This window comes from Nocardia sp. NPDC051570 (assembly GCF_044454005.1).
GTDB lineage: Bacteria > Actinomycetota > Actinomycetes > Mycobacteriales > Mycobacteriaceae > Nocardia.
Genome location: NZ_JBITDI010000011.1, coordinates 115,343 through 331,898 on the forward strand (window position 1 = coordinate 115,343; position 216,556 = coordinate 331,898).

Here is a 216,556-nt window from a genome sequence, read left to right on the forward strand (position 1 = left end):
ACGTGAGCTGCGGGAGCCGTTGTGGCCCACTGGTATTCGACGGATCGGATGAGGGACTGCGAGATGAGTGAGGTGTTGAGCTTCGCGGCCGTGCGGGCCGCGGTGGCGCACGAGTTGTATCTGAGGCCCGACGAGCTGGATCCGGAGGCGGATCTGTTCGCGGCCGGACTGGATTCGGTGCGGGTGCTGACGCTGGTTGAGCGATGGCGGGCCGCGGGGGCGCAGGTCGGGTTCATGGATCTGATCGAGCGCGCCACGGTGCGCGAGTGGTGGGAGCTGTTACATGTCGACCGATGAGCTGCGGCCGACCGCGGCGCAGGACGAGTTCTGGCATTACCAGGTGGACGGGCCCGAACCGGTGACCGCGATGTTCAATGTCGCCGAATATGCCGAGTTTCACGGTCCGATCTCCGAATCGGTACTGGCACAGTCGATTCGACAAGCCGTCGCCGAGGTCGAGGTGTTGAATCTGGCGCTGTGCCCGACCGCCGATGGAGTGCGGTTTCGCCGGCGCGTGCCCGACTGGGAGGTGCGCACGGTCGATGTCAGCGGGCACGATGATCCGGTCGCGGCGGCCGAGGCGTGGATGGCCGCGGATCTGGACACCGCGGTGGATCTGGTGACCGATGTGCTGTTCACGCACGCGATCCTGCGACTGGGGCCCGGGCGGGTGCGCTGGTATCACCGGGTGCACCACATCCTGCTCGACGGGTACGGGCTGGCGATGGTCGCGCGCCGCGTCGCGGAGATCTATACCGCGCTGGCGGGCGGGGGTGAACCCGCCGCGCCGCGGTTCGGTTCGCTGGCCGAGGTCCTCGCCCACGAGGAGGCCGAACGTGCCGGGCCCGGATACGAAGCGGCGCGCGAGTATTGGGTGCGCTATCACCGCGACCGGCCCGCACCGCCGATCGTGGCGCCGCGCACGCAACCGATGACCGCCCGAATGGCAAGGACCGCAACCGAAGTCGATGCCGAACTGCTCGCGCGGCTGCGGGCGCGCGGCGGCACGGCGACCGCGTTGCTCGCGGCGGCGGCCACCTATGTGCATTGCGCGACCGGCGAGGGCCGGGTGCGGCTGTGCCTGCCGGTACTGGCCCGTGCGGGCACCCCGGCGGCGCGGGTGCCGTGCACGGTCATCAACGTCGTGTACTACTGGGCCGAATTCGACGAGGCCACCACGTTTTCCGATGCGGTCGACGGGGTCGAGCGGTTTCTGCGCGACAGCGCCCCCCACCTGCGCTACCGAGTGGTCGACCTATGGCGCGAGCTGGGCCCGGCCTTCGACCTCGACCGCGCCTACGGCCCACTGGCCAACGTCATGCCGTTCGACTTCCGCCTCCGCTTCGCCGACACCCCGGCCACGGTCCACAATGTCACCGCGGGCGTGGAGGAGGACATCGGCTTCTACTTCTACGACCGCCCCGACGGCATGGGACTGGTCGTCGGCGGCAACCCGCTCCTGTTCGACACCTCGGACCTGGCGACCCATGCCGCCCGCTTCCAACGGCAGTTGTCGACGATCCTGGCCACTCCGGACCGGCCGGTGACCGACCTGCCGTTCGAATGATGCCCGGCTGGGAAGGGCCGCTCCCGCAAGGGAGTTCGGCTCAGCTCCCCGCGGCCTCGCCCGCGCGCACCTCGCCGATCAGATCCTCGCGGGCGCGGGCGATGCGGGAGCGGATGGTGCCGACGGGACAGCCGCAGACCTGGGCGGCCTCCTCATAGGACAGGCCCAGGAGTTGGGTGAGGACCAGCGCCTCGCGGCGCTCCTCGGGCAGGGCGGCGAGCATGATGCGTAGTTCGGCGAATTCGATTGCGGCGGTGCCGCTTCCGGAGCGGCGGCGGTCCGCGGCGGCCTCCCAGTCGGCGTCGGCGGCGACGCGGGGGCGGGCCATGGCGGCGCGAATCTCGTCGGCGCAGACGTAGCGGGCGATCGACAGCAACCAGGCGCGGGCCGAGGCACGCGCCTCGAAGCGGCGCAGGCTGCCCAGGGCGCGTAGATACGTTTCCTGGGTGAGGTCGTCGGCGCGGGCAGGGCTCGCGCGGTGGGCGATGAAGCGCCACACATCGGATTGAGTGGCCCGGATGAACTCCTCCAACGCCTGGCGATCCCCGCGTCCCGCGGCCAAGGCGAGCGCGGTGATCCGTTCGTCGTTGGACTCCGATGTCATGGCGCACACCCTAGCCCGGCCTCGGAATTCGTCTACTACCGGGCGTAGGGTGTTTCACGCCACAGAGATGTGCGGGAACTTCGGTGGCCCGCCATCCGACTTCTGCACCGTGAACTGCGATGTCTGCCGGGAAGCGTTATCGGCCCGGATCGACGACGAACCCGAACCGGTGCCCTCGGCACAGGTCGATCGGCATCTCGAGGAATGCCGGGCCTGCACCGAGTGGTACGCCTCGGCGATCGCGGCCACCCGGACGCTGCGCATGCGCGCCGCACCGGTCACGCCCGATCTGACCGAATCGATTCTGGCGCGCGCGGAATTCGTGGGCGTGACACCGCGTCGGCGAGGGCCCTCGACCTCGGCGTTGCGGATGATCCTGCTCGGCGTCGGCGCGGTGCAGTGTGCGCTGGGCCTGGCGCAGCTGGTCGGGCACGGGGTGGGTGTGCACGCCGGGCACGAGATCGGGTCGCATCTGTTCAACGAGAGCACGGCGTGGAGTTTCGCCCTCGGCGCGGGCATGGTGTGGGGCGCGCTGTCGGTGCGAGCGGTGACCGGGCTGATCGCGGTGTTCGGCAGTTTCGCCGCGGTGGTGTCGATATTCGTCGCCCATGATCTGTGGCGCGGGGAGATGACCGCCACCCGCGCCGAATCGCATATGGTGCTGCTGGCCGGACTGCTGGTGCTGGTGTTGATCCAGCGGCGCGGCGCCGGCGAGCCGCCCGAGGTCACCGCCGCACCGGGCCCGCTGGCCGTCCCGCCCGGTGCGCGCACGGGGCGACGCACCGGGCATCTGCGCTCCACGCACGACCCCGCCGCCTGACCTTCGATGACGACGAATCCGCCCGCCCCGCCGCTGTTCCGGCGGGCCTGACCCACGGAATCCGAGCCCATGACGAATTCTCTTGCCCCCGTCGAGGACCCCGCCGCCGAACGCGTGCGGGTCCGGCTGGCGGTGTCGGGCATGTCGTGTGCCGCCTGCTCCTCGCGGGTCGAGCGCACCCTCAACCGTTTCGACGGGGTGACCGCCAGCGTGAACTTCGCGACCGGTGTGGCCACCGTGGACGCGCCGCCGCAGCTGGATCCGAACGTGTTGTGCGAGAAGGTGACCGAGATCGGTTTCGGCGCCACGCCGGTGCGGGGCACCGCGACGATGCTGGATACCGGTCCCGAGGACCGGATCGCGGCGGATCTGTTCCGCCGCCTGGTGGTGGCGCTGCTGCTGTTCTTCCCGCTGGCGGATCTGTCGATCATGTTCGCCACGGTGCCGAGTACGAGAATCACCGGCTGGCAGGGCATTCTGCTGGCGTTGGCGCTGCCGATCGTGGTGTGGTCGGCCGCGCCGATGCACCGCAAGGCGATCGCGGGGCTGCGCGGCGGGTCGACCAGCATGGAGACGCTGGTGTCGATCGGGATCACCGCGGCCACGGTGTGGTCGATGGTGACCCTGTTCGCCCGGCCCGCGCCCGATCACAGCGGGCACGGGGTGTGGGCGGCCATCCTGGGCGCGGATTCGATCTATCTCGAGGTGGCCGGCGGGGTCACGGTATTCGTGCTCGCGGGCCGGTACTTCGAGGCCAAGGCGCGTCGGCGCGCGGGCGGAGCGCTGCGGGCGCTGGCCGCACTCGGCGCGAAGGAGGTGACGGTGCTGTCCGGCGACGGCAGCGAGATCACCGTTCCGGTGGATGAACTCACCGAGGGCCGCCGGTTCGTGGTGCGGCCGGGGGAGACCGTGGCCACCGACGGCCTGGTGACGCAGGGACATTCGAGTATCGACGCCTCCGCGATGACCGGTGAGTCGGTGCCGGTGGAGGTCGGACCGGGGATGGCGGTGACCGGCGGCACGATCTCGCTGACCGGCCGACTGGTGGTGGAGGCCGCCGCGGTCGGCGCGGATACCCGGCTGGCGGCGATGATCCGATTGGTCGAGGAGGCCCAGGCGGGTAAGGCGGCGCTGCAGCGGCTGGCCGACCGCATCGCCGGGGTGTTCGTGCCGGTGGTGCTGGGCATCGCCGCGGTGACGCTGGGCGGCTGGCTGGTGTCGGGCGCCGGAATCGATAAGGCCGTCGGCGCGGGACTGGCGGTGCTGGTGATCGCCTGCCCGTGCGCGCTGGGACTGGCGACCCCGGCGGCGTTGATGGTGGCCGCCGGGCGGGGCGCGCAACTGGGCGTATTCATCAAGGGCCAGCAGGCCTTGGAAACCAGCCGCAGCGTGGACACCGTCGTATTCGACAAGACCGGCACCCTCACCGAGGGCGAGATGACGGTGGTGGCCGTGCACACCGCCGCCGACCGCTCGACCACCGAGATCGCCGCGCTGGCAGGCGGTTTGGAGTCCGCCTCCGAACATGCGGTCGCCGCCGCCATCACCGCCTACGCCCGCCGCGAGGCCGTGCGACCGACGGCCGAGGGCGCGACCATTGCCGAGCAGCTGCCCACGGCGACCGATGCGCAGGTATCGCCGGGGCAAGCTGCCGAGGGGAGTCCGGCCCTGGTAGAGGGCGAGAGTGGCGGTGCCCGAGCGCAATTGCTGAATGGCGTCGGTGCGCGGGTATCGCTCGGGGAAGCCGCCGAGGGGCGAGCGGCCCTGATCCAGGGCGAGAGTGGCCGTCTCCCTGCGCAATTGCCGGATGAGAGCCCGCGCGAGCGGTTACCGGAGGTCACCGACTTCCAGGCGCTGCCCGGGCTGGGTGCGCGGGGCGTCGTCGACGGGTATGCCGCGCTGATCGGACGTCCGGCGTTGATCGAGACCGAGGGTGTGCGCGTGCCCGAGGAGTTGCGGCGGGCGCTGGTGCGCGAGCAGCGGCACGGGCGCACCGCGGTGTACTTCTGCTTGGACGGCGCGGTGGTCGCGGTGATCGCGGTGGCCGATACTGTGCGGCCCACGGCCGCGGACGCGGTCGCTCGGCTGCAGCGGCTGGGGCTGCGGACGTTGTTGCTGACCGGGGACAATGCCCGGGCCGCGCAGGCGATCGCCGATGAGGTCGGTATCGATGAGGTGATCGCGGAGGTGCTGCCCGAGGGCAAGGTCGACGTGGTTCGGCAGCTGCAGCGGCAGGGGCATCGGGTGGCGATGGTCGGTGACGGCATCAACGACGGGCCCGCGCTGGTGGCGGCGGATCTGGGGCTGGCGATCGGGCGCGGCACCGATGTGGCGATCGGGGCGGCCGATATCATTCTGGTGCGCGAGGAGCTGGGCGCGGTGCCCGACGCGATCGAGCTGGCGCATGCGACATTGCGCACGATTCGCGGAAATATGGTGTGGGCGTTCGGATATAACGTCGCCGCCATTCCGGTCGCGGTGGCGGGACTGCTCAATCCGCTGATCGCCGGGGCGGCGATGGCGTTCTCCTCGTTCTTCGTGGTGTGGAACAGCCTGCGGCTGCGCGAGTTTCGGCGGTGAGCCCGGCGACCGAGGGCCCCGCCACCTCCGGGCGTCGAAGGTGGTGGGGCGCGGCCGTTCTCGCGGTCGCCGCGGTGGTCGCGGTCGTGCTCGCGATCGCCGGAACCGCCGAATTCGGGCAGCGGCCCTACCATCAGCAGGGCCTGGACTATCCCGGATACGCCGCGGCGCTGACGTATGTGTTGCTGCGGCTGATCGCCGCGCTGGCCGGGGGTTTCACCCTCGGCCCATTGCTGTACGCGCTGTTCTGCACCGCGCCCACCGCCGCGGGCCGTGTCGATGTCGACGGATATGCCGGGGTGCGATTGGCCGAGCGGGCGTCGATGCTGTGGGTGCTGGCCACCGCGGTGCTGATTCCGGTGTCGGCGGCCGATTCGGCGGGGCTGGGGATCGGCAAGGCGGCGCGGATCGGCGCGCTGGGTGCGCTGATCACCGCGACCGAGAAACCGAAGGCGTGGATCGTGGCGACGATCGCGGTCGCGCTCGTCGCCGTGCTGCTGCGCACGGCGATGTCCTGGAACAGCCTGTTCGGATTGGCCGCCGTCAGTGCGATCGCGGTGCTCGCGCCCGCGGTCACCGGCAATGCGGGCGAGGGGCCGAATCACGATTACGCGACCGGTGCGGTGATTCCGTTCGCGCTGGCGCTGGCCCCGCTGGCCGGGCTGAGCTGGTGTATGGCCCAAAGATGCCGTCGCCCAGGCGATTGCACGATTGCGATTCGGCGGTACCGCATCATGGTGGGGCTGGCCGTGGCGGTGATGACGCCCACCGCGGCGATTCTGGTCGCGATCCTCACCCCGCCCGCCACCTTCGGCGGGGTGTACGGCTGGCTGGGGGTCGGCGCGGCGGTGCTCCTGGCCGCGCACGCGGTGCTGGTGTGGACGCTGGGGAAGACGAATCGGCGGTATCCGCTATTGCTGGCGGCCAGCGCCGGAGCCGTTGTATGGCTGGGGATTTCGACGGTCATGGCGGTGCAGCCCGCCCCGGCGTTCGCGCGGGCGACCTTCACCGCCCAGCAGGTATTCCTCGGATTCGATCTGCCACAGCCACCGAACCTGTGGCGGCTGCTGACGCTGTGGCGTTTCGATGTGGTGCTCGGGACCGCGGCGATTCTCGCGGCGGCGGCGTATATCGCCGGGGCACTGCGGTTGTGGCGGCGTGGCGACGAGTGGTCGCGCTGGCGCACCCTGTCGTGGGTGAGTGGTTGTGTCGCGCTGCTGCTGGTGACGTCGTCGGGGATCGGCGCCTACGGCTACGGCATGTTCAGCGTGCATATGGGCGGACATATGGCGCTCAACATGTTCATCCCGGTGCTGCTGGTGCTGGGCGGGCCCGTGACACTGCTGTTGCGGGCGGTCGCGCCGGCGGGGCGCGGTAATCCGCCCGGGCCGCGGGAATGGGCGCAATCGCTGATGCATTCGCGGTTCACCCGGGTGCTGGCCAATCCGATCGTGGCGTTGAGCGTGTTCGTGGTCTCGCTGTACGGGTTGTATTTCACCGCGCTGTTCGATCAGCTGATTCGCTTCCATTGGGGGCATCTGCTGATGAATGTGCATTTCCTGATCACCGGATATCTGTATTACTGGGCGATCATCGGCATCGATCCGGGGCCGCGGCGACTGCCACATCTGGGGCGGCTGGGAATGTTGTTCGCGATCATGCCGTTCCACGCGTTCTTCGGGGTGGCGGTGATGTCGATGGAGACCCTCGTCGGCGGGACCTATTATCCGCAGCTGCAATTGGGCTGGATGCATGATCTGTTCTCCGATCAGAAGATCGGCGGCAGCCTGGCCTGGATCTCCGGTGAGGTGCCGGTGCTGCTGGTGGTGGGCGCGCTGCTGTCGCAGTGGGCGCGCCAGGATCGGCGGGTGGCCGCGCGCGGCGATCGGCATCAGGACGCCTATCCCGAGGACGACGAATTGACCGCCTACAACGCGATGCTCGCCGAACTGGGTCGCTCGCGGCGCTGAGAGTCAGGCGATCGCGCGATCGTCGTCGTCCTGTTCGTCGGGGGTGTTTCGCGCGGCCGCACCGTCAATACTGGTCAGCCGCTTCAGTTCTCGGGTATCGGCGGGCTCGGGTCGGGCGGGGCGTTTCTCGGCGGCGTTGAGGCCGATGGCGAAGCCCACGATCAGCCCGCCGCCGACCAGGCCGGTGACGGTGGGGACCTGGGCGTAGAACGCCAGCCCGAACAGCAGGCCCCACACGCATTCCAGCGTCATCAGATTGCCCGCGCGCACCGAGTCGACGCGTTCGAAGCCGTAGTTGACCAGGAATACGTTGAGCACGCTCAACGCCCCGGCGATCGCGATCGCGCCCCACAGCACCGCGGGCGACAGATGTGAGGCCGTCTGGGGCAGCCCTTGGCCCTGGGCGATCGAGGTGAGCCCGACCCCGACGGTGCCGACGCCGACGGTGAGGGTGGTGATCTCCTGATTGTTGAGGATGCCGCCGTGCCATTCGCGGCCCAGATAACTCAACGCCATGGCGACCATCGCGATGAGCGCGATCAGATCGCCGTGATTGAACGTCGCCCCGCCGAATCCGGGTCGGAATCCGGACAGGACCGCCACCCCCGCCGCCGACCCGGCCACGCACACCACGCGCGCGCGGGTGGCGCGCACGCGGCGCAGTGCCAGGCCCAGCGCCGAGGCGAGCGGCAGCGCCGCGATGAAGGACACGTCCGCGACGCTGGTCATGGTGGTGGCCTTGGTGAACAGCAGGGTGCCCACCACGTAGAGCAGGATGGTGCGGAGCACGACCACCGTCCATTCCCGGGCCCCCGCCCGCGCGATGACGCGCCAGCGCAGTTGACGGGCGAACAGCAGCACCGCGAGCAGGAAGGCGACGGCGGTACGCAGATACACCTGCTGGGCGATGGTGAATCCGTTGTCGAGATACTTGCTGAACACCGTCAGCATCGCATAGGACGCGGTCAGTAACACCAGCGCCGCGACACCTCGCAGGTCGGTGATCTTGCTCCCACGTACGATTGCCGTGCCATCGATACCGCCAGCGTACCTATCGTGCTCGGCTACCGGCTCGTAAATTCCAACCGGTATGGACCAGGCGGTGTTTCAGCAATCGTTCGGTGGTGTTCACCGACCGCGAGGGTGACGCGGATTCGTCAGTGTTCCTTGCGAGCGCGCAGACGCCGCAGCAACCGATCGTCGGGCTCGACGTACGAGACCGGCGGTGGCAGTTGTCGGTTCAACGCGGTGTCCTTGCGCCACGGCCGAGACCGTGCCAGCCAGCCGGCCACCAAGCAGGCGCCCGACAGGATCGAGACCGTCGGAATGTTCATCACCGACGCGCAGGCGAGGTAGGCCGCCAGTGCTGTGACAACTGTGGCGGCAGCCGACATCAGTTGGATCAGCTGGGTGGCGAGCGTCCCGGTGCCGCCCTGATTTTGAGTGTTTGCCGGAACCCTGCCGGCGAGTGTGGTTTTCTTCATGGCGCATACAGTGCGGCCGCAGCGGCCGCGGGCACCAGAGCGAGACACCGGCTTGCACGTTTCGCGCGCAGAACCCCATGTATTGCGAACGCAAACAGGCGATTCGGGACTAATGTTGACCTCGGAGACGCAGAGTCCCATACGCGTCCGTCCTTCGTTAATTGAATCTGGAGATGTTGTGGTTACAACCCCACACAGCATCGCGTGCGCACGCCGGATTGTGCGCGACATCGAGACCGCTGGGGGAAGTACGTGGGAGGCGGTCCAGGCGATCCGGGCGCACTGCGGCGCATCGTTGTTGCGAGCACATCGCATCGCACACGGCTATACCCTCGTCGAGGTCACCGAGCGGTTGCGGCGGTTGCTCGAGGAGGCGGGAGCGGCGAATCCTGGTGTGTCACATCAGAGTGTCTCGCGGTGGGAGACGGGTCTGGACATGCCGGGGTACCAGTACCTCGACGCGTTGTGCCGGCTGTATCACACCCGGCCCGACCGTCTGGGATTCGGCCATGACTACACCGAGGAGCATCGCGGCGGCGCCGCGCCGCCCGCGCCCACGGTCGACTCGGGGGTGTGGAATACGGTGCGAGCGTTGGAGGAGAGCGTCGAGCTGAGTGGCTATCTGGTGTACGTGCAGCCGCCCTCGGAGTACATTCCGGCGCGGATGCGGGATCTGGCGCAGATCCAGCATCTGATGCTGGCCGACCGCTCGGCGGAGCTGCATCGGCGGCTGCTGCGGGTGGAGGCGATCGTGGCCGGGCTGATCGCGTTCCGGCTCAACGACGTCGCCGACATCCACGACACCTTCATGTGGCTGTACAAGGCCCGCCGCGCCGCCCGCCAGGCCGGGGACACCGCGCTGGAGGCGTGGCTGCGCGCGCATATGGCCCATATCCACGAGTGTTATCGGCATGCGCTGGATCAGGGCCTGTCCGCGGCCCAATCGGCGCAGACCCCCGAGGCCCGGTCGGCGCATGTGTTCGGCCTGCTGGCCGAGGCCGGGATCCAGGCGCGCATCGGCCGCCGCCGCGAGGCGATGGGCGCGATCGCCGCCGCCGAGCGGATGTTCGCGGCCCTGCCCGCGACCGCGACGACCGATGACAACCTGGGCACGTCGGAATACATTCTGCGCTGGCATCAATCGCACGTGCTGACCTCGATCGGAGACCGCCGCGCCGCGGAGGCCATGCGCGCGCGGGTACTCGAGTTGCCGATGGCCGCCAAGGATCAGGTGGGCCGAGCGCTGATGGACCTGGACCTGGCCGCGATGCTGCTGCGCCAGGGCGTACCCGATCAGGCCTGCGAGCTGATCCGCCATGTGCACCAGACACTTCCGGCGGAGTTACGGGCGGGACAGATCCAGCGGTATCTCACGCAGTTGGTGACTGGGCTGCCGCAAGGGTTGCGGGAGAGCATCTTTCAGCGGTGAGCGAGTGGGTCAGCCGCTGTTCAATGCTCTCTCGACCTCGTGCACGCGGCGGTCCAGGCGGGTCGAATTCACTTGGGCGGCTGCCCGATGCGCTTGGTGGTTCGGTCAGTGGGGTGTGTCGGGGCCGGTGCCGAGGATGCGGTGGAAGAAGCTGCGGTAGCCGCGGAGGGCCTGGCGGAGGTCCTCGGTGTCGGCGGATTTGCCTGCGGACCAGCGGGTTTCGAGGGAGCTTTTGCGGTCGGCGACGGCGGTGGTGAGTTGGTCGATGGTGGCGCCTACCAGGTGGTCGGCTCGGATGACGGCCTGTTGGGGGTCGTCGATGAACAGCGATTGGACCTCGCGCCATTCGATGCGCAGGCGTTCGAGGTCGGCATCGGCGAACAGTGGGGTGTCGTGGTCGAGTGTTTTCGCCTGGGACTGCACTGGTTTCGTTGATTCGGTCGGTGCGGGCGCGGTGTGGGCCGCGTCTTCGGTGACTGTGTCGGCATGGGCGGGCTCGGTCTCGACGCGCTGGGTCTGTGAGGTGGGCTCGACTGTTGAATCCGCTTCGTGCCGTGGGTGTTCGGCTATCCCGGCATCGACGGTCCGATTCTCGTGCTCGTCGGCGTGCTGAGGGTGGGTGTGCGGTTCGCGATCGCGTTCCTCGGCGTCGTCGACGGTGGAGTCACTCGCCGTGGCGGCGGAGTGTGTTGGGGCCGTACCGGTGTCGGTGTCGCGCTGGGAGAAGATGCTCATGATGCTCTCACTGGTGTTGGGTGGTGCGGGTGGGGTCGGTGCCGAGTAGGTCGGCGAACAGCTGGCGGTAGTGCACGATCGCGGTGCGCATCTCCTCGGTGGAGGCCGCGCCGTCCGCGGCGCGCACGGTGATGTCGTGGGCGACGCGGTAGCCGCTGAGCGGTTCGGCGTGTTCGACCGACAGGTCGGCGACCTTCTGTTCGTGGTTGTCGGTGGGATAGCCGCGGTCGGCCATGATCGCGGTCACGAGCCGGTCGGCCGCGCCGAGGGCGGCGGTGGGGTCGTCGACGAACTGTTCCTGCATGCGCGCCCATTCCAGTTGATAGCGCTGGCGTTGCCGATCCGACAGCTCCCGCAGATTCAATTCGGTGTGGCGGCGTTCGCGTTGGGCCAGTTCGGCCTCCGCGGCGTGACGGTCGTCGGAGCGGTCGACGGCGCGGTCGTATTCGGGCCCGAATCTGGTGCGCAGTCGCCGCCTGCGCAGGGTGGGCCGAAGGGCGAGCGCGATCACGAGAAGTACCGCGACGACCACGACGACGATCACCACGGCCACTACTACACCCGACACGTGAACCTCCTGGGTCGAGTTGGGGAATGTCGCTGTCGGTAATGCCTCGCGGGCCGCGCGTCAAACACCAAGGGCGTCAGCGGGGTTGACGAATTACGCTGATGGCCATGACCGACCAGATTTCGACGCGAAGCCACACCTTCCCGTTCGTGCCGTACCGGCCGGCGCGCGTGGACCCCGCCGCGGGGCTCGATCGCGGGCGGGCGTTGCTGCGGCAGCTCGACGCCCGGCGCAGCGTGCGGTTCTTCGCACCCGACCCGGTACCCCACGAGATGATCGAACTCGCGGTGACCGTGGCCAATACCGCGCCCTCGGGGGCACATCAGCAACCGTGGAAGTTCGTCGCGATCGCCGACGCCCAGATGAAGGCGCGCATCCGCGAGGCCGCCGAACACGAGGAGCGCATCAACTACGAGGGCGGTCGGCTGCCCGAACCGTGGCGCGATGCGCTGGCGCCGCTGGAGACCAACTCCGACAAGTCATATCTGGAGGTGGTGCCGTGGCTGGTGGTGGTGTTCGCGGAGAAGAGCACCCCGCGCCCGGACGGGTCGCTGCGCAAGAACTACTACGTCAACGAGAGCGTCGGCATCGCGTGCGGGATGTTCATCACCGCCCTGCACGAGATGGGATTGGCGACGCTGACCCACACCCCCAATCCGATGTCGTTCCTCACCGAGATCCTCGAACGCCCGGCCACCGAGCGGCCCTACATCCTGTTCCCGATCGGCTATCCCGCACCCGATTGCGAGGTACCCGACCTGGTGCGCAAGCCGCTGGACGAGGCGCTGGAGTACTTCCCGCCGCACCCCTGAGGGGAACGTTCGTCTTGAGCCCGACCGGTCCGGACGGAAGCCTTCGCTGCGGCGCTGGACCGGTTTCGGGCAGGGTGTGCGAGGGGTGCGGATGCGGCAACACTGTCGCGGTGGAATGCGGCCACCCGCAAGGGGTTTCGGCTCCTCGTCTGCTGTCTGGGGTTGCCTTGTCTGGTCGTTCCGCAGATCAGCCTTCGACGAGGACGGTGACACCAACTCGCGGTCGGACCGGTGTTCTAAACTGGCAACCATGTTGGGGGACAAGGTCAATCTTGATGTCGGACCGGTGGAGCGGTTGGCCCGTGGGGCAGTTGATTGGCTTCTTGCCCAGGCCCAGGTGAGCGAGAACGGCCTGGTCTGGAAACCTGCCGCCGATGAGCCGGAGATCGATCCGACTCTCTATCACGGTGGTGCCGGCATCGTGCTGGCCTTGCTGGAGGCGCACAGCCATTTCGGCGATGACCGCTATGGCGAGGCCGCGCTCGGCGGTGCCAGGGAGATCGCGGCGCAGGTCGAACAGCAACGCGACTGGTCGTTGTATATCGGCCTGACGGGCATGGCTGTCGCGTTGCACGCGGTGCACCTCGAGCTCGACGATCCGGTCTGCGAGCGGTTCGCCCGACGAGGACTCGATCGGGTGCGCGCGGCGTTCGACGGCCAACGATGGGGCCCGTACTTCGAGCTGATAGCCGGCAACGCGGGTATCGCCCTGGGTGCCCTGCACGCCGGCGATGTGGACCTCGCGCTGCTCGCGGTCGAGCCGTACCTGCACACCGCAGATCCGACACCTGGCGGGATCAACTGGGCGGTGCTTCCTGCGCCTGCCCGCTTGCATCACATGTCCCATGGCACCCTCGGCATTGTGCATGCCTTGGCCGCGGTCTCGGCCGAGACCAGCCGCGAGGACTTACGTGCCACCGCGCTCGCCGGTGCCGCCGACGTGGTCGCCCGCGACGAAGCGGGGCCGCCAGGATTTCTTGTGCCGCATTCCGATCCGCCGCACCGCCCTGAGTTGATCGAGCGCTACAGCTACGGCTGGTGCCACGGCCCCACCGGCGACGCCCAGACCTTCCGTCTGCTGGCCGAACTCACCGGTGACGTGAGCTGGGCCCAACTGATAGACCGGTGCTGGCACACCATCACCCACTGCGGCCTGCCACAACGACTACGACCAGGATTCTGGGACAACAACGGATGTTGCTGCGGCACAGCGGGAGTCCTCGCGCTCGCCTGCGATCGAATGGTCGAACACCCCGATCCCGCCGAACGCCACCGCGCCCGCGATTTCGCCCGACTCCTGGTCGAGGATCTCACCGAACGAGCCATCGTCGACCACACCGGAGTTCGCTGGTCGAACCATGAGCACCGCGTCACTCCCGGGGATCTGGAACCACACACCGGGTGGGCCATGGGGAACGCCGGGATCGTCCGCGAACTGCTCCGCTATGCCCGCATCCTCGGCAATCAGCGGCCCGATTACACCGTGCAATGGCCCGGCCACCCTCCGGCCGCGCTCCGGTAGCCTCCCGGCCGCTGCGGCGCCCCGAAGACAAGGTCAGCCCACACTGGGCGATCTCCTCGGGACTATCGGAACGACGGCACTAGCGCCGGATGACGCCGTGCTGGTGGGCATAGACCACGGCGTGGATGCGGTCGCGCACACCGAGTTTGGCGAGAATGCGCGAGACGTGGGTCTTGACCGTCTCCTCGCCGACGCCGAGGGCGGCGGCGATCTCGCTGTTGCTGGCGGCGTCGGCCAGGGCCAGCAGCACCTCGTGTTCGCGGGCGGTGAGGGTGGCCAGTTCCGGCGGGGCGGGGGTGGGGGCGAGGGTGCCCGCCAGCCGCGCGGCGAGTCGTCTGGTCATCGACGGGTCGATGACCGCATCCCCGCGCGCGGCGATGCGGATGGCGGCGACGAGTTCTTCCGGCGGCAGGGTTTTCAACAGGAAGCCGCTGGCCCCGGCGGCCAGGGCGCGGGCCAGGCTCGCCTCGCTGTCGTAGGTGGTCAGGACGAGAACCCGGGTGCCGCCCGCGGTGACGATCGCCTCGGTGGCGGCCAGGCCGTCGAGTTTGGGCATGCGCACGTCCAGGATCGCGACATCCGGTCGCAGCCGGGCGGTTTCGGCGATCGCGGTGCGGCCGTCGCCCACATCGGCGACGCAGTCCAGATCCGGATGGGCGGCCACCACCGCGCGCAGCCCGGAGCGGAACATGGCGTGATCGTCGGCGATGAGCACGCGGATCGGGGTGGTCATCGTTGTCCGATCGAGAGCGGTTCACGAACAACCGTGCCGTACACGCGGATCCGGATGGGCGCGGGGCCTGCGATGGGCTGGTGCCCGCCGACATGTCGCCGATCGCGGTCGGCGACGAACGGTCGCAGCGGTGTGGTCATGTTCGTCCGATCGGCAGCACGACGCCGATGCGCCAGTGATGGTCGATGTGGGCGTCGTATTCGACGGTGCCGCCGAACAATTCGGCGCGGCGGCGGATGCCTTCCAGGCCGCGGTGGACCGTGTCGGCCCCGATCTGGTGTGCGGCAACGGGATTGGTTTGATCGATGCGCAGCCGGTGGGCGTCGGAGGTGACGCGCAGGGTCGCGGTGCCGTCGCCGTGGCGCAGTGCGTTGGTGAGCAGTTCCTGCACGATACGAAAGACGGTGACGTCCAACGATTCCGGGAGCGGGGTGGCGGCGGTGGTCTCGAGGTCGACGTCGAGGCCGGCGGCGCGCACGGTGGCTACGAGCTCCTCGATATCGGCCAGGCCGGGCTGGCGGCGCCCCGCGTCGTCGCGGCCGTGCAGCAGATCCAGTTGGCGGCGCAGGTCGACCATGGCGGCGCGGCTGGAGGCCTCGACCGCGGCCAGCGACCGGGTGGCCGGATCCTCGGGCGAGGCCAGGGCCAATCGCGCGGCCCCGGCATGGATGCCGATGGCGGCGACGTGGTGGGAGATGACGTCGTGCAGATCGCGGGCGATGGCCTCGCGTTCGTCGGCCAGGGCGCGGTCCAGGGCGGCGCGGTGTTCCTGGCGGCGCAGCCGTTCGCGCTGTTCGAGTTCGGCGATATAGGCGCCGCGCGCGGCGGTATAGCGGCCGACCAGCCATGGCACCAGCCCCGCCGACACGGCCTGGGTGGCCAGCAGCCGCCAGTCGCGGGCGATCGGCCCGGCCGAGACCAGGCTGGCCAGCGAGGCGCCGATGCCCATCAGCGGCACGATCAGCAGTGACGCGCGCATGGACAGCCATGCCCCGGCCCGGTATCCGGCGACGAGGAATCCGACATCGGCGATGCGGCTCGGCAGCCCGTGGTGGTGCAGCAGCCAACATCCGCCCAGCCGCACCGCCACATGCGCCAGCGCGACCGCCGCGGCCGTGCTGGGCGGGGCGGCCAGCGCGAGGTCGGCGGCGATGATCGCGATCGTTGCCACCGCCGCGGCGGCGGGTGCGGTGCCGTAGAGGCCGGCCATGGTGAAGACGAGAGTGTCGACCGTGGCGGCCGCGACGGCCACCAGCAGCGATTGCCGTGCCAGCGAGCGGCGCACGGTGCCGGGTTCGCGTCCAGCGGCGAAGGTGCGCACCGAGCCCAGCGCGCGCCGCCGCGCCCACGCCCACATCCTGTTCCACCGCACAAATGGCGACGATACCGGCACTCTCGCGCGGCGCCGTCCCCCGCGCGGGGGAGTCGCGATCCCTCGCCTGCGCGATGTTTTGCCCGGTCAGCGGCGATAGCGTCGGCACAGGGGCAGGTTCGGACAAAGGAGTGCGATGAACTTGGAACTGGGGTTGTATGCACTGCCCGCCTTCGCGGTGCTGATGCTGGTGGAATGGCTCGACAACCGCCGCGATCGCGCGGCGGGCGTGATCTCCGGTCGCGACACCGCGACCAACTGGATCACCTATGTGCTGGGGCAGGTGAGCAAGCCGCTGCTGCAGTATGTGCTGCCGTTCTCCACGGTGGTGGTGGCGGCGTCGCTGACGCCGCTACATCTGCGCGCGGACCAGTGGTGGGTGTGGGTGGCGGGGCTGGTGGTCACCGATTTCTGTTATTACTGGGCGCATCGGGCCGATCATCGAATCCGGCTGCTGTGGACCGCGCACAGCGTGCACCACTCGAGCACGTACTTCAATCTGTCGACCGCGATCAGGCTGCCGTGGTTCAACCCGATCGCCTCCATCGTGCGCAGTCTGGCCTGGGTGCCCGCGGCGCTGCTGGGATTCCCGGCGTGGATGATCTTCGCGCTGATCTCGATCGGACTGCTGTACCAGTTCCCGATCCACACCCAGCGCATCCGAACACTCTGGGCGCCACTGGAATTCGTATTCAACACCCCGGCCCATCATCGCGTGCACCACGGCTCGAACACGCCCTATATCGACCGCAATTACGGCGGGGTGTTCATCGTCTGGGACCGCATGTTCGGCAGTTTCGCCGCCGAGAGCGAACCGATCCGCTACGGACTGACCCACAACATCGGCACCGGCAATCCGATGAAGGTGAACTATCACGAATTCGGGGCGATGCTGCGCGATGTGCGCGACGCGCACAGTTGGCGGGGGCGGCTGGGTTATGTGTTCGGTCCGCCCGGCTGGAGTGAGCAGACCCAGCCCGAACCGGTGCGCACACCGGCCGCGGCGTAATCGGGACGAGAAACGGCGGCCGCCGGGTATCGAATCCGGCGGCCCGGCCGCTGCTGCCCGCCACGCGAGATCAATTGGTAGGCGAGAGGATCCGAGCTTTGCATGCGCGGAGACCGCAGTCCGCCCGGCGCGTGGAGAAAGGCGGCCGGGCGGAGCGTGCAGGGTTAGGAGCGCAGGCCTTCGAAGATCCGTGCGAAGGATTCGGGGCCGTGGCCGTCGGCGACCTGGGCGTCGATCAGCGCCTTGACCGAGCCCAGCACCGTCGGTGACACTCCGGCAGCGCGGCTGGCGCGTGAGATCGCGTCCAGGGCGGACTTGTTGAAATCCATGGTCTGGGTCGCGGCGGTGTAGTCGCCACTGTCGATGAACCGCGCCTGCCCGGTAAAGCTGGCGGTCATGGCTCGCAGCCACGGGGTGGCCCGCGCGGCGAACGATTGCGCGCTGACCCCGGCCGAGCCGACCATCGCCGCGCCGTGCGCGAATCCGGCGAACATGATGTACATCGACGACAGCAGCGCGAAATCGTAGAGCGACGCCAGTCCTGGGTCGGTGCCGAAGTATTCGGCGACACCGAACACCTCCAGCAGCGGGCGGTGGTCGTCGAAGACCTCCTGTGGACCGGAGTACAGGATCGAGGAGCCGAGCGTGCCGATCATCTCCGGAATCGCCATGATGCCGCCGTCGAGATATTCGATGCCGTGCGCGGCGGCCCAGGTACCCAGTTCGCGCGCCTCGTCGGGGGCGGTGCTGGTGAGGTTGATCAGCTGCCGCCCGGCGAGAGAGTCCGCGACGGGGTCGAGGGTGTCGTGCACCGAGGCGTGATCGAGCAGAACCGCGAGGATCGGGCCGGTGCCCGCGATCGCGTCGGCGAGGGCGGGCGCGGAGATCGCTCCGGCGGCGACGAGTTCGGTGTCGCGGCCGGGGGTGCGGTTCCACACCGTGGTCGGGTATCCGGCGTCGAGCGCCGCCGTGGCCAGGGCCCGGCCCATCGCGCCGAGGCCGAGGATGGTGACGGGGGTGGATTGCATTGCGGGTCAACTCCTTACGAGAGAACGGTCGGGGGCGGCGCCGCAACCCATGTTTGCCCGTATTGCCCTTTCCGCCAAGTACTCACTATCTTGTGCGGTACTTACCGTCTGGTGTGTATCGAGGTAGCGGAGCTATGAGTGCGAAGAGATGTGGGCCTTACTTCTGCGGCATCGATGCGGCGATGGATGTGGTTGGCGGCAAATGGAAATCGCTGATCCTGTGGGAGCTCGAGGCCTCCGAGGTGCGCCGCTTCGGTGAGCTGCGCCGCGCGCTGCCGGGAGTCTCGGAGAAGATGCTGATCCAGCAGCTGCGCGACCTCGAGGAGGACGGCATTGTGCACCGCGAGGTGTATCGGGAGGTGCCGCCGCGAGTGGAGTACTCACTCACCGAGGACGGCCGCGCGCTCAACGCCGCGCTCGAACCGCTCGGCGCGTGGGGTCGCACCCGCATCGATCGCATCGGCGCGGCGCGGGTGCACGCGAGCTGATGCGCGGCGCGCGGTGCGCGGTCGCCGGGTGGTAGGAAGGAGTGCGTGCCTGCACCCGGTGACAAGATCGAGAAGTCGCTCGCCGAATCGGAAGTGGTGGAGCTGGTCAGTACGCTGATCCGCTTCGACACCTCCAATACCGGCGAGCTGGAAACGACCAAAGGCGAACGCGAATGCGCCGAATGGGTGGCCGACCAGTTGCATCAGGCCGGTTACACCACCGAATACGTGGAATCCGGTGCGCCCGGGCGCGGCAACGTGTTCGCGCGCCTGCCCGGCGCGGACCCCAGCCGCGGGGCGCTGCTGATCCACGGGCATCTGGATGTGGTGCCCGCCGAGGCCGCGGATTGGAGCGTGCATCCGTTCTCCGGCGCGGTGCGTGACGGCTATGTCTGGGGCCGCGGCGCGATCGATATGAAGGATATGGTCGGGATGATGCTGGCGGTGGCGCGCCAGTTCAAGCTCGAGGGCACGGTGCCGCCGCGGGATCTGGTGTTCGCATTCCTGGCCGATGAGGAGAACGGCGGCCGCTGGGGGTCGCACTGGCTGGTGGAGCATCGCCCGGATCTGTTCGACGGCATCACCGAGGCGGTCGGCGAGGTGGGCGGATTCTCGCTGACCGTGCCGCGTCGTGACGGGGGTGAGCGGCGGCTGTATCTGGTGGAAACCGCGGAGAAGGGGCTGGCGTGGATGCGGTTGCGCGCCAAGGCGCGTGCCGGGCACGGCTCGTTCGTGCACGCGGACAACGCGGTCACGATCCTGGCACAGGCCGTAGCTCGCCTTGGTACACATACCTTTCCGCTGGTGATCTCCGATTCGGTGGCGGAGTTCCTGGCCGCGGTGGCCGAGGAGACCGGCATCGACTTCGATCCGACCGGACCCGATATCGAGGGTCAGTTGGCCAAGCTGGGCACCATTTCCCGCATCATCGGCGCCACGCTGCGCGATACCGCCAATCCGACGATGCTGCGGGCGGGCTACAAGGCGAATGTGATTCCGCAGACCGCCGAGGCGGTGGTGGACTGCCGGGTGCTGCCCGGGCGCCAGGCCGCATTCGAGCGTGAGGTGGACGAGCTGATCGGCCCGGATGTGGAGCGGGAGTGGATCACTCAACTGGATTCCTATGAGACCACCTTCGACGGGCCGCTGGTCGATGCGATGAACGCCGCGATCCTGGCCCACGATCCCGACGGCCGCACGGTGCCCTACATGCTGTCCGGTGGCACCGATGCGAAGGCGTTCGCCACGTTGGGGATTCGCTGTTTCGGTTTCTCGCCGCTGCGGCTGCCGCCGGAACTGGACTTCACGGCGTTGTTCCACGGTGTGGACGAACGGGTTCCGGTGGATGCGCTGGAATTCGGGACCCGCGTCCTGGAGCATTTCCTTCTGCACAGCTGACGATTCACGAAAGGACGGCCGCACTCGTGCCCGACTACTCCTTCAATCCGTATGCGGCGCTGCCGCAGCTGCCGAACTTCACCGTGACGTCCTCGGATGTCGCCGACGGCGCGGTCTTCGGCAACGATCAGGTCTCCGGTGTGTTCGGCGCCGGCGGTAAGGACATCTCCCCGCAGCTGTCGTGGTCGGGATTCCCGGCCGAGACGAAGAGTTTCGCGGTGAGCGTGTACGACCCGGACGCGCCGACAGCGTCGGGGTTCTGGCACTGGGCCGTGGCCGATATCCCGGTCGCGACCACCTCGCTGCCCAGCGGCGCGGGGAGCGAGGGCGGTTCGCTGCCCGCGGGGGCGATCACGCTGCGCAACGATGGCGGATTCGCCGGATTCGTGGGTGCCGCACCGCCCGCCGGACATGGGCATCACCGGTACTTCATCGCCGTGCACGCGGTGGATGTGGACTCGCTCGGGATCGGGGGCGAGGCGAGCCCGGCGTTCCTCGGGTTCAATCTGTTCTCGCATGCGATCGCGCGGGCGGTCATCGTCGCCACCTACGAACAGCCCTGACGGCTGCGAAACGATGTGGGGCCCGGGCGCGAAAACGCCCGGGCCCCACGTTGTTTCGCGGGATCTAGCTCAGGCTGAGCACGCCCTCGGGCAGCGGGTCGGTGTAGAGCGCGCCGATGCGGTCGGCGTACTTGGCGGCGATGGGGCCGCGCTTGAGTTTGAGGGTGGGGGTGATCTCGTCGCCGCCGGGCTCCCAGGCCTGCGACAGGAGGGTGAAGCGTTTGATCCCTTCCACGCGCGAGAGTTTGGTGTTGCCGGCGAGGACGGCCTCGCGGACCTCGGCGATGATCTCGGGGCGGGCGGCGAGGGTGGCCGGATCGGCGTCGGGGACGCCGAGTGCCTTGGCCCGCACGGCGGAGGTGTCGGGATCGAGCACGATCAGCGCGGCGATGTAGGGGCGGGCGTCGCCGATCGCGACGATCTGGCCGATCAGCGAGGAGGCGGCCTTGACGGCGTTCTCGATATTGGTGGGGGAGATGTTCTTTCCCGCCTCGGTGATGATCAGTTCCTTCTTGCGGTCGACGATCGTGACGTAGCCATCGCCGTCGATAGTGGCGACGTCACCGGTGTGCAACCAGCCCTCGGAATCCAGTGCCTCGGCGGTCTTCTCCGGCATATTGCGATAGCCGCGGGTCACGATGGGTCCGCGCAGCAGCAGTTCGCCGTCGCTGTCGAGGCGGATCTCGCAGCCCTGCACGACCCGGCCGACCGAGCCGGGGCGGGGGCGGTCCAATTCGGTGAAGGTGCCGATGCCCGCGGTCTCGGACATGCCCCACACCTCGGTCACCGTGAAACCCAGGCCCAGGAGGTATTCCAGGGTTTCCGGCGGGATGGCGGCCGCGCCGGAGGAGGCCACGCGCAGCTCGTCCAAGCCCAGCGCATGGCGCAGTTTGGACAACACCAGCGCGTCGGCGATCCTCTGCTGCACGCGCAGCAGCGGCGAGCCGCCCGCGCCGAGGCGGGCCCGGGCGGTGGCGATACCGACGCCGATGGCCCACTGGGCCAAGGCCTTTCGCACCGGACTGGATTCGGTGGCCAGTTTCGCGTCGATGCCCGCCTTGATCTTCTGCCATACCCGCGGCACCCCGAAGAACGCGGTGGGCCGCGCGTCGGGCAGGGCGGCAGCGATCTCGCGCGCATCGGGTACGCAGGTGACGGTGACGCCGGTGAACAGGTTCATGCAGTGTCCGGAGATGCGGTCGGCGACGTGCGCGGCGGGCAGATACGACACCACCCGATCGTCGAGGCCCACGGTCAGCGGTCCAGCCATCAGCGCCACGATCTGGGCGACGACGTTGGCGTGGGTGATCTCCACGCCCTTGGACGGGCCGGTGGTGCCGGAGGTGTAGATGAGGGTGGACAGATCCTGCGGTGTCACGGCCCGCCAGGCGGCGTCGAAGTCGAAGTCCGCCTTGGGGTTCGCCTCCACCTCGGCGAGGGTGCGGGTGTCCGCGGCGGGGCCGTCGACGACGATGATGTGCTCGAGGGCCACGCCCGAGCCGGTGATCGCGTCGAGGAAGGCGCGTTCGGTGACGACGATCCGGTTGCCCGCGTTGGCGAACACGTGCGCGATCTGGTCAGGGGAGCTGGTGTTGTAGACCGAGAACGGGGTCGCGCCCAGATGCAGGGCGGCGGTGTCGACGAGATTGAATTCGGGTCGGTTGGTCAGCATGAGGGCGACCGTGTCGCCATGTGCGACACCGAGTTCGGCCAGGCCCGCGGCGATGGTGCGAACCCGGCGGGCGTAGTCGGCCCAGGTGATCTGCACGGTGCCGCCGACGGTGCGCAGGGCGACCTGATGCGGCCGCAGCGCCGCGGTCTGCTGGAACGCCTGTGGCACGGTGGTCACCGTGGCGCCGGACTGGTGTGCGTAACCGATATCAGTCGTCATATATCCCTTGTTCCCGAGTGCGGTACCGATCCGCATTCCCATCCCCGCCGTCGGGTGATGCGGGTCACTCATCCTACCGGCGAACCGGGCATAGGTGACGGGTCTTACTCGGGATCACGAATTCGATGACAGGGCACCGACATCCGGGCGGCAGTCGATGCCGACCGGCATCGGGTGCACGAACGCCGTGCCGTGCACCCGATGCGGATTATGCCGACTGTTCCAGGCCGTGGGTGTGTTCGGCGCCGACGGCCTCGGTGAGGCTGGTGAATCCGCGGGCGCGCAGGCGCTGGGCCAGGCCGCGGTGGATGCGACGGGTCCAGCCCGGGCCGCCGTAGATGAATCCGGTGTAGCCCTGCAGCAGGGTGGCGCCGGCGAGGATGCGTTCGAAGGCCTGATCGGCGGTTTCGATACCGCCCACCGAGATCAGCACCAGCCGGTCGCCGACGCGGGCGTAGAGGCGGCGCAGCACCTCGAGGGCGCGGTCGGCCACCGGAGGTCCGGACAGCCCGCCCGCGCCCATGGCCTCGACCTCGGCGGCGGGGGTGGCCAGGCCGTCGCGGCGAATGGTGGTGTTGGTGGCCACGATTCCGGCCAGGCCCAGTTCCACCGCGAGGTCGGCGACGGCGTCGATATCGTCATCGGACAGGTCGGGGGCGATCTTCACCAGCACCGGCACCTCGACGCTGTCGAGCACCGCGCGCAGTAGCGGCCGCAGCGAGGCCACCGCCTGCAGATCGCGCAGGCCCGGGGTGTTGGGGGAGCTGACGTTGACCACGACGAAATCGGCCAGCGGGCCCAGCAGCCGTGCGCTGGTCGCGTAGTCGGCGGCCGCGGCGTCGGCGGGGACGAGTTTGGTCTTGCCGATATTGGCGCCGATCGGCACCCCGCCGGTGCGCCGGCGGCGCAGGCGTTCGGCGGCCGCGGCGGCGCCGTGGTTGTTGAAGCCCATCCGGTTGATCAGCGCGCGGTCCGCCTGCAGGCGGAACAGTCGCGGCGCGGGATTACCCGGCTGGGCGTGGGCGGTGACGGTGCCGATCTCGGCGAAGCCGAAACCCAGTGGGCCCCAGGCATTCACGCCCTCGGCGTCCTTGTCGAATCCGGCGGCCAGTCCGAGCGGAGCGGGGAAGTCGACACCGAAGGCGCGGGTGGCCAGGATCGGATCGGCGGGCGCGGTAGCGCGGGCCAGCAGCGCGCGCACACCGGGGGTGGCGGTGGCCAGGCGCATCGCGGCGAAGGCCAGGTGATGGATGCGTTCGGGCGGCAGCAGGAACATCAGCCGCAGTAATAGCGCGTACATATCCGGCCTCACATCCCCGGTTCCGGCGTGGGGACGCTGGTTTTGCGGCGTCGCAGCAGCACGCGGCGGCTGCCGTCGGTGTAGGCGCGCACGCGCGAGAGCTCCCAGCCGCCGAATTCGGCCTGGATGGCCAGTCGGATGGAGGCGCTGACCCGGTTGACATCGGGAGGCAGGCGTAAGGGAACGTATTCGTATTCCCCCTCCTGGGTGGTCTCCTCCCATCCCACCGGGAGCGCGGGTCGGCGTTGCGAACGGTGTGCCGAGGCCTGAGTCATCACTGCCCTCTCTTCCTCTGGTCCGCGCCGATCCGCTCGAGACCGTCACCGGTCGCGGATCCCACGAACATCTCGCCGGTGCGTTCATCGATCGTCACCGAATTCGGCTGGCGTACCGTCGCGAAGCGTCCCACTTCTTCCGGTATACCCTTCGACAGGTCGTAGCCGACCACTTCGTTGCTGCCGGTCAGCGTCACCCACACGGTCTCGGTCGAACGATCGTAGGCGAGTGCGTAGGGCGACGAGCCTACCGGGAACCGTTGCCGCAGTACGAGCGGATCGGCGGTGTAGACCAGCAGCGCGCCGCCCGAGGTGTCGGTGGCCAGCAGGCGGCCGAAATGGTCGCTGATCAGGCCGACCGTGCCCTGGCCCGCGCGCAGCGACAGGCCCGGGCGGTGGGTGGCGAGATCGAGCTGAGTCAGGGTGGTCTGGTCCCGGTCGAGCACGGCCAGCGCGTCGCCCGCGGCGGCGATCGCATCGATGGCGCCCAGGCCGGTGACGGTGTCGCGGACGACATTGCCCTTGGTGTCGCGGATCTCGACCTTCAGGTCCTGAGGCTGGTCGTCGAGGGTGCGGATCTCGACCTTGCCGCCGTCCAGGGCCAGGGCGGTGGTGCCGTCGGGGCGGCGCGTGAGCGCGCGGACCGGCGCGTCGACGGGGGTGGTGCGGACGGTGGCGGCGGCCGGATCCAGGTGCAGCACTTGGGTTCCCGCGGCGAGCAGGATCTCACCCGGTGCGCCGAGCGCCCAGCTGGTGGTGGCGGGCAGACCCACCGCGCGCACCGCGCCGGTGGCCGGGTCGAGTACTCGCACGCCGCGACCGTCGGCATCGAGCATGACCACCCGCCCGCTGGCGGGTTCGCTCAGCACCGCGGCGATCGGCGCGGTCGCGAGCACGGTCCCGGCGGGCGGATGAGCGGTGGCAGGGGCGACCGCGGCCACGCCGGGCGCACCGGCCGCGGGCGCGGTCGTGTCCTGATTACTGCTCGAGCAGCCGCTCAGAATCGGGACCGCGAGTGCCGCCGCGACCAGTGCCGACGGCCACCGCCGCCGTACCGGTCGGTTCCCGTGGGGACCGCGCATGCACCGAACTCCTTCTCACCCGCCACTCATGCGTACCTCTTCATCTGACCATGGTGACCGAGTCGGGCCGCTCACCGGGGTGGTTCCGCCGGGAAGGACCACATCCCGGGACCCGCACCCGGGCTGCCGGGCGCGGCGGTATGTCGGTGGTAGCGGTTACGGTGGGAGGTGAACAGCAGTCGATGCAGGGAGTCCCGGTTGGAAACAGACCATACGCCTGGATTTATCCTGGAAGACATTACCGTTGGTCCGTTCGCGCACGGATTCGGTGCCACCGAGGACGGTCGTTCGTTCGCCTTTCGCACGGTTCGCTCGACCCTCACCCTGGAGATCTACCGCCCCGATCTCGCCGACGCGGTGCCCGGTCCCGAGGATGTGGTCGCCCTGGCCGAGGCTCGGGTCACCGATATCGATCTCGACGACGAGCGCAGCATCACCGCCCTGGTTCGCGATCTGATCCCCACCGCCGCCGCGCTGCCCGCCCACGGTCCGACGACTGTGCGCGCGCTGCTGGGGCGGCTCGGCGCGGTGCTCGAGGCGCGGTAGGCGACGCTCGGTCTCGCGTAATCCGTTGCGGCCCAGCCTGTTCGAACAGCCGTTCGGCTACGCTCGGTGATCTTCGCCGAACATGACAGACTGTAGCCGAACGACCGGTAACTTCGACCTTCGGCGAGGACGGCAATGGCAGTGCGAGGTTCGGCGCGCATGGCGGCGGTGCTGGCGGCGGCCGCCGCACTCGCCGCGGGCTGTAGCAGCGGTTCCGACGAGGCGTCGGTGGCCGCGGCGCGGTCCTCGGCCTATGCGGCGCTGACCTCCTCGGCGCAGGCCGCGGCGGTGAGCCGCGCCAACCGCCCGCCTGTCCCGACCGCGCCCGAGCTCGACACTCAGATCAAGCGTGCCCTGGATCCGACGCTGCCCGATTCCGACCGCACCGCGCTCATCCAGGACGGCGCCGCGTTCAAAGACGCCATCCCCGATATGTACAAGGCGCTGCACGACAATCCGCGCGCGATCTACGGTGTGGTGGATCCGGTATTCGACAATCACGACGGCACCCTGACCGCGACCATGCGCCTGGACAAGGACGGCACCGGCACCAACGTGCGCACCACGATCGTGCATTTCGTGGACGAGGGTGGGGCTTGGAAGATCTCGCGCACCGACCTGTGCGGCATCCTGCGCTCGGCCGACTACAAGACCCCCGCCTGCGGTTGAGTCGATGGTGCACGAGCAGGCGCTGCGGTGGGGCCGATTCGTCCACCGCCACCGGTATCTGGTGTTCGCGATGTTCGTGCTGCTGGTCGCGGTCGGCGGGATCTACGGGCGGGATCTGGGCTCGCGGCTGACCCAGGGCGGCTGGTTCGACGAGCACAGCGAATCGGTGATCGCCTCGAAACTGGCCGATTCGACCTTCGGGCGCGATCGCGACGCCGATGTGATCGTCCTCTACACCGCCCCGCCGGGCGCCACCGTCGACGATCCGGCCGTGCGCGACGCGGTGACCGACGCGCTGGCGGCGCTGCGCGCGAAGTTCCCCGATCGCATCCAGAAGATCGACAGCTACTTCGACGGCCCCATGATGGGCCAGTTCGCCGACGCCTCGCATACCCACGCCTTCGCCAGCATCGGATTGCGCGGCGCGGATACCGAAACGGTGAACAACTATCTGGCCATCGAAAACGATCTGCGCGCAAGCGGACCCGGCGCCGGGCCCGGCGGCACCACGGTGCAGCTGGCGGGGCTGCAACCGGTGGTGGAGGGCATCAACATCGGCATGCAGCACGATATCCGCCGCGCCGAGCTGATCGCGCTGCCGATCGTGGCGGTGCTGCTGTACTTCGTCTTCGGCGGGATCATCGCCGCCGCGCTGCCGGTGCTGATCGGGACGATGACGATCCTGGGGAGCCAGGGCATCATGCGCCTGCTCACCGATCACATCGATGTCAACGTATTCGCCAGCGCGGTGGTGACATTGGTGAGTCTGGGGCTGGCGATCGACTACGGATTGTTCGCGGTGACCCGGTTCCGCGAGGAGCTGGCGGCGGGACGCAGCGTGGAGGAGGCCACCGCCCGCACGGTCGCCACCGCCGGGCGCACGGTGGTGTTCTCCGCGGCGATCATCGCGGTCAGCCTGGGCGCGTTGTTCATCTATCCCAACGGAGTGCTGCGTTCGGTGCCCTACGGCGGCATCAGTTCGGTGCTGCTGGCGGCGGTGCTGTCGGTGACCGCGCTACCCGCGGCGCTGTCGATCGTGGGGCGGCGTATCGACCTGTGGGGCTGGCATCGGCTGGCCGGGGTCCGCAGCGCCGAGCAGATCGATCGCGGATTCTTCTCCCGGCTGGCGTTGTTCGCGATGCGGCATCCGGCGCGGGTGATCGTGCCGGTGGTGGCCGGGCTCGTGCTGCTGCTGATTCCGTTCCGCCACATCGCATTCGGCGGATTGAGCGAACGCTATCTGGCCGCGGGCAATCCGGCGCGGGTGGCGCAGGAGAGCTTCGACGCCCTGTTCCCCACCTTCCGCACCGAACCGCTGAAACTGGTGGTGGTGGGCGCGAATCCGCGACAGCTGTCCGATATTCGGTTCCAGGCCGATTTCGCGCCGGGGCTGACCGGCCCGTTCGATGCGGCCGCGCCGACCACCGACGGGATCAACGTGCTGTCCACGGGTCTGGTCGACAGCCGCGGCGCGGATGCCGCGATCGCGGTGCTGCGCGCCATCCCCGATCCGCCGGGGGTGAAGGTGATGGTGGCCGGGGTGCCCGCACTGGAACGTGATGCCATCCACGGGCTGATCGACCGGCTGCCGATGCTGGCCGCGATCCTGATAGCCGCGGCGATCGGGTTGATGTACGCGGCATTCCGGTCGCTGGTGCTGGCGGTGAAGGCGGTCGTGATGAGCGCTCTGTCGCTGGGCGCCACCCTCGGGGTGCTGACGTGGATCTTCGTGGAGGGACACGGGGCCGGGCTGTTCGGATTCACCCCGCAGCCGCTGATGTTCGCGGTGCTGGTGTTGATCGTGACGGTGCTGTTCGGATTGTCCACCGATTACGAGGTGTTCCTGCAGTCGCGCATGACCGAGGCGCGCGCGGGCGGCGCGGCCCCGGCGGAGGCGATCCGCTACGGCATCGCCCACACCGGCGGGGTGATCACCTCGGCGGCGGCGATCCTGATCGTGGTGACCGGCGCATTCGGATTCTCGGATCTGGTGTTGATGAAGTACATCGCCTACGGGATGATCGCGGCTTTGTTGCTGGACGCCACGGTGATCCGCATGCTGCTGACACCGGCGGTGCTGAAACTGGTGTGGCGGTGAGCATATCGATGCGCTCAGCTGGTCTGGCGGGGTTGGGGACCGGCGAGGGCGGCGAAGGCGGCCAGGCCCAGATAGATCAGCCCGGTGGCGTAGCGCTGGCGGCGCTGGAAGGTCGGACGGGCGCGCAGCCAGCCACCGAGGGATCCGGCCGCGAGGACGTACACCACATCCGAGGCGATGCCGAGCAGCGCGGTGACCGCGCCCATGATCACGATCTGCAGGGGCACATTGCCCGCGCCGCGGTCGATGAACTGGGGTAGGAACGCCAGGAAGAACAGGATCACCTTCGGGTTGAACAGGTTGATCAGCAGCCCGTCCAGATACACCCGGGGCAGGGGGCGGGCGGTGAGGACCGGCTGGTCGGCGGCGTCGCCGCCGCGCAGGGTGCGGTAGGCCAGATACAGCAGATAGGCCGCGCCCGCGTAGCGCAGCACCGAGAAGGCCGTGGCGGAGGCGGCGATCAGCGCGGACAGGCCCGCGGCCGCGGCGGCCACGTGCAGCAGGGTCGCGCTCTCCACGCCGAGCACCGACGCCATGCCCGCCCGGCGGCCCTCGGCGATGCTGCGGGTGGTGATGTAGAGATGGTTCGGGCCGGGGATGGCGATGAGGGTGGCGGCGGCCAGCAGGAACAGCAGCGGATGGGTCACCTCGACAAGCTAATCCGCAGCACGGGTTCGCCGCCAGTGGGTACGGCGCACTCCGCGCGGCGCGGCCGCGCCCGGCCCGCTCGGGTCGGCGCAGCGCATCGGAGTCGACTCCCATGGATTCGCCACGCGGGCACCGGGTGTCGCGAGCGGGTGCCAAGCCCCGTTAACCTAGGGGCCGTGACACACCCGGAAGAATCTCAGCACTCCAGCCACGGCCGCCACGCGGCTCCCGACGGCGCGGGCATTCACCCCCTGATCGACCTGAACCGCGACCCCACCCCCGGCAAACCCGACCACGCCCGCCCCGACGAGGACGACGACGAGTCCGCCGCGGAGTAGCGCGATCGCCCTTGGGCGATCAGCCGCTCACTTCACTTCGTGCCGTTTGTCCCCGCGCCGGGATCATGGTCGTCCCGTGCGCCGGGTCAGCGCCGGACCGGCAGGACCAGTTGGGCGCCGGTGACGGGATGGTCGAGCACCTCGACGGGGTGTTGGTAGACGCCGGTGAGCAGTTCGGTGGTCAGGACCTTGCGGGGCGGTCCGGCGGCGATGAGGCGGCCGGTCTGCAGGACGGCGATGCGATCGGCGTAGGCGGCGGCCACGCCGAGGTCGTGCAGTACCACCACCACGGCCGCCCCGGCGGCGGCGCGGGCGCGGGCCAGATGCAACACCTGTTCCTGATGGCCGAGGTCCAGGGCCGCGGTGGGTTCGTCCAGGAGCAGTGTGTGGGTGTCCTGCGCGAGCACTCGCGCGAGTGCGACGCGGGCGCGTTCGCCGCCCGACAGTGCCGGAAACGGGCGTGCGGCAAGGTGTTCCACATCGGTGGCGGCCATGGCGGCGGCGATCGTGGTCTCGTCGAGGTCCTGGCGGGGGGTGCGCGCCCAGGGGGAGCGTCCCATGGCGACCACTTCGCGTGCGGTGAACGGGAATCCGACCAGATGGTTCTGCGGTAGCACCGCGCGGCGGCGTGCCATATCCACCGGTGTCCACGCGGTGATCGGGCGGCCGTCGAGTTCGACTGTGCCGGTGAGGGGTTCCAGTTCTCCCGACAGCGCCGCCAGCAGTGTCGACTTTCCGGCCCCGTTGGGGCCGACCAGTGCGAGGATCTGCCCGGCGACCACCTCGAGATCCACCGCGTCCAGCACACGGCGTCCCGCGCCGCGTTCGATCGCGACTCCGTGGGCGCGCACGGTGACGGTGCCGGGTTCGGGTGCGGCGGGGATGTCGTGGGCGCGGCCGAGGATGCCGTTCACTCGGCGGGCGAGGCTGTTCATCGCCGGTCTCCCGTCGTCGAGGCGACTGCGTGGTGATCCATCGGCCATGCGCCGCTGCGGGTTTCGCACGTACTCCGCTTTGCCGGTTTCCCTCTCGGGTCCGGAGGTGTTGGGCGAGTGTGGATTTCGCCGCTCATGCCCAGCCTCCCGATCGGGCGCGGGTGCGGCGCAGCAGCCAGAAGAAGAACGGGCCGCCGACCAGGGAGGTGAGCATGCCCAGGGGCAGATCGGCGTTGGCGACCAGGCTGCGGGCTCCGATATCGGCGGCCAGCAGCACGATCGCGCCGAGGATCGCCGACAGTGGGATCAGCGCGCGGTGCGCCGGGCCGACCAGCATGCGCACCACATGCGGCACGATCAGTCCGACGAACAGGACGATGCCGGTGAACGCGACCCCGGCGGTGGCGAGCACGGCGACGATCACGATCACGTTGCGCCGCAACCGTTCCACGTCCACGCCCAGATGCCGGGCGGCCGATTCACCCAGGGCGAGCAGATCCAGTCGCGGCGCGAGCAGCACCGCGGCGGCGATGCCGAGCCCGGCCAGCGGCGCGACGACCGCCACCGACTGCCAGGTGGCGCCGTTGAGGCTGCCCATCTGCCAGAACACGATCTGATCGCGCGCGGCGGGGCTCGCGGTGAACAGCAGAAACGACATGAGGCCACCGGCGAAGGCGTTGACCGCGACACCGGTCAGCACGAGTGTCACGGTTTCGGTGCGCCCGCCCGAGCGCGACAGCAGATACACCAGCAGGGTGGTGAGCAGTCCGGCCACGAATGCGCCCGCGGCGACCGACCAGGCCGCGGCGAACGCGCCGCCGATCACGATCACCACACCCGCGCCGGCCGCCGCGCCCGCGGAGACGCCGATGATGCCGGGTTCGGCGAGCGGATTGGCGAATACGCCCTGCAGCAGCGCGCCCGCGGTGGCCAGTGCCGCACCGACCAGCAGTGCCAGCGTCACGCGCGGGAAACGCACCTGCCACAACGTGACCTCACCGGCCGGATGATGCGGCAGCGGACCCCAATCCAGGCCGATCTTGTGCAGCACGCTGCCCGCGACCTCGAGCGGTGTGGTGGGCACCTGGCCGACGGCCGCGGAGATCACCGCCAGCAGCACCAGCAGTACGACGCCGACCACGCTCACGATCGCGACGCGCGACCAGCGGCGGCCCGGGAGGGTGGCGGTGACTTGCGCACCGGCGTCGGCGAATTCGGCCCGTGCGGGCGAATGCCGGTGATCGCCGGTCGCGGGAGTGTCGCCGGTGTCTGCCTCGGTGACCGATGCTTCTGTCCCCAACGGTGTATCGCCCGATGGTGTCTCGGTATCGCCGGTTCCGCCCTCCGGAGACGAGAGGTGTTCGCGCTCAGTCGGTTCCGGTGCGTCGACGTGATGGTTGCCGATGGGTGGGGCGGGTGACGGCACGCCGATGTCGGCGGTGGCCGATTCGGGGCCCGAATCGCCTTCGGGGGCGGCTTGTTTCGAGGTGTCCGGGTGATTGTGCTTGCTCATACCTGAATGCCGTAGAGGGCCTTGACGAGGGCGGCCAGGACGCGGCCGGTGTTGGGGCCGAAGCTGAGCAGGACGTTATCGGACATATCGATGACGTGTTTGCTGCGGCCGGCGGGGGTTTGGGCGAGGCCGGGGATCTTGGCCAGGCCGTCGACTCCGCCGATGGAGGCCAGCCCGTCGGTCATGACCAGGAAGGTATCGGGCGCGGCGCCGATCATGGCCTCGCTGGTGATGGGGACGAACGGTTGGGTCAATCCGACCGCGGTGCCCGCGTCGATGCCGCCCAGCGCGGTGATCAGCGCGTCGCCGCCGGAGCCGGGGCCGCCCATCATGGTGATCGCCGTCGAACGCAGGTACAGGAGCGCGATTTTCGGCTTCGGATCGCGGTGGGGCACCGCGGCGGTGGCGGCGGCGATCTCGTCGCGGGTGCGCTGGGCCAGTTTCTCGCCCTGGGCGGGCACGCCGAGCGCGGCGGCCACGGCCTGGATCTGCGGGATGACCCCGGCGAGGGTGCGTTCGGGATCGAACAGCACGACGGTGATGCCCAGTGCGCGCAGCTGGTCGCGCAGGACCGGGGTGGCGGTGATGGAGTCGGTGAGGAATACCGTGGGCCGTTGCGCGGCAACGGCTTCCACGCTGACGCTGCCGTTGCCGCCCGCGACGTTGGTGACCTGCTGCATGGCCGGGAACGCCGCGGAGGCGCGGCCGACCAGCTTATCGCCGAGCCCGAGCGCCCACACCGTCTGGGCCAGCGTGCCGCCGCGGTCGACGGCGATGATGCGACTGACGTCGGTGACGGTGACCTCACCGGCCTCGAAGGAGGGCACGGTCGCCGGCAGCACCGGCGTGGGCACGGTGCCCAGTGGCACCGGATTCGGATCGGCGAGGGTGGCCGTCGCGGGCCCCTGCCCCGCCCCCGCGCCACCGCTCTCGGAGCTCCCGCACGCGCTCACCCCCCCGACCAGCGCCACCGCGAGAACCGCGACCACAACTCGGACCGCCGATCGACTGCGTGGGGTGCGCGCGGATCGGGCGCGATCGAGACAGCTCATGAAGGCAAGCCTAAGAGGTCGTTGCCTGCTCCTATCGCCGACCCGCCCCACCCACCGGGACCGGGCGCACTTTCCCGTAACCCCGATCACCCCGGCTCCCTTCCGCAATCGTCCACCGGATCCATTGTGGCCGAATGGATTTCATATCCCTTGCCCTCGCGACCACGAACGGGCGCGATATCGCCGACCGTATGCCCACCCCTGCCGCCCGAGATCAAGGTCACCGGCGTCCAGGCCCGCGCACAGTCGATGTGGCTGCCCGGCGCCGAGGCGGGAACGGGAGGGGTGGGAAATCCTCGGCCGGACAGGGTCGTTCAGCCGCGGCTGACGTCGTCGAGGGCCGCGGCGATGGCGCGCGGGAGTTCGAGGGTTTCCGCGGCGAGGATGCCGGTGAGTTGGGCGATGTCGCGGGCGCCGATGATCATGCCGGCGACGGTGGGACGGTCCCGGATCCAGGCCAGGGCGACCGCCAGGGGGGAGGTGCCCAGGCCGTCGGCGGCGGTGACCAGGGCGTCGACGACGCGGGTGGCGCGCTCGTCGAGGCGGTCGCGGATCTCCGCGGCGGTTGCCTCGTCGGCGCCGCGGGAGTCCGCGGGCACGCCGTCGCGATACTTGCCGGTGAGGATGCCCCCGGCCAGGGCGGTCGTGGCGATCAGGCCGACGCCGTGATGCTGGGCGGCGGGCACGATATCGCGTTCGGGGCCGCGCGCGAGCAGTGAATAGGGCACCGCGGCGGCGGTGATCGGCGCGGCGGCGGCGAGGGTGGCCAGCTGCCAGGCGTTCACTCCGCGCGCCCCGGCGTAGCGGACCCGGCCCGAGCGCACCGCGTATTCCAGGGTGGTGGCGATCTCGTCGAGGGGGGTGTGCGGATCCCAGGCCGCGACACTCCAGATGTCGAGGTAGTCGGTGCCCAATTCGGCCAGGGTGTGGTCGAGTTGGCGCATGAGGGTGCGCCGGGAGGCGTCCACGGCCCAATGGATCTCCGCGGCGGGGGCGCCGGCGGGGTCGAGGACTCCGGGCACCGGTACCAGGCCCGCGCAGCCGGACAGCACCAGATCACCGCGCGGCACCAGCTCATCGATCAACCCGCCGAGGATGCGCTGGGAGGCGCCGCCGTGATAGGCGGGCGAGGTGTCCACCAGAGTGCCCCCGGCCTCGACGAACGCCACCAATTGCACCGCCGCGTCGTCGGCGTCGGTCTCCTTGCCCCAGGTGTGGGTGGCCAGCCCTATCCGCGACACCCGTAATCCACTTCGCCCGACCGCTCGCTGTTCCATCACCGCGCCCACACTTCCGTCACGGGGTAAGAGCCTAGGGCCCCAACCGGTTCGGGACCGGCTATGGGCCCGCGAACCGCCGGGGGCGATCGTGGTGGTAGGGCACCGCTTCCGGTGTGTTCGCTGCGAGATTGCACGCACCGCAGGATGTTCCGCCGCACCCCCTCACATGATCGCCTACGCTGGGTGCCATGACGGTGATCCTGCTGCGGCACGGGGTGTCGACCTCCAACACCGCGCGCACGCTGGCCGGGCGCAGTCCGGGGGTGGATCTGACCGACCGCGGACGCGAACAGGCCCAGGCGGTGGCCGCGCGGCTGGGCGCCCTGCCGATCGAGCTCATCGCCCATTCCCCGCTCGAGCGCTGTGCCCGCACGGTCGCGCCGCTGGCGCAGAAGCTGGGCCTGGAACCCGAACCGGATCAGGCGCTGGCCGAGGTCGACTACGGCGACTGGACCGGCCGGACGCTCGATGAGCTGGTCAAGGAGCCGCTGTGGGCGGTAGTGCAGCGGCATGCCTCCGCGGCGGTGTTCCCGGCCGGTGAGGGCCTGGCGCAGGTACAGCATCGGGCGGTGACCGCGATCCGTGCCCGCGACCGCGAGCTGGCCCAGCAACGTGGCCGCGATGTGCTGTGGGTGGCATGCTCGCACGGGGATGTGATCAAGTCGGTGCTGGCCGACGCGTTCGGGATCCATCTGGACGGATTCCAGCGGATCGTGGTCGAACCGGCCTCGCTCAGCGTCGTCCGATACACCCCGACCGCCCCGTTTGTCTGGCGGGTAAACGACACCGGCACCGATCTGTCGGCGCTGGCGGCAACTTCCGAGCAACGATCGGAGCAGCGGGCGGGACCGGTCCCCGGCGGGGAGGTGGGCGCGGCCGCGAGTACGGATAATGGGAATGCGGACCGCCCCGATTCGCGTAGTGAGTAGTGCAGCCGGTATCAGGAGGTGCAGATGGCCCGAGCAATCCATGTGTTTCGCACCCCCGATCGTTTCGTCGCCGGAACCGTCGGTGAACCAGGCGATCGCGCCTTTTATCTACAGGCCGTGCAGGAGCCCCGGGTGGTGAGCGTGCTGCTGGAGAAGCAGCAGGTGAAGGTGCTGGCCGATCGAATGGGGCTGTTACTGGACGAGGTGGCGCGCCGTTTCGGCGCGCCGGTGCCCCCGCAGGCGGACGAGGTCAACGACATCGCACCGCTGCAGACGCCGATCGACGCCGAATTCCGGGTCGGCACAATGGGTTTGGGCTGGGACGCCGATGCCGGTGCGGTGGTGGTGGAGCTGCTGGCGATCACCGAGACCGAGGTCGACGAATCGGTGGTGCTCGACGACACCGAGGAGGGCCCGGACGCGGTGCGGGTGTTCCTGACCCCGGTGCAGGCGCGGGAGTTCGCGTTACGCTCGACGAAGGTGATCGCCGCGGGCCGCCCGCCGTGCCCGCTGTGCGGGGAACCACTGTCGGTGAAGGGGCATATGTGCGTGCGTACCAACGGCTACAAACGCGGCGATATCTTCGGCGCGGCCGATCTCGAGGAGGACTGAGCCCGTGAGCACCGACGGCGACCCGTTCTACACCGGTGAGCTGTCGGTGATCGGGCGGGTCACCACCGCCAGCAATCTCACCCTGGTCTGCGATCTGGACGGCGTCGACGCGCGCGTGGTGTACAAGCCGGTGCGCGGGGAGCGCCCGCTGTGGGATTTCCCCGACGGCACCCTGGCCGGGCGGGAGGTGGCGTCGTATCTGGTGGCGCGGGCGCTGGGCTGGCCGGTCATCCCGGAGACGATTCTGCGCGACGGCCCGCTGGGGCCGGGGATGGTGCAGCGCTGGGTGGAATCGGTGGATTCCGGGCGCCGCGGACGGCTGGATCTGGTGGATCTGGTGCCGATCGGGGCGGTGCCCGCGGGATTCCGGGAGGTGTTGCGCGCGGTCGACGGCACCGGCGAGGAGGTGTCGCTGGTACACGCCGACGATCCGCGGCTGCGCCGGATGGCGGTGTTGGATGTGTTGCTCAACAACGCCGACCGCAAGGGCGGCCATGCCCTCGAGGGCATCGACGGCGGGGTTTATGGGGTCGATCACGGCATCTGCCTGCACAGCGAACCGAAGCTGCGCACGGTGCTGTGGGGGTGGGCCGGTGAGCCGATCGAGGACGAATCGCTCACCGATATCGCGGCTTTGGTCAAGGCGCTGCCCGGTGAGGTCGGCGACGGGCTGGCCGCGCATATCACCGATGCCGAGATCGAGGCGCTCGGTGCGCGGGGGCGGCAGGTGCTCGATGATCCGGTGCTGCCGCTGCCGGTCAGCGCGCGCCCGATCCCGTGGCCCGCGTTCTGATCCGGTGTGGATTGTCCGATATCGCGCGGCGTGATTGCAACTGTTGACTTTCGGCACGCACTGCCAATACGCAGGTCGTGCGGGTGTCCGAGGGTGGTGTGCGCCACGTGGCGACGGGGTCGCCGCGATGGTGTCTCGATCACCCCTTTACCCTCGAATCATGCAGTCCTGGTCCGAAATCCCTGTCCCGACCGTCCCCGGATCCGGACCGCCGTTGCGGTTGTACGACACCGCCGACCGGCAGGTGCGCCCGGTGACCCCGGGTGCGGTGGCCACCATGTACGTCTGCGGCATCACCCCCTATGACGCGACTCATCTCGGCCATGCCGCGACCTATCTGAGTTTCGATCTGGTCAACCGGATCCTGCGCGATGCCGGACATCAGGTGCATTACGTGCAGAACGTCACCGATGTCGACGATCCGCTGTTCGAACGCGCCGCCCGCGACGGGTTGGACTGGCAGGAACTGGGCAACCGCGAGATCGCGCTGTATCGCGACGATATGGCCGCGCTGCGGGTGCTGCCGCCGCGCGATTACGTGGGTGCGGTCGAATCGGTCGGCGAGGTCGTGGAATTGGTCGACAAGCTGTTGGCCTCGGGGGCGGCGTATGTGGTCGACGACGCCGAATTCCCCGATGTGTACTTCCGCCACGACGCCACCGAGCAGTTCGGCTACGAGTCCGGCTACGACCGCGCCACGATGGACCGGTTGTTCGCCGAACGCGGCGGCGATCCGGACCGGCCCGGTAAGCGCGATCCGATCGATGTGCTGCTGTGGCGGGCGGCGCGCCCGGGCGAGCCGTCGTGGCCGTCACCGTTCGGCGCGGGCCGCCCCGGCTGGCATATCGAATGCGCGGCGATCGCGCTCAACCGGATCGGCCCGGAGTTCGATATCCAGGGCGGCGGTAGCGATCTGATCTATCCGCATCACGAGTATTCCGCCGCGCACGCCGAGGCGCTGGTGGCCCATCGCCGCTTCGCCCGCCACTACGTCCACGCCGGGCTGATCGCGCTGGACGGGGAGAAGATGTCCAAATCGCGCGGCAATCTGGTCTTCGTCTCGAAACTGCGTGCGGCGGGGGTGGATCCGTCCGCGGTGCGCCTGGGCCTGTTCGCCGGGCACTACCGCGCCGACCGGGAATGGACCGACGCCGTCCTGTCCGAGGCCCAGGCCCGCCTGGAACGCTGGCGAAAGGCCGCGGCCCTGACCTCGGCCCCGGCCGCCGACGATACCGTGGCCCGCCTGCGCCAGCATCTGGCCGACGACCTCGACACCCCCAAAGCCCTGTCAGCGCTGGACAATTGGGCCACCCAGGCCCTGGACTACGGCGGCCCGGACCGGTCGGCCCCGGGCCTCGTCGGCCAGGCGGTCGACGCGCTGCTCGGCATCCGGTTGTAGGCGTGCGCTAGCGGTTTACCGCACTCGCGGCCCGGCTTCCGTCCGGGGCGGCTCGGCTTGTCCCCGCACCGTCCGGCCGCGCTTGTCCCCATACCGTCCGGGTGCGGCCCCAGTTGTCCCCGTACCGTCCGGGTGCGGCCCCAGTTGTCCCCGCGCCGTCCGCCCAGCGGGCGGTGCGGGGTCCGCGATCACCGCTGGGTCGCAGGGGGTTTCGCGGGGCCGGTGAGTATGGGGGCGATGGCGACGCGGGCGAGGTGGGCGACGGCCGTGGGGTCGGTGAGGTCGACGGCGAGGCTGGGGGCGAGCAGGTAGCCGAGGGTGACGTGGATGAGGGCGTCGGCCTGAGCGTCGGGATCGCCTGGGGGGAGTCGGTTTTCGGCCTGGGCGCGGGCGATGTGGGCGCGAACTCGGGCGTGGGCCGCGATGATGGGGGCGCGGTCGCCGTGGGTGAGGGCGTACAGGAGTTCGGCGCGGGGGGTGGGTCCGGCGGCCAGCAGGGGATGGCGGTGCAGGGACAGGCACAGCGCGAATCCGGCGGCGACCTGTTCGGCGGGGTCGTCGAGGGTGGCCAGCCGCGCGGCGAGAGTGTCGAGCAGGACAGTGATCTCGCGGGTGAGGGCGCGTTCGAACAGTTCGTCCTTACCGGCGAAGCGGCGGAACACCGTGGCGCGCCCGACCCCGGCCGCGGCGGCGACCTCGGCGATGGTGGCCGCGCGGGTGCCGCGCCGGGCCAGCACAGCGACGGCGGCGTCGAGGATGGCGGCGTCGGCATCGTCGGGTGAGGAATGGGCCCCGGCGAAGGCGCGCCCGGCCGCGCGGCGCAGCAGATTCGGCAGCGGCGCACCGGGCCTGGTCATCCGCGCTCCCTTCCGCACCCTTGACGGGTGAGACTATTGGACATCTAATGGTCTCACACTCGTCGAGGAGGTGGGATCGTGCCGGGCTTCGATCGAATTCGTGCCGCGCGCAAGCAGCTTCGCGCCGGGGCCGCGCTGCTGGTCGCGGTGCGCCGGGATCCGCGCATCGCCCGCGACCTGGTGACCGGGCTGCTGGGCGCCGAGGCGGCCGCACCACCGCCGGTCACCGATCGGCGGCTCCCGCCGGGTCTGGCGGAGTTCACCACGACCGCGCATGCCGAACAGGACATCGCCGCACCGGTCTCGACGGTCCAGGCCTATCTGAGCGATCTGGATCGGCTCGGCGACTGGTTCACCCTGCACACCGGTTGGCGCGGCGATCCGCCCGGCCCGGTGCGGGTGGGGCTCGAGTTCATCCAGCAGGCACAGGTGATGGGTCTGCCGGTCGATATCCGCTGGCATGTGCGGGCCGCGGACGAGCACGGCTTCGAATTGCGCGGCCAGGCCCCGCAGCAGGTGCGGCTGGGGTATTGGATCACGGTGTCGGGCACCGATTCTCGGACGTCGGTGGCCTTCGACGCGGGCGTGGCGGGCCCGCCGATCGACGGACCGCTGGGCGGATCGGTGGCGCGCAGCCTCGGTGAGGCGATGCGCGAATCGCTGGCACGATTGCCGGAGGCGATCGCCGCGGCCGGTCCGCTGAGCCCGCGGGTGGCGCGCGGGCCGGTGCGGCACGAGGCATCGGGTCGTGAGCTGGATCCGCGCACCCCGGTGCTGGTGGGCGCCGGTCAGTTCGTGGGCCGCACACCGGATCCCGGCTGTGATCCGGCCGAACTCGCCGCGCGGGCATTGCGGCGCGCCGCCGCCGATGCCGGGGGAGACGAGGCGCTGCTGCGCGGTGCGGACGCGGTATTCGCGGTGGCGTGCGCATCGTGGCAGTACCGGGATCTGGGCGCCGCGGTGGCGGCGCGGATCGGCGCGGGCGCGGTGGATACCTTGCAGTCCAGCAGTTTCGGCGGGGACGGCGGGCAGCTGGTGATCAACGAGGCCGCCGCTGCGATCGCCGCGGGCGACTACGAGATCGTGCTGATCACCGGCGCAGAAGCGGGCGCCACCCAGGCCGCCGCACACCGCGACGGGCTCGAATTGTCCTGGCCGGTACAGGATTCCGCGGTCGCCCCGACGCGCACCGTCGGGATCGATAAGCCCGCCAACAACGCCGCGGAGACCGCGGCCGGGCTGATCGCCCCGATCAACATGTACGCGCTGCTGGAATCGGCCAACCGCCATCACCTCGGCCTGGGCGTCGACGAGCACGCCGCGGTGATCGCGGGCCTGTGGTCGCGGCGGACAACGAATACGCCTGGCAGCCACAGCGATTCAGCGCCGCGGAGATCGAGAAGACCTCCCCGGACAATCGCATGGTGTCCACGCCCTACACCAAACTCGAATGCGCCAACCTGACCGTCGATATGGCCAGTGGCCTGGTGATGTGCAGTGCCGCCGCCGCGCAGGCCGCCGGAATCGCCCAGGACCGCTGGGTATTCCTGCACGCCGGCGCGTCCGGGCACGACGAATGGTTCACCAGCGAACGCGCCGAATTGGCCGCCTCCCCGGCGATCCGCACCCTCGGCGCGGCGGCGCTCGCGCACGCGGGGATCGGTGTGGACGCGCTGGCGCATGTGGATCTGTACGCGTGTTTCCCGGTGGCGGTGCAGATCGCGGCACGCGAATTGGGTTTACCTCTCGACGATCCCGCGCGGGAGTTGTCGGTGACCGGCGGGCTGACCTTCGGCGGCGGTCCGGGCAACAACTACGGCGGGTATGCGGTGGCGACGCTGGTGCGGCGGCTGCGCGCGGATCCGGGCAGCTACGGGCTGGCGACGTCGCTGGGCTGGTATGTCACCAAACACGCGCTCGGGGTGTACTCCACCGAGCCGCCGCGACAGCCGTATCGGCATCTGACTCCGATCATCGATCATGCCCCGGCGCGCCCGGCGCGCAGCGATATCGACGGCCCGGCGGTGGTGGAGGCCTACACCGTTCCCTACACCCGCGACGGTGTGCCCGAGGCGGCGGTACTGAGCCTGATCACCGGCGCCGGTGAGCGAATCCTGGTGCGCAGCACCGATTCCGCCACCATCACCGCATGCCTGGACCGCGACTTGCTGGGACTGGCGGTGACGGTATCCGGCGGCGCGCTCACTATCGATGGCGAGCACCGCGTGCCGCTGCCCGCACCACCGGAACCACCGGTACTCGTCGAGCGCCGCGGCCCGGTCACGATCATCACCGTCAACCGGCCGCACGTGCGCAATGCGATCAATCTCGCGGCGGCGGTGGGTATCGAGCGGGCGTTGGACGCGTTCGAGGCGGATGCGGGCGCGCAGGTGGCGATCCTCACCGGCGCGGGCGGCTACTTCAGCGCGGGTATGGATCTGAAAGCCGCCGCGCGCGGGGAGGTCCCGATGACCGAGGGGCGCGGCCCGCTCGGCATCGCGGCCCGCCCGCCGGTGAAACCGCTCATCGCGGCGGTGGAGGGCCCGGCGCTGGCCGGGGGATGCGAACTGGCGCTGTCGGCGGATCTGGTGGTGGCGGCACGGGATTCGACATTCGGCATCCCCGAGGTCAAACGCGGTCTGGTCGCCGTCGGCGGCGGAGTGTTGCGACTGGCGCAGCGGCTGCCGCGCGCGATCGCGATGGAACTGGCACTGACCGGCGACCCGATCACCGCGGACCGCGCGGCGCACCTGGGTCTGGTCAACGAGGTCGTCGAACCCGGCACCGCACTCGAGGCCGCGCTGGCGCTGGCGCAGCGGATCGCGGTGAACGCACCGCTGAGCATCGCCGCCAGTAAACGCATCATCGACGCGTCCCCGGACTGGACCACGACCGAATCGTTCACCCGCCAGGGCGAAGCGGCCGCACCCGCGCTGTCCTCGCGCGATGCCACCGAGGGGGTGCTGGCGTTCGCGCAGAAGAGACCGCCGGTCTGGCAGGGCCGCTGAACAGGACCGCCCTGAGTCATCCTGCGGTGTGCCACTGCCCGCGGTGGGCCTATACCCGATGGGTAGGGTGGTGATCATGCCGGAGCCCGTGTCGCCCACTTCTGCTCGGATCGCGCTCGTGCTGGGTGGAGGTGGTCTGGTCGGATTGGCATGGCTGGCAGGGCTGGCCGGCGGGCTACGCACGCATCGGGTGGATCTGGCGGCGGCGGATCGGTTCGTCGGCACCTCCGCGGGGGCGATCGTGGCGGCGGTGCTCGCCGGCGGTGGCGACCCGTCGAGTGTGCTGACCCCGCCGCGCGCGGGCGGCGAAGAGCTGCCCGCGTCGCGACCGATCGGCGAGGTGTTCGCACCGCTGCGGGAGCCGGGTCTGGATCTGGCGGCCGCGCGCCGGAAGGTGGGGCAGTTGGCGCTGGCCGCGCAGCCCGGTGATCCGAGCGAACATATCGCCTGGATGGCGGCGCTGGTGGGCGATAAGCCGTGGCCGCGAACGGATCTGGTGATCACCGCGGTCGACATCGAGGACGGCGAGTTGCGCGGCTGGACCGCGGCGGACGAGGTGCCGCTGGCGCTGGCGCTGGCGGCGAGCAGCGCCGCGCCCGGGGTGCTGCCGCCGATCCCGATCGGTGCGCACCGCTACATCGACGGCGGGATCGGCTCCCCGATCAACGCGCATCTGGCCGCGGGCGCGGATCTGGTCGTCATCGTCGAACCGCTGGCGCATCGGTTCGGGCATCTGCCGTCCGACGGTGATCTGGACGGCGCGACCGCGGTATCGATCGTGCCGGACACCATGTCCATCGCCGCGTTCGGCCCGGACGTGTTCAACCCCGCCGCGCAAGCCCCGGCTTATGAATCCGGTGTGCGCCAGGCCGAGGCGGCCGCGACGATCCTGTGCGACTCGGGCTGGCCCGCGCTCTGAGAGGACCGGCCTGTCGCGAAACCCGCTGAGACGGAACAGATTACACGAGCCGACGAGCCTGTGTTCAGGAGTCGACGTGCACGTGCGGACGCTGATGCGGGTCGGCGACCGCGCGGCGCAGGATCTCCCGGGTGACCGGCGCGACCTCGCCTTCCCCGACGAACAGGAACTTCAGCAGGTTCACGATCGGATTGCCTTCGGTCCATTCGAAATACACGTGCGGGTTCAGGCCGGTGCGGTGGCGGATGGCCAGCAGGATCGCGGCGATGGAGTTGGGCACCGCCGCGGCCTCCACCGACAGCACCTGGTAATGATCGATCTCGATGCCCTGGACATGCAGGTCGGTGGAGAATTCGGAGGCGTCCTTGACGATCACCTCGAGGAACAGGATCGGATCTCCGACGGGGATATGGCTTTCCAGCCGCTGCTCGGTCTCCTTCTCCCGATAGTCGTCGGGGTGGCGGATGTCCTCGGCCTCCCGGTCGTGGGTGACCACGCGGATGCTGCCGCTGGCCGCGATCTTGTCGATCAGCCAGGCCGCGCGCTCATCGAAGTCGACCTCGATCGCGCGCAGCTCGAAGGCGCGGCGCGCGCGTGAGGCGAACGACACCACGATGATGGTCACGATGAACAGCGACGCCAGCTGCACACCCTCGGGCCGTTCGAAGATGTTGGCGATGGTGGTGTAGACGAATACCGCTGTCACCACGCCGAATCCGATGGTTTTACCGCGTTCGCGGTGATGGGCCGCCGAGAGGGTGACCGCGACCGCGGCGGAGGTGATCAACACCAGCACCCCGGTGGCGTACGCGCCGCCCTGGGCGTCGACATCGGCGTCGAAGTACCAGGTGATGCCGAAGGCGATGAGCGCGAACACCAGGACCAGCGGCCGGGTGGCACGCGCCCATTCCGGCGCCATCCCGAAGCGCGGCAGATACCGCGGCACCAGATTCAACAGCCCCGCCATCGCCGAGGCCCCCGCGAACCACAGGATCGCGATGGTGGAGATGTCGTAGACGGTGCCGAAACCGTCGCCGAGGTAGGTGTGCGCCAGATACGCCAGCGCCCGCCCATTGGCCGAACCGCCCGTCCGGAACTGGTTTTCCGGGATCAGTACGACGGTGATGAAGCTGGACACGATCAGGAAGCCGCTCATGATGACCGCGGCGGTGGTGAGCAGTTTATGGGTGCCCACGATGCGGGTGCGCGGATTGTCCTCGGATTCGCCGGGGGCGCTGGTGATTTGGGGCATCACCGCGACTCCGGTCTCGAAGCCGGACAACCCCAGCGCCAGTTTCGGGAACACCAGCAGCGAAATCCCGATCATCGCCGCGATATTGCCGTGCTGGGCGGTCATGGCGTGGGTCCAGTCCACCACCAGCCCACTGGCGGTGGCCACCTCGTACAACCCGACCGCCGCGACCACCAGATTCAACGCCAGATACGTGCCGACCAGCACGACCGCCACCCCGATGGCCTCGGCGAAACCCTTGAGGAAGATCGCGGCCAGCAATGCCAGCAGCACGAGGGTGATCGGCAACGCATGCCCGCGCAACACCTCGGGCACATACGGATTCTCCACGATATGCGCGGCGCCGTCGGCCGCCGACAGCGTCATGGTGATCACGAAATCGGTGGCCGCGAATCCGAGCAGCACAAGAATGAACAGCTTGCCCGTCCAGCGCGGCAGGATCGCGGCGAACATCGCCAATGATCCGCCGCCGTGCGGGGATTCGACCGCCACCCGCCGATACACCGGCAACGCCCCCAGCAGGGTCAAGCCCACCAGCACCAGTGTCGCCAGCGGCGAGAGCACCCCGGCGGCGAGCGCGGCGATGCCCGGCTGATAGCCGAGGGTGGAGAAGTAGTCGACACCGGTCAGGCACATCACCCGCCACCACGAGCGCTGATGCCGGGTTTCGGCGGCCTTGACCATCGGCCCGGGATGGCGGGAGTAGCGATCGTCGTCGGCGCCCTGCAGCAGCCAGGCCGCCACACTCGAACGGCGCGACCGACGCCGGTCGGCGGTCGTGGTCACGTGATGCCCCTTCGGGTGATCGTCCGGTGCATCCGGAACTGCGACACGGTCGGGGAGTCAATGTACGCGTCGCATAAGCGCACTCCCGGAGCGAGCCCGACCCCGCCACGAAACCTGTGTGACCACTGTCATATTCGCGGCCGTCGCCGCTGGTCGCCCGGTACGCCGATCGACCGTCGAGACAGTGGTCGTTGTTTGCCTCACTGTCGAACCGGGTAGTCGACGGTGTCAGCTACCTGTTCGCATCCCGAACCGGTGACAAGAAGTGTTCGACCCAGGGAAGAGGAACGCGTGACCTCCCGCGACCCACAACCACAGCTTCGACGATCCGTGGCCGCCGCGGCGATGGGAAATGCGACCGAGTGGTACGACTACGGCGTCTACGCCGCCACCGCCGGCTACCTCACCCACGCATTCTTCCCCGGCAGCCTCGGCACCCTGGGCACGCTGCTCGGCTTCGCCATCTCGTTTCTGCTGCGCCCGCTCGGTGGAATGGTGTGGGGCCCGCTCGGCGACCGCGTCGGCCGTAAAGCGGTGCTGGCCACCACGATTCTGCTGATGGCCGGGGCCACCGGCCTGATCGGCCTGCTGCCCAGTCACGCGGTGGCGGGGGTGACGGCCCCGATCCTGCTGATCGCGCTGCGTGTCGTGCAGGGCTTCTCCACCGGCGGCGAATACGGCGGCGCGGCAACCTATCTCGCCGAATCCGTCGACGACCGCCGCCGCGGCTTCTTCGGCAGCTTCCTCGAATTCGGCACCCTGTGCGGTTTCGTCGGCGGCTCGGCGGTCGTGCTGCTGATGCAGGTGGTGCTCGACGACGATCAGATGCAGGCCTTCGGCTGGCGGATACCGTTCCTGCTGGCGGTGCCGCTCGGGCTCATCGGCTGGTATCTGCGCAGCCGCCTGGACGAATCCCCGGTATTCACCGAATGCGCCGCACAGGACAAACCCAGCGGCGGACTGCTCACACTCATCACCGACTACCGCCGCGAACTGCTCACCCTCGCCGGGTTGGTCATCGCCCTCAACGTCGTCAACTACACGTTGCTGGCCTATATGCCGACCTATCTGAACAAGACGATCGGCATGTCCAGCACCCAGACCACGGCGATGGTGTTGATCGGGCAGCTGACGATGGTGCTGGTGATGCCGCTGTCGGGCGGGCTGTCGGACAAGGTGGGGCGGCGCCCGATGTGGCTGGTATCGCTGATCGGGCTCGCGGTGCTGGCCATCCCGATGTATTGGCTGATGGGCCGCGGAATGGGCTGGGCCATCACCGGATTCGTGGTGCTGGGCCTGTTGTACGTGCCGCAGCTGTCCACCATCTCCGCGACCTTCCCGGCGATCTTCCCCACCCATGTGCGCTATGCCGGATTCGCGCTGTCCTACAACGTGTCCACCGCGGCGTTCGGCGGCACCGCGCCGCTGGTCGACGAATGGGTCATCGACCGCACCGGCTGGGTGCTGTTCCCCGCCTTCTACACCGTCGCCGCCTGTCTGGTCGGGTTGTGCGCGTGGATGTTCCTGCGCGAGACCGCCGGGGCGTCACTGCGTGGCACCGAGGTCCCCGAGACCACCGACGAGCTGGAAGCGGTATCCCCACTGTCTTAAGACAATGTTAGAAATCCGGACGGGGCCTCGCGCACCGATCACCCGGCCCGACACAGTGGTCGCAGCAACGGATGCGCGCCGCGCGTCCAGTGGGGAGGTCAGGTGAGTTCGGGCCAGCCGATGAGCGAACGCCGCGTCGTCGCCAATGTTCTGCGCGGATCGATCGGCAATCTCGTCGAATGGTACGACTGGTATGTCTACACCGCGTTCAGCGTGTACTTCGCGAAAACGTTCTTCCCCAAGGGCGATTCCACCGCGCAGCTGCTGTCCACCGCCGCGGTGTTCGCCGTCGGATTCCTCATGCGCCCGATCGGCGGCTGGCTGCTGGGCCGCTACGCCGACCGCTTCGGCCGCCGCGCCGCGCTGACCCTGACGGTCACCGTGATGGCCGCCGGATCGCTGCTGATCGCACTCACCCCCGGCCACCAGAGCATCGGCGTCGCCGCACCCGTGCTGCTGCTGATCGCCCGCCTGCTGCAGGGACTGTCGGTCGGCGGCGAATACGCCACCAGCGCGACCTATCTGTCGGAGGTGGCCACCGCCGGTAAACGCGGTTACTACTCCAGCTTCCAATACGTCACCCTCGTCGGCGGGCAACTGGTGGCGCTCGCGGTGCAGATCGTGCTGCAATACGCGCTCACCGATGCGCAGATGGACAGCTGGGGCTGGCGCATCCCGTTCCTCATCGGCGCCGGGGCCGCGATCGTGGTGATGCTGTTGCGGCGCAGTATGGACGAATCCGCGGCCTTCGACGCCGAGGCACGGGAGCTGTCGACGGTCGTGAACTCACCCGGCGACGCCGCGGTCGTCGCGCCGGCCACCAGCGAGGGGCGCGGCTCCCTGCGCGTGCTGGCGCGCTACCCGCGTGAATGCGTGCTCGTGGTCGGGCTGACCCTCGGCGGCACGATCGCCTTCTACACCTACACCACCTATATGCAGAAGTTCATGATCAACACCTCCGGTATCGCCAAACCGACGGCGGCCTGGATCAACTTCTGCGCCCTGCTGGTGTTCGTGATCGTGCAACCGATCGCCGGGGCGCTGTCCGACCGCATCGGCCGCCGGGCGCTGTTGATCTTCTTCGGCGTCGCGGGCACCGTATGCACCGTCCCGATCATGACCGTGCTCGGCCACACCCGAAATCCGTTCGCCGCCTTCGCGCTGATGATGGTCGCCCTGATCATCGTCTCCGGCTACACCTCCATCAACGCGATCGTCAAGGCCGAGCTGTTCCCCACCAAGGTCCGCGCCCTCGGCGTCGGCCTGCCGTACGCGCTGACCACCGCCGTCTTCGGCGGCACCGCGGAGACCATCGCCCTGCGCCTGAAGCAGATCGGCCACGAATCGCTGTTCTTCTGGTACGTCTCCGGTGCCATCCTCGTCTCGCTGCTCACCTATTGGTTCATGCGCGAAACCTCCACCGATTCGCCGCTGGACGCCGAACACGCCGCCGCCGACCCGGTCCGCGCCCGCCGCTGAAGCGCTCCCACCGGCGTTTTCGCGTATCCGCCCCGCCGGGGCGCTACCATCGCAGCTCGAACGAATACGGACGAACTGGAGATTCGGCGCGGTGCGGTTGGCAGTGGTCGAGGACGACGACGGCGTGGGCGACGCCTTGGTGGAGGCCCTGTCCGCGCGCGGGCACGAGGCGCGCCGCATGCGTCGCGGCGCGGATCTACTCATCGCCCACCGCGGCTACGACGCGGTCATCCTCGACCTCGGCCTGCCCGACGCCGACGGCCTGCACATCCTGCGGCAACTGCGCGAGGTCAATCCCGTGCCGGTGGTCATCCTCACCGCCCGCAGCGACGAACGGTCCATCGTGCGCGGATTACGCGGCGGCGCCGACGATTACATGATCAAACCACCCCGTATCGCCGAACTTCTCGCCCGCCTGGAGAACGTCACCCGCCGCGCCGTCGCCGCGACCGAACCACCGCAGCAACTCGTGCTCACCGGCGATGTCCGCGTCGACCTCACCGCCCGCCGCGTCGAGGTGGGTGGCGCCCCGATCATGTTGACCGCCAAGGAATTCGAACTCGTCGAGGCCCTCGTCGAACGTCCCGGCGCCGCGGTGAGCCGCCAGCAACTCATGGACCGCATCTGGGGCGACGCCTTCGTCGCGGTGTCGCGCTCGCTGGACGTGCACATGGCCGGGTTGCGCCAGAAACTGAACCGCCCCGGCCTGATCACCACCATTCGCGGCTACGGATACCGCTGGGGCGAATGAGACGACGACTGCTGGCGGCGCTGACCGTATTCGCCACCATCGCGGTACTCGCCTTCGCCGCCCCGCTGTGCTCCATCGAGGCCACCAGCCGCACCCAGCAGCTCCTGCTGGGCCGCAGCGCCGACGCCGACTGGTTCGCCTCCCTCGCCGACACCGCGGCCACCACCGGTGACACCCATGCCTTGGCCGCGGAAGTCGGCCGCTACCACCAGCTCTACGGCGAACCGGTCCTCATCGTCGACGCCCGCGGCCAGGCCCTCGTCAACGCCGGAGTCGATCCCGCCGACCCCGAGGTCCAGGCGGCCCTCGCCGCCGCCCGCCGCAACCAGCGTCCCGCCCCGATCGCGCAACTGCTGCCGTGGACACCCGATGCCGTCCTGATCGCCCGGCCGCTGGGCTCCGGTGTCCAGGTCGACGGCGCGGTGGTCATCCAGGCCTCCACCGCGGCCGCCCGCGCCGATATCCTGCGCACCTGGGGCATCGTCGGCGGCGGCGCGCTCGCGGCGATGGCACTGTTCACCGCGCTGGCGCTGCTGCTGGCGCGCTGGGTGCTGCGGCCGCTCAACGAATTGTCCACCGCGGTGGCCGCATTGACCGCGTCCCTGCCCACCCCACGCCACCCCGTCGCACCCATCACCCGTCACCACCGCGGCCCCCCGGAGATCCTCGCCGTCGCCGAATCGGTCGACACCATGGCCGCCGCCGTCGTGGATTCCCAGCGCGCCCAACGTCAACTCGTCGCCGACACCGCCCACGCCATGCGTAACCCGTTGGCCGCGTTGACCATTCGCCTGGATTCCCTGCAACCGGCGATTCCGGACCAGGCCGCACCGACCTTCCGCGGCGCGGTCACCGAGGCCGACCGGCTCACCGCCCTGCTGGACGGACTGCTGTCCCTCGCCGTCGCCGAGGCCGATCCGGAACTCGACCACCCCGCCGACATCGACAACCATTGCGCGCCCGCGCAAGTGATCTGCGACCGAATCGACGCCTGGCACACCGCCTTCGACCGCTCCGGCCTGCGCCTGACCGCCGACCCCGGCGCCGCGCCCGATATCGCCGTCCCCGCCGCGGTTCTCGCCCGGATACTCGACGTCGCGCTCAGCAATGCGAGCCGCTACGCCGGCCAGGGGCTCATACGCACCTGTCGGCCGCCGCCACCCCTGACACCGTCACCCTGACCGTCGCCGACAATGGAATCGGCGTCCCCGACGCCGAATTGGACAGACTCACCACCCGCTTCTACCGGGGCTCCACCGCGCGGGCCACCGGATCCGGCCTCGGCCTCCCCATCGCCGCCGCCCTGACCGTCTCCCATCAGGGCCGCCTCACCGTGCGCGCGGTGCGCCCGCACGGCCTGGCCGTAGACATCGAACTCCCGGCGGCCCCACGATGACTCGCCTCGGTCGTCGCGGATTCCTCACCGCCACCGCGGGTTTCGGCGCGGCCCTGCTCACCGGCTGCGCTACCGACGCCCCGCCCACCGTGCGACTGGCGGCGGGGGAGGTGGGCGGTTTCTACGACGCCTTCACCGCGCTGCTGGCCGATGCGGCCGCCGCCACCGGCACCCTGCACATCGAACCGGTCACCACCATGGGGTCGCTGGAGAACCTCGAGATGCTCACCCGCGGTGAGGTCGATGCCGCCCTCACCCTCGCCGACGCCGTCCACTCCGCACCCGGACGCCTCGTCGCCCTCGGCCGCGTCTACGAGAACTACCTGCAACTGGCCGTCCGTGTCGACGGTCCCATCGGTGCGGTCGCCGACCTGCGCGGCACGCGAATCAGCCTGGGCGCTCCGGGATCCGGGGCCACGCTCACCGGTGAACGACTCCTGCGCGCCGCGGACTTGAATCCGGGCAGCGATGTCACCCTCACCCACCTGGCCCTGCGCGATGCCGTCACCGCGATCGCCGACGGCAACGCCGACGCCCTGCTGTGGGCGGGCGGTGTCCCCACCGGGATCCTCGACGTCCCGCATACCCTGCGCCTGATCGATATGGGCGCCCTCGTCCGACCGATGCGCGACCGCTTCGGCTATCTCTACGACCGCGTCGTCATTCCCGCCGACGCCTATCCCGGCGCCCCCGCCGTACCCACCATCGGCGTGGCCAACCTGCTCGTTACCACCGACACTCTCGCCCCCGCCCTCGCCGACGTCCTCACCGAACTGCTCATCACCCGCGCCGACCGCCTCGTCCCCGCCGTCGCCGCGGGCACCCAATTCCTCGATGTCCGCTCCCTCATCGGCACCGACGGCGTCCCGCTGCACCCGGGCGCGGCCCGCGTCTACCGCCGCTACCACGGCTGACCCATCGAAACGCGCAGCGGCGGTGCGGGATTCACCGATCACAACGGCGACGGCACGCCGCTGGTCGTGATCACCACCGGCGTCATCACCGCGGGCAACGGCACCACCGGATCGAAGGCGGGTCGATTACCCTGCTCCGGTTGCCCCAGCAGCACCAGCGCCGCGATCACCAGACCCACCGCCACCAGCACCCCCAGCACCAACCGCACCCACCCCATCCGCCGCCACGGCCGCCGACTCCCGCGACCGTCCGCGCCGAACACCATTACTTCCCCCTCTACGACAAACGAACTCACCACCCGAATCGCCCCACATCCCCGATCGTTACGCCCACCCAGCAGCGATCCTGGCCCACGAGACGAAATACCCACGGAAACAACGGGATCCGGATGGTGGAGCGGCGTGGGGTCGGCGAACACGGCATGAAACTCCCCGGTGGCGAACGCCAGCGGATCGCGCTGGCCCGCTCGCTGTTGACCCGCCCCAGCCCGCTGCTCGACGAGCCGACTGCCCACTTGGAACCCGTCAACGAGGCAGCGCTGCACCGCGCGGTCGACCTGATCTCCACCGAATGCGCCTTGCTGGTCATCGCGCACCGATATTCCACCGTACAAGCCGCCGACCACATCATCGTCCTGAACCACGGCATGGTCGTCACCGCAGGAGATCATCGAGAACTATTGGCCACCAACGACTATTACAAAGCCCTCGCCACCGGATGGTTCAGCCACCCGAGCAGCGATCTGCGTCGCGGCTGACCCGCACTGCCCTTCCGCCGCCCACACGCCCTTGGCCTCTTCCCTTTCCGGCCGGGAAGGGCCACATTGGACAAGGGAGTGGCGGGCGCGGCCTGCCCGCCGATCTCCCTCGTGATCGGAGGCAGTCATGACCCGGCTCGAAAGACAACTCCTCTCCTTGCTCGACGCGCTGCGCGAGCACTCCAGCGCCGGCAGCGTGGACCGTATCCGCCGCGCCCTGGTCTCCCTCGCCGACCAGGCCGAACAACTCGACCCGACCGATCCGTACCATCGCGGGATCGGTCAGCTCTACGACTACGTCGACGCCACCACCCGCGCCGCGGTCACCGACCCCGCCGCCTGGATCGCCGGGCGCCGAGCCGATATCGAGAACAGCCTGTCCTCGGTTCTGGCCGCCACCCGCCGCGGCGGCACTGTCTACACCGTGTCGTGTCTGCGCGAGGATCTCACCCATCTCACTCGCCATATCGACCAGCTATCCGAGCCCGAGCGTGAACCGCTGCGTCAATTGCTCGGCTACGTCCAGATGAAAACCCATCGGGCCATGGAGCAGGCCGTGCACTCCGACTGGGGCATCGCCCCCATCCGCCGCCCGGCCCGCACCCCGGTCGGCGCGACCGTCATCGACCGTCCCGGCCCCTGACTGAGCCCATATCGGTTGCCGCCCAGCCTCATTCGCTGTCGGCGGCCGAGGTCGGCTCGCATCGTCGCGCCAGATCCGCCAGCCGCGCCCGATACTCCACCGGCGTGAGCTGTCCCGACATCCGTGCCGCCAGCAACGCGTTCTCCGCGTTCAATGCCGGCCACACCTGCGCCGGATCGGCCCACGCCAGTGTCAGATGCGTATCGAGTACCGGGGCAGGGCCGGTGGATTCGGGAGCCGGTCGCGCGGCCCGACGCGGCCGCGCCGGTCGATGTCTCCACCATGCCCGCGGGCGAATCCGCCGTTCGAGACATGCCGCGACCGCCCACCACAGCGCGATCGTGGCGCCCACGCACACCAGCAGCAGCACGATCTCCATGCTCATCAGCGGGTCTCCTCACGCTTGCTCGAGCCCACCTTTACTGTTCCCCGTCCGAGCGGTCCGAATCAGTGCGGTGGATCATCGACGTGACGGCTCTCGGCCCGGGTATGCGAATCAGCGTACGTCCGTGACCGCCTGCCCGAGAACACAATCCGATCACCGATCCCCACCCGCCCGATCTCACCACTCACCCCACCCGAATTCGATGGCCCAACAGTGACAGCGCCTACAATCGATGAACACGTAGCCAGGGCTTGTCGCGATGATCATCGGAGCCGGTCATGCCGCTGTACGCCATTACCACGCCGTCGGGCGCTCTCAGTGACGAAGCCAAGTCCGAGTTGGCGGATCGGCTGACGACGCTGCATTCCGAACATGCTGGTGTACCCAGGAACTGGGTACACATCGTCTTCTACGAATACGCGGCAGGGAATGGATTCACCGCGGGGATCCCCGCGGCGCCGGTCGCGGTGACCGTGACGATCAGAACCGGTCGCTCATCGGAATACCTGCGAGAGCTTCTGACAGGTATCTGGCAGTTGGTTCAGCAGGCCACGGGTGTGGCCGACGACCAGCTCGTCATCGGGATCCAGGAGGTGCCCGCGAGCCGGGCAATGGAGTTGGGCCGGATCATGCCGGACGTCGCCGGTCAGTGAGTTTCTGGCGCGTCGCCGCCGTGCGTCAGTGATACGGATTGCCGCGGAACCCGATACGCCCCTCGCTATCGGGCGCCGCGTGCCCTCGATCCGGGCCGATATCAAGACTCCCCGCCACCCGGGTGAGCGGGCATCACCCGAACAGTGCGATTTCCGCTGGATCAGTGCCTCGGGGAACCAGTCTCGTCACAGGAAAACGCGAGCGATTTCCAGCCACTTCCGGGCGTCCTCGCCGACCGCCGTGAGGTCGGTCTCGGCCAGGGACCTGCGTTGGGTGACTCGCAGGCAGAAGTCGAGGGCGCTACCCTGAACCCGCTGCTCGGCATCGTCGGGGCCCCATACCCAGGCCTCGCCGTCGGGACCAGCCAGCTCGATACGGAACGGCGCTGCCGGAGTAGGCAATTGGGCGGCATAGAACGACAGCTCTCGCCCGACGACTCCCAAGGAGGCCACAGGCCGGAGTCGACTCGTCGGACGGCGCGAGACACCCAGCGCATCGAACACGTCCTGCCCGTGCGCCCACGTCTCCATCAGTCGTAGCGGGACCATGAGCGCCGCGGTCAGCTGCGAGCCGAACCACGGAAACCCCTGGTCCAGCGGAATGTCACGCAGCGCCGCCGCCACCTCGGTTCGACCAGCGCGCCATCGTCGCAACAGTTCCGATCGCGGTTCGGCCGCTCCCGCGGCCGCGTCGAGATCGGCGGATCGACTGCCCGCGGCTTCCGCTTGCTTCAGCACGGCGTCGAACGCTTCGGGGGTCCGGATGGCGATGAGTACGTTCGCATCGGCTACCGCGAGATGAGCGATCTGGTGGGCGATCGTCCACCCCACTGCCGGTGTGTCCGTGGACCAGTCGTCCTGCGCCGATACCAGGGCGTCGAGCTCATCTCCTTCGGCCACCAAGTCGGGCAGAGCGAGATCGCGCTCCACATCGGACATGTCGAGGCCGTAATCCAACATCCGGTATCACCTTCACACCCGTGGCACTTGATCGCCATCAAGATAGCCGCAGCCGTGTCACACGGTCGACACATCCGGATAAGCCACTCAGGGGTCGGCCGCCCGGACGAGAGCCGCTGCAGCACAGAACGTTCGCTTGGCATGCCTGGCCCGGAGAAAATGCGTGTCCTTCATTGTGCACAGAGTGAGTTCAGCGCCCCGCGGCGGTGAGCCGACAGTCGGCTTCGAGCAGCATCCATCCGCTCAGCTGTACCGATAGATCGCGGCTCAGGTTCGTCGGCGACGATGCCGTGAACGAGCCCATGAGCGGCGGAACGATTCCCAGGTACTCCGGGATCGTGACCTCCCGGGCCCAGTCCGCGCCGAACAGCGGCAGCCCGTCCACCTCCGCGCGGTTGTCCCAGGCCGCCCGCGCCGAGGCGTGCACGATATCCGCGGCGGTGGTGTGGCCGAGAGTCAGTGCGGCTTCGGCGAGATAGCGCGCGAGGATACCCATGAACAACCCGGAGTCGTTCCCGGCCGCCGCGGTGATCACACCCGCGTGCGTGAGCCGGGCCTCGACCGCGGCGACCAGCGCTGCCGCGCGGCGGTGATGCTCGGATTCGCCTGTGCGCACGGCCAACTCGGTTTCCAGTCCGATGGTCACGCCCTGGGAGTAGGTGGTCATGGCCCGGTTCACCCGTCCGCCGGGCTCGTGGACGCCGTCGAGGATCAGGCCGGTGTCGGTGTCGCGTAATCGAGTGTGCAGGAAATCGGCGAGTCCAGCGGCACGGGACAGCTCGCCCGACCGTGCCAACGCCAGCCCGGTCGGACCGATCGCAGGCGTGTTGTAGTAGTCGTCGCCCACCCGCCAGGGCACCGCACCGACGGCCGGGTTCCAGCCATCGGTCAAGGCGGTGCGCAATTCCCCGACGGCGTCACCGAATCGGACATCGAGCAGCCGGTCGGCCCGTCCGAGCGTGAGCGCCAGCCACGCCATATCGTCGTAGTACCGGTTGGTCCAGCCGGTGAGATTGCGGGTGCGGATACCCTGCGCGAGGGCGGCGACCCGGTCCATGCGTTCGCGGGTACGGGCGCGGTGCGCGGCGTCGACCGCACAGTCGAGCAGGTGGGCCTGCCACCAGTAATTCCATCGGAGGAAGGACTGTTCGGCCAGGGAGTGGGGCCAGGTGTTCAGGCCGAGCTGCATCCGCGGCAGACCCCACAGGGGCCGCACATGCCGCGCCACGATCGCCTGTTCGGCCAGATCCGCCCGCTTTCCGCACTCCTCGGGGGCCGCGCTCACACTCGGCGTGATCGGCAATACCTGTATCGGTTGTGCCAGCACGGTGAGTGCGACCCCGGCCCCAGCGGCACTGAGCAGACTGCGGCGGCTCAGCCTCTTGTTCCGCCGATCCAACTGCCCGGACTCCCTGGTTGTACAACGATCATCGGAACTGGAAACCGCGCAGTGCGAGTCGCTCCGGTCAAGACTCGACAGCACGGTCTCCACCGCCCACGGTGCTCGAAGCGACCGACTATCCGACCACCAGGACGAGAACGTACGGCGGGCAGGAGGTGACGAGATCGCGATCCCGCCTATCGAAGCAACTCGAGCACAGCGGTGCGCATGGGACGTCCGGTGACCCGTTGCAGCCGATCATGATCCAGGCAGCGCGGGGCCCGGAGGGCGATCGAGCACGATCGCGGATGCACGGGCGAGGACCTCGTGGCGGGTGCGGCCGTTGTGGTCGGCTGCGAGGAATTGATTGCCGATGGCCAGACAGAAGGCGAGCAGGCTCCGGGCCTCGATCTCGTCCGGATCGGAACAGAAGGTGCCGATCATTTCTCGCAGCAGGCCCATGCGCTGGTCGTCCACCCGACGCATCCGCGCGGCCACCGACTCGTCCCGCCGGGCCCAGTCGCGGATCGCCAGGTCGATTGCCAGCAGGCGCTCGCCGGACAGGGTCAACTGTCCGGCCAGGACGACCCTGTCCCGCGGGTCGTCCTCCTGCGCGACGCGGTCGAGCACCTCGTCGACGCTCTCCCGCTCCCACGCGTCCAGCATCGCTTCCAGCAGTGCGTCGCGATCGGCGAAGTAGCCGTAGAACCCGCCCTTGGTCACTCCCAGCGCCTTGGCCAGAACCTCGATACGGACCGCGTCCACGCCGCGTGCGGCCAACGTCTGCAACCCCTGCTCGATCCACGCCTCGCGTGGCGTGCGCGCCACGCCCATACGGTGACTCCCCTCACATCTTCCCATCTATACGGCACCGTATATCAGGGGCTAATCTCATTGTTGTACGCCACCGTATATCAGGGTTTGAGGGCTGATATACGGACCCGGCCGTCGGGGGACACGTCGATGAGATTGCCCGCCACCGAGCGCATCCGCTGCTCTGGCGGATCCACGACCGCGACCCCGACTTTCCGGTCGAGGATGTGCGGGGCATTCCCACGCGGCCTCGCGAAGAGAACGGAGAATTCGAATGATCAAATGGGCCGGTTGGATCTTCGTGCTGTGCGGGATCGGGCATACGATCGGCGCCCTGACGGTGGACCACGCCGCACGGTACGCCGGGGCGTGGTTCGGCGGGGCGCTGTGGCATGACGACCTCGCCGCGATGAGTTCGGCGAACAGCGCGTACTGGCTGTCGGTGGACAGCTTCGGCCCGCCGCTGGTCCTGCTCGGCCTGACCGTGGTGTGGCTGGATCGCCGCGGCATCACGCCACCGCCGTTCATCGGGTGGGCGCTGCTGATCTGGACCGTGATCGACACCGTAGTCCTCCCGCTCACGCCCTGGCCGATCTTCCTGCTCGCGACCATTCTGCTGCTGGTTGGAACCTATCGAGGTAACCCCGTGCTCCAGGGGCGCTGATTCGCTCGGCGCCCTCGATCGGAGAAATGATCGGACGTGATGCGTCCGGAGGAGGATGGTTATGTCGCTGATCGGTCGGGGGTCGCTATTGCGTTACGCGACAACGGAATGCAGAGTCCGCATCCTGGATGTGGCTCTACCGCAACGATTTTACCCGCACGGCACTCGCGCCGAGATACCGGCCCACGCCAGCCTCACCGACGGGGCCGTCGGACATCATATCACCACATGGCTGTACGCCGCAGCCGGCACCGCCCAGACACCGCGCGACCAGATGTCACATCGAGGACATGTCGTCACATCCGAGGGCCGCGGCGGCTCGAGTACGTGAGTCGTGACGATGGGATGGTGTGACAGATGGACGAGACCGAGTGGCTGGCCGAGCGTTTCGAGCAGGAGCGTCCCCGGTTGCGGGCGGTGGCGTATCGGATGCTGGGGTCGGTGGCCGAAGCCGAGGACGCGGTGCAGGATGCCTGGCTGCGGTTGAGCCGCACAGGTTCGGCGGAGATCGACAACCTCGGGGGATGGCTGACCACCGTCGTCGCGCGAGAGTGCTTGCACCAGTTACGTTCCCGTCGCACTCGTCGGGAGGTTCCGTTCGACACACAACTGCCGGAGTTGATCATCTCCGACGCCGATCTCGATCCCGAACAGGAGATGCTGCTCGCCGACGCGGTCGGACTGGCGCTGCTGGTGGTGCTGGAACGGCTCGCTCCGGCCGAGCGGGTGGCGTTCGTGCTGCACGACATGTTCGACCTGCCCTTCGCCGATATCGCCGATATCGTCGGTCGCACTCCGGCCGCCGCACGGCAGCTCGCCAGCCGCGCGCGGCGGCGCGTGAGCGGAGCCGAGGTTCCCCGACCCGATCCCGATCTGGCCCGGCAGCGCAAGGTGGTCGACGCGTTCTACGCCGCCGCCCGGCAGGCCGATTTCGATGGCCTGCTCCAGGTTCTCGATCCCGATATCGTGCTGCGGACCGATTACGGCGCCACCCGACCCGCGAGCGTTGTCCACGGCGCGGCGGCTGTGGCGGCGCAGGTGCGTGTTCCGCGCGGTGGCAGGTTGCGCCGCCTGCTGGTCAATGGGGCGATCGGTGCGTTGATCACCCGCGACGAGCAGCCGTATTCGGTGCTGGTCTTCACCGTCGCCCACGACAGGATCGTCAGGATCGACATCGTCCGCGCCCCCGATCTCGTGGACCGTGTCGCCGCCGCTGTGGTTGGTCGGCCGGACTGATCTGCCGGTGCTCCGGGCCCGGCGCGCGAACGACGCGCCGGGCCCGCTCAGAGGGCATCTGAGAACTTGAGTTTGGATAGCGTCGGCCCCCGGCGGTCGTGTGTGGTCGCCGGTTGTTGTCGGTGGCCGATGTCATGCTGTGGCGGTGGCGCGGTTCACGACCTTCCGATTCTGTCTCGACCCGACGGTCGAGCAGCAGGCGATGCTGGCTCGGCATGCCGGTGCGGCACGGTTCGCGTTCAACCACTGCCTGGCGGAGACGAAGACAGCATTGAACCGTCGTCGCCGTCACCTCGATGTTCGGGTGCCGTGGACCGGGTTCGACCACATCAACAGGTTCAACGCGTGGAAGAAGACCGAGGACGCCGGACGGGTATTCACTGTCGACCCGGCGGGGGCGGTGTCGCTGACCGCGATCGGGCTCGGGTGGCGAAACCAGGTGTCCCAGCAGGTGTTCGAGGAGGCCGCGGTTGATCTCGGGCACGGGTTGCGTGCGTGGCGGGATTCCCGCACCGGCACGCGCGCCGGACCTCGGGTGGGTTTCCCGAGGTTCAAGGCCAAATCCTCCACGGTTGCGTCGTTTCGGTTGCGGAACAGGTGTTCCCCTCGCGGGCGTGCCTCGATCCGGGTCGGCGAAGACCGGCCCCGCTCGGTCACCCTGCCAGTGATCGGTGTGGTGCGGGTGCGGGAGGACACCCGCCGACTGCGACGCATGACCACCAAGGGCCGGGCGAGAATCCTGTCGGCGACGATCTCTCATCGGGCGGGCCGGTGGATGATCAGTCTCGCTACCGAGGCCGCGGATCTGCCTGCCGCGCACCGGCACCCGGTCCGCGCTCCCGGCGACCACCAGGGGTGGGTAGGCGTGGACCGTGGATTGTCGGCACTGGTGGTGGCCGCCACCGCTGGCGGCGTCGAGGTCGAGCGGGTAACTGATCAACCCCGTCCGTTGGTGACCGGCATGCGCCGCCAGCGTCGCCTGGCCCGGTCGGTGTCGCGGAAACAGAAGGGCAGCCGAGGACGCCGCGCTGCTGCCGCCCGGCTGGCGCGCCATCATCACCGGATCCGCAATATCCGTGCACATTTCCTGCATCAGGCGTCGAATCGGCTGGTCAAGACCCACGACCGGCTGGTCATCGAGGACCTCAACATCGCAGGCATGCTCGGTAACCGGCATCTGGCGCGCGCGATCGGTGACGCCGGGTGGGGCGAGTTCGCCCGCCAACTCCGCTACAAACAAGCATGGCGCGGCGGGCACGTGATCACCGTCGACCGATGGTTTCCCTCAACCCGATTGTGTTCGGGCTGCGGAGTCCGTAACGACGGGTTGACGTTGGCCGACCGTGTCTTTGCCTGTGGTTGCGGGACGCGGCTGGATCGTGACCTCAACGCCGCGATAAACCTCGCTGCTCGGGGCGAGGAACTGGATCGATGCCCGAGTCCGGGAGCCCGAAGCACGAGCCCCGGTTGACAATGCTCGCCGACGGGACGGCTCTGGCGCGCCCAACCGGGTGTGTGAAACCAGCCCGGATGACGCGAGAACCGGTACCCGATCCCAGTCGGAGCGGGTACCGGACGCCCGAGAAGGGCGGCGTCACAGACTGCCTCGCGGAGTCTCAGACGCGCTGTCAGTAGTACTTGGCCGACGGCCGCACCTCGACCGCGCCACCCAGCCGTGCCTGCGGGATACGGGCGGCGATCGCGATTGCGGCGTCGAGGTTCTCGGCCTCGACGATTGCGAATCCGCCGACGGCGTGCCGGACACCGAGCCACGGGCCCTCGGTGATGACGGCCGAACCGTCGGCCACCGTCACCGTCGTCGCGTCTTGCGGAAGACCCATGGGCGGTGCACCGCTGCTCCAGTTCTCCAGCTTGTTGAGGGCGGCGAAGTCGGCATAGGCCGCCTTCTTGTCCTCTGGCGACACTCGCTGGGCTTGCGGCGTGCCCGGCAACGGGTACGTGCCGTGGTAGACCACCAACACAAACTGCATGACGTCCTCCTCATAGGTTGTGCGTCGCTCGCACACCCTCATGAGCCCTGAGACCCCCACTGTGTGACTGGATCCCAGCAGAACCGTGCCGCCCCGATCCACCTCGGCCCAGATCGTTTGTCCGACAAGCGGTCAGCGATATGGACTCCCGAGAAGCTATGGCCCGGTCCGACCGTGGTGAAGACCACGGTGTGAAAAAGGCCGTACCGGCCGCGCGGATTCGGCAGACTGCCGGGATGGCGATGAGTCTGGACGTGGAGCTGCTGGACCGCTGGACGCAGCTGGCCGGTCCGGGCGCGCGGGCGGTCGGGGAGGATCTGGTGCGGCGGTACGGCGAACCGCATCGCCGCTATCACACGGTCGGGCATCTGGCCGCCATGCTGGCCGTGATCGACGACTTGGCCGCGGACGCAACAGATCTCGACGCCGTTCGCTACGCTGCCTTCTTCCACGATGCGATCTACGCGGTGGACGGCACCGACAACGAGGAAGCCAGCGCCCGGCTCGTCGAATCCGTCCTGCCAGGCCTGGGCGTGCCACCCGAGACAGTGGCCGAGGCGGCCCGTCTGGTCCGCCTCACCGGCGGCCACCACCCCGCCCCCGATGACCGCAACGGCGCAGTCCTCTGCGACGCCGACCTGGCCGTCCTGGCAGCCGACGAATCCGCCTACGCCGCATACACTTCCGCCGTCCGCGCCGAGTACGCCCACGTCCCCGACGATCTGTTCCGCTCCGGCCGCGCCGCGGTCCTGAGGGGCCTGATCCAGCAGGACCCGCTGTTTCGCACCCCCACCGGCCAGGCCCGCTACGCCGCCGCGGCCCGCGCCAACCTCGCCGCCGAACTGGCCGAGCTCACCGCCCCGAATGCGCCTCGACCGGGATCCTGAAGCACACTCCTGTGCTGAAGGTCCCGCGAGCGGTGCCAGTATATCGTGCGTCGGTCACCGCCCGAATCGGGTGGGCCACATAGTGTTCCAGTGTACGAACTGCCACGACACTGGTACCCGAGGCGCGGGCAGGGTGACCGCATGGAACAGGACGCATCCACGGCCCGATTGTCCTGTAGCACCACGAAGTGTCACGGGTTCGGTTGCCGGGGTGTGGGCTGATCGATCTGTTCGCGGAGGATATCGCCATGACCTGCGTGCCTGGCGAACTCTTCGATCATGGCGAGCAGGGTCCATCGCATGCTGACCGTTCCTTCGCGGGGGTTGTCCTTGGTGTCGTCGAGATCGAAGCGGGAGGCGATCACCCGTGATCGTTGGCTGGCGCGCTCGAACTCGGCGATCACGTCGGCCAGCGACTCGTCGTCGGCGACGGCGAAGGTGCCCTCGTCTCGGTTCGAGTAGCCGTCGCATTCGGATGCGTCGAGTCCCGCCCAGAACCGTTGGAACCAAATCCGTTCCGCGGCGGCGGCATGCTTGATCAAGGAGATCGGCGACGTCAGCGACGCGACGAGTCGCCGGCGGGCATCGGCCTCGGACAGACCACGCACGGTCGCGACGAGCGCTTCGCGGTTACGGTCGAGCATGTTCTCGATGACCGTTCGCTCGGTGCCGTTGGTAATTCTGTTGGTACTCATGGGCTTTCACTCGATTCTGTCGTATGGGCGAAGGTATGGTCCGACCGCATAGGTCGCGGTGAATGACACAGGGTGGCGGTGCGGCGATCGATCTCGGGAGAGGGACGACGCGTCCAGTGACCGGGAACGCCCGGGAAGAAATAGAGCAGGCGATTCGCTCGCCGCAGATTGCGTACGGAGCGTGGCGAAGCCGGGCCGTCAAGACCGCAGCCCAGGCCGATCAGGACATACTGCCACCTTGGTGGCAGTATGTCGCAGATTCTCGATCCGCGCTACATGTCGATGAGCGAATATGCCCGCCCGCAACACTCCGATATCGTCGAGGGGAACCGAGGCGACGTCACCAGGGGAGTGTGGGAGATGCGGGCAATGCGGCGGATTCGGCAGTACGTCAAGGTCTTCACGCGGATGCGACGGAATCGGGCCGATCTGTTCGGATGGTGGTTGCGGCGACCACAGGTGGGGTTCGGTACCGCGACTTATGAGTTGATGCTGATTCTGTCGAACCGGCTCGAACCGCGACTGAAGGAATTGGCCGAGCTGAAGGTCGCTGGAATGGTCGAATGCGAGTACTGCCTGGATATCGGTTCGGCACTGGCGAATTCGGCCGGCCTGACCGAGCGGCAGATCACCGAACTACCGCGTTTCCGCACCAGCGACGCCTACACCGATCTGGAGAAGCTGGTGCTCGCCTACACCGAGGCCGTCACCGCGACCCCGGCCGTCGGTGTACCCGAACTGCGCGAACAGCTCCTGACGCAGCTGTCGAAGGCGCAGCTGGCCGAGCTGGCCGCCGCGATCGCCTGGGAGAATCAGCGTGCGCGGATCAACATCGCGCTCGGCGTCCGCCCCACCGGCATGGCTGAGGGCATGGCCTGCGCACTGCCGGAGCGGCGGGCGAATCAAACGTAGGGTCATTGCCGGCCACCCCGGCCATTGCGAGCGGGCAGCGAATGCTACCGTGCAACTGATCCTTATTCTGCTTGTGTGTTTTCGACGATTCGATGCATTCGTGTGCGTATCGCATGCGACACCCGACCCGCAGGTGCTACGCCGACGGAACGAGAGTGATGCTCGGATGAACGGAATACGTTTCGCATTGTTATCGGTGACCACGGTCGCCGTCGTACTGAGTTCGACGGTGACGGCCCAGGCTGATCCTGGGATATCGGAGGTCGGCTACACCGCGCGTGCCGTAGGCAATTCGGCAAGTGTGACCATCGACGCCGGCTCGATGGATATCGCCGACGGGCAACTCGAGATACGCGATGACGACGGCCGGCTGATGGTCGCGTTGCCGCTGGTCTACTACCGCGATGATCGGATATGGCCGATCGCGGCCGTGACCGATGGCGCCACCGCCACCCTCACGCCGAGCGTGGATCCGGCCAGCGCGGTATCCGCGCCGGGAACCTCTCCGCAGCTCAACGAGATCGCCCTCGATCCGATGTCGCTCGCCGCCGCGCTGTCGACCTTCGGAACCGTCCTCAGCATCGGCATAGCGCTGGGCACGATCATCGGCACCCTCGTGGGCGCCGCGCTGGGCTGTGTGATCGGTGGCGCGCTGGCCGGTGGGGCCGCGGCAATTCCGAGCTTCGGCACGCTCGCGATTCCGGGATTCCTCGGTGGCTGCATCATCACCGCTATCGCCGGCGCCACGCTGGGAGCAATCGTCGGCACGATCGTATTCGGTGTGCCCGCCATCATCATCGGTGCTGTGCTACTGGTAATCATGTTGAGCGCGTGAGCGGCGGGCCCGCCCGCCGCGCGGCCGGTACCCCCGCCTCCGTCCGGGGGGTGTAACGGTCCCGGCCACCATCATCAGGCCAGGTGTGCCGACAGCAGCCAGGCGGGTACCGACTTGCGGCCGTTGCCCTCATCCTGAATATCGCTGCCGGCGAAGTCCTGGAAGCCCGTGAATTTCTCGGGGACGTTGGCGTGGATACGCGCTGGCCGGATCTCGTCGATTGCCCAGTACGCGCCCACCACCTCACGTAGCTCCTCGGCAGTGACCGGGTGGACCGGACCGGCGGGCACGGTCGCACTGTCGAATACCAGCACGAAGTAGGACGCGCCGGGCGCCGCGGCGCGCACGATCGACTCCTGGTAACCCTGACGCGATTCGACCGGCATCGCGTGGAACAGGGCGCTGTCGACGATGGTGCCGAAGCGGCCGTCGTAACCGGTGAACGCGCTGATGTCGGCAACCTCGAAGCTGACGTTACTCAGGTCGCGCTCGGCGGCTTGCGCACGTGCGAGCCCGATCGCGGTCGGTGACTGATCCAAGCCGACGGTCGTGAAGCCTCGCTCGGCGAGGTAGAGCGACACCGCGGCCTCACCACAGCCGGCGTCGAGGATCTCACCGTGGAATTTGCCGTCGTCGATGAGAGCGGAGATCTCGGGCTGCGGTTCGCCGAGACTCCACGGCGGCCGGTTGCCCTGCCCCATTTCGGGGGCCTGGCCACGATAGGCGGATTCGAATAACGCGTCATGGGATGAGCTCGTCATACGCCTATTCTATGGGAAATGTCAACTGGGTTGATATGGGACAGGGCGGTTGACATGGATGTCGAGATGCCATGTGCCGCAGGTAATGTAGGGCGAACGGCGATCTCGACAGCCGGTAACCGGTACCGTTGCCCACGCACCTGCCACATATCGTGGCCGCGAGCCCATCGGCCGGGTCACGGATGACGCGTTCATGCGGATATTCCACCATTCGGAGAGTTTGCCTACGGGCCTGAACATCCCGCACCCGCTGTCCGCTCGCCGAATCTCGCCTCGGACAACGGTTCCGAGTGAAATGGCGGTACGCGGTCGATTTCCGGGAATATCCTGGCGTCGTACTGCCTGGCGAGTCGCCGAGGGTCGGTGGCTCGTGTGGTGTGATCAGCGCATCCCGGCGCGAGCACCACGGAGAGGGGCTTCATCATGTCGGACAGCGGCCGGACGGTTACACGGTTATCGACCACCATCGACACCACCAAACCGAACGAGGCACGCTTCTACGATTACTGGCTCGGCGGCGTGGACAACTACCCGGCCGATCGCGCACTCGGCGACGAGATCGCCTCGCACATTCCCGGCCTTCGTGCCATGGTGCGCACGAACCGCGCCTTCCTCGGCCGGGCCGTGCGCTATGTGATGACCGAGCTCGGCATCACCCAATTTCTCGATATCGGTACGGGTTTGCCGACCGCGCGCAATGTGCACGAGGTAGCGCAGGAGGTGGACCCGTCGGCGCGCATCGTCTATGTGGACAAGGACCCCCTCGTGATGGCGCACGCTCGCGCCCTGATGGGCAGCACCCCGCAGGGCAGGACCGCGTTCATCCACGCCGATCTGCACGACCCCGACTCGATCCTGACCGACCCGGCCCTCATCGATACCCTCGATCTCGACCGTCCCGTCGCCATCATGCTGGCCATGGTCGCGATGTACCTGCCCGACGAGGCCGATCCGCACGGCATCATCGCGCGGCTGCTGGATGCGGTGCCCTCCGGCAGTAGTCTGACCATCAGTCATGTCACCGGGGATTTCGATATGCGGGGAATGGCGCGGGCCGCGCAAGTAGGCGAGCGTGCCGGCAAAACGATCGTCCCACGCACTCGTGCCGAGATCGAAACACTGTTCGCCGGAACCGATCTCATCGAACCGGGAGTAGTGACACTGGAGGACTGGCACCCCGAACTCGCCGAAGAACCATTGTTCAAGGCCGAGCCTTACGCCGGGCCGTCCTGGGCCTGGGCTGGTGCCGGGCGCAAGCCCTGATCGGCATCGAACCCATCGCCAGTCTGCCGCTCGATTGATTGCCAGAAGCGGATATTCGCGAGATCTGCTGGCGGCCAACGGATACGGCTCGCATGAACACACCTGCCCAGTGGCATGTGCGAACAAGTTTCGCGCCGCAGCGCGAACCACCTACTCGGCCAACGCATCCCACACGCCCGACGTCAGGCTCGAGCGGTTACCCACCACGCGACCAAGCGGTCAGCGACCTGGTTCACACCGCGATTCTCCCGACTCAGCCCGAAGTGATCCGCCAATTCATGTCTGAGGAACTCGCCGATCTCGGCTCGGCCCGCTCCGGTGTTCAGCCTCGAGAGCAGCGGCGCTATCAAGCAGTCGTATTCGTCGTCTACCAGGTCTGCCACGCCGATGGGGTCCCACCGGTTGAGTATGTCGCGCAGATCGTCATGCGTCTCGGTCGGTTCCACGCCCACCATGATCGCACTGTCGAGCCTGGTTCACCGTCCCCTTCCCGGTGATGGAGCAAACTGTTGGGTATGCTCCGCGTAGGCTTCGTGTACGAACAGTTGAGACGAGCGAGCTATCCCGGCAATCCTGCATGTTCCGTCAGAACAGAATGTAAGGAGATGTGCCGATATGAAGATCTCTGACCTGACCGTGGTGACCAAGGATAGCGATACGTACGATCAGGCACGTAAATGCTGGAACGCTATGTATGATTCCCGCCCGGACGAGATCATCTACTGCAAGGACTCGAAGGATGTCTCGTCCGCTATCGAATATGCACGTGATGCGGGCAAGCAGTTTAGAATTCGATCCGGAGGGCATGGCACCGAGGGCTACTGCTCGGTCGACGATGGAATCGTGATCGATGTCTCGAGTATCGACCACATCGAATACGTCTCGGACAGCTTGGTACGCCTCGGGCCTGGTATCAAGAATAGAAAAGTGAACCATGTCCTGGCGGAACGTGGTCAAGCGGTCACCACTGGAACGTGCTACGACGTGAGCGTGGGGGGCTTTGCGTTGGGTGGTGGCAGTGGAATGTTGAGCCGAACTCTCCGTTCGTTTACCAGGAGTGTCGTCTCCATGGAAATAGTCGATGCCCGAGGGCGTATTCTGACAGCCGACAAGGACACCAATCCGGATCTGTTCTGGGCGTGCCGAGGCTCCGGCGGAGGGAACTTCGGCGTAGTCACGAATTTCACAGTTCGAGCCCACAAAATTCCGGATGTGGTTTCCTACAGAGTCATGTGGCCCTGGCAGCATCTCGAAACGGTGCTCGATCGCTGGCAGCACTGGGCCGTCACTGACGATAGGAGACTGAACTCATACTTCACGATCATGCCGCAGTCCGTCGGATGGATTGATGTCGGTGGGGTGTTCGTTGGACCTCAGAAAGAATTTGAAGAATACCTGACCGTACTGTTACGAGAAACTCCACCGTCGACTGAGCGGAGTGTGCGAACGCTTCCCTGGACCGAGGCGGCCGAAGTTATCTACGATAAGGTCGGCGGTGGCCTTCCTGAATTTCATGAGCGAATCCGATCGTCGAATCTCACCAATAACTCCAGTAATTTTCTCGATGCCGAGGCAATCAAGGTATTGAAAGAGCATCATGCGAAGGCTTTCGGAAATATCTGGACGTGGATCTGGGCTGCGGCAACAGAATCGGATCTGTCCTCGATCGCAGAGGTGGAACGAGACACAGCAGAGCAGTTCTCGTTCTCCAACAGGCTGACCCTGCTGAGTGTCCTGACGAGAGCCGGTTGGAAAGACCCGTCGGAGGACGCACGGCATATGGATTGGTTCAAGGACTTCCAAAAATCCTGGCGGCCGTACTCTTCGGCCTGTTACGTAAATTGGACCGACCGCCGAATAGAGACGCGATTGGGGCATTACTTCGGCGATAACCTTCCCAGGCTGGTGGAAGTAAAAAATGCCTGGGACCCGCACGATGTCTTCAATTTCCCTGCGAGTATTCCCTTGCGTGTCACCGCGGATCAAGCAAGGAGATGGGAACTGTCGGACGACGTAGTACAGAAACTGAAAGACAACGGAAGGTTTGTCGACAGTCCAGCCAGTTGACAAGTTGAACGCGGCCCATGCGGGATGATCTGACCGGAGGACGACGAAGTCCTGTGCCGTGTCAGGAGCCAGCGGTGGCCTGCCGATAGTGGTCGGCAATCTCGTCGCTGGTCGTCGTCCACACTCCGGGATGATTGACGACGTAATCCAGCGCCTCGTCGAGGTAGCGGTGACGGAACGCCTGGCCGGTGATAAAGGGGTGCAAGGCCAACGCCATCACCCGGCCACTGTCCGCGGAATCGGCGTAAAGCTGGTCCACCTGGTCCTTGACCATCTGCACGAAATCGGGACCGGTGAGCCCCTTGCTCACGAAGATCCCGAGGTCGTTGAGCTCCACCGAATACGGCACGCTCAACATGCCCGGCACGCTCGTCAACCGGTAGGGCTGGTCGTCGTTGGTCCAGTCGAGCACGTACCCCACGCCGAGCTCGGCCAAAAGCTCGGGAGTAGCAAAGGTTTCGGTGAGTCCTGGACCCATCCACCCGCGTGGGCGCCCTCCGGTGGTCTCCTCGATGGTGGTGATGATGTCGCGCAACGCGACTCGCTCCTGCTCGACCGTGAGACCTGTGTGCAGGTGACTGTTGCTGCTGCCGTGTGCCAGCCACGCCCAGTCCCGTTCCCTGCCGGCCGCGATGATCTGCGGATACCGTTCGCCCACATCGGAGTTCAACAGCGCACTGGCACGGATGCCGTACTTGTCCAGCAGTTCGATCTGCCGCCAGATGCCCACCCGCGGCCCATAGTCGCGCCAGCCGTAGTTGAGCGCGTCCGGAGTCAGTGCGGTCGTACCCTCGTAGGTGGCCGTTCCGGGGAGATCGACGTAGAAGTGCTCGATGTTGAGTCCGATGTAGAACGCGACGCGCTTGCGGTCCGGCCAGTGGATCGGCTCGCGCTCTGTGATGGGGCTGTAGTTGAAAAGCGTGATGTCCTTGCTCATGGGGCTATCCTGAAACCTTGACATACATGTGAAGGTCAAATGAAGTTCGTTGTGGGATAGGACATATGCGCATCGGGGAACTCGCGGAACGCACCGGCACCGCTCCGCGGCTGCTGCGTTACTACGAGCAGCAGGGCTTGATCCGTGTCGGCCGCAGTGCCAACGGTTATCGCGATTACGACGAGCGCCTGATGGACCAGGTCGTCCACATTCGCGGTCTGCTGGACGCCGGGCTGCCCACCCGCGTCATCAAGCAGATCCTGCCCTGCCTGGACGATCCGCGCGACATCCATTTCGCCGACGCCACCCCGGAGATCATCGCCACGCTCGAGCACCAGCGCAACCGTATGACCGAACGCATCGACCTGTTGACCCGCAACCGGGACGCGATGAGCGCCTATCTCGAATCCTTGCGCAGCTGCGCGCGGGGAGCGAATTCAACGGTGTCGTGAACCTCCGGGCGAGACCGGGGCGAGCCATCCGTCACCGGCATCGTCACTGATCGGCTACCGGACGTGCTGCGCCGCAGTCGATCTGAGCGGCCAGCACTGGCCGTAGTCGAGGAGCGCCTACCAGGGCACCGATGAACTCATCAGTAGGTGCGATTTGATCGAACGCGCGCCCAGCGCCCGATATAGGACGTTCCGTGGACCGACCTCGGCATGCTCAGCTGCTCAACCATTGATCGATCTCAGCACCGATCCGGGCTTTCAATTCTGCGGGAGCGAAGCTGGCCTCGACCGAGGTGCGGGCCAGGTTACCCAGGTCGGCGTCGCTGTAGCCGAAGACCTCCCGGGCACGCTGGTACTCCGCCGTCAACGACGTCTCCCCGTCGGTGTTCAGGGTGATCGTGAGACCGGCCTCCACCAGGCTCGGCAACGGATGCTGCGGCAGCGACGACACCAGCCCGAGCAGCACGTTGGAGGAAGGGCAGACCTCCAGCGGGATACGGCGTTTCCGCAACTCGGTCACCAAGGCCGGATCCTCCAGTACACGGATGCCGTGGCCGATCCGATCGGCGTGCCCCACCGTCAATGCCTCCCATATGCTCTCGGGGCCGGCCGTCTCCCCGGCATGGTGCACCAGGTGGAGCCCGGCATCCCGGGCAGCAGGGAATACCTCAGCGAACGGTCTCGCCGGATAGGACTCATCGCCCGCCAGCCCGATCGCGACCACCTGCGGATACCGGGTCGCCAGCTCCAGAGTGCGCCACAGCCGCTCCACCGAGCGTCGTCGCGAATGGTCCAGGATGACACGGACCTCGACGCCATACCGCCGCGCGCCGACGGCAAAGCCGTCCAGCACCGCTTCCAGCGGCATCGTCAGATCGTCAACGCGCTCACCGTGAGCCGCCGCGGTGAAAGTGACCTCCGCGTAGCGGACCCCCTCGGCCGCCTCGTCCTGGCAAAACTCTACGGCGATACGACGGAAGTGCTGATAGTCGCGGAGAAGCGCCCGCACGGTGGCCCGCTGCTCGGCGAATTTGCCGAAACCGGTGAACGGCCGATCTCGAGCGGGTGGCTCGCCCCCCAGCTCGCGGATCGTCGCGGGACGGATCGCGCTTTCCAGGTGCGTGTGCAGATGAACCTTGGGCAGTAGGCGAAGATCTCTCACGGCAAGACACTATGCGTGAGATCCATTGGCCGCCGAAGGTTATGGCTGGCTCGAATGCCCGCACGGCAGCCGATCGGCGATCAGCGTGTCGACGCAGGCGAACCCGCTGGCGGATCCGAGTTGGCGGGCCGCGTTATTGCGATCCGGCACGGCGTTGGTAGCGCGACCGCGCGTGGTCGTGGGCCGTGCGGAGCATTTCCTGGATCGGCTCCTCGGTTCGCGCGCCGGGGTTCACGACCGCGAGCCATGCGGCATTGCCGTAGACGGGGTGTGCCAGCACCGTGTCGGCGATGCTCGGGTCACCGCCACGGGTGGCGGTTTCCCGAGGATCATGGCCTGTCGACCTGACGAACACGTCCTTGCCGACGCCGATGTTCAGACGGAAGGCGCCGGGGCGGTTCAGATCCGATCTGTCGTCGTCGGGGTGATCCTTGGTCACGATCGTCGCGAACGGCTGGCCCGTGGCCGGGACTCTGCCGTCGGGGGCGTAGTAGAAGAACGTGTCCTCCCACGCGATCTCGGGTGACCCGTCACCGGGCCCGGGGCGAAGCGTCAGCACTGCGCCCAGGGATTCGATGAACGTGATGATCTCGTCGATGCTCATGAGTTCCAGCGTCACATCGATGCGTCAGCCGTGAACCGGCGAACCAAGAGGGGCATCGTTGATCTATAGCCTCGGGGGCCTCCGCGCTTCACGGTGATCAGCCGCTTGTTGCTCTCGCGCTTGGCCTAATACGCCCTGCGCGATGGCCGAGACCGAGCCGTGCGGGTCGCCCTCGGGCCGGTTCAGGTAGAAGGTGCGCCGCCGGATGCAGTCGGCGTCGAGGATCTCGGTGGCGGTGACGATTTCGCGTCGGCGGTCGGTGGCCGAGGAGGTGCGCAGGATGCGGGCGTGGGCGCGGGAGGGCGCGGCGTGGGGGCGAATCGTTCGTGGTAGTGCGGATTTCGGCACAGATCGTCTCGGGCATTCCTTGTGGAAGTCGGGCGGCGCGGTGGATTTGATGAGTCGGAAAGACTGGGCGGTCGCTGCAGCGTCGGCGCCTTCGGTGAAATAACTTCTGACTGGCAGTAATTCGAAAAGGTGGTCCGTTGCCTTAATTGACTTCGATCGTCGGATTGTGTCAGGCTGTAACACGGAAAAAGCACCTCGCTAGGCGAGGCTCCTGCACGAACACAGGCCACTGATCTGACGACGTCCAGAGACGCCCAAGATCAGGACAGGTCGCCCCGGATTAAGGCGCGATCCCAAGTGGCTTCCCGGGCAACGGGATACGTCGTCCAGTGCCGAAGCTCTGACGAGAGAGGTCGCGCCGGTGGCATTCTGCTGCGGCCACTTCTTCGTGCGCTCCGCGACGGCGTCCCCGCGCGCCCCGGCCGCAAGGAGGTGAGGAACGACCATGGCTCGAGGCGATAGTCCGTATCCGAGTTCCGTGTCTTCCCCACCCATGGTCTTCCCCACCCGTGCGTGAGTGGATTCACATCACACGAGCCTGAGATATCGTCCATTGTCGCGGTCTGCGTCTGCGCATGACCGTTGATTTGTGCTGCATTTTCGGGCCGGTATTCGGTGCGGTAATCGTTGAATAGCCATTCGGGCATGGGTCTTTATGCCCGCAAGAAGCCACGTTCGTCGAATGCTGGCCAAGAATGTTCATCTCGAATTGTTCGAAGGTTTTATCTGATGAGGAAGATCACCGCGTACGCCACCGCCGCCACTGTTGCGCTCGGCGTACTCAGCTTCAACATGCCCGACTCGGATGCGGCTCCGGTGCAACCGATTTCGGCGCCGATCACACACACCGACCTCGCGCCCGGTATCCACTGGACCGCCAAACGCGACGGCAACTCCGTGGTCGTCGCCACCGACGCGGGCTCGCTGGCCGCCCGCGACGGCCAGTTCCAAGTGCTCGATGCCACCGGCACGGTCGTTGCCGGGTTGCCGCTGGCCTACGACATCAACGGATCACGGTTTCCGATCGCGGCCACGATCGACGGCAACACCGCGACACTGACTCCGAGCACCGATCCCGCCGCTGCGAAGCCGGTGCAGATGGTGACCCCGGTCGATGCCCAAGCCGACTTCGACAGTGCCCTGGCCGCGGCGGGCACCCAATTCGGCCTGGCCACCGGGGTGGGTGCGCTGGTCGGCACCATCATCGGCGCGGTCGGTGGCTGCGTACTGGGTGCGATCGTGCCCGCGACGCTGATGACGCCGATCTTCGTTCCGGGCTGGGTCGGCGGCTGCATCGCGGGCGCGGCCGCGGGCATCGCGCTCGGCGCGGCCGCAGGCACGGTACTGCTGGGTGTGCCGGTCGGCATCGCCAGCGCGATCCAGTTCTTCCAGCGCCTCAACACTCCCTCCACCCCGGCGCCTGCCGGCTCCGGTACCGCTGCCCCAGCGGCCTGATCGCCCATTGCGGTTGTGCTGGAACGGATCCGGCACAACCGCAGTCTGCGACTTACCCCCCGACGTCGACATTCGGCGATCGCCGAACCCATCACAGCAGTACCGCAAGATATTTCAGGAAGGGAGCAATGGCGATGGCCTTGTTCTCCACCGGCGCGACCCGCCGCACCACCACAACGACTCCGTCACCAACCCCCACCGCTGCACCGACCACCGCTGTCCTCGATTCCGCGCACGTCGGCGACATCGTCGGCGCGCTGGGCACCATCGGCCAGCACGACACCCTCGAGGGCCGCGGCCGCTGGCAGCGCTTCAAGATGCTGCTGGCCATCATCGGCCCCGGCCTGATCGTCATGGTCGGCGACAACGACGCCGGCGGCGTGGCCACCTACGCCCAAGCCGGGCAGAACTACGGCATGGCCCTGGTCTGGACGCTGGCGCTGCTCATCCCGGTGCTCTACGTCAACCAGGAAATGGTGGTGCGTCTCGGCGCGGTCGCCGGTGTCGGGCACGCCCGGCTGATCTTCGCCCGGTTCGGCAGGTTCTGGGGCGCGTTCAGCGTCGGTGACCTGTTCATCGTGAACGCCATGACGATCGTCACCGAATTCATCGGTGTCGCACTGGCTCTCGGCTACTTCGGGATGCCCAAAGCCATCGCGGTGCCGGTGGCCGCGGTGCTGCTGTTCGCGGTCGTCGCGGGTGGCTCGTTCCGGCGCTGGGAGCGATTCCTGTTCGGGCTCATCGCGATCAACATCGTGATGTTCCCGTTGGCGTTCCTGGTGCACCCCAGTGCCACCGACACCGTGAAGGGCATCGTCCCCTCGTTCCCGGGCGGCCTGAATTCCACACTGCTGCTGCTCATCGTCGCGATCGTCGGCACGACCGTCGCGCCGTGGCAGCTGTTCTTCCAGCAGTCCAACATCGTCGACAAGCGCATCACCCCGCGCTGGATCCGCTACGAGCGGATCGACCTGTGGGTCGGGATCGTCGTGGTCATGGCGGGTGCGATCGCGATCATGGCAGCGGCCGCGTTCGGCCTGGCCCCTGCCGATGTCGGTCACTTCACCGATGCGGGCGCGGTCGCCCGGGCGCTGCACGATCATCTGGGACACACCGTGGGTGCGTTGTTCGCGATTCTGCTGCTGGACGCTTCTCTGGTCGGAGCCAACGCCGTGGGTTTGGCCACCACCTACGCGCTCGGTGACACCCTCGGTAAGCGGCACTCGCTGCATTGGAAGATCACCGAAGCACCGATGTTCTACCTCGGCTACGCGCTGTTGCTCGGTATCGCCGCCGCGGTCTCGTTCAGCCCCGACCACGTGCTCGGCCTGCTGACCCAGGGCGTGCAGGCGCTGGCCGGGGTACTGCTGCCGTCGGCCACGGTATTTCTGGTGCTGCTGTGTAACGACAAAGCCGTGCTCGGCCCGTGGGTCAACAGCACCCGGCAGAACATCGTCGCGGGCGTCATCGTCTGGTCGCTGGTGCTGCTGTCGCTCGCGCTGACCGCCGCCACCTTCTTCCCGGACCTGTCCACCACCACCCTGGAGATCGGTTTCGGCGTCGGTGCGCTGATCGGTCTGCTCGGCGGTCTGACCATCGCCTACGCGCGCCATCATGCCGACCGCACCCGCTCCGAGCAGACCGCCGCGGAGCTCGGTGGCCTCGACCCGGATCAGATCGAGGAGCTGGATGCGACGCCGCTGTCGCGTGCCGACCGCAAACAGGTCCTGGACGCCGACCGTGACAGCTGGCGCACCCCGGCCCTGCACACCCTGGCGCGTCCGGCGTTCTCACCGCTGCGGACCGCGGGCATGATCGCCCTGCGCGGCTACCTGCTCATCGCCGTCATCCTGATCGGCGTGAAGGTCGTCCAGCAGATCAGCGGTTAGCGCAGACGAAACCGGTTGCGGCAGCAAATCATCCAGCGCACGCTGCCGCAACCGGGTAATGCCATGACCGGCCGCACCGCCGACAAGAAACTGAAGCGGAGGCTGATCCTGCTGTCGTGGCGGCGCGAGCGGGTTCCAGGTGCCGCGCGCCACCTCCTCTAGCCACGGCACGGATCAGCACGCACAATGCTGGTTGTGCGCGACATCCGACCGGTCATGAGGATTGCCACCGTCTGTGCGGCGGTACTGCTCACGGCCTGCTCGACCCATCATCACGACGCTGCACAGCAATCGGTCGAGGATCCGAACTTTCTCGCCGGATGCGGTCCGCTCCCGGACCAGACCATCGTCGATACCGTGCACGCGACCGCGGTCCGGCCATTGGGTGGGCCGACCATCTGCGCGTGGGAAGCCGACTTCAGCACTGGCGGACCGGTCGATCTCACCTACGCATGGCTGGAACACGACACGCTCGGCCGCGATCGCCAGATCGATGAACAACAGGGTTACCGCATCGAGAAACTCGTCATCAAACACTTCGGTGCCATATACGTCCGCGACCCTCGCGACCCCGGCAGCTGCGCGGTCACGGCCGCCGATTCCGGCACCGTCACCTGGTGGGTGCAAAACCGTGACCACACCGGCCAACCGGACCCGTGCGCCGCGGCGATGAATCTGATGCAGGCCACCCTGGCGATCGACGGCACCTGACGCCCTCGAAGCGTCGTCATCGGATATCGCCGACAGCCCGCGACCGAACCGGCAGCCGCCGCATCCGACGACAACCGCCTCGTCAGTGTCGGCTGCTGTCCGTGAGGGCCGCGTCGAGCAGCGCCGCGGCCGCCGCTCGGGCGGTGGTCGCGGCGGACGGGTCCCGGTCCATTCGTGCGGAGGCTCCTGCGCCGTCGTATAACAGGTGCAGCTGCCGTGCGAGGCCTTCGTAGTCGGCGACGCCGGCCTCGCGTGCCAGATCCGTGAACAGCGTCCGCACCCACTGCCGGTATCGGTCGGTGGCGCATTCGACAGGGCTGCCGGGCTGTGCCTCGGCGCTGGCCGTCATATGCGCGCAGCCGTTGAAGTCGGGCTCGGTGAACAGCTGGCCTTGCGCGTCGAAGACGCCCAGCAGTCGCTCCCGCGGTGTCCGGAACCGGGTCAGGGTCCGCTCGACTTGCTCCCGGGTATTGGCGTGGCGGGCGTCCAGATAGGCCTGGACCAGCTCGTCCTTGCTGCCGAACAGGTTGTAGAGGGAGGCCTTGGCGACGCCGGCCTGGCGCACGATGCGGTCGATGCCGACGCTCTGCACTCCCTCGCTGTAGAACAGCTCATCGGCGGCGGCCAGCAGACGTTCGCGCGCGGATCCCTTCGCGGTGTCGACCTTACCGGGCAATGGTCACACCTCCTGTCAGACTGGCGGTACAGTCCACTGTGCTACCGGGCGGCCTATTCGGGTTCTACCCGGTCCGACAACACTAGACAGACCGGTCTTCCCAGTCAATGTCGGGGTGTCGTTCAGGTCAGATGGCTGTGCGTCCGCCGTCGACGGGGATGACAGCGCCGGTGATGTATCCGGCGGCCGGTGAGGCCAGGAACGCGATGACGTCCCCGATTTCCTCCGCCTCCGCTGTGCGGGACAGCAACGTGGTTTTGCCCAGGGCCGTGAGGTTTTCCCGCGGTGAGCCGGCGGTGTAGACCGGTCCGGGAGCGACGGTGTTCACACGCACACCTCGCGGGCTGTATTCGGCGGCCCAGGAACGGGTGAACGAGGCCAGTGCGGCCTTGGTGGCACTGTAGGCGGCGCCGGCTTCCAGGCCGATCTGTCCGGCCATGCTGCCCAGATTGATCACCACACCCCGGCCACGCTCGGCCATCTTCGGTGCGATAGCGGCGGTCAGGTAATACGCGCTGCGCACATTGGCGTCGAACATCGCGTCATATGTGCCGGAGTCCAGGTCGGCGGTGGGGCCGAACCAGGAGAACCCGGCGTTGTTGACCAGGACATCGACCGCCCCGGCCTGGGCGGCCAGCTGCTCGACGGCGCGGATATCGGTGAGGTCGGCGGCGACGAATTCGGCACTGCCGCCCGCACTCTCGATCTCCTCGGCCACCGCGGCTCCGCGCTCGCCGTCACGGCCGTGAACCAGGACATGGAATCCATCCCGGGCCAGCTTCACCGCCGCGGCCCTGCCGATACCCGACGTCGCGCCGGTCACCAACGCTGTGCGTACCTCGGTCATGATCGCGCCTCTTCCTCTGAGATCAATCGTTGAGTAGACCAGTCTGTCTAGTGATGGTTTCAGCAAAGCCGCTCAGGGCTGTCCTGTCAATCAAGAGTGGAAGTTCGTGAACCAGTACCATGTTTGGCACACGTTGAGCATCGACTGTGCTGATATGGTTCAGTAGACAGACTGGTCTAATCGGTATCGCCGATCACGCTATCGCACTGGAAACGGAGAAGGTCATGACTGCACGGGAACCCAAGATCCCCGGACCCGACCACCCGATCACTATCGAGAAGACCGGTCAGCGCGTCGTAGCGCGCGTCGGCGCGCACGTTCTCGCCGACACCGCCAGGGCCCTGACCCTGCGGGAGGCGAATTACCCACCGGTCCAGTACATCCCGCTCGACGACGTCGACCCGGCACTGCTCACCGCCAGCGCGACCCAGACGTACTGCCCGTACAAGGGGGACGCCTCCTACTACACCATCACCCTCCCCGGAGGCGGCCTGGCCGACGCGGTGTGGACCTACCACGAGCCGTACGACTCCGTCGCGGCCATCGCCGACCACGTCGCCTTCTACACCGACCGGGTGGAAGTCGTAGTCGGAACCCGGCAGTTGTGAAGCGAAGCAGGCCTTCTCAGGCCTGCGTCGTCGTTCCCGGCAAGGAGCACCGATGAATATCTCGAGCCAGTTCCCGACATCGCTGGATTCGCCGCGGCATATCGCCATCGCCGAGCAGCTGGGCTACGACCGCGCCTGGTTGTTCGACATACCGCAGCAGGGCCCGGACGTGTGGATGATGCTGGCCCTGGCCGCGCAACGCACCGAACGCATCGGTCTGGGACCGGGTGTGCTCGTGCCCGGCCTGCGGCACCCGATGGTGAACGTCTCGGGCGCCGCGGCTTTGGCGGCGCTGGCGCCGGGGCGGGTGGCTGTCGCTTTCGGCACCGGATTCTCGGCCGCTCGGGCTCTGGGAGCCAAGCCCAGCACGTGGGCCTACCTGGAGAAGTACGTTCGAGTGTTCCGTGGTTTGCTTCGCGGCGAGACGGTCGACTGGGACGGCGGCCGCATGCGCATGATGCACCCGGCCGGACACGCCGCGGCCCGTCCCATCGACGTGCCGGTGCTGATCTCGGCACTGGGTCCCAAAGGGCTTGCGGTAGCCAAGGATTCGGCCGACGGGCTGTTCACCGTCAACGGCGAGACCGCGTTCGCCTCGGAGTTCACCTGGGCCGCACTCGGCATCCACGGCACCGTCCTGTCCGACGGCGAGGCCCTGGACTCACCACGAGTCCGCGCCGCCGCAGGCCCGGGCAACGCGCTGGCCTACCACGCCACATACGAATTCGGCGGCGACGTGACCGCGCTGCCCGGCGGCCGGGAATGGCTGGACGTGATCAACCGGACACCCGAACGAGAACGACACCTCGCCGTCCATGACCAGCACCTCGTCACCCTCAACGCCGCCGATCGGGCCGCGTGGGCCGCCAGCGGCTGGGCGGCGATCCCGACAACCACCGTCACCGGATCGGCCGCACATCTGGCCGAACGCCTCACCGAATACGCCGCACAGGGCATCACCGAAATCGTCTACCAGCCAACCGGTCCCGACATCACCCACGAACTCGAGGCATTCATCACCGCCGCGCGCACCATCACCCACGACCGACCCTGACAGCCGGTCGGTTATGCGTATCCGAGGAGGTCCGCGGTGGAGGACCGGTACCAGTGAGACCGGCTGTCCCGACCGGAGTCGGCACGGGTTCTGTCATCGCAGGTTCCGGTGTTCGTCGGCGTGGACGGGGGTACCCGGGAATTGGGTGAGGAAGCGGGCGATCGCGCCGGTGACGGCGCGGTCGGCGGGGATCACGTGGCCGCCGCCGTGCTCGAGCACCACCGGGTCGATGAAGCGCTGAGCTAACAGTGTCGAATCACGCAGTGGCACAATCCCGTCCGCACGACCCATCACGTGCACCGACGGGATGGCCAGCGGGCGATGGAACAGGTCCGCGTGCTGCGGCATCGTGCTGGTGAATCCGCTGACCATGATCGCGAAGTCGAAGGGCAGCGGCGGGTCGGTGACCTCGCGGACTCCGGCCAGCAGACCGGTCAGCGCGGCACCCTGGCTGAAGCCGAACACGCCGTCGAAGCGCGGACCGGACCGCAGCAGGTGCACGGCCCAGTCACGGGTGTGTTCCCAGCCTCGAAAACCGTTGTGCCACCACCCGAAATCACCGCGCGCCAGCGAGGGCGCGTCGACGAAGACCAGTTCGGTATCGGGGCCGAGCGCGGTGGCCAGCGGCACGATTTGCCGCCGCAGTATCGCGCTGCTGCCGCGGTAGCCGTGCAGGCACAGTATTCGGACTCGGCGCGTCTCATTCCTTGCTGGTACGGAATCCGAGTGGACGTTCATACGACAATGCTGTGACCATCGCGGCTATATGTCCAACATGTTCGCCCGCTCGATCCGCATGGTGAACGCCAAGGTCGGCAGAGTCGATCAGCCCCAGGCCGTCGAGCCTTCTTGTCAGAGAGGCGCATCTGCGGACGTCGAAAGGACGTCATCATCATCTCCGGGCGCAACCTGTATCCGACCGATATCGAACGCGCCACCGACCGCGTGGACGGGGTCCGCACCGATAACGCCGTCGCGGTCTCGGTGGATGCCGGAAGCCCCACGGAAGGATTCGCCGTACTCGCCAAATCCATTCATCACGACGACGAAGCCCGCGTCAGCCGGCTGCGCCGGGACATCAGCACCGAGATCTTCAAGGCCATCGGCGTGCCACCCCGGACGGTGGCCATTCTGGCACCCGATGCCCTGCCCAAGACCGCATCCGGCAAGTTGCGCCGCCCGCATGCCCGCGAACTCCTGACCGCCGGACACTGAGGGCCCGCGGCCGGTCCGGCCCCGATCACCGCATTCGCGCCATCGAAGCCGCTGTCCAGGAGGCAGATCGGGGCAACTCCGAGAAGTTCCGGTTAGCGCGCGCGGCCGATATCGCCGATCATCAGCGGCGACCAAGGAGGATGTCATGGACAGAGACCCAAGCAAGACGACGCCGTTCGAAAGGGTCTGCTACCGCGCGAACGAGACGCTGGCGCTATGCGAAGGCTACTTCATCCACCGGATCGCCTTCGACATCATCGAAGGCAACGACGCGCTCGAAATCTTGCTCCGGCACAGCCCACACAAGCCCGACATCACGATCTCCCTCGAAGGAATCCATCACCTGTCGATCGACAAGTTCCCCGAGTCGTCGGGCAGTTTCCTCGACAAGGTCTCGGTCGTTCACCTCCCGGCCCCGCCGGCCCCCTGGCCGGACGAGTTCGCCACCCTCCGGCGCCAACCAGGACTCCCCGAACTCGCCTGGATCCAGCTGATCGGCCCGACACAGATCGAGATCATCGCATCCATCGTGACCGTGTTCACCGCCCTCAGCGACGACGCAGCAAGAGCGAAGCCGACCCCCTGACCGCCACCGCGTCGAAGACGCGTGTCCACGCCGCAAATCCGTTGTTCATCAGGGCGATCCGCACGGCGAAGTCGAGATGACAGCTGCCGACACGCCGGAAAGCGTTGGAGTGCAACGAGGCAGGCGCTTGCGGCACCGGCGACCGTAACCCCTATCGCATCGGTGGGAGTTTCGTGATGCCGTCCGGTCGGAACATAGTGCAGCGCAGATGGTTTCGAACTATTCAAGATGAGGTGTCGATCTGTAGGGCTGCATACTCGCCCTGGTGCTGAAAGCCCAGCGTGACGGCCAGTCCGGTCATGCTGCATGTCGGTGCTTCGAGGCCGAAGTGTTGGTACCGAGTCGGCCTAGTGGGTTGATGCGGACTTGCCGCGCGATGGGTCGGCAGGTCTGGGGCACCCCTAGGGCGGCGTCGGTTGGTGATGGACACGTCACCGAGTCCGATTTCGCGGCCGGTCGGTATGTGCTCCAATAGCGACGACGGCGTAGGCGTGTTGTCCAGCAGTGCAACGGCTTTCGGCGGTCTCGGGGTCACTTCCCGGTGTCGATCAGCGGCACGCGGGGGGAGGCGGAGGGGGTTCTCAATGCGGAATAGTGTGTGGTCTTTCAAGGGTGGGTCCCGATGGCCGGTGTGGTTGCGGGCGTGTGTGGTCGCTATGGCTGTCGCCCTGGTGGTGACGATGGCGCAGGTGATCGTGTCACATCTCAGCTCGGGAGCGAAAACGCAGGCGGTGCCGTTGCTTTCGCCCGCGAGCGGACCCACGCTCGATTCGCCGCCGCGTCCGGCGGCCGACTATGGGCCGCTGGCCGGTACTGGTGGGGCGCGTCCCGGTTTCGATCTGAACTCGTCGAAGGAGTCGGGCCGGTCGGAGCGGTCGGTCCAGTACACCAATGCCAACGGCACACGCTCGGTGGTGCTGTCTCCGGTTCCGGTGAGTGTGCCCGACACCCGGGGCGGTTGGGCTCCGGCCGAGACCAAGCTGACAGAAGACAAGAGTTCGAAGACCGCGTCGGCGGCGATCGCCGGTGGCCGTGTGGGATTCGCGTCAGCCGGTGACGATTCGTCGCTCGTGCGGATCGAGCGCAACGGCACCGCGGTCACGATGGCGCTGCGGGGCGCCGACAAGTCTCACCGGACGGTGACCGATTCGACCGTCACCTGCACGAATGTGCTGGCGGGGACGGACCTGACGTACGCGCTGTCGCAGGGGGAGGTCAAAGAGTCACTGATCGTGAAGTCGCCGACCGGGGTCGGCGACGGGCGGTGGGTGTTCCGGATGAATACCGGCGCACTGAGCCCGAAGGTGCAGGGCGACACGGTCGTGCTCACCGACGCCTCCGGTGCCGTGGTGGCGGGGCTGCCGCCGGTATCGGTGTGGGATTCGGCCGGGGCTAACGGCAAGTCACCGGCCCGGGCCGGTGGCTCGTACAGCCTGGCGCCCCAAGGGGACTCGTGGCTGTTGACGATCTCGGTGGACAAGAAATGGCTGACCGACAAGGCTCGGCGGTTCCCGGTCACGATCGACCCGACCTACACCTACGGCTACGACACTCAGCCGTCGACGATCGCATACAAGTCCGACGGCAGCGCGGGCTGCGAGAACACCTGCGGTATCGCGATAGGAAACTCCCGGCCCAACGACCAGAACCTGTTATGGCGGTCGGGGTTCCGGTTCGACTTCACCCCGGTGACAGGGAAGACGGTGGTCGGTGCGCGGCTGGATTTCCAGCGGACCGGCACCGACGGCACGTCGAAGTCGTTCACCTCGACGGTCTCCCAGGCGAGTAGCCCGCTCGGTTACGGCGCGGTCGGTCAGGCGCTGGCGTCCGGGCCGATCGGGGATGCCGGGTCGGTGCAGTCGAAGACGTTGACCGATTTCGTCGCGGGCCGGGTCGCGGCGAACGACAACAACGCGTGGTCGTAGAGTCCTGCACGTAGCGCGCTCCCGCAGTCGATGCCGTTCTGCATGGCGTGCGGGAGTCGCCGCATCGTGAGACAGTGTCAGGCTGTCGGTGGACGCGGCGTCCCGCTCAGTGTCGGCCGCCGACCGTGCCCGAGTGGCCTGTGGTCTGAGTGACCGCGGTTTGCGTCGGATTCGGCTGAACGTGCTCGAATCCGACGACCAGGCCGCCGAGTATCGCCAATACGGTGGCGGCGACGGCCACCGACCATGCGACTGATCGGGACATGCGGTTCGGCTTCCGTGGTGGAGCAACCGCAGGGGGCGGGGTTGGTGCCGGTCGTGGGGATATCTTGGCCGGCGGGCGGGATGCGTTGCCGCCCGGGGGAATCGCGGCGGGCAGAGGGGGCGGAGGTGCCGGTTGCCCGGGCGGCAGTATGCGGGAGGTGCCGTTGGCGTGCGGTTGGCGCGCGAGGAGACTGGCCGCGATCAGGGCGGCGCCCCGTACCACCGTGGAGCCGGGATCGTTGCTGTTGATGATCGGCACATCGGTGGTGGCCGAAAGGGTTTCGGTGAGTAGGGGAATCGTCGAGCTGCCGCCGGTCAGCACGACGGCCTGAATGGTGCGGCCGGTGTGGGTGGCATTGTCGGCGGCATCGACGATGCGCCGCACCGCCTGCGCCACCGGTTCGGCGATCAAATCCTCGAGCTCGGAACGGACGATGCGCAGATTCTCGTGAATGCCGGGCAGGCTCACCTCCATCACCGCGGAAACGTCCTGCGAGAGCCGGTGTTTGGCCTGCGCTATCTGTTTCCGCAGCTCGCGCAGACCACTCCAATTGCGACGATCGGCGGGGTCGAAGCCGGGATGTGTGACGGCCAGTTCATTCAGAATGTGCGCGACCAACAGGGAATCGACCAGATCGCCGCAGAATTCGTAGGAACGGGTGGGCTGATCGACGCGGACGGTGTCGTCGTCCGAGGCGCTCACCACGGCCACATCCATACCCGACTTGCCGATATCGCAGAGCAGAATTGCCGCGCCGTCCGGTATTTCTCGGGATGCGCGCAGGGCGGTATAGGCCGCCTCGGCCTCGGTGACGAGTACTACCCGAGTTCCGTTCTTCGGCAATTCCTTCCGCAACTCCCGTACCGAATGCTCGGTCCATGCCGACGAATGGGCGACAACTGCGAGGAGTGCGTCGTCGAGTAGGCATTCGATGGCCGTCGCGACCAACCATGTGCCCGACCGGACGGTGCCACCAGCGAAAACCGGTACGGGATCACCCACTCGGGTGATGAAATCCCGGTATTCCGCCGCAGCAGTTCCGGTCGGTTGACCGAGAATCGGGCGGGAATCGGCTGTGAGGCGGATAACCGCAGGAACACGTGTGATACGACGCTGGTCGGTCGGTGCGTAAACGAAGTCATGGGATCCGATGACTATGCCCAGGGCCCGTGGCATCCAAGCGCTCCATTCTGTGGTCCGGTAAATACCGCTCGGGCGCAAGGTTAACGGCTCAGGCTGTCGGCTCGCTGAGTGGTCTCTGTGCGCTCACTGTCGGTGTCTCCCCAGGAATCTCACATAAAGGCATCGACGTGCTCCCAGATCGCTGGCTTAACCTCACCATCATTCGCGCTCGAATATGCGGCGTCGGTTACGAGAGGAACAGCAATGGCTGTCGACATGGAAACCAGCGGATCTGCTCAGTTTGGATCCATCAGTACAGGAGTGCAACAGGATTCATCCCATGCCATGTCCCTCCCCGAGGTCGGGAACGACGGTGGTTCCCAGCTGACGGACGATGTCCACATATCGCTCGACCAATCCACGGCGCTCGGCTCGGGTGTGGAAGTGCACACAGTAGACCAGTCCGTATCAACGATGTCAGAACAGACTGGTTCCGCCGTACATCTGGGCGAGAACTCCGTGGTGTCGGACCGGTTTTCGTCGCAGCGGAGTGCGGTGGTGTCGCACGGTGGCGCTGCCGCGGGAGTGGGCGTCGACCTTCGGACCTTCTCCCAGTCCGGCTTCGCGGCATCGGATCAGGTTGGGCCGCACCAGAATATCGTCCATCCCGACGCCATCGGCGTGGACGGTTATCAACGGGGCGCCGCCGGAGGGGCGGATCACGTATGGGCCGGCCAGGAGCCGAACGTCAGCGCCCCCGTCGATCGGGAGGCACACGGCGACCGCCACTTCGGTGAGCAGGGCCGATTCGAGGGACACACAGCCCACGAGGTGGGCGTGGACTTCGGCGCGCACAACGGATTCGGTGAGCGTGGCGGGTTCGGTGAGCACGGTGATGTCGGCGCGCACAACGGATTCGGTGAGCGCGGGGGATTCGGTGAGCACGGTGATGGCGGTGAGCACGTCCGGTTCGGTGAGCGTGGCGGGTTCGGCGAGCAGGGTGGTGTCGGTGAGCACGGCGGGTTCGGCGGTCGCGAGGACTTCGGTGGGCATACGCGCTTCGGCGAGGGTGCCGGATTCGGTGGTCGGGTAGGTGCCGATGAGCGCAGTGGTTTCGGAGAGCACCGGGACCTGGGCGGTCGTTCGGAGTTCGGTGAGCGTGATGCGTCCGGCGAACACACGTGGGCGGGAGGTCGATTCGGCGAGCAGTCGGAGGCGGGCGGTGGTTTCGGGGCCCATGAGCGGCAAGACGCGGGCGATCACGGCCGGATCGGCGAGCACGCGGGCGGCGGTGGGTTCGACCGCCCGGGTCGGCACGCGTCGACCGATGGCGATCGGCGCAGTGATCACCACGGCCCCGGTGGTTCCGATCGCTCTGGGCAGCACTTCAATCCAGGGGGTCCCGATCAACACGGTCGGCCGGACAACCCCGGCGGTGCGGATCAGCATGGTCGGCCCGGGGTTTCGGGGGAGCACGACCGGCCGGGTGATGGTGGTGATCACGGTCGGGGTGAGGAGTCCGGTGGGCATGGTCGGCCCGCGGGCACCGGCGGTGTGGGCGACCACGGTTGGCGCGGTGACTCTGGTGGATCGGCGGGGCATGGTGGATCGGGTCAGGCTGATGGTCGGGGTGAAGGCGGATCGGTCTGGCATGGTCAGGCCGGTGGCTACGGCAGTGTGGGCGATCACGATGCGCACAGCGGCGCGGCCGGGCATGGTCGGCCCGCCGGTACATACGGCTCGGGCGATCACGGTCGGAGCGACTCGAACGGATCCGGTCAGCACGCCGCCTCCGGGGAATCGGGTCGGAACGGGCATTACGGTGACGGCGGGGGAGGCGTTCACGCCGGCGGCGGGCAGTCCGGCGTCACGGCGGGCGCACACGGCGGCGCCTACACGGGCATCGGGGAATCGAATACGCAGCGAGGCAACGGTTCTCATGGCGAATCGCCACAGCAGAGCCATGGGCAGCGTGACTCCGGATCGCAGAACGAGCGCTTCGGCGGCACCTCCGGATCCGGCGATGTACAGCCGCGTGGCGGATTCCCCGGCAGCGCTGTGACATCCGGTACGGCATCCAGCTCGGCCGAGTGGGGTGCAGCCCACAACGATGGACTGTCCTCCTCGCTGTCGTCGTCTTCCCTGGCGTCGGGAACATCGCCGGGGTTGATCGGCACGGGTAACGCCGCGCTGAGCTCGTCGACAGTGAGTAACGCGCATGTGGCACAAGGGCTTACGGTGGTGGCGACCTCCGACGCGGCCGTCTCCAGTGCGGTCGCGCCGGTGGCCGTCACCCCCGCGTCCGCATCCGTGCAGGTGAACGCCGCCACTCATTCCATGTCGAGCACTGTGTCGCAGGCTGTGGCAGCCCCGGCCGCGGGCACGGCGGCGAACACCTTCTCGCTGACCGGTTTTCATGCAGGCACGGTGCCCGGGGCGGATCTCGGCGGGACGGGCGGTATCGGCGCCGCAGCGAGTACCGCCTCCGCGCAGACCGCCACGACCGCAACGCAATCAGCCCATGTCGCCATCCCGACAACGGCTGTCGCGCCGACCGCCGATCTGGGCATCGGTGCGACCGCGGGCGAGGCCGGCCACCCGGCCACGTCGCAGACCGCCGGAGCGGGCGCGGCGATCGATATCACCCCGCACGCGACCGCACCGGTCACCACGGGCGGTACCGGTGCGACACTCGGCACCACGGTCCCGGCGGCGACACCGTCGATCGGTGCGGGCGCGACCGCGACGCCGCACCCGCCGACGAGCGCGCCCTCGGCCGATATCGGCACCGGCGCAACGGCATCCGCGACCACGGCACCGTCCGCGGGCGTCTCGGCGAGCACGACCACGCACGCGACGACCACCGCGCCCTCGGCCGATACGGGAGCGGGGGCGGCCGCGCATGCGAGCACGGCATCGCCCAGCGCCGATCTGGGAGCCGGTACCACGTCGGCTACCGACGCGCACACCAGCGCCAACGTCGACGCGTTGCTGTCGGGCGGCACGCCGACCGCTGCGGCGTCGGTGAGCACGTCGGACGCCGCGCATGCGACAGCCGGTACCGCCGCGGCGGTACCGACGACCACTCCGGCCGCTGCCTCGGTGACGACGGTCGCCGACCACACCGCGACGTCGGCCGCGACCACCCCGTCGGTCGATCTCACCGCGGCCGATACCGGAACAACCGATCACAGCGGGCTGGCGGCCTCCTCGAACGGCCTGTCGATGGGGCTGACCTCCGACTCGGGAACGTCGTTGTCACACAGTGCCGTCGACACGCACGCGACGACAACCACCGACCTGCATCACTGATCACCACCGATCGGTCCGCCGCACTCCGGTGCGGGGCGTGGCGGACCGATCGGTTCCACCCCACTGCACCAGAGGAGCAGGTAGTGACCGCGACAAGTACGGTCTTCGCGCGAAAGACAACCGCCGCGACCGATTCCATGACGGGACTATTGGACGAGCTGCGATCGGTGACCGATACCGCCGGCCGAGCCGACCTGTCGAACCGCCTGATGTCGGCGCGGCAGCGAATCGCCGACGCCCGCTTGCGCATCGTCGTCACCGGCGAGTCGAAGAAGGGCATCAGTTCACTGGTCAACGCCCTCGTCGCGGCCGATGTCTGCCCCACGGGCGGTCGGCAGAACGCCCGGTCTTCCGGCCCCCGGGCGCCGATCATGCTCGAATACGGCGACACGCTGTCTCGCCGGACCGCGAAACCGGGCGAACCCAGCGAGATCCGGCTCTCCGCACCGCTGCTCGCCGAAGGCATCGTCCTCGTCGATATGCCCGGAGTGACCGGAGCCGACTCCCGACAGGCCGCGGCGACACTGGAACTGCTGCCCACCGCGGACGCGGTGCTGTTCGTCTCCGACGCCAGCCAGGAGTACACCGCACCGGAGATGCGCTTCCTGCAACAGATCCACCAGCTCTGTCCACTGGTCGTATGTGTCATCAACAAGATCGACAGCTATGTGCGATGGGCCGATATCCAGAAGGCCGATCGCAAGCACCTCACCGATGCCGGCCTCACCCTGCCGATCCTGCCCGTCTCGGCGACCATGCACGCGATGTCGCACCGGCTGAGCGATACCGAGCTCGAGGTCGAGTCCGGAATGCCCCAGCTGGTCGACTACATCCGCACGCGTATCGTCGAGCGTGCCGATGCGGTGGCCCGTGATTCGTTCGTCAACGACGTGCGGGTGGTCTCCGATCATGTTGCGCTGGCGGTGAATACGGAACTGACGGCGCTGCAGGATCCGGCCCGCGGCGCGGAACTGCTCGAACGCATTCGCGACGCCCGTGACGCCGCCGACGCGCTGCGCAAGCGCACCGCCAACTGGCAGTACGTCCTGGGCGACGGCATCACCGAATTGACCGTCGCCGTCGATCACGATCTGCGGAACCGATTGCGGGCCTTGGCCCGCGAAGCGGACAGCGAGATCATCAAGACCGATCCGGCCCGGACCTGGGAGGCCTTCGACGAACGGCTCGGCGGCCGTATCGCCGAGGAGGTCAACGAGAACTTCCTGCTGGCTCACAAACTGTCGACGCGATTGGCGACAACGGTCGCCGAGCGGTTCGTCGAAGATGGCGCGCCGTCGCTGCCGGCCCTGCCGGGAGCCGCTGCCGGTTCGGTGCTCCACCAGTGGGGTTCGCTCGAGGCGCTCGAAAGCGGCCGGACCGGCGTCATCCAGCGCGGCATCACCAGCCTGCGCGGCTCCTACGGCGGTCTGCTGATGGTCGGTCTCGCCACCAGTCTGCTGGGATTGGCCCTGGTCAACCCGTACTCCATCGGAGCGGGAGTGCTGTTGGGCGCCAATACCTTCCGCGAGGACCACAAGTCGCTCAAAGCCCGTCGTCGCATGGAGGCGAAACTCGCGGTGGCCAAGCTGATGGACGAGGTCGTCTTCCACGTCAACGACGAGTCCAAACAGCGACTGCGCGAGGTGCAGCGCACCCTGCGCGATCACTTCACCGCACTGGCCGAGGAGATGTTGCGCTCGGCCAACGAGGCCCTGCAGGCCGCGCAGGAGGCCGGTCACCTGCACGACAACCGGCGCATCGAACGGATCCGTCAGCTCCAGGCGACATCGGATCGGTTGCGTGAACTGCGCCGGGAGGCGGCGAATGTGGCCATCGCGCCGGGGATTTCGTGATGGCCGGCCGGGAGCTCGGGGTGGCGCGGCGATTGATCCGGGCCGCCCGCCGGGAGGTCGACCCGCGGTCGAAGTGGGCGGGTGAGCTGGCAGCCTGCGAGAATCGGCTCGACGAGCCGATGCGGGTGGCGTTGGCCGGCACCCTGAAATCGGGGAAGTCGACGCTGCTCAACGCACTGATCGGGGAGGAGATCGCGCCGACCGATGCGACCGAGTGCACCCGGGTGGTCACCTGGTTTCGGCGCTCGGCCGCACCGCGGATCGATCTGGTCGCCCGCGGTGAGCGCCGACGGCTTCCGGTGCTGCGCCCCGGCGGCCGCCTCACGCTGGATCTGGGGGTGCCCGCCGACAGCGTCGAACGACTGACGGTGTGCTGGCCGTCCTCGCTGCTGGACGACTACACCGTCATCGACACGCCCGGCACCTCCTCGAACTCTCGCGACGTATCCGAACGCACCCTCGCGCTGCTGGCTCCCGAGGACGGTCCCTGCGAAGCGGACGCCGTCGTGTACCTCATGCGCGACCTGCGAGACACCGATGTGCAACTGCTGCAACGCATTCAGCGACAGATGACGACCGGAGGCGGTCCGCTGGGAGTGGTCGGCGTGCTGTCGCGCGCCGACGAGATCGACGGCGGGCGAGGCGAATCGCTGGCCTCCGCGCACCGGCTCAGCGCGGCGCTGGCCGAGGCGCCCGAACTGCGCGGCCTGCACCAGAGCTTCATTCCGGTATCGGGCCTGCTGGCATTGCGGGGCCAAACGCTGCGTGGGACCGAATTCCTCGCGCTGCGTGCCCTGGCGGCGATGGGGCCGGGCGCACTCGACACCGCCCTGATCTCCGCGGCCCGCTTCGCCGCCCCCGAGAACGACCTGCCGGTTTCGGCGGCGGATCGTCATCATCTGGTCGAGGCGTTCGGCTTGTTCGGTATCCGCATGGCCGTCACGATGATTCGGAACGGCTGCGGTGACGCACCCGCGCTGTCGCGTGAGCTGGTGCGCCACAGCGGCCTGGATGAGCTGCGCCGAACGCTGAACATCCAGTTCGGCCAACGCAACGAGCAGCTCCGGGCGCATGCGGCGCTGTCGATGCTGGCGCGCGTCCTGTCCCGGCATCCGACGGCGGCGACCCCGGAGCTGTCGAATCACGTAGCCCGCCTCCTCGCCGACACCCACATGTTCACCGAACTGCGCCTGCTGTCCAGCATTCGTGCCACTCGGCTGAGCGAGGACGACCGCGCTCGCGCGACCCGGGTGCTCGGCGGCACCGGCACAGGCGCCCAGCAGCGCCTGGCCCTTCCCGCCGATGCGAGCATGGCCGAATGCCGGGCTGTCGCGTTGCGCGCCATCGACTACTGGCGCGGTCGGCTCGACAATCCGCTCCTGGACCCTGTGACCGCCACGACCTGCCGAGCCGCGGCACGCAGCTGCGAAGCCATCGTCGCTACGAACGGCTGAACCACCAGCCGGCCGGTGTGCAGTGTGCCGCAGGAGAACCGACTGGTCGAGCGTTCTGTGGAGAGTGCGCACGAACCGAGAGGTTCGAGCGATAACATCGGAGTCGAGGCGGTAGAGGTTCGGGCGTGAATGGACGCGCCGCCGGTGGTCTTCGAGCATCGGAGTGGGACCTCATGATCACGGAGCCGGTCCGGATCGACGTTATCGAGCCGCATGTCGTGGAATGCGGCCCGACGGCCTTGCGGATCGCGATCGGCGCTCAGCTCCGCAAACTGCGCGAACAACAAGCCATTACACCCGTTGTCGCCGCCGAGCACATCCGTGGCTCGCACGCCAAGATCAGCCGGCTCGAGCTCGGGCGGACCGGGTTCAAGGAACGTGACGTCCGCGATCTGCTCGCCCTGTACGGCGTCACCGATTCGGATCAATGCGAAATGTTTCTCGGGCTGGTTCGTAAGGCCAATCAGCCTGGCTGGTGGCATCACTACGGGGATCTTCTGCCGTCCTGGTTCGAGACCTACCTCGGCTTGGAGGGAGCCGCGAAGTCGATCAGAGCCTATGACGGCCAGCTGGTTCCGGGCCTGTTGCAGACCGAGGACTACGCCCGCGCGATCGTGGCGCTCGGTCACGAGAGCACCGAGGCGGCGCGGCGGGTGGAGCTGCGCCGCAAGCGCCAGGAGATCTTGGACGTGCGTGGCGGGCCGACGCTGTGGGCGGTGCTGGACGAGGCGGTGTTGCGTCGGCCGATCGGCGGTAGAGCGGTGCTGCGCGCGCAGATCGAGCATCTGATGGAAATGTCGAACAGACCGAACGTGACAGTCCAGGTGCTGCCCTATTCGTCCGGTAGCCATGTGGCGGCGGGCGGCTCGTTCACATTACTTCGCTTCGCGGAGCAGGAGCTGCCCGACATCGTGTATCTGGAACAGCTCACCAGTGCGCAGTATCTGGACCGCCGGGAGGATCTCGAGGCCTACCGTGCGGTGATGGAACGGGTCACGGTGCAGGCCGAGACGCCGGATCGGTCACGCGCCCTGCTGGGTGCTGTTGCCGCTCAACTGTAATCGCGCCGGTACGTCCGGCGCCGTGGACCTGTGCCGTTACCTGCGAGTTGTCACTGCTGGGCAGTTGCGGGACGAATGTGACGATCGGGCTGTATTCGCTTCGGAGCGTGAGTGTATAGGGAACACTTGTGATGTCGCACTGAGCTCAACGATGCAGGGAGCCTCCGATGTCGCAGCCGTCTGCCTACCCGAGTGCGGTGCCGGTAGGAGTGGATATCAGTCGTGCCAGTATCGCGCGTGTCTACGATGCGGCGCTCAACGGCAAGGACAACTTCGCGATCGACCGTGAGGTGCTCGACCAGGTCCGCACGGTGGCGCCCGGCGTCGCCGAATTGGCGTGGGCCAACCGGGATTTCCTGATCAGAGCCTGCCGTTTTCTCGCGCACGAGGCGGGGATCGAGCAGTATCTGGATCTCGGCTCGGGGCTGCCGACCTCGGAGAACACCCACCAGGTGGTGCAGCGGATCAGGCCGAATTCGCGGGTGGTCTATGTGGACAACGACCCGATGGTGCTCACACACGCGCGGGTATTGCTGGAAGAGAACACCCGGACCAGCATCGTCGAAGCCGACATCTTCCGCCCGCTGACCGTGCTCGGTCACCCGGCGGTGCGTACGGAATTGGATTTCCACCGCCCGATGGCACTGTTCCAGGTCGGCACGCTGCACCACTATCTGGCCGATGACGCCGCCGCGTTGATGGCGACCTACATCGACGCGTTGCCGTCCGGATCGTATGTGGCGATCGCGCACTTCTTCGATCCCGAAGTCGACGAGTACAGCGACCTGGCCCGCAAGATGGAGGACAAGTTCGTGCACAGCCCGATGGGCGGCGGCCGGTTCCGCACCCGCGCCGAGATCCAGGCCATGTTCGACGGCCTGGAGATGGTCGAGCCGGGGCTGGTGCTGTGCGACGACTGGTGGCCCAGCGGCCCGCGGCTGGCCCCGCTGTCGGTGGTCCGGCACTGCATCGTCGGCGGCGTCGGCCGCAAGCCTTGACCGCTGGATGATGCGAAGTCAGCTGCCACAGACAGCCTTCGTAGCTACCTTGTCGCCAGCCGCGCGGAATTTCTGGATCGCGGCCAGGTCGTCGATATCGATACTCTGACCTCCGGTCACCGATAATTCGACGCGTCTGCTTCCCTCGACCGTGCTGTACATCTTCGAGTAGTAACCGGCGATCCCGCCGTCGTGACCGGCAATGTCGCAACCTGGGATCGGCACGAAATGCATCAGCCCGAGCCCGTAACCGAAAGTTGGATCGACCATACGCATGGTGCGCAGCTCGGCGAGCAGCGCGGGCGCGAGGAGTTTGCCACCCAGTAATGCGGTGATGAAGGTATCGAGGTCCTGGGTGGTGGAGACGATCTCGCCTGCGGCATATGCCGATGACGGGTTCTGATTGGTGAAATCGACGGTCCTGAGGGTGTCGGCCTCTTTGTACGTGGCGTAGCCGTGGGCATGGGGGCCGAGGATTTCGGTCGAAGTACCCGGAGCAGTGGTGCCCGACAAGCCGAGCGGCGTCGCGATGCGGTGGTGGACCTGAACGGCGTAGGGCGTACCGGTGATCTTCTCGATGAGCAAGCCGACCAGAACGTAGTTGGTGTTGGAGTACGACCAGTCGGTGCCCGGCGCGAACCGAGCCGGCTTGGACAAGGCGAACCTCACCAACTCCTCCGGCCGGTAGTCACGGAACACGCTGTCCGCGGCCGCTTTACCCGACATCGGAAACATCCCCGGATCCGGTGTTCCATCCGGCTTCGGCTCACCGGTGTAGTTGAACAGTCCGCGGGTGTGCTGCAACAGCATCCGGACGGTGATCCGCGGGTCCAGGCCGAACCGCGGCAAGTGGCGGTCCACCGGATCGTCCAGTCCGAGCTTGCCTTCGCCGACCAACTGCAACAACACCGTGGCTCGCGTCGCGGGACAAATGAGACGCTCAGGTTGTAGTCGTGATACTCGTGGCACCGGCGGCAATCGCGCACGGTGCGCAGCGAATCCGATCCCGCGCCTACGTCGTTCGACGCACCACTGCGGTGCGGGGTCTCGGGTACCGCGCTATCGAGCCAGCGTGCCGGCTGCGGACGAGATCAGGTCCAGTAGGGTGTCGAACCGGTCGGCGCTCGCCTGCGGATGTAGCAGGGTGATCTTCAGCCACAGTCTGTGCTGCCCGTCGGCATCGGCCGCGGCGGCCCGGCCGAGAACGGCTGTGCCGTCGTGTAATAGGCGCCTGCGAATCGCGGCCACCAGCTCGTCGCCCGGCTCGCCGCCCGCCCAGTCCGCCTCGACGGGTCGCAGTAGCACGGTGCTGATGCCGATCTCGCCCGGGCGGCGGCGCAGGCCGGGGTGTGCGTCGACGGCGGCGGCCAGCGCCTCGGCTGTGTGTACGCAGTGCTCGATCAGCATCGCGATCCCTCGGCGGCCGAGTGCGCGCATCGTGACCGCGACCTTGAACGCGTCGGGTCGGCGGCTCGTGCGCAGGGAGCGCCCCAGGAGATCGGGGAGTCCCGCGGCGGTGTCGTCTGCGGCGTTGAGGTAGTCCGCTCGAATGCGCAGTCCGGTCAATGTCGTTGCTTCGCGCACGGCCAAGATCCCCGATGCCACTGGCTGCCAGCCGAGTTTATGTAGATCGAAGGAGACCGTGTCGGCCGCATCGATCCCCGTGAGCCGGGGTGCCAGCTCGGCGCTGAACAACAGCGGCCCGCCGTAGGCGGCGTCGACGTGCAGGCGTGCCCCGTGTGCGGAGGCCACCTCCGCCAATTCGGGGAGCGGATCGATGAGGCCCTCGTCGGTGGTTCCCGCGGTGGCGACGACCACGGCGGGCTGCGGTAGATCGCGCAGGGCGCGATCTACCGAGGCGGGGGACAATCGGCCCGTGGGGCAGTCGAGCACGATCGGGTTCGGTAGTCCGAGCAACCATGCGGCACGGCCGATGCTGTGGTGGGCGTTCGCGCCACAGACGACCTGGATCGGACCGGTCCCGCGCAGTTGTTCGCGGGTCAGCAGCAACGCGATCAGGTTCGATTCGGTGCCACCGCTGGTGATCAAGGCGTCCGGTCGTGCGGCTCGCGGGTACACCAGGGCGGCCAGCGCATCGGTGACAGCCTGCTCGATCACCGACGCGGCGGGCGCCTGATCCCAGGAGTCCATGGACGGATTGAGCACCGAAGCCGCGAAATCCGCGGCCGCAGCGACGGCCAGCGGGGCGACATGCAGATGAGCAGCGCAGTAAGGGTCCGAGGGATCGGCCGCGCCGGCCGCGAGCACGGTGGTCAGATCGCGCAGGGCGCTGTCCGGACCGTCACCGTGCTCGGGCAGTAGTTCACCGAGTGCCGCGGACACCCGACGCGTGACCGCCTCCGGGCCACCGGCCGGGAGCGGACCACCGCGTTGCTCGGCACCCGCCGCGAGCGCATCCAAAACCACAGAAGTCATCGCACGCAAGCCGGAGCCGAACCCGGCCGGAGTGACCACCGCATCGACAGGCGCCACACCCTGCTCCTTCTGGACACCACCGCCGAAATACGACCCGGGCAGCATCCTGCCGGCGAATATGACTGTAAATCTTGGCATCTCGGGCGGGCAACACGGTGTGCGAGACCTCACTCGGGGATGGCTGCAGTGTATTCGCACAAGAACCACCGCCGAGTCCGTCGGGCCCGGCATGAGGTTGCGCACGCCGGAAGACGTTGTCGGCCAACGATTTCAGACCTCGCGCGTCGCCGCTCCCCGGCTCGACGAGCATCGGCAACGAGATCGTCGAGGCCTTCCACTGTCAGCCGGTCCACACTGCCCGGCCACCGATGGCGTTCGCCATCGCGCGGGTTCCCGGAAGCCCAGTGATCCGATGATCGGTCGCGCCGGGTTCCGCGTCGGAGTGGATCAGAAACTACCGCTGGGCAGGGACGGCCCGAGTCCTGCGTCGGGCGGATTGTCGTCCTGGTTGTTCGGATTGAGCGGACTGTTGGGGTTGGCCGGGTTGCTGGGGTTGTTCGGGCTGGCCGGGTTGTCCGGGTTTAGGAAGCACGAGGGATCGTTCGGATCGCACGGCAGCCCGTCGTTGGGCGGCGGCGGCGGCGGAGGCGGCGGGGTGGGTGTCGTCGACGGCGGCGGAATGATCGGCCCGCCCGGATTCACCGGAGGATTGTTCGGACCGCCGGGATTTACCGGCGGCATATCGGGACCGCCCGGATTCACCGGTGGTGTACCCGGAGCACCGGGTGCCGGGCCGGTGGTCGGGCCCGAATCCCCCTGTCCGGTGGGCGCACTCGGTGGGCTCGGCGCGGGCGTCTCCTGATCACCGCCCGGACTCGGCGACGTAGCGCCCGGACCGTTCATATCCGGCCCGGACGGTCCCGTATCCGGCACGCTCGCCGCCGGACCACTGTCGGGCACACTCGCCGCCGGGCCGCTATCGGTCGTCCCGGTCGAGGCATCGGCATAGGCAACCACCGCGGGTAATCCGGCGAGCACCCCGCTCACGGCGAGGGCAGCGACTATGCGACGGGTACGGAACGAGGCGACGGTCGACACGGTGACACTCCTGCGGTAGCGAGGCCGCCGCCCGCCGACGGCCCCCTTCACCGCCACCCAATCAACCGTCGGTGCGAACAACATCGGAGGTCGATGCCAGTCGCCTGTGAATTATCAGCAGGCCCGATCCAGTGCGCTCGGCAGGCGTCGGATGCTTGTGGCGGTTGATCTTCCGATGCCCACGCTGGTCGCTTCAGGCCGCGCGCGGGTCGCGGCAGTAGCGGACGTTCCGTGAGATCGCTTGGCTACCAACGGCTGCTGCGGACTCTGCTTGGCAGGGGTTCGACCGGTTCACAGGGCCATCGCATGCCGGACCCTTGACCTGAAGGTATGTTCAGGTCCGACGATGGGGGTATGGCTGCTACGAAAACTGCTCTCATCACAGGCGGATCCGCCGGCTTCGGTCGCGCGGTCGCGATGGCACTGGCCGCGCGGGGCTGGGATCTGATCCTCACCGCCCGTCACCTCGACCCCCTCGTCCAGGTTCGAGACGCGACCGGTGCGATGGCGCTCGCCGGCGATGTGGCCGATCCGGCGCATCGCGCCAGGCTCGCCGCCCTCGTCGCCCAATTGGACCGGCTGGACCTGGTGATCAACAATGCCAGCGCGTTGGGCCCGAGTCCGATGCCGCGGTTGTCCGACTATCCGCTCGACATGTACTCCGCCGTTCTGTCCACCAATGTCGTTGCACCACTGGCGATTCTGCAGATGACCCTCCCGAAACTTCGGGCGTGCGACGGCATCGCCATCGACGTCGGCTCCGATGCCGCGGTGAACCCGTACGAGGGCTGGGGCGGTTACGGCTCGTCGAAGGCAGCACTGGATCATCTCACCGCTATCTTCGCCGCGGAGAACCCGGAGCTGCGCGTCTACACCTTTGATCCCGGAGATATGCGCACCGCCATGCATCAGGCGGCTTTTCCGGACGAGGACATCTCCGATCGTCCCGAACCGGAAACTGTCGTTCCCGCCCTCCTCCACCTGATCGACGCTCGCCCGCCGAGTGGGCGGTACCTGGCCGCAGAACTGTCCGTTGCGCCATGAGAGAAGACCAACAGGCCACCCAACCCCCTCAATGCACCGAAAAAGGTAGGGCACAATGACTCTCGCACTGCACGATTTCGCCGTCCCCGCAGATCGCGCGGCGACGGCACCACCGGAAGCGCGTGGACTGATGCGCGACGAGGTGCGAATGCTCGTCTCCAGGGACGAGACCATCACTCACGCCACATTCCGGGAACTGCCGCGGTTTCTGCGGGCGGGCGACCTTGTGGTCATCAACAATTCGGCCACCCTGGCCGCGGCCGTGGACGGACATTATCGCGATCATCCGATAGTGCTGCACTTCGCCACCTGGCTGGATGACGGCACCTGGGTGGTGGAACTGCGCTCGCCGAACCGTGTGCCGTTCACCGATGCTGTCGTGGAATCCGGTGCGCGCATTCACCTTCCGGGTGCGCAGGTCACTCTGCGCAATCCCTGGCTGCCGCCCACGCGACGGCTCTGGATCGCCGCTACCGAGACCGACATCGCGCCACTACTGACCCGGCACGGCCGCCCGATCACCTACTCCTATGTGACGCAGCAATGGTCGCCGGAGTACTACCGAACCGTTTTCGGCCGCGAACCCGGGAGCGCGGAAATGCCCAGTGCTGGACGGCCATTCACCCATTCCTTGGTGACCGACCTGGTGGCCGCCGGTATCACCGTCGCACCGATCACCCTGCACACCGGTGTGTCCTCGTCCGAGACCGGCGAGCCACCGAATCCCGAACGCTACGTGGTTCCCGAAGTCACCGCCGGGTTGGTGAACGCGACCCGCGCCCGTGGTGGCCGCGTTGTCGCTGTCGGTACCACGGTCACTCGCGCGCTCGAGTCCGCCGCGGATCCATCCGGCCGCGTCCATCCCGAGGCCGGCTGGACCGACCTGGTTCTCGACGGCACCCGCCCGGCGCGGACGGTTGATGCGTTGATCACGGGCTGGCACGAGCCGGGGGCCTCGCATCTGCGCCTCTTGGAAGCGGTCGCAGGCGCTGAGTCGGTCCACGCCGCCTACCGTGCCGCCCTCGACACCGGCTATCTCTGGCATGAATTCGGCGACACCGCACTGCTGTTCGCCGCCACCCGAGCCCTGTCCTGACCGCAAGAATATCCGCGTCGAAACACGGGGTAGTTCGGTGCCCGAACCGTTCGCCACATGGGTCCCCGCTATCCGGCACTACCACTCTCGGCGCACAGCGGCCTTGGGGCCGGCCACCAAGGTCCTCGCCGGCACATCGTCGGCCACGACCGCACCCGCGGCGACCACGGCGTCCCGCCCGATGCTGACCCCGGGCAGGATCATCGCCCCGGCACCGATCCACACGTTTTCCGCCACATCGATCGGTGCGCCGGTGAGGAATTGGCGCCGCTCTTCCGGATCTACCGGGTGTCCCATGGTGATGAATGTGGCCTTCGGGCCGATCATCACGCCCCGTCCCAATCGGATACCGGCGTAGTCCAGGAAGGTACATCCCTGATTGATGAACACGCGTTCGGCCAACTCCAGACGAAGCCCGTGGTCGGTATAGAAGGGCGGGTAAATCGTGACTTCGGCCGGGAGAGGACGGCCCAGGATCTGCTCGAGCAGCGCAGCTTTACCGGTCTCGTCGTCGAAGGGCGTGACATTGAGGCGGGAGGTCAACTCGGTGACCTGCACAACCCTCTCGTGCATCGCCTTGAACTCGGCACCGAGAACCCGTTCGCCCTGGGCTTGGAGCTCCGCATCGTGGATCAGCATGAAGTTGTCGCTCGCCATCCCACCATACTTGCGCATCTGACTGATGAACCGATGATCGGTCATCGGCCGCGTGCGTTCCTCGACCGAGATGATCTCTGCCCGTGGGTCTTTCGGGAAGATCACGCGGCCGCATCGGACCGCGCGCCGAACGGGCGTGCGTGAGTGGGTTCACAGCGCCGGCGCAGTGTCTGTGAGTAGGTTCGTGGACATGGAGAATGGCGGACCCAGCCGGACAGCGCTCGTGACCGCGTACGCCCGGGCCTATCACCAGATCGTCGACCGGCCACTGATCTTCACCGACTCCTTGGCGGCACCTCTGCTCGGCGTCACCACGGATGAACTGATCGAATTGGGCACGCCTGCAACCGATCACCCCGGTATCGGTGTCAGCGACCGGGCGCGCCGCCTGTTCTTCGCCGCGCGTGCCCGCTTCGCCGAGGACTCCGTGGCTGTATCCGTCGGTGCCGGTGTGCGGCAGGTCGTGATCCTCGGCGCGGGTCTGGATACCTTCGCCTACCGCAATCCGCATCCGGACCTGCGCGTGTACGAGGTCGACCATCCCGCCACCCAGGCGTGGAAACGGGAACGCCTCGCCGCGGCCGGGATCGGCCATCCCGAGACGTTGACCTTCGTGCCGGTCGACTTCGAAACCGGGACACTGGCATCGGGATTGGAATCCGCGGGATTCAGCCGGAGGGACCCGGCCATATTCGTGTGGCTCGGTGTCGTCTTCTATCTGACCCCGAATGCCGCTCGCACCACCCTCGAATACATCGCTGGTCAGGCCCGGCCGGTCACGGTGGTCTTCGACTATCTGCAGCCTGGGGATACCGACGAGGACCGCGCGCACCTGCGGGCGCGCGCCGATCGGCTGGCCGCCGCCGGCGAACCCTTGGTCAGCTACTTCCCACCCGATGAGATCGCCGATCAGCTGCGTGCCCTCGGCTTCACCGACATCGAAGACCACTCCGCCCCGGATCTCGTCGCCGGTTACCTCGACGGATCCGCGGGATTGGAGGGCGAACCGGCCCGGGCGCTGCGCGCGAGCCGCATACTGCGCGCGAGCCGCTGAGGATTTCCTGCTGGTGCCCTATCGGCGGATGCCCTGCTGCGGTCGGCTGCCCGATGGGCAAGCCGGTGGTGCGGATCCATATCTCATCGATAACGCGCCGAACTGGATTCGCCGTAGCCGCAGTCGAGGTCAACCGGACTGCAATCGGCACAGGACGCCGTGTAATCGGCAGTTGCGTGTGTTGGGAAGTGTTGTGAGCCAATCGGGCTTCGACTGCTTGTATTACTGAACCGCATCCACCAGTCATGTCCGCCGAATAGACTGTGTGACAGTCTGATTCGATGAGTCACCCAGTCGAGGAGTGGAACATGTCGAGATCCGGTATGAAAGTCAGCCACAAGACCAGGAACGTCTTCGGTGATATGCAGCTGGCCAAGCAGTCAGGCGCGTTCCTACTCCTCACCTCCAACCGGGGCTCTGGGTTTATCGAAATCGCCGAACAAGGCGTCGCCACTTCGAAGGACGACTTCGTCAGTCACCTGCCTTCGAACGCGTGTCGACATGCCATCTACGACACCGGGGCCAAGCTCATCTACTTCATGTGGGTTCCGGATGACTCCCCCGTGCAGGATCGCATGACCACCTCGTCAACAAAGGAATCGGTTATCACTGCAAGTCCTAGAATCTCGTTCAGCTACGAAGTCCACAGTCAGGATGAGGTTCTCGAAAAGCTGTCCAAGCACTGACTGGACACTCACCCAAATGAGCGGATCCGGCTCGCAGAGCTCCGCGCCTGGGTACAGCCGCGATCCGATGTTCACGCCGGGCCATCAACTCCGCTGCGACAACGACTTCGACCATCGCCAGCTGAGTCGACGCAGCGACACGCCGGATTCCCGTATACGCGGGGCCGATTTGCACGGCATTCGGCAGTTCAGCGCGTTCGGCCAGCCCGCAGATCGGCTCTGTCAGTTGATCTTCTGTGTCTCTGTGCTGGCCGGTTCGGCCACCGCGATCAGCGGCAAGAGCGGATGTTTCATCCGGCCGCCGGATCGACGCGCAAACGATCTGCGAGCGCGTGGTTTTCGTCCCCACCGACCTCGCACAGGCTGGTGAGGTGATTGTCTCTGCTGGCCAACGTGTCCGGATGATCCGTTCCCGGCATCGGCGGGTGTGACCGTAATGGCGTGCGCGACAAGCTGACTCGCCCCCTACGTAGCCGACGCGTGCTTGATGAGAGCGGAACGCCGGTGGGGCCGAAGTGGTTACGCTACTGATCGGAACCGCCTACTGGGTAGTCCGTTTCAGCGAATGTTGGTCAGGCTCGAGGGAGGAAGCTATGCGGTTGCACAAGACGAGCTCGATATGGAGCAAAGGGGCTGCTATCGGCGTGGCGGCAGCGATGTTCTGCCTGCTCGCTGCGGAAAACGCAGTAGCGCAACCTGTTCCGGCGACAGTCTCGCCGATTGCGCACACAGAGTTGTCGAACCCGAAGACGATCAAGGCGGCCGCTTACAATCAGGCGCGGAGCATCCTGGCCAGAGCGGGTAGCCAGACGGCCGCTAAGTCGCATCCTGTTCACGGAACGGCCGACGTGCCGGTCGGCTACGGGACCAGCCTGCTGGCTGCCGCCCGCGACGAGTTCCGGCAGGCGGACCGGAATCTTCCGCCGAAGGACAAGAAGTCCGACATGTCGATTCCGCACTACAACGCCATCCATGATGCGGCCCGGGTAATGGGCATCGACCGTTGGTGACGCAACCCACCCGTGGCGCACCCTGACGGATGGTTCGGAACCGCGACGCGCCTGGATCGAGAGGGCCTCGCGGCCCGATAACCCTGACTCCAGCGAACTGCGCGCCGGGCCTGGGCTGACATCCTCCGGCTGCCGGACGTTCTGTGCCGCAGTCGATCCGAGCGGCCAGCACTGGGGGCGGTCAGGGCTGGATGTTCTCCAGGTCTTCGAGCAGGCTCGGGTGCCTGGGCTGCCAGCCGAGTGCCTGTCGGGTGTGGGCACTCGACGAGGGTTGGTCGGTGGCGAAGATCGGGCCGAGAGGACCGAACATCTCCGGCGGCACGGCTTGCGCCGCGAGCCCCAGCCTGCGACCGATGACCGCTGCGATGTCGCGCACGGCGTCGCCCTCGTCGGCCACGGCGTGCCACGCGGTCCCGGCCGGTGCCTTCTCCAGGACCAGCCGGAAGAGTACGGCCGCGTCGAGTGCATGCACGGCCGGCCAGCGCTGGGTGCCGTCGCCCGGGTAACCGGATACTCCATTGCGGCGCGCGGCGTCGGTCAGCACGCCGGCGAATCCGCCCTTGCCCTCGTTGTGCACCGTGCGTGGCAGGCGCACGGCCGCGGTCCGGACGCCGCGCGAGGCCAGCTCCAGCATCGACGTGACCGAGCGGCCGCGACCCCCGACGGGTCCGTCGGTCGACGGCGGATCGGTCTCGGTGGAGGCACGGCTGGGCACGACCGGCGTACCCGAGACCGTGATGAACGGACGGTCGCTGTCGATGAGTTCTTCGCCGAGGGCCGCGAGGGCGGCGCTCTCCTCGGCGACCCCGGCCGCCAGTGTGGCGGGGGTGCTGAAGTCGTTGCTGAAGGCCAGGTGAATCACGCCATCGGCCCGGGCGGCGCCGGCGCGGAGCGTGGGCAGATCGGCGAGACCGCCACGAAGCGGCTCGGCGCCGGCGGTCTCGACGGCGGCCGCGGACGAGTCGGAGCGGGCGAGTGCGAGGACGGTGTGACCATTGCCGAGCAGTTCGGCAATGACGGCCGAGCCGATCAGGCCGGTGCCGCCGGTGATGAAGACGTGCATGGCACTCCCTCGAAAGTGATGGGACCGTTGTCTCATCAGACTGTAGCAGAGTGATGAGACAGCAGTCCCATCACCTATGATGGTCCGATGGCGCGATGGGAACCCGGTGCACGTGAACGGCTCGTCGTGGCTGCTGTGGACCTGTTCACCGAGCAGGGATACGACGCCACGTCGGTCGCGCAGATCGCCGAGCGCGCCGGGGTCACGAAGAGCACTTTCTTTCGGTACTTCCCTGACAAGCGCGAACTCCTGGCGGCCGGACAACAGACGCTGAGCCGGTTGCTGGCCGAGGGGATCGCTGAGGCGCCCGAGGGCGCTACCCCGCTCGAAGCGGTCGCGGCCGGCCTCGGGCGCGCCTCGAGTGCGATGGGCCCGATGAACCGCGAGCTTGCGCCACGCCTGAAGGCCGCGATCGCTGCCAATAGTGAACTTCAGGAACGTGATGCTCTCAAAAGTGTGGGTCTGGCGGCAGCGATGACCGACGCTCTGCGCGCCCGGGGTGTGCCGGACCCGACCGCGCACCTCGCGGGCGAGCTGGGCGTTCTCGCGTTCAAGCGGGGTTACGCCCAGTGGCTGCAAGCCCGGCATGACGCTGCGCTGGCGCCGTACACCCTGGCGGCCCTGGAAGAGCTACGAGCGGCGAGCCGGTCCCTCACCTGAGCAGATCCCTTGCGTCCCATCGTCTTTGCGGGCCATTCCGCCAGCCGTAGCGTCATCACCGTCGCGGCCCAGGCAGTGTGTCGCGGGCCAGGAGGTTGTCGACGGTTGGGGGCATGCTCGGCGCCCAGGTCTCAGGTTTCTGCGCTGTAGAGGGCGGTGATCGTGGCGGCGCGGTGGCGCAGGGATGTGCGCAACCATGGTGGAGCCAGGGCTTCCGCGGTGGTCGCGAGCTCCCAGAGCGCCCATTCCGCGTGTCTGGAATCTTGAAAGGCCACTTCCAGTCGCAGCCAGCCGTCGGGGTCCGTCTCTTCGGAGTGGATGGCCAGCGCGGTGCGCACCAGTGTCTCGCGCCGCGCCGGGTCGACGCGTAGTAGCACGGTGACTTGATCGTCGCCGTTGCGGAACCGGAGGCTGCGTTCCTGCCAGACCTGGTCCAGGTCAACCCGGTCCGGTCGCTGTGCGGGCTCTTCGAGTTCTTCCGCGGCCAGGATTCGGGAGAGTCGGTAGGTGCGATCGGCGCCAGCGTGAGTGGCCAGCAGGTAGCCGGTGTCGCGCACGGTGACCAGGCCGATCGGGTCGATTGTCCGCCATTTCGGGGTTCGGCCCGCCGCCGTGTAGCGGATGCGCAACTTACGCCCGGCCAGCACGGCGCGCCGGACCTCGTTCATCGGCTTGTCGGACATCTCCTCGGTGGCCAGGGGTCGCGAGAGCAGATCGGCCTCGGGGTCGATGAGCAATCGCTCGGTCACCCCGGCTGCGGTATCCCGATAGCGTTCGGGCGGTGCGTCGATCACCTTCAGCATCGCTGATGCGAGTGAGGATCCGAGTCCGAAAGCCTGTGCGCCGCGTCGTGACCCGGCGACCAGCAGCGCGAGGGCTTCGTCGGCGGTGAGGCCGGTGAGCTCGGTCCGGAATCCGGGCAGTAAGGCGAACCCCCCGTGCCTGCCGCGCTCGGCGTACACCGGGACACCGGCCAGCGACAGCGCTTCGATGTCGCGCAGGACTGTGCGGGTGGATACCCGCAACTCCCGGGCAATCATGGTGGCGGTCAGTTGCCCGCGCTGGCGCAACAGCAGCACCAGGGAGACCAGACGGTCAGCGCGCATAGGGAAAGTCTTACCAAGAATCACGACAGAAGGTGTCGTGATTGTTTGGGCGGGTGTCCGGGGTGACCATTGGGCAGGCCGACGGTCACTCTTGCGGAGGAGAGTTCGAATGGGATCTCAGGCCAACTCGTGCATCACGTTCAAGGGCAACGCGCGGCAGGCGATGGAGTTCTACCGGGAGGTGTTCGGTGGCGATCTCGAGGTGGGAACGGTCGCGGACTTCGGCGCACCGGACTCGGCCGACGGTGACAAGGTCATGCACGCTCGGCTCGACACCGCCGCCGGGTACACGCTGATGGCATGGGACTTTCCGGATGACTGGCCGGGCAACGACGTCGCGGTCTTCCTCGGCGGCGACGATGACGAACTCCGCGACTACTTCGAGAAGCTGTCCGTCGGCGGCACCGTAACGCTGCCCCTGGCACAGCAGGTGTGGGGCGACGAAGCGGGCTCGCTGGTGGACCGATTCGGGATCAGCTGGATGTTCAACATCACCAACCAGCAGCACTGACCGACCACCGAGGTGCTCCGGCCGCCGATGAACACGCCGCGCCCCGCGTGGGCGGCCGCCTGAACCATTCTTGACGCGAACCCGGGTGCCACTGGTGCCCGGGTTCGTTGCTGTGCGCGGCCTCGACATCCGTGCGCCGACAAGGCGATCGGCCGCGGTTCAGCGACTTCGAACATGTTTGCTGTATAGACGCTACGATGCTTTCCGAGCCTGATATTCGCTTTCGTTACCTCGACATGCCGCCACTATGGCGTGCTTATGAGCAGGAGATACGACGATGACTATCGGTGAGCTACCCAAGCGGGACACCTGGCAACCAGAGTTTGCCGGACCCGGTTACACCTTGGCCACATTGCGCGTGAACGGCCACGTCTTTCCGGTGGCGCTGGAACCCAGAGTCAGCCTGCTCGACGCCCTGCGCGAGTACCTGCGCCTTACCGGCACCAAGAAGGGGTGTGACCAGGGTGCGTGCGGCGCCTGCACGGTGTGGGTCGAGGGCAGGCGTGAACTGTCCTGTCTAACTCTGGCATTGAGCGTCGAGGGGCGCGAGATCACCACGATCGAGGGTGTCGCCGAGGGCGAGGAGTTGCATCCGGTACAGCGCTCGTTCATCACCTGCGACGGCTTCCAATGCGGTTATTGCACGCCGGGCCAGATCATGTCGGCGATCAAATGCATCGAAGAGGGCCATACCGGCAGCGACGCGGAGATCGCGGAATGGATGAGCGGCAACATCTGCCGCTGCGCCGCGTATCAGAACATCAGGGAAGCCATCAAGACCGCGCGCGACGAGATGGGGGAGACCCGATGAAACAAATCGCGTTCGCCCGCGCCGAGACGGTCGATCAGGCACTCGCCGCGGTGACCGCTCGCCCGAACACCGTATTCCTCGCGGGCGGCACCACTTTGGTGGACATGCTGCGGATCGGCGCGATGGAACCGGACAACGTGGTCGACATCAACCGCCTGCCGCTCACCGAACTCGAACACACTGCCGACGGCGGGCTGCGCATCGGTGCGCTGGTCCGGATGAGCGAGGTCGCCGCCGATCCCGGTGTCGTCGAACGCTTTCCATTCCTGTCCATCGCCCTGCGGAAGGGCGCGTCCGCGCAGATCCGCAATATGGCGTCGATGGGCGGCAACCTGATGCAGCGGGTGCGCTGCCCGCAGTTCCGCGATACCGCCTATGCCTGCAACAAACGCGATCCGGGCAGCGGCTGCGGCGCGATCGAGGGGCTGCATCGCGGCAATGCCGTATTGGGTACCAGCGAACACTGTTTCGCGATGCATCCCTCCGATGTCGCGATCCCGCTGACCGCGCTCGATGCCGTGGTACACGTGCAGGGCCCGTGCGGCGCCCGCGCCATCGCCTTCGACGACTTCTTCCTCTTGCCGGGGGACACACCGCATCTCGAGCACCCGATCACCGCCGACGAGCTGATCGTCCGAATCGACGTGCCGCCCTTGCCATTCGCGGTGAACTCGCACTACCTCAAGGTGCGCGACCGTGAATCCTATGAGTTCGCCGCGGCTTCCGCCGCGGTGGCGCTGGACCTCGCGGACGGCGTGATACGCGATGTCCGTATCGGTCTCGGCGGCGTGGCGACCAAGCCGTGGCGCGCCCGCATGGCCGAGGCAGTGTTGCTCGGGAAGCCCGCGACGAAGGCGAACTTCGCGGCGGCCGCCGCCACCGAACTCGCTGCCGCCGACGACAGCCACGCGATGAACGAGTTCAAAGTCGAACTGGCACAGCGCACTGTGGTGCGCACCCTGATGACCGTCACGTCACAGCTCGCGGGCGAGGGGGGCCGGCGATGAGCGCACCCACCGCACCCAAGCTGGTCGGCCAGGGCCTGGACCGGATCGACGGATACGCCAAAGTCACCGGCGCGGCCAGGTACACCGCCGAGATCCCGATGCCGAATGCCGCGTACGGCGTCATCGTCGGCGCCGAGATCGGCAGCGGCACACTGACATCCATCGACATCAGCGCCGCGCTGCGGGCAGGTGCGGTCGCCGTACTCACCCACGAGACTCTGCCGCGCGTCCCCTCGGTGCCGCTCATGCCATCGCTGTTCGGTCAACCAGCGCCGGGCCAGACCTTCTTTCCGATGCAGGACACCACAATTCACTACTTCGGCCAGCCGATCGCCGTCGTCGTCGCGGACACCTTCGAGGTCGCGCAGCAGGCCGCCCGCCTGGTCGAGGCCACTTATGACGCGCGGCCCGCGCTGGTACGCCTGGACGACGGACGCGACGCGCAGTACCTGCCCGACAGCATCTTCGCGGGCTTCGTCCCCGCGTCCCAGTCGCGCGGTGATTTCGCGGCCGCGGCCGCGGCCGCGGCTCATACCGTCGAGGCGACGTTCCGGTTCGCGGCCAATCACCACAATCCGATCGAATGCTCGGTCACCGCGGCCATGTGGAACGGGGATTCGGTCACCGTCTACGACGCCACCCAGGGCATCGTGGCCAGCCAGTTGACCATCGCGGCCCACCTCGGCATCTCGCCGAGCAAGGTGCGCGTCGTCACCGACTATGTCGGCGGTGGGTTCGGCGCCAAGGCCATGATGTGGCCGCATGTGACGCTCGCCCCGCTGATCGCCCGCGAGTTGGGCAGGCCGCTGCGGGTGATCCTCAACCGCGAGCAGATGTTCTACGGCACCGGACTGCGGGAGGAGCAGGAGCAGCACGTCACCCTGGTCAGTGACGCCGACGGCCGATTCACCGGACTGCGGCACCACAAGCTTTCCGTCACTTCACATTTCGACGACTGGGCAGAGCCGTCGCTGGAGGTGGCGAGCAAGGCGTACGGAATTCCGCACTGGGACGGGCAGTATCGGCTGATCAAGGGCAACACGATGACGCCGACCTTCATGCGCGGACCCGGTGAGGCGTCCGGCATGGTGGCGCTGGAATGCGCGATCGACGAACTCGCCGAGCAACTCGGGGCCGATCCGGTCGAGCTGCGACTGCGCAACCACGCCGCCGTCGACCCGGAGAGCGGAAACCCGTGGAGCTCGGACGGTTACGAGGATTGCCTGCGGCTCGCGGCGCAGCGGTTCGGCTGGGACGGCCGCGACCGGACCCCCGGTTCGCATATCGACGGCCCATGGCTCATCGGCTGGGGCGTGGGCACCGCGGGCTATCCGGTGTACGAACCGGGTCAGCCGCAACGCGCGCACGCTCGGCTGCGTTCGGACGGCTCCCTGGTCGTGCAGGCCGGTACCCAGGAGTTCGGCACCGGTGTCGCGACCGCCATGTCGCAGGTCGCCGGTGACGCCATGGGAATGCCGTTGGACCGCATTCGTTTCGAGATCGGCAACACCGACTACCCGAACATCGCGGCCACCGTCGGCTCGATCGGCGCGAGCGCGGTGAGCGCCGCGGTGCACAACACGTGCACCGCGCTGCTGGCCCAGCTCATCGAGATCGCGGTCGGCGACGCGGACTCTCCGCTGCGCGGGCGCACGCCTGAGGAGATCGAAGGAGTCGAGGGCATCTTACGACTGGTCGAGGACCCCTCGATCCGTGACCCCTACGCGGATGTGATTGCCCGCAACCATCTTTCGGATATCGAGACCACCGGCAGCTGGCGACCTGCGGCCGAGCCCGCGCCCTACGCGAAGATGAGCTTCGGCGCGCAGTTCGCCGAGGTGGCCGTCGATCCGGAATTGGGGTTGATCCGGGTTCGCAGGATGGTCGGCGCGTTCGCGCCCGGCCGGGTGCTCAATGCCAAGCTGGCGCGCAGCCAGGTGCTCGGCGGCATGAATTGGGGCCTGTCGCAGGCCCTGATGGAAGCCAGCCTGCCCGATGTCAGAGACGGCCGCTGGGCCAACGCGTCGCTGCTGGAGTATCTGCTGCCGGTCAACGCGGACGCGCCCGAGGTCGACATCTCGTTCGTCGATGTGGACGATACGGTGGTGAATCCGTTGGGTGTCAAGGGAATCGGTGAACTCGGTATGATCGGTGCCGCCGCGGCCATCGTCAACGCGGTGCATCACGCGACCGGGCGTCGCCTGCGCGACATCCCGTTGCGCATCGAACATCTGCTCTGACCGGATATCGGTCCGGCGTCAGCGGTGGATGGGCCCGTCGGTCCGGTCGAGCGGCCGCGCCGAACCGCCGCCGCGCTCGGCGAGGATCTGCGCGGCGATGGAGATCGCGGTCTCGTCGGGGGTGCGGGCGTTGAGATCAAGGCCCAGTGGGCTTTTCAGCCGGGCCAGCCTGCTTTCGGTAAGGCCCGCCGCGCGCAGCCGATCGGTGCGTTCGGCGTGCGTGCGGCGGGAACCCAGGGCGCCGACGAAGGCGAGGTCATCGATGCTCAAGGCCGCCGCGATCATCGGCACATCGAACTTGGCGTCGTGGGTGAGCACGCAGACAACGGTGCGGTCGTCGAGCCGGCCGGCCTCGTGGTCGGTGCGTAGGTACCGGTGCGGCCAGTCCACCACGACCTCGTGCGCGGAGGGGAAACGTGCGGGGGTAGCGAAGGTTTCGCGAGCATCGACGACGGTCACTCGGTAGCCGAGCTGCCTGCCGGTGCGGCTCAGCGCCCGAACGAAATCGTTCGCGCCTGCCAGGATCATCCGCGCGGGTGCCGCGAAGACCTGCACGAAGACCCGGGGGCGCGGGGAACTGTCCGCCTCGCACTCGTCGGCGCCGACGACGCCGCTGCGGCCCGCGTCGAGTAATGCGCGCGCGTCGCTGTCCACGCCGTGCCACGCATCGGAAGTGTTGCCGTATATCAACTTCCACTCCGCGGTGGTGTCCAGCCTGGTGGCCAGCGCGACCGGGTGGCCTGCCGCGATGTGCCGCCGTAGTTCGGTGAGTAGCGTCAGCTGGTCGGCGGTGATCCGTTCGACGAAGACCTCGATCTCGCCGCCGCAGGTCAGACCGACCGCGAGACCGTCGGCGTCCGCGTAGCCGAACCGGTCGGTCAGCGCCTGCCCGGTGACGAGCACCTGGCGCGCCGACTCGACGACCGCGGCCTCCACACAACCACCGGACACCGAACCGAAGACCGCGCCCGCCTCGGTGACGATCATCGCCGCACCCGGGTCGCGCGGCCCCGGACCGGTTGTGGCGACCACGCGGGCCAGCGCGACCGGACCCTGCCCCGCCAGCGTTGTCAACTGCTCGAGTATTGCGCGCATCGGCCCGGTTCCTCTCTCGAGCGGGCTCGCCGGAATTCGACCAACTCCCTCAGCCTAGCTATCGGTGAGCTATTCGACTGTGTGGCGAGCCGGTCGGTCAGGTCCGATTCGACGAGTCGTCCCTCCGCCTCGCGGGCAGCCGGGGCGTGTTGGCGGACGTGCAGCGGGAGCTTTCGGGAGTTGCTGCTGCCGAATTCTCTCGTATGGGACGAATTCGCGGCTCGCATCGCGCAGCGGTGATAGGCCCCGAGTGGTCCTGTGACGAACCTCGCATCGGAAATCCAGTACCGATAGTTGCGGTTAGATTGCCATTATGAGCTCGGTAATCGTCTGTCCGGGCAGCATGCACAACCGACTGCGGATTCCCTTGCTGAGGTAAGGCGGTAACTCGATGACCGACATCCGACCGATGGTGCGGACCTGGTGGCGACACCGGGTCGATTACCGCGTGCTGATCGAGACGCTCGAGCTCCATTCGGCGGTCGGCCCGTTGAAGGTTTTTCTCGGTTTCGGGGGCCTGGTGTCGCTGCTGATCACGGTGACGTTGGCGTTGACACATGGGGGATTGACCGGCCCGGCGGGGGTTACCCAGGACGTGGTCGTGGCCGTGCTCGACGTGTCGTGGACGTTGCGGTGGTGGTTTCTTCCGTGGCCGCGCGAGGCCGAGTCGCTCCTGCTGATCGCACTGGCCGACCTCGGCACCACCGCCAACAGCGTGATGGTTCAGGACCGCCTCATGGGAGCGTTCGGGATCGTGCTGCTGGTGACGATGGGAGGATATGCGGCTATCTTTCATGGACCTCGGGTCCTGGCCGTGCACATCGGCTGGTCAATGCTCGCCGTCGTGATAATCGCGACCCTGATGGTCACCGGCACGGGGGGAGATGCCCAACATGAGGGAGACCTCGCCCTGGCCGTCGGGGTCGTGCTGGCCAACTTCATGGTGGCCGCCGTTGTGCTGCCCGCCATGCATTTCGTGCACTGGCTGCTGCGGGTGGATTCGCTGTCGGACCCGCTGACCATGCTGTTGAACCGGCGCGGCCTCGACAGTCAGCTGTCGCGGTTCTTCGGATCCTGCGATCGTGGTGACGTGTATGCGGTGATGCTGGATTTGGATCGATTCAAATCCGTCAACGACACCTACGGACACTCCATCGGCGACCAGGTGCTGGTACGGACAGCCGACTGCCTGCGTCTGGCGGCCCCTGCCGGAGCGATCATCGCGCGTACCGGCGGTGAGGAGTTCGTCGTCGCGGGTTGTCTGCGGGACGAGACCATCGACGCCACGGCGGAACGGTTGCGCGGCGGGATCGAGACGATGCAGGATCTGCCCGTCCGGATCACGGTCAGTGTCGGGGCTGCCGCGTGCGAGGCGGCCCAACTGCACGACCACGACATCGAGAAGACCACCCGACATCTGCTGCGCAGCTCCGATGCGGCGATGTATCGAGCGAAACGCCTGGGCGGCAACGCCGTCGTGATAGCCGATCAGGACCAGACTATGCAGACCCCCTCGCCAACTCGCACTGCGGTCTCACCGTCCACATAGCGGCTCAGCCCGAGAAGCCATGGCGCCGCGAAATGTGCTGTCCGTCAACGACTTCCCGCACGCCGTGCAGAACGTGCCCGTCGACGGCACCCCGCCTGAACACACAATGCGGCTACCCTGGCCGCCTACATGGCCTCGGGTGCATGACATCTCGACATGCACGCTCTTGCCGGTGTGACGGGCTTCACATATCAATCCGATCGGTCGGATTGTTAGGCTCGCATGCATGAGGCGTGAGTTCTCGCAAGTGAATATGTGGTTACGGACCCAGCGGCTGCACCTCGACGATTACGACGTCACCTAGTACCACTCGGCTCTTCATGTCGTGAAACGACCGAACGTGATCGCGTCACAGGCGGTCGGCGAACCAGTCGGCGACCAGCTGCCGGGCGGGGTCGGAATCGTCCATGCTGCAGTGCTCGGCGCCGCCGTCCACACCGTCGAACACCACCAGTTGTTTGTCGCTGGAACCGGCGGCATCGATCGCCTGCTCGGCGTGCGAGAGCGGGATCATCGAATCGTCGGCACCGTGCACGATCAAGAACGGCTGGGTCAGGTGGGGCAGCGCTTCTGCGAGGGCGAATGCCTTGACCTTCTCGATCGCCTGCTCCATCGTCTCGGTGCCCATCACCCACGGTAGCTGCCAGAACGGCACCGGAGTGGTCTTCGACCGGGTCTCCCAGCGATGCTGCCACAGTTCGCCGTAGTCCCACACCGCTCCCCACGCGGCGCATGCCTTGATCCGGTGCTCGAACGCAGCGCCGCGCGGCGCGTAGTACCCGCCGAGACTGATGCCGAGCAGGCCGATCCGCTCCGGATCGAGGTCCGGACGGGTGACGATGTAGTCGACAATCGCGGAGGTGGGCACCTCGTAGTCCGCGCGGGACGCGACACCGCGCAGTCGCAGCGGCTCCCCGGTGCCCGGGGCGTCGACCATCAGACAGGCGATGCCCCGGTCGGCGAACTCCTCACGGATGATGCAGTACAGCAGCTCCTTGGTGACGTCGAAGCCGTTGTAGAAGATGACGACCGGAGCCCGGCCTTGCACGTCACGGGCCGGGATCAGCCAGCCCGGCAGGATCCCGTCGGGTGAGTCGATCTCGACGCGCTCGAGCGGCCGAGGCATGGTCTCGACGGCCTTTCCGAACGCCCCGAGCGCGAGCCGGTAACTGTTGGTCTTCGCCGGGCCCGGTGCGGTCTGGCGCTCCCCGGTCAGGTAGTAGTTCACCGCCCGCAGAAACCGCTCGGACGCGCTGCGCCGGTAGCCGCGACTCAGGTCCCGCTCCGCGAATTCGACTTGGAGCGCGCCCGCTTCGTCCCACGCCTTCGTCCACGCCTCGGGATCCGCTTGCGCCTCGCGCAAAGGGGCGAGCTGGCGGTCGATCTGACCCAATTGCCCGCCGGCCGTGATTGAAAGCAGCACAGCCGAGGACCACATGTAATTGTCCGGAAAGTAGCGGAACACGAGGCCTCCTTGACCGAATCGGGCTCTACCCAGCCGACGCTACCGGCCCGACATCACTCACAGGCCCAGCGTCACCGGCGGGTTGCTGCCGCGAACAGTCATCACCTGCCCATTGTCTTCGCCCGCAGGCCGGTGATCGTTCGTTCGACATCAACTGTCGTTGCGGTTCGCACTGGTTGACGACCCTGCGGGCGAGGCTGCGGTTGCTGTGTCCGGGTTCAGATTTCGTAGATCTCGTCGTATTCGAGTGTCGCGAGGTTCTCGATCACGAAGGGTAGGTTGGCGTCGATGTGCTCTCGGACGGCGTCGATGCTGGGTCCCTCGAGGAGGAAATAGAACCCTGGCCCGGCGGCGCGCCGGTAGGCAGATTTGATTAAACCCTCGGCCTTGAGATCGCGCATGACCCGCATCTCGTCGTCGAGGTGTGGTGCCAGCGCATCGGGGCGACTTATGGAACCTTTGGCGATCACGATCATGTGCTCTTCTCCTATGAGGTGTGGGTTTCGGTCCGAGATTCGGGCAGCTGAGCGTCAGGTCACCCGATGGTGTTATGTGGCGGGTACGACGAACAGGGAGACGTGCTCGTTCACCCAATCCTCGACCGAATGTGGGGGGTGGCCGGTCAGATCGAAGACGGTGGGCGAGGGCACCGCGAACACATTGTCGCGGGTGAGTGTGTCGACCCCGAGAAGCGCATCGACGAGCAGACCCGGCAGCCTGGCAGATTGCAGCACTGCGCGCTGCTGGGCTTCGGTTCGGTGCTGATACTCGACGGCCGTCCCGAGCGCTGCGGTGATGTATCCGGCGATCTCGTCCATGGTCACCGCGGTGGGTCCGGACAGATCGTAGATCTTGCCGGCATGGTGCTGGGGGCCTTCGGTGAGGATGACCGCCGATACCGCCGCCACGTCGCGGGTGTCGATCAGGGCGACCCGACCCGCCCCGGCATGCCCACCCCAGGCGGCGGACGGCACAAACTTGGCGGCGGCGGTCACGATGCCGTCGGTGAACGTGGTGGGACGCAGCACCGTCGCGGCGACACCCGTGGTGGCGAGGTAGGCGTCGATCTCGGTGTGCCACTGCAGCACGTTCGAGGAGTCGATGTGGGGGCCGCCCGCGCCGGCGACCGACAAATTCACCAGATACGGCACATCCGCACCGATTGCCGCGTCGATCAGGGCGATCTCGTCACGGACCTGACGCTCGCTGGTCCCATAGCTCATGTACGCCTTGTCGGAGCCGGTGAACCCCGCCCGCAACGTCGCGATGTCATCGAAGTCGACGCCCACGATCTCGACGTCGGCGTCACCGAAAGCGGTCCGGGCCGACTCGGGGTCGCGGGTCAGGACCCGTACCCGCTCACCGTCACGCACAAGCGCCTGAGTCAGGGTTCTACCGACAAGTCCGGTACCGCCGGCAACAGTAATCATGGTGAGCCTTCTTTCATCAGAGAGTGCAGCAGTGGTAATCGGCAGTGTTCTCGATCATCGTTTGGCACCTTTCTCGGGGAACAGCGCGGCTGAACGGACCCACAAGCCCCGTGTGATGGCTGTTCGAACACTGACCGCCGGAATTTGTGATGTCGCTTTCGACGCTAGGACGATGCGACGGTTCCCGGCGCTTGGATCAACCGACGTTGCGGTCCGTGCACAGTGTTGTGCAGACGATGAGTACTACCGATTGATGGACTCGCCCGTGGGCTCGGATCGCCGAGTGTTGGCTTGGTGGCGCCACTCCCGTGGCGACATGGCGTAGGCGTTTTTGAACATGCGGGTAAAGCTCGAGGGATCGACGAATCCCCATCCGCGTGCGATGGATGCGATCGGGGTGGCGCGAAAGGCCGGCGCGGCGATGTCGTTGCGGCAGCGTTCGAGGCGCTGTGTTCGGACCCAGTCGGCCAGGGTGATCCCGCTGGCGCCGAGAATGTTGTAGAGGTGACGCTCGGAAATGTAATGCGCGGCGGCGACTTGGGCCGCGGTGAGGTGCGGGTCGTGCAGATGTGCGCGGGCGTACTCGAGGATCCGTAGCGGCAGTGTCGCTTTCAGTGCGTCCTTGCCGAGTTCGGCGGCGTCGAGGTGGGTGGTGATGACTGCGCGCATCAGTTCGATGCTCGGTTCACTCAATGCCTCCGCGCCGGGCACCGTGAACAGGTCGGGACGCGAGGCGAGCCGGCGGAAGTAGGTGACGGCGACGTCTGTCACCGGATGACCCGGGCTCAAGGTCAGCGCCGAGACCCGCCGAATCGCGTTGTGGGGCAGTGCCAACCGGTCCTGCGGTATGCGAAAGAAATGCTGACGGAACCCGTCCGGATCCGACAACACGTAGGGCCGCGTAGAATCGAAAATCACCAATTCGCCCGGCCGTAAGACCGCTTGGCGGCCGCCCTGAACGACCCCGCTTTCGCCCGCCCACTGAAGTCCGAAAAAGATGCTGGGCCTCAGATCGTCATGCGCCAGTTGCGGGGTTCGTTCGGCGGAGACTTTATTGGACCGCACCGAGAAGATGGTCAGCTGCCCGAAATCGGTGATCGCGCCGACCGCCGCCGCGGGGCCTTTCTCGCTGGCGAAGTTGATCTCGACAGGGACGAAGTTCTGGGCGACCGTTTCACGAACGGCGTCGGCCCGGTCGGGCGCGGGGAGGGTGCTGGTATCGAGAAGCACCGTCATGGCTGCGCCTCCTTCTCGTGTTCGAGCAGCCGACTGCGTGCGGCGAGCCACTCCGACATTCGTCCGAACGGCCAGCAAGACCGAAGCCGATCCCGCGCACACAGGTCGGAGGCTGCCGATGATCCGACGCGGTGGTGCCGCGCTGACCGTTTGACCTTAGCCCCAACGGTATTGGTCAGTGATCTCGTCAAGCTTTGCGAGTGAGGTGCAAAGACTCGGTACGTCCGGTTGCCCGGGCGAGTCGGTAGGCGAGAAAGTTCGATACACCGATATAGCGCGCCTTGCCTGTTCTGACGATTGTGTCGAGGGCCTCGAGGGTTTCATCCAGCGGGGTCTCGGGATCGTCGAAGTGAAGTTGATATAGGTCGACGTAGTCGGTGCCGAGACGCTTCAATGATTCGTCGATGGCATCGAGAAGGTGCTTGCGAGAGCCGCCTTGTTGCCAGGGTGCGGGACCCATGGGTGCGCCCGCCTTGGTGGCGATGATGAATTGGTCTCGTTTGCCCCGAAGCCAGCGCCCGACGATCTGCTCGGCGCGTCCTGCGACGGCACGATCGGGTCCCATCGGGTAGATGTCCGCTGTGTCGATGAAATTGACTTCGGCATCGGCGGCTTTGTCGAGTACCTGATGGGCCGCGGCTTCGTCGGTCTGTGTTCCGAATGTCCCGGTGCCAAGGCACAGGCGAGAGACCGTCAGACCGGTACGACCGAATTTGGTGAATTGCATTGGTACTCCATCGGTAGACAGGTATGAGGCGTGAACTCGGCCCATGCGCTGATGGCGAAACGCTCGGCTTCGCGGTGGATTCGCCGGGGAGTCATGGGAAGGATTCCCCGCTTGGGTTCGAGGCCAGGAAAAGCGCCGCGTTCGCGACATCTTCGGTGTCAGAGCTGATCACGTTGACGCGAATCGTGCGGTCCCGCAAATCATTTGCCCAGGCGCGGTCGACTGATCGTAGCGCCGTCCTGATCGCCTCGTACACGCCGATGCCGTCGTTGCCCTTGGCATTCGGGTTCGACGAGTTCAGGATGATTGATCCGCCGTCGTTCAGTAACGGCAGCGCCCTCTGCAGGTGCTCTTGTGTGACTTCGCCGACCCGTGCGACGTCGATGACGGCGGCGTTGGCGAACACGACGTCCAGACGCCGGCCAGTGTCGGCCACCGCGGCGTAGAGCCGGTCGCGATGCCCGAGCTTGCTGCCATCACCCTGCACACCGGTGACGTTCTCGCCGATTTCCTCGACCGCCGCATCGAGTTCGGCCTGACTCCGTCCGTTGATGAAGACATACGCGCCCTCCTCGACGAACCGCTTGGCGGTGGCCAATCCGGTGCCTGTCGAACCGCCGGTGACTACGGCAGTCTTGCCCTCGAGAAATGCCATGATCATGCCTTTCGCTGGTTCTGGATGCACGGTCGAGAACTTCCGTTCCCGGGCAGCGTCTTTCACCGTCGATGAAGCGAGTCACGCCTGGAGGTGAGCTGCGAAAAACGTCTCGATCCGCATCCAGGCGTCTGTGGCCGAGTCCGGCTCTGGACCGATGCCTGCGACTCGCAGCAGTGGACGTAGGAGGCGGGGGCCGGTTTCGGCGTCGTTGAGGAATGAGTGGCTGGCCGGGGGATATTCCTTGACGTCGTGGATTACTCCGGCGCTGTGTAGTGCGGCATCGAGTCGGTCGGCCGCACCGCGAAGCGACGGGTCGCGGCCGCCGTAGCTGGCCACGATCGGGCAGGCACCGGCCAGCGTCTCGTCGAGCCGGCGGGGGAGCTGCCCGTAGTTGACAGCGGCGGCGTCGTAACCATCGCTGGCGCTGAGCAGCGCGAAGCCACCGCCCATACAGAACCCCATGACGCCGACCTGGCCGGTGCAGTCAGGAGAACCCGCCAGGTAATCCCGGGCGGCGCCGATGTCGGCGAAGGCGCGGCCGCGCCCGCGGATCATGGCGGTCATCGTGGCGACCAGGCATCGTGCGGTGCTACCCGCGCTGTACAGGTCGACGGCCAGGGTGAGGTAACCCAGACCGGCGAGCCGGTCGGCGTGGCCGCGCATGACCTCGTCGAGGCCGAAGATCTCGTGAATCATCACCACGGCGGGCCACGGACCGGTGCCCGCTGGGCTGGCCAGGTAGCCGTGAAGCGGTTGGGAGCCATCGCGGTCGGCGGCGAGGTCGGACAGGTCGATGTCGGTCATGGCTGGCTTCCTGCGGTTGGGCGGCGGGCAACGTATAGGGGCCGACGACGGCTGCGCGATCGAGCATCTGATCTACAACTTCCCCGTCCTCTGATCGTCATGGCTCTTCAGAAGGGTGCAGCCGGCTGAGGTGGTGATGCTCGATGGGGTGCGTCCGTGCCCGATTGCAGACGCATTGGACATCATCGGGGACCGGTGGTCGTTACTGGTGTTGCGCGAGATCGCGTTTGGTGTTCACCGGTTCAATGACATCATGCGCCACACCGGGATTGCTCGAGACCGGCTGTCGCATCGACTTCGCGCGCTGGAAGCCAAGGGTATGGTCGTACGCGAGCAGTACAGCGAGCATCCGCCCCGACACGAGTATTATCTGACCGAAGCGGCCGCAGCACTGGCACCGGTTTTCTCGGCTTTACGGGAGTGGGGCACCCAGTTCGTGACCAGTTGACCTCAGCCCAGGGTCTTCGCGATGCCTGAAGCGCCGGATTGGGCGGATCTGCTCTTCAACCCCCGCGACGCTTGCCGTGCTCGTCGATAATTGGCGCAGGTGCGGTATGGAGTGGGCGAGTGTCATCTCGGCATGAGCGCGTTTTCTCGGCTGCGGTCAAAGTAGGTGTGGTGTTGCCGAATTGTGCAGCTCCACGACCACAAGGGCCCCGCCTTCACATCAAGCGGCGCTGACACCGCAAGGGTGGGTGCACGCCGGGATCGCCTCCTTGGCAGGCGAATTCGGCGTACGAGGCGAGTCGGAGCCAGTGCCTGCCGATCGGCTCCGTCGATGATCCTGTGGCATTTGCAGTTACCGAACCACTGAGCCCGGGTTGCGGGACTACACCTCCACCAACCTCTCCGATCACTGCCCCGTTGTCTCCGGCGCCGGCTGGTCCGGCACCGCCGACCTCCGGGCGAGCAGAATACGGCTCGGCCGGAGATCGAAACCACCTGAGCCCCAGCACGTCTCCGGCTCGGCGAGGGTGTCGGCACCAAAAGCTGAGCCAACTCGGCGACCGGCGTAACCGGAGCCAACGTCGGGTATCCGGGATATGTCTCGCGGACGAACGTTCCCGAATGTCCCCTACCCCGACCTTGATCGACACGAATGCCCGTGCGGCGAGCGAGATTTCGGCGCGCGCCGGCGGTCGATTCCTGGTCTCATACCGGTATTGCCGGCGACGAATCGCTGCGCGTCTCTGGGAGGTCCCGCGTGGTCGGCAAGGCTGTGTTCATCTCGGTGGCCGTTCTCGTCGGCCTCACCATGGGTATGCCGGTGACGGTGGCCGACCCGGCCGCACCGGCACCGGCGGTGACGCCGCAGCCGCAGCAGTGGAATCCGCGCCCGGGTACGTTCGCGCCCACCGCCGGAGCTCGTGTCGTGGTGGGATCGGCGGCGGTGGGCGACGACGCTGCCACATTCGCCAGCGATGTGCGGTCCCTGACCGGGCTGGCGTTGCCGCTCACGTCCGGTCCGCCGCGGCCCGGCGACATCGTGCTGTCCACCGCGGCGCTCGGCATGCCCGCCGAGGGTTACACCCTGGACATCGACGACACCGTGCGCATCACCGGGCAGGATGCGACCGGGCTGTTCCACGGCGTGCAGACCGTCGAGCAGATGGTGCAGGCGGGCGGCGCCGGCGGGGCGCGGACGTTGCCGCGGGGCACGATGCGGGACTGGCCGGTGCTATCGGACCGCGGCATCATGCTGGACCTGGCGCGACATTATGAGACGGTCCCCTACATCAAGCGTCAGATTCGTCTCGCCGCCTGGCACAAGTTCAGCGAAGTCCATCTGCACCTGTCCGACACCGAGGGGTACCGGCTGCCCAGCCGGGCCTACCCGAACCTGTCGGCGCAGCAGCACTACTCGTTCGCCGACATCGCCGACATCGCCGTCTACGCGCAGCGCTATCACATCCGGCTCCTGCCCGAGTTCGACGTGCCGAGTCACTCGACGGCACTCATCGCCTGGGATCCGACCCTGGGCTGGAACTGCGGCGGAGGGGCTTTACTGAACATCACCAGCGACCACGTCACGCAGGTCGTCACCACCCTCATCGACGAGGTGATGCGACTGTTCCCGAACTCGCCGGTCATCCACCTCGGCGGCGACGAATATCCGTCGATCTCCGATCAGGCAGCCTGCACCGGCCTCACCGCGTACGCGCACGCACACCACTACGCCTCCACCGAGGACGTGTTCGTCGCGTGGCAGAACGCGCTCGCCGCACACCTGAAGGCGGCCGGACGCACGATGGAGATCTGGAACTGGTGGGATGTTGTCGGCACAGGCGGCACGATCACTCCCGACACATCCGTCATCGTCGAACCGTGGTACAGCAAGCCGGTCACCGACTACCCGGGCTGGAAGGTCGTGTCCGCACCCGATAACTACACCCGCGACTTCTTTCTCTACATCACCCCCAATGAGATGTCCGGCGCCGATTCCGAAGAGGTCGCACTGGCCGGTCGGTTGTACGACTCGTGGCGGCCCGCCACCGGGGCGGCGAACCTGCTCGGCTACGAGAGTCCGCTGTGGGGCAGCGACGATCCGTCCACTCGGCAATACGAGGAATGGTTCGCCGACCGGCCCTGGCCGGTGATCGCCGACCGGACGTGGGGTGGCAACAAGCTCGCCGACTCCTTCGCCTTCGAGGACCTGCTGGACCGCATCGGTAACCCGCCCGAGGTGTCCGACCCCAACCCGACCCGGTTCATCGCCCTGCACGGCACCCCCTACGGTGACGCCGGTACCAGCGGGCACCAGCCGGCCGCGGCATTCGACGGCGACACCGGCAGCTACTACCAATCGGCCGGCACCGGCAATGCCGGCATCGGCATCGATCTCGGTCCTGACCACGCCTCTCGCGTCACCGAGATCCGCTACGTCCCGGTCGACGACCCCGACCCGAATTGGCCCGCCTCGTACCAGCCGGGCGGCATGGACAACACGCTCAACACCATCGGCGGCCAATTCCAGGGCTGCACCAGCGGACCCGACACCGGTTGCGTCACCCTCGCCACCATCACCTGGCGTTCCGCCTACGACTGGCACCGGTTACCAGTGTCGGACAGTCACGCCTACCGATGGTTGCGCTACCTCGGCGCGTCCGGGAAAGACGTGAAGGTCTCCGAGATCCAGTTCGACACCACGCCGCCCGGCGATCAATCCATCACGATCGACCCGCCGAACGCCGGCGACGCAAGCGCCCAGGCCACCCTCACCTTCCGCAACGACGGCGACCAGAGCCTGCAGAACATCGTCCTGTCACTGACCGAAACCACCATCAGTGACCGCGAACCCCTCCCAACCGCACCGGCTTTCACCATCCCCCGCGTCGCTCCCCATTCGACCATCACCCGCACAATCCCACTCGGCGCCACCACAACCAGCGCAGTCTGGTTCAACGCGACCGCGACATACCTGCTCGACGGTGTCCCGCACACCGCACAAGACCTGCGTTAACCGCAAAGCGAGGGGTCTGTCCAGTAAACGGCTCTGGTGCACTTCCGGATAAGCTCGGTTCATGCGGGCAAGGGGATATATTCGCCGTTCGGTTTCGACCTGGCAGCAACCTGTTCCCCTGCCTGTTTCACCTGAGCGTACGGCAGTGGTTGATCATGTCGCCGAACGTATTTTGGCATTGGGGGACCATCGGCTGGCGGTCGGCGTCGATGGGTTCACCGCCTCCGGTAAGACGAGTTTCGGCCACGAACTCGCCGAACGAATCGCCCGTGCCGGGCGGCCCGTGTTGCGGGCAAGCCTCGACGATTTCAAGAATCCTTGGCGCGACCGGCATCTCTACGATCGTGAGTCCGGAGAGGGCTACTACCGCAACGCTTTCGATTATCCGCGGCTTCGGGCGTTGCTGCTCGAGCCGTTCGGCCCCAACGGTTCTGGTGAGTGTTCGCTGTGCGCGATCGACCCGCTGACCCAAATCGATCATTCCTCGGTGCGAACCACGGCCGCGGCGGACGCGGTGCTGATCGTGGACGGCGTGTTCGCGTTCCGGCCGGAGATCAACCAGTACTGGGACTTCCGCATCTGGCTCGAGGTGTCCGCCGAGATCTCGGTGTGCCGTGGCACCGTGCGGGACAACGACGAGGCGATCCACCGCGAGCGTTACCTGCCGGCCGAACGGATCTACCTGGCCGAGGTGCAACCCGTGCGGTCGATGGACGTCGTCATCGACAACTCGACCTTCGCGAACCCCCTGCTCATATAAAGGTGGTTCACCCGACTGACCGACTGCCCCAACGCGAGCCGCCGAACGTCCGGAATTGCCGCGGCCCGCGCGTTCGATCTGGCACAAACGTTGACCCGCAGTTGTTCTCGCGAACGCGCGCTCATAGCCGCATATCGCGCGTTCGTTCGGTCGCTGGCGAGACACTGATGAAGGTTGAATTGTCGACCTGATACGGCGGGGATAGCGGGATCCGTATGTGAGGCCGTTGGTGAGGGTGCGGTCGAGTTCGGCTCCGGTGAAGCCGTGGAGGCCGACATGCGGGGTCGCTGCCGCGGTGAGGACGGTACGGGCCTGGTAAATTTCGACGGCGGTGTGCGCGGATCCACTGTGGGATCGGTGAATTCCGACGTCGCGATCTTGCTTGACACAGGTGGCGCCCGGTTCGAGCCGCGCAGTGTGTGGTTAGCGCAGGGTGTTGCGGAGCAGGTTCGCGAAGATCTGGTTTCCGAGTGTGTGGGCCTGGTCCAGGTCGAGGACTTGGCCGGGGATGGCGGGGTGGTCGGCGGCCCAGGTGTCGGCGCTGGGGTGGTCGGTGAAGAAGTTGAGGTGGTTGCAGCAAGTGTCGGCCGAAGGTCCTTGCGCCGCTTGCGCTGCGACGAATACCACAGTGGTGGGCGGGTCGGCGGTGAGGTGCTGCCTACGCATGGTGATGGTGATCGGTGTGTGGGTTGTCGGGTCGGTGGAGGTGATGTCGATATCGGTGTCGAGCATGGCGGCCAGGCCCAGGGCATCGACTGCGCACATTGCGTGCACGGTCGGTCCGCCCGCGATCTGGACCCGGTGCGGGGTGGGTGTGGCCGAGAACGGGTAGGCCGAGGCGATCGCGCCTTCGTCGTCGAGACGGAGGGCGTCGGCATCATGGAGCCGGCGCAGCACCTCGGTGAGGGAGACGTCTTGCCCGGCAACCGTTTCCGACAGCTCCACCAGGGCGGGAGGGTGTCCCCGATCGGCGAAGCCATGCAGGATTGCCTGATGAACGGCCCGTTCGACGGGATCGGCCGAACACGTATCGCCGCGCCAGGCAGTCAGGGCCTCAGCCGCGGAGGTGTGTGGTGTCGAGAAACTGCAGCAGGGCGCGGTATCACCGCAGCCGCTGGAGTCACTGTGATCGGCGAGACCGAATGCCGCGCGCAGTGCGGACACCGTGGGAGCGCCGTCGAGTCCGTTGGTTGAGGGGTAGAGCCGACACGACAGGCTCGGCGTCAGCCCGGTTTCGGCGAACGGGTCACGGCCGTCGATCAGCAGTGTTGGCGATCCCGTCATTCCGGTGGCGGCGGCCTGTTCCGGGTCGGTCACGACACGATGCACGATCTCGACCGTGACCGGTTCCCCGGCGACGGCCCGGTGGATACGGTCCTCGAGCACGGCCACGTTCGGGCAGTCCGGGACCTGCAGGATCTCCAGTTTCATGGGTGTTGTCCTTCGTGCAGGGAGGTCAGGATCGGGCAGCGACGTTGGTCTGGTGGCCGCTGGCAGGTGGCGATCAGTTCGGTCAGCGACTGTTGCATGCGTTGCAGATCCGCGATCCGGGCAGCCAGTTGCGTCACCCGATCCCGCGCCAGGGTGCGCACCGCGTCGCAGTCCTCGGGCCCGCCATCGGCCAGATGCAGCAGGTCCTCGATCTCGTCGAGGCTGAAGCCCAGATCCTGGGCGCGTTTGACGAACCGCACCGTGGTGACCGCTTCGTCGGGATAGCTCCGGTACCCCGATCGGGAACGTGGCGGACGTGCGAGCAGACCCCGACGCTCGTAATAGCGCAGTGTCTGCGCGTTCACCCCCGCCCGCGCGGCCAGCTCACCGGTTCGCATGCCCCATTCTCAACCCTGTACTCAGGTACAAAGTCAAGAGCCGAGCAGCACGGTACTCGGCACATGAGCGCGTCCGGTCGGTCGCCCGGTGGTCGGTGCGTGCCGCGCGCTGAACGGTTCAGATGTTCAGTTGATGGTGGGGCTGCGGCGTTCGATGAGGATGACGTCGCGCCAGTGGCCGTGGTGTCGGCCGATGCGTTCGCGGGTGCCGATGATGCGGAACCCGGCCTTGGCGTGAAGATTCAGGCTGGCGGTGTTCTCGGGGAAGATCCAGGATTGGACGGTCCAGATCCCTGCGGTCTCAGCGGATTCCAGCAGCGCGGTGAGCAATGCCAGGCCGATGCCTCGGGCGCGGGCGTCGGGGTGGACGTAGACGGAGTGTCCGACGACTCCCGCGTAGGCGCAGCGGTCGGAGACCGGTACCACCGCGGTCCAGCCGAGTACTCGGCCGTCGTGGTCGAGAGCGACGAAGCGGTGCTCGGTCAGCTTGTCGGTGTTGAACTTCTCCCAGGTGGGTGCGGTGGTTTCGAAGGTGGCGTCGCCTTCGTCGGTGCCGAGCTGGTAGATGGCGAGTACCTGGTCGGCGTGTTCGGGTCGCATTGCCTCGACCCGAACCCCGGTTGTCGTGGTCATGCGGCCGACGGTATGCCGAGTTCGTCGAGCAGGCCACGGATGCGGTGTTCGATCTCGTCGCGAATCGGGCGGACGGAGGCGATGCCTTGTCCGGCGGGGTCGTCGAGTTCCCAGTTCTCGTAGCGGCTGCCGGGGTAGATGGGGCAGGCGTCGCCGCAGCCCATGGTGACGATGACGTCGGCGGCGCGCAGGATTTCCTCGGTCCACGGTTTGGGGTATTCGCGGGTGATGTCGATACCGACTTCGGCCATGGCTTCGACCGCAACGGGATTGACTCGGTCGCCGGGCTCGGAGCCGCCGGACCAGGCGAGGGCCGCGTCCCCGGCGAGGTGGGTGAAGTAGCCGAGTGCCATCTGTGAGCGTCCGGCGTTGTGGGTGCACAGGAACAACACGATCGGCTTACCGGTCAGGGCCTTGCCTTCGACCTTCGCCAGGGCTTGCAGGCGTTGGCGGGCGAAGCGTTCGGCCAGCAGCGGCAGGAAGTTGAGAACGGTGGCGCGGGTGGCGAATTGGTTGAACGACGAGTAGAGGAACTTCTCGATCGTCTCCACACCGAAGAACTCGGCGAACTCGCGCTGCAACCGCGTCGCCGCGGTCCTCAAGGCGAGTCGGTGGTCGATGGTGAGGGTGTCGCGCACTTGGTCGGCGTGCGCGAGCGGGTTATCGGTCATGGCGGTGCTCCGAGTTCAGTGCGGGGATGGCGGTGCGGGAGAAGCGGTTTCGTAGAGCGAGGGAGACATAGACCAGGCCGACCAGGACGGGGACCTCGATCAGCGGCCCGACGACCCCGGCCAGCGCCTGACCGGAGGAGGCGCCGTAGGTGGCGATCGCGACCGCGATGGCGAGTTCGAAGTTGTTGCCCGCGGCGGTGAACGCCATCGTCGTGGTGCGTGCGTAGCCCAGCCCGAGGACCGCACCGAGGAGGTAGCCGCCACCCCACATGAGCGCGAAATACGCCAGCAGCGGCAGCGCGATCCGCACGACATCGAAAGGTTGGGAGGTGATCTGGCGGCCTTGCAGGGCGAACAGGATGACGATCGTGAACAGCAGCCCGTACAGCGCCCACGGCCCGAGCCGCGGCAACAGCGTCGACTCGTACCAAGAGCGGCCCTTGGCCTTTTCGCCGAGGCGGCGGGTCAGGTATCCGGCCAGCAGGGGGATGCCGAGGAAGATCAAGACCGATTTGGCGATCTGCCATGGCGAGGTGTGGATCTCGGTCTGCGCCAACCCGAGCCGGCCGGGCAGCACCGACAGGTAGAACCAGCCGAGCACGGCGAACATGACGACCTGGAAGATCGAGTTCAGGGCGACGAGGACGGCGGCGGCTTCGCGATCGCCGCACGCGAGGTCGTTCCAGATGATCACCATCGCGATGCACCGCGCCAGCCCGACGATGATCAGCCCGGTCCGGTACGCGGGCAGGTCCGGCAGCAGCAGCCAGGCGAGGGCGAACATCAACGCGGGCCCGATCACCCAGTTCAAGATCAGGGAACCGACCAGCAGGCGGCGGTCGCCGGTGACGGTGTCGAGCCGGTCGTAGCGGACCTTCGCCAGCACCGGATACATCATCACCAGCAGACCGACCGCGATCGGCAGCGAGATGCCGTCCACCCGCACGGCCGACACCGCGTCACCGAGACCGGGGATCAACCGGCCCAGCAGCAGGCCCGCAGCCATGGCCGCACCGATCCACACCGGCAGGAACCGGTCCAGTGTCGACAGTTTGCCGACGACAGCGGGGTGTTCGGTGGTGGTCACGCAGTCACTCCCAATCCTGCTTCGATCGCCAACATGTGCGAGAGCCGTTGCAGCGCTGCGGGAACCACCCGGTAATACACCCAGGAGGCGCGGCGCTCGCTGGTCAGCAGACCCGCCTCCCGGAGCACCTTCAGGTGGTGGGAGATGGTCGGTTGACTGACGTCGACACCGTCGGAGATGTCGCACACGCATGCTTCCTGCCCGGCGCGGGAGGCGATCGCCGACAGCAGCCGCAACCGCACCGGATCGGCCAATGCCTTGAACACCCCCGCGAACTCGGCCGCTTCCTCGGCGCCGAGCGGCGGACGGACCCGGGACGTGGCCGCACACCCCGGTGAGGCCACGCTGGTCAACGACAACTCCGACTTCGACATGCATCGATATTGATCATTATCGATGTCAGAGGCAAACCAACATTCGGTGAACTCGCCTGCCCCGGGGTGGGTCAGCCGCAGCACGCCCTTCGGCGGCGGCCTCCTCTGGAGTGCCGCAGCACACCTGCACCGCCTCGACATCAGTGAGTTCGGGTGCGGTGCCGAAGGTCTCGCTGTCGGCCAGCACGGTGTAGACCTCCCAGCGCTCGGCGTCCGGCGCGGTGACCCACACCTTGTCCTGGGTGGCGAAACAACACGTGGTCGCGATCTGCTCCTCGGTGAACAGACCCGCCTCGGACAGGCGGCCGATCTCGTCGTGCACCTGCTTGGAGATCAGCGTGGTGGAGCGGAGCTTGCCGATGCCCGGCAGTGGCAGACGGGGTATCGGCAGCGTATGCCGCCCGTACGCGGCTGGAGTCGGCAACGCGGGAACGACGATGGTGGACGACGAGCACGCGGGTGCGGGCACGCCGGTGCCTGTTGGGCGGGTAGCGGTGTGCATGAGGGGTATGTCCTCACTTCTCGGGGCAAACTCGCTACGCGAAGGTGGTCCTACTACCGAATGTCGTTGTCAGAGGCCGTGATCAACTACGCTGTGGGTTCATGACAGTGGTCTACAACCTCGTGGTCGTTGCGCATCTGCTCGGGCTGGCCGCGGTGATCGGCGGATATGCCGTCGGGCAACCGGTGGTCAACGAGGTGATGGTGTGGGGTGCGCGGGCGCAGATCGTCACCGGGCTGGTGCTGGTGGGGATGGCCGATGGGATCGGGTCGCTGGATAAGCATCTGGTGATGGCCAAGATCGTGGTCAAGCTCGTGATCGCGGTGGCGGTGGCCGGGCTCGCGGAGGTCGGGCGCGCGGATGCCAAGCGGGGCAACGTGATCGCGTGGATGACCCATGCCGCGGGGATCCTGGCCATCGCCAACGTGTTCGTCGCGGTGCTGTGGAAGTGAGCGCCTCAGTGGATCGGTAGCGCCACGCCGTGCTCGTGCGGCGGGCGCGGGCCGTGGATGCGGCGTTGTGCGGCGGTGATGGGTCGGTCGTTGATGCTCGCCTCGCGGCGGCGCATCAGGCCGTGGGCGTCGAACTCCCATAGTTCGTTGCCGTAGCTGCGCCACCAGCGGCCGTCGTGGTCGTGCCATTCGTACTGGAACCGCACCGCCATCCGATCGCCGCGGAAACCCCACAGCTCCTTGCGCAGCGCGTAGTCGAGTTCGCGTTCCCATTTGCGGGTGAGGAATTCGATGATCTCGGCGCGGCCGGTGATGAATTCGTCGCGGTTGCGCCACACCGAATCCGGGGTGTAGGCCAGCGCCACCCGCTGCGGGTCGCGGGTGTTCCAGGCGTCCTCGGCCTGTTGCACCTTCTGCCGGGCGGCGGCCTCGTCGGTGAACGGCGGCAGGGGCGGGCGGGTGGTGTCGTCGATGGGTGTCATGCCGATGAGCATGCCGCGCACCGCCGCCCGGTGGGCGAGGCGGGGTCAGCCGCGGCGCAGGGCGAGCACCGGGATGGTGCGGATGCCCGCGGTCTTGTGTGCGTAGTCGGCGAAACCCGGAGAGCGCCGGGCCTGTTCGGCGTAGATCCGGTCGCGGTCGGGGCCGGTGATCTCGCGCACGGTGACCGGGTAGGTCTCGGTGCCGCGCTCGACCTCGCCCGTCCCGGCGGCGGTGAGGTTGTAGTACCAGTCCGGATTGGTGGGCGCGCCCCCCTTGGAGGCGAAGACGTAGATCAGGCCGGGATCCTGCTCGTCGGCCAGATACATCACGGGGCTCACCAGGTCCCTGCCGCTCTTGCGGCCGCGATGATGCACCAGCACCATCGGGGCGCCCTCGAACGGCCCGGAGACGCGGCCCTGGTTGGCCCGGAACTCGGTGATGATCCGCGTATTCCAGTCGTCGGCGCTCATCACCTCATACTGCAGTAACAGTCGCGCCGCAACCGTCCGACAGGCGGCGGGATCGGCGGAAGTGGTCGCCGCCGTACGCATTCGACCCCGCGCGGCAGGCCGTGCGGTGATGCACCGGCTGCGGGGCGGCATCGGCTGCTGAGCGGGCTCAGCTGTCGAACAACGTCTGACCCAGATAGCCGCCGGGCTCGGGTACGCCAGGCGGGAGGGCGAACACGGCCGAGCCGACGGGAGTGGTCCAGGTGTTGAGGGCGTCGAATTCGGCCAGACGACGCTGCACGGGCAGGTACTGGGTGTCGATATCGCGCTGATAGGCGGTGAACAACAACCCCGAATTGGAGGTCGCGCCGGGGGCGGGGGCGTCGTCGTAGTTGTAGCCGCGGCGCAGGAACCGATCGGTATCACTGGTATGGTGGGCGCGCGCGATATGCGAGGACGGCGGGATGACCGGGATGCCGTGCGCGTCGACGGCGGTGAAATCGGGTTCATCGAATTCGTGAGTCCCGGACAGCGGCGCGCCGCTGGCGATGCGGCGGCCCACGGTGAGTTCGCGGCCGTCGGCGTCGAGTTCGTCCCAGGTGTCCAGATGCATCGCGATGCGCCGCAGCACCAATGAGGTGCCGCCCGCCAGCCACGCCCGGGTGCGGCCATCGTCGAAGACGAGACGGTCGAACGCGGCGGTGCCGGGGGTGAGGTTGACGGTGCCGTCGACCTGACCCATGAGATTGCGCATGCTCTGCCCCTGCGGAGCGTCACGGAAGCCGCGCTGCACCCACCGCACCGACACCAGCGAGGTGACGCTGCGGCACAGCGCGCGTACCGCGTGCGCGACGGTGGTCGCCTCGTCCGCGCACACCTGCAGCAGCAGGTCCCCGTCGCAGAACGCCGGATCGAGCCGGTCGATCGCGAACGCGGGCAGCGGCGAAAGCCACGGCGGGCGCGCCGAATCCAGGCCCGCGACGGTGAACAGCCGCGGCCCGAATCCGACGGTGACCGTCAGGCGCGCCGGACGCGCCGCCAGTTCGGGTTCGGTAACGGCCAGGGCGGGCCGGCCCTGGGTCAGCCGCGCGGCGTCGCCGGTCCAGATCTTCAGCACTCCGACGATGTCCTCGCGCCCGACACCGGGTTTCACATCCAGGGCGACGAAGCTCGCATGCTGTTGCGGCGCGGTCGTGATCCCGGCCTGATGCGGGCCGTGGAACGGCTCGGTCACCGGGGGATGCTCGTGCGCGGTGAGCCGGTCGGCGCCCCAGGCGATTCCGGCCACCCCGGCGGCGGCCGCGCCGCCGCCGAGCAACCGCCGCCGCGACAGTCGCGGCTCAGCCACCGTGGGCGGGGGATTCGGCGGGAGCGTAGTTCTCCTTGTTACCGGCGAAGTCGCGCACCTGCGCGGTGAACGTCCGGGCCGACCCGTCGGCGAACTTCACCGTGATCGGGGTCTGCGATCCGGTGCGCAGCGGTGCCACGAGATCCAGGAACATCAGATGGTCGCCGCCGGCCTGCAGGGCGACGCTGCCGTGCGCGGGGATCACCAGTCCACCGGCCTTGGGCCGCATGGTCTTCGATCCGTCCGCGTCGACGGTCTCGTGGATCTCCATGCGCGCCGAGGCGGGACTGGTCGCGTCCACGATGCGCACCTCGCGGTCGCCGGAGTTGGTGAATCGCGCGAACGCGGCCGACATGCCCGAGTCGGCGGCTTTGACCCACTGATCGGCGACGGTCACCGAATCGGCCTGCGGCCCGGATTCGGTGGTGGCGGACGAACATCCGGCCACCAGCAGTGCCGTGGCCGAGGCGGCGGCGAATCCGGCCGCGCGGGAGGTGAGGGAGGGCATGGGGGAGCTCCTTGTCGAGAGAATGTGGGGGACAGTCACCATCGGCGGCTCGGTGCGCGGGCGATGGTGGCGATGCGCACGTGGGCAGAGCGCGCTCGGTGCCGCGACGTATTCGACGATGCGCGCGCAGTGCGACGAACGGATCCACGACATGCTCACCGGATACTGCTGCTGTGTTGCAGAGAGGATCCCGCCGATCTACCAGTCGCGCTCAGCGCGCCGTCACGAGCACCGCGCGAACCGCCCGGCAAACCCCTCGCGCATGCCCAGCGAGAATCGGGCGAACTGCCCGACCCCCTTCGCGCATGTTGCTTACGGGAGAACCGGAATCACCGGATGGTGCGACGACACGAACACCCACGGCGGCCCCCGCCACCGCAGACCCACACAATGCACCCGCTGCACGACCACACGCACTGCCGACACGCACACGATGCGCCCGCGCCGCTCGACCGTGAACCAGCGCACGAGCGCGACCACGATCCGCCGCATCCGCGCCGACACCCGCCCCAGCGCGACCTCCGCGCCGCGGATCACCAATGCGCCCACCGCGATCGCGACCAGATGCGCACCCAGCATCGCCGGACTCATCGCCGACCCATGCCGATGCGGACCCGAAACCGCCAGCGCCGCATGCCCGATCACCTGACCGCCCGCCAGCGATATCACCAGCAGCCCCAGTCCGCCCCGCCCGGTCGCCACCACGACACCGATCAGCGCACACGCCGCCATCAGCAGCGTCAGCGACGCCGAACCGACAGCGACCGGGCCGCCGCCGAATCCGTGCGCGGCGATGCTCACCGCCCCCGACGCCGCGCCGACGGACGCCCCGCGCAGCCGCGCCGCAGAGTCCGCCGATGATCGCACCGGCTCATCGTACTGATCACAAGATTCGGGCAATTGCCCAGGTTTGTCCGTTCCCGGTTCAGTCGGCCACCGACACCATCGGCGCCAGCAGCGGCCGCTTCGCGGTGACCCCATTGCCCGAGGAGATGCCCCGCACCCGCCGCGCCACCCACGGCACCATATGCAGCGCCGCCCACCGCAACTCCGCGACCATCGCCTCGGCCGCGGTGCGCGGAGACGGCGGCATCGGCGACCGCCACGTCCCGTCGGCGCCGGGCAGCCCCAACGTCTCCGCGACCGCCCGCGCCACCAGGTCGTGACCGAGCGGATTGAGATGCAACCGGTCATCGGCCCACACCCGCCGATCGGTCGCGGCCGTCACCGGTTCGAAATCCACCAGCACCACACCGGGCCGGCGCGCCAGCTCACGGATGCGCGCGTTCATCGCCCGCACCCGCGCCGACAGTGGCCGCACGATCGGCGCGACCCCGCCGATATCGGGGAAGGTGAAGGTGATCACCCACGCGCCCGCCGCGGTCAACGCCTCGAACATCGCCTCGATCTCCGCGAGCACCGCCTCCTGATCGAACCGCGGCCGGATCAGATCGTTCATCCCCGCCACCACCGCCGCCAGATCCGGCGCCAACGCCAGCGCGGGCGCGAGCTGCTCGTCGCGGATCTGCGCGGCGCGGCGGCCGCGCACCGCGAGATTGGCGTAGCCCAGTCGCGGATTCACCCCGGCCAGCAGCGCCGCGAGCCGATCGGCCCAGCCCACATGCCCGCCCGCGGCGTCCGGATCGCCGATGCCCTCGGTCTGGCTGTCGCCGAGCGCGACGAAACGAGTGAACGTCTGCGCCGCATGGTCATCCGGCCTCACATTCGCCTCCTGCGGATCGGCCCTGGCGAGGTAATCGTATTCGCGTCCGCGCCGTGTTCGCATCCTGGGCGTGCACACGAGATCTCCACAACTGCCGCGAACCATCTCCACCGGCGTTGCCTAAGGTCAGTGGCATGGAACCGATGCCGCAGCCGACCCGGGCCCGACGCATCCTGGTGGTCGAGGATGAGCCCACGATCGCCGAATCGGTCGCGGCTCGCCTGCGCGCCGAGGGATTCGCCGTCACCGTCGCCTGCGACGGCCCGGCCGCGGTCACCGCCGCCGACACCGAACAGCCCGACCTGATGGTGCTCGATGTGATGCTGCCCGGATTCGACGGACTCGAGGTGTGCCGCCGCGTGCAGGCGCGGCGGCCGATGCCGGTGCTGATGCTCACCGCCCGCGCCGACGAAACCGACCTGCTGATCGGCCTCGGCGTCGGCGCCGACGACTATCTGACCAAACCGTTCTCCATGCGCGTACTCACCGCCCGCGTGCACGCCCTGCTGCGCCGCGTGGACCGCAGCGCCGAACCCGCCGCCACCGTCGTGGTCGGGCAGCTGCGCATCGACATCGATCAGCGCCGGGTATGGCGGGCCGAGCGCGAAACCCAGCTCACCCCACTGGAATTCGATCTGCTGGTGTATCTGGCGCGCCGCCCCCGCGCGGTACATCCGCGCGAACGGCTGCTCGACCAGGTGTGGGGCTGGACCGACGCCTCGGGCACCCGCGCGGTCGACAGCCATATCAAGGCGCTGCGCCGCAAACTCGGCGCCGACCTGATCCGCACCGTGCACGGTGTCGGCTACGCCCTGGAGGTCCGATGAACACCGCCTGGCGCCTGCCGCGCCCGCTGGATCCGGTGCGCTCGATCAAACTGAAACTCGCCATCCTGATGGTGTGCTCGGGCGCGCTGGCCTTCGGATTCTTCAGCCTGAAAATCGGCTGGCTGCCGCCGCGCACCACCCTGGCAGCGCTGCTGATCGCCCTGATCACCTCCCAATTCCTCGCCCACGGCATCACCCGCCCGCTGCGAGAGATGACCGCCGCCGCCGCGCGCATGGCCCACGGCGACTACTCGCTGCGCGTGCGCGCCACCTCCCGCGACGAGGTCGGCCGCCTCGCGCAGGCCTTCAACCGGATGGCCGCCGACCTCGCCACCGCCGATCAACAGCGCCGCGACTTCATCGCCAACGTCTCCCATGAACTGCGCACCCCGATCACCGCGCTGACCGGACTGCTGGAAAACCTCGTCGACGGAGTGTCCCGCCCCGATCCGGCGACACTGCGCACCGCCCTGGCCCAGACCGAACGACTGGGACTGCTGGTATCGGAACTGCTCGAGCTGTCCAGCATCGAAGCCGGCGCGGTCGTCCTGGACCGCGAACCGATCCCCGTCGCGGATCTGATCACAGAGGTCATCGCCGAGGCCGAGGTCACCGCCGCCGTGCTGGGCCGCGGTGTCCGCTTCGCCACCGACCTGCGCCCCGGGCTCATCGTGCACGGCGACCGCGCGCGGCTGCATCAGGTCCTGCTCAACCTGCTCGACAACGCCGCCCGCCATGGCCCGACCGGCGGCACCGTCACCCTGCACGCCGACCAGGGCCCCGGCCATACCCTGCTCGAGGTTCACGACCAGGGCCCCGGCATCCCACCCGCCGAACGCGACCGCGTCTTCGAACGCTTCACCCGTGGCGGTCGCGCCGACGGCGGCGGCACCGGCCTGGGCCTGGCCATCGCCCGCTGGATCGTCGAACTGCACGGCGGCGCCATCGCCGTCACCGACCCCGGCTCCCGCATCCGCCTCACCCTGCCTCACCACTGAAAGCCCTTCCCCCGCAACCCGGACCGTGCCCTGGTCCCCGGGTCGATCCCGCACACCCTCAGGAGCCCTGCCATGCCCACCGAACCCGACCCGACACCCGTGACGCCCGGGAACCCCGCCCAGCGCGCGTTCGATACGGTCGCCGCCGTCACCACCGGCCCCGCAGCCGACCACGGCCTCGCCGAGTCCGCCCCAGCCGCATCGGACTCCGCCGCCGTTCGCGCGCAGGCCGACCCGGCTTCCGGTAACCCGGCCACCGCACCGATCACACCGAATCCCGCCGCGCCGCGGCCGTTTCCACCGCGCTCGGCGCAGGTCGTCTTTCCGCGCGGTGTCGTGTCCGCCATGGTCGTCAGCGCGGTCGCGGGCGCCGTGCTCATTCCCCTCGACAGTCCGGGGATCGGCTGGTTCCTCGCGGCCGCGATCACCACCGCCGCGATCGCAGCGGTGGACCACCTGGCCCGCCGCACACCCGCCGCACCGGGCAAGGCCATGGAATCCCGCGTCCGACACCCCTATCGAGCCCGCTGGTGGTGGGCCGCACTGACCGTGGCGCTGCTGTCGGTCGGGGTGATCCGCGCGTCGGGCTGGCTGTTCGCCTGCTGCCTGCTCGCCGCGCTCACCACCGCCTCGATCACCCTCGTCGGGCGGCGCTCGGCGACCGGACTGTGGTTCGACGTGCTTGCCGTGCCGCTGTCGGCACTGACCATGCCGCCCTGGCTGATTCGAGGACTGGGCCACCACACCGGCAGGGCCGCGGCCACCCGCGCCCGGCTCGGGATCTCCCTCGCCGCGACCGCCGGACTGCTGCTGATCTTCGTTCCACTGCTGGCGGGTGGGGACGCACTGTTCGCTCGATTACTGCGCTCGGTCGCCCCGGAATCCGACGCCTCCTCGGTGACGCGCTGGATCGTCGTCGGCGTGCTCGTCGCCGCGATCACCGCCGGATCGCTGTATCTGCTGGCCGCCCCGCCCGTCGCCGCCGACACCACCCCCGCTCCGCGCGCACTGCGCTGGCGCACCGGCGAATGGGCCCTGCCCGTCGGCGCGCTCACCACCCTGTTCGCCCTGTTCGTCGGTGTCCAGCTCACCGCCCTGTTCGGCGGCGGCGACTACGTCCAGCGCACCGCCGGACTCACCTACGCCGAATACGCCCGCAGCGGCTTCTGGCAACTGTCCGCCGTGGGCATCCTGACCCTCGCCGTCATCGCCGCCGTGCTGCGCTGGGCCGCCACCGACACCGCCGCCCAACGACTCTGGCTGCGCGCACTGCTGGGCGGCCTCGGCGCACTCACCCTCACCATCGTCGCCTCGGCCCTGTCGCGCATGTGGACCTACCAGCAGGCCTACGGCTTCACCGTGCTGCGCCTGCTCGTCTCGGCCTGCGAAATCTGGATCACCCTGCTGTATCTGATGATCCTGACCGCCCTGATCGGACTGCGCCGCGCCTGGCTGCCCCGCGCCGCCGTCGCCACCGCCGCACTCACCCTGCTGCTGCTGGCCGCCGCCGACCCCGAACGCCTTGTCGCCGACCGCAACATCGACCGCTGGCAGGCGGGCAAGGACCTCGATATCGGCTACCTCAGCGGTCTGTCCGCCGATATCGTCCCCGCCGCCGACCGGCTCCCCGAACCCCTGCGCACCCAACTGCTCGACCCGATCCGGGCCCGCGCCACCGACCATCGCTGGCAAAGCTGGACCCTGGCCCGCACCCGATGACCACCCACCCCGTCCCGCCGCGACGTCAGAGAATCTCCAACTCCGCCTCGCGCAAATCCTTCGGAAACACATACCGCCGCAGCGCCCAGAACCGGAACACCATCGCCAGCAACACACCCAGAATCTGCCCCGACACGAAGTTCGCCAACGCCTGCGTCGGCGCACTCACCCGCGGCACCCGGATATCGAACACATACAGCGACACCGCCTGCGGAATCAACGTCACCACGATCGCCAACCCGCTCACCGCGAAGAACAACGCCGCCTCATGATGACGCTGCCGCCCGCCACGCGCACTGAACGACCACTCCCGATTCAGCACATAGGACGCGATCGTCGCGATCAACACCCCGAATGCCCGCGCCGTCAACGGCTTGTCCTGCAACACCGTCAACTTCAGGGCATACACGATCCCCGTATCCACGAACCAGGTCGCCGCACCCACCGCCGCGAACTTCAACAACTCCTGATGCCGAAGCAACACATCGCGATACGACCCCGGCAATCGATCGAGTCCCCACTGCACCAACGACACGTACGCCACCATAGCTCCGCCCACCGCCCCCGGCACGCCGACTCTCCCCGGTCAGCCCCGCCCGAATCGCCTGCCCCATCGCCGGACTCCCCGTATGTCCGGAATCCTCGATGATCCGCCACCGCGCCGACGACCACACCTGGATCCGCTGCCCATCACCCACCTCGAGCAGGCCTCGGTCAACCGGCTCGATCTCCGCAAACAGCTCGGTGCGAACGGAATTCACCCACCGAGTGTGCCAGCTACCGCGACCGCGCGGGCAACCCCACCAACTCCGCACTCACCGCCGACAACCGATCACCCACCGCATCATCCTGCGCCACCCGCGACGGCGCCTTCACCCGATCACCCTGGAAATAGCATCCGGTCACCGCACCCAGATCCGGATCCGTCGCCAGATACGTCAACCGCTGCCCACCCTCCTCCGACGACACCATGAAGATCCGCTTCACCACCCCCATCACCGGCCGCGCGAACCACGGCGCCGCATCCCAGATCCCCGTCGCCACCGCCCCCGGATGAAACGCGTTCGCCGTCACCCCCGTCCCCGCCAACCGCCGCGACAACGCCCGCGCATACAGCACATTCGCCAACTTCGACCGGCTGTAGGCCTTCTGCCCCGAATACCCCCGCCGAAAACCCGGATCCTCGAAATCCATCGTCGCCCCGAAATGCATCACCGACGAGGTGAACACGATCCGCGCCGACCCACTCGCCACCAACCGATCCAATAACAACTCCGTCAGCAGAAACCCACCCAGATGATTGGTCGCGAACGTCGACTCCACTCCGTCGACCGTCTCCGACCGCCCCAGGAAGAACCCACCCGCATTGTTGACCAGCACATCGATGCGCTCATACCGGTCCAACACCTCCCCGGCCAGCCGCCGCACCGAATCCTGCGCCGCCACATCACATTCCACCGTATCGACCGCCCCGGCCCCCGCCGCCCGCACCCGCTCCGCCGACACCGCCAACTTCTCCGGATTACGACCCACCAGCACCAGCCGCCCGCCCCCCGCCGCGATCTGCCGCGCCGCCGCCAGCCCGATGCCTGATGTCGCCCCCGTGATCAGGATCGTCCTCATACCCCAACACCATGCCAGATCCCCCCGCCGCTGTCCTGCCACCCGCACAGCCCCCCACCCGACCCCTACCCGAACACCGTGGCCCCCAACGATCACCGACACCCGGTGGGTGATCACCTTCACCTTCCCGATATCGGCGGGGTCGCGCCGATCGTGCGGCCGCTGTCGGCGCGAGTGTGTCGGGCGAATTCGAGATCCCTCGATCAATCCCCGGGACGCAACGCGGCCAGCAGCCGAGGCAGTCCGCCCGGTGCGGCAGCCAGTTCCGGAGTGAGGGCCACGGCCAGCACCACCGTCGTGACACCAGGATGCAGATAGCGCAGGATGCGTTCTCGCAGTTCGGCCGGACTACCGTGCAACCACAACCGATCGATCAACTCGTCCGGTAACGCCTGCGCGGCCCGCAGCCGATCACCCGCGGCGAACAACTCGGAGGAGGCCCGCAGCGCCTCCCCACGCCCGCGCCACGCATGGAACGCCTGATAAGGCTCCTGATTGAGAATCCAGCCGAGGAAGCCACGACCCGCCCGCCGCGCCGCATCCGCATCGGTCGTGGGACAGACGAACAGCTTCACCACGGTCTCCCGATCCGGAAAAGGCCCACCGGCCGCAGCGATGACCTCCGGCACATCATCATCGGTGAGCAGATTCAAGATCGCACCATCGGCCTCCTCATAGGCCAACCGCAGCATCCGCGGCCGCAACGCACCCACAATGACCTTCGCACCGCACTCGGCGAGCAAAGGTCGCACCGCACCGACCGTGCGCCGCACAGTATCCAGCGGCGCGCGGTGGGGGATCCCGTTGAGAGTCGTCACATGCTCCGGGACCGAGGAACCCACCCCGAGCACGACACCTCCGCCCGCCAGTTCGGCCAACCCCGCAGCCGTGTAGGCGAGCACACCGGTGCCGCGGGTTTGCGCGGGAACGACCCCGACACCGACGCGCAGCCGGGGCTGCCACGCCGCCGCGGCGGCCAACGGGGTAAACGCATCGATCACACCGCCTTCACCCGTCCACACGTCGGAATATCCCAAATCCGGCATCGCCTGCACGGTTTCCCGGTGTTCTCGCAACGCCACAGCAGGAAGCGGAAGGTTGACGCCCCAGCGAAGCGGCAGTTTCGGCGATGCCATCGGCAGTACCCCTCGGGCGCGGGCGAACGCGCTACGCAATCGGCACGCGGTTCCTTCGACCGGGCAGCCCAGGGAATACCCTAGCGGCGTCGACGGTATCGGGAACAACACGACGAACGATACTGTGCCCCACCGGATATCGGCGAACCTCTCCACGGCCACCGACCATCAGACCGCACCGGCTACCGTCGGCCACGTGCACCTCGAACTCGTCACCCTCATCGTCGACCAATACGACCCCGCCCTCACATTCTTCGTCGACCGGCTCGGGCTTCGACCTCGTCGAGGACTCACCCGCCCACACCACCGACGGCCGCCCCAAACGCTGGATCGTCGTCCGCCCGCCCCACGCGCACACCGGCATCCTGCTCGCCCGCGCCGACGGCGACCGGCAAACCACCACAGTCGGAAACCAGACCGCGGGCCGAGTCGGCTTCTTCCTGCGTGTGGACGACTTCGACGCCGCCCATCGCCGAATGACCGACCGCGGCATCGAATTCGTCACCGCCCCACGCGACGAACCCTACGGCCGCGTCGCCGTCTTTCTCGACATCGCGGGCAACCGCTGGGACCTGCTCGGACCCGCCGAATCATTACCTCGCGAGTAATCGTCGCGCCCACCACCGCTCCGTACGATCGACCACGTGCCAACCCAGAACGCCGGCCATCTGATTCGCCACTGGCGGGTCAACCGCCGCCTCAGCCAGCTCGAACTGGCCGGGCGCGCCGAAACCTCCGCCCGCCACCTCAGCTTCATCGAAACCGGGCGCGCCACCCCCAGCCGTCAGATGATCCTGCACCTGGCCGAACACCTGGAAATCCCGCTCCGCGAACGCAATCGAGTACTGCTGGCCGCCGGCTACGCACCCGTCTACGCCGAACCCGCCCTCGACACCCCGCAGATGGCCTCCGTACGCACCGCTCTCGCGCAGATCCTCACCGGTCACGAACCGTTCCCGGCCCTGGCGGTCGATATGAACTGGAACATGGTCGACTCCAACCGCGGTATCGGCCTGTTCCTCGATGGCATCCCCGCCGAACTACTCACCCCACCGGTCAACGCGCTACGCCTGAGCCTGCACCCCGAGGGCATGGCCCCCCGCATCGCCAACCTCGCCGAATGGCGCGGCCACCTGCTCGAACGCCTGCAACGCCAGATCGAGATCTCCGGCTCCACCGAACTCGCCGCACTGCATCGCGAACTGTGCGACTACCCCGGCGGCGAGCAGCCACCCGGCCTCCCTGAACCCGAACAGGCCGTCGTCCCACTCCGCCTGCGCCACAACGGAACCGAACTGGCCTTCCTCAGCGCCATGACCATCTTCGGTACCCCGATGAACATCACCGTCGCCGAACTGGCCATCGAATCGTTCTTCCCCGCCGACCCCGCCACCGCCGAATTCCTCCGTCACCGAGCACAATCGGAGCAATGAGCGATCTCGCGCCCCGGCTGCGGGCCCTACTCGGCACTCCCATGTCCGCCGTCACCGACCTCGGGCACCGCCACGCCTGGACCCTGCACCGCGCCCGGCTGGCCGACGGCCGCGACATCTTCGTCAAAACCTTGGACCCGCACCGGCTCTCGGATGCGGGCCCGGCACTGACCGCCGAGGCGGCCAGCCTGCGCTGGCTGGGGGAGGGCGACATCGATGGCCTGATCCCCGAGCTGCTGGCGGCCGACGCGACGACCCTGATCCTGCCGTGGCTGCCCGAGACCGCACCCACCACGTCGGCGGCCGACCGGCTAGGCCATGCGCTGGCCGAGTTACACGCGCGCACACCCGAATCCTTCGGCGCACCGTGGCCCGGATTCATCGCCTCACTCCCACAGGACAATTCACAGCACACAGGGGAGTGGGGGAGCTGGTACGCCGAGCATCGCCTGACCCCGCTGCTGTGCCTGGCCGCACCGACGCTGGGGGAGGAGGGCGTGCGCCTGATCGACCGCGTCATCACCGGAATCGACGCCCTATCCGGTCCGCCCGAACCGCCCGCGCGCATCCACGGCGACCTGTGGTCAGGCAATATCCGCTGGACCGCGCAAGGCGCGAGGCTCATCGACCCCGCCGCGCACGGCGGCCACCGCGAAACCGATCTGGCCATGCTGACCCTGTTCGGCGCCCCACATCTCGACCGCATCCTGGCCGCGTATCAGGAGACCGCACCGCTGAAAGAGGGCTGGCGGCAACGCATTCCGCTGCATCAGCTGTATCCGCTGCTGGTGCACGTCGTGCTGTTCGGGGGATCATATCGGGCAATGACCCTCGATGCGGCGCGTGCGATGGCCGGATAAGGATCCGTTCCGCCTGAACATCCTCCCGCGTTGTGACCATATCGCAATGTAGATATGCGCATCTAACAATGTATTGCCTTCATGTCGAACAGACTCGTCTCGGTCGAGGTGCGTCCACAAACAAGCCAGGACCAGGGGGGAGCAGCGCGCCCGCGGTCGGATGCGACCGCGGGCGCGCTGGGTCTGATCACCGACTTCCTCACTCGCGCGGGCGAGCTGCAGCTGCGGCATGTGCGCAGGCTGCGCGCTCGATAGGCCCGCGCGGGGAAGTAAGGAGCGTGTGGCGGGTCGGCTAACCTCGGGTCAATGCAGGTGCAGCGGATACATCATGCGGCGATCATCGCGTCGGACTATGCGGTCTCCAAGGCGTTCTATACCGAGGTGCTGGGGTTTCGCATCGTGGCGGAAAACTATCGGGCGGAACGGGATTCCTACAAACTGGATCTGGCGTTGCCGGATGGATCGCAGGTAGAGCTGTTCTCGTTCCCCGACCCGCCCGCGCGGCCGTCGCGGCCCGAGGCGTGCGGGCTGCGGCATCTGGCGTTCGTGGTGGCCGATGTGGGGGAGGCGCTGCGGGAGCTACGGGGTAGGGGAGTGCGAACCGAGGAGGTCCGGGTCGACGAGTTCACCGGGAAGCGGTTCACGTTCTTCTTCGACCCCGATGACCTGCCGCTGGAGCTGTACGAACAGTGAGCCGGAAGTAATACTCAGTAGGAAATGGCGATATGCGTATCAATGCATGGTTTGGACACCTGCAACCTTATGTCGCATCACCTCCACACGAACCTCACCAACACACCGATCACCAATTGCCATAAGGGGCTGCGCGGGTGGGTCCCAGGGGCCTGCGGCGGCGGAAGACCGGGCACATACGATGTCCGAATGACCACAGTGCTGTTGAATACGTCAGCGGGGGATATCACCCTGGAGTTGGACGAAGCCAAGGCGCCCAAGACGGTGGCGAACTTCGTCGAGTACGTGAAGTCGGGCCACTACGATGGCACGATCTTCCATCGCATCATTTCCGGATTCATGGCGCAGGGCGGTGGGTTCACCGCGGAGATGCAGCAGAAGCCGGCCCCGAAGAAGGTGGAGAACGAGGCCGCCAACGGCCTGCGCAACGATAAGTACACCGTGGCGATGGCCCGGACGTCGGATCCGCATTCGGCGAGTGCGCAGTTCTTCATCAATACCGGCAACAACGATTTCCTGAACTACCCGGGCCAGGATGGTTGGGGTTACGCGGTTTTCGGCAAGGTCTCGGCCGGTACCGATGTCGTGGACGCGCTGAACGGCGTGAAGACGACGTCGAAGGCGGGCCACGGTGATGTGCCGGTGGAGCCGATCACGATCGTGTCGGCTCAGCTGGTCTGAGTACGCGCGGCCCTGGCCGCCGTAGTCGTTGCGGCGGGCCCTTTCTCGCGGTGACAGTGCGAAGCCCCGGCCGGTATGGCCGGGGCTTCGCGCCGTATTACGCCTCGAGTACGCGGGGCTTGCGGTTGATGACCGGTGGCAGCACCGACCAGGGGAAGTTGATCCAGCGGTCGGTGTGTTTCCACACGTATTCGCAGTCGACCTCGGAGCGCGGTTTCTGGTAGACGACCGCGCAGCGGACCTCGGCGACCTTGTCGGCGCAGAAGTCGCGCACGAGTTTGAGGGTCGCGCCGGTGTCGGCGACGTCGTCGGCGACCAGGACGCGCGCGCCGGCGAGGTCCACGGCCGATGGGACGGGCGGCAGCATGACCGGCATGTCGAGGCGCTGGTCGATGCCGGTGTAGAACTCGACGTTCATGACGTGGAGGTTCTTCACGTCCAGCGCGTAGCCGAGGGCGCCGGCGACGAACAGCCCGCCTCGTGCGATGGACAGGATGAGGTCGGGTTCGAAGTCGTCCGCGGCCACTTGTTCGGCCAGTTCCCTGCTCGCTGTGCCGAACAGCTCCCAGGTGAGTTCTTCCCGTTCCGACATCAATTCCTCCGTCCCTCGTGCTCGAGGAAGAGTAGCCGAAGCCACTCGCGGCTAGACCAGGCGGTGGCCGCCGTCGACGTGAACGACTGTGCCGGTGATGAATTCGTTGGTCATGACGGCGTGGAAGGCGGCGGCGATATCGTCGGGGTGGCCGACGCGGCCGCCGGGGAGTTTGGCGGCCATGGCGGTGAGACGTTCGGTTTTGGCATCGCCCGCGAGGTCGTTTCAGATCGGGGGCGATCTGTACCTCGTACGCGGACAGTGCGCGGCAGATCGACTCGATGCCGTAGACCTGGCTGTATTCGTCGATGAAACCGACGATCAGGGGTGTCGCGGGTCGAGTTCCCGCGCGAAGAAGGCCGAGGCCAGTTTCAGGATCTCGTTGGTCTGCTTGAGGTCTCGGTTCTCCCTCCGCAGTTTCTGCAACTCGTCACGCGCGGCCGGCGACAATCCCGAGGTTGCTGCTTGCTTGCCCGGCTGGGCCCCCTCGGCCAGGGCCTTCTTGATCCAGATCCGTAAGGTCTCGTAATGCACATCCACCAACGGTGCGATGGCCTGCGCTACGGCATACGGAGATCCGTACTCATCGAGACGCTCGAGAGCCAGACGCACGGCCTTCTCACGGACCATGGGCGGGTAACGCTTCGACATGATGGGAACCATCTTCTACTAGGAAGAAGCGGCCCCAACCCCTGACGGTTCAGTCCATCAAACCGGGGTAAACCTCGAGGGGCGCTGAGTCTGTCGCTGGTGTGGGCCAGAAGGCCGCTACAGCAATAGTTCCTGCTCTACGCTGCCAGTCGGGCGATTCGGGTTCCACTTCTTGGTGGAAATGGCGGGCATCGCCTCGCCTGCCTTGATATTCAGCTGACGGAACTGGCCGCCGATCACCCATGCATTCCATGCCTTCAGGTACAGGTGAAGCTGATTTCGGGACCCGTCTGCCTTGGTTGCAGATTTTCCGGCACTTGTGCGAAGGATGACATTCCTTAGCATCAGGCGCGGATCTCCTTCGGCCAGGTGGGCACCTGATTCCAGCCCGTCGATCCACGTGGTCTGATCAATATCGGGGCGACGTGTCTTTGTGAGATAGTAACCCACGGCTGCCGCGGGAACCAGGATTCGGAATGCCTTGTTCAACGTCCTGCCCAGCGCTACCGAGTCCCGCATCTCGGGGTGCGTCTGGAGGAACTCTATGATCTGTTCGTTGGTGACCATCGATACGGTTCCGACCCATACTGCATTTGGGTTGTGAGAATATAGGTAGTGCACGCGCAGCGCAGATGCGAGATATGAAGCGTTCTCCTCGCCACTGAGGCTTAGAATATCCCTCGCCGAACGCTTGCGTCCTGTGTCTACCACGGAAAAGGTGGCAGGCGGTACGTCGAACGTTACTTGCATGCGCACTGTCACGCCGGATCGCACTACTGCGGCAAGCCGATGCTGCCCGTCGATCAGGACTCCGTTGGTGTCGAACGCTATGCCCTGGTGCGTGTGCAGCCATTCGCCGCGCTGGATGGCGCCCGCAAGCTGTACGACCATCATTCTGCTGAGAGGGCGATTGCCGGTGTTCCGCTCCAGCCATTCCGAAGCCAACTGCGGTGTCACATCTCTTGCCTCGGTACGAAAGTTGCTTGTCATCGCAGTCCTCTGGGTGTGATGAATCGATGCGTTCGCGAGGTTAACAAGCGATGTGTAACCACTGCAATAGACAATGTCCCGCTCAGATTCCTGTCGAGAGATCCCATGTCGCAGGCATGACATGGTCGTTGTATCTCGATGGCCCGGCGGTTGCAATGTCTCGAATCCACGACTTCAGGCAGGGGTCCGCACAACGCTCTGCCAGGTCGGATACCCGTTCCCATAGGCCCGCTTCGCTCCAGGCCGTGAACCTGCGATGAGCGGTCGATGCCGAAACCTCGAAAGTATTTGGTAGAGACTTCCAAGGGCATCCTGTGGTGAGGACATAGACGATTGCGGTTAGTACCAGCCGTTGGTTGAGTGGGGAAGTTCCGCCGCCTTGCGTCCGTTTGGAGAATTCCGGAAGGTCGGTTTCTATGAGTTCCCACAGGTCATCTGGGACAAGCCTCTGCGATATCGCCCTCACCACCATTCGATTATGCACTTGATTGCGAGGGTAGCAGTGCTGAACACATTATGGTTTTCAATCGCATGGGCGCCACGCGGGATCGGTCATTTCGGGAAAATTCGGACAATTGATTGAAAAGATTCCGGGCAGTCCTGCGACTGCCTGGGCTGCCACAAGCCCCGTCATACGTCATACGGACTTGTAATCCACGCGTCGCGGCGCAGCAGGCAAGCACTGGCGGTTGGCGCCCTTGGTCCGAGCGGCCGCGCGTTCGTCGTCACCGCTGAACAGGCCCGGCGATGGTCCTCACCAAAGCGGATCCTCAACCCGCCCTCGGTGCGCGAGTGTTCGGGGAGAGCGATCAGGATGTGCGCCTGATCGCCGCCGCCGGTCTGCGCCCGCGCGCACGCGTGCCGCCAGGGCCGACCGGAGGCGATCGTCACGGGGCACGAGTTCCAGCCGGTCATCGTCGATCTGCACGCGATCCAGGCTGGGCCATAGGGCACTGGAGCGAGGAGAGGGCCAGGAGATCGCGGTAGCTATGGCGGAAGGGGCACAGCGACAACATGTGCCGGAAGTGCAACTCGCCACCCGATTGAGTGGCGCAGCTGCGGGTGGTGCAGGGTACGGATCCGTCCTCGGCCGCGCTGGCCGCGCTCACGGAGGAATTGTGTGCGGCCAGCGCGGAGTTCGCGCGGTTGTGGGCGCATTACGAGGTGCGCACCAAGCGCGGGGCGCGGTGGGTGTTCCGCAATTCGGCGGTGGGCCGGTTGGCGTTGACTTCGGAGATTCTCACCGCGCCCGGCGGTCAGCGGTTGGTGGTGTTCCAGGCCGCCTCGAGCGGTCCGGATCGTGATGCGGTGGCCCTGTTAGGGCTGGTGGGTGATGATGTACCAGAGCGCGGCGAGGGTGCCGAGTACGAAAAGCGGTGACAGGATCCAGGTTTCGAGCCTGTTGCCGGTGCGTTCGATGATCGGGACGCGGGTTCGGATCTTCAGCGGCCAGAGCAGGCGGCAGCCGCGGTCGGTGAGGCAGTCGCCGATGAGGTGGGCCAGGGCGCCGAGGCCGACGGAGAACGGTAGCCAGGAGGGTTTGTCGGAGATCCACTGGTCCATGGCGAAGGTGCCCGCGACGGCGAGCACGGTGATGGAGAAGTAGGAGCGGGGTCCGGTGCCGGGAGGGCACAGGTTGAGGGCGCGCAAGGCGAGGGCGAGGAGGAAGAAGACGAGTCCGAGGGTGAACCAGCGGCCGAGCCAGTGTTCTCCGGCCCAGGTGCCGTAGGCGATGGCGACGACGAAGGCCAGGGAGTGGGTGGCGTGGCGGTGGCCGCCGGAGACGGTGGCGATGAGTTTGCAGGCGGCGTGCGAGATCGGGCCCAGCACATGCGAGATGGTGCCGTTGGGGTGGTCGGCGTCGGGGAGCAGTGCGGCGCCGGCGGTGAGGAAGGTCCCCATGAGCAGATCGACGGTGCCCAGATGCCCGTATTGCAGGGCGGGGAAGGTGAGCACCGAAAGTGGTAGCGCGGCAGCGGCTCCCGCCCAGGCCAGCGCCCCACTGGTCGCATGTGAATGTCCTAGCACCAGCTCGAGCGTAGACGATCTTGAACGTACGACCGTCACGCGTTGTCGGCGGGCGGTGCGCTATCGGGCGCTGATGATCCGGTCCAGGGCGCTCAGATCCGATTCGAGGGCGTAGAAGGTGCGCAATGCCACGACGAATCCGAAAAGCCCTCCGACACAGAGGCCGACGATCGATCCGATGACGGTCTGCTGTTGGCTCGGGTGGAGGAAGATCAGTCCGGTGGGCACGCCGATCAGCGGAACCGAGGCGGCCACACCGAGATATACGCGGATGCGGCGCACGAGGCGGCGCATCGGGATCGCGTCGGCGGGCGTAGTGTGCCCGGCGGCGACCAATCCGGGGTAGTACCAGCGCAATCCGAAGAAGGTCACCGGAAAGTAGGTGTAGACGACCGCGACCGCGGCGGCGATGAGATAGGAGCCGATGAGGTCGATGATCAGGGCGACCGGCAGGCTGCCCAGCGACTGCAGTTTCACCAGGAACACCAGCAGCGCGGCGACCCAACCGGCGAAGGTGGCCACCGCGATGCGGTCGCCGCAGGCGAGGGTGTCGGCGCGGGCGCGTGCCAGGGTGGCGGGGTCGAATTGTCTGCCGTGGCGTAAGCCGTTGGGTACCAGAAACATTGCCCGGCACCAATACAACAGCACCGCGATGGCGATGGGGTAGGCGATGACGATGATCAGCAGGGCGAGCCGTTCCAGCTGTCCGGTGGCCGCCGGGCCGAAAACCCCGCGAATCAGCTTCAGGTCGTGGGCCATCAGATACAGCGCGGCCAGCAGTTGACCGAACAGGCTGGACGGGATGACCACGGGCACGGGCCGATTGCGCAGCCGGGCGCGCAACGTATGCGCGGGCGGGTCGACCAGATCGCGGGCGATGCGGTCCTGGCTGAGTTCGAGCTGGTGGGCCAAGGCCGCGCCGGTGGGGTAGCGGTCGGCCGGATCGGGGGACAGGCATGTCAGCAGCGCGTGCCGCAGGACCGCGGGGGTGTCGGCGGGCAGGTGGGCCTCCACGCGCGGGGCGATGCCGCGGCGGCGGCGATCGATCATGGCCTGCAGGGATTTCTCGGATTCGCCCGCGCCGGGTTCGTCGTCGAAGGGGACTCGGCCGGTGAGTAGTTCCCACAGCACGACCGCCAGGGCGTAGAGGTCGCTGCGGGTGTCGAGGTCGGCGGCGCTGGCGTCGAGGGTGGGGTGGCAGGCGGCGAGCTGTTCGGGGGACATGTAGGGCAGTGAGCCGCCGAAGTAGGCAACAGGGTTGGCGCCGGGCAGATGTCGGCTGAAGCTGATGTTGAAGTCGGCGAGTTTGGGTTGGCCGTCGGCGGTGAGCAGCACGTTGGCGGGTTTGATGTCGCGGTGCAGGACGCCGCGGCCGTTGGCGTAGTCCAGGGCGGTGGCCAGGCGCGTGCCGAGCCAGGCGACGGTTTCGGGCCAGCTGAGCCGTTCGAGTTGGGTGCGGGCCGCCGATGGTTGCGGTTCGAAGACCCCGCCGGTGGAGGCGGCGGCGTCGGTGGCCTCGAGCAGCAGGGTGCCGTCGCGGTGATCGGCGGGGGTGCGGCGCAGCAGTCGCAGCACACCGAGCAGGGTGCCGCCCGGAATGTACTGCATGTACATCAGTTTCAGGCGCTGCTCGGTGATCTGGCGTTGGTCGAACACGCGCACGATGTGGTCGTGGTCGAGCTGGGCCAGGGTCTGTGGTTCGGTGCCGCGGTCGTGGGAGATCTTGACCGCGACGAGCCGGGACAGGGAGCGCTGCCGGGCCAGGAACACCCGCGCGAAGCTGCCCTGACCCAGCGGCAGCAGCAGATCGAAGTCGTCGACGGTGGCGCCGGGATTGATGGTATCGAGGGCGTCCAGGGCGGTGGGGTCGGCCAGCACGGTCGAGCGCACGCCCCGGGTGAGTTCGCCGGTGTCGTCGAATTGTTCGGTGATGCGCGCCATTTGGGTCGGATAGTCGTGCTCGTATTCGGCGAGGTCGATATCGTCGCGGCGGCTGCGGGCGGTGATCTCCTCGAAGACCAGATCCGGCGGTAGCGGGTCGGTGGCCAGTTCGGGGAAGCGGTCGCGGTAGTCGGCCAGGCGCAGGGCACCGCTGTCGCGTTGCCAGCGCTCGTGCAGGTCGACCTTGATCAGTTCGATGAGCGCACTGCGCCGCAGTGCCGGCTCGGTGGGCAGGTGCGCGGACAGGTCGGGAGGTTCGCCGGACAGTTGCCAGTGTCGCGCGAATTGGGCGACAAGGGTTGTCAGCGCGGTTCGCGTCGCCAGAGCGCGGTCGGCACCGGGGTCGGGTGCGGTCGCGCCGAGGTCATGATCCATCGTCGCTCGCTTCGAAGCTGTGGTGTCCCGGGCCCGGCCCCGAGGATATGACATTCCTCGAGCAGGTAATCGGCGGTTCGGACCAGCCGTTACATCCCGGCGACATTCTCGTGCGCCCGAATGGGGAGGATTTCCGGCCTGGTCTCAGCGAAGGATAGCGGGATATGCTCGGCGCGAATATGGTTCCGAGAGAAAGGGGTTGACCGTGTCGGTGCCTGCAGCGGTCAAGACACAGATCCAGCATATCGGCGGGTCGTTCATGTTCTCGCGCGAGGCCAAGGCCTTCGCCGTGAGCACCGGCGTCGGCGATTTCCTCGGACCCTATACCCGCGGCCGCGGCGGCGTGCTCGGCGACGTGGACGCCGACGTGGTGACCGCCGCATTCGGCTTCCTCGCCCCCGAAACCGTCCGCCGCGCATGGGAATCGGTAGCACTGCCCGCCACCGATGCCGCCGCGGGCTACCTGACCGTCGTGCAGGAATTCGGGCGCCGCAAACTGGGCGGGTTCGAGCAGGCCGCGCGACTGGCCGACCTGCTCGAGGCGGTCGCGGTGACCGCGACCGTGCCCGGGGTGCCGCTGTTCGCGGGCTGGCGGGCGCTGCCGCTGCCCGCCGACGCGCCCGCCCGGGTGCTGCAGTTGATGCATGTGCTGCGGGAGCTGCGCGGCGGCCTGCATCTGATCGCGGTCACCGCGGGCGGGCTGACGCCGGTGCAGGCGGTGCTCATCAGCGGATCACCGTTCAATGACGGTGTCACCCAGGCGAAGCTGTTCGGCTGGCCCGAACCGTTCGAGGAGATCACCCCCGAGATCCGCGGGCACTGGGAGGAGGCCGAAATCGTGACCGACACCCTCATCGCCCCCGCCTTCGCCGCCCTGGACGATCGCGACGGCAAGGAATTGACCGAGCTGGTGCACGCGGCGCACGCGTACCTGTTCCCACCACGGTAGGAATTCGGCACCGCCTGCGGGACAGGCGAATTCGATGACGGGGAGGCCACCGATATGACCATGGGAATAGCCGGAGTGCGGGTCGGGCATTGGACCGACACCACGGGGGAGACCGGATGCACGGTCGTGCTGCTGCCCGAAAGGACCGTCGCCTCCTGCGAGGTGCGCGGCGGCGCCCCCGCCAGCCGCGAACTGGACGCGCTGGCCCCCGACAAGGCCGTCACGACCGTGGATGCCGTAGTGCTGACCGGAGGTTCGGCCTTCGGCCTGGCCTCCGCCGACGGGGTGATGCGCTATCTGGAACAGGCCGGACGCGGCGTGCCCACCCCCGCCGGGAACGTGCCGATCGTGCCCACCCTGGCGCTGTTCGACCTCGCCGCGGGCGATCCCGCCGCCCGGCCCACCGCCGAACACGGCTACGCCGCAGCCCGATCCGCCGCCGCGGGACAGCTCCTGTCCGGACGCATCGGCGCCGGCACGGGGGCATACGTGTCGCAGTGGCGCGGCCCCGAACAACGCCGCCCCGGCGGAATCGCCTATGCGGAAAAGGAATTGGACGGCGTCGTGGTCGGCGCCCTGTGCGCGGTCAACGCCTTCGGCGATATCGACGACGGCCGCGGCGAGGTCTCCCTGGACGCGGTCGCACACCTGAACCGCCCGTTCGAATTCGACACCGCCCGCACCCACACCACCATCGGCGTCATCCTCACCAACGCGCGCCTCACCAAAACCGAATGCCGCATCATCGCCCAGGGCGCCCACGACGGCCTGTCCCGAGCCCTGACCCCACCGCATACCCGCTTCGACGGCGACGGTTTCATCGCCGCGGCCACCGGCCGACACAACGCCCACGTCGACACCGTCCGCCTGATGGCGCTGTCGGCGGTCACCACCGCCATCCGCTCCCTGCCCCGCTGACCATTCCCACCCCGCGCGCCCCCCGAGGGGTCGACGTATCCACCCGCATCCGCCGCGCCCACGACGACGTCGCCCTGTTCGACAACGATCTGCCTTCGCTGCGCCGCTGCGACTGCGACCATGTGCACATCTGGTCGGTCGGCACCGACGGGTAGGTTCCCGAGCACCGATGACCCCCCGCACCTGCCGCCCACGATGGATCACGGGCACGATCGGGCTCACCGCCCGGGAGCCGCGGCGCTCGCCGCGGGATCGAAACCACCGGGAACCTCGTACACCAGCCCGGCGAACGTCGCCGCGAACAACCGTCCCGCCGAAAAGCCCGCGCCGCCACGGCCGTAACTCACCACACTGGTCAGTGGGGCGCCCGACCCCAGCACACAGTAGGCGCCGGGGGAGTCGATGCGCACGATCGTGCCGGACGGATTGAACGGCACCACCGGGCGGTCCCGCGAATCCAGGGTCAGACCGTCCGGCGCGGCCAGCGCATCGACACCGGACAGGTTCAGCAGCGACTGCGGGGCGCCCGGATCGGCCAGCGGGATCCGGGTGACCCCGGGATCGACGAATGTGCGCGAAACATACAGATAGGTGTCGTCGCTGCCCAGCACCGCGCCGTTGGCGCTGGGGAAATGTGCCCAATCGGCCTGGGTCGCACCGTTGGGGGAGACTCGGCCCACCAGATCACCGAAATCGTTGGTGGCGTATACGGTTCCGTCGTCGGCGACAGCGAGCCCGTCGGCGGCACTGAGACCGCCCGCGAACGGCGTGACCGCCCCGGTCGCCGGATCCACCTGCACGATTCCGGCCTGGCGTAGCGTATCGCCCAGCGCCACACGCGAATCGGCGCCGTAACCCACCAACAGCCGACCCTGCGGCGTCCACGCCAACCCGCCCGCCCCGCCGGAAGGAACGGTCGCGACCACCACGGGCGCCGCGCCGGGAACATCGAACCGGTACACCCGCCCGGTCACCAGATCGGTGGTGTAGGCACGGCCCTGCGCGTCGACGGTCAATCCCTCGAACGCCGCGCCCGGCACACTGGCCGCCACCGTGGTCGGCTGCCCCGCGCCCGCGCACACCGACGCGGCATTCGCCGCGGGCGCGGCCAACGCGGTCAATCCGGTCACCATCGTCGCCGTCAGTACCGCGGCCGCTGCTCTGTTGCTCATGACGCCCTCTCGTCGATTCCGTACGGTCAGTCGAGCCCACACGAGCCAGGCCCCCGCGCGGTTCATTCGGTTGCCGAACAGCATCGCCCATTGCGGTCAATTCGCCGGGCGTTTCCTCCAAGATCGGGGTCCGGCAACGTCCGCAATCGGGGTAGCGGCGAGGGCTCTCGGGCCCCTCTCAGTTCGGGCTGTCCACGCGGTGGATGGTGAGGCCGCGTTGTCCCGGCTCGATATGCGGTTGTAGTTGGTGGGTGTCGGTGTAATCGCCGCCGCGCAGCGACCGATAGCGGATCGGCGATTCGGTGTCGAGGGTGGCCAGGCGGGTGGCCAGCGTGCGAACGTGTCGGCGGTGGGTGGTGTCGTCGATGCGATCGGCGCTGCTGATGAGATGTGGACGAAGGGGGAGCATGCCGGTGTAGTGAGCGGTGCCGTGCAGCAGAGGCCACAGCATCTCATCGATATCGCCACTGATCCCGCGGGGCCCGAGCGCATCGGCACGATCACCCGCGGTGACGATAGGCAAGAGGCGGCGGCCGGCGAGGCCGCCGTCGCCGTACTTACGGACTCTGCCGTCGCGGTCTCGGAGGCCGAAGGCGAATCCGTTGGTGAAAACGCGATCGAACCAACCTTTCAGGATTGCCGGCATTCCGTACCACCAGAGTGGGAATTGAACGATGACTATGCGCGCGTCGGCGACCAGGCGTTGTTGCTGGGTGACGTCGGAGGGCAGCATATGGTTCAGCGTTGCGTGGCGCTGCCGATCGGACAGGGTCGCACCGGTCGCCGCGCTCGTATCGTCATCGCTCAGAACAGGATTCCAGCGCGCCGCGTAGAGATCTACACCGACGACGTGGTTCTCGGTGTGGCGGAGGTGTTCTACGCCGCGTCGGTACAGCGAGTGGCTCAGGGAGTCGGCATCGGGATGGGCGATGATCCACAAGATTGATCCGGGGGAGGTCACAGGGTTACTTTCGTACCTGGTCATTGATGTGCCAAGTACTGACATTTCCGGCGTATAGGGACCGCGAGGTAAGTGAAGAGGTGGGAGGGGAAAAATGCGTAAGCCGGTGGAGACCGCTTTGGCGATATGCCCTGTCGAGGTGGCTGTCTCGGTGCTCGGTGGTGCGTGGAAGTTGTCCATCATCAAGAACCTGCTCGGTGGTCGACGCCGATTCGGTGAGCTCGGTAGAGCGGTCGGATCCGTCAATCCGCGTGTTCTGACCCGGCAGCTGCGCGAGCTCGAGGCCGATGGGCTCATCGACCGCCATGTCTACCCGGAGGTACCACCGCGAGTCGAGTACTCGCTCACCGAGTTGGGAGAGTCGCTCGAACCGGCTGTGGCATGGCTGGACCAGTGGGGAGCGACTTATGCGGCGGCTGTTCGGAGGTAGCGAGCGTTTACTTTACATAATGTAGATTATCGGCGTAACAACGGTGCTGGTTGGTGATCTTGAAGTTGTTGTTGTGCAGTGTCTTTGGTGATTCTCCGGACCCCCCTTGCGGCGGCTCGGGTGCTCGGCCGTGAGTCCGGCGTGCTGCTGAGATGTGCAGATCGCGAGACATCTTCGTGCTGAAGGTTTTTCGGTCTTTCTGCGATTCTCCGGAAATCTTCCAGATGCCCCGCTTGGTGAGATTGCCAGTATGTAGCTGAGTGTTGGGTTGCCGAGTGCTACTCCCCTGTCCTGCGGAACCCTGCCTACTAAACGTCACAGTGACGAAATGATGGGATGTCGGGTGCTGCTTGCATGCCCGGGTTCCACACCTCGGTCTGGGCTCGCACGAAGTGTTCCTGCCGATCGGCTTTGACGTGGCAGTGTGCTTACAGCTCGATCTCGGCGAACGAAACGATCCAGTGATGCGGCGGCCGAGGGGAATTCGGTTCTCCGGGTCGGGTCACCCCGATCGCCGACCAGCCCGCCGCTACCGCGGCGTCGAGCTCGTCGGGATGGTCGGACAGGAACAGGATCTCCTGGCCCGGTAGGCCGATGGCTCCGGCGATCTTCTCGTACGACGCGCGCTCGCGCTTGTTCCCGGCGTTGTTCAGGTCGAACCAGTCGCCGATCAGTGAGGCCAGTTCTCCGCCGCGGGCGTGGGCGAACCAATCCTGTTGATTGCGTACCGAACCCGATGAGTAGACGTGCAGTGCCAGCCCGGCCGCATGCCAGGCGCGCAGCGCGGGCGGTGCGTCCGGGAAGAACTCGCCGTGTAGGGCGCCGTCGCGGAATCCTTCGGCGCAGATCAGGCCTTGGGCGGTCTTGAGTGGCTGTGCCTTCACATCGGAATTCAGCCAGCCGCGCAGGATCTCGGCCACCTCGGTCTCGTCGGCATCGGATCGTCGCGCCAGTTCGCGAGTCTGTGCGAGCACGGCGTCGGCCGCGCCGCCGCGATTGTCGGCCAGCCACTGCGGGAGCCGTGCCCGGGTGTAGCCGTAGAGGTCCTCGCGCACCGAACTGGTCGGGCTGGTGGTTCCCTCGATGTCGACGACGATCGCGCGCACGCCGCCTGCTTCGGGCCTGCCGCTCATGCTGTGTCCATTCGGCATTCGCAGGGCCCTGCGTGGTTACGCAAGCTGCCTCCTTCGGGCCTGATGCTCATGCCGCGGTGAGCAGTTCGTCGAGGGTCGGGAAGTTCTGGCCGATGGGGTCGCCGGTGAAGTCGCCGATCCAGCCGTCTTCCTCTTCGAAGAACCGCACGGCGACGAAGTCGGGGCGGGTGCCCATATCGAACCAGTGCCGGGTGCCCGCGGGCACCGACACCAGGTCCCCGCCCTCGCAGACGACCGCGAGGACTTCACCGCCCAGGTGCAGATAGAAGCAGCCGCGTCCGCCCGCGAAGAAGCGGACCTCGTCCTCGGCGTGGCGGTGTTCGGACAGGAACTTCTCCCGGGCGGCGATGGCCTTGGCGGGCCATGCGGGATCGTCGGCGTCGGGGTGGATGCGGGCGACGTCGATGTGGTGGTAGCGGCCGTCGGCGTTCAATTCGCCGATGCGGTCGGCGTATTCGGCCAGCAGGTCGTCGGTGGGGGTCTTCGCGTCGAGTGCGGCGGTGGCCCAGCGGTCGAAGACGATGCCGCGCCGGTTCAGTTCGGCGCCGATCACCGCGGGGTCGGCGGTGCGCAGGCGCACGTCGGCGGCGTCGTTGTCGGCCATGATCTGCAGCAGGGTCATTCCGATTCCTCCTCGGACCCGAGATGGTGTGATCCGATCGTGGTGCGACCGGTCAGTGTCGCCAGTTCGCACATCGCCTCGAGGCATTCGGCGCGATCGCGCGCCTGGGCGAGGCTGTCGCCCCAGGCGGTGATGCCGTGGCCGGCGATGAACAGGACCGGCGGCGCATCCGGATGCGCGATCAGATGGCGTTCGATATCGGCACCGATGCGCGGAACGTCAGCGTGATTGGAAAACACCGGTATGTCAATGGTTTCCGTCGCCCCGAGCCCCTTGATGAGCTCGTACCCGGCGTAGCGCAGCACCCGCGGCGCGCCCCCGGGCCCGGTATCGGCCTCCGCGCCCCCGGACGTCGTCACGGCCTCCGCGCCTACGGGCTGGGTTGTCTGCGCACCCACGGGCTGCGTGGTGGCGTCTGCCTGCACCGACTGGGTACCTACAGGCGCGGCAGTGGCGGGCACGCCAGCGGACGCAACGGTGGCGTGCCCGCCCACCGACTGCGCGGTGGCGTGCGGCGGGTGCACATGCACCACGGCCTGCGCCCCGGTCGCCCGGTACACGGCGGTGTGAATGGTGGTCTCCGCCGAGGGCCGTCGCGTGCCCGAAACGGGCTGGGAGTCGGCGATATTCACCGTCACCATGTCCGCGGCGGACAGCTCGCCCTTGGACAGGCCGCTGCCGGTGACGATCGCGGTCCCTGCGGCGCGCACCGAGACGTTGCCCGCGGTCCCGGGCATCCAGCCGCGGGTGTAGAGCCCGCGGGCGATCTCGGCGATTTCTCGTTTCGCGGGTTCGGTGTCGAGCTGTTCGGACAGGAACTTGCGCGTCTTCTGCACCACGGTTTCGACGTACTGGTCGGCACGCTGTGCCAATGTGCGCACGATGTCGGAATCGTGGTGGGCGCCAGCGGCTCTCGAACCGTCGACGGCGGCCGCCCACCGCGGGGATGTCGAGGGCAGTGCGCCGTTTTCGGTGACGACCGCGGTCACCAGTTCGGGTGGGGTGACATCGAATGCGGGGTTGAAGACCTCGGTGCCCTCCGGTGCGGTGGCCACTCCCCCGATCTGGGTGACTTCGATCGCGGCGCGTTCCTCGACCACGATCCGGTCGCCGGTGGGTGTGTGGGGGTCGCGGGTGGATTCGGGGGCGACGACGATGAAGGGGATGCGGTGGTGGTGGGCGGCCAGGGCCAGGGTGTAGGTGCCGATCTTGTTGGCGACCGAGCCGTCGGCGGTGATGCGGTCCGCGCCGACGATCACGGCGTCCACGCGGCCGGTGGCCATGGCCCAGGCGGCGGCGGAGTCGATCGTGAGCCGGTGGGGGATGCCGGCTTCGGCCAGTTCCCATGCGGTGAGCCGGGCGCCTTGCAGCAGTGGCCGGGTCTCGTCGACGAGGACGTTGTCGATGGCGGATCGCTCGTGCAGGACGTGGATCGCGCCGAGGGCGGTGCCGAAGGCGGTGGTCGCGAGTCGTCCGGTGTTGCAGTGGGTGAGGATGCGCAGCGGCCGGTCGGGGCACAGTCGCTGGATCAGGTCGGCGGCGTGGGTGGCGGCGGCGCGGTTGGCGCGGCCGTCCTCGGCGAGCATGTCGAGTGCCTCGTCGAGGACGGCTTGCGGGCCGTGTGGCAGTTTGGCGAGCGCGCGGCGCACACCCCATGCCAGGTTCACCGCGGTCGGCCGGGCCGCGGCGATGCGGTCGGCTTCGGTGCGCACGGTGTCGGGATCGCCGGTGTGTGCGTGGGCGGCCAGGACCACGCCGAACGCGCCGGCTACTCCGATGGCGGGTGCGCCGCGGATGGCGAGTGTTTTGATCGCGTCGATGACCTGGTCGACCGTGGTGATCCGCAGCTCGCGCAGCTCACGTGGCAGTGCGCGCTGATCGATGGTGACCATCGCCCCATCGATCCATGCGATCGAAACCTCATTCATCCCGCATCCCTCACCTCGATCCGGACAGCCAGTCCAAACTACCCAACCCGGACCGCGGTCGGCACACCAGGTTTGTGGTCGCGTCGATCGCTATGGTGCGGCGTGTGCGTGTGCGCGACACGCTGTCCGGGGGCAGTCGATGCCATGTCGCGTTCGCGCTCCGACCGTTCGGTTCGTATCGTGCGATCCCGCATGCCGTGAAACAGTGCTGCCCGCAAGGGGTTTCAGCGTCCTGGCGTGCGGATTCGTTCCGCCCGGAATCGTCGTGAACCATTCGAATGGGTACTGTCGCACCATAATTCGCTGCCGATCCCGCGACACGAACCATGCGGTCCGTGTCGCCACGCCGAGTTTATCCACAGCAACCGTCAACCCTCATCCTCATCCACAGCTTTCGGTGGATAAGCGTGAACAACCTCAATTCCACATTCGCCGGACAACCTGGGGAGTAAACGATCACGCCCGCCCGAACGCGAGTGTCACGTTGTGCCCGCCGAATCCGAAGGAGTTGCTCAGCGCGTACGACATCGTCTGCCGCCGCGCCTGCCCGTGCACGATATCCAGGTCCACGCCCGCGTCCGGATTCTCGAAATTCAGTGTGGGCGGCACGATCTGCTCGGCGAGGGTGCGCAGGGTCAGGATCGCCTCGAGCGCGCCGACCGCGCCGATGGAATGGCCGAGTGCGCCCTTGGGCGCGTACACCGAGGCGTCCTTGGCCACCGCGGCAATGGCATTGGCCTCGGAGGCGTCCCCGACGGGGGTGGAGGTCGCATGCGCGTTGACGTGATCGATATCGGCGCCGGACAGTCCCGCCGCCGAGATCGCCTTGCGCATGGCCCGCGCCGCGCCCGCACCCTCGGGTTCGGTGCCGGTGATGTGGTAGCCGTCGGAGGTGATGCCCGCGCCCAGCACGCGCCCGAGGATCCGCGCGCGGCGCGCGGTGGCGAACTCCTCGGATTCGAGCACCAGCATCGCGCCGGCCTCGCCGAAGACGAAGCCGTCGCGATCGCGGTCGAAAGGCCGTGAGGCGCGGGCGGGTTCGTCGTTGCGGGTGCTCATGGCGCGCATCATCGCGAAACTGGCGATCGGTACCGCCTCGATATAGCCCTCCACGCCGCCGGCGATCACCACATCCGCCTCGCCGGTCGCGATCAGCCGCCACGCGTGAGCGAGGGCTTCGGCGCCCGAGGAGCAGGCCGAGGTCGGTGCGTAGACGCCTGCCTTGGCGCCGAATTCGAGGCCGACTCGCGCGGCGGAGCCGTTGGGCATCACCATCGGCACGGTCAGCGGCGCCACCTTGCGGTAGCCGCCCGCGCGCATGGCGTCGACCGCGGCGACCAGCGACTCGCCGCCGCCGAGTCCGGTGCCCACGGCCACGGCGAGTCGTTCGCCGTCGACATCGGGTTTGCCCGCCTCGTCCCACACCTGCCGGCCCAGCACCAGCGCCATCTGCTGCACATAGGAGTGGCGGCGCTGCTCGATGCGGGTCAGATGGTCGCCGGGCCGCTGGGTCAACTTGCCGCCGATGCGCACCGGGAGGTCGTATTCGGCGACGAAATCATCGGTCAGCGGGCCGATTCCGCTGTCGCCGCGCAGCAGGGCGGTCCAGGTGGCGTCGAGGTCCGGCGCGAGGGCGGTGGTGGTGGTCATGCCCGTGACGACGACTGCGCGTCGGCCAGGCGTAAGTGAAGCAGTCGTTACACTCATGCGGTCAATGAATACCTGTAGCGGCCGCTACAGTCAACCCCGTGCCCAGACCTCTCGACCAGGCTCGCCGAGCCGAACTGCTGTCCGGAGTGATCGCCTACATCGGCGAATACGGACTGACCGAACTGTCCCTGCGCCCGCTGGCCGACTATCTGGGCACGAGCTCGCGCATGCTGATCCACTACTTCGGCACCAAGGAGCAGATGCTGGTGTCCGCGCTCGAGACCCAGCGACCCGATATCGCGGGCCTGTTCGCCGATGTCCCCGATCTCGATACGCTGCGCCGGCGGCTGATCGAATCGTTCGTGGTGAACAACACCAGCGATTGGGCCACCAGCACCCGCGTGCTGTTCCAGGTGCTCGGTGTCGCCTCGGTGCCCGGCAGTCCCTACGGCGCCTACGCCGCCGAGGCCGTGCATGTCCTCGTCGACGCCCTCACCGAGGTCATCGGTGCGCTCGACCCCGATGTGCGCGACCCGAAAACCACCGCGACCCTGCTGATCTCGGGTATCCGCGGCCTGCTGCAGGACCGCCTGGTCACCGGCGACAACACCCGCGTGTCCAAGGCGGCCCGGCTGCTGATCAACCTGGCCCTCCCGCCAGCATCATGAAACGAGTTTCAGTTATTGTTCCGGCCATGGCTTTTGTGATCGATGACAGCGTGGAGATCGCGGCGTCCGCCGAGGTGGTGTGGAAGGTGCTGACCGACTTCGACACCTACGGCGAATGGAATCCGTTCGTCTCCGAATGCACGACCACCCTGGACCCCGGCTCCCCCATCGATATGCGGGTCCACCTCGGCCCCCGCGAACGCGCCCAGCGCGAATGGATCCGATCCTGCACCCCCGGTGTGGAATTCAGCTACGCCATGAAACCGGTCCCCCTGGGCGCCCTGCACAGTCTGCGTTCGCACACCGTGGCCCCCCTGGGCGCGACCGGCACCCGCTACACCTCCCATTTCGAACTCGGCGGCTGGCTGCGCGCGGTGGTGACCGGTCCGATGGGCGCGGCCCTGCATTCGGGTTTCGCGGGCATGACCGCGGCGCTGAAGACCCGCGCCGAACACCTCGCCTGACCGGCGCTACAGCGCCCGGATCACCCGAGCTGGATTACCTGCCGCGAATACCCGCTCGGGCAGGTCCCGGGTCACCACACTGCCCGCGCCCACCACGGTATTCGCGCCGATGCTCACCCCCGGGCAGACGATGACCCCGCCGCCCAGCCACGCGTTGTCGCCGATATGGATCGGTGCCGCGGTCTCGAAGCGCTCGCGCCGCAGTTCGTGATCGTCGATCGGATGCAGTGCGGTCAGCAGCTGGGCGCGGGGCCCGATGGACACATCGTCGCCGATGACGACCGGCGCGCAATCCATGACGATGGCGTCGTAGTTGAGGAAACTGTTGGCGCCCAACCGGATCAGGTGACCGTAATCGCATTGGAATCGCGGCATGATCCAGGATCCGGGCCCGATACCGCCGAGCAGCTTCTCGAGCAGCGCGCGCCGCAGTTCGTCCTCGCCGGCGCGGGTGGCGTTGAACTGGTCGAGCAGCTCCCCGCAGGCGCGGCGTTCGGCGACGAGTTCGGGATCGTTGTCGCGGTAGGGCTCTCCGGCGAGCATGCGGTGTTTCTGTGAATCCATGCCACCGATCTTGCCGTCAGGTCTCGAATACGGTGGTGTTGCCCGCGGTGTCGCGGGTCGCGGCCACCGATTCGACGGCCGCGGCCAGGTCCGCGGCCGCCGGCCAGCGCAGTGGCGGGGTGCCGTCGAGATTGCCGATGGTGTACCAGGTGTCGGTGGCGCGGTAGCGGACCAGTGCGGTGCCGTCGGAGTCCACGGCGACGTCGAGATCCCCGGAGAGGGTGCCCTCTTGTTCGGTCATGACGGCGACCTTGGCGGCGATCTCGGCGATATCGATGATCAGAAGCCTCCTCGACGGGCGCAGTCGGTGACTGCGGCGCGTAACGCGGTCTGCTCGGCCGGATCCACATTCAACGCGTACTTTACTTTGATCGTGATGTAGTGGGCCACATAGGTGCACCGGAACGCGCCGGGCGGCAGATAGTTCGCGACGTCCTGGTCGCCTTTGGACCGATTGGCCGACGGGTCCGATGCTACGAGATTGACCGCGTCGTTGGCGATATCGCGGCGGGTGTTCTCGTCGCGGGTCGCCGCGCCCGAGCGCCAGGCCTCGGCGAGTGCGACGATGTGTTCGGCGTCCACGCCCCGGGGTTCGGTGATGAACTTGTAGGGCGCGAGCGTGCCGGTCTTGCGGTCGATGACCCCGTACTGATCGCGCCATCCCCCGCCCGTGCCGACGGTCAGATCGCAGGTCTTGGGATCGAGTGTCACCGGGCCCTGCGCGTCGCGCAGCATCATGACATCGCGGGTGGAGCATGTGCTGTATTGCGCGAATTGCGCACCGAATCCGTGTCCGGGGGTGTCGGTGTCCCAGTGCGGGAACTTCTCGCGGCTGTATCCGGTCATCGGGATCTCCGGCGCGACAACGAGTGTCGCGAGCAGATCCGAGATCTCCTGCGCGGAGTGCGCGGTACCCGTGCCTGGCGTGGACCCGGGATCCGGACCGGTCTTCTCGGGGCCCGATCGCGAGGCGATGACCGCGACGGAGATCACGAGCGCCAGCAGCAGGGCCGCGACGCTGACCGGCAGAACAATTCTGGGGCGGCGATATGCACTTCTCATCTTGGGCAACCACATTGGCAACCGGTGCTGGCAATCGGCAAGCGGGACAATGCCTTCAGTTGCCGGAGTCACACCGTGGGCCGCCACTGTCGCCGATCTCACCGGCGCACCCGGAGTGTCGTGCTTGCGGTTACACCTGATGCAGCCACGAGAGGAACAACAGCGCACCCGCGACGGTCACCACCCCGGCCACCGGCACCGGCCACCACGCGCCCTGGCGTGCGAGCCGCGACTGCAGCATCCCCAGTGCCGCGATGATCCCCACTCCGATCGGCGGGGCCACCAGCACTCCCAGCGCGGCGTGCACCGCCCACGCCCCGCCCGGACTCGGCCCGCCCCAGGACCCTTCGAGGTTGCCGTCGGCGATCAGCGGATAGAAGATCCCGCGCACCGCCGCGAGACCGATCAGGAACGCCAGAAACCATGCGAGAAGCCCGAGCGTCACCGACAGCAGCACATGCAGCGCGTGCGCGGCCGCCCCGGCCCGCCGTGCCAACGGTTCTCGCGCGAGCAATCGGCGTTCGGCCCACGCGCGCAGTACGCCGCTGACGCTCGCGGGCAACGCTAGGAGTCCATAGCCCGCATACCTGAGCACCCGCTGCGCAGTCCTGGTCACGGATCGACACCCTACCGACGGTGAAAGGATCGGCGCCGCCCCGAATTCCCCCGTCCTCACGGCGTGAGTACACCCAGCGGGAACAACGGGATATGGGTGGTCAGGCAGAACGGATGCCCCGCCGGATCCAGCAGCACCCGCCACCGATCCGGGTCCGGCTGCGTGGCCGCGCGCCGGGCACCCAGCCCGAGTGCCTCCCGCTCGCCGGAATCGAGATCGTCCACCACGAGATCGAGGTGAATGTGGCTGGGTGTCGGCCCGTTCGGCCATGTCGGCGGGCGATAGCCGGGCACCGCGACCGCGGCGAGGACTCCGCGTTCGGAACGCACTACCGCGACAGTGTCGGCGCGATAAGCGATCTCACCGCCCAGCAGCCGCGCCCAGAACGAGGCGAGTTCGTCGTGGTCGGCACAGTCGAGCGTGATCAGTCCCAGCCGCGCGATCGTCACGGCCCCGATGCTACTGTGCGGCACCGGGTTTCGCCTCAGGCGTTGTTGAGTTTGTTGAGTCGCTCACATGCGCTCAGGTAGTCCTCGATCAGTCGCCGCATGACCTCGGCGGTGCGTTCCACCCTGGTCATCATGCCCACCACCTGGCCGACCGGGTTGAAGTTGACGTCGCGGGCGGCCTCGGGATAGCGGTGGCCGCGTTTGACACCGTCGAGTGCGACCATCATCTGCAGCGGCATCGGCAGCGGATCGGGGGTCTCGGCGCGCTCCCACGCGTCGGTCCAGTCGTTGCGCAGCATCCGGCACGGTTTACCGGTCCACGACCGCGAGCGCACGGTGTCGTGACTGGAGGCGTCGATATAGGTTTGGCGTTGTGCCGCGGGCACATTCGCCTCCTCGACGGTCAACCAGATCGAGCCCGTCCACGCGCCCGCCGCGCCCATCGCCAGGGCCGCCGCGATCTGGGCTCCGTTGCCGATGCCGCCCGCGGCCAGTACCGGCAGGTCACCGACCGCGTCGATGACCTGCGGCCACAGCACCATCGAGGAGATCTCCCCGCAGTGTCCGCCGCCCTCGGTGCCTTGGCAGACAACGAAATCCAGTCCCGCGCGCTGGTGGTTGAGCGCGTGTTTGACCGATCCGCACAGCGCCCCGATCAGCCGCCCGGAGTCCTGCACCTGCTTGATGACATCCTCCGGTGGGGTGCCCAGTGCGTTGGCGACCAGTTTCGCTTTGGGGTGGCGCAGGATCACCTCGAGTTGCGGGGCGGCGGTGGTGGCGGTCCAGCCCAGCAGTTGATGGTGGTGCTCGTCGGCGGGCAGGGGCGGGACGCCGTGGTCGGCGAGGATCTTCTCGGCGAAATCGCGGTGGCCTTGGGGAACCAGTGTGGCCAGTTCGGTTTCCAGCTCCTGCGGGGTCAAGCCCTCGAGGGCTTGACCCTCGTAGGTGGAGGGGATGACCAGATCCACGCCGTAGACGCCGTGCACGTGGTCATCGAGCCAGGCCAGTTCGACCTCGAGCTGGTCGGCGGTGAATCCGACCGCGCCCAGCACGCCGAGCCCGCCGGCGTTGCTGACCGCGGCGGCCACATCGCGGCAGTGGGTGAAGGCGAAGATCGCCACGTCGATCCCCAGTCGTTCGCAGAGCTCGGTACGCATGCCCACAACACTAGAACACGTTTCATATTCAAGCCAAGGGTTCGATGAACGGGACTGTTGAACTGGGCCGATCCCGCAGTAGGCGGCGGAAACCTGTTTCAGTGAGGTGTGGGTCCCTGCCGCCGCGCCGGGCTGGCCGTAGAGTCCGAACCGGATGGTCGGGTTCGCGGTCGAAGGGAGTCGTAGTGAATGTGCCCGCCGATTACCCCGAGCGGCCGGTCGCGGTGATCGGCGCCGGTGAGCGCGGCCGCGCGATCGCGATGATGTTCGCCACCCACGGCGGTCTGGTCCGCATCCACGACATCGACGCCCACCACGGCGCCGAGGCCGTCGAATTCGCTACCGCGCATCCGGAATCGCCGCGCGGCCGCGTCGAATTCACCGCCGAGCTGACCGAGGCCACCGACGGCGCGTGGCTGGTCGTCGAGTCGATTCCCGAACGGCTCGAACGCAAACAGGCACTGTTCGCGCGACTGGAGTCGGTGAGCGCGCCCGACACGATCCTCGCGACCGACTCCGCCTACGCCAGCCGCGCGATCGTGGCGGGCCTGTCGAGCACCGGACGCATGCTCAACATCCATTTCACCGCACCCGCGCACAGTGCCACCGTCGAAGTGATGTCCTGCGGTGACACCTCCCAGCGCGTCCTGGATTTCCTGATGGCCGCGCTCCCCGCCTACGGCCTGCACCCGTTTCTGGTGCGCCGGGAAAGCATGGGCTTCGTCGTCGATCGGATCTGGGCCGCGATCACCCGCGAAGCACTCGACATCGTCGCCGAGGGCATCGCCACCCCCGCCGATATCGACGACCTGTTGCGCCACAACCTCGCCGCGACGGTCGCACCGTTTCGCGCCATGGACACCGCCGGCCTGGATACCGTCTACGACACCGAAGCGCACTACGCCGCCGGGAACCCGAATCTGTCCAGCGCCCCGCGACAGTTGTTGCGCCGCTACATCGATAGCGGCAAACTCGGCGAGAAATCCGGTGCGGGATTCTATTCCGACTACCCCCGGCCCGAGGCCGCCGAGGCCACCGGTGCGGAACTGCCCGTCGACGGCGGCGCCTCGCAGCCGTGAGGGATCAGTAGCCGACCGCCATGTCGTCGCAATTCTTCTGCGCCGCCGCCGAACTGGCCACCCGCGAAGTCGATCCGGCTGGTTCACTGCATGATCGGCGCACCAGCGATCGTCAGGGAATCGGCTACCGTGCGGGGAAGATCGCGCTCGGCCCATGCGGCCATCGCGGCCAGCACCACATCCAGGCGCCGGCCCGCCGGGGTGAGTTCGTATTCCACGCGCGGGGGCACCTCGGCGTAGGCGGTGCGGGTCACCAGCCCGGTCTCCTGGAAACGCTGCAACCGCGACGACAGTGTCTTGGGACTGATTCCCGGCAGCGCGGATCGCAACCGGGAGAACCGGGTCGGCCCGGCGAGCAGCTCCCGCACGATCAGCGTCGCCCACGGACCGTCCAGCACCACCAGGAACCGCGCGATCGGGCATTCCGGCAACAGGTGATCGACCTCACTCATCCCCACTCCAATAGTTCATTTGAAGTAACTGATTCCCTCAGGGAACTATAGCGGTGAATCACCCGCCAGCAAACCCCAGGAGAACGTGACATGAGCCAGACGTCCCACGAGATGGTGCGCACCGCCGAGACCACCGCACTGCGCGTGGCCAGCCGCAACTACCAGCTCTACGACACCGGTGATATCGCCGGAGTCGACGAGGTCTTCGCCGCCGACCTCGTCGATCACAATCCGGTACCCGGGGCGGCCGGCGCGGTCGAGGGCATGCGCTTTCTGGTCGAGCAGGTGCGCGACGGCTTCACCGGCACCGAGCACCGAATCCTGTTCCAGCAGGAGCTGACCGGCGGCTGGGTGGTCAACCACTGGCGGATGACCGCTACCCACACCGGCGACGCATTCGAGCTCACCGCCAGCGGCAAACCCGTGGCATTCAACGGCACCGACCTCGTCCGCGTCGTCGACGGCAAGATCACCGAGATCTACCACGTCGAGGAACTGCTGCAGCTGACCCTGCAGGTCGCCGCGCACTGAACCCGGTGGCGCACCACCACTTTCCGAAAGGCCACGACCATGGCGACACCCACCGCGCGGCTGATCTACGCCTACGACGCCTACTGCGGCTGGTGCTACGGATTCACCCCGTGGCTACGCCGCGCCCTCACCGATCGACCGCACGTGCGGGTGGAGGTGATCTCCGGGGGCCTGTTCACCGGCGCGGCCCGCGTCCCGATCCGCGAACTGCGCCACATCCCCACCGCACGCCATCGCGTCACCGCACTCACCGGCGCGGTCTTCGGCCCGGCATTCCTGCACCTGCTCGAGGACGGCGACTTCGTGATGGATTCCGAGGATGCCGCGATCGGCCTGTCCGGGCTGCGCGCCCTGGCCCCGGACAGGGCCCTGGACTTCGCCTCCCAGCTGAGCTATGCCTTCTACCACGACGCCCGCAGCCTGTCCGATCCGGACACCTATCGTGGCATCGCCGAACGCCACCGTCTCGACGGTGACGCCGCCGCGGCCGCGCTCACCGATCCCCGCCACCGCCGCCGGGCCCACACCGAATTCGCCCGCGCCCGGGATCTGGGCGTGCGGGCCTACCCGACTCTGCTCCTCGACACCGGTTCGGGCCCACGGATTCTCGACGCCCTGCACACCGCACCGGAGCAGATCGGAGAACAACTCGACCACGCCCTGTACGCGGCCCGCTGAATGCGCTGAGCAAGAACAGAGTTCACGGACCGGTGGCATCGAGTAGTCGAAGCCGGTTGCTCACAAAGCATTTCGTCGCGGGGACGGTTAGCCTCTGCGTGTGGGGCGCGCAGAGGACACCGCGAATCGGTTGGCCGCCAACGCTTCACCCCGACCACTCGATGCGAGACCGTCGACCTGCCGCACCACCGAGGAGCCCCCGGGATGAACGCCCCCGACTTCGAACCCCGTGACATCGACGCCAGCCGCCCGTCGGCCGCGCGCCTGTACCACTACTACCTGTCCGGCGAGGCAGTGTTCGGAGTCGACAAGATCTTCGCCGAGCACCTGTTCCAGCTGTTCCCCTACGCCGACGCCTGGGCACACCACAACCGCAAGTTCCTGCGGCGCGCGGTGAGATTCATGGTCGCCCACGGGATCCGGCAGTTCCTCGACATCGGATCGGGCCTGCCGACGGTCGGCAACACCCACGAGATCGCCCGCCTGGGCGCACCCGATGCCCGGGTGGTGTACGTCGACAACGACCTCGAGGCGGTCAACCGCTCCGATGAGCTGCTGCGCCACCAAGGGGTCACCGACACCGTCGCGGTGATCGAGGCCGACCTGCGCGATCCCGACTTCATCCTCGACCACCCCGACACCGGTCGGCTCATCGACTTCGGTGCGCCGCTGGGCCTTCTGATCGTCAGCGTCTGGCCGTTCATCCCCGACTCCGACCACCCGGCCGACCTGATGGCGCGCCTGCGCGGGCGGCTGCCCGCGGGCAGCTTCGTGGCCATGAGCCACGCCTCGATGTCGGAGGTCGGCGACGACCTGACACGGCTGGCCGCCGAGATCTCCGAGATGTACACCGACACCTCCGATCCCCTCACCATGCGCGACCGCGACGACATCGCGGCACTGTTCGACGGCCTCACACTCGTCGAACCCGGCCTGGTCTACGCCGCGGACTGGCGACCCGACGAACCGGTGGACCCCAGCGACCCGGCGCGCCCGGGTAACTTCGCCGCCGTCGGATACAAGCCGTAATCGGTTCGAGCGCACCGTGATTGCGCCGTCGAGGCATAATCGTGGCCACTACTGATCCCTAGAGTTCGCGCCGGAGGAAAACGATGTCGCTGCCGTTGTCGGGAAAGGTCGCCGTCGTCACCGGCGCGAGCAGAGGCGTGGGCAAAGGCATCGCCCTGGAACTCGGTGCCGCGGGCGCCACGGTGTACCTCACCGGGCGCACCGTCACCGCCGGACCGCTGCCCGGCACCATCACCGAGACCGCGGCGCAGCTCACCGCGCTCGGCGGCACCGGGATCGCGGTGGCCTGCGATCACCACGACGACGAACAGGTCGCGGCGCTGTTCACTCGGATCGACGCCGACCACGGATCCCTCGACATCCTGGTGAACAACGTGTTCTCCGCCCCGGATCTGGCCCAATGGCTGCATAAACCGTTCTGGGAACTGCCGATTCACGTCTTCGACGAGGTCCTCGCGATCGGCCTGCGCTCCCATTACGTCGCCGGCCTGTACGCGGCGCCACTGCTGTTCAAGACCGACCGGCCCGGGCCGGTGATCGTCAACATCTCCTCCTCGGGCGCACAGTCCTACGGCCACAACGTGATGTACGGCGTGGGCAAGGCCGCACTGGACAAGATGACCGCCGATATGGCCGTGGAACTTCGCCCGCACGGCATCGCGGTCGTCTCGATCTGGCCGGGCCTGGTCCACACCGAACTCCTCGCCACCGCCGCCCGCGCGACCGCCGACGGCCGCACCGTCGTCGACATCCCCGGCGAGGGCACCTTCGATATCACCCACGCCGAATCCCCGCGATTCGTCGGCCGCGCCGTCACCGCCCTGGCATCGGACCCCGACCTGCTGCAACGATCGGGCGGAAAACACACCACCGCCGAACTCGCGACCCGATACGGCTTCACCGACATCGACGGCACCGGACCGGGCGCGAGGCTGCGAACCGGCGCCTGAGGATCGATGGGCGATGGGCGAATGCGCCCCGACAACTCGCGCGGCTGCTCGACCAGCTCCCACACCGACCGAGACGCCCCTGAACTCCTATCATGGGCCGGTGACTGTGGATACCGGCACGTGGGTGCCGATCACCGAAGACCTCGACTCGGTGACCGACATCGGGCCCGAGGACGATCCGGCCGAGGCCGGTCTGGGACGCGACGCGATCGAGTCGATCTGGGAATCGGTGCGCGAGTGGTACCGCATGGGAACCACACCCGCGATTCAGGTATGCCTGCGCCGCAACGGGAAGATCGTGCTCGACCGGGCGATCGGACACAGTCGCGGCAACGCCCCCGGCGAGCACCCCGACACCGCGAAGACGCTCGTCACCACGCGGACACCGTTCTGCGGATTCTCCACCGCCAAGGGCGTCTCGGCGACGCTGATCGCCATGCTCGTCGAGGACGGCGTCTTCGCGCTGAATGATCCTGTCTGCCGATACATTCCGGAATTCGCCGCACACGGCAAGGCCGCGATCACCATCGGTGAGGTGCTGTCGCATTCGGCGGGCATCCCCTTCCTCACCCCACCGTATCGAGGCTTCGACGTGGTGGTCGACGAGGAGCTCGCGGTGCGCGCACTGACCGATCTGGTGCCCAGCTGGCGACCGGGCCGGCTGCGCGTCTATCACGCCCTGACCGGCGGCCTGATCCAACGCCTGCTCGTACAACGCGCCACCGGCCGGCGGATGGGCGAGCATCTTCGGGACCGAGTGCTGCGGCCGCTGGGATTTCGGTGGACCACCTTCGGCGTCGCGCCCGAGGATGTCGACGAGGTCGTGACCGGTGTGCGAGTCGGCCCCGGCCCGTCACGCATGTGGCGCCATCTCGCGCGCAAGGCACTCGGCGGCGGCATGGGCGGGGCGATGTCGCCGGAGGCGACGCGGGCCTTCCTCACCGCGGAACTGCCCTCGGGGAACCTGGTCACCACGGCGTGGGAGCTGTCGCGGTTCTATGAAATCCTCACCCGCGGTGGGGAACTGGACGGAGTGCGGATCATCGGGCCCGAGGCGTTGCGGGCCGCGATCGGTCCGGCGCCGCGGATGCCGGGCCTGGCCGGACGGGTCAGCGTCGCCGGATTCGAACTCGGCGCCCGTCGCTCGAAATTCGGGCGCCACACCGAAACCCATTTCGGCCGTAGCGGATTGACCACCCAATACGGGTGGGCCGATCCGGCCCGCGGCCTCGCGGGCGCGATCCTGACCAGCGGCAAGGCCACCACCGACACCGAACGCCCCTGGCAGCTGTGCGCGCGGATCGCCGCCGTCGTCGACCCGCTCGACCCCGCCGACCGGATCTTCACCGTCTGACCCGACCCGCATCGGGTGGTAGGACCGGGTGATGATCGCTCGGCTGAGGGTGAGGGCGGTGCCGGCGCGGCCCGGCGACGGCGGTCAGGTCACGGTCGGTGACGGGATCACGATCATGGTCATATCCGTAGTCTGCCGGGTTCACCCGCTGCGGCCGGTCGGCGTGGAATGCTGTCTGACATGGCGGAACTGGTAGGGGCGGTGGGGCCGTGATATCGGATGCGGAGTTGAATCCCGCGGCGGTCGAGATCGGGAGCTTCTTCCCGCAGTCTCCCGAGGCGGTATGGGGTGCGTTGACCGAACCGGACCTGCTCGAACGGTGGTTGATGCGACCGACCGGGTTCGCCGCGTCGGTGGGGACGCATTTCCTGTTCGAAGTCCACACCCAGCCACCGACCGAGATCGCCTGCGAGGTGCTCGCGGCCCTGCCGCGCGAACGGCTGACCTACAGTTGGGTCGATCTGCGGGCCGCGCGCCCGGCACGGTGGATCGTCGACTGGCTGGTCCGCCCGCAAGGCCGCGGCACGCGACTGCTGCTGACACAGACCGGATTCGACATCGAGGACCGCCGGCAGAAGATGACCCGCAATGCCATGGAACGCGGCTGGAAGGGCAGCCTGGCGCGACTGCGCGAGATACTCGACCACTGATCCGCCCGCTTCGGTGGCGACCAGCCATTTCGCGTAGGTGACCTTGCGGCCGGGCGGAGTGGTCATGGCGGTCATTCCTTGTCGTCGATGAATTCTTCAGGACCGCTGGGCGGTCCAGGTGGTGGTGATGTCGTCGGCGACATCACCCAGCAGCGCCAGGAACACCTCCACCAGCGGGGTCAGTGACGTCTCGGTCGGGGTGACCGCGTGAACCGTGCGGTGCAGTCGCGGGCGCGCGAGAGGGCGAGGCACGGTGCCGGGCACCCGGGTCAGGGCCAGGCGGGAGACGAGCGCGACGCCGATACCGGTGCCGACCAGGGCTTGCGCGACATCGTAGGAGGCGGTCTGGAAACGGATCGTGGGCGTGAATCCGGCGCCGGCCGCGGCCCGGTCGAACTGCTCGCGCGCGGCGTCACCGGCGACGATGGTCACCCACGATTCCTCACGCAACTCCTCGAGGCGCATCGGGACCTCACGCAGGGCGGGCGCGGCCAGGCGATGATCATCGGGAAGGACCACCACCAGCGGGTCGACCAGCAAATGATGCACACGGACATGCGGGGGCGGGTCGGCGGGCGGGCCCCATCCGGCGATGACGGCCAGATCGAGCCTGCCCGCAGCGATTTCGTCCATACCGTCATCGGAGGCCACGTCCTGCACCGAGATGTCGGCGTCGGGATGGCGGTGGCGCAGCGCCGTCAGCGCGTGCGGGAGCAGATGCAGGGTCGCGGCGTGGAATGCGCCGACCCGCAGGCGCAGTGACAGATGCCCCAGCAGTGCGTCCAGGCGCACCGCGGCCTCGCTCATATGCCGGTCGATGGCGTGACCGTGGGTGGCCAGTACCGCGCCCGCGGCGGTGAGTGTCGCCCCGGTCGGTCCGCGTAAGACCAACGGCACCTTCCATTCCCGCTCCGCGCGGGCGACCTGACCTGTCACCGCGGCGGGGGTGAGGCCCAGGGCGTGCGCGGCCCGGGTGAGCGAACCATGGCGTTCGATGAGGGCGAGCAGCCGCAGCTGCCCCGGATCGGGCATTCACCAATCTTAAGGGCAGTGCCGAATTGCGTTACTTCTCTTAATGTCTCGGGTGCGTGAGGCTGGTCGACGTGTCCGCAACCACCCTTGACCGACGCCGCGACCCGCCCACCCCGCGACCGATGATCCGAATGCTCGCCGCCGCCTACGCCCTGACCATCGCCAATCTCAACTACTGTCAACCGCTGCTGCCCAACATGTCTCGCTCCTTCCCCTCGACATCCGCGACCGCGATGCTGCCCGCCAGCGGGCAGATCGGGTACGTGCTCGGACTGGTGCTGGTCGTACCGCTCGGCGACCTCGTCGCCCGCCGCCCGCTGGTGTGCGTCCTGTTGTGCACCGACGCCACCGCTGCGGTGGCCACCGCCACCGCACCCACGGTGGAGATCCTGCTCGCGGCGGGGGCGGTGATCGGCGTCACCAGCGCCGGGGTGGTCAACGTCCTGGTGGCGTATGCCGCCGATCTGGCGACCCCGGCGCGCCGCGGCTGGGCCGTCGCGACGATGCTCGGCGCGGGGATGACCGGAATCCTGGTGTCGCGCACCGCCGCCGGGCTGATCGCCCAGCAGTCGGGCTGGCGGCCGGTGTATCTGATCGCGGCCGCGATCACGCTCACCCTGGCCGGTGTGCTGGCCTGGCTCATGGCCTCGACACCGCCGCCGCTGCGGATGCGCTACCGCGACCAGCTGCGCGAGACCGCGCTACTCGCGGTGCGGGTGCCGATGCTGGCCCGCCGATCGCTGATCGGGGCGTGCGTCGCCGCGGCCTTCTCCGCGTTCTGGGCGACCGTGGCGTTCCTGCTGGCCGGACCGCGGTATCACTACAGCGATTCGGTGATCGGATTGTTCGGGCTACTCGGGCTGGCAGGGGTGTTCGCGGTCCGGATGATCGGCCGCTACACCGGCCGCGGGCGGCGCCACGCCGTCGGTGTGCTGCTCGCGGTGGGACTGGCGGCGTTCGTGCTGATGGGGATCGGCGGTAGCCATCTGGGCTGGCTCCTCGCCGCCATCGTGCTCATGGACGCGGCCGTGCGCGGCACACATCTGCTCAATGCCACTGTGGTGTACGGCGTTTCGGGTGATGGGCGCTCCCGGGTCGCCTCGGTGTACATGACCGGCTACACCCTCGGCGGTGTCGTCGGCGCGGCCGCCGGTGCGACGGCGTACCGCTGCGCGGGCTGGGCCGCGGTGTCGGCGACCGGTGCGACGTTCATGCTGGCGGGTCTGGCGGTATGGGCCTTCCACCACTGGGTCGCCCCCGCCGACGATTCGACCGTCCTCGAAGCCCGGGCCGCCTCGAGGTCGTAGGGTCGGAGCCCATGGACCTGGACTGGACCACCCAGCTCGCCGAGCAACTGGATTGGCATGGGCACCACCAGTGACGCCCGCGGCTGGACGGTCTCACCGACACCGAGTACTTCTGGGAGCCGGTGGCCGACTGCTGGAACCGGCGAGGGCAGCGGGGCCGGTTCGGTATCGACTTCGCTCATCCCGCACCGCGACCGGCGCCGGTCATCACCATCGCGGTGGTCTCGGCGGTCACGACGGCGTTGCCGCCGGAGTGTTTGGCTTGATACATCGCGGAATCGGCACAGCACAACAGGTGTCGTATGGTCGAGGGCTTCACCGCGAGTTCCGTGTCGGACACCGCGACCCCGACGCTGGCAGTGATCGTGACAGGCAGATCCGGCACGGTCTCGACCGCGCTGCGCAGCCGCTCCGCGATCACCGGTGCCGGTTCTTCGTGCACGCTGCCGATCACCACGAATTCCTCGCCGCCGGTGCGCGCGACAATGGCATCGGCATCGATCGCCGATCGCAGGCGATCGGCGATCCGCATCAACGCCGTATCGCCGAAGAGGTGACCGAACGTGTCGTTCACGGCTTTGAATCGGTCCAGATCCAGGGTGGCCACGTATACCGAGCCGGGGCGCTCACCGGTGCCCGCGCAGTGCCGTCGCAGGTAGTAGTCCAGCCCCCGCCGGTTCATCAGCATGGTCAACGGATCCGACAGCGCGTCCAGATACCACAGCCAGTGACACAGCAGCATCGTCACGAACGCGACGCCGATCGTCGACCCCATGATCAGAATGATGGCGAGACCGAGTGCGTAGATACCGGTCGCACCACCGAGCCGCGGTGAGCCATCGGTCATCAGCAGCACCACCGCGGCCAGTTCGGTGACCAGCGCCCAACAGCCCTGCAGAGCCAGCACCCGCGGCCCATGGAAACACCCGTACCCGCTGGTGATGACCAGAAGGACCGTCACGATCACCCCGTAGAGGCGGTCCTGAACGGTCAGCGCGCCGACGGTGACAGCGATATCGGCGCACACCAGCCAGACCAGCGACTCGGTCTCCCCGGGCCACGGCAGCAACCACCAGCGCAGCGCCCACACTCCGGCAAAGGCGGCCAGCATCCCGCACACCATCGTCCCGAAAGCACCGTGCGCGATTTCCCGGGACGACCACGACAATACGGTGATCGCGAAGAAGACCGCACCGCCCGCGGCGATCATGAACTTCACCCGCCCCAGCAGCGAATGCGCGTGGAGTTTGTTGACCAGGGAGCGGTAATCGACTTGGTATCGCCGCCACGACCCGAATGTGAATTCGAAGTCGGTCATCGAGTCACCGCCTTACATCGCCGACAGGGTCTCCAGCCGGTGCCCGGACAGTATCTTCGGGCGTGACGTAATCCCGTAGCCAGAAAATAGCATATTTCCGACTGGAAGTACCGTACTGTCGAGGCCCCGGCAGGGGCCATGGAAACCGGTCCATCCATCAACCCTCGCGTATTACTCGGTCGCGTCGTCGGCAGACAGTGCGCGCTGCGCCAGGCGTCGGTGGAACGTCCAGAAATGCCACGACCCGCGCTGTTCGGATCGGCCGGCGCGGGTCGGGCGAGGGTCGACCGGCCGTGGCGATCCGGATTCAGTTGGTCGCCGGTGCGCCGGTAGTGGTCGGTGCCGGGTTGCCGGAATGGTTGCGGGGCTGTGAGATTCGGGTCGCGGTGATGCTGGTGCCCGATGCCTGACCGTCGATCATCACCTGATTGCCGACCGCGAATTGGGATTGGGTTTCGGGTTGGTTCTTGCTGCCGAAGGTCGTCGACGACGTGATCGTCACGGTCTCGGTGCCACCCTCACGTGTGGTGATCGTCCAGGTGTTCCCGTTCTCGGCGGCGATCGTGCCGAATACCGCGTGTCCCCGATGCGAGCCGGGCGCGGCCGACGCCGGCGCGGAACTGGTGGGTCCCGCCGACGAGGTCGGTGCCGAACTCGAGTTGCCGGACGAACCGCAGGCCGTCAGCATCGCGGCGAGGACTACGCCGCCCGCGGTACCGATCAGCAGGATTTTGCGACGACGTGCCCGTGAGTGTGCTGCCGAACCGGACCGGGACCCCGAAGGTGTCGAATGTGTCATGGCGGCAACGCTATTCGCCATCCTTGGCAAACCCCTCGGTGCAGCCTGTCAGCTGGCTCAGTACCGCGTCCGGACAATAGCCGATTCCGGGTGGAGTCAGCGGTGGTCGCGGTGACGGTGAGTGCGGCTGCGGCGCTACGAGCCGTCACCCGTGGCGGGGTGGTTTCGCTGAGCCGCGACGGTGGCCTCGGTCAGTTCGACCAGGTGGGTGAGGGTTTCGTTGACCGGGGTAGGGATGCCGCCCGCGGTACCGCGGGTGGCGATCGCTCCGATATCGAGCCGAACCGGAAATGGTTGCGCGGAGGAAGCCGATACCCGAAAGCGTACGTTTTCGGCGGAATGTCGCGAATGCTCTGCTTCGAATCGCGTGCGTGCGCTACTGTCCCGTTGACCACTACCTGATGTCAGTCCGAGTACGTTCTTTCGTTTGTCTCGGCCGGGTGGTCCAGCCTCCATCCGGCTGACCGTTCCGGGCTCCGCTCACCATGGCTCGACAGCGACGAACAGAAGGAGAACGACATGCTATCGGGAGTCGGATTCGGAGTTGGCTTAGTACTCTCTCTCGTTTTTGACATGGGTGGGTTGATCGAGTCTGCGGTGGCACCCATCGCCATCCCGTTTATAGGTTCGATTGCATCCCCGATCGTGCTTGCGGGCTTCCTACTCGAGGGGCTTGGCGCTCTGATAGCGATGACCCTCACCGGCCTCGCTGGGTGAGGCAGTCGTCGCCTCGGATCACCCCCGCTGCTTCCGCTGGGTATAGCTGTGCGCCCATGCGGCGCATCCAACCGAGACAGCGCGCCGTCCAACCCGTCCACTGCTATCGGCTCTCAAAGTTTGGCGCACCAGACCCCGATCCATGCGAACATATGTTCGTGTCGCAGTCCGTCTCCACCACCCCGCCGCGCACCCCCGCGCGGGCCGAGGCGTCGATTCTGCACGCCGATCTGGACTCCTTCTACGCCTCGGTCGAGCAGCGCGACGACCCGTCGTTGCGGGGCAGGCCCGTGATCGTGGGGGCCGGGGTGGTATTGGCGGCCAGCTACGAGGCCAAGGCGTATGGGGTTCGCACGCCGATGAATACGCGCCACGCGCTGCGGTTGTGTCCGCATGCGGTCGTGGTGTCACCGCGGATGCCGGCGTATGCGCGGGCCAGTCGGGACGTGTTCGAGATCTTCGGTGACACCACGCCCGAGGTGGAGGGGATCTCGATCGATGAGGCCTTCCTCGATGTCGGCGGATTACGCGCGATCGCGGGCGATCCCGCCCAGATCGCCGCGCGGCTGCGCACCCGGGTGCGCGAGCGGGCGGGGCTGCCGATCTCGGTGGGTGTGGCGCGCACCAAGTTTCTGGCCAAGGTCGCCTCCGCGGTCGCCAAACCCGAAGGGCTGCTGGTGGTTTCGCCGGATCGGGAACTGGAGTTCCTGCATCCGCTGCCGGTGGAACGGCTGTGGGGCGTCGGCGCGCTCACCGCGCGGACACTGCGTGAGCACGGCATCACCCGCATCGGTCAGCTGGCAGAACTGGGTGAGGGTGGCCTGCGCCCACTGCTCGGCCCGGGCGTCGCCCGGCACCTGTACGCCCTGTCGTGGGCGCGCGATCCGCGCCGCGTGGACACCGGTCGCCGCCGCCGATCGATCGGGGCGCAGCGCGCCCTGGGCCGGCGCCCACGCTCGGACACCGAGATCGACGCGTATCTGCACGGCCTGGCCGACCGGCTGGGCCATCGGCTGCGCGCGGGGAACCGCGTCTGCCGAACCGTGGTGCTGCGCCTGCGTTTCGACGATTTCGGCCGCGCCACCCGCTCACACACCCTGCCCGAGGCCACCGCCAGCGGCACCGTCATCCTCGACACCGCCCGCGCGCTGCTGCGCGCGGCCACACCGCTGATCCACGACCGCGGCCTGACCCTGATCGGCCTGGCACTGACCAATCTCGACACCGCCGACACCGTCCAGCTCACCCTCCCGTTCGAACCACGCGCCGACGCGACCCTGGACGCCACCCTCGACCGCCTGCGCGACCGCTTCGGCGCCGGAACCGTCACGCGCGCGGCACTTCTGGGCCGCGGCGAAGGCCTGTCGGTGCCACTACTGCCGGACTGAGCTCACCCGGCCGGGAGCAGCCCGCGCGCGAGCAGATCGTCGAACAACACCTGATCCACCGGCGGCACCAGCGCGCGATCGGCGTAGCCGAACCACGCGATCTCCTCGATCTCGCTGCTCGCGGCGAGGACCCCGACATGATCGGCGGTATAGCAGGCCATCCGCACCAGCCCCGCACCACCGGGCAACGCGGCCTCGTACGTGCCGACATGAGCGACGGATTCGGCGATCAGCGCCACCGTCAGCTCCTCGCGGATCTCGCGCAGCAGCGTCTGGCGGTCGGTCTCGTCCCCCTCGCGTTTACCGCCGGGAATATAGAACACGTCCTTGCCGCGCGGCCGCGCGGCAAGGATCCGCCCGCCCTCGATCAGCACCCACGCGACCGTATCGATCAGCCGCTCGGTCGGTTCGGTCCGCATCCGCGCAGCCTAATGGGAAGCGCCGGCCCTGATTGCGATCAGGGCCGGACGACCGGTCGCCGAGCCGCCCGCTGGTGAGCATTCTCGCCGCCTGACCACAAGCCTTCAGCGCCGGGCGAACTCCGGTGCGCGCTCGGGCCGGATCCCGACCCCGCCCAGATAGGCGGCCACCCCGGCCAGTACCGGGAACCGGTCGATGAGCGCCAGATGGCTCGGTGTTCTCGACAGCGTCCCGTCCAGCGCGGGTGCCAGCAGCGTGTCGTGTTCGCGCTGCTGGATGCGCTGAGTGAACACCGTCGGCAGCGTGCGGCGGCGCTGTACCCGCTCCAGATCCGCGGTCGCCGGGCGCCCGCGCCGCAGCGGCCCGGCCAGCAGCCGTGCGGCGGCCACCGCGTCCTGGATCGCGAGATTCACCCCGACCCCGCCGACCGGCGACATCGGATGCGCGGCATCACCCAGGGCGAGCAGACCCGGAATGTGCCAGCGCGCCAGACGACCCATCGTGACCTCGAGCAGTTTCACATCACCCCAGCCGCCGATCGCGGCGAGCACGTCGTCCCCCCAGCCGAACAGTTCCGCCAAATGCGTGCGCAGCCATCCGATGTCATGGGTGCGCAGGCGCTCATCGGCGCCCTTGGGAATCAGGAAGGAGGTCTGATAGTAGTCACCGCGATCCATGCACACCGCCGCGCGCCCGGCCTCGAACCGGCCCGACACCGCACTGGTGTGGCGGGCATCGGCCGCGACGGGCACCCGCACCCACCACACATCCATCGGCACAGCCATGTCGGTGGGCCGCAGCCCCGCCGCCGCGCGGGCCGCCGAACCACGACCGTCGCAGGCCAGCACGAGATCGGCCGAGACGACCTGCTCGACCCCGTCGGTGCCGCGGCAGCGCACCCCGGTGACGCGCCCGGATTCGGTGGTGAGCCCGGTGAATTCGGTGCCCAGGCGCAGGGTGAAACTCGGTTCGTCGGCGCCCGCGCGGGCCAGCAGATTCAGGAACTCCCACTGCGGCACCATGGCCATGTAGTTGTAGGGCCCCGGGATGCGACTGAAATCGGCTGCCAGCAGGGTCTTCTCACCGATCCGCAGACTGCGGCGCTCGAGCCTGGTGTGCGGCAGGGCCGCGAATCGCGCGGCCAGCCCGAGTTCGTCGAGCAGCCGCAGCGTCGACGGGTGCACGGTGTCACCGCGGAAATCGCGCAGGAAGTCGCGATGCTTCTCGAGCACGGTGACCCGAATCCCGGCCCGGGCCAACAGCAGTCCCGCCATCATGCCCGCCGGTCCCCCGCCGATCACACAGCACTGTGTGTGTTGTGTGTCTGCCACAGATACGCACCGCACTTCCGAACGAAACTACTACGGGGGATCGTAGGTGGTCGCTGGGGTGGCGTCGATGTGTCGGTGGTCACCGCGTCTTCGTCTCGGCCTCGGCGCACCGCGCAGCCCTGCATCGACTGCGGCAATCCGATAGCATCGCAGCGTCTCGGGCGCCGATCCGCTCAGGAAACCCTCAGCCCCGCCACAGTCCGCAATCATGCCCGATCGTGCATATGTTGCTAGCCTGTCGCTGTGACTCCGAACCCCCTCGACTCCCGTGAGCCGTTCTGGACTCTGGAGACCCGACTCTCGACCGCCCTGCTGATGTTGGCCGGATTCATCGGTGCGGCCGCCTACACCCATTCGGCCGGATACTTCGTCACCTTCATGACCGGCAATACCGAACGCGCCGTACTCGGCGGATTCCTCGGTGACTACACCCTGGCCCTGGGCGCGGCCGGACTCATCGTCTGCTTCCTGGCCGGGGTCATCGTCGCCTCCCTGTGCCGGCGGCACTGGTGGACCAATCACCCCCACGGCGCGACCGTGCTGGCGACGATGGCCTTCACCGTTGCCGCCGTGGTCGATTCGATCCTCTACTGGCACGACAAGGATCTGGGACTGACCCCGATCCTGTTCGTCGCGTTCGGCATGGGCGCGCTCAACACCTCCTTCGTGAAGAACGGCGAGACCGCGATCCCGGTCACCTACGTCACCGGCACCCTGGTCAAACTCGCCCAGGGCATCGAACGGCATCTGGCCGGGGGCACCCACCGCGAATGGGCGGGCTATGCGGTGCAATGGCTTTCGTTCGCCCTGGGCGCCTTCCTCGGCGGCCTGGTCAGCCTCGTCATCGACGGGCGCGACATGCTGTTCGCCGCGGTCATCGGCTCGGCGCTGGTCTCGGTCTACACCTGGCTGGCCGATGCGCGCGCGATCGCCCGCCACCAGCACCGGATCTGACCCTCACCCACGCCGCTTGGGCCGCTTGTCCATCAACCGCAGAATCAACGGGGTGAAGATGAGCTGCATCGCCAGCTCCATCTTCCCGCCCGGCACCACGATGCAATTGGGCCGCGACATGAACGAATCATGCAGCATCGACAGCAGATACGGGAAGTCGATCACCTTCGGATCCGCGAACCGGATCACCACGAAACTCTCATCCGCGGTGGGAATCGAGCGGGCGATGAACGGATTGGAGGTGTCCACGGTCGGCACCCGCTGGAAGTTCACATAGGTCCGGGAGAACTGCGGGCAGATGTAGTTCACGTAATCGGGCATGCGCCGCAGAATGGTGTCGATGACCGTCTCACTCGAGTAGCCGCGCTCGGTCTTGTCCCGGATCACCTTCTGGATCCACTCGAGATTGATGATCGGCACCACCCCCACCAGCAGATCCGCGTACCGCGCGACATCCACGTCCTCGTTCACCGCCGCCCCGTGCAACCCCTCGTAGAACAGCAGATCACTGCCGGGGCTCAGCTCCTCCCACGGGGTGAACGTCCCCGGTGCCAGCCCATAGGGTTTGGCCTCGAACTCGTCATGCAGATAACGGCGCACCAGCCCCACCCCGGTCTGCCCGTAATCGCGGAACAACATCTCGAGCTCACCGAGCAGATTCGCCTCCGGCCCGAAATGGGAGAAGTGCAGATTGCGATTCTGTTCGGCCTCGGCCATCGCGAGCTTCATCTCGTTGCGGTCGAAACGATGGAACGAATCGCCCTCCACGATGGCCGCATTGATGCCCTCACGCCGGAAGATCTCCGCGAAGGTGCGGGTGACACTCGTGGTCCCGGCCCCCGACGAGCCGGTGATGGCGACCACGGGATGTTTGAGCGACATGGGTTCTCCACTCGACGGCGATGACACTCAGTGCGGCGCGGGCCGAAACAGCGACCGCGTCCCGAACAGCGAGGCATCGAAACGCGGCCCCTCCTCGGGCATCCGGTGATACCGGTCGATCCGCTCGACCTCGGTGCGCGAACCGACGATCAACGGCACCCGCTGATGCAGCCCGGCGGGCATCACCTCGAGCACCCGCTCGTGCCCGGTACTGGCCGCGCCCCCGGCCTGCTCGACGACCAGCGCGATCGGATTCGCGCCGTACAGCAGCGACACCCGGCCCGGCCGCGCCGGATACCGGGTGTCATAGGGATACAGATACACCCCACCGCGGGTGAGAATGTGGAACACATCGGCCACCAGCGACGCCACCCAGCGCATATTGAAATCACGCCCCCGCGGCCCCTCCACCCCCTGCAGGCATTCGTGCACATAGCGCCGCACGGGCCGCTCCCAGAACCGCTCGTTGGCGGCGTTGATCGCGAATCCGGAGGTGTCCTCGGGAATCCGCATCCGCGGATGGGTCAACACGAACGCCCCGATCTCCCGATCCAGGGTGAAACCGTCCACGCCGCTGCCGGTGGTCAGCACCAGCATCGTCGCCGGACCGTAGAGGGTGAATCCGGCACACACCTGCCGCACCCCCGGCTGCAGGAAATCGGCCGCACACGGATCGCGGACCTCCTCCGGCGCGCGCAACACACTGAAAATCGTTCCCACAGGCAGATTCACGTCGATATTGGAGGAGCCGTCCAACGGATCGAACGCCAGCAGATACTTACCGCGCCGATAGTCGGCCGGGACCGGATGAAAGCCGTCCATCTGCTCGGACAGCAACGCCACCAGCGGCCCGTTCCACTGCGATTGGTCGATCATCACATCGTTGGCGATGGCATCCATCCTCCGATGCACCGTCGGCGGCAGATTCTCCGCCGGGGACGCCCCGAGCGATCCCACGATTCGCCCCCGGGTCACCTGATTGGCGATGATCTTCGTCGCGGTCGCCACCACATTCAGCAGCGCCGAGAACTCCCCCGAGGATCCGGGATGGCGATGCTCCTGCTCGATGGTGTAGCGGGTGAGCGTCTTGAGCCCCTCGGGCATCGATGCTCACCCCGGCCCGGCGAAAACGCTACTGCCGTACACATCCTCGGCGCACAGCGTCATCAGATCGGCGCGGCCCAGCGGCCGACGCAAGTCGATCAACCGCTTGGCCTGGCGCAACCGGCACCGATCCAGTGCGTTGCGCACGCTGCGCCCGCCCGCGAATCGCGGTCTGCCCATCCGCAATTCCAGATACCGCGCGAACGCCGCGGTGGCGTCGGCGTCGAAGACGACATGCTGCTCGGCGGTCATCAGCGCGGCGATCGCCATCAACTCCCCATGGGTGTACTCGGGGAATTCGATGTGATGGGCCACCCGCGAGGACAGCCCCGGATTCGCGGAGAAGAACCGCTCCATCCGATCCGGATATCCGGCGAAGATCACCACCAGACTGGTGCGTTCGGTCTCCATCTCCCCCAACAGGATCTCGATCACCTCCTGCCCGTAATCGCGCTCGTTCTCCGGCCGGAACAGGTAGTAGGCCTCATCGATGAACAACACACCCCCGGCCGCCCGCGCCAGCGCCTCCTTGGTCTTGGGCGCGGTATGCCCGATGAACTGGCCCACCAGATCATCGCGAGTCACGGTGTGCACCGTGGGGTTACGGATGTATCCGAGCGCGTGCAGCATCTCCGCCATCCGCGACGCCACCGTCGTCTTCCCGGTCCCGGGCCCGCCGGTGAAACTCATATGCATGGTGGGGCGGGTGGATTCGAGCCCGAACCGCGCCCGGGCCCGCTCGATCATCAGCAGTGCCGCGATCTCACGGACCCGGCGCTTCACCGTCGCCAGGCCCACCAGTTCCCTATCCAGCCGGGCCAGGGTCGCCTCGACATGGGCGGCGGCCGGATCGGCGGACAGGTCCAGTAGCGCGTCGGGGGCCAGGACGGGTTCGGCGGCATCCGCCGGTGCCGTAGAGCTGACGGCACCGGGCCGATACATCCGGAACCCGGTGCCCGCCAAGCCATCCTCTCCGGTCACGAGCATCCGCCCGGGCCGTCGTACCGCGCACCGGCACGTGCGTCGGTGGCATAGGAGTGCAGTCCGTAGCGCTGGCGGCGATCGGTGGATTCGGTGCGCGCCAACCGGAATCCGGGCTCATCGGCCGGGCGCTGCACCAGGAAAACTCAGCGCCGTGGTCTGCCGCCCGTAGCGCGCGTCGTAGGCGTTGAGGCGAATGTAGTGGCGCGGGAACGTCGCCCGGCACGCGGTGATCTCGGCGAGCACACCGTCGGGCTCGTCCAGATCGAACAACGGCAACCCCCACATCTCCCAGTAGACGTTGCGCGGATGCGGATCGTCGGTGTACTCGATCGACACCGGCCAGTTGTTGAGCAGCGCATAGCGAACCTGCGCGGCGATCTCGGCATCGGTCAACTCGGGCAGATGCGAGAAGGTGCCCTGACGCACATGCATTGCGGCTCCTCGGGGATTCAGCGACTGGGGGTGGGCACGGCGTCGGGGGCGTCGGTGGAGGTGTAGTCGAAGGTGACATCACCCCAGGTGGCCAGCGCGACATCGAGCGGCCGACACCACGCCGCCGCCTGACGCAACACCTCGGGCCCCTCGGTGAGCAGATCGCGACCCTCGTTGCGCGCCTTCACGACCGCCTCGAGCGCCACCCGATTGGCCTCGGCACCCGCGGCGATCCCCATCGGATGCCCGATGGTGCCGCCCCCGAACTGCAGGATGACATCGTCGCCGAACAGATCCAGCAGCTGATGCATCTGCCCGGCGTGGATGCCGCCGGAGGCCACCGGCATCACCCCGGGCAGGCTCGCCCACTCCTGATCGAAGAAGATCCCGTTGCGCGGATTCGCGGGAATGTGGTTGTCGCGCAACGTGTCGTAGAAACCCCGCACCGTGTGCGGATCACCCTCGAGCTTGCCGATCACCGTCCCCGCGTGCAGATGATCCACCCCGATCAACCGGCACCACTTGGCCAGCACCCGGAAACTCACCCCGTGGGTCTTCTGCCGGGTGAACGTCGAATGCCCCGCCCGATGCAGATGCAGCAGCATCCCGTTGCGCCGCGCCCACTTCGACATCGACTGCATCGCGGTGTACCCGACGGTCAGATCCATCATGATGATCACGCTGCCCAGTGACTGGGCGAACTCCGCGCGCTCGTACATATCCTCCATCGTGGCCGCGGTGACATTGAGGTAATGCCCCTTCAGCTCACCGGTTTCCGCGGTCGCCTTGTTCACCCCCTCCATGGCGAACAGATAGCGATCACGCCAGCGCATGAACGGCTGGGAGTTGATGTTCTCGTCATCCTTGGTGAAATCCAGGCCACCCTTACACGCCTCGTACACCACCCGCCCGTAGTTGCGCGCCGACAGACCCAGTTTCGGTTTCACCGTCGCCCCCAGCAGCGGCCGGCCGTACTTGTTCAGGTATTCGCGTTCGGTCACGATTCCGTGCGGCGGCCCCTGAAAGGTCTTGACGTAGGCCACCGGAATCCGCATATCCTCGAGCCGCAACGCCTTGAGCGGTTTGAACCCGAAGACGTTACCGATCACCGAGGAGGTCAGATTGGTGATCGACCCCTCCTCGAAAAGATCGAGATCGTAGGCGACATAGGCGAAGTACTCCCCCGCCCGGCCCGGCACCTCCGCCACCCGATAGCATTTGCCGCGATAGCGGTCGTTCGCGGTGAGCCGGTCGGTCCACACGACAGTCCATGTGGCCGTGGAGGATTCGCCCGCCACCGCCGCGGACGCCTCGATCGGATCCACACCCGGCTGCGGGGTCACCCGGAACACCGCCAGCACATCGGTATCGGCAGGTCGATAGTCGGGTGCGTAGTATCCCATCGACGCATAGGATTGAACACCGGGATCCCACCGGTCTTTTCCCTCGACCATCGTTGCTCCCGTTCTCGGGTCGGCGTACCGTGCCGATTCAGAATGAGGGGGGTCGGATCGAGGGACAATTCGATTGTTTCTCGTCTCGCTCAACCGAATCGTTGAGTTTGCTACCGTCTGACGATGGGAACGGTCAGTGCGGTCCGCATGGAAACCTTCCTCGCCGTCGCCCGTCAGGGCAGCATCCGCCGCGCCGCCGCCCAGCTGCACATCACCGAGGCCGCCGCCTCCGCCGCGGTCGCGCACATTGAAAAACAGTTGGGCGCCAAGCTGATCGCCAAATCCGGGCGCGGCATCACCCTCACCGAGGCCGGACGCGTCTACGCCGAATACTGCCGCAGCATCCTGGGTCTGATGGCCGAGGCTCAGGCCGCGGTGCGCCGCGCCGAGACCGGCCGCCTGCGCATCGGCGTGGTCGCCACCGCCGGGGAGTATGTGCTGCTGCGCCTGCTCGCCTCGTTTCGCGATCGTTATCCCGATATCGAGGTGGGCTTATCGATCCACCCGCGCGATCTGCTGTTCATCGAATTGCAGCATCACGAAACCGATCTCGTCATCGCCGGGCGCCCGCCCCGCGACATCGGCCTGGTGGTGCGCGCGCGGCGACCGAGCCGACTGGTGGTGGTCGGCTCCCCGGGCCGCTGCCGCGATCCGCTGACGGCCACCTGGCTGCTGCGCGGCCAGGGCTCGGGAACACTGGAAACCACACTGGCACTGCTGGATCGGCTGCAGGTCCGACCGCCCACGCTGACCCTGGGCACCCACGGCGCGGTCCTGGCGGCGGCGCGAGAAGGGTTGGGCGTCACCCTGATCCACAGCGACGCGATCGAAAGCGACGTACTCGACGGGCATTTGGAGATCCTGGCCGTGGACGGCACCCCCCTGGATCGGCCGTGGCATGCGGTGACCACCCACACACCCACCCCGGCGGCCCGGCTGTTCCTGGCCCATATCGTCGATCGCGCACACGTCGGCGGACAGGCGTTCCGGCCCTGCGCCCCCCGACCGGCCGCGGACCCGGGCGATACCCGGTGACCGCGTACCACCACCGAACATCCGGAACCGTTGAATTTCAGACCTTGGGTTACGCTGCCCCACGCGAGTAATACGGACATATAGCTCACCGTCGGGACCGCTCGGGTGGGCGGTAGGAGGGGGAATCCGGCGGATGGTCGAGGTGGTGACGCCGGGGCTGCGAACCCCGGTCGGGGTGCGCGAGCACGAGCGGGCGCGACGCGGTCGGGCGTGGTCGGCTCCGGTGGCCGCGGTGCTGGGCGGGGTGGTGCTGCTGGGATGGCGGGCCGCCGCCTACGGCAGCTGGGTGGTCGACGATGCGGGCATCACCTTCGCTTACGCCCGCAACGTCGCGCAGGGTCTGGGCACGGTACTGCAGCCCGGGGCGCACCCGGTGGAAGGATTCTCCGACCCCACCTGGCTGCTGGTCCTGGTGGTGGGCAGATGGTGTGGTCTGTTCGACCACGGCACCGTCTTCGGCATCCCCGACTACGTCGCCTACCCGAAGGCGATCGCGCTGATCTGCTGCGCGGGCATGCTCACCGCCTGCTATCTCGCCGCGCGCCGGGTGTCGCGATGGCCCGCGCTGATCACGGTCGCCAGCGGCGCCACACTGGCCGCGATTCCCTCGTTCGTGATCTGGTGCTTCTCCGGCCTCGAGAACGCGTTGTTCGCGCTGGCGGTGTGCGTGCTGGCGGTCCACATATTCCTGGCGGTGCTCGACGAGCGGCTGTGGACACCGGCGGTGGCGGCGACCGCGGGTGCGATCGCGGCGTTCGCGGCATTGACCCGGCCCGACGGCCTGATCTATGTGGCCGCGTATCCGCTGGTGTCGGTGATCCTGGTGCGGCGCGCGACGGTGGCCGCGGCGATCCGGTGCGCGCTGTATTCGGCGCTGGCGTTCGCGATTCCGTTCGGGGCGTATCTGGCGTGGCGATACCTCGAGTTCGGCAGGCTCGTCGCGAACACCGCGGTCGCCAAGAGTCAGGCGATGCCGACGGTGCACGACCTGACCAGGGCCGGGGATCTGGTGCAGTACGCGGGCGCACCCGCGGTGATCGCGGCCATCGGAGCCGTCGGGCTCGCCCTGGCGCCCCGAAGTCGTTGGCGCGACGGCATTGTCGCGCTACTGGTACCGCTGGCACTGGCGATGATCGCCTATTGCGTCCTGGAATCGGACTGGATGGCGCAACTGCGATTCGCCACCCCGGTCTGGGTGCTCGGCACGTTCGTCGCGGTGATCTCGGCGGCGGAGGTGCTCACCCGGCTGTACCTGCGTGGCCGAGTTCTGGTCGTCTCGGCACTGGTGTGCGCGTTGATCCCGTCCGGCGTCGCGTTCGCCGACGCATCCGAGTCCTTCCGCACCGATCCTGATGTGCCCCTGTGCTGGATCGTCGCCCGGTTCGGGCGGCTGTTCAACGGCTACGTCGACATTCTCGGCCTCGAGCACGCCACCCTGTTCGCCCCCGATATGGGCGGCAGCGCGTTGACATCACGGCTACGGCTGATCGACATGGCCGGGCTCACCGAGTCACGGGTCGCCGACATCCTCGCGGGCAAGGACCACACCGCCCTCGCCGACTACGTGTTCGAGGAGCGCAAACCCACGTTCATCCACACCCACGGACCCTGGTTGAGCAACCGGATCACCGTCGATCCGCGCATAGCCCGCGACTACTACCCGATACAGCAATCGTCGGATCCCGCCCTGCCCGACGAGGATTGGGTCCGCAAGGACGCGGTCGGCGACGTTGGCCAGCTGCGGCAACTGCGCCGGTACGCGGGCGAGGTCATCCCGGACCTGTTGCCCCGGTTCCGGGCATCGGATGCCTGCGGGGCGGTCCTGCGACCGGGCCAGACCCTCCCGCGCTGAGATGCTCGGGCGGCGGCCGGAATTCGCGCACGCCCCCCGATGCCCGGTCGGATGCCTGCGGCCCGGTCCTGCGACCGGGCCGGACCCTCCCGCGCTGAGATCATCGGGCCGCGGGCCGAATTCGCTCGCGCCCCCGATGCCCCGGAAAGTGGCGGCACCCATCACCGGGGCCGGGCGACGACGATGGTCCGCGTGGTAAGCATTCGCGACTATCTGCGCCCGGAACCGACCGAGGACGACCATGCGGTCTACGACATCGCCTACTGCGAGGGCTGCTCCGACGGAGCCGTCATCGGTCGGCTCGAGGCCCTGGAAGCTCTCGCCAGAGACGCCGCCGGAGCCCAGTACGCGGTCGCGATCCTCTCCGGATGCCGGGTCGTCGCCTACGCCGAAATCGCGTGGGACGCACGGTTCGCCCGCTGCTGGCGACTGGATTCGCGCGGGCGGCGCTGGCGGCGCATCGAATACCGGCGCCTGCCCGACGGACGACTGCACTGCATGCTCACCGAGGAATGGGACTACCTGCGCGCCGCCCAGACCGAATTCGACACCACCGAGGGCCACCGCTGCTGGCGCTTCGACCCCGACGGCCGCGCCGACGGCGCCGTGGACCACCGCGGAGGCGGCGGCGATGGCCGCCACCACGACATCGACCCCGCCGCAATGACACTGGACTGGCACTTCGGCGACTGGGCGGCGCTGTGCAGCTTCGACAACGTCATCCTCAGCGAACTGCCCGACCCCGATCCCGCGATCCCCACCACGCCGCCCTGGCGCCCGCCCCGCCCGCTGCGCCCGCATCTGCTCACCGAATTGTTCACCCCCGGAACGCGATTCGAACTCGACGAGGGCGAGCGAGTGACGACCGAACTGCACGGCATCGGCGCGGTCCATCTGCGCAACGGCCGCCTCGCGATCAGCGACCCCACCTGGCTGCACGACCCCGCGCCGTGGCTCACCCTCGCCCCGGGGCGCTACTCGGTCGAGTTGGCCGTGGTCCGCTTCGACGATCCATCCATCCACCCCCGCGTCGCCGCCGCGCGACTCGTGGTCTCCCGCACCGCGATCGCGTCCTGGGAGATGGCCCTGCGCGAGGGCGAGGATCCCGCATTCCTCGACGACGAATCGTTCTTCGGCTTCGGCGTCGACTCCGGCGTCGCCGGATTCCTCGACCCCGATGCCGCCCCCGCCATCCGCACCCGCCTGGAAGACAACTACTTCCAGCACGACGCGGACCCCACCGAACTACCCATCCCCGGCCTGAAATCGTTCCGCAGCGGGTGGGGCGACGGCGTCTACCCGGTGTGGCTGGGTCGTGACGCCGCCGGCAACCTGGGCGCGGTGGTCGCGGATTTCCTCATCGCCCACCACGCCCGCATCCTCACCCGAACCCCCATCCCCGCGCGCTGATCGACAGTCAGAAACGGTCGGCCAGCGCCGGTCCCGCATACAACACCGCACCGGCGTCGTCGTAGACACGGACCGTGAAATGGTGCATCGTCTCGTAATCGTCGCCGCGACTGTCGTTGTTCGGTGTCACCGGCGCCCGATCATCGGGGGACGCATCGGATTCACGCAACAGGTTCAGCCTGCGCTCACTGGGCAGATCGATCGTCGCCGCGAACGTCTGCGCCACGACATCGGCGGTGAACACCGTGCCGTTCTCGCTGATCACCTCCACCATCTCCACCCCCGGCGCCAGCGCGCCGCACACCCCCGACTCGATCACGAACTTCACCTCGAACGGGCGCGCGGAGAAGTCGCTGTGCAGGCCACCGGGAGTGTGCAGATACGAATCCAGATGCCCCTCCCGGAAGAACAGCACCGCGCCGTCACCGGAATCGTGATAGGCCAGCACAATGCTGTGCGCGACAGCGGTATGCGCCCCGATCCGCGGGCCCGGATGCCAGCCGGCATGCGAGACCGCCTGCACCGGCAGGCCGTTGAACTCGGCGTACTGATAGGCCGCGACGAAGGAACTGATCTCCTCCCGCCAGCGCGCCCGGGCCGCGCGCTCCTGCGCCAATTCCGGATCCCGCTCCGCGCGGGCATCCTGATAGGTCTCGTTGAACGCCTGCAGTTCCGCCAGCACCCGCGGATCCTGGGTCGACTCGGCGACCAGATCGGCCTCGATGAACGCCTCGTGCAATTCGCGTCCGAGTCGCTCCACTTCGGTTCGTGTGGTCCGATATTCGTCCTCCGCGGTCAGGAAGGCATCGGCCAGGGTGCGCAATCGTGCCATCACCGCCCCGAACCGCTCTTCCGCGATGTTCAGTTTTTCCCCTTGCGCGGTCACTTCTCCTCGATCTTCCTTCCCTGATGGGCGCTTGACCATGTCCACCCTGCCAATCCCATGCGACTTTGTGAATAGTTGTAAGTTGGCGGCCCGGTTTCCTTCACCCGTGGCGCATCGGGACCCGCTCGGGCCGCCGCCCCATCGCATCGGACCGATGCCCGAATCCGATCAGCGCCGCGATCACCCCGACCGCGTAGGTCGCGAACACCACGGTCGTGGCGAGCACCGAGAAATGCGGCCGCGCCCCGTACAGCGAATACATCGACGTGGGCAGCGTGGTGCCGAGCATGACGACCGCGAAGCCGTAGACCAGCACGGCCATCGACGAAGTGCGTGCGCTCATGACACCTGTGGAATGATCTCGCCCGCAAGGCGTTCCATCTGCTCGGCCTGGTCGAACAGCGGCGTGAACAGGATCAGCTCCGCACCGGCATCGATGACCTCACGCACTCCGCGCACGCACTCGGCCGCGCTACCGGTGACCGCGACCGGCGCGAAGGCGTCTGTCCCGTACACCCTTTCCAGACCGTCGGACATCCGCGCCCGCGCGCGGCGGGTGTCCTCGTCGACGGCGATGTACACCCGCTTGGCGACCCCGAAGCTCGCCGGATCCCGCTGCGCCTCGGCCAGATGCGCGCGCAGCGTACGCACCTGCTCGCCGAAGGCCGCGGTCGTCGCCGAGCCCGCGCCGAAGAAGCCGTCGCCCAATCGCACCGCGCGCCGCAGCGCCTTGTCGTGCCCGCCGCCGAACCACAGTGGCGGGCACGGCTTCTGGAACGGTCCGGGGATGATCTTCGCGTCGTCCAACTGCCAGAACCGCCCCTGATAGGTCACGCTGGGCTGGGTCCACAGCTGTTTCATCACCTCGATCCCCTCGGTGAACCGCGAGATGAGCCCGTCGCCGGTGATGCCGAACGCGGCGAACGGGCGATACCGTCCCCCGCTGCCGACACCCACCTCGAGGCGCCCGCGCGAGAGCTGATCGAGCGAGGCCAGCGAACGAGCCAGCATCACCGGGGTATGCAGCGGCGTCACGAATACCGCACACCCCAGCCGCAACCGCGTCGTCACCGCCGCGGCGTAGGTCATCGTCTCGATCGGGCTCAGCTGCGGTATATCGCCGAGCGCGAGGGTCTGCTCCTGGGTCCAGCCGCTGTGGAAACCGAGCTCCTCGGCCCGGCGCAGGTAGGCGGTGAAGGTCTGCGGATCGAACTCGCCATCGGCGTGGAACTGCGGAATCGAGATCGCGAAGCGCATGCCGGGCACAACGCGAGCCGGGTGTGATCAATTCCTCTATTTCTTTAGTTAGCCTAAAGCAACTATATTGGGTGGTGGCCCTATCCGCTTTGCTTCTCTGGGGAGGAAACAGTCTTGGCTTCCGCAACACCACCGGGCGACCTCGACGTCGGCGACGTGCAGACCATCCGCCGCCGGCTCAGCGTCGACCGCGACCACCCGCGCTACAAGTGGGTCGCGCTGTCGAACACCACGCTCGGCATGCTCATGGTGACCATCAACTCCTCGATCGTGATCATCTCGCTGCCCGCGATCTTCCGCGGCATCGATCTCAACCCCCTGTCCCCGGGCAACGTCAGCTATCTGCTGTGGCTGCTCATGGGCTTCCTGCTCACCTCCGCGGTACTGGTGGTGATGTTCGGCCGCCTCGGCGACATGTTCGGGCGCGTGCGCATCTACAACTACGGCTTCGTCGTGTTCACGCTATCGGCGATCGCGCTGTCGTTCGACCCCCTGGACCACGGCGGCGGTGCCCTGTGGCTGATCGGCTGGCGAGTGATCCAGGGCATCGGCGGGGCCATGCTGATGGCCAACTCCGCGGCCATCCTCACCGACGCCTTCCCCGCCAATCAGCGCGGCGTGGCGCTGGGCATCAATCAGGTTGCGGCCGTGGCCGGTTCGTTCCTGGGCCTGCTCATCGGCGGACTGCTCGCCGAATGGGATTGGAAGGCCATCTTCTGGGTCAGCGTGCCCTTCGGCATCCTGGGCACCGTGTGGTCCTACCGATCGCTGCACGACTTCGGCGCCCGCAGCCCCGGCTCGCTGGATCTGCCCGGCACCCTCACCTTCGCCCTGGGCCTGACCGCGCTGCTCACCGGCATCACCTACGGCATCCAGCCCTACGGCGGCGCCAAGACCGGCTGGACCAATCCGTGGGTGCTGGCCGCGGTGATCGGCGGTATCGCACTGCTGATCGCGTTCTGCGTCATCGAGACTCGGGTGCGTGAGCCCATGTTCCAGCTGCCGCTGCTGCGCAACCGCGCCTTCGGCCTGGGTAACCTCGCCGGACTCATGGCCTCGGTCGGGCGCGGCGGCATGCAGTTCATGCTCATCATCTGGCTGCAGGGCATCTGGCTGCCGCTGCACGGCTTCGACTACGAATCCACACCCCTGTGGGCCGGTATCTACATGCTGCCGCTCACGGCGGGATTCCTTGTGGCCGGGCCGATTTCGGGCTGGTTGAGCGATAAGTACGGCCCGCGGCCGTTCGCCACCGGCGGGCTGGCCCTGGCCGCGGTGACCTTCGTACTGCTGGTGATCCTGCCCGTGGACTTCAACTACTGGCTGTTCGGATTGATCATCCTGCTCAACGGATTGGGCACCGGCATCTTCACCTCACCCAACACCGCCGAGGTCATGTCCGCGGTGCCCGCCTCTCAGCGCGGGGTGGCCTCCGGCATGCGCGCCACCCTCATGAACGGCGGCATGGCGCTGTCGATCGGCATCTTCTTCTCGCTGATGATCGTGGGCCTGTCGGGCACCCTGCCCGGCGCGATGGATTCCGGGCTACGCGGACAAGGCGTTTCGGCCGGCGTGGCCGGGCAGATCGCCGATATGCCGCCGGTGGGCAGCCTGTTCGCGACCTTCCTCGGCTACAACCCGTTCAAGGAATTGCTCGGTCCCAGTGGCACTTTGGACCAGCCGGGCGTGCACGCCGACGTGCTCACCGGACAGGAGTTCTTCCCGCATCTGATCTCCGGACCGTTCCACTCCGGTCTGATGGTGGTGTTCCTGGCCGCCGCGGTGATGATGGCCATCGGCGCGATCGCGTCGTGGTTCGCGGGCGGCACCTACGACCACGACGAGACCGAGGAACTGGCCGAGGCCGAACGGGAAGGCATACTTGCTGGTACATCGACCGAATAGGAGCCGGTAACACATGTTCCAGCAGGAGCGCGCACGCAGCGCCGAGCAGTTGGCCGAGGCCGCCGATCTGTATCTGGCCCTCGGCAGAATCACTCGCCTGCTGCGCCGCTCCGGCGATATCGGATCGCTGAGCCCCGGATCCGCGGCCGCCCTGGCCACGCTGGTCCGGGGCGGCCCGCTGCGGCTGGGCGATCTGGCCGCCGCCGAACGGGTCACCCCGCCGACCATGTCGCGCATCGTGAGCGGTCTCGAGAAGTCGGGCTACCTGGAACGCACCGCCGACCCCGTCGACGGCCGCGCCCAACTGCTGGTCGCCACCGACACCGCCCTGGACCTGGTCAACGGCGTCACCTCCGCCCGCATCCAACGCTTCGCCGCCGCCCTGGACGGCATCGAGGCGCCCGAGCGGCAGGTGCTGATCCACTCGCTGACCGCTCTGGTGGATCTGCTCGACGACCAGCGCGAATAACCGCGAACCCCAACGCCTCCGGCGGGTACCAAACATCTCCACAGTGCGCATACAGCTGGTTCACAGCTCGCCCGAGTGGACTGGAGACAGCACGCCGGAAGGGGCGATGGAGATGTTGGACGATGAGGTCGCTGGGGCGGTTCGGGGCGATCGAACCGCCATCGCACACGTATTGGAGGCGATCCACCCACTGGTCGCGCGCTACTGCCGCGCCCGGGTGGACCTGGGCGTCGTCTCCGCCGACGATGTCGTACAGGAAGTCTGTATAGCGGTATTGCGGGCGCTGCCCCGCTACCGCGACGAGGGCAAACCGTTCATGAGCTTCGTGTACGGCATCGCCGCGCACAAGGTCGCCGACGCCTACCGCAGCGCCGCCCGCACCCGCACCTCCCCGATCGCCGAGGTCCCCGACCTGCCGTCGGAGGACACCGGCCCCGAACAGCGCGCCCTGCAATCGGAATCGACCGAACGCATGAACGCGCTGCTGGGCACGCTGCCCCCGCAACAACGCGAAATCATCGTGCTGCGCATCGTGGCAGGGTTGTCCGCCGCCGAAACCGCCGCCGCGGTCGGCGGCACCGCCGCCGCGATCCGGGTCACCCAGCACCGCGCGATGGCCAAACTCCGCGCCCGCATCGCCGCCGAGCCGCGACGGGAGTTGTCGCTGCTGTGAGCGCTCAGTTGAGCGACTTCAGCACCGCGCGGTCGTAGGCGATCGTCTCGTCGAGGCGGCCCTGTAGCGCCTTGGCGGCCCAATCGGGATTGGCCAGCAGCGCCCGGCCGACGGCGACGAAATCGAACTCGTCGCGTTCGAGGCGATCGAGCAGCGCATCGATACCGGTCACACTGGCCTGCTTGTCCCATCCGGCCGCGCCGAGGAACTCCTGATCCAGCCCGACCGAGCCGACGGTCACCGTGGCCTTACCGGTGAGCTTCTTCACCCAGCCCGCGAGATTGAGATCGCTGCCGTCGAATTCGGGCAGCCAGTACCGGCGGGTGGAGGCGTGGAAGCCGTCGACGCCCGCGGCGACCAGCGGCGCCAGGATCTGATCCAGCTCGGCCGGGGTCTCGGCGATCCTGGCCTGATAGTTCTCGGCCTTCCACTGCGAGAGCCGGAAGAAGATCGGAAAGCCCGGCGATACCGCGGCGCGCACGGCCGCGACGATCTCCGCGGCGAACCGGGCCCGCGACGCCGGGGCGCCGCCGTAGCCGTCGGTGCGCCGGTTGGTGCCGCTCCACAGGAAACTGTCGATCAGATAGCCGTGCGCGCCATGCAGTTCCACACCATCGAATCCATGACGCTGCGCCGCCGCGGCGGCCTCGGCGAACGCGGCGACTGTGTCGTCGATATCGTTCTGCGTCATGGCTTTTCCGGCCGGAAGCCCGGTCAGCCCCACCCCCGACGGGCTGTCGGCGGGCGGTTCGGTCGCGGTGCGCGCCACCCCGGTATGCCACAGCTGCGGCACGATCCGGCCTCCCGCCGCGTGCACCTGCTCGGCCACCCGAGCCCACCCGGCCAGGGACCGCTCACCGTAGAAGTGCGGGACGCCGTCGTAGGCGACCGCGGCGGCGCGGTTGATGTAGGTGCCCTCGGTGACGATGAGCCCGACATTGTTGGCCGCCCGGCGCGCGTAGTACTCGGCGACATCGGGTCCCGGAACACCGTTCGGCGACAGATTGCGCGTCATCGGGGCCATCACGATCCGGTTCGGGACGGTCACATCGCCCACGGTGAACGGCCGATCCAGCAGCCGCCGGATCCGAGTGGTGTCTACTACCGAAGTCATCTGGTCTCCTGTGTCGCCGAACTTGGTGCTTGAGTTTCTAAAGAGTTGAGAAACTCAAGCGAATCGGCACCAGTACATCCACAACTGCTTGAGTCTGTCAAGCATTTGGCTTAAGGTTCAACTGTGCCTCGCTCCTCGCCGCCGGTCGCGCCCGATCTCATGGCGACCCTCGCGCAGTTCTGCCGCACCTACCAACAGGACTTCCTCGCCGCGGCCCAGAGCCTGGATCTGACCGGCAGCCACGCCAGCCTCCTGTGCCTGCTGGCCGAACCGCGCGCCATGCGCGAGCTGGCCGAAAGCCTGTCCTGCGACGCGTCGAACATCACCTTGATCATCGATCGGCTCGAGCAGCGCGGCCTCGTCGAACGCCACATCGACCCGGCCGATCGCCGAGTGAAGAAGGTCGTCGCCACCGCCGAGGGCGCCGCGATCGCCGCGCAGGTGCACGCCCGGATGCGCGGAATCCACGCGGCGCTGGACTCTTTGACCCCGGCGCGTCGCCGCAGCCTGCGCGACATCCTCCACCAGCTGGGCTCCCACCCGGCCCCCGGCACCGACCCCGCCTAGCCGCTCAGTCCTCGAGCGCCGCGAGCACCGCCCGCGTCCTGCTGTCCCGCGTGGCCCGCAGGCGTTCGAACGCCTCGACGCCGGTACCGTAGGCCTGTTCGACCTGGCCGATCAGCGTCTCCATCCGCTCGGGATCGGTGGCGGGCGTACCGAATTCGATCTTGGAGGTCTCCGCGCCGACCCCGGCGTACAGGTGCCGGATCCCGCCGGGCCCGCCGCCGAGGACATTGCCCTCGAACGGGCCGATGGTGGCCCAGCGCAGCCCCAGCGAATTGCGCATGATCACATCGAGATCGGCCGGGGAGACCACGCCCTGCTGCACGAGATACACCGCCTCGCGAGACAGCGCCCCCTGCAACCGATTCGCGACGAATCCGGGCATCTCCGTGCCGATGACCACCGGCACCCGCCCCAGCCCCTCGTACAGTTCCACCGCCCGCTCGGTCGCGTCCTCGGTGGTGTCGCGACCGGGCACCACCTCGACCAGCGGCATCAGATCCGGCGGGTTGAACGGATGCCCGACCAGCACCCGCCCCGCCCCGGACAGGCCCTCGGTGATCAGGGTCGCGGTGATCGACGAACTCGACGTCGCGAGAACCGCATCCGGGCGCGCATGCTCGATGATCCGCGCGAACAGCTCCTGTTTGATCGGCAGCCGCTCGGGCCCGTTCTCCTGCACCAGATCCGCCTCGGCCACCGCCGCGGCGATATCGGCGACCACGCGGATGCGCGGATCGGCGCCCAGCTCGGCGGCCACCACATCGGCGATATCGGCGCGCGGATCGTAAATCGTGACGTCCCACTCGTGTTCGCGGGCCAGCCGCGCCCAGGACAGTCCGATCACCCCGGCGCCGATGACGGCGAGTGTGCTCATGAGATACCTGCGATTCCTGTCAATGGCCGCCCGGTGAGCCGGGCGACGACGAATTCGGTGGCCCCCGAAGAGGTGTCCAACGGCACCGCGCGCACGGTGCCCGCCAGATCGGTGACATAGGCGAGTCCGGCGTCGGTGTCCACGGCCAGGCCGATGGCCTCGTCGAATCCGCGCGCCAGGATCTGCGGTCGCGTCCCGAGCTCACCCTTGCGGGGAATCGGCGCGCGGTTCAACGTGTTTCCCCACGGCTCGGCCCCGCGGTCGGTCCAGTACAGCGTGGCCGTGGCCGCGTCGATATGCAGATCGATCGGCTCGGGCAGCCCGTCCCAGAGGATGTCGATATCCGAGCGGTCGGCCGCGGTCTCCCCCAGCGGGATATCCAGCCCGGCCCGCAGGATCGCCCCGCGCCCGCCCTTGGCCGGACCCTTCTGCGTCCAGTACAGATACCCCTCGACGGGATCGACCGCGACACCGACGCATTCGGCGGTCTTGTCCTCGGCCGGGGCGTTGACGACCAGATCGGTCAACCCCGTCCCGTCGGTGCCGACGCGAGAGACCTTGCAGCCCTCGCGATCGCACCAGTAGAGCCGGCCGGCCGCGAGGTCGGCGGCGAGCTGCTTGCCGGTGGTGATCGCGCCGGTCGCCACGATCTCGCGCTGATCGGAGCCGTCGAGGCGGGCCGAGCGCACCGACCCGTTACGCGGCGAGAAGTCCGGCTCCTGCCCCGGCGCCGGGATCGGACCGTCGGGCATTCCCATCGTCGTCCAATAGATCCGGTCGGTGCCCGGGTCGAAGACCACACCGTCCGGGGCGGGCCCGGCATCGTCGACGATGGTTCGAACACTGTTGTCCGACAGGTCGATTCGCTCGATGGTGCCCGACGCGATGCCGAGCACCAGCAGGGATGTGAACATCTCGAACTCCTGGAGAGTGGTCGGTCCTACGCCGGGAGCAGCGCGGGATCGGCGGTGTCGCGCAGGGCGCTGGGCGGGGTGACCGGTGACGACGAGCCCAGCGCGCGCCGACGCGTCGCGACCAGGCCGCCGAAGGACTGCGTGATCGCCGTGAGCCGGGCCGCGTAGTGGCTGACCGCCGTCTCGAAGGTCATGCCGATGCCGCCGTGCAGCTGGACGGCCTCCTCGGCCACCAGCCGCGCGGTCTCGGCGACGAAGACGAATCCGTCGTCGGCCGCCGCGAGCGGGGCGGTGAGATCCTCACCGTCGAAGGCCTCGAGGGTGGCGGTGGCCCACAGTGCGATCGAGCGGGCCAGCTCGATCTGCGCGTACAGATCCGCGGCGCGGTGCACCAGCGCCTGGAAGGCCGACAGCGGCACGCCGAACTGCTTGCGGGACTTCAGATATTCCACCGTCTGCGCCAGCGCCGATTCCATCAGGCCGACCGTCTCGCCGAGTACCGCGATGCGAGCGCGGGCGAAGGCGATATCGACCGCGCGGGCGGCCGAGCGGCCCGGGGTTCCCAGCGCGGTGGCCGGGGTCCGGTCGAAGCTCATCCGCGAGGCGTGCGTCCAATCGGTGGTCCGGCCGTCGCCGCGCGAGAGGCCCGGTGCGTCGGCCGATACCAGATACACCCCGAGCTCACCGTCGGCATCGACCGCGGTGACGAGCAGGAACCTCGCCCGATCCGCCCGTGCCACCGGCGATTTCACGCCGGTCAGCCACACCGGGCCGCCGGTGTCGCTGCGCTCGGCGGTGACCGAGGGCAGTGCGTCCCATTCCCGGCCCGGTTCGGCATGCGCGACCGCGCCGATCGCCGTGCCGTTCGCCAGCTCCGCGAGCAGTGCGTGGCGCTGCTCGTCGGTGCCGAGTTCGGAGATCAGCCAGGAGGGCAGATAGACGCCGTCGAGCAGCGGCTCCACCGCCGCATGCCGCCCGAGTGCCTGCTGCACGACATACACCTCCACCGGGCCCGCGCCCGCGCCGCCGAATTCCTCGTCGACGGTGAGGGTGGCCAACCCCAGTTCGGTGCTCGCCTGCCATACCGCATCGCTCCAGCCGGTCTCCGATTCCACGGCCGTGGCCCGGAATCCGGGCTTGTAGTACCGGGCGAACATCGACTCGGCGCTGTCGAGCAGCAGCTTCTGATCGTCATTGGGTTCGAGTTCCATGGCAGTTCTCCTCACAGCCCGAGAATGGTCTTGGCGATGACTCCGCGCTGAATCTCGTTGGAGCCGCCGAAGATCGACAGTTTGCGCAGGTTCAGGTAGTGCGGGCCGGCGAGGCCCGTCTCGTCCTCGCGCACCAGCAGCGCGTCGGAACCCGCGGCCTGCAGGCGCAGCGCCGACAGCTCCTGCAGGGTCCGGGTGCCCTCGAGTTTGAGCAGCGAGGACGCCGGGCTGGGCTGCCCGTGCTCCGATGCCGCGGTGACCCGCAGCTCGGTGGCCTCGAGCGCCAGCAGCCGCAGCTTCACCGCATGCAGCCGCGCCCGGAAATCCGGATCGTCGGCCAGAGCCGCCACACCCACGTGCCGCGCGTCGGCGTACTGGACGAGCTCGGCGAACAGGCGCTGCGCGGTGCCGGTCTGGGCGATGCTGTTGCGCTCGTTGCCGAGCAGGAACTTCGCGTAGGTCCAGCCCTTGTTCTCCTCGCCGACAAGGTTTTCCGCGGGAACGCGGACGTTGTCGAAGAAGAATTCGTTGACCTCGGCGCTGCCGTCGATGAGTGTGATCGGCCGCCGCTCGATGCCCGGAGTGTTCAGATCGAGCAGCAGGAACGAGATGCCCTGCTGTTTACGCGCCTGCGGATCGGTGCGGGCGAGCAGAAACATCCAGTCGCCGTACTGGCCCAGGGTCGTCCAGGTCTTCTGCCCGTTGACGATGTAGTCCTCGCCGTCGCGGCGCGCGGTGGTCTTGAGCCCCGCCAGATCCGACCCGGCCTCGGGTTCGGAAAAGCCTTGCGACCACCAGATATCCAGATTGGCCGTGGCGGGCAGGAACGTCCGCTTCTGGTCGTCGGTGCCGAATTCGGCGATGATCGGGCCCACCATGCTCGCATTGAAGGCCAGCGGCGGCGGCACGGCGGCACGCTGCAATTCGGTGGTGTAGATGTGGGACTGGGTCGGGGTCCAATCCTTGCCGCCCCATGCGACCGGCCAGTGCGGCACCGCGAGGCCGTGCTCGTTCAGAATGCGCTGGGAAGCCACGATATCCTCGCGCGTGGTGGTGCCGAGTGCCGAGCGGGTGCGCACATCCTCGGGAATCCTGCCGAGGAACACCTCCCGCAACGCGTCGCGGAATTCGATGTCCTGCGGGCTCAATTCGAGATTCATGATGCCTTTCTTCCTCAGTTCGCCCCGGCCGCGGCCTGCCGGCGCAGCTGGGAGAGGACTTCTTCGGTGCTGTGGCCGGGACGCTCGGCATACCGGCGGATATCGACGGGCGTCTCGGAGAAGCGCAGGGGGTTGGCGACCATCCGGATCCTGCCCTCGGTGGGATGCTCGGTCTCCACGACCAGCCCTACCTCCTGGACATAGGGATCGTCGGCGAGTTCGGCGACGTCGACGACGACGCCGTAGGGAATGTCGTTGGCCTGCAGATAGGTCTCCCATTCGGCGGTCGTCTTCTCCGCCGAATGCGCGAACACCGCGCGCAGACCCTCCAGGAACGTCGCGACGTCCACTTGCGGGCTGTCCCACCGGGATTCGGCCGCGATCTCGTCCTGGCCCGCGCCGATGAGCAGGCGCCGGATGTCCTGATAGGTGTAGGCGACCGCGGCGATCGCGCCGTCGGCGGTGCGCATCGCGGCATGCTCGCCGACCAGGCTCAGCGGATTTCCCGCCGGGGCGGTCGCGGGCACATAGGTGTCGCCCGCCAGATGTTCCACCGCGGTCCAGGAGATCAGCGCGTCGGCCATCGGCAGCTCGACCCGCTGTCCGGCACCGGTCACCCGGCGGTGATACAGCGCGGAAACGACACCGAGGGCCAGATACATCGACGCCACCTTGTCGCCGATGAAGGTCGGCAGGTACTGCAGCGAACCGTTGGCGCGCTCCTGCAGATTCACCAAGCCGCTGACGGCCTGGATCACCTCGTCATAGGCCGGTCGCGCACCGCGCGAGGAGCCGGGGGCGAAGCCCTGGGCGTGGGCGTAGATCAGCGTCGGGAAGCGTTCACCGATCGCGTCGTAACCGAGCCCGAGCCGCTCCAGCGCCTGCAGGCGCATATTCGTCACGAAGACATCCGCAGTATCGAGCAATTCCTCGAGCACGGCCAGATCGTCTTCGTTTTTCAAATTCAACGCAATGCTGCGCTTATTCCGATTGACATTCAGAAAGAGCGGAGCCATTCCCACCGTGCGGCCGATATCGCCGGGCGAATGCCGGGCATTGTCATAGGGCGGCTCGATGCGAATCACGTCCGCGCCCAGGTCACCTAGGATCTGGGTGGCGAACGGGCCCATCACGACAGTCGAGAGATCGACGATTCGCACCCCGGCCAGCGGGCCTGTCGGCGCGCCATCGATGTTCAATTCTGCCGAAGGCAATGTAGAGCCTTTCATCCGATCCGGTTTATCCGCCCTCGACATTAGGCCCGGCTCTCTCCACAAAGGAATGACCGTTTTTCTCACCAACGGTATGACCACAGCGATAACACCGGCCGATCGGCCCGGATGTGGTTACATGCCACCCATGGAGATCCGGCACCTACGGTACTTTCTCGCGGTCGCCCGCGAACTGAACTTCACCAAGGCGGCCGAGACGCTGCGGATGTCGGTGCCACCGCTGAGCCAGCGGATCAAGGCCCTCGAGCGCGAACTCGGCCGCCCGCTGTTCGACCGCTCGACCCACCACACCCGGCTCACCCCCGCCGGCGAGGCGCTGCTGCCGGTGGCCACCCGGCTCGTCACCGAATTCGACACACTCCCCTCGCTGGTCCGCATGTCGGCGACCGCCGCACGCATCCGCCTCGCGATCCCCGACGCCCTGAACCCCCGCCACCGCAACCACATCGCCGCGGTCAACCGCCGCCTCGCCGCCGAGCACCGCATCGAGGTGCGTCAAATGCCCTCGCTGAGCATGGAATCCGAACTCCTGGCCAATACGACCGATATCGCCATCTCCCACGTCCCCGCGGTCCACGGCGCCCTCAGCGTCACCCTGCTCTACACCGAACCGTTGGCCGCCGTGCTCGACGCCTCCCACTTCCCTGACCGACATGCCCTGCGCATGAAGGATTTACGCGGCTTCACCTACCTGCTCGGTCCCAAACACTGGGAGCTCTCGCCCAGCACCCGCCAGAACCTCACCGACGTAGGGATCATCACCGACACCGCCCTGCGCTTCTCCGACACCGGCGGCATGCATCTGCTGCTCACCGACGAGAAACGCTTCGTGATCGTCCCCATCGAATCCGACGTCGCGAGCGAGGCCGACCGGCAGGGCTTCACCGTCGCGCCCCTCGCCGATATCGACCTCACCCTGACCACCTACCTCATCCGCCGCTCGACCGACACCTGGCTGAACCCGATAGCGGCTGCGTACCTGGACGATTCGGACCACCCGGAGATCGACTCGCCCTGACGTCGCGAAGAACCTTCGGGTTTCTCGAGGGCTCGCTCGAGGTTGCCGCGAAACGCCGCCGCCCGTGCGCGGTGGTGTTAGCGTGCTGCGATCCCAACTGCCCAGGCAAACAGGAGAAACACGTTGACCAGCAATCGCTTTCGCCGCACCGGCCGTACAGTCACCATCCTCGCCGGGCTGGCCGCGGCCGCCGCGCTGTGCACCACGACGGCGTCGGCCGATGTCACGGGACTGTCGGTATCGGACTCCAACTACGCGGTCGGCGGCAACTACACCCTGACCGCCACCTGTGACCAGCAACAGGGCACGGTCAACTTCACCGACAACGGCCAATCCCTCGGCTCGGCCGCCGACAGTGGCGGCACCGCGACCCTGCAATGGTCACCCCAGACCACCGGCAGCCACGCCCTCGTCGCCGACGGCTGCGTCGGTGCCGGCCAATCCGATACCGCCGCCCAGGTCGGCGTGAGCGTCGCCCAAACCTCGGGCCAGGGCACCGGCGGCGGCCTGATCCAGATGCTCGAGAACCTGCTCGGCAGCGGAGCCATCCAGAACCTGCTCAGCAGCCTGTCCGCCGCCGCACCGCAGTAACCGCATTCAGGAGTCGTCGCTCGCCAGACCCGCGAGCAGTATCCGAGCGACGTGGGTGTCGGTTTCCTGGCCGTTGGCGATATCGCCCTTGCCGTTCAGCGAGTCCATGATCGCCAACGTGTAACGCTCTGCGGGACCGGCGAATCCGACGGAGTTGGCGATCGCGCCGGTGTCCTCGTCCGACCAGCCGTCCTTGTTGCCCGGGCGTGCCGCGGGACCGGCTCCCCACACACCCCACTGCTGAATCGGGTCGACCGAGCGCATCCGGTCGACGATATAGGTCCGATCAGCCGGGTCGAGGCCGTCGAGGACATGGTGCATCAGCCGGTCGAGATCCTCGGCGGTGCACTTCTGAAAGCCCCAATACGGGAAGAAGTCGGTATAGCCGCGCTCGGGGATCAATCCGGTCATGCCGAAGGCCTGGAAGGCGTTGTCGAAAGTCATGTGATCGGGGCCGGAATAGGTGAACCACAGCCTGTCCGCGGCATCGTCGTCGGACACGTGCAGCATCGCGTCGATATCGGCGTGATCCCCGGGTGACAGCGATATCACGTGTGCCCGGTCGCGGGTCAGCAGATCCGCGACCATGGCCAGTTTGATGGTCGATGCCGTCCAGATCTCGGTACCCGCGTTGGCATTACGGTATTCGAAGCCGGTCACACGGTCGCGCACCAGATAACCCACGACGCCGGGACGAGTCGACAGATACGCGTCGGCCTCGGTGATCCGGGCCCGCAGGCCGCAGCTCGATCCGTGGGCGGGGCATCCGGTTCGACCACCGGTCGCACAGCCGGACCCCGCGACCAGTGCCAGGGCGATAACCACCCCAAGCAGGTGCAGGGAACGCGGAAGCCGACCACGGAGCGACATCGTTTCCAGTGTCGCACTCGATCGGCGCGACGGTGGTCATGATGGCTGCTCGGCGTTGCGGACTACGACTGATCGGTGAGTGCCAGTGCATCGACCACCGCGACGGCCAGGCCCCGCATACCGTCCGCCGTCAGCTCACCGTCCCCGGCCCCCGTGGTAACGACATAACTCACGGCCGAACGCTGCACCGCTCCAGTGCCGCCGAGGGAATCGGTCACCATCACCATCAGCGTCCCGCCGTCGGTGCCCGCGACCGGCACCGTATGCCAATGACACCGCAACGGCTCATCGACACCGTCACTCCAGCCATGCCCCGCCGGTCGGTCACACCACCGCGGACACGGCACCACCGGTATCGAAGAGCCGATCGAATCACTGCTGGCGACACCGGGAACCGCGTCCACGCCGTGCCCGAGTTGCTGCGGCATTGTCGGTGATTCCTCCGATCACAAGCGAAAGCACCCTCCCGCGAACGGGATTCGCTTCCGGTGTGGGAGTCCCTCACCAGCTGGGCTGGGTGAGCTTAACACCGCGAACCCGCTCGAACAGCTCGAAAACCATTCTTGCTGGAACCAGCATGCACTCCCCGCCACACCGCAGCAGGGCAACCCGAAAACGGGAACCGCCCAAGGCATCTGCGCCCCCTGATGGCGGGCAGTACGCTGAGCTGCCCTGCTCGCCGCTCGTCAGACACTCACCCGATCGGTCGGCGCGACCACCACGACATTGCCGCCGGCGCGTTTGGCGTCGTACATCGCGTCATCGGAGCGGCGCAGAATCTGCTGCAGCAGAATAGGATTGCGCATATCGGCGATCGGGGCGAGCACCGCGCCCACACTGGCGGTCACGAGCATCGGCAGATCCGGAATCGACTCGACGGCCCGGCGGAGCCGCTCCCCGATCACCGCCACCGGCTCGTCGCGGAGCCTGCCCACGACCACGAACTCCTCACCCCCGGTCCGCGCGAGGACGGCATCGGGACCGGCTGCCGCACACAGACATTCGGCGGTCAGCCGGAGTACCTCGTCGCCGAACGGGTGGCCGAAGGTGTCGTTCACGACCTTGAACCGGTCCAGATCCAGCGCGGCGGCGTAGGCCGGGCCGGTCTCTCGCGGCCGAAAGGTCTGTGACAGTTGGTAATCGAGCCCGCGCCGATTCAGCAGCAAGGTCAACGGGTCCAGCAGTGCGTGCTGGCGCCACAGCCACTGACAGAAATGGACGGTCGGCAATCCGATGACACTGACCGATACGACGATCAAGATCATGGCGACCGCGAGTCGCCCATCGCCGGCGGCGGCGCCGGAATGCGCCGCATCGTCGGCCATCAGCAAGACGGCGAGGGTCACGATCGAGCCCAGCGACCATGCGATATGCATCGTGAGCACCCGTGGTCCATGCAGGATCATGCACATTCCGACAGCGGTCAACAGCGTCGTCACCAGCGCCCCGTAGACCCGATGCTCGGCCGCCAACGCACCGAACAGAATCGCGATATCCGCGCTCACACACCACAGCAGCGACTCCGCCCGGCTCGGCCACGGCAACAACCACCAGCGCAGCGGCCACACGGCGGTGAGCCCGACGATCACCCAGCATCCGACCTCGAAGACGCCGTTACGCGGCCCGATATGCGAGAGCATCGACAACAGCGTGACCAGGCACATCACCAAACCGCCCGCGCCGATCATCCCCTTGACCCAGCTCAGCGCCGAATGGAACTCGAGCACATCGACCAGCCACTCGTAACCGGCCCGGTCCTGCCACCATCTCGCGACCAGCGATCGACGTTCGGCCACAATCACCGCCTCGTATCGGCTCCCGACCATTCAGGGATAGCCGAATGGTAGCTGTCTAGTCAATCCCTTCCACCTGGGAGTTTCCTGCGAAACGAATCCGGGCGGGAGGGGGAACCGTGTGATGACCGGGCGCGTCATACCCTGATGAGCGACCATCGCCGTGCGACGCAGGGAGAGTTCGTTGATTCGATCGTCGGCTACACGGGTGAGCAAGGCTGCGGCGCTTGCGGTTCTGGCCGGGTTGGCGGTGTCGGTGACTGCGTGTTCGTCTCCGGGGGGTGGTGGGGGTGGGCCGACGACGCTGAGGCCGCCGGCCACGACGCTCTCGGGGGTGAAGGACCCGTTGTGGAACCCGTGCACCCAACTGTCCGACGATGCGTTGCGGGCAACTCGAGTCGATCCGGCCACCAAGCAGACATCCGTCGATACCGGGCAATCCGTCGACGCCGTCACCAAGGACTGCTTCTGGCACTCGACCGAAGGTCCGTACAGCGTTGGTGTGGCGTCTTACCGCGCGACGCTCGATCAGGTCAAGACGAACGACAAGTTCAAGGACTTCCAGGACATACAGATCGGCCCCAGAAAGGGCCTGCTGCACCTCGATACGCTCGGAGCCGGGGGCAGCCAGCGCGACTGCTACGTGACCCTCCCGTTCGCTCAGGGCGCTATCCAGGTATACGTGTACTGGAACTACGGAGAAGAATCGAAGGCGACGCAACTGCCGCCGTGCGACCTTGCTGTCACGCATGCCAAGGATCTCGAGCCGAAGCTGCCGAGATGATCCATCAGCCGAGCCTCGAGCAAGTGGACAGCCCGACACCGGGTTGGGAATACTGCTGAAGGATGAGCTGAGGAGGGGGAACCAATGACCGAGTCCGTGACCGCCGCATCGGGTAAGCCCCAGCTTGATGATCAACTGGCTTACTGGCGCAACCTGAAGCAGCAAGCCGAGAGCGGGAGCTTCCGGATCGATTCCGACCTCGCCACGGATTTGCGTGATCACGCCGAGGATATGCGCCGGAAGCTGGTCGACCTCCTCACCCAGGCCAACAGGTTGTCGACGCTCGGCGGATTCGGCGCACTTCCTTCGTCGCTTGCGTTGAAGACGGCGTTTGCGACCAAAGCCAACGGTGGTCCGGAGTCATTGGTTGCCCAGTACGGCAAAGCAATCGACATCGTCACACTGATGCGAGACACATACGAACTGTCGATCCAGAAACTGACCGGACAGGATGCCGCGTCTGCCGCTGCGGTCGCGCAGACAGCTGGGGGTGTGTGATGGGTCTGTTCGGATTTCACAGTCCGGTCGAGCTGGTGCATTGGGTCGCCAATATCGAGCGGATCGCCACGGGGAACTTCATCTTCTCCTCTCGCGACGCGGCGGCACAGCAGGCCCGCGATCGGGAGAACCAAGAAGACCGGGCCGCACGGACATGGGACGACGCCCGGAAAGTCACCAACACCGGTTATGACAGCTTGCGTTCCCAACACGGGGCAGGCTACGACCCGCCGGTAGTTGTAGGCGACAAGCTGGAGGCATTCAGTAGCTGGCCGCATCAGCGGATCTGGGATGCACTCAATGACTCGAGCAATCCGATCACAGCCACATGGATCAACGAGGCCGCGGGAACCTGGCGGAAGATGGCCACCGACACCGACAGCGCCCGAAACGATTTCGCGAACAAGGTGAACGGCAGCGTTCAACAGAAGATGACCGGTCAGTCCGCGGGCGCGTTCATCGATTCCACGAAGGCGTTCTGTGACGACCTCGGCAAGCTGACCGTCGCACAGCAATTGGTCGGGCGCGCAATGGGATTGCAGGCGGATTACCTGGGGCAGGCCAAGGATGCGGTGCCGCAGCCTTCGAGTGGGCCGTCCGCGTTCACCGATAAGCTGATCGATCACCTGCCGTTGCAGAACATCTTCAAGGGTCCGCAGTATCGCGCCGAAGAGGCGGAGCGGGATGCGCAGCGGGTCATGTCTGATGTGTATCAGGCGAATGTCGTCAAGGATGTCGATCCGTCGCGGCCGGTATTGCCTACGCCCACGAATCCCGTGAACGGGCCCGGGGGCAACGATCCGAAGATCGGGTCCGGGAATGGGCCGGATGCGCGCAATGGTGGTGGGACGTCCTCGGGTGGGGATGGTGGACCGCCGTCGAAGTCGGGTACGGAGACGGGCGGCGGGAGCGGTGATCAGTCGAAGCCGGGAAGCGATGGGACGCAGACGGATTCGACCACGAACGGTGGGAATCAGGATCCTGGGACGAATCCGTCCAGCGCTACCACTCCGGCCGGTATGGCATCGGGTGACTCGGCCGGTGGCTCGACCCCCGGGACGCCAGGCGGCGGGCTCGGAAACACGACGGGCGGACCGTCGGCAACCGGGCAGGGCGGCACCTCCGGCGGTGGCGGCGTGGGGTTCGTTCCGGGCAGAGGGTTCGGCGGAAGCGCTGGCGGAGGGGGCAATTCGAGCGAGGGTGGGCGGACGGGCGGACCCGGCCGGAGTATTCCCGGAGCGCCGGGGTCCGGTGGGGCGGCCGCCGCACGGGCGGGCGGGATGCGGCCCGGGCAGGCGGGGACGGCCGGTGCGCCGGGGATGGGTGCGCCCGGTGGGCGCGGTAAAGAGGAGGACGAGCGGGAGGTCGGGACGAAGGATTACCTCGTCTACGATCGCGCCTCGGAGTTGCTCGGCGAGCTGCCCCCGGCGTTGCCGCCGGGCGGCGTGATCGGCGCGTAACCGATCGTGAACGATAACCGTTGGCGGATGGATGGTTTGACCTTCACCCTCGCCCTGGAGGCCTTCGGGCGCGACCGTCTGCCGTATCCGCTGCGCTATCTGCCGGAGGGTGTCGACGCGCTCGACGATTACGAGCGTGCGCGCGCCGAGGCCGCGCAACGCCTTGCTCAGGCGGCCGATGAGCGGCTGTTCGGGGCGCTGGCAGTCTTGCTGGATCCGCAGGTGCGCGTGGAGATCCATGGGTTCTACGGGCCCGATTTCGCGCGGGTGGTGCGGGTTCATGCGGGCATGGTCAGCGGCACCGCGACCCTTGCCGTCCAAATACCCGGGCCCACACAGCAATACGGCGGAGACGTGATTCTGGCCGTCTGTGCGCCCGGGCAATTGCCCGCGCAATTGGCGGCGAATCTGCCCGCGTGCCCGCCTGGCACCCAACCGCCGATCACCGGGTGGCGCAGCGATTTGGAACGAACGGAATACGTTCGCCATCCGACCCAGTTGTCGCATACCGAGAAACTGCAGCGAATCGTGCGGCGTAAACGGTCGAGCATGGGCGAGGTCGCCGTCTTCGCGGGCGGCGCGCTCGACTCGCGACCGACCGAGGATGGGCGCGGCTTCCATTGGCTCGACTATCGGCCCGCCGATGGCCGATATCTCTTGTTGCCGAACGGCCGTGACGAATTCACCCTGACGCCAGGGCCGGTCGATGTGATCACCCGTCGGTTGCACGATCTTCTCCTCAGCGCTCGAAACTCCGTCGTCGGCCGCCGTTAGCCTGCTCTGCATTCTCGATGTTCATGAGCCGATTGGCGGTCCTTCCTGCTGCTCGGTCGGTTAAGGTGTAATCGGCTCGCCTTCCCGCAGAAGCCGAACCGTTCGGGATCTCACCGCGTGTGCATCGCGACCTAAGCACGAGCACGGCAGATGTGGATGAGACATTGCGCGCGTCAGGGGAATTGGAGCGTTTTCCCAGCAGTCGGTCCAGATCTGGAGCATTCCGGAGTGCATGCGTGGCGCGATGCGTGATCCACGAACGTCACGATCCACGATCCTGAACGGGGAGGCATCACTCATGAGCAGGGGACGAAAGCGGCAACCGGGACCGGACGCAGATGTGGGTGTTCCGCATCGAGAACTCGGAAAGCTGCTGCGCGATATGCGGGTGACAGCTGGCCTGACCATGCTTACAGCGGCCAAGCTCATCGCGCGCGGCAAGGGCACCTTGCAGCGGCTGGAGACCGGCGGGGTGGCGAAGATCGAAGATGAGGACCTGGAGAGGCTCTGCGATATCTATGGGCGCAACGACATGCTCGGTGTTCTCAAGGTACTTGCGGCACAGGGCAGAGAGCCGAACTGGTGGCAGCAGTTCGAGGATGTCCTACTCGGATCCTTCGATATCTATGTCGGGCTGGAGGCGACCGCGCAGAAGTTGTACGTCTATCGCCCGGACATCATCTCGGGGCTGTTCCAGACTCCCGATTATGCGCGAGCACTCGATCGTCTGTACTTCGCCGAAGAATCGCCGACGGAAATCGAACGCCGTGTACGTGTCCGACGATTGCGGCAGAACCGCATGACCCGGCGACATTCACCATTGCAGGTGGAGTTGATCATCGATGAAGGAGTGCTGCACAGGGTCGTGGGCGGAGCGAAAGTCATGGCGGCACAGTGTCGCTACCTCGCCGATATGCCGCAGAACGTATCCGTTCGAATTCTGCCCAACTCGTCGGGCTATCCCCTCGGAATCCCTGCCGGTCCGCTGACGATCCTGGACTTCGGAGTGGACAGCGAAGGGCAACCCATCGAGCCCGCAGTGGTCTACGTCGAAGGCTTGGCCGGAGACATGTATCTCAAGCGACCGAACAGCATCCGCACATATCGTCGAGCGTTCCACGTGATCGGACAGGTAGCGTTGAACACGGCAGAGAGCAAACACCTGTTGCGTCAGGTAGCTAAGGAGTATGACCGTGGGCATCGACCTGTCAGAGGCCGTGTGGTTCAAGAGTAGTCGTAGCGGCGGCGGGAAGGATTGCGTCGAGGTCGCGTTTCTTGACGCAGACATGATCGGTATACGTGACTCCAAGAACCCGACCGGTCCCGCCCTTGTCTTCGCTCCCTCCGAATGGGATGCCTTCACCTCCGGCGTGCGAGCCGACGAGTTCCGCCTCCCGTAGCCCGAATCGCTGTCACAACAACACAACACACGCCAGAGAACCCGAAACCTATTGTGGACCAGTTGGTTTCGGGTATTCGGTGTTTGTCCAGTCCCCTTACCTTACCACAAACTAGGGGTGACCTCGCGCGAAAACCCATGATCATCACGTCGATTTCAGACAAATAGTGCGCCGAATCGCGTTGTCTGATATACAAATTACATACTCTGCTGATAGATCTGAGTCGCTCACAGCCGTGAGCCGGAGGCGCAGCGTTTCCGGAGGAGATTCGTAATGATCGTCCGCCCGCAATCCACTCCCCTACCCCAGCCTGAGGAAATCGAGTCCGCCGACGAGACTGTCGTGTGGCCCGACCCCAGTCCGCTGGCCTCATGGTGGGCACAGGTCATGCAGTCGCCCGGGGATCGCCGGGCGGGCGCGGGCAGAGGTTGATTCGGCGATTTGACCTGGAGCGCACTCCAAGTCGTAGCGTCGAACTCGGTGAGCGAGGCTCACGAATCGGCACTATGAAGGAGGATCCTGTCGCCATGATCGGAACCAGGAACTTGGGCGAGCTGACTGTCGGCGCGCAGGGGCTCGGCTGCATGGGCATGAGCCAGTCCTACGGCGTGCGCAGCAACGACGAGGAATCCATCGCGACGATCCACCGCGCGCTGGATCTGGGCGTGACGCTGCTCGACACCGCCAACGTCTACGGCGCCGGAGCCAACGAGGAACTCGTCGGCCGCGCCATCGCGGGCCGCCGCGAACAGGTCGTGCTGGCAACGAAATTCGGCATCGTCTGGAACGACAATGCCTCGATGGGTGCCCGCGGCGATGCGGCCTACGTGAAGCAGTGCGCGGACGAGTCGCTGACCCGCCTCGGCGTCGACCACATCGACCTCTACTACCAGCACCGCGTAGACCCGAACGTCCCCGTCGAGGAGACCTGGGGCGCACTGGCAGAGCTGGTCCAGGCCGGAAAGGTCCGCTACCTGGGCATCTCCGAGGCCTCCGCCGAGACCATCCGCCGCGCCCACGCCGTCCATCCGATCTCGGCCCTGCAGAGCGAATGGTCCCTGTGGACCCGCGGCATCGAATCCGAGATCCTCCCGACCTGCCGGGAACTGGGCATCGGCATCGTCCCGTTCTCCCCGCTCGGCCGAGGCATGCTCACCGGCACCATCGCCTCCACCGCCGACCTCCCCGCCGACGATATGCGCCGCCGCCTCCCCCGCTTCAGCGAATCCAACTTCGACCACAACCTCGCCCTGGTCGACGAACTCCGCAAGCTGGCCGCCGAAAAGGGCATCACCGCAGGCCAATTGGCCCTCGCCTGGGTTCAGAACCAGGGCCGGGACGTAGTCCCGATCCCCGGCACCAAGCGCCGCACCTACCTCGACGAGAACGTCGCAGCCGCCGAGATCACCCTGTCCCCGGAAGACCTGTCCCGCATCGAAGCGGCCGCCCCCCTCGACGCCATAGCCGGGGCCCGCTATCCCGAAGAGTTCCAGCGCGTGACCGGAAACTGAACCACAGGGTCGGCCCCGCGTCCGCCACGGGGCCGACCGCCTGATGCCGACCGCAAACTCCGATCACAACGGACACGTAGTCAGACATTCCGGGCAGCGCCGGTAACCCTCGGGAAGGGGATCCGACCACGGCTCACCAGTGACGACAAACCCGGTCGCTCCGTACTCGGGAACGTAGTCCCGAGCGGCCACCGCATGCGACAACAACTCGCCGTCCACCATCACGAGTCGCATTCCGGCGTAAGGGTTTTGCGGATCAAAGCCACCGTCGTGCACGGCCCGGACCCGATATGCATGCGCCACCAAGTACGTCACCTCCCAACGCTAATCGAGAACAACCGACGGCATCGAGCCCAAGACCATGGGGGAACGCCGGCTGGAGTAGGGCGAAACGCGCTGTGCTGGTGGATGAGTCAGGTAATGGTTCGGTATCGGAGCACCATGTCGTGGTCTTCGTGGCCGAGTAGGTGGCAGTGCCACATGTAGCCCTGTGGCTCGGAAGGTGGCGGGGCGTCGTGCCCATGCTCATGTCCGTTGTCGTGGCCGGAGTGGTGGGTCTGTTGTGGTGGGGGTGGGGAGGCGGGGAAGGTGGCGTCGGGGTCGAAGCCGAGTTCTCGGGCGGTGCCGTATCTATACCCCGAACAACGCCTCGAAGAAGCTGCTCCCATGAAGGCTGGGCAAGGGATGATCGATGCCTGTGACGGTCATCCCGACCGTCGCAGGCTCGACTTCCTCCCATGAAACGGGTATGACCATGGCCGACAGGCAGACCGGGATTGTGAAGTGGTTCAACGACGAGAAGGGGTTCGGCTTCATCACCCCCGATGGTGGAGGGGACGATCTCTTCACGCACTTCAAGTCGATCGAGTCCGACGGCTTCAAGTCCCTCAAGGAGGGGCAGAAGGTGTCGTTCATTGCCGAAAGAGGCCAGAAGGGCATGCAAGCTGCACAGGTCCGGCCGGAGTGACATCCTGAGGACGAAGCCTCGGTACCGAAAGGTGCCGAGGCTCAGTGCAATCCGAGCGATCAGCCGACTCCCTACCCGGCTCTTCGCAATGTAATCGGAATGCTCTGTGGCGCAAGACGTTCAAGAAATAGACCAGTCTGTCGACGGGTCGTTGCACGGATTTTCGGCGTCGGCCCACGCCCTTGCTCGATGGGGCTATTCTGAGGATCTGAGCCAAGGGCGCTCGCCCGAATGACCTGGCGGACAAGCCCAACTGGTTCATCACCTATCAGCACAGGCGCAGGCATGGTCCAGCGAACGGCGTGCAAGTAACCATCGACGGGCTGATCGTGATGATGCCCGGACACTGCTGGACTCGGCTCTACGTCCGTCCCGCCTTCCATCAGAACGGAGATCCGGCGATGACATGGCAATGGAGCGACCTAGGTACCCTGCAGGGCCGCACAGTGGATCCGGATACGATCGCGACAGTCAACTATCAGCTCAACCCCTACGTGTTCGTGCGCACCAGCGACGGGCACCTGTCGGTGGACTCGTGGGACGGCGGCAAGTGGAACTGGTCCGATCAGGACACGCCCGCGGGCCGTACCGTGGATCCGAATACGATCGCGACGATCAGTTATCAGGATCGGCCGTATGTGTTCGTGCGCGCGAGTGACGGGCATTTGTGGACGAATTGGTGGGACGGAAGCAGGTGGAACTGGTCCGACCAAGGCATGCCTGCGGGCCGCACGGTGGACCCCGACACGATCGCGGCGATCAGTTATCAGGATCGGCCATATGTGTTCGTGCGCGCGAGTGACGGGCACTTGTGGACGAATTGGTGGGACGGAAGCAGGTGGAACTGGTCCGACCAGGACACACCCGCGGGCCGCACCGTGGATCCGAATACGATCGCGACGATCAGTTATCAGGATCGGCCGTATGTGTTCGTACGCGCGAGTGATGGGCACTTGTGGACGAATTGGTGGGACGGAAGCAAGTGGAACTGGTCCGACCAAGGCACGCCCGCGGGCCGCACCGTAGACCCCGACACCATCGCGGCGATCAGTTATCAGGATCGGCCATATGTGTTCGTACGCGCGAGTGACGGGCACTTGTGGACGAATTGGTGGGACGGAAGCAAGTGGAACTGGTCCGACCAGAGCACCCCGGCGGGCCGCACCGTGGATCCGAATACGATCGCGACAATCAGTTACCAGGGTCGGCCGTATGTGTTCGTACGCGCGAGTGACGGGCACTTGTGGACGAATTGGTGGGACGGAAGCAAGTGGAACTGGTCCGACCAGGACACGCCTGCGGGCCGCACCGTAGACCCCAATACGATCGCGACGATCAGTTATCAAGATCGGCCATATGTGTTCGTACGCGCGAGTGATGGGCATCTGTGGACGAATTGGTGGTCATGACAGCGGCAGTATCCGCCACCTGATGCGGTGTCCGCGAACCCATGCCGCCGGACGGCATGGGTTCGGGGCCTGCCCCAGCGAATCATGAGGTCGGCCAGGCTGGTGGCCGCTGTGTACTTCGGAAAATGGGCGGATGCGAGCGGGCATAGTCGGTAACGTCGCACACCATGGTCGACAACGGAACAGTGCGTGCCTCAGGGCTTTTGGCGGTTGGTGACGGTCACGAAATCTACTGGGAGGAGTCGGGGAACCCTGACGGCATCCCCGCGGTGTACCTGCACGGCGGTCCGGGCGGTGGCCTCGGCACCGGCGCCTATCGAAACAAGTTCGACCCGGCCAGATTCCGCATCATCGGCTTCGACCAGCGCGGCTGCGGGCGATCGACGCCGCATGTGACAGCACCGAACTACGACCTGGGCCAGAACACGACGCCTCATCTCATCGACGACATCGAGCGAATTCGCGAGTACCTCCACGTCGATCGGTGGCTGGTCAACGGCGCCTCGTGGGGTTCGACGCTGGCGCTGGCCTACGCGCAGGTACACCCTGGACGGGTATTCGCCGTCGTGGCGATGGCGGTCACCACGACCGGCCGTCTCGAAGTGGATTGGATCACCGAAACAGTGGGTGCCATCTATCCCGAAGCCTGGGACCGCCTGGCCACCCACGCCGAGCAGGCAGGCATCGGCTACCACCGCGGCACCGGCCGGATCATCGAGGCCTACGCGCGGCTGATGACACATGAGGACCCGGCGATCCGAGACGCGGCCTCACGCGCCTGGGTGGCGTGGGAGGACCACCACATCTCCGTGGGCACCGGTGGCGTCCAACCGAACCCGCGCTGGGAGGACGACGAGTTCCGGCACGTCTTCACCACTCTCGTCACACACTATTGGGCCCACGACGCCTTCTTGACCCCACCGATCCTCGAACGCATGGTTCGTCTGCACGGCATCCCGGGCACTCTGATCCACGGCCGGCGCGATGTCAGCGCCCCAGCGGTCCTCCCCTGGCAGCTACACCGCACCTGGCCGGGAAGCGAACTCATCATCGAGGAAAGCGAAGGCCACGGCGGCACGTCGATGGTCCAGGCCTGGCGCACCGCCAACTCCCGCCACGCCGACCGGATCGAGGCCGACCAGGCAGGAGCTTGAAGGTCGGCGCCTGTCGTGCGCAAACGGCCGGTGCTGTACGCGCACGCTCGGTAGTCGGCTACTTATGGGACCTTCGCCCGAGCGCCGGGTCTTGTCAGCCATAGTCGACCGGCAGCCACTCTGATCCCGGCAAGCCAGCGCGGCATTCATGATCGCCCTACTTGCGGCCGCGCCGGTAGATCACGGCCCTGGCATTCGGCCGGTACGGCGGTCGCCCGCGACAGTGGTGCCGGCACGGGGCGGCCAGCAACCTCCTGAGGACACGTCAGCAAACATCGAGTGACCTCTATTGCGTAGCGCGGGCAGTGCAGATACTTGCATGTGTACTCCCGGCTGGCGTAGCGCTCCGAACGCCGGTCGCGATGTACCCAACGAGACATCTCGCAACATTGTCGAGGAGGGACCGCGGGTGAACGTCCTGGTCGAAATGACCGCCCTGGCTCTGGGCCGCCCCACTGCCGAGGCCAGTGACATCGAACGCGCCGCCTGGTACGAGGCAGTAGCCAATCTGCACTGGTACCTCGCCGGACAGGGTGGCCCCGATGCTGCCCGCGAAAGTGCCTTGGCCGTCAGTGCACACGAGCGCTCACTCGAGCTGTTACGCCAGCGGAACTGAACGATCTGTGCCCGGCTGTTGCGAACGTCCGGTTCCGCTGTGAGCGTCGAAGGGGCGGGATCGGTTGTGGCACATGGCCTGCGGAAACGTTGGACAATGCGTCGCGTGGTCGTCTTTCTTGCCATAGCCTGCCCGCTCCTGACCGGCTCTGTCTGGTCGATGATCAGTTCGGGCACGCTGATGGGTCAGCTGGTGGGGCAAACGACCGTCATCGCCGCCCTGCTCATCGTCGGATGGAACCCGACGACGCTTCAGCGGCAATGATGCATTGCCCTTCGACGTGGTCCGAGATGCCCTCGGGCCGTTGATCTTCGGGCTGGCCGCGTGGCCGCTTCGAACCACGGAAGCTGGCAACCGCCGATATCGGCTATCAGGTGACGCGAACATCGGCAGATGCGGATGTTCCAGAGACGGTGGTGGCCAACCGATCAGCGGGTGGTCACCACGAGTTCAGACCGCGCGCCATGCGGCATGTGCAGACCGCCGTGAGCAGGTCTTACCGGCGGATCGGGAATCGGTCGAAGTCGGCAGGTCGGCGATCTGCGGGATGTCGAACTCGCCGACGTCGACGGCAACAGCACCCTGGACCCGCTCACCGCCAGCGTCGCCGCCTTCAGCTGCGGCAAGCGAGCCGTTTCGTCAAGGAGCCGAAGCCGGGCAGCGCAGGTGCCCACTGTATTTCTCACCCAAGATCGAATGTGGCGGACGGCGATACCTCGGTTCGGTTAACCTCGGCCATTCATTGTAATTGGTGACAACTGGTCGCTGAAATGGCGAAAGGTGCTCTGAGCTGCGATAATTCGATTTGTCTAGGATCGAAA

227 protein-coding genes and 1 riboswitch (1 of these 228 only partly in view) are annotated in these 216,556 nt (G+C 67.4%); of the genes, 117 read left to right on the forward strand and 110 right to left on the reverse strand.

Annotation, left to right across the window (positions count from 1 at the left end; translation table 11 throughout):
* The 3 genes in view from ACIA76_RS26660 to ACIA76_RS26670 are tightly spaced (at most 11 nt apart) and all read left to right on the forward strand, a layout consistent with a single transcriptional unit that may run on beyond the window.
* Window positions 1-52: the final stretch of a long-chain-fatty-acid--CoA ligase gene (locus tag ACIA76_RS26660; protein ID WP_397155254.1), read on the forward strand. It extends 1,457 nt beyond the left edge of the window; only the last 52 of its 1,509 coding nucleotides appear in the window; its start codon lies off the left edge, out of view; the stop codon is at window positions 50-52.
* A gap of 11 nt (window positions 53-63) precedes the next feature.
* A complete protein-coding gene (locus tag ACIA76_RS26665) occupies window positions 64-297 on the forward strand; it encodes a phosphopantetheine-binding protein (RefSeq protein ID WP_397155256.1) in 234 nt (77 codons plus the stop codon).
* A complete protein-coding gene (locus ACIA76_RS26670) occupies window positions 284-1,567 on the forward strand; it encodes a condensation domain-containing protein (protein ID WP_397155258.1) in 1,284 nt (427 codons plus the stop codon). Before ACIA76_RS26665 ends, ACIA76_RS26670 begins: the two co-directional genes overlap by 14 nt.
* A 40-nt stretch (window positions 1,568-1,607) precedes the next feature.
* Here the strand turns inward: ACIA76_RS26670 and ACIA76_RS26675 are convergent, their stop codons facing one another.
* Window positions 1,608-2,171 carry a sigma-70 family RNA polymerase sigma factor gene (locus ACIA76_RS26675; RefSeq protein WP_397155259.1) on the reverse strand — a complete coding sequence of 188 codons (564 nt, stop codon included), beginning with the start codon at window positions 2,169-2,171 and terminating at the stop codon, window positions 1,608-1,610.
* A gap of 49 nt (window positions 2,172-2,220) precedes the next feature.
* Between ACIA76_RS26675 and ACIA76_RS26680 the strand changes: the two genes are divergently transcribed.
* The 3 genes from ACIA76_RS26680 (at window position 2,221) to ACIA76_RS26690 (ending at window position 7,541) form a co-directional block, all read left to right on the forward strand.
* The gene (locus tag ACIA76_RS26680; protein WP_397155261.1) at window positions 2,221-2,991 is read left to right on the forward strand and encodes a zf-HC2 domain-containing protein; all 771 of its coding nucleotides are present in this window, start codon (window positions 2,221-2,223) and stop codon (window positions 2,989-2,991) included.
* Window positions 2,992-3,060: 69 nt separating this feature from the next.
* Complete coding sequence (locus tag ACIA76_RS26685) at window positions 3,061-5,571, forward strand: heavy metal translocating P-type ATPase (RefSeq protein WP_397155263.1); 2,511 nt, start codon at window positions 3,061-3,063, stop codon at window positions 5,569-5,571.
* Window positions 5,568-7,541 carry a cytochrome c oxidase assembly protein gene (locus ACIA76_RS26690; protein ID WP_397155265.1) on the forward strand — a complete coding sequence of 658 codons (1,974 nt, stop codon included), beginning with the start codon at window positions 5,568-5,570 and terminating at the stop codon, window positions 7,539-7,541. The genes ACIA76_RS26685 and ACIA76_RS26690 overlap by 4 nt, the downstream gene beginning before the upstream one ends.
* 3 nt (window positions 7,542-7,544) lie before the next feature.
* Here the strand turns inward: ACIA76_RS26690 and ACIA76_RS26695 are convergent, their stop codons facing one another.
* Both ACIA76_RS26695 and ACIA76_RS26700 read right to left on the reverse strand, forming a co-directional pair.
* Window positions 7,545-8,516, reverse strand: a complete 972-nt coding sequence (locus tag ACIA76_RS26695; protein WP_397155267.1) for a DMT family transporter — start codon at window positions 8,514-8,516, stop codon at window positions 7,545-7,547.
* 182 nt (window positions 8,517-8,698) lie between these two features.
* Window positions 8,699-9,025 carry a hypothetical protein gene (locus tag ACIA76_RS26700; protein WP_397155269.1) on the reverse strand — a complete coding sequence of 109 codons (327 nt, stop codon included), beginning with the start codon at window positions 9,023-9,025 and terminating at the stop codon, window positions 8,699-8,701.
* Window positions 9,026-9,203: 178 nt separating this feature from the next.
* Here ACIA76_RS26700 and ACIA76_RS26705 point away from each other — a divergent pair, with 178 nt between their 5' ends.
* Window positions 9,204-10,454, forward strand: coding sequence for a helix-turn-helix domain-containing protein (locus ACIA76_RS26705; protein ID WP_397155271.1), 1,251 nt, complete (start codon window positions 9,204-9,206; stop codon window positions 10,452-10,454).
* Window positions 10,455-10,559: 105 nt separating this feature from the next.
* Here ACIA76_RS26705 and ACIA76_RS26710 read toward each other — a convergent pair whose 3' ends face one another.
* Both ACIA76_RS26710 and ACIA76_RS26715 read right to left on the reverse strand, forming a co-directional pair.
* Window positions 10,560-11,189 (reverse strand): hypothetical protein, encoded by a 630-nt coding sequence (locus tag ACIA76_RS26710; RefSeq protein WP_397155273.1) that lies wholly within the window; start codon window positions 11,187-11,189, stop codon window positions 10,560-10,562.
* A gap of 7 nt (window positions 11,190-11,196) precedes the next feature.
* Entirely contained in the window at window positions 11,197-11,757 is a 561-nt protein-coding gene (locus tag ACIA76_RS26715) for a hypothetical protein (protein ID WP_397155274.1), read from the reverse strand.
* A 107-nt stretch (window positions 11,758-11,864) separates the two neighbouring features.
* Between ACIA76_RS26715 and ACIA76_RS26720 the strand changes: the two genes are divergently transcribed.
* Together ACIA76_RS26720 and ACIA76_RS26725 are read left to right on the forward strand one after the other, a co-directional pair.
* A complete protein-coding gene (locus ACIA76_RS26720; protein WP_397155276.1) occupies window positions 11,865-12,569 on the forward strand; it encodes a nitroreductase family protein in 705 nt (234 codons plus the stop codon).
* 250 nt (window positions 12,570-12,819) lie between these two features.
* Window positions 12,820-14,091: a lanthionine synthetase LanC family protein gene (locus ACIA76_RS26725; protein ID WP_397155278.1), complete on the forward strand. Its 1,272-nt coding sequence runs from the start codon at window positions 12,820-12,822 to the stop codon at window positions 14,089-14,091.
* A 79-nt stretch (window positions 14,092-14,170) separates the two neighbouring features.
* Here the strand turns inward: ACIA76_RS26725 and ACIA76_RS26730 are convergent, their stop codons facing one another.
* On the reverse strand, window positions 14,171-14,824 hold the full coding sequence (locus ACIA76_RS26730) for a response regulator (protein ID WP_397155280.1): 654 nt from the start codon (window positions 14,822-14,824) through the stop codon (window positions 14,171-14,173).
* Window positions 14,825-14,960: 136 nt separating this feature from the next.
* The gene (locus ACIA76_RS26735; protein ID WP_397155282.1) at window positions 14,961-16,196 is read right to left on the reverse strand and encodes a sensor histidine kinase; all 1,236 of its coding nucleotides are present in this window, start codon (window positions 16,194-16,196) and stop codon (window positions 14,961-14,963) included.
* Window positions 16,197-16,332: 136 nt separating this feature from the next.
* Between ACIA76_RS26735 and ACIA76_RS26740 the strand changes: the two genes are divergently transcribed.
* Window positions 16,333-17,205: a sterol desaturase family protein gene (locus ACIA76_RS26740; protein WP_397155284.1), complete on the forward strand. Its 873-nt coding sequence runs from the start codon at window positions 16,333-16,335 to the stop codon at window positions 17,203-17,205.
* A 164-nt stretch (window positions 17,206-17,369) separates the two neighbouring features.
* Here the strand turns inward: ACIA76_RS26740 and ACIA76_RS26745 are convergent, their stop codons facing one another.
* Window positions 17,370-18,233, reverse strand: coding sequence for an NAD(P)-dependent oxidoreductase (locus ACIA76_RS26745; RefSeq protein ID WP_397155286.1), 864 nt, complete (start codon window positions 18,231-18,233; stop codon window positions 17,370-17,372).
* Window positions 18,234-18,367: 134 nt separating this feature from the next.
* On the opposite strand from ACIA76_RS26745, the gene ACIA76_RS26750 reads away from it, so the two are divergent.
* The 3 genes from ACIA76_RS26750 to ACIA76_RS26760 are packed head-to-tail and all read left to right on the forward strand — an operon-like array spanning window position 18,368 to window position 20,682.
* Window positions 18,368-18,721, forward strand: coding sequence for a winged helix-turn-helix transcriptional regulator (locus ACIA76_RS26750; protein WP_397155288.1), 354 nt, complete (start codon window positions 18,368-18,370; stop codon window positions 18,719-18,721).
* Window positions 18,722-18,766: 45 nt separating this feature from the next.
* Complete coding sequence (locus ACIA76_RS26755) at window positions 18,767-20,119, forward strand: M20/M25/M40 family metallo-hydrolase (protein WP_397155290.1); 1,353 nt, start codon at window positions 18,767-18,769, stop codon at window positions 20,117-20,119.
* A gap of 26 nt (window positions 20,120-20,145) precedes the next feature.
* Entirely contained in the window at window positions 20,146-20,682 is a 537-nt protein-coding gene (locus ACIA76_RS26760; RefSeq protein WP_397155292.1) for a YbhB/YbcL family Raf kinase inhibitor-like protein, read from the forward strand.
* Between the two features lie 64 nt (window positions 20,683-20,746).
* Here the strand turns inward: ACIA76_RS26760 and ACIA76_RS26765 are convergent, their stop codons facing one another.
* The 4 genes from ACIA76_RS26765 to ACIA76_RS26780 all read right to left on the reverse strand — a co-directional run bounded on the left by ACIA76_RS26765 (window position 20,747) and on the right by ACIA76_RS26780 (window position 25,230).
* A complete protein-coding gene (locus tag ACIA76_RS26765) occupies window positions 20,747-22,573 on the reverse strand; it encodes an AMP-dependent synthetase/ligase (RefSeq protein ID WP_397155294.1) in 1,827 nt (608 codons plus the stop codon).
* Window positions 22,574-22,781: 208 nt separating this feature from the next.
* The gene (locus ACIA76_RS26770; RefSeq protein ID WP_397155296.1) at window positions 22,782-23,873 is read right to left on the reverse strand and encodes a quinone-dependent dihydroorotate dehydrogenase; all 1,092 of its coding nucleotides are present in this window, start codon (window positions 23,871-23,873) and stop codon (window positions 22,782-22,784) included.
* Between the two features lie 8 nt (window positions 23,874-23,881).
* Window positions 23,882-24,148 carry a DUF5703 family protein gene (locus ACIA76_RS26775; RefSeq protein WP_397155298.1) on the reverse strand — a complete coding sequence of 89 codons (267 nt, stop codon included), beginning with the start codon at window positions 24,146-24,148 and terminating at the stop codon, window positions 23,882-23,884.
* A complete protein-coding gene (locus ACIA76_RS26780; protein WP_397155299.1) occupies window positions 24,148-25,230 on the reverse strand; it encodes a YncE family protein in 1,083 nt (360 codons plus the stop codon). The genes ACIA76_RS26775 and ACIA76_RS26780 overlap by 1 nt, the downstream gene beginning before the upstream one ends.
* 198 nt (window positions 25,231-25,428) lie before the next feature.
* Here ACIA76_RS26780 and ACIA76_RS26785 point away from each other — a divergent pair, with 198 nt between their 5' ends.
* The 3 genes from ACIA76_RS26785 (at window position 25,429) to ACIA76_RS26795 (ending at window position 28,543) form a co-directional block, all read left to right on the forward strand.
* On the forward strand, window positions 25,429-25,776 hold the full coding sequence (locus tag ACIA76_RS26785; protein WP_397155301.1) for a hypothetical protein: 348 nt from the start codon (window positions 25,429-25,431) through the stop codon (window positions 25,774-25,776).
* A 135-nt stretch (window positions 25,777-25,911) separates the two neighbouring features.
* Window positions 25,912-26,445, forward strand: coding sequence for a hypothetical protein (locus ACIA76_RS26790; protein WP_397155303.1), 534 nt, complete (start codon window positions 25,912-25,914; stop codon window positions 26,443-26,445).
* 4 nt (window positions 26,446-26,449) lie between these two features.
* Window positions 26,450-28,543: an MMPL family transporter gene (locus ACIA76_RS26795; protein ID WP_397155304.1), complete on the forward strand. Its 2,094-nt coding sequence runs from the start codon at window positions 26,450-26,452 to the stop codon at window positions 28,541-28,543.
* 14 nt (window positions 28,544-28,557) lie between these two features.
* On the opposite strand, the gene ACIA76_RS26800 is transcribed toward ACIA76_RS26795, so the two are convergent.
* Window positions 28,558-29,190 carry a LysE family translocator gene (locus ACIA76_RS26800; RefSeq protein ID WP_397155306.1) on the reverse strand — a complete coding sequence of 211 codons (633 nt, stop codon included), beginning with the start codon at window positions 29,188-29,190 and terminating at the stop codon, window positions 28,558-28,560.
* A 177-nt stretch (window positions 29,191-29,367) separates the two neighbouring features.
* Between ACIA76_RS26800 and ACIA76_RS26805 the strand changes: the two genes are divergently transcribed.
* Entirely contained in the window at window positions 29,368-29,529 is a 162-nt protein-coding gene (locus tag ACIA76_RS26805) for a hypothetical protein (RefSeq protein WP_397155308.1), read from the forward strand.
* An 86-nt stretch (window positions 29,530-29,615) separates the two neighbouring features.
* On the opposite strand, the gene ACIA76_RS26810 is transcribed toward ACIA76_RS26805, so the two are convergent.
* From ACIA76_RS26810 to ACIA76_RS26825, 4 genes are all read right to left on the reverse strand, one after another.
* Window positions 29,616-30,464 carry a heme ABC transporter ATP-binding protein gene (locus ACIA76_RS26810; protein WP_397155310.1) on the reverse strand — a complete coding sequence of 283 codons (849 nt, stop codon included), beginning with the start codon at window positions 30,462-30,464 and terminating at the stop codon, window positions 29,616-29,618.
* Between the two features lie 133 nt (window positions 30,465-30,597).
* On the reverse strand, window positions 30,598-31,614 hold the full coding sequence (locus ACIA76_RS26815; RefSeq protein WP_397155659.1) for a FecCD family ABC transporter permease: 1,017 nt from the start codon (window positions 31,612-31,614) through the stop codon (window positions 30,598-30,600).
* 359 nt (window positions 31,615-31,973) lie between these two features.
* The gene (locus tag ACIA76_RS26820) at window positions 31,974-33,029 is read right to left on the reverse strand and encodes a hemin ABC transporter substrate-binding protein (RefSeq protein ID WP_397155311.1); all 1,056 of its coding nucleotides are present in this window, start codon (window positions 33,027-33,029) and stop codon (window positions 31,974-31,976) included.
* Between the two features lie 314 nt (window positions 33,030-33,343).
* The gene (locus tag ACIA76_RS26825) at window positions 33,344-34,306 is read right to left on the reverse strand and encodes an aldo/keto reductase (protein ID WP_397155661.1); all 963 of its coding nucleotides are present in this window, start codon (window positions 34,304-34,306) and stop codon (window positions 33,344-33,346) included.
* A gap of 191 nt (window positions 34,307-34,497) precedes the next feature.
* Here ACIA76_RS26825 and ACIA76_RS26830 point away from each other — a divergent pair, with 191 nt between their 5' ends.
* The 4 genes from ACIA76_RS26830 to mshC all read left to right on the forward strand — a co-directional run bounded on the left by ACIA76_RS26830 (window position 34,498) and on the right by mshC (window position 38,042).
* Window positions 34,498-35,238, forward strand: a complete 741-nt coding sequence (locus tag ACIA76_RS26830) for a histidine phosphatase family protein (protein WP_397155313.1) — start codon at window positions 34,498-34,500, stop codon at window positions 35,236-35,238.
* A gap of 24 nt (window positions 35,239-35,262) precedes the next feature.
* Window positions 35,263-35,850, forward strand: a complete 588-nt coding sequence (locus ACIA76_RS26835; protein WP_397155315.1) for a DUF3090 domain-containing protein — start codon at window positions 35,263-35,265, stop codon at window positions 35,848-35,850.
* A gap of 4 nt (window positions 35,851-35,854) precedes the next feature.
* Window positions 35,855-36,643, forward strand: coding sequence for an SCO1664 family protein (locus tag ACIA76_RS26840; protein WP_397155317.1), 789 nt, complete (start codon window positions 35,855-35,857; stop codon window positions 36,641-36,643).
* 160 nt (window positions 36,644-36,803) lie between these two features.
* The gene (mshC, locus tag ACIA76_RS26845) at window positions 36,804-38,042 is read left to right on the forward strand and encodes a cysteine--1-D-myo-inosityl 2-amino-2-deoxy-alpha-D-glucopyranoside ligase (RefSeq protein WP_397155319.1); all 1,239 of its coding nucleotides are present in this window, start codon (window positions 36,804-36,806) and stop codon (window positions 38,040-38,042) included.
* Between the two features lie 188 nt (window positions 38,043-38,230).
* Here mshC and ACIA76_RS26850 read toward each other — a convergent pair whose 3' ends face one another.
* Window positions 38,231-38,899, reverse strand: coding sequence for a TetR family transcriptional regulator (locus ACIA76_RS26850; protein WP_397155320.1), 669 nt, complete (start codon window positions 38,897-38,899; stop codon window positions 38,231-38,233).
* A 78-nt stretch (window positions 38,900-38,977) separates the two neighbouring features.
* On the opposite strand from ACIA76_RS26850, the gene ACIA76_RS26855 reads away from it, so the two are divergent.
* From ACIA76_RS26855 to ACIA76_RS26865, 3 genes are all read left to right on the forward strand, one after another.
* Complete coding sequence (locus ACIA76_RS26855) at window positions 38,978-40,363, forward strand: SRPBCC family protein (protein ID WP_397155322.1); 1,386 nt, start codon at window positions 38,978-38,980, stop codon at window positions 40,361-40,363.
* 26 nt (window positions 40,364-40,389) lie between these two features.
* Window positions 40,390-41,907, forward strand: coding sequence for a crotonase/enoyl-CoA hydratase family protein (locus tag ACIA76_RS26860; protein ID WP_397155663.1), 1,518 nt, complete (start codon window positions 40,390-40,392; stop codon window positions 41,905-41,907).
* Window positions 41,908-41,983: 76 nt separating this feature from the next.
* A complete protein-coding gene (locus ACIA76_RS26865) occupies window positions 41,984-42,826 on the forward strand; it encodes a patatin-like phospholipase family protein (protein WP_397155324.1) in 843 nt (280 codons plus the stop codon).
* Between the two features lie 64 nt (window positions 42,827-42,890).
* Here the strand turns inward: ACIA76_RS26865 and ACIA76_RS26870 are convergent, their stop codons facing one another.
* Window positions 42,891-44,762, reverse strand: coding sequence for an amino acid transporter (locus tag ACIA76_RS26870; RefSeq protein ID WP_397155665.1), 1,872 nt, complete (start codon window positions 44,760-44,762; stop codon window positions 42,891-42,893).
* A gap of 447 nt (window positions 44,763-45,209) precedes the next feature.
* Between ACIA76_RS26870 and ACIA76_RS26875 the strand changes: the two genes are divergently transcribed.
* The 6 genes from ACIA76_RS26875 (at window position 45,210) to ACIA76_RS26900 (ending at window position 51,015) form a co-directional block, all read left to right on the forward strand.
* Window positions 45,210-46,475 (forward strand): MFS transporter, encoded by a 1,266-nt coding sequence (locus ACIA76_RS26875; RefSeq protein WP_397155667.1) that lies wholly within the window; start codon window positions 45,210-45,212, stop codon window positions 46,473-46,475.
* Window positions 46,476-46,595: 120 nt separating this feature from the next.
* Complete coding sequence (locus ACIA76_RS26880) at window positions 46,596-47,954, forward strand: MFS transporter (RefSeq protein WP_397155669.1); 1,359 nt, start codon at window positions 46,596-46,598, stop codon at window positions 47,952-47,954.
* Window positions 47,955-48,045: 91 nt separating this feature from the next.
* Window positions 48,046-48,705, forward strand: a complete 660-nt coding sequence (locus tag ACIA76_RS26885) for a response regulator transcription factor (protein ID WP_397155326.1) — start codon at window positions 48,046-48,048, stop codon at window positions 48,703-48,705.
* Window positions 48,702-49,886, forward strand: a complete 1,185-nt coding sequence (locus ACIA76_RS26890) for a sensor histidine kinase (RefSeq protein WP_397155328.1) — start codon at window positions 48,702-48,704, stop codon at window positions 49,884-49,886. Before ACIA76_RS26885 ends, ACIA76_RS26890 begins: the two co-directional genes overlap by 4 nt.
* 17 nt (window positions 49,887-49,903) lie before the next feature.
* Window positions 49,904-50,101, forward strand: coding sequence for an ATP-binding protein (locus ACIA76_RS26895; protein ID WP_397155671.1), 198 nt, complete (start codon window positions 49,904-49,906; stop codon window positions 50,099-50,101).
* The gene (locus tag ACIA76_RS26900; RefSeq protein WP_397155330.1) at window positions 50,098-51,015 is read left to right on the forward strand and encodes a TAXI family TRAP transporter solute-binding subunit; all 918 of its coding nucleotides are present in this window, start codon (window positions 50,098-50,100) and stop codon (window positions 51,013-51,015) included. The genes ACIA76_RS26895 and ACIA76_RS26900 overlap by 4 nt, the downstream gene beginning before the upstream one ends.
* Window positions 51,016-51,053: 38 nt before the next feature.
* On the opposite strand, the gene ACIA76_RS26905 is transcribed toward ACIA76_RS26900, so the two are convergent.
* Complete coding sequence (locus ACIA76_RS26905) at window positions 51,054-51,281, reverse strand: hypothetical protein (protein ID WP_397155332.1); 228 nt, start codon at window positions 51,279-51,281, stop codon at window positions 51,054-51,056.
* 123 nt (window positions 51,282-51,404) lie between these two features.
* Between ACIA76_RS26905 and ACIA76_RS26910 the strand changes: the two genes are divergently transcribed.
* Window positions 51,405-51,773 carry a hypothetical protein gene (locus tag ACIA76_RS26910; RefSeq protein WP_397155334.1) on the forward strand — a complete coding sequence of 123 codons (369 nt, stop codon included), beginning with the start codon at window positions 51,405-51,407 and terminating at the stop codon, window positions 51,771-51,773.
* Between the two features lie 127 nt (window positions 51,774-51,900).
* Entirely contained in the window at window positions 51,901-52,416 is a 516-nt protein-coding gene (locus ACIA76_RS26915) for a hypothetical protein (protein ID WP_397155336.1), read from the forward strand.
* A 28-nt stretch (window positions 52,417-52,444) separates the two neighbouring features.
* Here the strand turns inward: ACIA76_RS26915 and ACIA76_RS26920 are convergent, their stop codons facing one another.
* On the reverse strand, window positions 52,445-52,801 hold the full coding sequence (locus ACIA76_RS26920) for a hypothetical protein (RefSeq protein ID WP_397155338.1): 357 nt from the start codon (window positions 52,799-52,801) through the stop codon (window positions 52,445-52,447).
* Between the two features lie 278 nt (window positions 52,802-53,079).
* Here ACIA76_RS26920 and ACIA76_RS26925 point away from each other — a divergent pair, with 278 nt between their 5' ends.
* The gene (locus ACIA76_RS26925) at window positions 53,080-53,454 is read left to right on the forward strand and encodes a tautomerase family protein (RefSeq protein ID WP_397155340.1); all 375 of its coding nucleotides are present in this window, start codon (window positions 53,080-53,082) and stop codon (window positions 53,452-53,454) included.
* Window positions 53,455-53,640: 186 nt separating this feature from the next.
* Here ACIA76_RS26925 and ACIA76_RS26930 read toward each other — a convergent pair whose 3' ends face one another.
* From ACIA76_RS26930 to ACIA76_RS26940, 3 genes are all read right to left on the reverse strand, one after another.
* Window positions 53,641-54,414, reverse strand: a complete 774-nt coding sequence (locus ACIA76_RS26930) for a TIGR03084 family metal-binding protein (protein ID WP_397155342.1) — start codon at window positions 54,412-54,414, stop codon at window positions 53,641-53,643.
* Between the two features lie 190 nt (window positions 54,415-54,604).
* On the reverse strand, window positions 54,605-55,813 hold the full coding sequence (locus tag ACIA76_RS26935) for a glycoside hydrolase family 76 protein (RefSeq protein WP_397155344.1): 1,209 nt from the start codon (window positions 55,811-55,813) through the stop codon (window positions 54,605-54,607).
* Window positions 55,814-56,053: 240 nt separating this feature from the next.
* Window positions 56,054-56,629: a TetR/AcrR family transcriptional regulator gene (locus ACIA76_RS26940; RefSeq protein ID WP_397155346.1), complete on the reverse strand. Its 576-nt coding sequence runs from the start codon at window positions 56,627-56,629 to the stop codon at window positions 56,054-56,056.
* Between the two features lie 253 nt (window positions 56,630-56,882).
* On the opposite strand from ACIA76_RS26940, the gene ACIA76_RS26945 reads away from it, so the two are divergent.
* The 3 genes from ACIA76_RS26945 to ACIA76_RS26955 all read left to right on the forward strand — a co-directional run bounded on the left by ACIA76_RS26945 (window position 56,883) and on the right by ACIA76_RS26955 (window position 59,979).
* Entirely contained in the window at window positions 56,883-57,272 is a 390-nt protein-coding gene (locus ACIA76_RS26945; protein ID WP_397155348.1) for a DUF6463 family protein, read from the forward strand.
* 357 nt (window positions 57,273-57,629) lie between these two features.
* The gene (locus tag ACIA76_RS26950) at window positions 57,630-58,508 is read left to right on the forward strand and encodes a sigma-70 family RNA polymerase sigma factor (RefSeq protein ID WP_397155350.1); all 879 of its coding nucleotides are present in this window, start codon (window positions 57,630-57,632) and stop codon (window positions 58,506-58,508) included.
* Between the two features lie 145 nt (window positions 58,509-58,653).
* Window positions 58,654-59,979 carry an RNA-guided endonuclease InsQ/TnpB family protein gene (locus ACIA76_RS26955; RefSeq protein WP_397155352.1) on the forward strand — a complete coding sequence of 442 codons (1,326 nt, stop codon included), beginning with the start codon at window positions 58,654-58,656 and terminating at the stop codon, window positions 59,977-59,979.
* Between the two features lie 157 nt (window positions 59,980-60,136).
* Here the strand turns inward: ACIA76_RS26955 and ACIA76_RS26960 are convergent, their stop codons facing one another.
* Window positions 60,137-60,499: a YciI family protein gene (locus tag ACIA76_RS26960; RefSeq protein ID WP_397155354.1), complete on the reverse strand. Its 363-nt coding sequence runs from the start codon at window positions 60,497-60,499 to the stop codon at window positions 60,137-60,139.
* A gap of 236 nt (window positions 60,500-60,735) precedes the next feature.
* Between ACIA76_RS26960 and ACIA76_RS26965 the strand changes: the two genes are divergently transcribed.
* On the forward strand, window positions 60,736-61,386 hold the full coding sequence (locus tag ACIA76_RS26965) for a metal-dependent phosphohydrolase (protein ID WP_397155356.1): 651 nt from the start codon (window positions 60,736-60,738) through the stop codon (window positions 61,384-61,386).
* Window positions 61,387-61,577: 191 nt separating this feature from the next.
* Here ACIA76_RS26965 and ACIA76_RS26970 read toward each other — a convergent pair whose 3' ends face one another.
* Complete coding sequence (locus ACIA76_RS26970; RefSeq protein WP_397155358.1) at window positions 61,578-62,081, reverse strand: DinB family protein; 504 nt, start codon at window positions 62,079-62,081, stop codon at window positions 61,578-61,580.
* Window positions 62,082-62,441: 360 nt separating this feature from the next.
* On the opposite strand from ACIA76_RS26970, the gene ACIA76_RS26975 reads away from it, so the two are divergent.
* Entirely contained in the window at window positions 62,442-62,993 is a 552-nt protein-coding gene (locus tag ACIA76_RS26975; protein WP_397155673.1) for a carboxymuconolactone decarboxylase family protein, read from the forward strand.
* A gap of 196 nt (window positions 62,994-63,189) precedes the next feature.
* Complete coding sequence (locus ACIA76_RS26980; protein WP_397155360.1) at window positions 63,190-63,828, forward strand: hypothetical protein; 639 nt, start codon at window positions 63,190-63,192, stop codon at window positions 63,826-63,828.
* 74 nt (window positions 63,829-63,902) lie between these two features.
* Here ACIA76_RS26980 and ACIA76_RS26985 read toward each other — a convergent pair whose 3' ends face one another.
* Complete coding sequence (locus ACIA76_RS26985) at window positions 63,903-64,589, reverse strand: class I SAM-dependent methyltransferase (protein WP_397155362.1); 687 nt, start codon at window positions 64,587-64,589, stop codon at window positions 63,903-63,905.
* 423 nt (window positions 64,590-65,012) lie between these two features.
* Here ACIA76_RS26985 and ACIA76_RS26990 point away from each other — a divergent pair, with 423 nt between their 5' ends.
* Window positions 65,013-65,852, forward strand: coding sequence for an SAM-dependent methyltransferase (locus ACIA76_RS26990; RefSeq protein WP_397155363.1), 840 nt, complete (start codon window positions 65,013-65,015; stop codon window positions 65,850-65,852).
* Between the two features lie 182 nt (window positions 65,853-66,034).
* Here the strand turns inward: ACIA76_RS26990 and ACIA76_RS26995 are convergent, their stop codons facing one another.
* Window positions 66,035-66,307, reverse strand: a complete 273-nt coding sequence (locus tag ACIA76_RS26995) for a hypothetical protein (protein WP_397155365.1) — start codon at window positions 66,305-66,307, stop codon at window positions 66,035-66,037.
* Between the two features lie 160 nt (window positions 66,308-66,467).
* Between ACIA76_RS26995 and ACIA76_RS27000 the strand changes: the two genes are divergently transcribed.
* Entirely contained in the window at window positions 66,468-67,919 is a 1,452-nt protein-coding gene (locus ACIA76_RS27000; protein WP_397155367.1) for an FAD-binding oxidoreductase, read from the forward strand.
* 61 nt (window positions 67,920-67,980) lie between these two features.
* Here ACIA76_RS27000 and ACIA76_RS27005 read toward each other — a convergent pair whose 3' ends face one another.
* Window positions 67,981-68,856 (reverse strand): polysaccharide deacetylase family protein, encoded by an 876-nt coding sequence (locus ACIA76_RS27005; protein ID WP_397155369.1) that lies wholly within the window; start codon window positions 68,854-68,856, stop codon window positions 67,981-67,983.
* A 65-nt stretch (window positions 68,857-68,921) separates the two neighbouring features.
* Here ACIA76_RS27005 and ACIA76_RS27010 point away from each other — a divergent pair, with 65 nt between their 5' ends.
* Window positions 68,922-69,308, forward strand: a complete 387-nt coding sequence (locus ACIA76_RS27010) for a MerR family transcriptional regulator (RefSeq protein ID WP_397155371.1) — start codon at window positions 68,922-68,924, stop codon at window positions 69,306-69,308.
* 214 nt (window positions 69,309-69,522) lie between these two features.
* On the opposite strand, the gene add is transcribed toward ACIA76_RS27010, so the two are convergent.
* From add to ACIA76_RS27025, 3 genes are all read right to left on the reverse strand, one after another.
* A complete protein-coding gene (gene add, locus ACIA76_RS27015; protein WP_397155372.1) occupies window positions 69,523-70,470 on the reverse strand; it encodes an adenosine deaminase in 948 nt (315 codons plus the stop codon).
* Window positions 70,471-70,603: 133 nt separating this feature from the next.
* Complete coding sequence (locus tag ACIA76_RS27020) at window positions 70,604-71,074, reverse strand: DUF6194 family protein (protein ID WP_397155374.1); 471 nt, start codon at window positions 71,072-71,074, stop codon at window positions 70,604-70,606.
* Between the two features lie 63 nt (window positions 71,075-71,137).
* Window positions 71,138-71,422: a hypothetical protein gene (locus tag ACIA76_RS27025; RefSeq protein WP_397155376.1), complete on the reverse strand. Its 285-nt coding sequence runs from the start codon at window positions 71,420-71,422 to the stop codon at window positions 71,138-71,140.
* Between the two features lie 187 nt (window positions 71,423-71,609).
* Window positions 71,610-71,781: riboswitch (M-box (ykoK) riboswitch) on the forward strand.
* Between the two features lie 370 nt (window positions 71,782-72,151).
* Between ACIA76_RS27025 and ACIA76_RS27030 the strand changes: the two genes are divergently transcribed.
* The 4 genes from ACIA76_RS27030 (at window position 72,152) to ACIA76_RS27045 (ending at window position 75,477) form a co-directional block, all read left to right on the forward strand.
* Entirely contained in the window at window positions 72,152-72,877 is a 726-nt protein-coding gene (locus ACIA76_RS27030; protein ID WP_397155378.1) for a hypothetical protein, read from the forward strand.
* Window positions 72,878-73,011: 134 nt separating this feature from the next.
* Window positions 73,012-74,766: an NRAMP family divalent metal transporter gene (locus ACIA76_RS27035; RefSeq protein WP_397155675.1), complete on the forward strand. Its 1,755-nt coding sequence runs from the start codon at window positions 73,012-73,014 to the stop codon at window positions 74,764-74,766.
* Between the two features lie 15 nt (window positions 74,767-74,781).
* Window positions 74,782-74,928 (forward strand): hypothetical protein, encoded by a 147-nt coding sequence (locus tag ACIA76_RS27040; RefSeq protein WP_397155380.1) that lies wholly within the window; start codon window positions 74,782-74,784, stop codon window positions 74,926-74,928.
* A gap of 54 nt (window positions 74,929-74,982) precedes the next feature.
* Window positions 74,983-75,477: a DUF3558 domain-containing protein gene (locus ACIA76_RS27045; RefSeq protein WP_397155382.1), complete on the forward strand. Its 495-nt coding sequence runs from the start codon at window positions 74,983-74,985 to the stop codon at window positions 75,475-75,477.
* An 82-nt stretch (window positions 75,478-75,559) separates the two neighbouring features.
* Here the strand turns inward: ACIA76_RS27045 and ACIA76_RS27050 are convergent, their stop codons facing one another.
* Together ACIA76_RS27050 and ACIA76_RS27055 are read right to left on the reverse strand one after the other, a co-directional pair.
* Window positions 75,560-76,153, reverse strand: coding sequence for a TetR/AcrR family transcriptional regulator (locus ACIA76_RS27050; RefSeq protein ID WP_397155384.1), 594 nt, complete (start codon window positions 76,151-76,153; stop codon window positions 75,560-75,562).
* A gap of 127 nt (window positions 76,154-76,280) precedes the next feature.
* Window positions 76,281-77,000, reverse strand: coding sequence for an SDR family NAD(P)-dependent oxidoreductase (locus ACIA76_RS27055; protein WP_397155386.1), 720 nt, complete (start codon window positions 76,998-77,000; stop codon window positions 76,281-76,283).
* 224 nt (window positions 77,001-77,224) lie between these two features.
* Between ACIA76_RS27055 and ACIA76_RS27060 the strand changes: the two genes are divergently transcribed.
* Window positions 77,225-77,608 carry a DUF427 domain-containing protein gene (locus tag ACIA76_RS27060; protein WP_397155388.1) on the forward strand — a complete coding sequence of 128 codons (384 nt, stop codon included), beginning with the start codon at window positions 77,225-77,227 and terminating at the stop codon, window positions 77,606-77,608.
* 52 nt (window positions 77,609-77,660) lie between these two features.
* Entirely contained in the window at window positions 77,661-78,662 is a 1,002-nt protein-coding gene (locus ACIA76_RS27065) for an LLM class flavin-dependent oxidoreductase (protein ID WP_397155390.1), read from the forward strand.
* 93 nt (window positions 78,663-78,755) lie between these two features.
* Here the strand turns inward: ACIA76_RS27065 and ACIA76_RS27070 are convergent, their stop codons facing one another.
* Entirely contained in the window at window positions 78,756-79,400 is a 645-nt protein-coding gene (locus ACIA76_RS27070; protein WP_397155391.1) for a hypothetical protein, read from the reverse strand.
* 111 nt (window positions 79,401-79,511) lie between these two features.
* Here ACIA76_RS27070 and ACIA76_RS27075 point away from each other — a divergent pair, with 111 nt between their 5' ends.
* From ACIA76_RS27075 to ACIA76_RS27085, 3 genes are all read left to right on the forward strand, one after another.
* The gene (locus ACIA76_RS27075) at window positions 79,512-79,877 is read left to right on the forward strand and encodes a hypothetical protein (RefSeq protein WP_397155393.1); all 366 of its coding nucleotides are present in this window, start codon (window positions 79,512-79,514) and stop codon (window positions 79,875-79,877) included.
* 145 nt (window positions 79,878-80,022) lie between these two features.
* Complete coding sequence (locus tag ACIA76_RS27080; protein ID WP_397155395.1) at window positions 80,023-80,463, forward strand: hypothetical protein; 441 nt, start codon at window positions 80,023-80,025, stop codon at window positions 80,461-80,463.
* Between the two features lie 656 nt (window positions 80,464-81,119).
* On the forward strand, window positions 81,120-82,388 hold the full coding sequence (locus ACIA76_RS27085; RefSeq protein ID WP_397155397.1) for a hypothetical protein: 1,269 nt from the start codon (window positions 81,120-81,122) through the stop codon (window positions 82,386-82,388).
* Between the two features lie 106 nt (window positions 82,389-82,494).
* Here ACIA76_RS27085 and ACIA76_RS27090 read toward each other — a convergent pair whose 3' ends face one another.
* Both ACIA76_RS27090 and ACIA76_RS27095 read right to left on the reverse strand, forming a co-directional pair.
* On the reverse strand, window positions 82,495-83,655 hold the full coding sequence (locus tag ACIA76_RS27090) for an Hsp70 family protein (RefSeq protein ID WP_397155399.1): 1,161 nt from the start codon (window positions 83,653-83,655) through the stop codon (window positions 82,495-82,497).
* 597 nt (window positions 83,656-84,252) lie between these two features.
* Window positions 84,253-85,716, reverse strand: a complete 1,464-nt coding sequence (locus ACIA76_RS27095; protein WP_397155401.1) for a hypothetical protein — start codon at window positions 85,714-85,716, stop codon at window positions 84,253-84,255.
* A 264-nt stretch (window positions 85,717-85,980) separates the two neighbouring features.
* Here ACIA76_RS27095 and ACIA76_RS27100 point away from each other — a divergent pair, with 264 nt between their 5' ends.
* From ACIA76_RS27100 to ACIA76_RS27120, 5 genes are all read left to right on the forward strand, one after another.
* Complete coding sequence (locus tag ACIA76_RS27100) at window positions 85,981-87,087, forward strand: hypothetical protein (RefSeq protein ID WP_397155403.1); 1,107 nt, start codon at window positions 85,981-85,983, stop codon at window positions 87,085-87,087.
* Between the two features lie 83 nt (window positions 87,088-87,170).
* Window positions 87,171-88,940, forward strand: a complete 1,770-nt coding sequence (locus ACIA76_RS27105) for a dynamin family protein (protein WP_397155405.1) — start codon at window positions 87,171-87,173, stop codon at window positions 88,938-88,940.
* Window positions 88,940-90,394 (forward strand): dynamin family protein, encoded by a 1,455-nt coding sequence (locus ACIA76_RS27110; protein ID WP_397155407.1) that lies wholly within the window; start codon window positions 88,940-88,942, stop codon window positions 90,392-90,394. The genes ACIA76_RS27105 and ACIA76_RS27110 overlap by 1 nt, the downstream gene beginning before the upstream one ends.
* Before the next feature lie 173 nt (window positions 90,395-90,567).
* On the forward strand, window positions 90,568-91,455 hold the full coding sequence (locus ACIA76_RS27115; RefSeq protein ID WP_397155409.1) for a helix-turn-helix domain-containing protein: 888 nt from the start codon (window positions 90,568-90,570) through the stop codon (window positions 91,453-91,455).
* A 167-nt stretch (window positions 91,456-91,622) separates the two neighbouring features.
* Complete coding sequence (locus ACIA76_RS27120; protein ID WP_397155411.1) at window positions 91,623-92,453, forward strand: SAM-dependent methyltransferase; 831 nt, start codon at window positions 91,623-91,625, stop codon at window positions 92,451-92,453.
* A gap of 18 nt (window positions 92,454-92,471) precedes the next feature.
* Here ACIA76_RS27120 and ACIA76_RS27125 read toward each other — a convergent pair whose 3' ends face one another.
* The 3 genes from ACIA76_RS27125 to ACIA76_RS27135 all read right to left on the reverse strand — a co-directional run bounded on the left by ACIA76_RS27125 (window position 92,472) and on the right by ACIA76_RS27135 (window position 95,987).
* Window positions 92,472-93,422, reverse strand: coding sequence for a serine hydrolase domain-containing protein (locus ACIA76_RS27125; RefSeq protein WP_397155413.1), 951 nt, complete (start codon window positions 93,420-93,422; stop codon window positions 92,472-92,474).
* A gap of 90 nt (window positions 93,423-93,512) precedes the next feature.
* Window positions 93,513-94,946 (reverse strand): pyridoxal phosphate-dependent decarboxylase family protein, encoded by a 1,434-nt coding sequence (locus tag ACIA76_RS27130; RefSeq protein ID WP_397155415.1) that lies wholly within the window; start codon window positions 94,944-94,946, stop codon window positions 93,513-93,515.
* 390 nt (window positions 94,947-95,336) lie between these two features.
* The gene (locus ACIA76_RS27135; RefSeq protein WP_397155417.1) at window positions 95,337-95,987 is read right to left on the reverse strand and encodes a hypothetical protein; all 651 of its coding nucleotides are present in this window, start codon (window positions 95,985-95,987) and stop codon (window positions 95,337-95,339) included.
* Window positions 95,988-96,341: 354 nt separating this feature from the next.
* Between ACIA76_RS27135 and ACIA76_RS27140 the strand changes: the two genes are divergently transcribed.
* Window positions 96,342-97,031 carry an SDR family NAD(P)-dependent oxidoreductase gene (locus ACIA76_RS27140; RefSeq protein WP_397155419.1) on the forward strand — a complete coding sequence of 230 codons (690 nt, stop codon included), beginning with the start codon at window positions 96,342-96,344 and terminating at the stop codon, window positions 97,029-97,031.
* Window positions 97,032-97,086: 55 nt separating this feature from the next.
* Window positions 97,087-98,127 (forward strand): S-adenosylmethionine:tRNA ribosyltransferase-isomerase, encoded by a 1,041-nt coding sequence (locus ACIA76_RS27145; protein ID WP_397155421.1) that lies wholly within the window; start codon window positions 97,087-97,089, stop codon window positions 98,125-98,127.
* 78 nt (window positions 98,128-98,205) lie between these two features.
* On the opposite strand, the gene ACIA76_RS27150 is transcribed toward ACIA76_RS27145, so the two are convergent.
* Window positions 98,206-98,829 (reverse strand): DapH/DapD/GlmU-related protein, encoded by a 624-nt coding sequence (locus ACIA76_RS27150; RefSeq protein WP_397155423.1) that lies wholly within the window; start codon window positions 98,827-98,829, stop codon window positions 98,206-98,208.
* Window positions 98,830-98,974: 145 nt separating this feature from the next.
* Here ACIA76_RS27150 and ACIA76_RS27155 point away from each other — a divergent pair, with 145 nt between their 5' ends.
* From ACIA76_RS27155 to ACIA76_RS27165, 3 genes are all read left to right on the forward strand, one after another.
* Complete coding sequence (locus tag ACIA76_RS27155) at window positions 98,975-99,838, forward strand: class I SAM-dependent methyltransferase (protein ID WP_397155424.1); 864 nt, start codon at window positions 98,975-98,977, stop codon at window positions 99,836-99,838.
* Between the two features lie 308 nt (window positions 99,839-100,146).
* Window positions 100,147-100,524 carry a hypothetical protein gene (locus ACIA76_RS27160; protein ID WP_397155425.1) on the forward strand — a complete coding sequence of 126 codons (378 nt, stop codon included), beginning with the start codon at window positions 100,147-100,149 and terminating at the stop codon, window positions 100,522-100,524.
* 593 nt (window positions 100,525-101,117) lie between these two features.
* Window positions 101,118-101,534 (forward strand): hypothetical protein, encoded by a 417-nt coding sequence (locus tag ACIA76_RS27165; RefSeq protein WP_397155426.1) that lies wholly within the window; start codon window positions 101,118-101,120, stop codon window positions 101,532-101,534.
* 181 nt (window positions 101,535-101,715) lie between these two features.
* On the opposite strand, the gene ACIA76_RS27170 is transcribed toward ACIA76_RS27165, so the two are convergent.
* Entirely contained in the window at window positions 101,716-102,597 is an 882-nt protein-coding gene (locus tag ACIA76_RS27170; protein WP_397155427.1) for an SDR family oxidoreductase, read from the reverse strand.
* 87 nt (window positions 102,598-102,684) lie between these two features.
* On the opposite strand from ACIA76_RS27170, the gene ACIA76_RS27175 reads away from it, so the two are divergent.
* Window positions 102,685-103,257, forward strand: coding sequence for a TetR/AcrR family transcriptional regulator (locus ACIA76_RS27175; RefSeq protein ID WP_397155429.1), 573 nt, complete (start codon window positions 102,685-102,687; stop codon window positions 103,255-103,257).
* 131 nt (window positions 103,258-103,388) lie between these two features.
* Here ACIA76_RS27175 and ACIA76_RS27180 read toward each other — a convergent pair whose 3' ends face one another.
* Window positions 103,389-104,363, reverse strand: coding sequence for a helix-turn-helix transcriptional regulator (locus tag ACIA76_RS27180; RefSeq protein ID WP_397155431.1), 975 nt, complete (start codon window positions 104,361-104,363; stop codon window positions 103,389-103,391).
* Window positions 104,364-104,472: 109 nt separating this feature from the next.
* Here ACIA76_RS27180 and ACIA76_RS27185 point away from each other — a divergent pair, with 109 nt between their 5' ends.
* From ACIA76_RS27185 to ACIA76_RS27200, 4 genes are all read left to right on the forward strand, one after another.
* Window positions 104,473-104,874, forward strand: a complete 402-nt coding sequence (locus ACIA76_RS27185) for a VOC family protein (protein ID WP_397155432.1) — start codon at window positions 104,473-104,475, stop codon at window positions 104,872-104,874.
* 277 nt (window positions 104,875-105,151) lie between these two features.
* Entirely contained in the window at window positions 105,152-105,685 is a 534-nt protein-coding gene (locus ACIA76_RS27190) for a (2Fe-2S)-binding protein (RefSeq protein WP_397155433.1), read from the forward strand.
* Window positions 105,682-106,692: an FAD binding domain-containing protein gene (locus tag ACIA76_RS27195; RefSeq protein WP_397155435.1), complete on the forward strand. Its 1,011-nt coding sequence runs from the start codon at window positions 105,682-105,684 to the stop codon at window positions 106,690-106,692. The genes ACIA76_RS27190 and ACIA76_RS27195 overlap by 4 nt, the downstream gene beginning before the upstream one ends.
* Complete coding sequence (locus tag ACIA76_RS27200) at window positions 106,689-108,932, forward strand: xanthine dehydrogenase family protein molybdopterin-binding subunit (protein WP_397155437.1); 2,244 nt, start codon at window positions 106,689-106,691, stop codon at window positions 108,930-108,932. Before ACIA76_RS27195 ends, ACIA76_RS27200 begins: the two co-directional genes overlap by 4 nt.
* 18 nt (window positions 108,933-108,950) lie before the next feature.
* Here ACIA76_RS27200 and ACIA76_RS27205 read toward each other — a convergent pair whose 3' ends face one another.
* Entirely contained in the window at window positions 108,951-110,027 is a 1,077-nt protein-coding gene (locus ACIA76_RS27205) for an XdhC family protein (protein ID WP_397155439.1), read from the reverse strand.
* Between the two features lie 391 nt (window positions 110,028-110,418).
* On the opposite strand from ACIA76_RS27205, the gene ACIA76_RS27210 reads away from it, so the two are divergent.
* Window positions 110,419-111,576 carry a diguanylate cyclase gene (locus ACIA76_RS27210; protein WP_397155441.1) on the forward strand — a complete coding sequence of 386 codons (1,158 nt, stop codon included), beginning with the start codon at window positions 110,419-110,421 and terminating at the stop codon, window positions 111,574-111,576.
* A gap of 349 nt (window positions 111,577-111,925) precedes the next feature.
* Here the strand turns inward: ACIA76_RS27210 and ACIA76_RS27215 are convergent, their stop codons facing one another.
* The 7 genes from ACIA76_RS27215 to ACIA76_RS27245 form a co-directional block, all read right to left on the reverse strand.
* Window positions 111,926-113,041, reverse strand: coding sequence for an alpha/beta hydrolase (locus ACIA76_RS27215; protein WP_397155443.1), 1,116 nt, complete (start codon window positions 113,039-113,041; stop codon window positions 111,926-111,928).
* Between the two features lie 218 nt (window positions 113,042-113,259).
* On the reverse strand, window positions 113,260-113,517 hold the full coding sequence (locus tag ACIA76_RS27220) for a hypothetical protein (protein ID WP_397155445.1): 258 nt from the start codon (window positions 113,515-113,517) through the stop codon (window positions 113,260-113,262).
* Between the two features lie 72 nt (window positions 113,518-113,589).
* Window positions 113,590-114,471: an NmrA family NAD(P)-binding protein gene (locus ACIA76_RS27225; protein WP_397155446.1), complete on the reverse strand. Its 882-nt coding sequence runs from the start codon at window positions 114,469-114,471 to the stop codon at window positions 113,590-113,592.
* Window positions 114,472-114,714: 243 nt separating this feature from the next.
* A complete protein-coding gene (locus tag ACIA76_RS27230; protein WP_397155448.1) occupies window positions 114,715-115,707 on the reverse strand; it encodes a helix-turn-helix domain-containing protein in 993 nt (330 codons plus the stop codon).
* A gap of 187 nt (window positions 115,708-115,894) precedes the next feature.
* On the reverse strand, window positions 115,895-116,434 hold the full coding sequence (locus ACIA76_RS27235) for an aldo/keto reductase (protein WP_397155450.1): 540 nt from the start codon (window positions 116,432-116,434) through the stop codon (window positions 115,895-115,897).
* Between the two features lie 91 nt (window positions 116,435-116,525).
* Window positions 116,526-117,089, reverse strand: coding sequence for an SDR family NAD(P)-dependent oxidoreductase (locus ACIA76_RS27240; protein WP_397155452.1), 564 nt, complete (start codon window positions 117,087-117,089; stop codon window positions 116,526-116,528).
* 81 nt (window positions 117,090-117,170) lie between these two features.
* Window positions 117,171-117,896, reverse strand: coding sequence for a dienelactone hydrolase family protein (locus ACIA76_RS27245; protein WP_397155453.1), 726 nt, complete (start codon window positions 117,894-117,896; stop codon window positions 117,171-117,173).
* Between the two features lie 136 nt (window positions 117,897-118,032).
* Between ACIA76_RS27245 and ACIA76_RS27250 the strand changes: the two genes are divergently transcribed.
* The 3 genes from ACIA76_RS27250 to ACIA76_RS27260 all read left to right on the forward strand — a co-directional run bounded on the left by ACIA76_RS27250 (window position 118,033) and on the right by ACIA76_RS27260 (window position 122,116).
* Window positions 118,033-118,344, forward strand: a complete 312-nt coding sequence (locus tag ACIA76_RS27250; RefSeq protein WP_397155677.1) for a winged helix-turn-helix transcriptional regulator — start codon at window positions 118,033-118,035, stop codon at window positions 118,342-118,344.
* Window positions 118,345-119,100: 756 nt separating this feature from the next.
* Window positions 119,101-121,356 (forward strand): family 20 glycosylhydrolase, encoded by a 2,256-nt coding sequence (locus ACIA76_RS27255; RefSeq protein ID WP_397155455.1) that lies wholly within the window; start codon window positions 119,101-119,103, stop codon window positions 121,354-121,356.
* A 145-nt stretch (window positions 121,357-121,501) separates the two neighbouring features.
* A complete protein-coding gene (locus tag ACIA76_RS27260; RefSeq protein ID WP_397155456.1) occupies window positions 121,502-122,116 on the forward strand; it encodes a hypothetical protein in 615 nt (204 codons plus the stop codon).
* Window positions 122,117-122,539: 423 nt separating this feature from the next.
* On the opposite strand, the gene merB is transcribed toward ACIA76_RS27260, so the two are convergent.
* The 7 genes from merB to ACIA76_RS27295 all read right to left on the reverse strand — a co-directional run bounded on the left by merB (window position 122,540) and on the right by ACIA76_RS27295 (window position 127,212).
* Entirely contained in the window at window positions 122,540-123,547 is a 1,008-nt protein-coding gene (gene merB, locus ACIA76_RS27265; protein ID WP_397155458.1) for an organomercurial lyase, read from the reverse strand.
* Window positions 123,544-123,945 (reverse strand): MerR family DNA-binding protein, encoded by a 402-nt coding sequence (locus tag ACIA76_RS27270; RefSeq protein ID WP_397155460.1) that lies wholly within the window; start codon window positions 123,943-123,945, stop codon window positions 123,544-123,546. Before ACIA76_RS27270 ends, merB begins: the two co-directional genes overlap by 4 nt.
* 126 nt (window positions 123,946-124,071) lie before the next feature.
* Complete coding sequence (locus tag ACIA76_RS27275) at window positions 124,072-124,578, reverse strand: GNAT family N-acetyltransferase (RefSeq protein ID WP_397155461.1); 507 nt, start codon at window positions 124,576-124,578, stop codon at window positions 124,072-124,074.
* Window positions 124,575-125,249, reverse strand: coding sequence for an arsenate reductase ArsC (locus tag ACIA76_RS27280; RefSeq protein ID WP_397155463.1), 675 nt, complete (start codon window positions 125,247-125,249; stop codon window positions 124,575-124,577). The genes ACIA76_RS27275 and ACIA76_RS27280 overlap by 4 nt, the downstream gene beginning before the upstream one ends.
* Window positions 125,239-126,336 (reverse strand): ACR3 family arsenite efflux transporter, encoded by a 1,098-nt coding sequence (arsB, locus tag ACIA76_RS27285; protein WP_397155465.1) that lies wholly within the window; start codon window positions 126,334-126,336, stop codon window positions 125,239-125,241. Before arsB ends, ACIA76_RS27280 begins: the two co-directional genes overlap by 11 nt.
* Window positions 126,333-126,710: an ArsR/SmtB family transcription factor gene (locus ACIA76_RS27290; RefSeq protein WP_397155467.1), complete on the reverse strand. Its 378-nt coding sequence runs from the start codon at window positions 126,708-126,710 to the stop codon at window positions 126,333-126,335. The genes arsB and ACIA76_RS27290 overlap by 4 nt, the downstream gene beginning before the upstream one ends.
* 25 nt (window positions 126,711-126,735) lie before the next feature.
* Window positions 126,736-127,212 (reverse strand): hypothetical protein, encoded by a 477-nt coding sequence (locus ACIA76_RS27295; protein WP_397155468.1) that lies wholly within the window; start codon window positions 127,210-127,212, stop codon window positions 126,736-126,738.
* 101 nt (window positions 127,213-127,313) lie between these two features.
* Here ACIA76_RS27295 and ACIA76_RS27300 point away from each other — a divergent pair, with 101 nt between their 5' ends.
* Complete coding sequence (locus ACIA76_RS27300; RefSeq protein ID WP_397155470.1) at window positions 127,314-127,664, forward strand: hypothetical protein; 351 nt, start codon at window positions 127,314-127,316, stop codon at window positions 127,662-127,664.
* Window positions 127,665-127,669: 5 nt separating this feature from the next.
* Here the strand turns inward: ACIA76_RS27300 and ACIA76_RS27305 are convergent, their stop codons facing one another.
* From ACIA76_RS27305 to ACIA76_RS27330, 6 genes are all read right to left on the reverse strand, one after another.
* Window positions 127,670-128,146, reverse strand: coding sequence for a nuclear transport factor 2 family protein (locus tag ACIA76_RS27305; protein WP_397155472.1), 477 nt, complete (start codon window positions 128,144-128,146; stop codon window positions 127,670-127,672).
* A gap of 45 nt (window positions 128,147-128,191) precedes the next feature.
* Window positions 128,192-128,620, reverse strand: a complete 429-nt coding sequence (locus ACIA76_RS27310; protein WP_397155679.1) for a nitroreductase family deazaflavin-dependent oxidoreductase — start codon at window positions 128,618-128,620, stop codon at window positions 128,192-128,194.
* 145 nt (window positions 128,621-128,765) lie between these two features.
* Window positions 128,766-129,944 carry a Dyp-type peroxidase gene (locus ACIA76_RS27315; protein WP_397155474.1) on the reverse strand — a complete coding sequence of 393 codons (1,179 nt, stop codon included), beginning with the start codon at window positions 129,942-129,944 and terminating at the stop codon, window positions 128,766-128,768.
* Window positions 129,937-130,452, reverse strand: a complete 516-nt coding sequence (locus tag ACIA76_RS27320; protein ID WP_397155476.1) for a copper chaperone PCu(A)C — start codon at window positions 130,450-130,452, stop codon at window positions 129,937-129,939. Before ACIA76_RS27320 ends, ACIA76_RS27315 begins: the two co-directional genes overlap by 8 nt.
* Before the next feature lie 312 nt (window positions 130,453-130,764).
* Window positions 130,765-131,319: a hypothetical protein gene (locus ACIA76_RS27325; RefSeq protein ID WP_397155478.1), complete on the reverse strand. Its 555-nt coding sequence runs from the start codon at window positions 131,317-131,319 to the stop codon at window positions 130,765-130,767.
* 58 nt (window positions 131,320-131,377) lie between these two features.
* Complete coding sequence (locus tag ACIA76_RS27330) at window positions 131,378-132,175, reverse strand: SGNH/GDSL hydrolase family protein (protein ID WP_397155480.1); 798 nt, start codon at window positions 132,173-132,175, stop codon at window positions 131,378-131,380.
* 134 nt (window positions 132,176-132,309) lie between these two features.
* On the opposite strand from ACIA76_RS27330, the gene ACIA76_RS27335 reads away from it, so the two are divergent.
* The 3 genes from ACIA76_RS27335 (at window position 132,310) to ACIA76_RS27345 (ending at window position 135,719) form a co-directional block, all read left to right on the forward strand.
* Complete coding sequence (locus tag ACIA76_RS27335; RefSeq protein ID WP_397155482.1) at window positions 132,310-133,002, forward strand: response regulator transcription factor; 693 nt, start codon at window positions 132,310-132,312, stop codon at window positions 133,000-133,002.
* Window positions 132,999-134,000: an ATP-binding protein gene (locus ACIA76_RS27340; protein ID WP_397155484.1), complete on the forward strand. Its 1,002-nt coding sequence runs from the start codon at window positions 132,999-133,001 to the stop codon at window positions 133,998-134,000. Before ACIA76_RS27335 ends, ACIA76_RS27340 begins: the two co-directional genes overlap by 4 nt.
* Window positions 134,001-134,072: 72 nt before the next feature.
* On the forward strand, window positions 134,073-135,719 hold the full coding sequence (locus tag ACIA76_RS27345; protein ID WP_397155486.1) for a DUF4153 domain-containing protein: 1,647 nt from the start codon (window positions 134,073-134,075) through the stop codon (window positions 135,717-135,719).
* A 25-nt stretch (window positions 135,720-135,744) separates the two neighbouring features.
* Here the strand turns inward: ACIA76_RS27345 and ACIA76_RS27350 are convergent, their stop codons facing one another.
* From ACIA76_RS27350 to ACIA76_RS27360, 3 genes are all read right to left on the reverse strand, one after another.
* On the reverse strand, window positions 135,745-136,254 hold the full coding sequence (locus ACIA76_RS27350; protein ID WP_397155488.1) for a GtrA family protein: 510 nt from the start codon (window positions 136,252-136,254) through the stop codon (window positions 135,745-135,747).
* Window positions 136,255-136,496: 242 nt separating this feature from the next.
* A complete protein-coding gene (locus tag ACIA76_RS27355; RefSeq protein ID WP_397155490.1) occupies window positions 136,497-137,342 on the reverse strand; it encodes an SDR family oxidoreductase in 846 nt (281 codons plus the stop codon).
* A gap of 203 nt (window positions 137,343-137,545) precedes the next feature.
* Window positions 137,546-138,478 carry an LLM class flavin-dependent oxidoreductase gene (locus ACIA76_RS27360; protein ID WP_397155492.1) on the reverse strand — a complete coding sequence of 311 codons (933 nt, stop codon included), beginning with the start codon at window positions 138,476-138,478 and terminating at the stop codon, window positions 137,546-137,548.
* Here ACIA76_RS27360 and ACIA76_RS27365 point away from each other — a divergent pair.
* The 6 genes from ACIA76_RS27365 (at window position 138,472) to ACIA76_RS27390 (ending at window position 142,145) form a co-directional block, all read left to right on the forward strand.
* Entirely contained in the window at window positions 138,472-139,086 is a 615-nt protein-coding gene (locus tag ACIA76_RS27365; protein WP_397155494.1) for a VOC family protein, read from the forward strand. The genes ACIA76_RS27360 and ACIA76_RS27365 overlap by 7 nt on opposite strands.
* Window positions 139,087-139,122: 36 nt before the next feature.
* Window positions 139,123-139,911 carry a helix-turn-helix domain-containing protein gene (locus ACIA76_RS27370; RefSeq protein WP_397155496.1) on the forward strand — a complete coding sequence of 263 codons (789 nt, stop codon included), beginning with the start codon at window positions 139,123-139,125 and terminating at the stop codon, window positions 139,909-139,911.
* Entirely contained in the window at window positions 139,908-140,771 is an 864-nt protein-coding gene (locus ACIA76_RS27375) for a fructosamine kinase family protein (RefSeq protein ID WP_397155497.1), read from the forward strand. The genes ACIA76_RS27370 and ACIA76_RS27375 overlap by 4 nt, the downstream gene beginning before the upstream one ends.
* Window positions 140,772-140,852: 81 nt before the next feature.
* Window positions 140,853-141,026 (forward strand): hypothetical protein, encoded by a 174-nt coding sequence (locus tag ACIA76_RS27380; protein ID WP_397155499.1) that lies wholly within the window; start codon window positions 140,853-140,855, stop codon window positions 141,024-141,026.
* Window positions 141,027-141,077: 51 nt separating this feature from the next.
* Window positions 141,078-141,464 (forward strand): VOC family protein, encoded by a 387-nt coding sequence (locus ACIA76_RS27385; protein WP_397155501.1) that lies wholly within the window; start codon window positions 141,078-141,080, stop codon window positions 141,462-141,464.
* Window positions 141,465-141,653: 189 nt separating this feature from the next.
* Window positions 141,654-142,145 carry a peptidylprolyl isomerase gene (locus tag ACIA76_RS27390; RefSeq protein ID WP_397155502.1) on the forward strand — a complete coding sequence of 164 codons (492 nt, stop codon included), beginning with the start codon at window positions 141,654-141,656 and terminating at the stop codon, window positions 142,143-142,145.
* A gap of 97 nt (window positions 142,146-142,242) precedes the next feature.
* On the opposite strand, the gene ACIA76_RS27395 is transcribed toward ACIA76_RS27390, so the two are convergent.
* The 5 genes from ACIA76_RS27395 to ACIA76_RS27415 form a co-directional block, all read right to left on the reverse strand.
* On the reverse strand, window positions 142,243-142,740 hold the full coding sequence (locus ACIA76_RS27395; protein ID WP_397155504.1) for a phosphoribosyltransferase: 498 nt from the start codon (window positions 142,738-142,740) through the stop codon (window positions 142,243-142,245).
* Between the two features lie 48 nt (window positions 142,741-142,788).
* Window positions 142,789-142,920, reverse strand: a complete 132-nt coding sequence (locus ACIA76_RS27400) for a hypothetical protein (RefSeq protein WP_397155506.1) — start codon at window positions 142,918-142,920, stop codon at window positions 142,789-142,791.
* Window positions 142,921-143,058: 138 nt separating this feature from the next.
* A complete protein-coding gene (locus ACIA76_RS27405) occupies window positions 143,059-143,388 on the reverse strand; it encodes a transposase (protein WP_397155508.1) in 330 nt (109 codons plus the stop codon).
* A gap of 117 nt (window positions 143,389-143,505) precedes the next feature.
* A complete protein-coding gene (locus ACIA76_RS27410) occupies window positions 143,506-144,345 on the reverse strand; it encodes a hypothetical protein (RefSeq protein ID WP_397155510.1) in 840 nt (279 codons plus the stop codon).
* A 115-nt stretch (window positions 144,346-144,460) separates the two neighbouring features.
* On the reverse strand, window positions 144,461-144,850 hold the full coding sequence (locus tag ACIA76_RS27415; protein ID WP_397155512.1) for a transposase: 390 nt from the start codon (window positions 144,848-144,850) through the stop codon (window positions 144,461-144,463).
* Between the two features lie 575 nt (window positions 144,851-145,425).
* On the opposite strand from ACIA76_RS27415, the gene ACIA76_RS27420 reads away from it, so the two are divergent.
* Window positions 145,426-145,758, forward strand: a complete 333-nt coding sequence (locus ACIA76_RS27420) for a hypothetical protein (protein ID WP_397155514.1) — start codon at window positions 145,426-145,428, stop codon at window positions 145,756-145,758.
* Here the strand turns inward: ACIA76_RS27420 and ACIA76_RS27425 are convergent.
* Both ACIA76_RS27425 and ACIA76_RS27430 read right to left on the reverse strand, forming a co-directional pair.
* Window positions 145,696-146,406: a metal-dependent hydrolase gene (locus tag ACIA76_RS27425; protein WP_397155515.1), complete on the reverse strand. Its 711-nt coding sequence runs from the start codon at window positions 146,404-146,406 to the stop codon at window positions 145,696-145,698. The genes ACIA76_RS27420 and ACIA76_RS27425 overlap by 63 nt on opposite strands.
* Window positions 146,407-146,466: 60 nt before the next feature.
* Window positions 146,467-148,722 carry a serine/threonine-protein kinase gene (locus ACIA76_RS27430; protein WP_397155517.1) on the reverse strand — a complete coding sequence of 752 codons (2,256 nt, stop codon included), beginning with the start codon at window positions 148,720-148,722 and terminating at the stop codon, window positions 146,467-146,469.
* Between the two features lie 205 nt (window positions 148,723-148,927).
* Between ACIA76_RS27430 and ACIA76_RS27435 the strand changes: the two genes are divergently transcribed.
* Both ACIA76_RS27435 and ACIA76_RS27440 read left to right on the forward strand, forming a co-directional pair.
* Window positions 148,928-149,671 carry a hypothetical protein gene (locus ACIA76_RS27435; protein WP_397155519.1) on the forward strand — a complete coding sequence of 248 codons (744 nt, stop codon included), beginning with the start codon at window positions 148,928-148,930 and terminating at the stop codon, window positions 149,669-149,671.
* 54 nt (window positions 149,672-149,725) lie between these two features.
* The gene (locus tag ACIA76_RS27440; RefSeq protein WP_397155521.1) at window positions 149,726-150,589 is read left to right on the forward strand and encodes a P1 family peptidase; all 864 of its coding nucleotides are present in this window, start codon (window positions 149,726-149,728) and stop codon (window positions 150,587-150,589) included.
* A 218-nt stretch (window positions 150,590-150,807) separates the two neighbouring features.
* Here ACIA76_RS27440 and ACIA76_RS27445 read toward each other — a convergent pair whose 3' ends face one another.
* Window positions 150,808-151,761 carry an SMP-30/gluconolactonase/LRE family protein gene (locus ACIA76_RS27445; protein WP_397155523.1) on the reverse strand — a complete coding sequence of 318 codons (954 nt, stop codon included), beginning with the start codon at window positions 151,759-151,761 and terminating at the stop codon, window positions 150,808-150,810.
* Between the two features lie 178 nt (window positions 151,762-151,939).
* Window positions 151,940-152,905: an NAD(P)H-dependent oxidoreductase gene (locus tag ACIA76_RS27450; RefSeq protein WP_397155525.1), complete on the reverse strand. Its 966-nt coding sequence runs from the start codon at window positions 152,903-152,905 to the stop codon at window positions 151,940-151,942.
* Here ACIA76_RS27450 and ACIA76_RS27455 point away from each other — a divergent pair.
* Window positions 152,817-153,152: a winged helix-turn-helix transcriptional regulator gene (locus ACIA76_RS27455; protein ID WP_397155527.1), complete on the forward strand. Its 336-nt coding sequence runs from the start codon at window positions 152,817-152,819 to the stop codon at window positions 153,150-153,152. The genes ACIA76_RS27450 and ACIA76_RS27455 overlap by 89 nt on opposite strands.
* Window positions 153,153-153,580: 428 nt before the next feature.
* On the opposite strand, the gene mtnC is transcribed toward ACIA76_RS27455, so the two are convergent.
* The 4 genes from mtnC to ACIA76_RS27475 all read right to left on the reverse strand — a co-directional run bounded on the left by mtnC (window position 153,581) and on the right by ACIA76_RS27475 (window position 158,563).
* Window positions 153,581-154,285, reverse strand: coding sequence for an acireductone synthase (gene mtnC, locus ACIA76_RS27460; RefSeq protein WP_397155529.1), 705 nt, complete (start codon window positions 154,283-154,285; stop codon window positions 153,581-153,583).
* A gap of 67 nt (window positions 154,286-154,352) precedes the next feature.
* Window positions 154,353-154,928 (reverse strand): 1,2-dihydroxy-3-keto-5-methylthiopentene dioxygenase, encoded by a 576-nt coding sequence (locus ACIA76_RS27465; RefSeq protein ID WP_397155531.1) that lies wholly within the window; start codon window positions 154,926-154,928, stop codon window positions 154,353-154,355.
* On the reverse strand, window positions 154,925-156,856 hold the full coding sequence (gene mtnA, locus ACIA76_RS27470; protein WP_397155533.1) for an S-methyl-5-thioribose-1-phosphate isomerase: 1,932 nt from the start codon (window positions 156,854-156,856) through the stop codon (window positions 154,925-154,927). The genes ACIA76_RS27465 and mtnA overlap by 4 nt, the downstream gene beginning before the upstream one ends.
* A 456-nt stretch (window positions 156,857-157,312) precedes the next feature.
* On the reverse strand, window positions 157,313-158,563 hold the full coding sequence (locus ACIA76_RS27475) for a KasA/KasB family beta-ketoacyl-ACP synthase (protein WP_397155534.1): 1,251 nt from the start codon (window positions 158,561-158,563) through the stop codon (window positions 157,313-157,315).
* A gap of 41 nt (window positions 158,564-158,604) precedes the next feature.
* Here ACIA76_RS27475 and ACIA76_RS27480 point away from each other — a divergent pair, with 41 nt between their 5' ends.
* Window positions 158,605-159,174, forward strand: coding sequence for a TetR/AcrR family transcriptional regulator (locus ACIA76_RS27480; RefSeq protein ID WP_397155536.1), 570 nt, complete (start codon window positions 158,605-158,607; stop codon window positions 159,172-159,174).
* 26 nt (window positions 159,175-159,200) lie between these two features.
* Window positions 159,201-159,638 (forward strand): SRPBCC family protein, encoded by a 438-nt coding sequence (locus ACIA76_RS27485; RefSeq protein WP_397155538.1) that lies wholly within the window; start codon window positions 159,201-159,203, stop codon window positions 159,636-159,638.
* A 6-nt stretch (window positions 159,639-159,644) separates the two neighbouring features.
* On the opposite strand, the gene ACIA76_RS27490 is transcribed toward ACIA76_RS27485, so the two are convergent.
* The 6 genes from ACIA76_RS27490 to ACIA76_RS27515 all read right to left on the reverse strand — a co-directional run bounded on the left by ACIA76_RS27490 (window position 159,645) and on the right by ACIA76_RS27515 (window position 163,486).
* Entirely contained in the window at window positions 159,645-160,202 is a 558-nt protein-coding gene (locus ACIA76_RS27490; RefSeq protein WP_397155540.1) for a sugar O-acetyltransferase, read from the reverse strand.
* Window positions 160,203-160,218: 16 nt separating this feature from the next.
* Window positions 160,219-160,443 carry a hypothetical protein gene (locus ACIA76_RS27495; RefSeq protein ID WP_397155542.1) on the reverse strand — a complete coding sequence of 75 codons (225 nt, stop codon included), beginning with the start codon at window positions 160,441-160,443 and terminating at the stop codon, window positions 160,219-160,221.
* Window positions 160,444-160,481: 38 nt separating this feature from the next.
* The gene (locus tag ACIA76_RS27500; RefSeq protein ID WP_397155544.1) at window positions 160,482-161,264 is read right to left on the reverse strand and encodes an HNH endonuclease family protein; all 783 of its coding nucleotides are present in this window, start codon (window positions 161,262-161,264) and stop codon (window positions 160,482-160,484) included.
* A gap of 130 nt (window positions 161,265-161,394) precedes the next feature.
* Window positions 161,395-161,880 carry a hypothetical protein gene (locus tag ACIA76_RS27505; protein WP_397155546.1) on the reverse strand — a complete coding sequence of 162 codons (486 nt, stop codon included), beginning with the start codon at window positions 161,878-161,880 and terminating at the stop codon, window positions 161,395-161,397.
* Window positions 161,881-161,936: 56 nt separating this feature from the next.
* Window positions 161,937-162,329 (reverse strand): VOC family protein, encoded by a 393-nt coding sequence (locus ACIA76_RS27510; RefSeq protein ID WP_397155548.1) that lies wholly within the window; start codon window positions 162,327-162,329, stop codon window positions 161,937-161,939.
* A 35-nt stretch (window positions 162,330-162,364) separates the two neighbouring features.
* A complete protein-coding gene (locus tag ACIA76_RS27515) occupies window positions 162,365-163,486 on the reverse strand; it encodes an NAD(P)H-dependent flavin oxidoreductase (RefSeq protein WP_397155550.1) in 1,122 nt (373 codons plus the stop codon).
* 185 nt (window positions 163,487-163,671) lie between these two features.
* Here ACIA76_RS27515 and ACIA76_RS27520 point away from each other — a divergent pair, with 185 nt between their 5' ends.
* Complete coding sequence (locus ACIA76_RS27520; RefSeq protein WP_397155552.1) at window positions 163,672-164,565, forward strand: 3-hydroxyacyl-CoA dehydrogenase family protein; 894 nt, start codon at window positions 163,672-163,674, stop codon at window positions 164,563-164,565.
* A gap of 83 nt (window positions 164,566-164,648) precedes the next feature.
* Here ACIA76_RS27520 and ACIA76_RS27525 read toward each other — a convergent pair whose 3' ends face one another.
* Window positions 164,649-165,017 carry a winged helix-turn-helix transcriptional regulator gene (locus tag ACIA76_RS27525; protein ID WP_397155554.1) on the reverse strand — a complete coding sequence of 123 codons (369 nt, stop codon included), beginning with the start codon at window positions 165,015-165,017 and terminating at the stop codon, window positions 164,649-164,651.
* 90 nt (window positions 165,018-165,107) lie between these two features.
* Here ACIA76_RS27525 and ACIA76_RS27530 point away from each other — a divergent pair, with 90 nt between their 5' ends.
* From ACIA76_RS27530 to ACIA76_RS27555, 6 genes are all read left to right on the forward strand, one after another.
* On the forward strand, window positions 165,108-165,548 hold the full coding sequence (locus ACIA76_RS27530) for an ester cyclase (protein ID WP_397155556.1): 441 nt from the start codon (window positions 165,108-165,110) through the stop codon (window positions 165,546-165,548).
* 39 nt (window positions 165,549-165,587) lie between these two features.
* A complete protein-coding gene (locus ACIA76_RS27535) occupies window positions 165,588-166,226 on the forward strand; it encodes a DsbA family protein (protein WP_397155558.1) in 639 nt (212 codons plus the stop codon).
* 204 nt (window positions 166,227-166,430) lie between these two features.
* A complete protein-coding gene (locus ACIA76_RS27540; protein WP_397155560.1) occupies window positions 166,431-167,255 on the forward strand; it encodes an SAM-dependent methyltransferase in 825 nt (274 codons plus the stop codon).
* An 83-nt stretch (window positions 167,256-167,338) separates the two neighbouring features.
* Window positions 167,339-168,205, forward strand: a complete 867-nt coding sequence (locus tag ACIA76_RS27545; protein ID WP_397155562.1) for an SDR family NAD(P)-dependent oxidoreductase — start codon at window positions 167,339-167,341, stop codon at window positions 168,203-168,205.
* Window positions 168,206-168,305: 100 nt separating this feature from the next.
* Entirely contained in the window at window positions 168,306-169,559 is a 1,254-nt protein-coding gene (locus tag ACIA76_RS27550; RefSeq protein ID WP_397155564.1) for a serine hydrolase domain-containing protein, read from the forward strand.
* A 209-nt stretch (window positions 169,560-169,768) separates the two neighbouring features.
* Window positions 169,769-170,209 (forward strand): SRPBCC domain-containing protein, encoded by a 441-nt coding sequence (locus ACIA76_RS27555; protein WP_397155566.1) that lies wholly within the window; start codon window positions 169,769-169,771, stop codon window positions 170,207-170,209.
* 96 nt (window positions 170,210-170,305) lie between these two features.
* On the opposite strand, the gene ACIA76_RS27560 is transcribed toward ACIA76_RS27555, so the two are convergent.
* Window positions 170,306-171,241, reverse strand: a complete 936-nt coding sequence (locus ACIA76_RS27560) for a LysR family transcriptional regulator (RefSeq protein ID WP_397155568.1) — start codon at window positions 171,239-171,241, stop codon at window positions 170,306-170,308.
* A 71-nt stretch (window positions 171,242-171,312) separates the two neighbouring features.
* Here ACIA76_RS27560 and ACIA76_RS27565 point away from each other — a divergent pair, with 71 nt between their 5' ends.
* On the forward strand, window positions 171,313-172,548 hold the full coding sequence (locus ACIA76_RS27565; protein ID WP_397155570.1) for an MFS transporter: 1,236 nt from the start codon (window positions 171,313-171,315) through the stop codon (window positions 172,546-172,548).
* Window positions 172,549-172,726: 178 nt separating this feature from the next.
* Here ACIA76_RS27565 and ACIA76_RS27570 read toward each other — a convergent pair whose 3' ends face one another.
* Window positions 172,727-173,866, reverse strand: coding sequence for a GGDEF domain-containing protein (locus ACIA76_RS27570; RefSeq protein WP_397155572.1), 1,140 nt, complete (start codon window positions 173,864-173,866; stop codon window positions 172,727-172,729).
* 307 nt (window positions 173,867-174,173) lie between these two features.
* Window positions 174,174-174,665, reverse strand: coding sequence for a DUF5666 domain-containing protein (locus tag ACIA76_RS27575; protein ID WP_397155574.1), 492 nt, complete (start codon window positions 174,663-174,665; stop codon window positions 174,174-174,176).
* Between the two features lie 869 nt (window positions 174,666-175,534).
* On the opposite strand from ACIA76_RS27575, the gene dinB reads away from it, so the two are divergent.
* The gene (gene dinB / locus ACIA76_RS27580; protein WP_397155576.1) at window positions 175,535-176,770 is read left to right on the forward strand and encodes a DNA polymerase IV; all 1,236 of its coding nucleotides are present in this window, start codon (window positions 175,535-175,537) and stop codon (window positions 176,768-176,770) included.
* 2 nt (window positions 176,771-176,772) lie between these two features.
* On the opposite strand, the gene ACIA76_RS27585 is transcribed toward dinB, so the two are convergent.
* Together ACIA76_RS27585 and ACIA76_RS27590 are read right to left on the reverse strand one after the other, a co-directional pair.
* Entirely contained in the window at window positions 176,773-177,189 is a 417-nt protein-coding gene (locus ACIA76_RS27585; RefSeq protein WP_397155578.1) for an NUDIX domain-containing protein, read from the reverse strand.
* A 105-nt stretch (window positions 177,190-177,294) separates the two neighbouring features.
* The gene (locus ACIA76_RS27590; RefSeq protein WP_397155580.1) at window positions 177,295-178,521 is read right to left on the reverse strand and encodes an FAD-dependent oxidoreductase; all 1,227 of its coding nucleotides are present in this window, start codon (window positions 178,519-178,521) and stop codon (window positions 177,295-177,297) included.
* Between the two features lie 243 nt (window positions 178,522-178,764).
* Between ACIA76_RS27590 and ACIA76_RS27595 the strand changes: the two genes are divergently transcribed.
* Complete coding sequence (locus tag ACIA76_RS27595) at window positions 178,765-179,475, forward strand: YoaK family protein (protein WP_397155582.1); 711 nt, start codon at window positions 178,765-178,767, stop codon at window positions 179,473-179,475.
* A gap of 3 nt (window positions 179,476-179,478) precedes the next feature.
* Here the strand turns inward: ACIA76_RS27595 and ACIA76_RS27600 are convergent, their stop codons facing one another.
* The 6 genes from ACIA76_RS27600 to ACIA76_RS27625 are packed head-to-tail and all read right to left on the reverse strand — an operon-like array spanning window position 179,479 to window position 184,331.
* Window positions 179,479-180,357 (reverse strand): phosphoribulokinase, encoded by an 879-nt coding sequence (locus ACIA76_RS27600; protein WP_397155583.1) that lies wholly within the window; start codon window positions 180,355-180,357, stop codon window positions 179,479-179,481.
* Window positions 180,358-180,384: 27 nt separating this feature from the next.
* Window positions 180,385-181,461, reverse strand: a complete 1,077-nt coding sequence (locus ACIA76_RS27605; RefSeq protein ID WP_397155584.1) for a class 1 fructose-bisphosphatase — start codon at window positions 181,459-181,461, stop codon at window positions 180,385-180,387.
* A 6-nt stretch (window positions 181,462-181,467) separates the two neighbouring features.
* The gene (locus ACIA76_RS27610; protein WP_397155586.1) at window positions 181,468-182,448 is read right to left on the reverse strand and encodes an AAA family ATPase; all 981 of its coding nucleotides are present in this window, start codon (window positions 182,446-182,448) and stop codon (window positions 181,468-181,470) included.
* Complete coding sequence (locus tag ACIA76_RS27615; protein ID WP_397155588.1) at window positions 182,439-182,579, reverse strand: hypothetical protein; 141 nt, start codon at window positions 182,577-182,579, stop codon at window positions 182,439-182,441. Before ACIA76_RS27615 ends, ACIA76_RS27610 begins: the two co-directional genes overlap by 10 nt.
* On the reverse strand, window positions 182,560-182,877 hold the full coding sequence (locus ACIA76_RS27620; RefSeq protein WP_397155590.1) for a ribulose bisphosphate carboxylase small subunit: 318 nt from the start codon (window positions 182,875-182,877) through the stop codon (window positions 182,560-182,562). The genes ACIA76_RS27615 and ACIA76_RS27620 overlap by 20 nt, the downstream gene beginning before the upstream one ends.
* Before the next feature lie 17 nt (window positions 182,878-182,894).
* On the reverse strand, window positions 182,895-184,331 hold the full coding sequence (locus ACIA76_RS27625) for a form I ribulose bisphosphate carboxylase large subunit (RefSeq protein ID WP_397155592.1): 1,437 nt from the start codon (window positions 184,329-184,331) through the stop codon (window positions 182,895-182,897).
* Window positions 184,332-184,454: 123 nt separating this feature from the next.
* On the opposite strand from ACIA76_RS27625, the gene ACIA76_RS27630 reads away from it, so the two are divergent.
* The 3 genes from ACIA76_RS27630 to ACIA76_RS27640 all read left to right on the forward strand — a co-directional run bounded on the left by ACIA76_RS27630 (window position 184,455) and on the right by ACIA76_RS27640 (window position 188,628).
* The gene (locus ACIA76_RS27630; protein WP_397155594.1) at window positions 184,455-185,366 is read left to right on the forward strand and encodes a LysR family transcriptional regulator; all 912 of its coding nucleotides are present in this window, start codon (window positions 184,455-184,457) and stop codon (window positions 185,364-185,366) included.
* 133 nt (window positions 185,367-185,499) lie between these two features.
* Complete coding sequence (locus ACIA76_RS27635; RefSeq protein ID WP_397155596.1) at window positions 185,500-187,218, forward strand: hypothetical protein; 1,719 nt, start codon at window positions 185,500-185,502, stop codon at window positions 187,216-187,218.
* 183 nt (window positions 187,219-187,401) lie between these two features.
* Window positions 187,402-188,628: a DUF4241 domain-containing protein gene (locus tag ACIA76_RS27640; RefSeq protein ID WP_397155598.1), complete on the forward strand. Its 1,227-nt coding sequence runs from the start codon at window positions 187,402-187,404 to the stop codon at window positions 188,626-188,628.
* Window positions 188,629-188,635: 7 nt separating this feature from the next.
* On the opposite strand, the gene ACIA76_RS27645 is transcribed toward ACIA76_RS27640, so the two are convergent.
* The 3 genes from ACIA76_RS27645 to ACIA76_RS27655 form a co-directional block, all read right to left on the reverse strand.
* Window positions 188,636-189,514 carry a hypothetical protein gene (locus ACIA76_RS27645; protein WP_397155599.1) on the reverse strand — a complete coding sequence of 293 codons (879 nt, stop codon included), beginning with the start codon at window positions 189,512-189,514 and terminating at the stop codon, window positions 188,636-188,638.
* A gap of 100 nt (window positions 189,515-189,614) precedes the next feature.
* Window positions 189,615-189,857 (reverse strand): hypothetical protein, encoded by a 243-nt coding sequence (locus ACIA76_RS27650; RefSeq protein ID WP_397155601.1) that lies wholly within the window; start codon window positions 189,855-189,857, stop codon window positions 189,615-189,617.
* Window positions 189,854-190,771 carry an LLM class flavin-dependent oxidoreductase gene (locus ACIA76_RS27655; protein WP_397155603.1) on the reverse strand — a complete coding sequence of 306 codons (918 nt, stop codon included), beginning with the start codon at window positions 190,769-190,771 and terminating at the stop codon, window positions 189,854-189,856. Before ACIA76_RS27655 ends, ACIA76_RS27650 begins: the two co-directional genes overlap by 4 nt.
* A 114-nt stretch (window positions 190,772-190,885) precedes the next feature.
* Between ACIA76_RS27655 and ACIA76_RS27660 the strand changes: the two genes are divergently transcribed.
* The 3 genes from ACIA76_RS27660 to shbA all read left to right on the forward strand — a co-directional run bounded on the left by ACIA76_RS27660 (window position 190,886) and on the right by shbA (window position 193,818).
* Window positions 190,886-192,676, forward strand: coding sequence for an MFS transporter (locus tag ACIA76_RS27660; protein ID WP_397155604.1), 1,791 nt, complete (start codon window positions 190,886-190,888; stop codon window positions 192,674-192,676).
* A 13-nt stretch (window positions 192,677-192,689) separates the two neighbouring features.
* Window positions 192,690-193,145: a MarR family winged helix-turn-helix transcriptional regulator gene (locus tag ACIA76_RS27665; RefSeq protein WP_397155606.1), complete on the forward strand. Its 456-nt coding sequence runs from the start codon at window positions 192,690-192,692 to the stop codon at window positions 193,143-193,145.
* Between the two features lie 106 nt (window positions 193,146-193,251).
* A complete protein-coding gene (gene shbA / locus ACIA76_RS27670; protein ID WP_397155608.1) occupies window positions 193,252-193,818 on the forward strand; it encodes an RNA polymerase sigma factor ShbA in 567 nt (188 codons plus the stop codon).
* A gap of 4 nt (window positions 193,819-193,822) precedes the next feature.
* On the opposite strand, the gene ACIA76_RS27675 is transcribed toward shbA, so the two are convergent.
* The gene (locus tag ACIA76_RS27675; RefSeq protein WP_397155610.1) at window positions 193,823-194,932 is read right to left on the reverse strand and encodes an NADH:flavin oxidoreductase; all 1,110 of its coding nucleotides are present in this window, start codon (window positions 194,930-194,932) and stop codon (window positions 193,823-193,825) included.
* A 123-nt stretch (window positions 194,933-195,055) separates the two neighbouring features.
* Here ACIA76_RS27675 and ACIA76_RS27680 point away from each other — a divergent pair, with 123 nt between their 5' ends.
* A complete protein-coding gene (locus ACIA76_RS27680) occupies window positions 195,056-195,499 on the forward strand; it encodes a MarR family winged helix-turn-helix transcriptional regulator (RefSeq protein ID WP_397155612.1) in 444 nt (147 codons plus the stop codon).
* A 4-nt stretch (window positions 195,500-195,503) separates the two neighbouring features.
* Here the strand turns inward: ACIA76_RS27680 and ACIA76_RS27685 are convergent, their stop codons facing one another.
* The 5 genes from ACIA76_RS27685 to ACIA76_RS27705 are packed head-to-tail and all read right to left on the reverse strand — an operon-like array spanning window position 195,504 to window position 200,887.
* A complete protein-coding gene (locus ACIA76_RS27685) occupies window positions 195,504-196,373 on the reverse strand; it encodes a 3-hydroxyacyl-CoA dehydrogenase NAD-binding domain-containing protein (RefSeq protein WP_397155614.1) in 870 nt (289 codons plus the stop codon).
* Window positions 196,370-197,287, reverse strand: coding sequence for a hypothetical protein (locus ACIA76_RS27690; RefSeq protein ID WP_397155616.1), 918 nt, complete (start codon window positions 197,285-197,287; stop codon window positions 196,370-196,372). The genes ACIA76_RS27685 and ACIA76_RS27690 overlap by 4 nt, the downstream gene beginning before the upstream one ends.
* 26 nt (window positions 197,288-197,313) lie before the next feature.
* Window positions 197,314-198,498 carry an acyl-CoA dehydrogenase family protein gene (locus ACIA76_RS27695; RefSeq protein WP_397155618.1) on the reverse strand — a complete coding sequence of 395 codons (1,185 nt, stop codon included), beginning with the start codon at window positions 198,496-198,498 and terminating at the stop codon, window positions 197,314-197,316.
* Between the two features lie 11 nt (window positions 198,499-198,509).
* The gene (locus ACIA76_RS27700; RefSeq protein WP_397155620.1) at window positions 198,510-199,658 is read right to left on the reverse strand and encodes an acyl-CoA dehydrogenase family protein; all 1,149 of its coding nucleotides are present in this window, start codon (window positions 199,656-199,658) and stop codon (window positions 198,510-198,512) included.
* Between the two features lie 14 nt (window positions 199,659-199,672).
* A complete protein-coding gene (locus ACIA76_RS27705) occupies window positions 199,673-200,887 on the reverse strand; it encodes a CaiB/BaiF CoA transferase family protein (protein WP_397155622.1) in 1,215 nt (404 codons plus the stop codon).
* A 130-nt stretch (window positions 200,888-201,017) separates the two neighbouring features.
* Here ACIA76_RS27705 and ACIA76_RS27710 point away from each other — a divergent pair, with 130 nt between their 5' ends.
* Complete coding sequence (locus tag ACIA76_RS27710) at window positions 201,018-201,908, forward strand: LysR family transcriptional regulator (RefSeq protein WP_397155624.1); 891 nt, start codon at window positions 201,018-201,020, stop codon at window positions 201,906-201,908.
* Window positions 201,909-202,031: 123 nt separating this feature from the next.
* Entirely contained in the window at window positions 202,032-202,499 is a 468-nt protein-coding gene (locus tag ACIA76_RS27715) for a hypothetical protein (RefSeq protein WP_397155626.1), read from the forward strand.
* 6 nt (window positions 202,500-202,505) lie between these two features.
* Here the strand turns inward: ACIA76_RS27715 and ACIA76_RS27720 are convergent, their stop codons facing one another.
* The 3 genes from ACIA76_RS27720 to ACIA76_RS27730 all read right to left on the reverse strand — a co-directional run bounded on the left by ACIA76_RS27720 (window position 202,506) and on the right by ACIA76_RS27730 (window position 205,165).
* Window positions 202,506-203,369 (reverse strand): tat pathway signal sequence, encoded by an 864-nt coding sequence (locus ACIA76_RS27720; RefSeq protein WP_397155628.1) that lies wholly within the window; start codon window positions 203,367-203,369, stop codon window positions 202,506-202,508.
* Between the two features lie 62 nt (window positions 203,370-203,431).
* Complete coding sequence (locus ACIA76_RS27725) at window positions 203,432-203,797, reverse strand: hypothetical protein (protein ID WP_397155630.1); 366 nt, start codon at window positions 203,795-203,797, stop codon at window positions 203,432-203,434.
* Window positions 203,798-204,055: 258 nt separating this feature from the next.
* Window positions 204,056-205,165, reverse strand: a complete 1,110-nt coding sequence (locus tag ACIA76_RS27730) for a GGDEF domain-containing protein (protein WP_397155632.1) — start codon at window positions 205,163-205,165, stop codon at window positions 204,056-204,058.
* 253 nt (window positions 205,166-205,418) lie between these two features.
* On the opposite strand from ACIA76_RS27730, the gene ACIA76_RS27735 reads away from it, so the two are divergent.
* From ACIA76_RS27735 to ACIA76_RS27790, 12 genes are all read left to right on the forward strand, one after another.
* The gene (locus tag ACIA76_RS27735) at window positions 205,419-205,946 is read left to right on the forward strand and encodes a DUF3558 domain-containing protein (protein WP_397155681.1); all 528 of its coding nucleotides are present in this window, start codon (window positions 205,419-205,421) and stop codon (window positions 205,944-205,946) included.
* A gap of 84 nt (window positions 205,947-206,030) precedes the next feature.
* Window positions 206,031-206,444: a hypothetical protein gene (locus ACIA76_RS27740; protein ID WP_397155634.1), complete on the forward strand. Its 414-nt coding sequence runs from the start codon at window positions 206,031-206,033 to the stop codon at window positions 206,442-206,444.
* On the forward strand, window positions 206,444-207,904 hold the full coding sequence (locus tag ACIA76_RS27745; protein ID WP_397155636.1) for a hypothetical protein: 1,461 nt from the start codon (window positions 206,444-206,446) through the stop codon (window positions 207,902-207,904). Before ACIA76_RS27740 ends, ACIA76_RS27745 begins: the two co-directional genes overlap by 1 nt.
* Window positions 207,905-207,931: 27 nt before the next feature.
* A complete protein-coding gene (locus tag ACIA76_RS27750; RefSeq protein WP_397155638.1) occupies window positions 207,932-208,678 on the forward strand; it encodes an ESX secretion-associated protein EspG in 747 nt (248 codons plus the stop codon).
* Between the two features lie 340 nt (window positions 208,679-209,018).
* Window positions 209,019-209,912 (forward strand): helix-turn-helix domain-containing protein, encoded by an 894-nt coding sequence (locus tag ACIA76_RS27755; RefSeq protein ID WP_397155640.1) that lies wholly within the window; start codon window positions 209,019-209,021, stop codon window positions 209,910-209,912.
* Window positions 209,872-210,078: a DUF397 domain-containing protein gene (locus ACIA76_RS27760; RefSeq protein ID WP_397155642.1), complete on the forward strand. Its 207-nt coding sequence runs from the start codon at window positions 209,872-209,874 to the stop codon at window positions 210,076-210,078. Before ACIA76_RS27755 ends, ACIA76_RS27760 begins: the two co-directional genes overlap by 41 nt.
* Window positions 210,079-210,605: 527 nt before the next feature.
* Entirely contained in the window at window positions 210,606-211,589 is a 984-nt protein-coding gene (locus tag ACIA76_RS27765; RefSeq protein WP_397155644.1) for an aldo/keto reductase, read from the forward strand.
* Between the two features lie 754 nt (window positions 211,590-212,343).
* A complete protein-coding gene (locus tag ACIA76_RS27770; RefSeq protein WP_397155683.1) occupies window positions 212,344-212,556 on the forward strand; it encodes a cold-shock protein in 213 nt (70 codons plus the stop codon).
* Window positions 212,557-212,858: 302 nt separating this feature from the next.
* Window positions 212,859-213,965 carry a hypothetical protein gene (locus ACIA76_RS27775; protein ID WP_397155645.1) on the forward strand — a complete coding sequence of 369 codons (1,107 nt, stop codon included), beginning with the start codon at window positions 212,859-212,861 and terminating at the stop codon, window positions 213,963-213,965.
* A gap of 167 nt (window positions 213,966-214,132) precedes the next feature.
* On the forward strand, window positions 214,133-215,119 hold the full coding sequence (locus tag ACIA76_RS27780) for an alpha/beta fold hydrolase (protein WP_397155647.1): 987 nt from the start codon (window positions 214,133-214,135) through the stop codon (window positions 215,117-215,119).
* Between the two features lie 409 nt (window positions 215,120-215,528).
* Window positions 215,529-215,735, forward strand: coding sequence for a hypothetical protein (locus ACIA76_RS27785; protein ID WP_397155649.1), 207 nt, complete (start codon window positions 215,529-215,531; stop codon window positions 215,733-215,735).
* A gap of 105 nt (window positions 215,736-215,840) precedes the next feature.
* Window positions 215,841-215,999, forward strand: a complete 159-nt coding sequence (locus tag ACIA76_RS27790) for a hypothetical protein (protein ID WP_397155651.1) — start codon at window positions 215,841-215,843, stop codon at window positions 215,997-215,999.
* The last annotated feature ends 557 nt before the right edge of the window (window positions 216,000-216,556 follow it).

Coding starts and splice junctions, on each gene's coding strand:
- ACIA76_RS26665 (WP_397155256.1), top strand. CDS start 64: ATGAGTGAGGTGTTGAGCTTCGCGGCCGTGCGGGCCGCGGTGGCGCAC.
- ACIA76_RS26670 (WP_397155258.1), top strand. CDS start 284: ATGTCGACCGATGAGCTGCGGCCGACCGCGGCGCAGGACGAGTTCTGG.
- ACIA76_RS26675 (WP_397155259.1), bottom strand. CDS start 2,171: ATGACATCGGAGTCCAACGACGAACGGATCACCGCGCTCGCCTTGGCC.
- ACIA76_RS26685 (WP_397155263.1), top strand. CDS start 3,061: ATGACGAATTCTCTTGCCCCCGTCGAGGACCCCGCCGCCGAACGCGTG.
- ACIA76_RS26700 (WP_397155269.1), bottom strand. CDS start 9,025: ATGAAGAAAACCACACTCGCCGGCAGGGTTCCGGCAAACACTCAAAAT.
- ACIA76_RS26710 (WP_397155273.1), bottom strand. CDS start 11,189: ATGAGCATCTTCTCCCAGCGCGACACCGACACCGGTACGGCCCCAACA.
- ACIA76_RS26720 (WP_397155276.1), top strand. CDS start 11,865: ATGACCGACCAGATTTCGACGCGAAGCCACACCTTCCCGTTCGTGCCG.
- ACIA76_RS26725 (WP_397155278.1), top strand. CDS start 12,820: ATGTTGGGGGACAAGGTCAATCTTGATGTCGGACCGGTGGAGCGGTTG.
- ACIA76_RS26730 (WP_397155280.1), bottom strand. CDS start 14,824: ATGACCACCCCGATCCGCGTGCTCATCGCCGACGATCACGCCATGTTC.
- ACIA76_RS26740 (WP_397155284.1), top strand. CDS start 16,333: ATGAACTTGGAACTGGGGTTGTATGCACTGCCCGCCTTCGCGGTGCTG.
- ACIA76_RS26745 (WP_397155286.1), bottom strand. CDS start 18,233: ATGCAATCCACCCCCGTCACCATCCTCGGCCTCGGCGCGATGGGCCGG.
- ACIA76_RS26750 (WP_397155288.1), top strand. CDS start 18,368: ATGAGTGCGAAGAGATGTGGGCCTTACTTCTGCGGCATCGATGCGGCG.
- ACIA76_RS26765 (WP_397155294.1), bottom strand. CDS start 22,573: ATGACGACTGATATCGGTTACGCACACCAGTCCGGCGCCACGGTGACC.
- ACIA76_RS26770 (WP_397155296.1), bottom strand. CDS start 23,873: ATGTACGCGCTATTACTGCGGCTGATGTTCCTGCTGCCGCCCGAACGC.
- ACIA76_RS26775 (WP_397155298.1), bottom strand. CDS start 24,148: ATGACTCAGGCCTCGGCACACCGTTCGCAACGCCGACCCGCGCTCCCG.
- ACIA76_RS26780 (WP_397155299.1), bottom strand. CDS start 25,230: ATGCGCGGTCCCCACGGGAACCGACCGGTACGGCGGCGGTGGCCGTCG.
- ACIA76_RS26790 (WP_397155303.1), top strand. CDS start 25,912: ATGGCAGTGCGAGGTTCGGCGCGCATGGCGGCGGTGCTGGCGGCGGCC.
- ACIA76_RS26795 (WP_397155304.1), top strand. CDS start 26,450: ATGGTGCACGAGCAGGCGCTGCGGTGGGGCCGATTCGTCCACCGCCAC.
- ACIA76_RS26810 (WP_397155310.1), bottom strand. CDS start 30,464: ATGAACAGCCTCGCCCGCCGAGTGAACGGCATCCTCGGCCGCGCCCAC.
- ACIA76_RS26820 (WP_397155311.1), bottom strand. CDS start 33,029: ATGAGCTGTCTCGATCGCGCCCGATCCGCGCGCACCCCACGCAGTCGA.
- ACIA76_RS26825 (WP_397155661.1), bottom strand. CDS start 34,306: ATGGAACAGCGAGCGGTCGGGCGAAGTGGATTACGGGTGTCGCGGATA.
- ACIA76_RS26830 (WP_397155313.1), top strand. CDS start 34,498: ATGACGGTGATCCTGCTGCGGCACGGGGTGTCGACCTCCAACACCGCG.
- ACIA76_RS26835 (WP_397155315.1), top strand. CDS start 35,263: ATGGCCCGAGCAATCCATGTGTTTCGCACCCCCGATCGTTTCGTCGCC.
- mshC (WP_397155319.1), top strand. CDS start 36,804: ATGCAGTCCTGGTCCGAAATCCCTGTCCCGACCGTCCCCGGATCCGGA.
- ACIA76_RS26850 (WP_397155320.1), bottom strand. CDS start 38,899: ATGACCAGGCCCGGTGCGCCGCTGCCGAATCTGCTGCGCCGCGCGGCC.
- ACIA76_RS26860 (WP_397155663.1), top strand. CDS start 40,390: ATGTGCAGTGCCGCCGCCGCGCAGGCCGCCGGAATCGCCCAGGACCGC.
- ACIA76_RS26865 (WP_397155324.1), top strand. CDS start 41,984: ATGCCGGAGCCCGTGTCGCCCACTTCTGCTCGGATCGCGCTCGTGCTG.
- ACIA76_RS26870 (WP_397155665.1), bottom strand. CDS start 44,762: ATGGTCAAGGCCGCCGAAACCCGGCATCAGCGCTCGTGGTGGCGGGTG.
- ACIA76_RS26875 (WP_397155667.1), top strand. CDS start 45,210: ATGGGAAATGCGACCGAGTGGTACGACTACGGCGTCTACGCCGCCACC.
- ACIA76_RS26880 (WP_397155669.1), top strand. CDS start 46,596: ATGAGCGAACGCCGCGTCGTCGCCAATGTTCTGCGCGGATCGATCGGC.
- ACIA76_RS26890 (WP_397155328.1), top strand. CDS start 48,702: ATGAGACGACGACTGCTGGCGGCGCTGACCGTATTCGCCACCATCGCG.
- ACIA76_RS26900 (WP_397155330.1), top strand. CDS start 50,098: ATGACTCGCCTCGGTCGTCGCGGATTCCTCACCGCCACCGCGGGTTTC.
- ACIA76_RS26905 (WP_397155332.1), bottom strand. CDS start 51,281: ATGGTGTTCGGCGCGGACGGTCGCGGGAGTCGGCGGCCGTGGCGGCGG.
- ACIA76_RS26910 (WP_397155334.1), top strand. CDS start 51,405: ATGGTGGAGCGGCGTGGGGTCGGCGAACACGGCATGAAACTCCCCGGT.
- ACIA76_RS26915 (WP_397155336.1), top strand. CDS start 51,901: ATGACCCGGCTCGAAAGACAACTCCTCTCCTTGCTCGACGCGCTGCGC.
- ACIA76_RS26920 (WP_397155338.1), bottom strand. CDS start 52,801: ATGAGCATGGAGATCGTGCTGCTGCTGGTGTGCGTGGGCGCCACGATC.
- ACIA76_RS26925 (WP_397155340.1), top strand. CDS start 53,080: ATGCCGCTGTACGCCATTACCACGCCGTCGGGCGCTCTCAGTGACGAA.
- ACIA76_RS26930 (WP_397155342.1), bottom strand. CDS start 54,414: ATGTTGGATTACGGCCTCGACATGTCCGATGTGGAGCGCGATCTCGCT.
- ACIA76_RS26940 (WP_397155346.1), bottom strand. CDS start 56,629: ATGGGCGTGGCGCGCACGCCACGCGAGGCGTGGATCGAGCAGGGGTTG.
- ACIA76_RS26945 (WP_397155348.1), top strand. CDS start 56,883: ATGATCAAATGGGCCGGTTGGATCTTCGTGCTGTGCGGGATCGGGCAT.
- ACIA76_RS26950 (WP_397155350.1), top strand. CDS start 57,630: ATGGACGAGACCGAGTGGCTGGCCGAGCGTTTCGAGCAGGAGCGTCCC.
- ACIA76_RS26960 (WP_397155354.1), bottom strand. CDS start 60,499: ATGCAGTTTGTGTTGGTGGTCTACCACGGCACGTACCCGTTGCCGGGC.
- ACIA76_RS26965 (WP_397155356.1), top strand. CDS start 60,736: ATGGCGATGAGTCTGGACGTGGAGCTGCTGGACCGCTGGACGCAGCTG.
- ACIA76_RS26970 (WP_397155358.1), bottom strand. CDS start 62,081: ATGAGTACCAACAGAATTACCAACGGCACCGAGCGAACGGTCATCGAG.
- ACIA76_RS26975 (WP_397155673.1), top strand. CDS start 62,442: ATGCGGGCAATGCGGCGGATTCGGCAGTACGTCAAGGTCTTCACGCGG.
- ACIA76_RS26985 (WP_397155362.1), bottom strand. CDS start 64,589: ATGACGAGCTCATCCCATGACGCGTTATTCGAATCCGCCTATCGTGGC.
- ACIA76_RS26990 (WP_397155363.1), top strand. CDS start 65,013: ATGTCGGACAGCGGCCGGACGGTTACACGGTTATCGACCACCATCGAC.
- ACIA76_RS26995 (WP_397155365.1), bottom strand. CDS start 66,307: ATGGTGGGCGTGGAACCGACCGAGACGCATGACGATCTGCGCGACATA.
- ACIA76_RS27000 (WP_397155367.1), top strand. CDS start 66,468: ATGAAGATCTCTGACCTGACCGTGGTGACCAAGGATAGCGATACGTAC.
- ACIA76_RS27005 (WP_397155369.1), bottom strand. CDS start 68,856: ATGAGCAAGGACATCACGCTTTTCAACTACAGCCCCATCACAGAGCGC.
- ACIA76_RS27010 (WP_397155371.1), top strand. CDS start 68,922: ATGCGCATCGGGGAACTCGCGGAACGCACCGGCACCGCTCCGCGGCTG.
- ACIA76_RS27020 (WP_397155374.1), bottom strand. CDS start 71,074: ATGAGCATCGACGAGATCATCACGTTCATCGAATCCCTGGGCGCAGTG.
- ACIA76_RS27030 (WP_397155378.1), top strand. CDS start 72,152: ATGAGGAAGATCACCGCGTACGCCACCGCCGCCACTGTTGCGCTCGGC.
- ACIA76_RS27035 (WP_397155675.1), top strand. CDS start 73,012: ATGGCCTTGTTCTCCACCGGCGCGACCCGCCGCACCACCACAACGACT.
- ACIA76_RS27045 (WP_397155382.1), top strand. CDS start 74,983: ATGAGGATTGCCACCGTCTGTGCGGCGGTACTGCTCACGGCCTGCTCG.
- ACIA76_RS27055 (WP_397155386.1), bottom strand. CDS start 77,000: ATGACCGAGGTACGCACAGCGTTGGTGACCGGCGCGACGTCGGGTATC.
- ACIA76_RS27060 (WP_397155388.1), top strand. CDS start 77,225: ATGACTGCACGGGAACCCAAGATCCCCGGACCCGACCACCCGATCACT.
- ACIA76_RS27065 (WP_397155390.1), top strand. CDS start 77,661: ATGAATATCTCGAGCCAGTTCCCGACATCGCTGGATTCGCCGCGGCAT.
- ACIA76_RS27070 (WP_397155391.1), bottom strand. CDS start 79,400: ATGAACGTCCACTCGGATTCCGTACCAGCAAGGAATGAGACGCGCCGA.
- ACIA76_RS27080 (WP_397155395.1), top strand. CDS start 80,023: ATGGACAGAGACCCAAGCAAGACGACGCCGTTCGAAAGGGTCTGCTAC.
- ACIA76_RS27085 (WP_397155397.1), top strand. CDS start 81,120: ATGGCTGTCGCCCTGGTGGTGACGATGGCGCAGGTGATCGTGTCACAT.
- ACIA76_RS27095 (WP_397155401.1), bottom strand. CDS start 85,716: ATGAGAACCGTTGCCTCGCTGCGTATTCGATTCCCCGATGCCCGTGTA.
- ACIA76_RS27110 (WP_397155407.1), top strand. CDS start 88,940: ATGGCCGGCCGGGAGCTCGGGGTGGCGCGGCGATTGATCCGGGCCGCC.
- ACIA76_RS27115 (WP_397155409.1), top strand. CDS start 90,568: ATGATCACGGAGCCGGTCCGGATCGACGTTATCGAGCCGCATGTCGTG.
- ACIA76_RS27120 (WP_397155411.1), top strand. CDS start 91,623: ATGTCGCAGCCGTCTGCCTACCCGAGTGCGGTGCCGGTAGGAGTGGAT.
- ACIA76_RS27140 (WP_397155419.1), top strand. CDS start 96,342: ATGGCTGCTACGAAAACTGCTCTCATCACAGGCGGATCCGCCGGCTTC.
- ACIA76_RS27145 (WP_397155421.1), top strand. CDS start 97,087: ATGACTCTCGCACTGCACGATTTCGCCGTCCCCGCAGATCGCGCGGCG.
- ACIA76_RS27150 (WP_397155423.1), bottom strand. CDS start 98,829: ATGACCGATCATCGGTTCATCAGTCAGATGCGCAAGTATGGTGGGATG.
- ACIA76_RS27155 (WP_397155424.1), top strand. CDS start 98,975: ATGGAGAATGGCGGACCCAGCCGGACAGCGCTCGTGACCGCGTACGCC.
- ACIA76_RS27160 (WP_397155425.1), top strand. CDS start 100,147: ATGTCGAGATCCGGTATGAAAGTCAGCCACAAGACCAGGAACGTCTTC.
- ACIA76_RS27165 (WP_397155426.1), top strand. CDS start 101,118: ATGCGGTTGCACAAGACGAGCTCGATATGGAGCAAAGGGGCTGCTATC.
- ACIA76_RS27170 (WP_397155427.1), bottom strand. CDS start 102,597: ATGCACGTCTTCATCACCGGCGGCACCGGCCTGATCGGCTCGGCCGTC.
- ACIA76_RS27175 (WP_397155429.1), top strand. CDS start 102,685: ATGGCGCGATGGGAACCCGGTGCACGTGAACGGCTCGTCGTGGCTGCT.
- ACIA76_RS27180 (WP_397155431.1), bottom strand. CDS start 104,363: ATGCGCGCTGACCGTCTGGTCTCCCTGGTGCTGCTGTTGCGCCAGCGC.
- ACIA76_RS27185 (WP_397155432.1), top strand. CDS start 104,473: ATGGGATCTCAGGCCAACTCGTGCATCACGTTCAAGGGCAACGCGCGG.
- ACIA76_RS27190 (WP_397155433.1), top strand. CDS start 105,152: ATGACTATCGGTGAGCTACCCAAGCGGGACACCTGGCAACCAGAGTTT.
- ACIA76_RS27195 (WP_397155435.1), top strand. CDS start 105,682: ATGAAACAAATCGCGTTCGCCCGCGCCGAGACGGTCGATCAGGCACTC.
- ACIA76_RS27200 (WP_397155437.1), top strand. CDS start 106,689: ATGAGCGCACCCACCGCACCCAAGCTGGTCGGCCAGGGCCTGGACCGG.
- ACIA76_RS27205 (WP_397155439.1), bottom strand. CDS start 110,027: ATGCGCGCAATACTCGAGCAGTTGACAACGCTGGCGGGGCAGGGTCCG.
- ACIA76_RS27210 (WP_397155441.1), top strand. CDS start 110,419: ATGACCGACATCCGACCGATGGTGCGGACCTGGTGGCGACACCGGGTC.
- ACIA76_RS27220 (WP_397155445.1), bottom strand. CDS start 113,517: ATGATCGTGATCGCCAAAGGTTCCATAAGTCGCCCCGATGCGCTGGCA.
- ACIA76_RS27225 (WP_397155446.1), bottom strand. CDS start 114,471: ATGATTACTGTTGCCGGCGGTACCGGACTTGTCGGTAGAACCCTGACT.
- ACIA76_RS27230 (WP_397155448.1), bottom strand. CDS start 115,707: ATGACGGTGCTTCTCGATACCAGCACCCTCCCCGCGCCCGACCGGGCC.
- ACIA76_RS27235 (WP_397155450.1), bottom strand. CDS start 116,434: ATGCAATTCACCAAATTCGGTCGTACCGGTCTGACGGTCTCTCGCCTG.
- ACIA76_RS27240 (WP_397155452.1), bottom strand. CDS start 117,089: ATGGCATTTCTCGAGGGCAAGACTGCCGTAGTCACCGGCGGTTCGACA.
- ACIA76_RS27245 (WP_397155453.1), bottom strand. CDS start 117,896: ATGACCGACATCGACCTGTCCGACCTCGCCGCCGACCGCGATGGCTCC.
- ACIA76_RS27250 (WP_397155677.1), top strand. CDS start 118,033: ATGCTCGATGGGGTGCGTCCGTGCCCGATTGCAGACGCATTGGACATC.
- merB (WP_397155458.1), bottom strand. CDS start 123,547: ATGAAACTGGAGATCCTGCAGGTCCCGGACTGCCCGAACGTGGCCGTG.
- ACIA76_RS27270 (WP_397155460.1), bottom strand. CDS start 123,945: ATGCGAACCGGTGAGCTGGCCGCGCGGGCGGGGGTGAACGCGCAGACA.
- ACIA76_RS27275 (WP_397155461.1), bottom strand. CDS start 124,578: ATGACCACGACAACCGGGGTTCGGGTCGAGGCAATGCGACCCGAACAC.
- ACIA76_RS27280 (WP_397155463.1), bottom strand. CDS start 125,249: ATGACCGATAACCCGCTCGCGCACGCCGACCAAGTGCGCGACACCCTC.
- ACIA76_RS27290 (WP_397155467.1), bottom strand. CDS start 126,710: ATGTCGAAGTCGGAGTTGTCGTTGACCAGCGTGGCCTCACCGGGGTGT.
- ACIA76_RS27295 (WP_397155468.1), bottom strand. CDS start 127,212: ATGCACACCGCTACCCGCCCAACAGGCACCGGCGTGCCCGCACCCGCG.
- ACIA76_RS27300 (WP_397155470.1), top strand. CDS start 127,314: ATGACAGTGGTCTACAACCTCGTGGTCGTTGCGCATCTGCTCGGGCTG.
- ACIA76_RS27305 (WP_397155472.1), bottom strand. CDS start 128,146: ATGACACCCATCGACGACACCACCCGCCCGCCCCTGCCGCCGTTCACC.
- ACIA76_RS27320 (WP_397155476.1), bottom strand. CDS start 130,452: ATGCCCTCCCTCACCTCCCGCGCGGCCGGATTCGCCGCCGCCTCGGCC.
- ACIA76_RS27335 (WP_397155482.1), top strand. CDS start 132,310: ATGGAACCGATGCCGCAGCCGACCCGGGCCCGACGCATCCTGGTGGTC.
- ACIA76_RS27340 (WP_397155484.1), top strand. CDS start 132,999: ATGAACACCGCCTGGCGCCTGCCGCGCCCGCTGGATCCGGTGCGCTCG.
- ACIA76_RS27345 (WP_397155486.1), top strand. CDS start 134,073: ATGCCCACCGAACCCGACCCGACACCCGTGACGCCCGGGAACCCCGCC.
- ACIA76_RS27355 (WP_397155490.1), bottom strand. CDS start 137,342: ATGAGGACGATCCTGATCACGGGGGCGACATCAGGCATCGGGCTGGCG.
- ACIA76_RS27365 (WP_397155494.1), top strand. CDS start 138,472: ATGCCATCGGCAGTACCCCTCGGGCGCGGGCGAACGCGCTACGCAATC.
- ACIA76_RS27360 (WP_397155492.1), bottom strand. CDS start 138,478: ATGGCATCGCCGAAACTGCCGCTTCGCTGGGGCGTCAACCTTCCGCTT.
- ACIA76_RS27375 (WP_397155497.1), top strand. CDS start 139,908: ATGAGCGATCTCGCGCCCCGGCTGCGGGCCCTACTCGGCACTCCCATG.
- ACIA76_RS27380 (WP_397155499.1), top strand. CDS start 140,853: ATGTCGAACAGACTCGTCTCGGTCGAGGTGCGTCCACAAACAAGCCAG.
- ACIA76_RS27385 (WP_397155501.1), top strand. CDS start 141,078: ATGCAGGTGCAGCGGATACATCATGCGGCGATCATCGCGTCGGACTAT.
- ACIA76_RS27390 (WP_397155502.1), top strand. CDS start 141,654: ATGACCACAGTGCTGTTGAATACGTCAGCGGGGGATATCACCCTGGAG.
- ACIA76_RS27400 (WP_397155506.1), bottom strand. CDS start 142,920: ATGGCCGCCAAACTCCCCGGCGGCCGCGTCGGCCACCCCGACGATATC.
- ACIA76_RS27405 (WP_397155508.1), bottom strand. CDS start 143,388: ATGTCGAAGCGTTACCCGCCCATGGTCCGTGAGAAGGCCGTGCGTCTG.
- ACIA76_RS27415 (WP_397155512.1), bottom strand. CDS start 144,850: ATGGTGGTGAGGGCGATATCGCAGAGGCTTGTCCCAGATGACCTGTGG.
- ACIA76_RS27430 (WP_397155517.1), bottom strand. CDS start 148,722: ATGGATCATGACCTCGGCGCGACCGCACCCGACCCCGGTGCCGACCGC.
- ACIA76_RS27440 (WP_397155521.1), top strand. CDS start 149,726: ATGACCATGGGAATAGCCGGAGTGCGGGTCGGGCATTGGACCGACACC.
- ACIA76_RS27445 (WP_397155523.1), bottom strand. CDS start 151,761: ATGAGCAACAGAGCAGCGGCCGCGGTACTGACGGCGACGATGGTGACC.
- ACIA76_RS27455 (WP_397155527.1), top strand. CDS start 152,817: ATGCGTAAGCCGGTGGAGACCGCTTTGGCGATATGCCCTGTCGAGGTG.
- ACIA76_RS27450 (WP_397155525.1), bottom strand. CDS start 152,905: ATGATGGACAACTTCCACGCACCACCGAGCACCGAGACAGCCACCTCG.
- mtnC (WP_397155529.1), bottom strand. CDS start 154,285: ATGAGCGGCAGGCCCGAAGCAGGCGGCGTGCGCGCGATCGTCGTCGAC.
- ACIA76_RS27465 (WP_397155531.1), bottom strand. CDS start 154,928: ATGACCCTGCTGCAGATCATGGCCGACAACGACGCCGCCGACGTGCGC.
- mtnA (WP_397155533.1), bottom strand. CDS start 156,856: ATGAATGAGGTTTCGATCGCATGGATCGATGGGGCGATGGTCACCATC.
- ACIA76_RS27475 (WP_397155534.1), bottom strand. CDS start 158,563: ATGAGTGTAACGACTGCTTCACTTACGCCTGGCCGACGCGCAGTCGTC.
- ACIA76_RS27485 (WP_397155538.1), top strand. CDS start 159,201: ATGGCTTTTGTGATCGATGACAGCGTGGAGATCGCGGCGTCCGCCGAG.
- ACIA76_RS27490 (WP_397155540.1), bottom strand. CDS start 160,202: ATGGATTCACAGAAACACCGCATGCTCGCCGGAGAGCCCTACCGCGAC.
- ACIA76_RS27495 (WP_397155542.1), bottom strand. CDS start 160,443: ATGACCGAACAAGAGGGCACCCTCTCCGGGGATCTCGACGTCGCCGTG.
- ACIA76_RS27500 (WP_397155544.1), bottom strand. CDS start 161,264: ATGAGAAGTGCATATCGCCGCCCCAGAATTGTTCTGCCGGTCAGCGTC.
- ACIA76_RS27515 (WP_397155550.1), bottom strand. CDS start 163,486: ATGCGTACCGAGCTCTGCGAACGACTGGGGATCGACGTGGCGATCTTC.
- ACIA76_RS27525 (WP_397155554.1), bottom strand. CDS start 165,017: ATGAGTGAGGTCGATCACCTGTTGCCGGAATGCCCGATCGCGCGGTTC.
- ACIA76_RS27530 (WP_397155556.1), top strand. CDS start 165,108: ATGAGCCAGACGTCCCACGAGATGGTGCGCACCGCCGAGACCACCGCA.
- ACIA76_RS27535 (WP_397155558.1), top strand. CDS start 165,588: ATGGCGACACCCACCGCGCGGCTGATCTACGCCTACGACGCCTACTGC.
- ACIA76_RS27540 (WP_397155560.1), top strand. CDS start 166,431: ATGAACGCCCCCGACTTCGAACCCCGTGACATCGACGCCAGCCGCCCG.
- ACIA76_RS27545 (WP_397155562.1), top strand. CDS start 167,339: ATGTCGCTGCCGTTGTCGGGAAAGGTCGCCGTCGTCACCGGCGCGAGC.
- ACIA76_RS27560 (WP_397155568.1), bottom strand. CDS start 171,241: ATGCCCGATCCGGGGCAGCTGCGGCTGCTCGCCCTCATCGAACGCCAT.
- ACIA76_RS27570 (WP_397155572.1), bottom strand. CDS start 173,866: ATGACCGACTTCGAATTCACATTCGGGTCGTGGCGGCGATACCAAGTC.
- ACIA76_RS27575 (WP_397155574.1), bottom strand. CDS start 174,665: ATGACACATTCGACACCTTCGGGGTCCCGGTCCGGTTCGGCAGCACAC.
- dinB (WP_397155576.1), top strand. CDS start 175,535: ATGTTCGTGTCGCAGTCCGTCTCCACCACCCCGCCGCGCACCCCCGCG.
- ACIA76_RS27585 (WP_397155578.1), bottom strand. CDS start 177,189: ATGCGGACCGAACCGACCGAGCGGCTGATCGATACGGTCGCGTGGGTG.
- ACIA76_RS27600 (WP_397155583.1), bottom strand. CDS start 180,357: ATGTCGCTCAAACATCCCGTGGTCGCCATCACCGGCTCGTCGGGGGCC.
- ACIA76_RS27605 (WP_397155584.1), bottom strand. CDS start 181,461: ATGCCCGAGGGGCTCAAGACGCTCACCCGCTACACCATCGAGCAGGAG.
- ACIA76_RS27610 (WP_397155586.1), bottom strand. CDS start 182,448: ATGCTCGTGACCGGAGAGGATGGCTTGGCGGGCACCGGGTTCCGGATG.
- ACIA76_RS27620 (WP_397155590.1), bottom strand. CDS start 182,877: ATGCATGTGCGTCAGGGCACCTTCTCGCATCTGCCCGAGTTGACCGAT.
- ACIA76_RS27625 (WP_397155592.1), bottom strand. CDS start 184,331: ATGGTCGAGGGAAAAGACCGGTGGGATCCCGGTGTTCAATCCTATGCG.
- ACIA76_RS27630 (WP_397155594.1), top strand. CDS start 184,455: ATGGGAACGGTCAGTGCGGTCCGCATGGAAACCTTCCTCGCCGTCGCC.
- ACIA76_RS27635 (WP_397155596.1), top strand. CDS start 185,500: ATGGTCGAGGTGGTGACGCCGGGGCTGCGAACCCCGGTCGGGGTGCGC.
- ACIA76_RS27640 (WP_397155598.1), top strand. CDS start 187,402: ATGGTCCGCGTGGTAAGCATTCGCGACTATCTGCGCCCGGAACCGACC.
- ACIA76_RS27650 (WP_397155601.1), bottom strand. CDS start 189,857: ATGAGCGCACGCACTTCGTCGATGGCCGTGCTGGTCTACGGCTTCGCG.
- ACIA76_RS27655 (WP_397155603.1), bottom strand. CDS start 190,771: ATGCGCTTCGCGATCTCGATTCCGCAGTTCCACGCCGATGGCGAGTTC.
- ACIA76_RS27665 (WP_397155606.1), top strand. CDS start 192,690: ATGTTCCAGCAGGAGCGCGCACGCAGCGCCGAGCAGTTGGCCGAGGCC.
- shbA (WP_397155608.1), top strand. CDS start 193,252: ATGGAGATGTTGGACGATGAGGTCGCTGGGGCGGTTCGGGGCGATCGA.
- ACIA76_RS27675 (WP_397155610.1), bottom strand. CDS start 194,932: ATGACTTCGGTAGTAGACACCACTCGGATCCGGCGGCTGCTGGATCGG.
- ACIA76_RS27685 (WP_397155614.1), bottom strand. CDS start 196,373: ATGAGCACACTCGCCGTCATCGGCGCCGGGGTGATCGGACTGTCCTGG.
- ACIA76_RS27690 (WP_397155616.1), bottom strand. CDS start 197,287: ATGTTCACATCCCTGCTGGTGCTCGGCATCGCGTCGGGCACCATCGAG.
- ACIA76_RS27695 (WP_397155618.1), bottom strand. CDS start 198,498: ATGGAACTCGAACCCAATGACGATCAGAAGCTGCTGCTCGACAGCGCC.
- ACIA76_RS27700 (WP_397155620.1), bottom strand. CDS start 199,658: ATGAATCTCGAATTGAGCCCGCAGGACATCGAATTCCGCGACGCGTTG.
- ACIA76_RS27705 (WP_397155622.1), bottom strand. CDS start 200,887: ATGAAAGGCTCTACATTGCCTTCGGCAGAATTGAACATCGATGGCGCG.
- ACIA76_RS27710 (WP_397155624.1), top strand. CDS start 201,018: ATGGAGATCCGGCACCTACGGTACTTTCTCGCGGTCGCCCGCGAACTG.
- ACIA76_RS27720 (WP_397155628.1), bottom strand. CDS start 203,369: ATGTCGCTCCGTGGTCGGCTTCCGCGTTCCCTGCACCTGCTTGGGGTG.
- ACIA76_RS27725 (WP_397155630.1), bottom strand. CDS start 203,797: ATGCCGCAGCAACTCGGGCACGGCGTGGACGCGGTTCCCGGTGTCGCC.
- ACIA76_RS27740 (WP_397155634.1), top strand. CDS start 206,031: ATGACCGAGTCCGTGACCGCCGCATCGGGTAAGCCCCAGCTTGATGAT.
- ACIA76_RS27745 (WP_397155636.1), top strand. CDS start 206,444: ATGGGTCTGTTCGGATTTCACAGTCCGGTCGAGCTGGTGCATTGGGTC.
- ACIA76_RS27750 (WP_397155638.1), top strand. CDS start 207,932: ATGGATGGTTTGACCTTCACCCTCGCCCTGGAGGCCTTCGGGCGCGAC.
- ACIA76_RS27765 (WP_397155644.1), top strand. CDS start 210,606: ATGATCGGAACCAGGAACTTGGGCGAGCTGACTGTCGGCGCGCAGGGG.
- ACIA76_RS27770 (WP_397155683.1), top strand. CDS start 212,344: ATGGCCGACAGGCAGACCGGGATTGTGAAGTGGTTCAACGACGAGAAG.
- ACIA76_RS27780 (WP_397155647.1), top strand. CDS start 214,133: ATGGTCGACAACGGAACAGTGCGTGCCTCAGGGCTTTTGGCGGTTGGT.